The organism is Paenibacillus dendritiformis (genome assembly GCF_021654795.1).
Classification (GTDB): domain Bacteria; phylum Bacillota; class Bacilli; order Paenibacillales; family Paenibacillaceae; genus Paenibacillus_B.
The window spans coordinates 1,670,172-1,900,857 of record NZ_AP025344.1 but is presented as its reverse complement, the minus strand read 5'-3'; the positions used below and the strand labels follow the sequence as shown (position 1 = coordinate 1,900,857).

The 230,686-nt window shown below is 55.8% G+C and carries 196 protein-coding genes, 2 pseudogenes, 2 CRISPR repeat arrays and 1 other annotated feature (2 of these 201 only partly in view); of the genes and pseudogenes, 42 read left to right on the top strand and 156 right to left on the bottom strand.

Going from position 1 to position 230,686, the window contains the following annotated elements:
• The 5 genes from dnaK to L6439_RS08320 form a co-directional block, all read right to left on the bottom strand.
• Nucleotides 1-382, bottom strand: the beginning of a protein-coding gene (gene dnaK / locus L6439_RS08340) for a molecular chaperone DnaK (protein WP_168179298.1). It extends 1,454 nt beyond the left edge of the window; 382 of the gene's 1,836 nt are visible here — the first part of the coding sequence; the start codon lies at nt 380-382; the stop codon falls past the left edge of the window.
• Between the two features lie 75 nt (nt 383-457).
• The gene (gene grpE, locus L6439_RS08335) at nt 458-1,027 is read right to left on the bottom strand and encodes a nucleotide exchange factor GrpE (protein ID WP_374043167.1); all 570 of its coding nucleotides are present in this window, start codon (nt 1,025-1,027) and stop codon (nt 458-460) included.
• An 84-nt stretch (nt 1,028-1,111) separates the two neighbouring features.
• Entirely contained in the window at nt 1,112-2,695 is a 1,584-nt protein-coding gene (locus L6439_RS08330; RefSeq protein WP_168179296.1) for a TCP-1/cpn60 chaperonin family protein, read from the bottom strand.
• A 17-nt stretch (nt 2,696-2,712) separates the two neighbouring features.
• On the bottom strand, nt 2,713-3,741 hold the full coding sequence (gene hrcA / locus L6439_RS08325; protein WP_213469054.1) for a heat-inducible transcriptional repressor HrcA: 1,029 nt from the start codon (nt 3,739-3,741) through the stop codon (nt 2,713-2,715).
• Nucleotides 3,742-3,924: 183 nt separating this feature from the next.
• Nucleotides 3,925-4,386: an N-acetyltransferase gene (locus tag L6439_RS08320; protein WP_213469053.1), complete on the bottom strand. Its 462-nt coding sequence runs from the start codon at nt 4,384-4,386 to the stop codon at nt 3,925-3,927.
• Nucleotides 4,387-4,640: 254 nt separating this feature from the next.
• Between L6439_RS08320 and L6439_RS08315 the strand changes: the two genes are divergently transcribed.
• Complete coding sequence (locus L6439_RS08315; RefSeq protein ID WP_168179293.1) at nt 4,641-4,823, top strand: hypothetical protein; 183 nt, start codon at nt 4,641-4,643, stop codon at nt 4,821-4,823.
• Between the two features lie 94 nt (nt 4,824-4,917).
• Here L6439_RS08315 and hemW read toward each other — a convergent pair whose 3' ends face one another.
• From hemW to L6439_RS08285, 6 genes are all read right to left on the bottom strand, one after another.
• Nucleotides 4,918-6,129, bottom strand: coding sequence for a radical SAM family heme chaperone HemW (gene hemW / locus L6439_RS08310; protein WP_213469052.1), 1,212 nt, complete (start codon nt 6,127-6,129; stop codon nt 4,918-4,920).
• Nucleotides 6,130-6,464: 335 nt separating this feature from the next.
• Nucleotides 6,465-8,285 (bottom strand): translation elongation factor 4, encoded by a 1,821-nt coding sequence (gene lepA / locus L6439_RS08305; protein WP_168179291.1) that lies wholly within the window; start codon nt 8,283-8,285, stop codon nt 6,465-6,467.
• 132 nt (nt 8,286-8,417) lie between these two features.
• Nucleotides 8,418-8,822: a translation initiation factor 2 gene (locus L6439_RS08300; protein WP_213469051.1), complete on the bottom strand. Its 405-nt coding sequence runs from the start codon at nt 8,820-8,822 to the stop codon at nt 8,418-8,420.
• Between the two features lie 141 nt (nt 8,823-8,963).
• The gene (locus L6439_RS08295; protein WP_168179289.1) at nt 8,964-10,166 is read right to left on the bottom strand and encodes a stage II sporulation protein P; all 1,203 of its coding nucleotides are present in this window, start codon (nt 10,164-10,166) and stop codon (nt 8,964-8,966) included.
• Between the two features lie 93 nt (nt 10,167-10,259).
• Complete coding sequence (locus tag L6439_RS08290; protein WP_213469050.1) at nt 10,260-12,023, bottom strand: sensor histidine kinase; 1,764 nt, start codon at nt 12,021-12,023, stop codon at nt 10,260-10,262.
• Nucleotides 12,020-12,784: a response regulator transcription factor gene (locus tag L6439_RS08285; RefSeq protein ID WP_172878837.1), complete on the bottom strand. Its 765-nt coding sequence runs from the start codon at nt 12,782-12,784 to the stop codon at nt 12,020-12,022. The genes L6439_RS08290 and L6439_RS08285 overlap by 4 nt, the downstream gene beginning before the upstream one ends.
• Nucleotides 12,785-13,021: 237 nt before the next feature.
• Here L6439_RS08285 and L6439_RS08280 point away from each other — a divergent pair, with 237 nt between their 5' ends.
• Nucleotides 13,022-14,077 (top strand): M23 family metallopeptidase, encoded by a 1,056-nt coding sequence (locus L6439_RS08280; protein ID WP_213469049.1) that lies wholly within the window; start codon nt 13,022-13,024, stop codon nt 14,075-14,077.
• A gap of 1,548 nt (nt 14,078-15,625) precedes the next feature.
• Here the strand turns inward: L6439_RS08280 and gpr are convergent.
• A complete protein-coding gene (gpr, locus tag L6439_RS08275; protein ID WP_168179286.1) occupies nt 15,626-16,627 on the bottom strand; it encodes a GPR endopeptidase in 1,002 nt (333 codons plus the stop codon).
• Between the two features lie 240 nt (nt 16,628-16,867).
• On the opposite strand from gpr, the gene rpsT reads away from it, so the two are divergent.
• Nucleotides 16,868-17,140 (top strand): 30S ribosomal protein S20, encoded by a 273-nt coding sequence (rpsT, locus tag L6439_RS08270; RefSeq protein WP_168179285.1) that lies wholly within the window; start codon nt 16,868-16,870, stop codon nt 17,138-17,140.
• 85 nt (nt 17,141-17,225) lie between these two features.
• Here the strand turns inward: rpsT and holA are convergent, their stop codons facing one another.
• The 6 genes from holA to L6439_RS08240 all read right to left on the bottom strand — a co-directional run bounded on the left by holA (nt 17,226) and on the right by L6439_RS08240 (nt 24,707).
• Nucleotides 17,226-18,272: a DNA polymerase III subunit delta gene (holA, locus tag L6439_RS08265; protein ID WP_213469048.1), complete on the bottom strand. Its 1,047-nt coding sequence runs from the start codon at nt 18,270-18,272 to the stop codon at nt 17,226-17,228.
• A 299-nt stretch (nt 18,273-18,571) separates the two neighbouring features.
• On the bottom strand, nt 18,572-19,873 hold the full coding sequence (locus tag L6439_RS08260; protein ID WP_213469047.1) for an anti-sigma factor family protein: 1,302 nt from the start codon (nt 19,871-19,873) through the stop codon (nt 18,572-18,574).
• Nucleotides 19,870-20,415, bottom strand: coding sequence for an RNA polymerase sigma factor (locus L6439_RS08255; RefSeq protein WP_168179283.1), 546 nt, complete (start codon nt 20,413-20,415; stop codon nt 19,870-19,872). Before L6439_RS08255 ends, L6439_RS08260 begins: the two co-directional genes overlap by 4 nt.
• Before the next feature lie 214 nt (nt 20,416-20,629).
• Complete coding sequence (locus L6439_RS08250) at nt 20,630-23,239, bottom strand: ComEC/Rec2 family competence protein (RefSeq protein WP_213469046.1); 2,610 nt, start codon at nt 23,237-23,239, stop codon at nt 20,630-20,632.
• A 193-nt stretch (nt 23,240-23,432) separates the two neighbouring features.
• Nucleotides 23,433-23,951, bottom strand: a complete 519-nt coding sequence (locus tag L6439_RS08245) for a deoxycytidylate deaminase (protein WP_168179281.1) — start codon at nt 23,949-23,951, stop codon at nt 23,433-23,435.
• 114 nt (nt 23,952-24,065) lie between these two features.
• A complete protein-coding gene (locus L6439_RS08240) occupies nt 24,066-24,707 on the bottom strand; it encodes a ComEA family DNA-binding protein (protein ID WP_213469045.1) in 642 nt (213 codons plus the stop codon).
• Nucleotides 24,708-24,845: 138 nt separating this feature from the next.
• On the opposite strand from L6439_RS08240, the gene comER reads away from it, so the two are divergent.
• A complete protein-coding gene (gene comER, locus L6439_RS08235) occupies nt 24,846-25,691 on the top strand; it encodes a late competence protein ComER (protein WP_168179279.1) in 846 nt (281 codons plus the stop codon).
• On the opposite strand, the gene leuS is transcribed toward comER, so the two are convergent.
• The 16 genes from leuS to spoVAC all read right to left on the bottom strand — a co-directional run bounded on the left by leuS (nt 25,672) and on the right by spoVAC (nt 41,791).
• Nucleotides 25,672-28,113 (bottom strand): leucine--tRNA ligase, encoded by a 2,442-nt coding sequence (gene leuS, locus L6439_RS08230; RefSeq protein ID WP_168179278.1) that lies wholly within the window; start codon nt 28,111-28,113, stop codon nt 25,672-25,674. The genes comER and leuS overlap by 20 nt on opposite strands.
• 285 nt (nt 28,114-28,398) lie before the next feature.
• Nucleotides 28,399-28,627 (bottom strand) — a binding site (T-box leader).
• 112 nt (nt 28,628-28,739) lie between these two features.
• A complete protein-coding gene (locus L6439_RS08225; RefSeq protein ID WP_213469044.1) occupies nt 28,740-29,501 on the bottom strand; it encodes a class I SAM-dependent DNA methyltransferase in 762 nt (253 codons plus the stop codon).
• Between the two features lie 87 nt (nt 29,502-29,588).
• Complete coding sequence (locus L6439_RS08220; protein ID WP_168179276.1) at nt 29,589-30,545, bottom strand: CvfB family protein; 957 nt, start codon at nt 30,543-30,545, stop codon at nt 29,589-29,591.
• On the bottom strand, nt 30,542-30,889 hold the full coding sequence (gene rsfS, locus L6439_RS08215) for a ribosome silencing factor (protein ID WP_168179275.1): 348 nt from the start codon (nt 30,887-30,889) through the stop codon (nt 30,542-30,544). Before rsfS ends, L6439_RS08220 begins: the two co-directional genes overlap by 4 nt.
• 86 nt (nt 30,890-30,975) lie before the next feature.
• Nucleotides 30,976-31,551 (bottom strand): bis(5'-nucleosyl)-tetraphosphatase (symmetrical) YqeK, encoded by a 576-nt coding sequence (gene yqeK / locus L6439_RS08210; RefSeq protein WP_213469043.1) that lies wholly within the window; start codon nt 31,549-31,551, stop codon nt 30,976-30,978.
• On the bottom strand, nt 31,523-32,131 hold the full coding sequence (locus tag L6439_RS08205) for a nicotinate-nucleotide adenylyltransferase (protein ID WP_168179273.1): 609 nt from the start codon (nt 32,129-32,131) through the stop codon (nt 31,523-31,525). The genes yqeK and L6439_RS08205 overlap by 29 nt, the downstream gene beginning before the upstream one ends.
• A gap of 17 nt (nt 32,132-32,148) precedes the next feature.
• On the bottom strand, nt 32,149-32,439 hold the full coding sequence (gene yhbY, locus L6439_RS08200) for a ribosome assembly RNA-binding protein YhbY (RefSeq protein WP_087442052.1): 291 nt from the start codon (nt 32,437-32,439) through the stop codon (nt 32,149-32,151).
• 38 nt (nt 32,440-32,477) lie between these two features.
• A complete protein-coding gene (aroE, locus tag L6439_RS08195) occupies nt 32,478-33,371 on the bottom strand; it encodes a shikimate dehydrogenase (protein WP_172878833.1) in 894 nt (297 codons plus the stop codon).
• A gap of 26 nt (nt 33,372-33,397) precedes the next feature.
• Nucleotides 33,398-34,513 carry a ribosome biogenesis GTPase YqeH gene (gene yqeH, locus L6439_RS08190; protein ID WP_172878832.1) on the bottom strand — a complete coding sequence of 372 codons (1,116 nt, stop codon included), beginning with the start codon at nt 34,511-34,513 and terminating at the stop codon, nt 33,398-33,400.
• On the bottom strand, nt 34,513-35,037 hold the full coding sequence (locus L6439_RS08185) for a YqeG family HAD IIIA-type phosphatase (RefSeq protein WP_172878830.1): 525 nt from the start codon (nt 35,035-35,037) through the stop codon (nt 34,513-34,515). Before L6439_RS08185 ends, yqeH begins: the two co-directional genes overlap by 1 nt.
• A gap of 144 nt (nt 35,038-35,181) precedes the next feature.
• Entirely contained in the window at nt 35,182-37,446 is a 2,265-nt protein-coding gene (locus L6439_RS08180) for a transglutaminase TgpA family protein (RefSeq protein ID WP_213469042.1), read from the bottom strand.
• Nucleotides 37,437-38,693 carry a DUF58 domain-containing protein gene (locus L6439_RS08175; protein ID WP_168179269.1) on the bottom strand — a complete coding sequence of 419 codons (1,257 nt, stop codon included), beginning with the start codon at nt 38,691-38,693 and terminating at the stop codon, nt 37,437-37,439. The genes L6439_RS08180 and L6439_RS08175 overlap by 10 nt, the downstream gene beginning before the upstream one ends.
• 1 nt (nt 38,694) lies before the next feature.
• A complete protein-coding gene (locus L6439_RS08170; RefSeq protein ID WP_168179268.1) occupies nt 38,695-39,651 on the bottom strand; it encodes an AAA family ATPase in 957 nt (318 codons plus the stop codon).
• A 218-nt stretch (nt 39,652-39,869) separates the two neighbouring features.
• Nucleotides 39,870-40,220, bottom strand: a complete 351-nt coding sequence (spoVAE, locus tag L6439_RS08165) for a stage V sporulation protein AE (protein ID WP_168179267.1) — start codon at nt 40,218-40,220, stop codon at nt 39,870-39,872.
• Nucleotides 40,217-41,242: a stage V sporulation protein AD gene (gene spoVAD / locus L6439_RS08160; RefSeq protein ID WP_168179266.1), complete on the bottom strand. Its 1,026-nt coding sequence runs from the start codon at nt 41,240-41,242 to the stop codon at nt 40,217-40,219. The genes spoVAE and spoVAD overlap by 4 nt, the downstream gene beginning before the upstream one ends.
• 36 nt (nt 41,243-41,278) lie before the next feature.
• Nucleotides 41,279-41,791 (bottom strand): stage V sporulation protein AC, encoded by a 513-nt coding sequence (spoVAC, locus tag L6439_RS08155; RefSeq protein WP_168179265.1) that lies wholly within the window; start codon nt 41,789-41,791, stop codon nt 41,279-41,281.
• Nucleotides 41,792-42,197: 406 nt separating this feature from the next.
• Between spoVAC and L6439_RS08150 the strand changes: the two genes are divergently transcribed.
• Nucleotides 42,198-44,456 (top strand): hypothetical protein, encoded by a 2,259-nt coding sequence (locus L6439_RS08150; RefSeq protein ID WP_213469041.1) that lies wholly within the window; start codon nt 42,198-42,200, stop codon nt 44,454-44,456.
• Nucleotides 44,457-44,599: 143 nt separating this feature from the next.
• Here the strand turns inward: L6439_RS08150 and L6439_RS08145 are convergent, their stop codons facing one another.
• Complete coding sequence (locus L6439_RS08145) at nt 44,600-45,262, bottom strand: carbohydrate-binding family 9-like protein (RefSeq protein WP_237096789.1); 663 nt, start codon at nt 45,260-45,262, stop codon at nt 44,600-44,602.
• A gap of 136 nt (nt 45,263-45,398) precedes the next feature.
• Here L6439_RS08145 and L6439_RS08140 point away from each other — a divergent pair, with 136 nt between their 5' ends.
• Nucleotides 45,399-45,776, top strand: a complete 378-nt coding sequence (locus L6439_RS08140; RefSeq protein ID WP_168179264.1) for a DUF2188 domain-containing protein — start codon at nt 45,399-45,401, stop codon at nt 45,774-45,776.
• A 118-nt stretch (nt 45,777-45,894) separates the two neighbouring features.
• On the opposite strand, the gene sigK is transcribed toward L6439_RS08140, so the two are convergent.
• From sigK to pxpB, 16 genes are all read right to left on the bottom strand, one after another.
• Nucleotides 45,895-46,602: an RNA polymerase sporulation sigma factor SigK gene (sigK, locus tag L6439_RS08135; protein WP_006676301.1), complete on the bottom strand. Its 708-nt coding sequence runs from the start codon at nt 46,600-46,602 to the stop codon at nt 45,895-45,897.
• A gap of 313 nt (nt 46,603-46,915) precedes the next feature.
• Complete coding sequence (locus L6439_RS08130; protein ID WP_213469040.1) at nt 46,916-47,533, bottom strand: hypothetical protein; 618 nt, start codon at nt 47,531-47,533, stop codon at nt 46,916-46,918.
• 738 nt (nt 47,534-48,271) lie between these two features.
• A CRISPR array of direct repeats spans nt 48,272-49,100; the repeat unit is 32 nt; unit sequence ATTTCAATCCACGCATCCGCGTAGGATGCGAC.
• 189 nt (nt 49,101-49,289) lie between these two features.
• Entirely contained in the window at nt 49,290-49,580 is a 291-nt protein-coding gene (gene cas2 / locus L6439_RS08125) for a CRISPR-associated endonuclease Cas2 (RefSeq protein ID WP_213469039.1), read from the bottom strand.
• A 10-nt stretch (nt 49,581-49,590) separates the two neighbouring features.
• Entirely contained in the window at nt 49,591-50,622 is a 1,032-nt protein-coding gene (gene cas1c / locus L6439_RS08120) for a type I-C CRISPR-associated endonuclease Cas1c (RefSeq protein WP_168179263.1), read from the bottom strand.
• The gene (cas4, locus tag L6439_RS08115) at nt 50,606-51,277 is read right to left on the bottom strand and encodes a CRISPR-associated protein Cas4 (protein ID WP_213469117.1); all 672 of its coding nucleotides are present in this window, start codon (nt 51,275-51,277) and stop codon (nt 50,606-50,608) included. Before cas4 ends, cas1c begins: the two co-directional genes overlap by 17 nt.
• Nucleotides 51,267-52,127 (bottom strand): type I-C CRISPR-associated protein Cas7/Csd2, encoded by an 861-nt coding sequence (cas7c, locus tag L6439_RS08110; RefSeq protein WP_168179262.1) that lies wholly within the window; start codon nt 52,125-52,127, stop codon nt 51,267-51,269. Before cas7c ends, cas4 begins: the two co-directional genes overlap by 11 nt.
• The gene (cas8c, locus tag L6439_RS08105; protein ID WP_213469038.1) at nt 52,124-54,043 is read right to left on the bottom strand and encodes a type I-C CRISPR-associated protein Cas8c/Csd1; all 1,920 of its coding nucleotides are present in this window, start codon (nt 54,041-54,043) and stop codon (nt 52,124-52,126) included. The genes cas7c and cas8c overlap by 4 nt, the downstream gene beginning before the upstream one ends.
• Entirely contained in the window at nt 54,040-54,759 is a 720-nt protein-coding gene (gene cas5c, locus L6439_RS08100; RefSeq protein WP_168179320.1) for a type I-C CRISPR-associated protein Cas5c, read from the bottom strand. Before cas5c ends, cas8c begins: the two co-directional genes overlap by 4 nt.
• 255 nt (nt 54,760-55,014) lie before the next feature.
• Nucleotides 55,015-57,495, bottom strand: a complete 2,481-nt coding sequence (gene cas3, locus L6439_RS08095; protein WP_213469037.1) for a CRISPR-associated helicase Cas3' — start codon at nt 57,493-57,495, stop codon at nt 55,015-55,017.
• An 85-nt stretch (nt 57,496-57,580) separates the two neighbouring features.
• Nucleotides 57,581-58,537 carry a helix-turn-helix transcriptional regulator gene (locus L6439_RS08090; RefSeq protein ID WP_213469036.1) on the bottom strand — a complete coding sequence of 319 codons (957 nt, stop codon included), beginning with the start codon at nt 58,535-58,537 and terminating at the stop codon, nt 57,581-57,583.
• A gap of 94 nt (nt 58,538-58,631) precedes the next feature.
• Entirely contained in the window at nt 58,632-60,113 is a 1,482-nt protein-coding gene (locus L6439_RS08085; protein ID WP_213469035.1) for a PH domain-containing protein, read from the bottom strand.
• Nucleotides 60,097-60,606 (bottom strand): PH domain-containing protein, encoded by a 510-nt coding sequence (locus tag L6439_RS08080; RefSeq protein WP_168179258.1) that lies wholly within the window; start codon nt 60,604-60,606, stop codon nt 60,097-60,099. Before L6439_RS08080 ends, L6439_RS08085 begins: the two co-directional genes overlap by 17 nt.
• Nucleotides 60,607-60,841: 235 nt before the next feature.
• Nucleotides 60,842-61,539: a CRISPR direct-repeat array (repeat unit 32 nt; unit sequence ATTTCAATCCACGCATCCGCGTAGGATGCGAC).
• Between the two features lie 229 nt (nt 61,540-61,768).
• On the bottom strand, nt 61,769-62,218 hold the full coding sequence (locus tag L6439_RS08075; RefSeq protein ID WP_168179257.1) for a GNAT family N-acetyltransferase: 450 nt from the start codon (nt 62,216-62,218) through the stop codon (nt 61,769-61,771).
• A gap of 28 nt (nt 62,219-62,246) precedes the next feature.
• Nucleotides 62,247-63,008, bottom strand: coding sequence for a LamB/YcsF family protein (locus L6439_RS08070; RefSeq protein WP_168179256.1), 762 nt, complete (start codon nt 63,006-63,008; stop codon nt 62,247-62,249).
• 13 nt (nt 63,009-63,021) lie between these two features.
• Nucleotides 63,022-63,999 carry a 5-oxoprolinase subunit C family protein gene (locus tag L6439_RS08065; protein ID WP_269155983.1) on the bottom strand — a complete coding sequence of 326 codons (978 nt, stop codon included), beginning with the start codon at nt 63,997-63,999 and terminating at the stop codon, nt 63,022-63,024.
• Entirely contained in the window at nt 63,996-64,679 is a 684-nt protein-coding gene (pxpB, locus tag L6439_RS08060) for a 5-oxoprolinase subunit PxpB (RefSeq protein ID WP_213469034.1), read from the bottom strand. The genes L6439_RS08065 and pxpB overlap by 4 nt, the downstream gene beginning before the upstream one ends.
• A gap of 249 nt (nt 64,680-64,928) precedes the next feature.
• Between pxpB and L6439_RS29455 the strand changes: the two genes are divergently transcribed.
• The 5 genes from L6439_RS29455 to L6439_RS08040 all read left to right on the top strand — a co-directional run bounded on the left by L6439_RS29455 (nt 64,929) and on the right by L6439_RS08040 (nt 67,660).
• Nucleotides 64,929-65,357: a hypothetical protein gene (locus L6439_RS29455; protein ID WP_306434350.1), complete on the top strand. Its 429-nt coding sequence runs from the start codon at nt 64,929-64,931 to the stop codon at nt 65,355-65,357.
• A 3-nt stretch (nt 65,358-65,360) separates the two neighbouring features.
• A complete protein-coding gene (locus L6439_RS29450; RefSeq protein WP_306434349.1) occupies nt 65,361-66,149 on the top strand; it encodes a chitinase in 789 nt (262 codons plus the stop codon).
• A gap of 230 nt (nt 66,150-66,379) precedes the next feature.
• Nucleotides 66,380-66,772 (top strand): hypothetical protein, encoded by a 393-nt coding sequence (locus tag L6439_RS08050; RefSeq protein ID WP_111153409.1) that lies wholly within the window; start codon nt 66,380-66,382, stop codon nt 66,770-66,772.
• Between the two features lie 16 nt (nt 66,773-66,788).
• The gene (locus tag L6439_RS08045) at nt 66,789-67,112 is read left to right on the top strand and encodes a nucleotidyltransferase domain-containing protein (protein WP_213469033.1); all 324 of its coding nucleotides are present in this window, start codon (nt 66,789-66,791) and stop codon (nt 67,110-67,112) included.
• A complete protein-coding gene (locus L6439_RS08040) occupies nt 67,091-67,660 on the top strand; it encodes a DUF4037 domain-containing protein (protein ID WP_213469032.1) in 570 nt (189 codons plus the stop codon). Before L6439_RS08045 ends, L6439_RS08040 begins: the two co-directional genes overlap by 22 nt.
• A 26-nt stretch (nt 67,661-67,686) precedes the next feature.
• On the opposite strand, the gene L6439_RS08035 is transcribed toward L6439_RS08040, so the two are convergent.
• The 3 genes from L6439_RS08035 to L6439_RS08025 form a co-directional block, all read right to left on the bottom strand.
• A complete protein-coding gene (locus L6439_RS08035) occupies nt 67,687-67,827 on the bottom strand; it encodes an aspartyl-phosphate phosphatase Spo0E family protein (protein ID WP_237096898.1) in 141 nt (46 codons plus the stop codon).
• A gap of 427 nt (nt 67,828-68,254) precedes the next feature.
• Nucleotides 68,255-69,544, bottom strand: coding sequence for a helix-turn-helix domain-containing protein (locus L6439_RS08030; RefSeq protein WP_237096788.1), 1,290 nt, complete (start codon nt 69,542-69,544; stop codon nt 68,255-68,257).
• Nucleotides 69,545-69,782: 238 nt separating this feature from the next.
• The gene (locus tag L6439_RS08025) at nt 69,783-70,802 is read right to left on the bottom strand and encodes an alpha/beta fold hydrolase (protein ID WP_374043160.1); all 1,020 of its coding nucleotides are present in this window, start codon (nt 70,800-70,802) and stop codon (nt 69,783-69,785) included.
• A gap of 106 nt (nt 70,803-70,908) precedes the next feature.
• Between L6439_RS08025 and L6439_RS08020 the strand changes: the two genes are divergently transcribed.
• Nucleotides 70,909-71,502 (top strand): TetR/AcrR family transcriptional regulator, encoded by a 594-nt coding sequence (locus L6439_RS08020; RefSeq protein ID WP_213469030.1) that lies wholly within the window; start codon nt 70,909-70,911, stop codon nt 71,500-71,502.
• Between the two features lie 338 nt (nt 71,503-71,840).
• Nucleotides 71,841-72,659, top strand: a complete 819-nt coding sequence (locus tag L6439_RS08015; RefSeq protein ID WP_213469029.1) for an inositol monophosphatase family protein — start codon at nt 71,841-71,843, stop codon at nt 72,657-72,659.
• 65 nt (nt 72,660-72,724) lie between these two features.
• Here the strand turns inward: L6439_RS08015 and L6439_RS08010 are convergent, their stop codons facing one another.
• On the bottom strand, nt 72,725-73,855 hold the full coding sequence (locus L6439_RS08010) for a plasmid pRiA4b ORF-3 family protein (protein WP_213469028.1): 1,131 nt from the start codon (nt 73,853-73,855) through the stop codon (nt 72,725-72,727).
• A gap of 452 nt (nt 73,856-74,307) precedes the next feature.
• Here L6439_RS08010 and L6439_RS08005 point away from each other — a divergent pair, with 452 nt between their 5' ends.
• Nucleotides 74,308-75,219, top strand: coding sequence for an SDR family oxidoreductase (locus L6439_RS08005; RefSeq protein ID WP_213469027.1), 912 nt, complete (start codon nt 74,308-74,310; stop codon nt 75,217-75,219).
• Between the two features lie 259 nt (nt 75,220-75,478).
• On the opposite strand, the gene L6439_RS08000 is transcribed toward L6439_RS08005, so the two are convergent.
• From L6439_RS08000 to L6439_RS07945, 12 genes are all read right to left on the bottom strand, one after another.
• A complete protein-coding gene (locus L6439_RS08000; protein ID WP_213469026.1) occupies nt 75,479-75,736 on the bottom strand; it encodes a hypothetical protein in 258 nt (85 codons plus the stop codon).
• A gap of 276 nt (nt 75,737-76,012) precedes the next feature.
• Nucleotides 76,013-76,594, bottom strand: coding sequence for a uridine kinase family protein (locus L6439_RS07995; protein ID WP_213469025.1), 582 nt, complete (start codon nt 76,592-76,594; stop codon nt 76,013-76,015).
• Nucleotides 76,595-76,844: 250 nt separating this feature from the next.
• The gene (locus tag L6439_RS07990; RefSeq protein ID WP_213469024.1) at nt 76,845-77,687 is read right to left on the bottom strand and encodes a carbohydrate ABC transporter permease; all 843 of its coding nucleotides are present in this window, start codon (nt 77,685-77,687) and stop codon (nt 76,845-76,847) included.
• A complete protein-coding gene (locus L6439_RS07985; protein WP_213469023.1) occupies nt 77,687-78,571 on the bottom strand; it encodes a carbohydrate ABC transporter permease in 885 nt (294 codons plus the stop codon). Before L6439_RS07985 ends, L6439_RS07990 begins: the two co-directional genes overlap by 1 nt.
• An 88-nt stretch (nt 78,572-78,659) precedes the next feature.
• Complete coding sequence (locus tag L6439_RS07980; protein ID WP_237096787.1) at nt 78,660-79,955, bottom strand: ABC transporter substrate-binding protein; 1,296 nt, start codon at nt 79,953-79,955, stop codon at nt 78,660-78,662.
• 138 nt (nt 79,956-80,093) lie between these two features.
• Nucleotides 80,094-81,068 (bottom strand): LacI family DNA-binding transcriptional regulator, encoded by a 975-nt coding sequence (locus L6439_RS07975; RefSeq protein ID WP_213469022.1) that lies wholly within the window; start codon nt 81,066-81,068, stop codon nt 80,094-80,096.
• Nucleotides 81,069-81,524: 456 nt separating this feature from the next.
• Nucleotides 81,525-83,051, bottom strand: a complete 1,527-nt coding sequence (locus L6439_RS07970; RefSeq protein ID WP_213469021.1) for a copper amine oxidase N-terminal domain-containing protein — start codon at nt 83,049-83,051, stop codon at nt 81,525-81,527.
• 643 nt (nt 83,052-83,694) lie between these two features.
• A complete protein-coding gene (locus tag L6439_RS07965; protein WP_213469020.1) occupies nt 83,695-84,099 on the bottom strand; it encodes a hypothetical protein in 405 nt (134 codons plus the stop codon).
• A 65-nt stretch (nt 84,100-84,164) separates the two neighbouring features.
• Entirely contained in the window at nt 84,165-85,406 is a 1,242-nt protein-coding gene (locus L6439_RS07960; RefSeq protein ID WP_172879005.1) for an NRAMP family divalent metal transporter, read from the bottom strand.
• A gap of 187 nt (nt 85,407-85,593) precedes the next feature.
• Entirely contained in the window at nt 85,594-86,550 is a 957-nt protein-coding gene (locus tag L6439_RS07955; protein ID WP_168181878.1) for a 3'-5' exoribonuclease YhaM family protein, read from the bottom strand.
• A gap of 241 nt (nt 86,551-86,791) precedes the next feature.
• A complete protein-coding gene (locus L6439_RS07950; protein ID WP_213469019.1) occupies nt 86,792-87,682 on the bottom strand; it encodes a GyrI-like domain-containing protein in 891 nt (296 codons plus the stop codon).
• Between the two features lie 155 nt (nt 87,683-87,837).
• On the bottom strand, nt 87,838-88,941 hold the full coding sequence (locus tag L6439_RS07945; RefSeq protein ID WP_213469018.1) for a C45 family autoproteolytic acyltransferase/hydrolase: 1,104 nt from the start codon (nt 88,939-88,941) through the stop codon (nt 87,838-87,840).
• Nucleotides 88,942-89,137: 196 nt separating this feature from the next.
• Between L6439_RS07945 and L6439_RS07940 the strand changes: the two genes are divergently transcribed.
• The gene (locus L6439_RS07940) at nt 89,138-92,134 is read left to right on the top strand and encodes a TPM domain-containing protein (protein WP_213469017.1); all 2,997 of its coding nucleotides are present in this window, start codon (nt 89,138-89,140) and stop codon (nt 92,132-92,134) included.
• Nucleotides 92,135-92,239: 105 nt separating this feature from the next.
• On the opposite strand, the gene L6439_RS07935 is transcribed toward L6439_RS07940, so the two are convergent.
• From L6439_RS07935 to L6439_RS07910, 6 genes are all read right to left on the bottom strand, one after another.
• Entirely contained in the window at nt 92,240-93,982 is a 1,743-nt protein-coding gene (locus L6439_RS07935) for a putative bifunctional diguanylate cyclase/phosphodiesterase (protein WP_168181882.1), read from the bottom strand.
• 379 nt (nt 93,983-94,361) lie between these two features.
• Entirely contained in the window at nt 94,362-95,150 is a 789-nt protein-coding gene (locus L6439_RS07930) for an alpha/beta hydrolase (protein ID WP_213469016.1), read from the bottom strand.
• A gap of 195 nt (nt 95,151-95,345) precedes the next feature.
• On the bottom strand, nt 95,346-97,091 hold the full coding sequence (locus tag L6439_RS07925; protein WP_213469015.1) for a methyl-accepting chemotaxis protein: 1,746 nt from the start codon (nt 97,089-97,091) through the stop codon (nt 95,346-95,348).
• A 277-nt stretch (nt 97,092-97,368) separates the two neighbouring features.
• Nucleotides 97,369-97,809 (bottom strand): Rrf2 family transcriptional regulator, encoded by a 441-nt coding sequence (locus L6439_RS07920; RefSeq protein WP_168181872.1) that lies wholly within the window; start codon nt 97,807-97,809, stop codon nt 97,369-97,371.
• A 546-nt stretch (nt 97,810-98,355) separates the two neighbouring features.
• On the bottom strand, nt 98,356-98,880 hold the full coding sequence (locus L6439_RS07915; protein ID WP_168181871.1) for a hypothetical protein: 525 nt from the start codon (nt 98,878-98,880) through the stop codon (nt 98,356-98,358).
• Between the two features lie 116 nt (nt 98,881-98,996).
• On the bottom strand, nt 98,997-101,063 hold the full coding sequence (locus tag L6439_RS07910; protein ID WP_213469014.1) for a HelD family protein: 2,067 nt from the start codon (nt 101,061-101,063) through the stop codon (nt 98,997-98,999).
• A gap of 289 nt (nt 101,064-101,352) precedes the next feature.
• On the opposite strand from L6439_RS07910, the gene L6439_RS07905 reads away from it, so the two are divergent.
• Entirely contained in the window at nt 101,353-101,838 is a 486-nt protein-coding gene (locus L6439_RS07905) for an XRE family transcriptional regulator (protein ID WP_213469013.1), read from the top strand.
• A complete protein-coding gene (locus L6439_RS07900; RefSeq protein WP_168181869.1) occupies nt 101,838-102,833 on the top strand; it encodes a linear amide C-N hydrolase in 996 nt (331 codons plus the stop codon). The genes L6439_RS07905 and L6439_RS07900 overlap by 1 nt, the downstream gene beginning before the upstream one ends.
• A gap of 61 nt (nt 102,834-102,894) precedes the next feature.
• On the opposite strand, the gene L6439_RS07895 is transcribed toward L6439_RS07900, so the two are convergent.
• The 4 genes from L6439_RS07895 to L6439_RS07880 form a co-directional block, all read right to left on the bottom strand.
• Nucleotides 102,895-103,641: an SDR family NAD(P)-dependent oxidoreductase gene (locus L6439_RS07895; RefSeq protein WP_213469012.1), complete on the bottom strand. Its 747-nt coding sequence runs from the start codon at nt 103,639-103,641 to the stop codon at nt 102,895-102,897.
• Between the two features lie 142 nt (nt 103,642-103,783).
• Nucleotides 103,784-104,446: a TetR/AcrR family transcriptional regulator gene (locus tag L6439_RS07890; RefSeq protein WP_168181867.1), complete on the bottom strand. Its 663-nt coding sequence runs from the start codon at nt 104,444-104,446 to the stop codon at nt 103,784-103,786.
• A gap of 142 nt (nt 104,447-104,588) precedes the next feature.
• A complete protein-coding gene (locus L6439_RS07885; protein ID WP_213469011.1) occupies nt 104,589-105,701 on the bottom strand; it encodes a sensor histidine kinase in 1,113 nt (370 codons plus the stop codon).
• Between the two features lie 215 nt (nt 105,702-105,916).
• A complete protein-coding gene (locus L6439_RS07880) occupies nt 105,917-106,567 on the bottom strand; it encodes a pyridoxamine 5'-phosphate oxidase family protein (protein WP_213469010.1) in 651 nt (216 codons plus the stop codon).
• Between the two features lie 127 nt (nt 106,568-106,694).
• Here L6439_RS07880 and pdxR point away from each other — a divergent pair, with 127 nt between their 5' ends.
• Nucleotides 106,695-108,179 (top strand): MocR-like pyridoxine biosynthesis transcription factor PdxR, encoded by a 1,485-nt coding sequence (gene pdxR / locus L6439_RS07875; RefSeq protein ID WP_213469009.1) that lies wholly within the window; start codon nt 106,695-106,697, stop codon nt 108,177-108,179.
• A gap of 100 nt (nt 108,180-108,279) precedes the next feature.
• Here pdxR and L6439_RS07870 read toward each other — a convergent pair whose 3' ends face one another.
• The 4 genes from L6439_RS07870 to L6439_RS07855 all read right to left on the bottom strand — a co-directional run bounded on the left by L6439_RS07870 (nt 108,280) and on the right by L6439_RS07855 (nt 114,881).
• Nucleotides 108,280-110,214 carry a TOMM precursor leader peptide-binding protein gene (locus L6439_RS07870; RefSeq protein ID WP_213469008.1) on the bottom strand — a complete coding sequence of 645 codons (1,935 nt, stop codon included), beginning with the start codon at nt 110,212-110,214 and terminating at the stop codon, nt 108,280-108,282.
• Complete coding sequence (locus L6439_RS07865) at nt 110,211-111,755, bottom strand: hypothetical protein (protein ID WP_213469007.1); 1,545 nt, start codon at nt 111,753-111,755, stop codon at nt 110,211-110,213. The genes L6439_RS07870 and L6439_RS07865 overlap by 4 nt, the downstream gene beginning before the upstream one ends.
• A gap of 210 nt (nt 111,756-111,965) precedes the next feature.
• Nucleotides 111,966-113,561, bottom strand: a complete 1,596-nt coding sequence (pckA, locus tag L6439_RS07860) for a phosphoenolpyruvate carboxykinase (ATP) (protein ID WP_420540587.1) — start codon at nt 113,559-113,561, stop codon at nt 111,966-111,968.
• 207 nt (nt 113,562-113,768) lie between these two features.
• Entirely contained in the window at nt 113,769-114,881 is a 1,113-nt protein-coding gene (locus tag L6439_RS07855) for a Gfo/Idh/MocA family protein (RefSeq protein ID WP_213469005.1), read from the bottom strand.
• Nucleotides 114,882-115,041: 160 nt separating this feature from the next.
• Between L6439_RS07855 and L6439_RS07850 the strand changes: the two are divergent.
• Nucleotides 115,042-115,885: pseudogene (locus L6439_RS07850) on the top strand (LysR family transcriptional regulator).
• Nucleotides 115,886-115,893: 8 nt separating this feature from the next.
• Here L6439_RS07850 and L6439_RS07840 read toward each other — a convergent pair.
• A pseudogene (locus L6439_RS07840) lies at nt 115,894-116,070 on the bottom strand (VOC family protein); the annotation flags it as partial.
• On the opposite strand from L6439_RS07840, the gene L6439_RS07835 reads away from it, so the two are divergent.
• Nucleotides 115,990-116,709 carry an alpha/beta fold hydrolase gene (locus tag L6439_RS07835; RefSeq protein WP_237096784.1) on the top strand — a complete coding sequence of 240 codons (720 nt, stop codon included), beginning with the start codon at nt 115,990-115,992 and terminating at the stop codon, nt 116,707-116,709. The pseudogene L6439_RS07840 and the gene L6439_RS07835 overlap by 81 nt on opposite strands.
• A 723-nt stretch (nt 116,710-117,432) precedes the next feature.
• On the opposite strand, the gene L6439_RS07830 is transcribed toward L6439_RS07835, so the two are convergent.
• The 7 genes from L6439_RS07830 to L6439_RS07800 all read right to left on the bottom strand — a co-directional run bounded on the left by L6439_RS07830 (nt 117,433) and on the right by L6439_RS07800 (nt 123,188).
• Nucleotides 117,433-117,675 carry a DUF4318 domain-containing protein gene (locus tag L6439_RS07830; RefSeq protein WP_168181858.1) on the bottom strand — a complete coding sequence of 81 codons (243 nt, stop codon included), beginning with the start codon at nt 117,673-117,675 and terminating at the stop codon, nt 117,433-117,435.
• Between the two features lie 152 nt (nt 117,676-117,827).
• Entirely contained in the window at nt 117,828-118,427 is a 600-nt protein-coding gene (locus tag L6439_RS07825; RefSeq protein ID WP_213469003.1) for an acyl-CoA-like ligand-binding transcription factor, read from the bottom strand.
• Between the two features lie 189 nt (nt 118,428-118,616).
• A complete protein-coding gene (locus L6439_RS07820; RefSeq protein ID WP_168181856.1) occupies nt 118,617-119,372 on the bottom strand; it encodes an ABC transporter permease subunit in 756 nt (251 codons plus the stop codon).
• Entirely contained in the window at nt 119,356-120,309 is a 954-nt protein-coding gene (locus L6439_RS07815; RefSeq protein WP_237096783.1) for an ABC transporter ATP-binding protein, read from the bottom strand. The genes L6439_RS07820 and L6439_RS07815 overlap by 17 nt, the downstream gene beginning before the upstream one ends.
• A 275-nt stretch (nt 120,310-120,584) precedes the next feature.
• Nucleotides 120,585-121,472: a fructose bisphosphate aldolase gene (locus L6439_RS07810; protein ID WP_213469002.1), complete on the bottom strand. Its 888-nt coding sequence runs from the start codon at nt 121,470-121,472 to the stop codon at nt 120,585-120,587.
• Between the two features lie 414 nt (nt 121,473-121,886).
• Entirely contained in the window at nt 121,887-122,651 is a 765-nt protein-coding gene (locus L6439_RS07805; RefSeq protein WP_213469001.1) for a DUF3891 family protein, read from the bottom strand.
• A gap of 294 nt (nt 122,652-122,945) precedes the next feature.
• Nucleotides 122,946-123,188: a hypothetical protein gene (locus L6439_RS07800; RefSeq protein WP_168181853.1), complete on the bottom strand. Its 243-nt coding sequence runs from the start codon at nt 123,186-123,188 to the stop codon at nt 122,946-122,948.
• A gap of 176 nt (nt 123,189-123,364) precedes the next feature.
• Between L6439_RS07800 and trhA the strand changes: the two genes are divergently transcribed.
• On the top strand, nt 123,365-124,006 hold the full coding sequence (gene trhA, locus L6439_RS07795) for a PAQR family membrane homeostasis protein TrhA (RefSeq protein WP_213469000.1): 642 nt from the start codon (nt 123,365-123,367) through the stop codon (nt 124,004-124,006).
• A 75-nt stretch (nt 124,007-124,081) separates the two neighbouring features.
• On the opposite strand, the gene L6439_RS07790 is transcribed toward trhA, so the two are convergent.
• From L6439_RS07790 to L6439_RS07755, 8 genes are all read right to left on the bottom strand, one after another.
• Nucleotides 124,082-125,266 (bottom strand): GntR family transcriptional regulator, encoded by a 1,185-nt coding sequence (locus L6439_RS07790; RefSeq protein ID WP_213468999.1) that lies wholly within the window; start codon nt 125,264-125,266, stop codon nt 124,082-124,084.
• Between the two features lie 105 nt (nt 125,267-125,371).
• Complete coding sequence (locus L6439_RS07785) at nt 125,372-125,728, bottom strand: Rieske (2Fe-2S) protein (RefSeq protein ID WP_168181850.1); 357 nt, start codon at nt 125,726-125,728, stop codon at nt 125,372-125,374.
• A gap of 16 nt (nt 125,729-125,744) precedes the next feature.
• The gene (locus L6439_RS07780) at nt 125,745-126,809 is read right to left on the bottom strand and encodes an amidohydrolase family protein (RefSeq protein WP_213468998.1); all 1,065 of its coding nucleotides are present in this window, start codon (nt 126,807-126,809) and stop codon (nt 125,745-125,747) included.
• A gap of 40 nt (nt 126,810-126,849) precedes the next feature.
• Complete coding sequence (locus tag L6439_RS07775; RefSeq protein ID WP_213468997.1) at nt 126,850-128,412, bottom strand: extracellular solute-binding protein; 1,563 nt, start codon at nt 128,410-128,412, stop codon at nt 126,850-126,852.
• Between the two features lie 68 nt (nt 128,413-128,480).
• Nucleotides 128,481-129,341, bottom strand: coding sequence for a carbohydrate ABC transporter permease (locus L6439_RS07770; RefSeq protein ID WP_213468996.1), 861 nt, complete (start codon nt 129,339-129,341; stop codon nt 128,481-128,483).
• Nucleotides 129,342-129,353: 12 nt separating this feature from the next.
• Nucleotides 129,354-130,274 (bottom strand): ABC transporter permease, encoded by a 921-nt coding sequence (locus tag L6439_RS07765; RefSeq protein ID WP_213468995.1) that lies wholly within the window; start codon nt 130,272-130,274, stop codon nt 129,354-129,356.
• Nucleotides 130,275-130,463: 189 nt separating this feature from the next.
• Nucleotides 130,464-132,734 carry a helix-turn-helix domain-containing protein gene (locus L6439_RS07760; protein ID WP_213468994.1) on the bottom strand — a complete coding sequence of 757 codons (2,271 nt, stop codon included), beginning with the start codon at nt 132,732-132,734 and terminating at the stop codon, nt 130,464-130,466.
• 1,101 nt (nt 132,735-133,835) lie between these two features.
• The gene (locus tag L6439_RS07755) at nt 133,836-134,402 is read right to left on the bottom strand and encodes a GbsR/MarR family transcriptional regulator (protein WP_213468993.1); all 567 of its coding nucleotides are present in this window, start codon (nt 134,400-134,402) and stop codon (nt 133,836-133,838) included.
• A gap of 356 nt (nt 134,403-134,758) precedes the next feature.
• On the opposite strand from L6439_RS07755, the gene L6439_RS07750 reads away from it, so the two are divergent.
• From L6439_RS07750 to L6439_RS07740, 3 genes are read left to right on the top strand one after another with little or no spacing between them, the layout of a single operon-like run.
• The gene (locus tag L6439_RS07750; RefSeq protein WP_168179019.1) at nt 134,759-136,030 is read left to right on the top strand and encodes a quaternary amine ABC transporter ATP-binding protein; all 1,272 of its coding nucleotides are present in this window, start codon (nt 134,759-134,761) and stop codon (nt 136,028-136,030) included.
• On the top strand, nt 136,011-136,850 hold the full coding sequence (locus L6439_RS07745) for an ABC transporter permease (RefSeq protein WP_213468992.1): 840 nt from the start codon (nt 136,011-136,013) through the stop codon (nt 136,848-136,850). Before L6439_RS07750 ends, L6439_RS07745 begins: the two co-directional genes overlap by 20 nt.
• Nucleotides 136,851-136,855: 5 nt before the next feature.
• Nucleotides 136,856-137,791, top strand: a complete 936-nt coding sequence (locus L6439_RS07740) for a glycine betaine ABC transporter substrate-binding protein (protein WP_168179020.1) — start codon at nt 136,856-136,858, stop codon at nt 137,789-137,791.
• A gap of 112 nt (nt 137,792-137,903) precedes the next feature.
• Here L6439_RS07740 and pcp read toward each other — a convergent pair whose 3' ends face one another.
• The gene (gene pcp / locus L6439_RS07735; protein WP_168179021.1) at nt 137,904-138,560 is read right to left on the bottom strand and encodes a pyroglutamyl-peptidase I; all 657 of its coding nucleotides are present in this window, start codon (nt 138,558-138,560) and stop codon (nt 137,904-137,906) included.
• Nucleotides 138,561-138,676: 116 nt separating this feature from the next.
• On the opposite strand from pcp, the gene L6439_RS07730 reads away from it, so the two are divergent.
• Nucleotides 138,677-139,129 (top strand): DUF441 domain-containing protein, encoded by a 453-nt coding sequence (locus tag L6439_RS07730; protein ID WP_213468991.1) that lies wholly within the window; start codon nt 138,677-138,679, stop codon nt 139,127-139,129.
• A gap of 275 nt (nt 139,130-139,404) precedes the next feature.
• Here L6439_RS07730 and L6439_RS07725 read toward each other — a convergent pair whose 3' ends face one another.
• Nucleotides 139,405-139,635 carry a hypothetical protein gene (locus L6439_RS07725; protein WP_168179023.1) on the bottom strand — a complete coding sequence of 77 codons (231 nt, stop codon included), beginning with the start codon at nt 139,633-139,635 and terminating at the stop codon, nt 139,405-139,407.
• Nucleotides 139,636-139,748: 113 nt separating this feature from the next.
• Between L6439_RS07725 and L6439_RS07720 the strand changes: the two genes are divergently transcribed.
• Both L6439_RS07720 and L6439_RS07715 read left to right on the top strand, forming a co-directional pair.
• Nucleotides 139,749-141,485 (top strand): ABC transporter ATP-binding protein, encoded by a 1,737-nt coding sequence (locus L6439_RS07720; RefSeq protein WP_213468990.1) that lies wholly within the window; start codon nt 139,749-139,751, stop codon nt 141,483-141,485.
• A gap of 52 nt (nt 141,486-141,537) precedes the next feature.
• Entirely contained in the window at nt 141,538-143,652 is a 2,115-nt protein-coding gene (locus L6439_RS07715; RefSeq protein ID WP_213468989.1) for an ABC transporter ATP-binding protein, read from the top strand.
• A 59-nt stretch (nt 143,653-143,711) separates the two neighbouring features.
• Here L6439_RS07715 and L6439_RS07710 read toward each other — a convergent pair whose 3' ends face one another.
• From L6439_RS07710 to L6439_RS07660, 11 genes are all read right to left on the bottom strand, one after another.
• A complete protein-coding gene (locus tag L6439_RS07710) occupies nt 143,712-143,897 on the bottom strand; it encodes a DUF2524 domain-containing protein (RefSeq protein ID WP_168179026.1) in 186 nt (61 codons plus the stop codon).
• Between the two features lie 168 nt (nt 143,898-144,065).
• Nucleotides 144,066-144,203, bottom strand: a complete 138-nt coding sequence (locus tag L6439_RS07705) for a hypothetical protein (RefSeq protein WP_213468988.1) — start codon at nt 144,201-144,203, stop codon at nt 144,066-144,068.
• A gap of 67 nt (nt 144,204-144,270) precedes the next feature.
• Nucleotides 144,271-146,040: a methyl-accepting chemotaxis protein gene (locus L6439_RS07700; protein ID WP_213468987.1), complete on the bottom strand. Its 1,770-nt coding sequence runs from the start codon at nt 146,038-146,040 to the stop codon at nt 144,271-144,273.
• A gap of 102 nt (nt 146,041-146,142) precedes the next feature.
• Nucleotides 146,143-146,940, bottom strand: coding sequence for an ABC transporter ATP-binding protein (locus L6439_RS07695; RefSeq protein ID WP_213468986.1), 798 nt, complete (start codon nt 146,938-146,940; stop codon nt 146,143-146,145).
• Nucleotides 146,927-147,850, bottom strand: coding sequence for an ABC transporter permease (locus tag L6439_RS07690; RefSeq protein WP_237096782.1), 924 nt, complete (start codon nt 147,848-147,850; stop codon nt 146,927-146,929). The genes L6439_RS07695 and L6439_RS07690 overlap by 14 nt, the downstream gene beginning before the upstream one ends.
• Nucleotides 147,851-147,888: 38 nt before the next feature.
• Complete coding sequence (locus tag L6439_RS07685; protein ID WP_168179030.1) at nt 147,889-148,923, bottom strand: ABC transporter substrate-binding protein; 1,035 nt, start codon at nt 148,921-148,923, stop codon at nt 147,889-147,891.
• A 357-nt stretch (nt 148,924-149,280) separates the two neighbouring features.
• Entirely contained in the window at nt 149,281-150,714 is a 1,434-nt protein-coding gene (locus L6439_RS07680) for an NAD-dependent malic enzyme (RefSeq protein WP_168179031.1), read from the bottom strand.
• Between the two features lie 374 nt (nt 150,715-151,088).
• Nucleotides 151,089-151,982 carry a hypothetical protein gene (locus L6439_RS07675; RefSeq protein ID WP_213468985.1) on the bottom strand — a complete coding sequence of 298 codons (894 nt, stop codon included), beginning with the start codon at nt 151,980-151,982 and terminating at the stop codon, nt 151,089-151,091.
• 129 nt (nt 151,983-152,111) lie between these two features.
• The gene (locus L6439_RS07670) at nt 152,112-153,845 is read right to left on the bottom strand and encodes a UDP-glucose--hexose-1-phosphate uridylyltransferase (protein ID WP_374043163.1); all 1,734 of its coding nucleotides are present in this window, start codon (nt 153,843-153,845) and stop codon (nt 152,112-152,114) included.
• Nucleotides 153,846-153,859: 14 nt separating this feature from the next.
• Nucleotides 153,860-154,846: a UDP-glucose 4-epimerase GalE gene (gene galE / locus L6439_RS07665; protein ID WP_213468984.1), complete on the bottom strand. Its 987-nt coding sequence runs from the start codon at nt 154,844-154,846 to the stop codon at nt 153,860-153,862.
• Between the two features lie 3 nt (nt 154,847-154,849).
• Nucleotides 154,850-156,049 (bottom strand): galactokinase, encoded by a 1,200-nt coding sequence (locus tag L6439_RS07660; RefSeq protein WP_213468983.1) that lies wholly within the window; start codon nt 156,047-156,049, stop codon nt 154,850-154,852.
• Nucleotides 156,050-156,290: 241 nt separating this feature from the next.
• On the opposite strand from L6439_RS07660, the gene L6439_RS07655 reads away from it, so the two are divergent.
• Nucleotides 156,291-157,220, top strand: a complete 930-nt coding sequence (locus L6439_RS07655; protein WP_213468982.1) for an AraC family transcriptional regulator — start codon at nt 156,291-156,293, stop codon at nt 157,218-157,220.
• Between the two features lie 228 nt (nt 157,221-157,448).
• On the opposite strand, the gene L6439_RS07650 is transcribed toward L6439_RS07655, so the two are convergent.
• From L6439_RS07650 to L6439_RS07620, 7 genes are all read right to left on the bottom strand, one after another.
• A complete protein-coding gene (locus tag L6439_RS07650) occupies nt 157,449-158,939 on the bottom strand; it encodes an FGGY-family carbohydrate kinase (RefSeq protein ID WP_213468981.1) in 1,491 nt (496 codons plus the stop codon).
• Nucleotides 158,940-158,945: 6 nt separating this feature from the next.
• On the bottom strand, nt 158,946-159,734 hold the full coding sequence (locus L6439_RS07645; RefSeq protein ID WP_168179037.1) for an NAD-dependent protein deacylase: 789 nt from the start codon (nt 159,732-159,734) through the stop codon (nt 158,946-158,948).
• A gap of 227 nt (nt 159,735-159,961) precedes the next feature.
• Nucleotides 159,962-162,268 (bottom strand): thiamine pyrophosphate-dependent enzyme, encoded by a 2,307-nt coding sequence (locus L6439_RS07640; RefSeq protein ID WP_420540577.1) that lies wholly within the window; start codon nt 162,266-162,268, stop codon nt 159,962-159,964.
• A gap of 152 nt (nt 162,269-162,420) precedes the next feature.
• Complete coding sequence (locus tag L6439_RS07635; RefSeq protein WP_213468980.1) at nt 162,421-163,437, bottom strand: 2-oxoacid:acceptor oxidoreductase family protein; 1,017 nt, start codon at nt 163,435-163,437, stop codon at nt 162,421-162,423.
• Between the two features lie 544 nt (nt 163,438-163,981).
• On the bottom strand, nt 163,982-164,659 hold the full coding sequence (locus L6439_RS07630; protein WP_213468979.1) for a bifunctional 2-keto-4-hydroxyglutarate aldolase/2-keto-3-deoxy-6-phosphogluconate aldolase: 678 nt from the start codon (nt 164,657-164,659) through the stop codon (nt 163,982-163,984).
• A 93-nt stretch (nt 164,660-164,752) separates the two neighbouring features.
• Nucleotides 164,753-165,718: a sugar kinase gene (locus L6439_RS07625; protein ID WP_213468978.1), complete on the bottom strand. Its 966-nt coding sequence runs from the start codon at nt 165,716-165,718 to the stop codon at nt 164,753-164,755.
• A gap of 125 nt (nt 165,719-165,843) precedes the next feature.
• The gene (locus L6439_RS07620; RefSeq protein ID WP_213468977.1) at nt 165,844-166,599 is read right to left on the bottom strand and encodes a YwiC-like family protein; all 756 of its coding nucleotides are present in this window, start codon (nt 166,597-166,599) and stop codon (nt 165,844-165,846) included.
• A 260-nt stretch (nt 166,600-166,859) separates the two neighbouring features.
• Here L6439_RS07620 and L6439_RS07615 point away from each other — a divergent pair, with 260 nt between their 5' ends.
• A complete protein-coding gene (locus L6439_RS07615) occupies nt 166,860-167,972 on the top strand; it encodes an acyltransferase family protein (RefSeq protein WP_213468976.1) in 1,113 nt (370 codons plus the stop codon).
• A 47-nt stretch (nt 167,973-168,019) separates the two neighbouring features.
• Here L6439_RS07615 and L6439_RS07610 read toward each other — a convergent pair whose 3' ends face one another.
• Both L6439_RS07610 and L6439_RS07605 read right to left on the bottom strand, forming a co-directional pair.
• Nucleotides 168,020-169,330, bottom strand: a complete 1,311-nt coding sequence (locus L6439_RS07610; RefSeq protein ID WP_213468975.1) for a D-arabinono-1,4-lactone oxidase — start codon at nt 169,328-169,330, stop codon at nt 168,020-168,022.
• Entirely contained in the window at nt 169,327-170,472 is a 1,146-nt protein-coding gene (locus L6439_RS07605) for an amino acid deaminase/aldolase (RefSeq protein ID WP_213469111.1), read from the bottom strand. Before L6439_RS07605 ends, L6439_RS07610 begins: the two co-directional genes overlap by 4 nt.
• A gap of 384 nt (nt 170,473-170,856) precedes the next feature.
• Between L6439_RS07605 and ilvD the strand changes: the two genes are divergently transcribed.
• A complete protein-coding gene (gene ilvD, locus L6439_RS07600) occupies nt 170,857-172,545 on the top strand; it encodes a dihydroxy-acid dehydratase (RefSeq protein WP_168183066.1) in 1,689 nt (562 codons plus the stop codon).
• Nucleotides 172,546-172,707: 162 nt separating this feature from the next.
• Here the strand turns inward: ilvD and L6439_RS07595 are convergent, their stop codons facing one another.
• Together L6439_RS07595 and L6439_RS07590 are read right to left on the bottom strand one after the other, a co-directional pair.
• Nucleotides 172,708-173,298 carry a hypothetical protein gene (locus tag L6439_RS07595; RefSeq protein ID WP_237096781.1) on the bottom strand — a complete coding sequence of 197 codons (591 nt, stop codon included), beginning with the start codon at nt 173,296-173,298 and terminating at the stop codon, nt 172,708-172,710.
• 146 nt (nt 173,299-173,444) lie between these two features.
• Nucleotides 173,445-174,044, bottom strand: coding sequence for a hypothetical protein (locus tag L6439_RS07590; RefSeq protein ID WP_213471352.1), 600 nt, complete (start codon nt 174,042-174,044; stop codon nt 173,445-173,447).
• Between the two features lie 328 nt (nt 174,045-174,372).
• Here L6439_RS07590 and L6439_RS07585 point away from each other — a divergent pair, with 328 nt between their 5' ends.
• From L6439_RS07585 to L6439_RS07565, 5 genes are all read left to right on the top strand, one after another.
• Nucleotides 174,373-175,467 carry a FecCD family ABC transporter permease gene (locus L6439_RS07585; RefSeq protein ID WP_213471351.1) on the top strand — a complete coding sequence of 365 codons (1,095 nt, stop codon included), beginning with the start codon at nt 174,373-174,375 and terminating at the stop codon, nt 175,465-175,467.
• A complete protein-coding gene (locus tag L6439_RS07580; RefSeq protein ID WP_213471350.1) occupies nt 175,464-176,315 on the top strand; it encodes an ABC transporter ATP-binding protein in 852 nt (283 codons plus the stop codon). Before L6439_RS07585 ends, L6439_RS07580 begins: the two co-directional genes overlap by 4 nt.
• 19 nt (nt 176,316-176,334) lie before the next feature.
• Nucleotides 176,335-177,327, top strand: a complete 993-nt coding sequence (locus L6439_RS07575; protein WP_213471349.1) for an ABC transporter substrate-binding protein — start codon at nt 176,335-176,337, stop codon at nt 177,325-177,327.
• Entirely contained in the window at nt 177,320-178,339 is a 1,020-nt protein-coding gene (locus tag L6439_RS07570; protein WP_213471348.1) for a ferrochelatase, read from the top strand. The genes L6439_RS07575 and L6439_RS07570 overlap by 8 nt, the downstream gene beginning before the upstream one ends.
• 373 nt (nt 178,340-178,712) lie before the next feature.
• Nucleotides 178,713-180,752 (top strand): serine hydrolase domain-containing protein, encoded by a 2,040-nt coding sequence (locus L6439_RS07565; RefSeq protein WP_237096780.1) that lies wholly within the window; start codon nt 178,713-178,715, stop codon nt 180,750-180,752.
• Nucleotides 180,753-180,836: 84 nt separating this feature from the next.
• Here L6439_RS07565 and L6439_RS07560 read toward each other — a convergent pair whose 3' ends face one another.
• The 6 genes from L6439_RS07560 to L6439_RS07535 form a co-directional block, all read right to left on the bottom strand.
• Nucleotides 180,837-181,808, bottom strand: coding sequence for an ABC transporter ATP-binding protein (locus tag L6439_RS07560; protein ID WP_168182253.1), 972 nt, complete (start codon nt 181,806-181,808; stop codon nt 180,837-180,839).
• Nucleotides 181,805-182,788: an ABC transporter ATP-binding protein gene (locus L6439_RS07555; RefSeq protein WP_168182252.1), complete on the bottom strand. Its 984-nt coding sequence runs from the start codon at nt 182,786-182,788 to the stop codon at nt 181,805-181,807. Before L6439_RS07555 ends, L6439_RS07560 begins: the two co-directional genes overlap by 4 nt.
• A 10-nt stretch (nt 182,789-182,798) precedes the next feature.
• Entirely contained in the window at nt 182,799-183,722 is a 924-nt protein-coding gene (gene opp4C / locus L6439_RS07550; RefSeq protein ID WP_168182251.1) for an oligopeptide ABC transporter permease, read from the bottom strand.
• Between the two features lie 15 nt (nt 183,723-183,737).
• The gene (locus L6439_RS07545) at nt 183,738-184,694 is read right to left on the bottom strand and encodes an ABC transporter permease (RefSeq protein WP_168182250.1); all 957 of its coding nucleotides are present in this window, start codon (nt 184,692-184,694) and stop codon (nt 183,738-183,740) included.
• Between the two features lie 79 nt (nt 184,695-184,773).
• Nucleotides 184,774-186,528 (bottom strand): ABC transporter substrate-binding protein, encoded by a 1,755-nt coding sequence (locus L6439_RS07540; RefSeq protein WP_168182249.1) that lies wholly within the window; start codon nt 186,526-186,528, stop codon nt 184,774-184,776.
• A 541-nt stretch (nt 186,529-187,069) separates the two neighbouring features.
• Complete coding sequence (locus tag L6439_RS07535; RefSeq protein ID WP_168182248.1) at nt 187,070-188,440, bottom strand: polysaccharide deacetylase family protein; 1,371 nt, start codon at nt 188,438-188,440, stop codon at nt 187,070-187,072.
• Between the two features lie 144 nt (nt 188,441-188,584).
• Between L6439_RS07535 and L6439_RS07530 the strand changes: the two genes are divergently transcribed.
• Nucleotides 188,585-189,733: an AI-2E family transporter gene (locus L6439_RS07530; protein WP_213471347.1), complete on the top strand. Its 1,149-nt coding sequence runs from the start codon at nt 188,585-188,587 to the stop codon at nt 189,731-189,733.
• Between the two features lie 51 nt (nt 189,734-189,784).
• Here the strand turns inward: L6439_RS07530 and L6439_RS07525 are convergent, their stop codons facing one another.
• From L6439_RS07525 to cymR, 19 genes are all read right to left on the bottom strand, one after another.
• Complete coding sequence (locus L6439_RS07525; RefSeq protein ID WP_213471346.1) at nt 189,785-191,662, bottom strand: peptidoglycan D,D-transpeptidase FtsI family protein; 1,878 nt, start codon at nt 191,660-191,662, stop codon at nt 189,785-189,787.
• A 117-nt stretch (nt 191,663-191,779) separates the two neighbouring features.
• Nucleotides 191,780-193,888 carry a methyl-accepting chemotaxis protein gene (locus L6439_RS07520; protein WP_237096779.1) on the bottom strand — a complete coding sequence of 703 codons (2,109 nt, stop codon included), beginning with the start codon at nt 193,886-193,888 and terminating at the stop codon, nt 191,780-191,782.
• Between the two features lie 950 nt (nt 193,889-194,838).
• Nucleotides 194,839-196,182 carry a peptidase U32 family protein gene (locus L6439_RS07515; protein WP_213471345.1) on the bottom strand — a complete coding sequence of 448 codons (1,344 nt, stop codon included), beginning with the start codon at nt 196,180-196,182 and terminating at the stop codon, nt 194,839-194,841.
• A gap of 17 nt (nt 196,183-196,199) precedes the next feature.
• Complete coding sequence (locus L6439_RS07510; protein WP_213471344.1) at nt 196,200-197,135, bottom strand: peptidase U32 family protein; 936 nt, start codon at nt 197,133-197,135, stop codon at nt 196,200-196,202.
• 17 nt (nt 197,136-197,152) lie between these two features.
• The gene (gene mltG, locus L6439_RS07505) at nt 197,153-198,214 is read right to left on the bottom strand and encodes an endolytic transglycosylase MltG (protein WP_168182243.1); all 1,062 of its coding nucleotides are present in this window, start codon (nt 198,212-198,214) and stop codon (nt 197,153-197,155) included.
• An 81-nt stretch (nt 198,215-198,295) separates the two neighbouring features.
• A complete protein-coding gene (locus L6439_RS07500; protein WP_168182242.1) occupies nt 198,296-198,595 on the bottom strand; it encodes a DUF1292 domain-containing protein in 300 nt (99 codons plus the stop codon).
• Nucleotides 198,592-198,888 carry a DUF1292 domain-containing protein gene (locus tag L6439_RS07495; RefSeq protein WP_213471343.1) on the bottom strand — a complete coding sequence of 99 codons (297 nt, stop codon included), beginning with the start codon at nt 198,886-198,888 and terminating at the stop codon, nt 198,592-198,594. The genes L6439_RS07500 and L6439_RS07495 overlap by 4 nt, the downstream gene beginning before the upstream one ends.
• 9 nt (nt 198,889-198,897) lie before the next feature.
• Nucleotides 198,898-199,314: a Holliday junction resolvase RuvX gene (gene ruvX, locus L6439_RS07490; protein ID WP_168182240.1), complete on the bottom strand. Its 417-nt coding sequence runs from the start codon at nt 199,312-199,314 to the stop codon at nt 198,898-198,900.
• Between the two features lie 49 nt (nt 199,315-199,363).
• A complete protein-coding gene (locus tag L6439_RS07485) occupies nt 199,364-199,624 on the bottom strand; it encodes an IreB family regulatory phosphoprotein (RefSeq protein ID WP_006287029.1) in 261 nt (86 codons plus the stop codon).
• A 158-nt stretch (nt 199,625-199,782) separates the two neighbouring features.
• The gene (gene alaS / locus L6439_RS07480; protein ID WP_213471342.1) at nt 199,783-202,425 is read right to left on the bottom strand and encodes an alanine--tRNA ligase; all 2,643 of its coding nucleotides are present in this window, start codon (nt 202,423-202,425) and stop codon (nt 199,783-199,785) included.
• 1,259 nt (nt 202,426-203,684) lie between these two features.
• Nucleotides 203,685-203,915, bottom strand: a complete 231-nt coding sequence (locus L6439_RS07475; RefSeq protein WP_213471341.1) for a hypothetical protein — start codon at nt 203,913-203,915, stop codon at nt 203,685-203,687.
• Nucleotides 203,916-204,015: 100 nt separating this feature from the next.
• A complete protein-coding gene (locus L6439_RS07470) occupies nt 204,016-207,327 on the bottom strand; it encodes a SwmB domain-containing protein (RefSeq protein WP_213471340.1) in 3,312 nt (1,103 codons plus the stop codon).
• 231 nt (nt 207,328-207,558) lie between these two features.
• Entirely contained in the window at nt 207,559-208,629 is a 1,071-nt protein-coding gene (locus L6439_RS07465) for an AI-2E family transporter (RefSeq protein ID WP_168178683.1), read from the bottom strand.
• 50 nt (nt 208,630-208,679) lie between these two features.
• Nucleotides 208,680-209,159, bottom strand: a complete 480-nt coding sequence (nrdG, locus tag L6439_RS07460; RefSeq protein ID WP_168178746.1) for an anaerobic ribonucleoside-triphosphate reductase activating protein — start codon at nt 209,157-209,159, stop codon at nt 208,680-208,682.
• Nucleotides 209,160-209,161: 2 nt separating this feature from the next.
• Nucleotides 209,162-211,120 carry an anaerobic ribonucleoside triphosphate reductase gene (locus L6439_RS07455; RefSeq protein ID WP_213471339.1) on the bottom strand — a complete coding sequence of 653 codons (1,959 nt, stop codon included), beginning with the start codon at nt 211,118-211,120 and terminating at the stop codon, nt 209,162-209,164.
• A 232-nt stretch (nt 211,121-211,352) separates the two neighbouring features.
• On the bottom strand, nt 211,353-211,568 hold the full coding sequence (locus L6439_RS07450; protein WP_006679674.1) for a hypothetical protein: 216 nt from the start codon (nt 211,566-211,568) through the stop codon (nt 211,353-211,355).
• 26 nt (nt 211,569-211,594) lie between these two features.
• Nucleotides 211,595-212,092, bottom strand: coding sequence for a PRC-barrel domain-containing protein (locus L6439_RS07445; protein ID WP_168178685.1), 498 nt, complete (start codon nt 212,090-212,092; stop codon nt 211,595-211,597).
• 114 nt (nt 212,093-212,206) lie between these two features.
• Entirely contained in the window at nt 212,207-213,370 is a 1,164-nt protein-coding gene (locus tag L6439_RS07440) for a cysteine desulfurase family protein (RefSeq protein WP_168178686.1), read from the bottom strand.
• Nucleotides 213,371-213,389: 19 nt separating this feature from the next.
• Nucleotides 213,390-213,809 (bottom strand): cysteine metabolism transcriptional regulator CymR, encoded by a 420-nt coding sequence (gene cymR / locus L6439_RS07435; protein WP_168178687.1) that lies wholly within the window; start codon nt 213,807-213,809, stop codon nt 213,390-213,392.
• A 231-nt stretch (nt 213,810-214,040) separates the two neighbouring features.
• Between cymR and L6439_RS07430 the strand changes: the two genes are divergently transcribed.
• From L6439_RS07430 to mnmA, 6 genes are all read left to right on the top strand, one after another.
• Nucleotides 214,041-215,297 (top strand): helix-turn-helix domain-containing protein, encoded by a 1,257-nt coding sequence (locus L6439_RS07430; RefSeq protein WP_213471338.1) that lies wholly within the window; start codon nt 214,041-214,043, stop codon nt 215,295-215,297.
• A 132-nt stretch (nt 215,298-215,429) separates the two neighbouring features.
• Nucleotides 215,430-215,648: an aspartyl-phosphate phosphatase Spo0E family protein gene (locus L6439_RS07425; protein ID WP_213471337.1), complete on the top strand. Its 219-nt coding sequence runs from the start codon at nt 215,430-215,432 to the stop codon at nt 215,646-215,648.
• Nucleotides 215,649-216,173: 525 nt separating this feature from the next.
• Entirely contained in the window at nt 216,174-216,977 is an 804-nt protein-coding gene (locus L6439_RS07420; protein ID WP_213471336.1) for a hypothetical protein, read from the top strand.
• A gap of 56 nt (nt 216,978-217,033) precedes the next feature.
• Complete coding sequence (locus tag L6439_RS07415; RefSeq protein ID WP_213471335.1) at nt 217,034-218,026, top strand: hypothetical protein; 993 nt, start codon at nt 217,034-217,036, stop codon at nt 218,024-218,026.
• A 266-nt stretch (nt 218,027-218,292) separates the two neighbouring features.
• Nucleotides 218,293-218,535 carry a DivIVA domain-containing protein gene (locus L6439_RS07410; protein ID WP_210429323.1) on the top strand — a complete coding sequence of 81 codons (243 nt, stop codon included), beginning with the start codon at nt 218,293-218,295 and terminating at the stop codon, nt 218,533-218,535.
• 252 nt (nt 218,536-218,787) lie between these two features.
• Nucleotides 218,788-219,891 carry a tRNA 2-thiouridine(34) synthase MnmA gene (gene mnmA / locus L6439_RS07405; protein ID WP_168178688.1) on the top strand — a complete coding sequence of 368 codons (1,104 nt, stop codon included), beginning with the start codon at nt 218,788-218,790 and terminating at the stop codon, nt 219,889-219,891.
• 78 nt (nt 219,892-219,969) lie between these two features.
• Here the strand turns inward: mnmA and L6439_RS07400 are convergent, their stop codons facing one another.
• From L6439_RS07400 to L6439_RS07355, 10 genes are all read right to left on the bottom strand, one after another.
• Complete coding sequence (locus tag L6439_RS07400) at nt 219,970-221,313, bottom strand: hemolysin family protein (protein WP_168178689.1); 1,344 nt, start codon at nt 221,311-221,313, stop codon at nt 219,970-219,972.
• A 223-nt stretch (nt 221,314-221,536) separates the two neighbouring features.
• Nucleotides 221,537-221,845: an ArsR/SmtB family transcription factor gene (locus tag L6439_RS07395; protein ID WP_006679667.1), complete on the bottom strand. Its 309-nt coding sequence runs from the start codon at nt 221,843-221,845 to the stop codon at nt 221,537-221,539.
• Nucleotides 221,846-222,016: 171 nt separating this feature from the next.
• On the bottom strand, nt 222,017-222,559 hold the full coding sequence (locus tag L6439_RS07390; RefSeq protein ID WP_213471334.1) for a PCYCGC motif-containing (lipo)protein: 543 nt from the start codon (nt 222,557-222,559) through the stop codon (nt 222,017-222,019).
• Nucleotides 222,560-222,618: 59 nt separating this feature from the next.
• The gene (gene crcB / locus L6439_RS07385) at nt 222,619-222,984 is read right to left on the bottom strand and encodes a fluoride efflux transporter CrcB (RefSeq protein ID WP_213471333.1); all 366 of its coding nucleotides are present in this window, start codon (nt 222,982-222,984) and stop codon (nt 222,619-222,621) included.
• Nucleotides 222,981-223,433, bottom strand: a complete 453-nt coding sequence (gene crcB, locus L6439_RS07380) for a fluoride efflux transporter CrcB (protein WP_237096778.1) — start codon at nt 223,431-223,433, stop codon at nt 222,981-222,983. Before crcB (L6439_RS07380) ends, crcB (L6439_RS07385) begins: the two co-directional genes overlap by 4 nt.
• 82 nt (nt 223,434-223,515) lie before the next feature.
• Nucleotides 223,516-224,841 (bottom strand): replication-associated recombination protein A, encoded by a 1,326-nt coding sequence (locus L6439_RS07375; RefSeq protein ID WP_213471354.1) that lies wholly within the window; start codon nt 224,839-224,841, stop codon nt 223,516-223,518.
• 5 nt (nt 224,842-224,846) lie between these two features.
• A complete protein-coding gene (locus L6439_RS07370; protein WP_168178693.1) occupies nt 224,847-225,599 on the bottom strand; it encodes a tRNA threonylcarbamoyladenosine dehydratase in 753 nt (250 codons plus the stop codon).
• 117 nt (nt 225,600-225,716) lie between these two features.
• Nucleotides 225,717-227,504 carry an aspartate--tRNA ligase gene (gene aspS / locus L6439_RS07365; protein WP_213471332.1) on the bottom strand — a complete coding sequence of 596 codons (1,788 nt, stop codon included), beginning with the start codon at nt 227,502-227,504 and terminating at the stop codon, nt 225,717-225,719.
• Between the two features lie 74 nt (nt 227,505-227,578).
• Nucleotides 227,579-228,829 (bottom strand): histidine--tRNA ligase, encoded by a 1,251-nt coding sequence (hisS, locus tag L6439_RS07360; protein WP_213471331.1) that lies wholly within the window; start codon nt 228,827-228,829, stop codon nt 227,579-227,581.
• Between the two features lie 536 nt (nt 228,830-229,365).
• Nucleotides 229,366-230,686, bottom strand: the 3' portion of a protein-coding gene (locus tag L6439_RS07355; RefSeq protein WP_213471330.1) for a coproporphyrinogen III oxidase. Its footprint extends 248 nt past the window's final position; 1,321 of the gene's 1,569 nt are visible here — the last part of the coding sequence; its start codon lies off the right edge, out of view — the gene reads right to left on this strand; it ends in the stop codon at nt 229,366-229,368.

Below are 230,686 nucleotides of genomic sequence, written 5' to 3'. Positions count from 1 at the left end.
GGCGCTGGGAATCGTTGAAGTACGCCGGTACGGTAATAACCGCCTGCGTAACCGTCTGGCCCAGATAAGCCTCTGCGTCGGATTTGAGCTTCTGCAAAATCATGGCGGAAATTTCTTGCGGCGTATACGATTTGTCGTCGATCGTCGTCTTGTGCGCCGAGCCCATATGACGCTTAATCGAGCTGATCGTGCGATCCGGGTTCGTGATCGCCTGGCGCTTCGCCGTCTCGCCGACGATGCGCTCCCCGTCTTTTTTGAAGCCGACAACCGAAGGGGTTGTGCGGGCGCCTTCCGGATTCGGGATGACGACGGCTTCGCCGCCCTCCATTACCGCAACACAAGAGTTGGTCGTTCCCAAGTCAATACCGATAACTTTACTCATTGCAAATGTAACCTCCTCAACTGGCTCTCAATCTATTTCATATTAACCAAGCGGATAGCATGTGAACGCCATCTCTTAGCCGCTTACCTTGACCATCGCCGGGCGAAGCACCCGATCCTTGAGCATATAGCCCTTCTGGACTTCTTCCACGACAATGCCTTCCTCATGCTCTTCCGACTCCACCTGCATAATCGCCTGATGGAATTCCGGGTTGAACGGCTCGCCCACGGCGTTCATCGCCTTCACGCCTTCCTGCTCCAGCACCTGCATGAATTGGCGGAAGATCATGTCCACGCCTTTGACGAACGATTGCTCTTCGCTGCCCGTCTGGGCTGCGGCCAAGGCGCGCTCGAAGTTGTCGAGCACCGGCAGCAGCTGGGTCACCAGCTTGGACGATGCGTACTGAGCCAGTTCTTCCTTCTCCTTCATCGTGCGGCGGCGGAAATTATCGAAATCCGCCTGGGCACGCAGCAGCCGCTGCTGAAGCTCCTCCGCTTGCGCTCGGGCCTCCTTCAGCTCTGCAGGCTCTTCCTGCGCTTCCTCCGCTGCCTTGCCTTCTGCTTCGGATGTCGCCTCGCCCTCCTGCATATGTTCAACGTCGGCCGCTTCCACAGCCTCCGAGTCCATCTGTTCATTCCTGTCCATCTTCTCTTCTTGTTCCGGGTTCAATCCTTGCACCTCCCTTATGTAGTCAATCCTTCTATTATCCTGCTCCGGGAAGCCGGAGCCTTACGCTTCCGGCTTCATCTTAATGACCGTGTGAATCCGCAGCACGGCGGCGGCCACTTCGCCTGCCGCCCGGAGCGCATGAAGCTTCACGGCGGCCGGGTCGACGATGCCGGCCTCGACATAGTCCAGCAGCGCTCCGCTGTCACAGTCAATGCCGATGGCATCGGACGCCGACGCCGTCTGCGCCGCCCGCGCTTCCTCCAGCTTCTCCAGCGGATTGAAGCCGGCGTTCAGCACAATCTGGGCCATTGGCTTGCGCAGCGCCTGCGCCACCGCGGCTACGCCGAACGCTTCCATGCCGCGGACGGTCTCCCGGTAGCGCTCCAGCATGTAAGAGAGCGCCAGCTCGGTCGTGCCGCCGCCCGGCAGGACGCCGCTCTGGATCGCGGCTTGCAGCGCCGCGGCGGCATCCTGGGCGATGCGCGCCCGCTCGCCCACGACCTCGCGCGTGCTCGCTCCCACGATGAGCGTCACCTGCGTGGAGCGCATGCCCGCCTGCTCCGGCGAACCGGGCGATCCCGCAGAGCTGGGCGCCGTCTGCGGGGCGTACAGCCGCACGCGCTCCAGGCGCTCATCGTAGCGCACGCAGGCGGTGCGGCCGAGCAGCGGCTCCAGCACCGCCGCATCCTTGGCCAGGGCGGCGCGCTTCAACGGTTTCCCGCCCGTAAGGCGGCAGACCCGCATGATATCTTCGCGGCTGACCCGCTGCACGACCATCATATCATGGTCGAGACAAAATTGCTCCGCTTCCGGATGAAGCCCCCGCTCCAGCACGAGGAAGCCGACCCCCAGCTCATGAAGACGCTGAAGCCGCTCCATGAATGCCGAGCGGTGAGCCATATACTGCTGGAAGCCGGCTTCGGTCGTCAGCAGCTGTTCGTCGAGCGTGTCCGGTTCGAGCGCATCCTGAAGGATGAGGACACGGCAGGCTGTGCGTTCCGGCAGCCAATCCCGCTGCAGCGGCTTCTGCTTCAGGAGCACGCCGTGGAACCATTCATTGCTCGCCTTCTCATGCGCGACTATCTGCTCGGCGAGCCGATAGGCCGGATTCTGAAGCTGATCCCAGCCCACCGCCTGTCCCGCTTCCAGGACGAGGCGGACGATGTCGCTCTGCTCGCGGCCCGCGATATGTACCGCCCGGTGCAGCTTCGGGTCGTCCCAGCCGCCCAGCCGAAGCGCGCGTTCCGCCAGCCGGTCGGCCGCGACGCGGATGCCTTCAAGCATCCCGGTCACGACCTTCGCCGCGGGGACGCCTCTCGTCACCTGGGCGACGCCTTCCTGCACCAGCGCGCCGGCCAATACCGTCGCCGTCGTCGTGCCGTCACCAACCTCGCTCTGCTGGGCGCGCGCCACCTGGATGAGCAGCCGGGCTGCCGGATGGCTCACATCCATTTTCTCCAAAATGGTGACGCCGTCATTGGTAATGACAACGTCGCCATTCGCGCCGACCAGCATGACGTCCAGCCCCTTCGGGCCAAGCGTGCCCTCGACAGCCGCGGCGAGCGCCCGGACGGCATGGGCATTATTCAGGAGCGTCGCATAGCGCTCGTCGGTCTCCTGTACTTGTCCTTGTCCTTGAGTCACAAGCCGCCCCCTCCCGATTATTTATACCATTGTTGCATGAATACCGCCATTTGGCCGGACAGGTGGTTCAACAGCGTAATGACCTTCGCATACTCCATCCGCGTCGGCCCCAGGATGCCCACCGTACCCAGCGTCTGTCCATCGACCGAATAGGTTGCGGTAATCATGCTGCAGTTCGTAATGGCGGCATGCGCGTTCTCTTGGCCGATGCGGACTTGGATGCCGGAAGGGGCGGAGCCCACGACCTTGATCAAGGCCGGCGTCTCCTCGAGCAGCTCCCAGATCGTCTTGATCTTGTCGACATCCTGGAATTCCGGCTGAGCCAGCATGTTGGTCGCCCCGCTCAAGTAGACTTGCCGATGGTCGCTATTGTCGGCCAGGATGCCTTCCACGAGCGCCATCAGTTCCTGGACATGCGACACATATTGGCTTATCTCCTGCCCAATCTCGGTATACAGCCGCGAGCGCAGCTTATATAGAGGAACGCCGACAAGCTTCGCGTTCAGCAGGTTGACCACCGTCTCCAGTTCGGAGGCGGAGACGCCCTCGGGGAGCGTGACCGTCTTGTTCTCGACATGGCCTGTACTTGTCACGACAATCGCGACCGCCGTATTCTCGTTCAGCGGCAGAAGCTGAAAATGACGAAGCGAGGCGTCGAAAACTTCCGGCCCCAGCGCGATTGACGTATAATTGGTCAATTGAGACAAAATCGATGCCGTATGCTGCACAATCTCTTCCATTGCTGTTATCTTCTCCGCGAAGGCGGATTTCAACCGAATGATGTCTTCGCCGGAGAGACGATCAAGGCGAACGAGATGATCGACATAATAACGGTACCCTTTATGAGATGGAATGCGCCCTGCTGACGTATGCGGCTGCTCCAGATAACCGAGCTCTTCCAGATCGGCCATCTCGTTGCGAATCGTCGCCGGGCTGAAATTCACGTCGCCCCGCTTCGAAATGCTGCGAGATCCGACAGGCTCCGCAGAACGGATATAATCATCAATGATGGCATTCAAAATCATACGCTGGCGTTCCGTCAACATGCGCATCCCTCCTTAGATGTAGTAGGATATCCGTTAGCACTCATCATCGTCGAGTGCTAACCGTCACTACAAAAATACCAAACGGACAAGATGATTGTCAAGTCAGTTCGGTACTTTGGGCGTGCATTGATCTTTGTTCAATTGCAAGGCTTGCCGCTCGGAATGCTGTTCACATCCGCCATTTCAATTCAACATTTTCAGAACCGCTATTTCATCGCAGCAGTGCCGCTTTTTGCAGTGGACGCAGTCGGTCCATACCTTTTCCGGGAAAATCTCCTTCTCCACGATCTCGAATCCGTTCTTCTGAAAAAAACGAGCTTCATACGTCAAGGCCATCACCTTCGGTATCGCACGGGCCTCCGCTTCTTCCAGGAGCTTGTCAACCAGGAGCGACCCAATGCCCCGGCCCTTGCATTCCGGCACGATGCCCAGCGAGCGAATCTCCACCAGATCGCTCCCGAGCTGGCACAGCGAGCCGCAGCCGACCAGGCGCTCATCGAGCTCAGCCACCACGAAGTGCTCCAATTGCGCCTCCAGCACCTTCCGCGAACGAGGAAGCATGATCCCTTGCTCTGCATAAAAACGAATAAGTTCCGTTAAAGCGTCAATGTCTTCCGGTACAGCTTTTCTTACGATGGGTATCATGTTGAGTCCCTCCGAGTGTGACCTGCCTCACATTGTGTTTTACGTATGAATATACAATATGATGCATAGTTTTTCAAGGGGGATTTTCCCTGCGTCGAAGCCGGCCGCCCGTAACGCCCGCATCCTTTTTAACACGATTTCCGCCGGAGCCGGCCGCCGCCGCGAAGCCTGTTCATGAATACATGACTCTCCATGCCCGGGACATACTAGCCATAAGGCCTCATGTTATGAAAAGGCAGGTGAATCAGAGCAGTATGACAAAAAGAGTATTATTCATTACCGTCTTTTTCGCGGTCATCGGCTCCATGTTCGTTATTCCGCAAATGATCGACCCTTCAATGGGGGACATTGTGTTCACCTTCGCAGGCGTGCTTATCGGCTCGCTGTTCATGGGCTTGGCCGTTGCTCTCTTCATGCGATTGCTGCTGAAGCGCTAGCCCCGGCTTCCGGCGATAAAATAGAGCAAAACCGCCGCAACCTGATTCGATCAAGCTGCGGCGGTCACGGTCTGCTGCGGACATATGCCTCTCGTTATCGCTCCGTTCCTTGCACAAGCGCGCCGACAAAGGCGGCGAACACATCATTGCCGAACAACAGGCCCTGCTCTGTCAGCCGGTAGCCCGCTTCCGTCGGCTCCAGCAGCCCCTCCTTCAGCAGCCGCTTAATCGGCTGAGCGAACACTTTGTCGAGCAGCGCGCCGTTGAATTGCTCCGCGAAGCGCTCGCTGCTTACTCCTTCCAGCATCCGGAGGCCGACCATCATGAAATCTTCCATCGCTTCCGCTTCCTCGACCCGGAATGAATCAAGGCGGGGCAAGCCTTGCTTGCAGGCGTCGTTATACGGAGTGACGCCCTTGATGTTCAGATGCCGCTGCCGCCCGACATAGCCGTGCGCGCCGGCGCCGAGGCCATAGTAGTCCTCATTGCGCCAATAGGTCGTGTTATGCCGGCTCGCGTAGCCCGGCCGCGCGAAGTTGCTGATCTCGTACTGATCGTAGCCGGCCGCCTTCATCCGATCCATGATGAGCATATACATGTCGAGCTCTTCCTCTTCGCTCGGAAGCGGCAGCTCGTTGCGGTGGTACATCGCATGGAACAGCGTGTTCTCTTCCACCTTCAGACTGTAAATGGACAGATGCGGAAGGTCGAGCTCCAACGCTTTCCCGACGCTATGCTCTACCATCTCTACCGTCTGGTTCGGGAGGCCGAACATCAGGTCGATGGACATATTGGCGAATCCGGCCCGCTTCGCGTTGTCAATGCTCCGGTAGACGTCGTCCGTATTATGAATGCGGCCGATGCCGGTCAACAGATCATTGTTGAAGGATTGGACCCCGAAGCTCAGCCGGTTCACGCCGCCCTCCCGCATGACCTGCAGCTTGTCCGGATCGGTCGTGCCGGGGTTCGCTTCCATCGTGAACTCGATATCGGGGCTCCACTGCGGGAAGGCGCGCCGAACCGAGGCCAGAAAATACTCCATCTGCTCCGGCGTCAAGACGGTCGGCGTTCCTCCGCCGACGAATATCGAATCAATCATCCCTGGGGGATGCTGCTGAACGGTATGCTCCATTTCTTGCTCCAGCGCCCGCAGGTAGTCCATTACCGGCTGCCCCTTCAGCACATAGGAATTAAAGTCGCAATAATGGCATTTATTCGTGCAGAACGGGATGTGGATATAGACCGCGCGCGGAGCGCGGCCTTCAGCCGAAGGATGGGCTCCTTCGCTTCGTTCGTTCCGTGTCATGCATATTCCCTCCCATTTCCTGCTTCTATCTGAAGTGTCTTCTAGCTTGCTGACTATAAAGTGAGTGTTCAAAAAGGCCGGGGTTCAGCATCGAGAAGGTTGCAAGAACTCGAAGCCTATGCTTCCGTTGCGAGCTTGGCTTCGCAAAACTTGCAAGGAACCGCGCAATGCAGCAAGACTGCATGAACTAAAATGTTTCCGACAGGCGGCATTCTTCGGAAGCCTAAGCTATTCAAGAGTGAATGCAAGTTTCGAAGCCGAGTCGCTTCCTCAGCGCCTCATGATGGACTTTTTGAACAACTTCTAAAAAAGAGGGAGCATCCGCCCCCTCCCCGCTACTTATTATCATCAATTTTAAGCACGGCCATGAACGCTTCCTGAGGCACTTCCACGCTGCCTACCTGCTTCATGCGCTTCTTGCCTTCCTTCTGCTTCTCCAGCAGCTTCCGCTTCCGGGAGATGTCTCCCCCGTAACATTTGGCCAAGACGTTCTTGCGCATCGCCTTGACTGTCTCGCGGGCGATAATCTTCGTTCCGATCGCAGCCTGCACCGGCACTTCGAACATCTGGCGCGGAATCAGCTCGCGCAGCTTCTCGCACAGCAGCTTGCCCCGATGGTACGCCCGATCCTTGTGCACGATGACCGACAAGGCGTCGACCTGCTCGTTGTTGAGCAGAATGTCCATCTTGACGAGATTCGATTTGCGGTAGCCCGACAGCTCATAGTCGAACGAAGCATAGCCGCGCGTGCTGGACTTCAGTTGATCGAAGAAATCGTATACGATCTCGGACAGCGGAATCTGGTACGTAATCGTAACCCGCGTCGTGTCGAGATATTGCATATCTACGAATTCGCCGCGCTTGCCTTGGCACAGCTCCATTATCGCGCCGACGAAATCGTTCGGCACGATAATCGTCGCCTTGACGTACGGCTCCTCTACATAGTCGAGCTTGCTCTGATCCGGGTAGTTCGACGGGTTGTCGATCGTCAACGTTTCTCCGCTCGTCAGCGTCACATGATAAATTACGCTTGGCGCCGTCGTGATGAGCGGAATATTGAATTCGCGCTCGATCCGCTCCTGAATAATCTCCATGTGGAGCAAACCGAGGAAGCCGCAGCGGAAGCCGAAGCCGAGAGCCGATGAGGTCTCCGGCTCGAAGGAGAGCGAAGCGTCATTCAACTGCAGCTTCTCCAGCGCTTCCCGCAGATCATTATAGTCCGACGTCTCAATCGGATACAGCCCGCAGAATACCATCGGATTGATGCGGCGGTAGCCCGGAAGCGGCTCCGCGGTCGGGCGCTTCGCATCGGTGATCGTATCCCCGACGCGGGTGTCGCCCACGTTCTTGATGCCGGCCACGACGAAGCCGACATCGCCCACGTTCAGCTCGTCGATGATGGTCATGCGCGGCTTGAACGCGCCGACCTCGATCACTTCGAACGTCTTGTTCGTTGCCATCATCTTAATCTTGCTGCCCGCGCGGATGGAGCCGTTGACGACCCGGACATACACGATGACGCCCTTGTACGGATCATAATGGGAATCGAAGATGAGCGCCTTCAGCGGCTCCTCCGGATCTCCGGCCGGCGGCGGGACCTCCTTCACAATCTGCTCGAGGATCTCGCGGATGCCGATGCCTGCCTTGGCGGAGGCCAGCACCGCATTCGAGCAGTCGAGGCCGATCACGTCTTCGATCTCCTGCTTGACCCGCTCCGGTTCGGCGCTAGGCAGATCGATCTTGTTGATGACCGGGAGAATCTCCAGGTTGTTGTCGAGCGCGAGATACACATTCGCCAGCGTCTGCGCTTCAATGCCCTGCGCCGCATCGACGACGAGGAGCGCGCCTTCGCAGGCCGCCAGGCTCCGCGACACCTCATACGTGAAGTCCACGTGGCCCGGAGTATCGATCAGGTTCAGAATGTATTCTTCTCCATCATCCGCCTTGTAGGTCAGGCGGACCGCCTGGAGCTTGATCGTAATTCCCCGTTCCCGCTCCAGATCCATATTGTCAAGGACCTGCGACTGCATTTCCCGGGCGGCCAGCGCTCCCGTATATTCAAGAATCCGGTCAGCAAGGGTTGATTTGCCGTGGTCAATATGCGCAATAATACAAAAATTCCGAATCTTCTTTTGTCGTGACAGCAATTCCGTCATTCGTATTCCATACCCCCACCACTAAGCCAAGTTTCAATTCATTCATTATAACGGATTGAGGGGGCAACAGCAATAAAAAGGCGATTATGGGCCCGCAGCGTCGAAAAACGGCCGCTTCCGGACCCGGATTCGTCAGAATAATCCGTCGAACAAGCCGACGACGGCGCGGATGCCCGCTTGCGATAACGTCTGCAGCAAGCCTGCCGTCTGATCGGCCAGCTTGTTGACCGCCGCATCCTCAACAGGCGGAAGAACCGGCGACGGCTGCGGAGCGGCTTCCGGCGGCCACTCCTGCGGCGGATTGTCCGGAACCGCTGCTTCCCGGCCCTGCACGGGCTCCGGTTCGGCCGGACGGCTCGCAAGCGGCTCTTGAACGGGCCGCTCGGGCCAGGCCGAATCGGCAGGAACGGAGCTCCGGTTCGCATCGGCCGGTCCGTATATCCGCTCGATGCTGACGGAGGTCACCTCCATTCCGATGAAGACGCCGACAACCAACAGAACCATCATGCCTGCTACCTGCTTCGCAAAGCGGGACATAGCGATAGCCTCCTTATCTCATTTTTCCATCGGTCCATTCGTTGAAGCCGTTGCATCAGCCATGGGCCGCCGGCGGAACGTTCTTCCGGCTGGCGGTATTCCGTTCGGGCGCCTGGCCCTTCTGTTCCTCCTGCCCCGGCTTCATACCTTCTTCGCGTTCGTCTTCTCGCGGACGATCTCGGCAATCAGATCCGCCAACACCTCCGCGGTCCGATAATTTTCCTCCAGCGTATTGTCGATGCCCCCGATCTCCATAATTACGCTGTTCGGCGACAAGGATTGATTGTATTCCCCGTTCCCCTGCGCCGTCGACTTGCCCCAGATTCCTCTTGAGACGCCGGGATACCGCTCCTCCAGCCGGTCATGGATCTCCTTGGCGAACTTCTCGTTCTCCCTCCAGCCGGGATTGGCGCGGCCGATGACAAAATAAACTTGGGCATAAGAGGTTCCGTCTATCTCGACCGTCGAATCTTTGCGGCGCAGCGCGTCCCGGTGAATGTCGAAGAAGAACTGGAGATCCTGATGCTCCGCCATCGCCTGCTTTACCGTTTGCTTCGAGTATTTGTAAGAATAATTCCAGCTATACCCTTTGATCGTAGACGCATAGTCCTGATTGGAATGAACGGCTCCGATCCCTCGCTTCTCCAGTTCCTTCTGCAAATGCTTGCCGACCAGCGTCACGTTGATTTTGGCGTCGTTCGGATTCGCGCTCTCCTTCTTCAATTCCGGGTTCCACGACTCCCGGTTATGAGAATGATAGATAAAGACATAATCTTTCAGCCTGGAGCCCGACCCGCTTCCTCTCGGCTCCGACGGGGCTTCGGGCTTCACTGTCTGAGGCGGAGCCGCTCCCCCGGAATCGTCAACCGGCTCTCCCCCATGCTCCGGGAAGGTTGATTCCGCCGGAGGCGAAGGATAATCAACCGGCCCCTTGGCCGATTGGTTCCCGGTGCCTAACCGGAGCGGAATCGCTTGTTCGCTGTTCAGTCCCGGAACTTCTCCGGCGAGCAGCGATCTCGGATCAAGCGGATTCACATTGGTCGCCATCTGTACGAGAAATTGGGCAATCTGTGTCCGGGTAAGGGAAGATTCCCCCTCTCCAGAGGGCAGATTCGGCATTTCCATCGCAAGCATATCGACAAAAATGCGGCTGGACAGCTGAGCCGCGACTCCCTTCATCGAAGCGAGCGGCGACGAATCGAGCTTCTGTTCCAGCAACCCTCCCAGACCAAGCACGATAAAAAACATGGCGGAAGCAATCGATAAGAGCAGAAAGGTGCGTCCCATCAGCAGCGTCTGCATCCACTTCTGCTTCCATTTGGCAACATTGACCGTCCGGAACATAGAAATGCCCTCCTTTATCCTGCTGTCTCACTCTCTCAATCCATTGCGAGAGTGCATTTAGTAGAATCTATGAGGGCATTCTATGAGATAGAACTATATTTTTTGCGGCTCGGCGCCAGGAAGAGAGAGTAGAATGACCGTGCCGCCGCCCGGCTCGCTGGTTGCCTCGAGCGTGCAGCCATGCGCTTCGGCGAGTTGTCTTGAGATCGCCATCCCCAAGCCGCTGCCTTCGGCCGCCCGATCGGTAGATTGGCCCCGGTAATAGCGCGTGAACAAATGACTGAGCGTCTCCGCATCCATGCCCGCGCCGTCGTCCCGGAATTCCAACGCACCCTCCCCCTCACGGACAACAAAGGAGATACGAAGCGATGTGCCCGGCGGATTGTGAAGAAAGGCATTCATGCAAATATTTTCTATGATTCTGCGAAAATATCTCGGATCGAACGAGAACCATATCGGAATCTCCGGCCGCCGATAGTCAATGAGCGTCTTCGGATGATCCGGCAAATTGAGAATGTCATCGAGCGTCTCCTCCAGCCATGCATCGAGGCATAGCCGCTCCCGCTGCAGCGGCAGACTTCCGCTCTGCAGCCGATAGGTGAGATTCAAATCCTGCAGCAGCCGATCCATCCATTCCGCCTTCTCTGTCATGATGCCGGCGAATTCGGCCACTTCTTCCCGCGACCAATCGTACTTCTTCGCTTCCAGCATCCGCGCGTAGCCTAGAATAGAGGCAAGCGGCGTCTTCAGATCATGGGACAGGCCCGCAAGCCACTCCTCGCGCTGCCGCTCATGCCGCCGGCGCTCCTCCTCGGCGGAGCGGAGCCGGGAAGCCAGCTGGCGGAGCGCCTGCATGACGTCTTCATAAATGCGGTAATTCCGCTTCAGCTTGCCGCTGCGCCGCTCCGACCGCGGGAGCCCGCGATGGTCGGCCGGCTCCTCATAAATACCGTCCGCGATTCGCTCCGTCCAGCGCATCACATGCAGCTGAGGACGGGCAAGCCTGGCGCTCTGCCACCAGGCCATGAACAGAAACACCATGATCATCGTGGCGACGATGCCCCCAAGCGCAAGCAGAAAGATTTCCTGATAGGACCCGATGCGAAATCCGGCGGCAGTCACGGCCGCTCCGTTCGTCTGATGAGGCATCTGGAGGACCCATGTATCGCCCGTGGCCGGATTGTACCGGTACGCGAGCACATAGGCATATTGCTCCGGCTGAAGCGACCGCAGCGCAATATCCTGCAGCGTCAGGCGCTCGACGGCGCCCGCCGGCTTGTTCCAGGACTCCACGGTGCGGCCGGCGGCATCCAGGCGGGTCACCCATGCGTCATGCGGCGCCAGGAGCCTGCGGACGGATTCCGAAGCCGACTCCCCTTCCTCCCGCGAGGCCAGCCATTCATCCAGCAGCCGCGATTGGAGCGGGTATATCCCGTATAGCAGCGTAATGTTGCGGCCGCCGACGGAGCGAATATAAATAAAAATCCCGTACTTGCTGGGCAGCTCCCTCTGCACGTAGGCGACCGCTTCTCCCGGCGCATATTGGGCCGGCATGTCGGGGGGCGCGTTGAAGGTCTCGACTACCTTGCCGTCCTCATTGAGCACCTGCAGCCACCCCCCGCTCTCTGTCAGCCGCTGGAGCACCTCATCCGGCCAGATGACCCGCCCTTGCCGATTCACCTTCACCGACTCGACAATCCGGGTCAGCTGGCTGGTTGGCAGATTGCGGCTCATATCCAGCGCGCTCATCCGCTCTGCGACCCACAGGAAAGCCGCAAGCATGCAGCCGAACAGCATGGCGCCAATTAGGAGCCATTGCCCTGCGTAATGCCAGGCCAGCCGTCTGCCTGATTTCATAAGCCGGACCTTCCGATCGGGCGTCCGTCGCCGTCCTGATCGGGCGGCACCAGCTTATAGCCCATGCCGCGCACCGTGACGAGGAGGCGAGGCCTGCCCGGCACTTCTTCGATTCGCTCGCGGATGCGATGAATATGGACCATAACGGTATTGTCATCGCTCATCGCGTCGCAGCCCCATACCCGCTCATATAACTCCTGCTTCGTGAACATCCGGTTCGGATGCCGGCAAAAGAACAGCAGGAGTTGAAACACCATCGCCGGACATTCCACCGGAAGCCCGTCGACCCGCAGCTCGCCTGCCCCTTCATCGACCGAGAATCTTCCATAGACATAACGGGCCGGCAGAGCCGCCTTCGGCTCCGGAGCCGGCTTTCCCGCGGACGCCAGATATCGCTTGAGCTGGGCCTTGACCCGCGCCGCAAGTTCCAACGGATTGAACGGCTTCGTCACATAATCGTCCCCGCCCAGCGCGAAGCCGGTCAGCTTGTCCAGATCGGTCGTCCGGGCCGTCACGAATATAATCGGGGCATCTGTCGCCTCGCGCAGGAACGGAGCCAGCTCGAAGCCGCTTTTTCCCGGAAGCATCACATCCAGCACGATCAAATGGACGGCATGGCTGGCGCAATACCGGACCGCCTCCTCTCCCGTGCTTACGCACGCCACGTCCGTAAACCCTTCCTTGCCGAGCACCGTCCTCACCATTTTGCCAATGGCGGAGTCGTCTTCGACGATCAAGATTCGGCTTTCATAGATGTTCATCCTGCGATATTCCTCCTTAGCGGCTTTTCCTCCGCGGCTCCCTGATTTGCATTTATTCATTGTACCATGCCCGCCTGTCGCCATTTGGAACGCAACCTTAACGGAACCTTAACAGAGTCACGCTTTCCGGGAGAATAGACGTTATTGTTAAGCTAAAAATGAACTGGCGTTACGGTGATGTTCAATCCGGAAGCTTATGCTGAAAAGAGAAGACAGACCAGGAAAGGAAGATGACTCTTGAAGAAACGAGCTCTCGCCGTATGCTTGTTAGCTCTCTCCTCTGCAATCGCCATGGGCGGTTGCGCGGAGAATGCGGGCAGTCAGCAGGAAAGCCCGGTGGAGGAGACCCGTGTGGTTAAGGAGAAGGAGCCCGAATTCGGCGAGAACCGAAAAGCAGACGAGCCACATACGAAGAAAATGGAGGGACTGGAGATGTTGACAGGTGACGACGTCAGCGGCTGGATTGCCGGTCATGAGACGGCCAAGCTGTATGAGCATTTCTCGCCGGAGTTCCAGGAGCAGGTCACGGCCGAGGATATCGATAAGCTGCTTCGCCAATCATGGAAAAAGGGAGAGGCACCGGTTCAAATCTCCCGGCTGGCGGCGGACGGCATGTATACCTACGTATGGAGCAGCAAAGACGGCAAGATGCACCTCTCCGCCATGCTGCGCGAAGGCCGGATTCACGGACTGCTCTTGCGTCCGTCCGACCCCCGGGCCACGGATGAGAAGTACACGCGCCATGCCTACCGGATGCCGTTCGAAGGAGAATGGACGATCGCCTGGGGAGGGACCAACACGATGCTGAACTATCATTATGAATATCCAACGCAGCGGTATGCGTATGATTTGTACATCGTACGGGACGGAGCCAGCCTGGAAGGAGATCCGAAGGACAACGCCAGCTATTTCGCGTTCGGTCAGCCCGTTGTCGCTCCGCTCGACGGCAAGGTCGTCAAGGCCGTGGACGGCCACCCGGATAATGTGCCGTTCGAGAAGCCGCTTTCGGAGGATGCAGCGGGCAATCACATTGTCATCGATCACGGCAACGGCGAATACAGCGTGCTCGCCCATTTCAAAAAGGATTCCATCCTGGTAAAGGAAGGCGATCCGGTGAAGCAGGGCGATCGGCTCGGCCTGTGCGGCAATTCCGGCAATTCGTCGGATGCCCATATCCACTTCCAGGTATCCGACAGCCCTTCTCTGGAGAAAGGGACATCCCTTCGCATCCGGTTCGAGGATGGAAGCGACCCCGTTCGGGGAGATCAGGTGCGGGGTCAGGACCAGAAGTAACGAGGGGCGTAGGCAGGTTACGTTGCGGTAGCGAAGAGCGAGCAAGGTGCGGTTCGTTCGGAGAGCGTCCGCGGGGCCCATCGAGGTTCCGCTAAAATCCGGCAACATGGGGCTTCTGCGGAGCCGCATGCGCTGGCGCGGGGCACAGCATATGCTGGTTAGTAAGTTTTCGATTCGTGAAGCTTCAGGAGCGCGCAGTTCATTCAACAAGCGCAGATTCCGTTCGACGATAAGCCTCGCCGGGCCATCGGCATCAAAAAAACACCCGCCAAGGGTGTTTTTTGGGGTCCTTGGGCATGCCTCAATTGAGCGGCGAAATGGCTGCCGCCGCTTCGGATGAGTCGGCTTGTCCGGACGAGGCGATTTGTGGGACTCAGCGTGAAAATTGCTGCACAGCTGCAGTATTTTCCGCCCGTTGGGCTGTTCTGGGGAAGAATTCCTGCAAAACTACATCATTTTCGCAGTTTCCATCGACTATTTAAGCGATGTGGCAGAAATTCCTGCATTTTTGCAGGAACTCCGACGCGGCATCGGTACGGCGATAGAAATGCTGCATTTTTGCAGTTTTCAGGGACGGATTGGCCAAATGGCGCTGCTTCAACAAACTAGTGAGTTTCGTCTTCTTGGTACGCGTTCAGCCGGTTCGTTTATCGCACTCAGCCTACTTAATACACGTTTACCTTGTTTATCTAGTTCACCCCGTCTACTTATTACGTCTTCACCAGGTTCCCTTATCACACTCAGCCCACTCATTACACGGTTACCCTTTTCACTTAGTTCACTCCGTATACTTATTGCGTCTTCACCAGGCTCCCTCAGCACACTCAGTTACTCGTTAACTCGTTCACTCTTTTTACTTAGACATACTCATCATTATGTGTTCACCGGGTTCGCTTGCCAGACTCAGTTTACTCATAAGCGTTCATTTGGTTCACTTCGTTCGGTCGCTATTTCACCTTGTTCATCAGTTCGCTTCTTTACCGCAGTGCGCTCAATCCAGTCAATTCTGCCTTCGCCGAAGCAATCAACTTAAATCAAAATCAACCAAGTTCAGTTACTCAATTCCGTCATTCAAGCACAATCAAGTGAATCAAGTTCAATCGGCCAATTCCGTCATTCAAGCACAATCAAGTATATCAAGTTTAATCAACCAATCCCGTCAATCAAGCACAATCAAGTGAATCAAGTTCAATCAACCGATCCCGTCAATATCAAACTCAATCAAGTGAATCAAGTTCAATCAACCGATCCCGTCAATCAAGCGCAATCAAGCCAATCAGGTTCAACCAAGTCAATCCCGCCAGTCAGTCAATCAAGCTAAGCAAGCCAATGAAGCCAATCAAGTCAAGCAAGTTCAATCCGTCAATCAAGCTAATCTGCTCAACGGAAGAGACTCAACGCAAATCGAACGCAGTAAATGCAATCTCAAGCAGCTTCGCGCAGATTAATCCGAGGGGAGCTTTAAGCTCCCCCGATTTTTCTAGCACCTCGTGAACCGAGGCAGCTTGATAGGGTGGGGACTCTCCTGGCCCTCGTCCCTGTCCGCCATCAATGCGTGTAGGCGGACACGTTGCTGCTGTCGACCGCTTCGTGCAGGGCCGCGTTCAGGCCGCTGGCGATAATGTTGGCCATATCCTCCATGAATTCGTCGACTTCCTTCGGCGTCACGATGAGATCATGGCCAAGCGGCTCCAGCACTTCCTTCACCAGCAGCAGCCGATCCTGCTCGCCGATGTCATCGAGAATGCCGAGAATATGCCGGGTCTGATCCGTCTCTTGCTTGAAGTGCTCCCGCATCATTTCGAAGGCGTTGTTGACGATGGTCGAAGCGTAGCATACGGTCGGCACGCCGATGGCGATGCACGGCACCCCGAGAATCTCCCGGGTCAGCCCCCGCCGCTTGTTCCCGATGCCGGAGCCGGGATGAATCCCGATATCGGCAATCTGGATCGTCGTATTGACGCGCTCCAGCGCTTTCGAGGCAAGCGCGTCGATCGCGATGATGAGATCGGGGCGGATTCGATCGACGATGCCTTGCACGATATCGCTGGACTCGATCCCCGTCACGCCGAGCACGCCGGGTGCGACGGCGCTGACCTCACGGTAGCCGGGGCTGACCTGATCCGGCATTACCTCGAAGTAATGGCGGGTGACCAGCACATTCTCGACGACGAGCGGCCCAAGCGCATCGGGAGTCACATTCCAGTTCCCGAGGCCGACGATAAGCACTTTGGCGGAAGAGCCGATCCCGATTTCTTCGAGAAAAGAACCGAACAGCTGCGCGAACGATGTGGCGACGCGGTCCTGGAGGTCGGAATCTTTGCGCCGCAAGCCCGGCACCTCGATCGTGATGTAGCGCCCCGGCATGCGGCCGATGGCGCGCGACCCTTCCTCCGTCTGCACATGAATCCGCGTTATCTTGATGCCGCGATCCTCCTCGACATGCTCCTGCACTCCGGGAATGGAGGCGGCGCGATCAGGGGATACCATTTCCCTGGATTCCAACGCCAAATCGGTACGAACCGAATAATTGCGCAAATCCGCCGTCATAAGTCTACCTCCCAAAAGTTCCATTTTGCAGATATTGTGTCTGATGGAGGCCAACTTTATGCGGCAGCAGCGGAAATACCGCATGCCGACGCCTATTCGGGAAATTGGGAGACCGAGGCAAACATATTGCTTTTTAGGGTATGTCATGCTAGAATATTTTAAGTTGTGAATCTATCTCATGCTGATCTGGAAATGGTATAGATTCGATTGTCGCACTACGATGCAACGGAGGTGAATGCAATGCCTAACATTAAATCCGCTGTGAAACGCGTAAAAACGAACGACAAGCGCCGTCTGTTGAACGCTTCTCAGAAGTCCGCACTTCGTACGGCTGTCAAAGCAGCTGACGCTGCATTGGCTAATAATGAAGTGGAAACTGCCAAAGGAGCTGTCGCTCTGGCTTCGAAGAAATTGGACAAAGCCGTTACTAAAGGCTTGATCCACAAAAATGCGGCTGCCCGCAAGAAGTCCCGCTTGGCACAAAAATTGAACGCTCTGCTCGCACAAGCGTAAGCAGCAGCCTTTCATACTTAAATGCAGCAAAGAAGCCCGAAGATGAACGCCTCGCGTCCGTCTTCGGGCTTTTGTTGATGGCAGGCTAGCGTGAACCGGCCATTCCGCTGCGCGTGGTGCCCGCCGCCATCCGCATGATGAACATTTCCAGACCGAGCGCCTTGTCCACCCGCCCCGACTTCATCTCATAGTCAAGCTCGGCCGCTTCGGCCAACCATCCGGCCAATACATCGGTTCCGTAGGCGCGCGCCTGTTCGGCCGCCATCTTGGCCGCGTAAGGATGGATTCCGAGCTGAGAGGCCGCCTGCTGCTGCGTGAAGCTCCGGTTCGTCAGCTCCTTGACCTGGAGCATTATCCGGAGCTGCCGGACGATGAGCGCCATAATCTTAATCGGCTCCTCCTTCTGCTTCAGCAGCTCGTGCAGGGTCGCCAATGCCTTGCCGGCGCGATGGCGAACGACATCCTCGACCAATTGGAAGACGTTCTGCTCCGTGTTTTTGGCAATAAGACCTTCGATCGCCGACGCATCAATAACGCCGCCCTCCCCCGCGAACAAGCAGCATTTCTCAATCTCGCCGGCCAACGCCTGCAGATTCGTCCCTACCGCATTCAACAGGGCCGTGACCGCTTCCTCCCCGATGGAGCAGCCATGATTGCCCGTCTCCCGCTTCACCCACTGCGCCAGCTCCTCGGCCCCCAGCGGCTGAAAAGCGAGCACCGCGGCCTTCGCCTTGGCTGTCTTGACCGTCTTCTTGCGCTCATCGAGCTTGTCCGCCTGCACCAGGAAGACGATGATGCTGGTCTCCATCGGCTGTTCCATATATTCAAGCAGCCGCTCGGTGCGATGCTCCATCTTGTCCTTCCCGGAAGCAAAAATCGATTGATCCTTAACCAGGATGCACTTGCGGGGCACAAGAAACGGCAGTGTCTCCGCTTCTTCGATGACAGCCTCGATCGGAGCTTCGGCCGTGTCCATCTTCATTATGGCCAAGTCCCGGTTCTCCGGCTCGAAAGCATGCTCCAGCAAACCGTGAACGAATTCTTGCATTCTGTACTTTTCCGTACCGTACAGTACATATATCGGGCGCGGCTCCCCGCGCTGGATTTCTTTAATCGCCGCCTTCATATCCAATGCCTTATGCCTCCCCCTGTCTATGCACTTCATGATAGCAAAATTTGCGGAACGCCGCAAAAAAACAAAGGGACCGGCGCAGCCCTCGCGGACGGCGCAAGTCCCTTTGTCCCATACCATCTATGATAAACGCCTGCAGCGAAGCTCTAGAAACTCCGCGCAAACGGTCACACGACGTACGGGAACGTCACTTGCTTCATTTCCTTTGATACCTCATCATACGCGCGCCGCGCCGATTGTGTGCCGCTCCCCGGGGGATGGCGCAGCCCATTTTTTGCAGCGCGCGAGCCTGCGGCCCTCTAGGTTGCCGGCTTGGCCGTACCGGGCACCACGACGGGCTCCTTCTTCTCGGCCTCGCCGGCGGCCGTTTCCGTCAATCCGTTCGAAGACACGTCATAATGGAACTGGCGCACTCCGTCCGCTGTCCGCACGGTTACTTCCAGACGGCTGCTGTCCGAAGACCAGATCAGCTCTTCCGGCCTGTCGGCGAATGCCAGCGTCTGCAGCTTGGTCTGTTCCGTATCGGTGACCCCGTACAACATCAGTTGGCCGTTCTCCCATAGGACCATCCATTTGCCGTCCGGCGATGTTGCTTCCTTCGACGCCGCGAACAGGGATTGACGGTTCAAATCGCTGTCCGCGAACCCCATGCTGCCGGCATCGGCGCTCGAACCGTTCTCCAGCTCTTCATTTTCGGTAACGGCGGGAATGGACGGCGGCACCTGGCTGTCCTGCTGCTCGGCTGGGTCCGCTCCGGTATGCTGCTTGCCGGCCGCAGGCTCCTCGGCCTTCTTGTCTTGCTTCCCGTTCTTCTCTTGCTTCTCTGCAGGCGGCGATGCCGCCGGCTTACGCTCCTGCTCCCGCTTCGGGTTCTTCTTCGGACGGTCCTCTGCCGCGCCGCTGCCTTCCGCCGGCTTCGCCGGCGCGGTGTCCGGCACTTCCTCCCATTTCTGTCCCGTGCCGTCTGGCAGTTGGGCATTTTGTTGCTGCTGCGTATTCGGCGCATTGCCATCGTTGGCCGCTCCAGCTTTGGGTTCTGGCGTCGCCGGCTTCCCGTCCGGATGAGTGCTTCGAAGCGCCTGACTCGAATTCGGTACGGCGCCGGACTCTTGCGAAGACTTCGACATCAATTCCGTAAAGTCGCCCGCCTGCTCCGTCGCCGTCGGCGGCTTGAACATCACCATGAATAAGCCAAACACGAGACCTGCGGCCACCACGGCTCCTGCAGAACGCCATGGCCGCTTGCGGTACCATTTCTGTACCGGAGTCACGGCCTGCAGCTTCTGCTCTCTCTTCCCGGGGCCCGTCGCGCTTCCCTGGCGCTCCATGGAACCCGAAGCCGGGGAAGGCGATGCGCCCGCTGCTGCGGCCTGCTCCTTATCCAGCTGCTGCAAGGAAGGCAATATCGCATCCACCAGGCTGTAAGGCGGAGTAACCTTCGGCAGGTGAACCAGTTCCTGATGAATATTCTCTAACCGTTCTGCCATCTCGGCGCAGGCGGGGCATCGGCGGATATGCTCTGTCAGCAGGCTCTCTTCCGACTGCGTCAACTCACCATCCAAGCTGCGTTGCTTCAGTTCCATCACCTCTGCACAGTTCATCCTCGTACACCACCTTTCTCATAATCTTGCAGCATCGTCTGCAGTTGTTGCCGGGCGCGAAATAGATAGGATTTGACCGTGTTCAACGGCAAATTCAAGCTTTCCGCAATCTCGTTGTAGGAAAAATCTTGCAGATATCGCAGAACGACGACCGCACGATGATGTTCAGGCAGCCGATCTATTGCCTCACGTATGTCCTGTGCCGTGTAGGCGGACATAACTTCCTTCTCTACATTCTGTTCCCCGACAAACACGAGGTCATGCTCATCAATCGACACAGTCGGGCGATTGCGCCGGAATTTGTCAATGCAAATATTCGTCACAATCCGCTGCACCCATGTTTTGAACTGAGCTTTTTCCTCATAAGATTGAATTTTGGAATAAATCCGGATTAAGGCCTCTTGGGACGCGTCCAGTGCATCCTGCTCATTATTGAGGATATAATAAGCTGTCCGATACACGTATTGTTCGATTTCCCGCAAAAGAGTGATTAAAGCGTCGCGATCGCCGGATTGAGCGGCTCGTATCAGTCCCGAATCCACTACCTGTTATCCCCCTCTCTTGCATATCCATTGACGTGCCGAAGCCGCAAATGGTTGCAGTGGTTCACTTCCAATTTGTAGTTTATTCTCTCATCCGCAGAAATTCATCACTAAGCATAGCAAATGATGCTTTGATGTGCATTACATGATACAACAAGGTGACAACCCGCAAAAAGCACGTCAGGCCGACGCGCTTCGAGGCTGCTCTCTCACTCTATGGAACTATCCTATCACGCTTTGTCCGCACCTTCAAACCATCCGCAGCCAGCCTGAACTGGATCTCTCCGTCCCGGTCGGTGCGAAAGACAGGGACCTCCGCGCGCGCTAGTGCGGCCAGCACGTCCGGGTGCGGATGCCCGTAGCGGTTGTTGCGCCCCAGCGAGATGACGCCTGCCGCCGGGGAGAACGCTTCTACCCATTCCGGAGTGGATGACGTCCGGCTTCCGTGATGCGCCACCTTGTATACATCAACGGGCGGCAGCCGGCCTTGGCCCGCGGCGGCAGCCAGCATGCGCCGTTCTCCGTCGGCTTCCACATCCCCCGTCAGCAGCATCGTCGCCTGCGCCTTGCTGCGCGGATGGGTCAGCGTCAGCAGCAGGACGAGGGAGGCGCGATTTTGATTCTCCTCCTCCGGGAGAAGAATCGCATCGCTATCCGGCATCGGATAAAGGACATCAATCCGGGTCCATTCATCGACCATCCACGAATCGCCGGCCCGGCCCCCGCTGATCGGGATGCGCTTCTCCAGAGCCGTCCGGTACAGCGCAGTCATCGTCGCCGAGGACTTCCACGTGCCGTTCGTGATGAAGCGGCTGACCGGCATATGCCGCAGAACCGCCAATAGCCCGCCGGCATGGTCTTGATCGGCATGCGTCAACACGACCGCATCCAGCCGCCGGACGCCCCGCTCCTTCAACAGGGGAACGACCACCTTCTCGCCGATCTCGAACGGCACCCGGCGTTCCCTCCATCGATCCCCGGGCCTGCGGAAAGTCACCGTTCCTCCCCCGTCGACCAGCACATGCTTGCCGGAAGCCGTACGAATCAAAATGCCGTCGCCTTGCCCGACATCAATGAAGCTGACCAGGGCATCTCGGCCGAGGCCATCCCGGCAGCCCCAGACAAGAAGCAAGACGAGCGGAACGACCGCCAAGACGGAGCCGATGTACCGAATGCCTCGCGGGGAGGAGCGCACCTCCACGAATGAGCCGAGCGGCTGTGTATCGCCCTCCTCCGCCGTCCCCATCCGGCTGCGGAGCAACGCTCTTCCGCCTTCTGCCGTCCGGCGCCATGCAGCGAAGACGAGACATAGACTGCCGTAGTAAGCACCAATCCACCATAGCGGAAGCTGCGGCCAGATCAAGCCCGCGCCTTCGATGGCTGCCAGCCATTCGACGATCCGGAACGTCAGCCCATTCATCTGCGACACAATCCAGGCTAGCGGGCGGGCTGCCGGTTCATAGAGAAGGCCCGCGAGGAGCGAGAGCGTTCCAGCGGGGAGCACGCCAAGACTGATAATCGGGACGAGCAGGAAGTTGGCCGCAAACGACAGAAGCGAAAATTGATGGAAGTAATAAGCGGTCAACGGAAAAGAGACCGCCTGGGCAACCAAGGTTACGGCGGCGGAAGAGGACAGCCACAGCGGCCACCCCGGCAGCAGTTGCACGGCGCGGGGCACCCCGATTATCAATCCGGCAGTCACCGCGAACGACAGCTGAAAGCCGATCTGAAGCGCATAATACGGCTCCCACACCAGCATCGCCACCAGGACGAGGGCCAAAATGTGGAGCCCGTCCTTCAGCCAGCCCTTGCGCAAGCAGTACAAAGCAATCATCGACATCAATCCTGCCCGGATAACCGAAGGAGCCGATCCCGTCAGCAGCATATACGCCGGGAGGCAGGATTGAACGATCAACAGCCCCTTCTCCTTCGATAAGCGGAGAAGCCGGAGAAGGCCGAGAAGCGCCCCCGCGAAAACGCCGACATGGAGTCCCGAAATGGCAAGCACATGCGTCAGACCCAGCTCCGAGAACTGGCGGTAGGTCTCCGGATCCAGTTCCGTCCGGCTTCCAAGCACAAGTCCCTGCATATATCCGCTATGGGGCTGCTTATACAGCCGCTCCATAAGCTCCAGCAGCGCTCCGCGGACCCGATCGACCCGGGCAAGCGCCCGCTGCGCGGCCTGTTCCGCGCGCTGGTATCCATTCCGGTCCAATCCGTCCATGATGACGGCCTGCTCCGCGCCAGCAACCCGGAGAATCCAATGAATACGCTGCGGCCGAAGATACTCCCGATAGCTGAACGCCCCGAAGTTCGACGCGTCTCCCGGCGCGGTCAGCCGGCCATGAAGGCGCATGGGCTGGCCCCGCTCCCACCGCGCCATCGCGTCCAGCTCGGACGGCGCGGTCAGGCGGATCTGGACCAGCAGCTTCTCGTCCACGGACTCCGGACCGCCTCCTGCGTCTTCCTGCCAGGAGACGGCCCGGAAATGAAATTGCACCCGGTCCCCGTCCCGCTCCGCCGGAGACAGAATATAGCCGTCCCAGCTTCCCTCCGCCGCCGGCTGATCCGCATCGGGAGGCGGGGCCCAACGGCTGGAGTTGAGGTTGTCCGTTACGATGTATAGCGAGGCCGAACAGAGAAGCGCCGCCCCGTACAATGCCGCCTGTCTCCCGCTGCACCAGCGGAGGGCGCATCCTAGCGGAAGGGTCAGCAGCAGTCCCGCTACAGTCAGTATGGCATGAACGGCGGATAATGCGGCCGCGGCGTGAATCCCGATCACGAAGCAGACGGCCGCGGCCACAATCGGTCTGCGCGATAGCAATTCGATCTCACCTCCTGGTATGGACTCGGCCTGTCATCCTTGTAAGCACTCAGTGTCGCTGTATCGGCTTGTCAGGCTGATTCAGGTTAGCTGTCTTGCCGAAGAACGCAAAAAACCTCCACGCCATCTTTCCGCGGCCGCCACTGTTCATGGCATGCCCGGAATTCCGGCATGGAGGTTCTTCCCCACATCATTAATCTGTCGTATCCATTATCGTCTCCTGCGGCGGATGGTAGGAGGCCAGCGTCCGGAACGTAATTCCCTTCTGCTCCATCATCGCCGCAACCTTCCCGCTGTCCTTCGGATAAGGGCGGTGGTACACGATCTCCGTCACGCCGCTGTTCGCCAGCATATTGGCGCAGGTCCAGCACGGCTCGTCCGTCACGTAGACCGTAGAGCCCTCTCTGTCGATCCGATCCGTGAACAGCAGCAGGTTTTGCTCGGCATGAATGGTGCGGATGCACCGTTCCTTTTTCACCATCCGCTCCTCGCGGTCAACGACGATCTTCTCGTACTGCTCGACAATCATGCATCCCGCTTCGCTGCAATCCGGCACTCCCATAGGCGCTCCGTTATAGGCCGTTCCGAGAAGCTTCTTGCCCTGCACCAGCACAGCGCCGACATGCCGCCTAGGACAGCGTGAACGTGTAGACACCATATAGGCGATATCCATGAAGTAGGTGTCCCAATCTTTGCGTACACTTGTTGTCATCCGATTCATTCTCCCGTCTGTAGTAGGCTGATGACCGCTGCCATCGTTCTTATCCTCATTGTAAGCACGATGCCCTCATGGCGCAACCGGATTTGTCATCAGTCGGCCGTCCCGCTACTCGATCGAGGCTTGATCGCGCAGCTTGGCGAAGATGGCGGGGCCGATCCCTTTGACCTTCTTCAAATCCTCCAGCCGCTGGAACGGGCCGTGGTTCTCCCGGTATTTCACGATCGCCCGCGACTTGCTGGGCCCGATCCCCGGGAGCTTCATTAAGGCTTCCGCATCGGCCTCATTAATATTGATCCGTCCGCTCGCCGCGTGCTTCGGCTTCGCTTCTGCGGATGGCCTCGCGGCGCGTGCTTCGCCCGCAGCGGACAAATCGCTCCCTTCTCCCGGGCCGGGTTCGGCCCGCTTCTTGTCTGCCTGCATCGTTAGGGGCCGGTTCGCATCACCCAAGCCGCGGCCGGCGCTCTCCCCCGCACCCGAGGCCGAAGGGGGACCTTGTTCTCTTCCGGTTCGCGGCAGGGAAGAAGCGGACGCCGGATTCGGGCTTCCGCTCCGTTCCGCCAGAGCCCCGCCCTCCTCCTCGGCGGCCAGACGCTCGGCAATCGCTTCATTGAGCGGGGTCCATCCCCCCGCAGCCTCCTCCCATTGCGGCTTCAGCCATAAGCCCATGGCGACGGCAAGCCCGGCAATCGCCGTCCCCGTCAGAGCGATCCAGACACGCAAGGATAACGCATGACGGCTCTTCCTCATGCCTAGTCTCCTCTCGTTAGAACACGTATATTGGCCAACCCATCCTACATATAGGTAATAAACATAGTATAGCCATTCGTATATATTGGGCGTTCTGCGTCAGGGTATGCAAATGTGCAAACAGAGGAGGGAACATCCGTGAAGGTCGGATTTATCGGTACGGGAAGTATGGGGACAACGCTAATCGATGCGTTCATTCAATCCGGCGCTGTGACACCGGAGCAGGTCATAGCGAGCAACCGTACGATGGACAAAGTCCAGTGCCTTGCGTCGCAACACCCCGGGCTTCAAGTCTCGCCGAGCAATGCCGAGACGGTCCGGCACAGCGACATTGTCTTTCTGTGCGTCAAGCCGCTGGAATTCAAGGCGGTCCTGAAGGAAATACGGCATGCTGCGCACCCGGATCTCATCCTGGTGTCGATTACGAGCCCGGTGCTGCTGGAGCACCTGGAGCAGCAGCTGCCGTGCAAGGTGGCGAAAATCATCCCGAGCATTACGAGCTACGTCCGAAGCGGCGCATCGCTCTGTATGTACGGGAGCCGGATTCAGACGGAGGATCGGAAGCTCCTGGAGCGGCTGATGTCATCCATCAGCCAACCGCTGCGCATCGATGAGAAGTACACCCGCATCTCTTCCGACTTGTCAAGCTGCGGTCCGGCGTTCATCGCTTACTTCCTGCAGCGGTGGATCGATGCCGCGACGGAAGCCACCGGCATCGGCCGTGACGAAGCGTCGCGTCTTGCCTGCGAGATGCTGCTGGGCACCGGCAAGCTCCTGACGGAAGGGGGCTTCACTCCGGAACAGCTGCAGCAGCGCGTAGCTGTCCCCGGCGGCATCACCGCCGAGGCGCTCCGGCTGATGAAGGAAGAGCTGGCGGATATGTTCCCCCAGCTCATTCAGGTCACCCACGCGAAATATGAAGAGGACCTGGAAAAGGTTCACTCCCAATTCTCCGGACAGGAAGCTAACCGACCACGATATTGACCAGCCGGCCTTTGACAGCGATGACTTTACGGACGGTCTTGCCAGCAATGGCGTCCTGAACGTTCGGCAGAGACATCGCTTTTTCCTGCATGGCGGCTTCGTCCGCATCGGCGGCGATTCGAATCCGATCCGCTATCTTGCCGTTCACTTGAATGACGATCTCCACTTCGGCGTCAACGGTCAATGCTTCGTCATACGATGGCCACGGCACATACGTGATGGTGGCGTTATGCCCCAGGCGCTGCCACAATTCCTCCGCGATATGAGGAGCGAGCGGCGACAGCAGCTGCACGAAGTTCTCCATCGCCTGGCGCGGCAGCGTCTCTGCCTTGTACGCGTCATTAATGAAGATCATCAACTGGCTGATGGCCGTATTGAACCGCATCGCCTCAATATCCTCGGTCACTTTCTTCACGGTCTTGTGCCAGGTCCGAATGAAGCTGTCTTCTCCCGGCCCGTCCGTAATCTTGCTGTTCAGTTGGCCGTCCTCCGCGATGAACAGGCGCCAGATCCGGTTCAGGAATCGGAACATGCCTTCGACGCCCTTCTCGTTCCATGGCTTCGTAATCTCGAGCGGCCCCATGAACATTTCGTACATTCGCAGCGTATCCGCGCCGAATTCGTTCACGATATCATCCGGATTGATGACATTGCCGCGGGATTTGGACATTTTCTCGCCGTTCGTGCCGAGGATCATCCCCTGGTTGACCAGCTTCTGGAACGGCTCCTTCGTCTCAACGACGCCGATATCGTAGAGCACCTTATGCCAGAAGCGCGCATACAGCAAGTGGAGGACCGCATGCTCCACTCCGCCGATATACAGATCGACCGGCAGCCACTCTGCCTGCTTCTCTTTGGAGCACAGCTCCTTCTCGTTCTTCGGATCGATGAAGCGCAGATAATACCAGCAGCTTCCGGCCCACTGCGGCATCGTGTTCGTCTCGCGGCGCGCGCGCATCCCGGTCTCCGGATCGACCGTATTCACCCACTCGGCGACGTTCGCAAGCGGCGATTCGCCGGTGCCCGACGGCTGAATGTGATCGACCTCCGGCAGCATCAGCGGCAGCTCCGATTCCGGAATCGGCTTCATGGTGCCGTCCTCCAGATGAATAATCGGAATCGGTTCCCCCCAGTACCGCTGGCGGCTGAACAGCCAGTCGCGCAGGCGGTACGTCACCTTCGGCTGGCCGACGCCTTCCGCCGTCAGCCACTCATTCATGCGGGCAATCGCCTGAGCGTTCCCGAGGCCGTTCAGGAAGTCCGAGTTCACATGCGGCCCGTCGCCGCCGAACGCTTCCTTCGTCACATCTCCGCCGGAGACGACTTCCACGATCGGCAGATCGAATTGCTTCGCGAATTCCCAGTCCCGCTGGTCGTGGCCCGGAACGGCCATAATGGCCCCGGTTCCGTAGCCGGCGAGAACGTAATCGGCAATCCAGATCGGGAGCTTCGCCCCGTTGACCGGGTTGATCGCGTACGCGCCGGTGAATACCCCTGTCTTATCCTTCGCGAGATCGGTGCGCTCCAGGTCGCTCTTGCGCGCAGCCTGCTCCCGGTAAGCTTGAACCGCCGCTTGCTGCCCGGAAGCCGTGATCCGGCCGACCAGCTCGTGCTCCGGCGCCAAGACGCAGTATGTCGCGCCGAACAGCGTGTCCGGGCGGGTCGTGAACACGGTGATGTGGTCGTCATGTCCATCGATCGCGAAGCGGACCTCCGCCCCTTCGGAGCGTCCAATCCAATTGCGCTGCATATCTTTCAAGCTCTCCGGCCAATCCAGCTCATCCAGATCCGCGAGCAGCCGCTCCGCATATTCCGTAATCTTCAGCACCCACTGCCGCATCGGCTTCCGGATCACCGGGTGGCCGCCGCGTTCCGACTTGCCGTCGATCACTTCCTCGTTCGCCAGCACCGTGCCGAGCGCCGGGCACCAGTTCACCGGAATCTCCGCTTCATACGCGAGCCCGCGCTTGTAGAGCTGGATGAATATCCACTGGGTCCATTTGTAATAGTCGGGATCGGTGGTGCTGATCTCCCGGTCCCAGTCATAAGAGAAGCCGAGCGACTTAATCTGGCGGCGGAAATTGTTGATGTTCTTCACCGTAATGTCGCGCGGATGTTCGCCCGTGTCGAGCGCGTGCTGCTCAGCCGGCAGGCCGAACGCATCCCAGCCCATCGGATGAAGCACATTGTACCCTCTCATGCGCTTGAAGCGGGAAATGATATCGGTCGCCGTATATCCTTCCGGGTGGCCGACATGCAATCCCGCGCCCGAAGGATACGGGAACATGTCAAGCGCGTAGAACTTCGGCTTGCCGGAGTTCTCCTCTGTAGCGAACGTCTTGCGCTCTTCCCAGTACTGCTGCCATTTCTTTTCCAAAATTTGCGGTTGATAGCCATGCGGCTGGTTGACTTCCTGACTCATCCGTAATCCTCCTTGCCGTGCCTGGCGAAGGCTGCGCGCGCAGCCCGCCCCGCACCTTATGCGAATATCATGCTTGAACCGCAGGAGACGGGCATCCCGCCCCTCCGGGCCGAACCGGGCCACTCCGCCCGATTCGTGCGGTCACCTCCCGCTTCCGCTCCGTATCTGCCGGATAGGGCCGGACATCGGGTCTGGTTCATGCTGCTGCCACCGAAACATCATGCGCGTGCCTGCCGCTTATCTATTCCGATACAGCCAAAAAAACCTCCCGCCCTTAGCGAAAACGCTAGGGACGAGAGGTTCAATTCCCGTGGTACCACCCTAGTTAGCGAAAGGCATGCTTTGCCTTCCACTCCCTCTGCACCGTTAACGCCGGTGAAACGTCACAGCCTCCCTGCCGTTCGGCTGCGAGACTCCGAGGCGAGTTCGCTCCTGCCCATCACCGGCTTCCACCACCCGCCGGCTCTCTGTTCGATGCGCGTATCGAGCTACTGATCCTCATCACAGTCTGATTGCACTTGTTCAATTGTATGCATAGCCTTGACCAGCTTACGCAAGCATCTCTATCATAATGAAAATTAAGGATATTGTCAACGATTGTCGCCTAGCAGCCGTGTTATGGGCGGCTATTCCTTGACTGCAACATAGAAAATGCGCGCGGACTGGCCGTTCGGCGCCTCCCATGCGAAATCGGCATACATGTCCACGCGGGCAAATCCGGCCTCGCGCAGCCAGGCCGCCATCGCTTCCGTCTCATAGGCGCGCTGAACATGGGTTTCGTCGACCCGTTCGAACAGGGAGCCCTCATCTTGCCGAATGAAAAAAGTCAGCTGATGCTCGATCTCCCGTCTCGCCTCGTCATAATCGCAGAACCAGATATATGCGAGATCGTCCTCGTCATACGCGAAAGGCTGCGACTCCGCATACGACTCGAATTGGCGAATATGATGCACATCGAACAAGAAGACGCCTCCGTCGCGCAGCTGACCATGCGTGGCCGCGAACACCCGCTTCACATCCTCCTCTTCGGTGATGTAATTCAGGCAATCGCAGAACGAGACGACAGCGTTTGCCGGCTCGCCACCATTCCATGCCCGCATATCCTGGCACAGCCAGCGGATGCTGCCGGATGTCGCGGGCGCGGAGGCGGACTTCTGCTCGGCGACGGCCAGCATCGTCTCTGACCGATCGATGCCGGTCAGCGCGTATCCTCTGGCGGCGAGCGGAAGCGCAATGTTGCCCGTTCCGCAGCCGAGGTCGACAATCCGCTTCGGCTTCGACGGCAAGTAGCGCCGCCACGCCTCCTCCGCGAATTGCACCCAGGCGTCATAGGGCATATCCTCCATCAAGCGGTCATAGACCGCGGCAAAGCGGCCGTAAGATTCCATTCAAGCCTCTCCGTCCTTCCCTCGCACTGCGGCATTGTTAGCCTTCTTCCCCTGCGCCGTTGCCGGCGCTTCTTCACGTGCCGCGTGTCAGCGCTTCTTCAGCTGCGGCGGATCCGGCTTCTCGGTCTGCAGGATCTGCTGGAGCTGATCCGGGCCAAGGGCCGCGCCTTTCTCCGTCAGCTCCGTCCAGCTTCCCTGCTGCTTGACGAGGCCGGCCCTCATCAAGCGCCCGACCGCGCGCTTGAACGCCGACTTGCTCATCCCGAACCGCTGCTTCACAATATCGGCCGGAGTCTCGTCCGAATACGGCATCGCTCCGTTCGGACGCTCCCGCAAGAACGAGAACAGCCGATCCGCATCCCTGTCCATGCCAATCTCCTTGCGTTCGGCCATCGTCACGTTCACGCGGCCATCGTCGCGGATATGGGTGACGCGCACGCGCACCTTCTCCCCGAGCCGGAGCGGCCGCGGCCGAATCGATTCGTGCAGGAATCCGATGACCCCGAAGCCGATCGGACCGCCGTCGAGCACGAGGAAGGTCCCTATCTTCAGCGGCCGGTAGACGATGGCCTCGTGCCATGTGTTGCGCCAAGCGGCCGGCGCGTCAAAAGCCAGCGGAACAAGATCCTGTTCCAATGCCGCCCGCGCCACGAGCCGGCCTACCCGGTCATGGACCATCTTCACGTAGACGGTGTCCCCGACTAGGGGATGGAGCGGCTCGTATTCCGGCAGTTCGCTCTTCGGAAGCAGCAGTTGGCGCCCGATGCCCATTTCCAGGAAGCAGCCATAGCGGGGATGAATGTCCGCCACCTGGAGCGGCGCGACCTCATCCAGGGTGAGATACGGGCGCTTCATGGTCGATGCGAGCCGATCCTCCGTATCATAGAATAAAAAGACGTCGACCTCGTCCCCCGGCTTCACCGGATCTGTCAATTCGGAATAATGAAGAATGACGTCCTGTTCCCCGTCTGTCAGAAAGTAGCCGTAAGGCGACACCTCCCGCGCCACCTGCAGCCGTGTTATCGTGCCCGCGGTCAGCGTCATGCCATCTCCACAACTTTCGCGTCGGACCACAACTTCTCGATGTTATAGTATTCGCGCTCGTCTCGATGGAAGATGTGGATGACGATATCGCCGAGATCGAGCAGGACCCAGCGCGAGGATTCCAAGCCTTCCATTCCCCGGACCGCTGCGCCCGCCTCGTGAACCCGCTTGCGCACCTCGTTCGTAATCGCTTGCACCTGGGTATCCGAATTCCCGTGGCACACGACAAAATAATCCGCAATCAGGGAAATCCCCTGCAGATCGAGCACGACGAGATCCATCGCTTTTTTCTCTTCCGCCGCCGCGACAACGATGTCGAGCAGCTCTCTTGGTTGAATGGTCATACCGTAACCTCCATTAATCCTCATATACTGGCACTCCGGCAACGGAATTGCATACAGCTCCGTTTCCCTTATGCCGTTAGGCTTCCCTAATTCTGCTCTAATTCTTCAATCAGCCGGTTCCGTGCAATTACCGTTAACGGAAAAATACGCCGGCGCTGGGAAAGCAAAAAGCCGATCGTGGAATCGAAGCCGGCGATAAGCGCAAGGTTAACATCCTGCCCGGCCAATTCCCGGATTCGGTCCACGCCCGGAAAATCCCGCCCCGGCTCGATATAATCCGCCAGACAGACCACCTTGTCGAGCAGGGTCATCGGCGCCCGGCCCGATGTATGGTAGCGGATCGCATCCAGAACCTCCTCATCCCGGACGCCGTAGTCCCGGGCGGCGACGACCGCCCCAACGGGCGCGTGCCAGAGCTGCTTGTCGTATTCCAGCAGCTCGGGCGGCAGATTCTCTTCGCGAATGACCTGTTCCATCCGCTCGGTCGGCCAATACTTGGCGACATCGTGCAGAATTGCCGCCAGATCCGCCTTCTCCGGATCCGCGCCGAAGCGATGGGCCAACACCACGGCCGTATCCATTACGCCCTGGGTATGCTGCCAGCGCGCGGCCGGCATCTGCGCCTGGACGGATTCAATCAGTTGCTGGCGCGTCAGATTCATACAACCCCCACCTTGCCATATAATGTTCGACGGCTTCCGGAACGAGATAGCGAATCGAGCGTCCCCCCGCTCTTCTCTGCCGAATGTCCGTCGAGGAGATATCCATCTGGGGCATATCAGCCGCCAGGATGCGGCCCCGCCATGCAGCCGGCAGCTTCTCCTCGCTCCAGCCGATGCCCGGCCGGTGCAACCCGACGAAGCGGATCAGACGCATCAATTCGTCGATCCGATGCCACTTCGGCAAATAATCAACCATATCGCCGCCGATAATCCAGTGCCAGCTTACATCCGGGTAGGCGGCTCGCAGCGAGATGACAGTGTCATACGTGTAGGACACGCCCCCGCGCGCAAGCTCCCAATCGCTCGCCCGGAACGCCGGATTGCCCGCGACGGCCAGCCTGGTCATCTCCAGGCGATGCTTGCCGTCGGCCTGAAGCTGATTCGTCTTGTGCGGCGGCACGTGAGCGGGCATGAACCACACCTCATCAAGATTGGCGGCTTCGCGGGCGCATTCGGCCGCGACCAGATGCCCCAGATGGATCGGATTGAATGTCCCGCCCATGATCCCGATTTGTCTCACGTCTGCACCTCCGCCAGTTAGGGCAGTTCAATCTGTTTATGTTCAGCCGATTCCTTGTAGAGCACGATCGTTTTCCCGATGACTTGGACCAGTTCGGCGCCCGAGCGGCTTGCCAATTCGTCCGCAACCTCGAAGCGATCGTCCATGCAGTTGTTCAAGATCGATACTTTGATCAGCTCGCGCACTTCGAGCGCTTCCTCGATATGGCGGATAAGCTGATCGTTGGTTCCCCCTTTGCCCACTTGAAAAATAGGCTGCACATGATGTGCGAGCGAACGCAAATAACGCTTTTGTTTTCCTGTTAGCATGTTTGTCCCTGCCTTATATGTCTATTAACAACTGTGGTTTACTCGTGACTTAATGTCTTCCATACCTGCTCCCGCATCAACGCCGCAGGCGCAGCGGCGCCCGTCCACAGCTCCAGCGCGATGGCGCCCTGATAGACGAACATGCCGAGCCCGCTGTGGGTGCGGCAGCGGCGCTTGCCCGCTTCCCGCAGCAAGGCCGTCTCCAGCGGATTGTAGACGATGTCGCTGACGATCATATCCGGGCGCAGCCAGTCCGGATCGAACGGCAATGCCTCCACGTCCGGATGCATGCCGACGGAGGTCGTGTGTACGACGATATCCACCTCATGCGAGCCGATAACCGGACGTTCCCCAAGCTGGACGGCTTCTACCGTTCCGAAGGCGGCCAGATCGCGTGCCAACGCCTCGGCGCGTGCCAGCGTCCGGTTCGCGATATGCAAGCTGGCGCATCCCGCCTTCAGCAGCGCATAAGCGATCCCGCGGGCCGCCCCCCCGGCCCCGATCAGCAAAATCCGGGATGGACGGAGATCGGAGATCATCTCCTCCTGCAGAGAACGGACGAATCCGAGCCCGTCCGTATTGTAACCGATCAGCCGGCCATTCCGGTTGACGATGGTGTTGACGGCGCCGATGACGCTGGCGCTCTCATCCACTTCATCCAGATGCGCCATGACCGCTTCCTTATGCGGAATGGTTACGTTCATTCCGCCGATGCCGAGCGCGCGCATGCCTTGCACGGCCTCCCCCAGCTGCTCAGGCGCGACATGAAACGCCGTATATACGGCGTTCAACCCAAGATCGCGCAGGGCGGCATTGTGCATCAACGGCGATTTGGAGTGTCTGATCGGATCGCCGATGACCGCGAACACGGCGGTCGAGCTGTCGATGGCCGCCGTAGGCCCCATCGCCCCGGCCAGATCGTTCCGTACCATAGTATCGCTCCCCCCGGTATAGTGTATTAGATCATCGCGCGGCGGGTCAGCACCTTGACTCCTTTCGGCGCGTGGATTTCCACAAGCGCGCCTTCTTTGCCGTTGCATTTGATCCATCCGAGCCCCGAGATGAATATATCGGTCTCGGCCCCTGTGCCGATCCGGTACTGATGCTTCGTCCAGGCCGGAAGCTCATTCAGTCGCTCCCGCGCCGGCGGCGCGAGCAGCTCGCCGCGGTGTTCTTCGTACAAAGCGTCTGCCCGCTCCAGCTTCGTCCGGTGGATCGGAAGTCCATTCGATATATAGCATGTAAAGGATTGTCGTTCCCCTTCCACAAAATCAAAGCGCGCAAACGCCCCGAAAAAGAGGGTCTGTCCCTCATTCAACTGATAGACGGCCGGCTTAAGCGGCTTGTCCGGCAGCAGGGCCCCCAGATCTTGCCGGCTGGCCAATTCCGTCAACCGGCTCGTATAGACAATGCCCGGGGTATCAATGATATGCTTGCCGTCATCCAGCGGAATATGTACGACATCCAGGGTCGTGCCCGGATAACGGGATGTCGTCAGCTCGCGCTCCATATCGCTGTAATCGCGAATGAGACGGTTGATCAGCGTGGATTTGCCTACGTTCGTCGCCCCGACGACATAGACATCGCGGCCGCGCCGCCAATGGCCCATCTGTTCCACGAGCCGATCGAAGCCGGCATTGCGCTTGGCGCTGACGAGAATAACGTCCAAGATGCGCAGTCCATGCTCCTTCGCCTGCCGCTGCACCCAGTTCGTCAAGCGGTTCCAGTTCGTCGAACGGGGCAGCAAATCGATCTTGTTCACGACGAGCAGCACCGGGTTATTCCCCACGAACCGCTGGAGCCCGGAAATGACGCTGCCGTCAAAATCAAACAGATCGACGATATGGATGACCAACGCGTCCTCCTGCCCGATTCGCCCCAGCATGCGCAAAAAGTCATCCTGATCCAGCGCTACGGAAGCCGCTTCGTTATAATGCTTGATTCGGAAGCAGCGCTGGCAGATCAGCGGCGAACGGTTCAGCGCGGACGCCGGAACATAGCCGATCTGATCGGCATGCCCGGTCTGCACCGTGACGCCGCAGCCGCTGCATATCTGCTTTTCTTGATTGTCCATCACCTTTTCTCCTCCTCTTGCCACAGTCCTCTTCGCTTCAACCGTGCCGTGGCAAAACGCTCAATGCGCCGATTGATGCGGGTTCCCCAGCCTTCGTCCTGAATGGCGATAGGCTTCACCAATATCGTAAATATGCCGAGCCGGTTGCCTCCCAGGACATCCGTCAGCATCTGATCGCCGATGACGGCTGTCTGATCCGGCTTCAGCCCCATCAGCGACAGCGCTTGGCGAAAAGCCCGCTGCGCCGGCTTCCGGGCCGCGTGTATAAACGGAAGATCGAGCGGGACGGCGAACCGGGACACGCGCGTATGATCATTATTCGATACGATGACGACCTTGAATCCGCGGCGATCGACTTCCTTCAGCCAGACCGCCAATTCCGGGGTGGCCTCCGGCACCTTGGCGCCGACAAGCGTGTTGTCCAGATCGGTAATGATGCCTCGAATGCCCTGTTCCGCCAACTTGTCCAAATCAATATCGTATACGGAGCTTACCCGAAGACGGGGAATAAGCCTTTCCAACAAAACAGTCACCTCGTTTTCATACGAAAAACTATACCATATTCTTTGATTTTCGTGCAAAAAAAAGCCGTTCCCGTGCGGAACGGCTTCATTTCGTCGCATTCCGGCTCCCTGTCTCCCGCTTCCCGCGTCCTACGCAAAGGGAGATTAACGCTTGCGGACGCGCCGGAACTGTCTTACCGCCTCCCGGAATCGGGCGACATCGGCTTGATCCAGCGGCTCGCCGCTGTATTTCGCCTGCTCGAACATCGGGACGATAATCTGCATGGATGCTTCCAGTTGCGGCCGGCCCTCGCTCCAGCGCAAGGCGGCTTCGCGCACCGTCTCGTGCGGTTCCTTGCGGAGCCCGCGAAGCCGGCAGTAGCTCAGCCAGAGCTCCGTCTCCAGCACGACCCGATCACGCGGCGATATTCGCCGGCGGAAGGTGCGCAGCCAGCGCGGCGAGAATCCGGCCTGCCCCCATAGACGAACTAGCCATGCCAGAAGTCCGAGCAGCGCGGCGCCCACGATCGAGCGGGCTGCCGTGACCACCCATGCGGGAATCGGTCTCTCTTCTTCCGGCTTGCCTGCCTTCTTCTCTTCCTTCACTTCGGGCTGCTTTTCTTCCTCTTGCTCGGGCGGCGTGTCGGGCTCTTGCTCCTGTCCATGCTCCGGGTTCGGCATGCTGAATCCCGGAGTCGGCTCGAAGGACACCCAGCCGTATTCCCCCATATATACCTCTACCCAAGAATGCGCGTCCGCATTCGTGACGCGGAAGCGGCCGCCTTCATCGGGATCGAAGGAGCCCGTCATCATTTGATGGTCCGCTCCTTCGCGGGCTCCGGGGGCATAGCCCTTCACCCAACGCGCCGGCACGCCCACGCTGCGGAGCATCACCGCCATCGAGGTGGAGAAATAGTCGCAGTAGCCTTCTTTGATCTCGAACAGAAACCCCTCGACGAAATCGCTGCTGGTCCTCTTTGAAAGATCCGGGGCGTTAGTATAAGTGAACTGGGTCCGTAAATACTGTTCGATTTTTTTGGCCTTGTCGTAGTTGTTCGTCTCCCCTTCAGTCAGGGTTCGGGCGAGGTCCGCGACCCGTTCCGGAAAACGGTCCGGCAGCTGCAGGTACACGCTGTCCGGCGCTTCGGCCGGAAGCGCGGCTCGCAGTTCCTCTTCCGAGATGATCGGAACATGAGAGACGATCGTATAGCTTGCCGGATAGCGGGCTGCGCCTCTCCCCTCATACCGGATCTCGCTCTCTCTCCCATTCCAGATGAGCCTGTCCGTATCGCCGCCTTCCAGTTCCTCCACGGCTGATACGGAATACATGCCGAAAAGGACCGGGTATATCTGATCGCTCTGAATCTGCACCTTCTGGATAATCTCCTTCGTCCGAACCCGCTTCGCAGGAGCGTCGTCAGCTTCGAACCGTTCCCCGATACTCAGCGGTTCCAGGCTCAATTCCCGGTTCGCATCGACCCAGCCCTGGCCGGTGTATATATCTTTGGCCTCCCCCCGCCAATAGCCCCGGGCTTCGGAGGTGACCGTCATCACCGGCTCATAATCCATCTGAAAGCCGGCCCCAAGTTGGCTGTCATGGTTGCTGTAGCCGGAAGTCGTCGGGGTTGGCGTCCCGGTTCCGGTTCCGGTTACATTGGAGACGATGCGCCCGACGAAGTTGCCGCCAGTGCCGTTCCGGTTCGTCCAGGCCGTATATGGATCGGTCAGGATCGGCTCCAGTCCGGGCATGTTCACCCCGACCGTGATGATTAGCGCAATAACGACGATGCCGCTCGCCGCCATCTGAAGAAGATACCTCAGCGAGGTTCGTTTCATCTCGGGATAGCTGTCCTTCATCTCGGAGAAATGGAGCCCGATCAGCCATACGAGGGCCGCGCCGACGATCCAGGCAACCTGATCCCATAAAATATCCTCGGTAAAAGAATCCAGGATGCCGAAGACAATAACTTGAATGAGCAGCCACATAATGATGCGGCCGGTCCCGCGAACAATCTGGTTAAGCGCCTCATAACAAAGCCAAATGCCGACAACGAACCATATATAAGGATGAAAGGCTTGCAGCCTCTCCCACCCCGCTCCGTCCTCGATCCATAAATGATTGCGCGCCAGTTCCATATAGATGACGCGCATGACGAGCGGCAGCCCGATAAACAGCCGGCCAAAAAATTGCCGGGGAAATAATACGGACACTCCCCATATGATGAGGAGCGCGTCAATGGACATCGCTATCGTCTCGTCATACCAATACGGCTCCAGCATCACGATCCACTGCCATACCATCACGGCGAGGCAAGTCCAGAAGAGACGCTCGCTCCAACCGTCCTGCAGCCAGCGCTTGATCTTTCCTGGCGGGGCCGATGGAACGGAGCTTGCCGGGGACGCGGATGCTCCCTGCCGGTTCACTTCCATGTCATCCCACCTCCAAGCAGCTTAGGAAGATGGTTCAATTCATCCAGCCATATATATTGGAAGCCCTGCTTCGCCAAGGCGCGCGGCCAACCGGCCTCATCGGGGCCGCTGGCGGCGGCATGAATGAACGTGCCGCTTCCGCCGATGGATCTCAGGCTTCCGATCGCCGCCATATCGCCTGTCGACATGGCCCCGCTGATCCAGGCGACGGCCGCTCCGCGCAGCAGTGCGGCACGCTGCGCCAGCATCGGGCCAATCCGGTCATTGACTTGGGAAGTCGGCGGCTCCGGCTCGAGGGTCGACAACCATTGCTTGTATGCGGCAGGCTCGCGCAGGAGGACCCTGGCGTCCCACCAATGCAGAGAACCGCCGATTGCGGCCAAATAGGCGGGATGCCGGTTCGCCTTCGCATATTGCGCAATCGACGCCGCTGCCGACAGCGCCATTTCAAAGCCGGCCGAATTCTCGTAGGAGGTTCCCCTGATGTCGAGCACGATCAGAATCGGGGCTTCCACCTCCTGATCGAACTGCTTCGATTTCAAGCTTCCGCTCTTGGCGGTGGCGTTCCAATGAATGCGCGAGAGACGATCGCCATGTACATATTCCCGTACGCCGCTCAATTGTGTCGACTCCCGCTTCCTCTTATCCACCGCTTGCGCCTGTCCGGGCTGGACCGCTTGATGCCCGGCTTGCGCCCATGAAGGGATGGGAACCGTGGCCGGCAGGATGAAAAAGGAGGACGGCGTATGGAACTGGCCCCGCTGCTCGAAAATGCCGAATAAATCTTTGGAGAAGCATGTGGTCGCATCCAATCGGTATGACCCGCGCGGAAGCGGCGGCGTCCGGTAGGTCCATACCGCCTGCCGCCCGGCTTTCAGGGTCACCGCCGCCTCCGCCTGGCTGTACAGTTCATCGAAGCGGTACAGTCCGTCCTGCACGATAACATAAGGCAGCGGAAGCCATCCCGGAACGCGCAGCTCCACCGCTACCGCGATACGGGATTGGGCGGGGAGGAACCGGCTTGTCCCGGTCCGGACCATGCGCTGGCCCTTAACCTTGGTCACGCCTCCGAACCAGCCGCATGCCCAGTAGACGGCAAGCACGGTCGCCATCGACAGCAGCATGAAGGATGTCTTGCCGCCTTGGAACAGAAAATAGAAAACACAACTGCCATAAATGACAAAAGCAATCAGAAATGTCCGTCTCCGCGAACGCGGACGGCGGGGCACCAGCTGCGGCGAATTCATGCTACAGCTCCATCCGGACCGGCACCGGCACGCCTCGGACCGCATCCATCAGCACCTGCTCCGGGATCAGCCCCTCCATTTTCGCCTCCATATCGAGCACGAGGCGATGAGCGATGACGAACGGAAGCAGCGCTTTGACATCATCCGGCGTAACATAGCGCCGTCCTTGAATCCAGGCCCGGGCCTTGACCGCCTGCATAAGCGCTACGGAAGCCCGCGGGCTTGCGCCCAGCACGATCTGCGGATGAGTCCTCGTCGCGCGGACCACATCAATAATATAGGAAGCGACGGCGTCGTCGATATGTATGCCGCGCGCCGCTTCCCGCATCTTTTCAATCACGGTAATATCGGCAATCGGCTGAACCCGCTCGGATGGCTGCCCCAGCACATGGCGAGCCAGCATGGCCCGCTCCATCGCTTCATCCGGGTAGCCCAGGTTAATCTTGAACATAAAGCGATCCAGCTGGGCTTCCGGCAATTGGAACGTTCCTTCGAACTCGATGGGGTTCTGCGTGGCGAAGAGCATGAACGGAACGGGCAGCTCGAAGGTCTCCCCGTCAACCGTAACATGGTGCTCCTCCATCGCCTCCAGCAAGGCCGATTGGGTCTTCGTCGTCGCCCGGTTAATCTCGTCCACGAGCAGCACGTTGCACATGACCGGTCCGGGACGGAACACGAATTGCTGGTCTTTCGGGTGGAAAATAAAAACGCCGGTAATGTCGGTCGGCAGCAGATCGGGGTTGCATTGGACGCGGCGGAACGCTCCGTCTATCGTGCGCGCGAGCGATTTGACCAGCTGCGTCTTGCCCGTTCCCGGCACGTCCTCGATGAGGACGTGGCCTCCTGCCACCATAGCGGTAAGCATGAGTTCAATCTCGAATGATTTCCCTAATATGCATTGATCCAATGCAGCTTGGATCTGTTCCATAATCGAATGCAGCGATGATTGCGAATGCAAGGAAAAACCTCCTCCACGACGGTAATATAAGGAAATATACCCAATTTATATTGTATCAAGCATGGGGATCCTAAGCGAAGTTGCCTTACATTTCCTCATTTTACACCATTCTATGGTGAAGGTACATCAACAACTCATATTCGTCTTCAAGCTAATTAATGGCATAAAACAAGCTCCGCACCTGTTCAGGTTGCGGAGCCTGTCTGCCCGAAGCGGGCTTAGCCTTTGGGCCGGACGAACACCGACGCCAGGAAGGAGAAGACGATCGCCGCCGATATGCCCGCGCTTGTCGTCTTGAAGATGCCGCTGACGGCGCCGATCCATCCATCCGACTTCAAATCGGTAATGGCTCCGTGCACCAGGGAGTTGCCGAAGCTCGTAATCGGGACCGTAACGCCCGCGCCGGCGAATTCGATCAACGGCTCGTACCAGCCCAGGCCATCCACGACCGCCCCGGTAACGACCAGCAGCGCCATCGTGTGCGCCGGCGTCAGCTTCGCGACATCGAACAGCAGCTGCCCGATGACGCAGATCAGGCCTCCCACGATAAATGCCCACACAAAGATCATGATTCGTCTCCTCCCATCTCAATCGTTACGGCATGAGCGATACAAGGAATGCTCTCTCCTTGCTGGTAGGACAACGGGGACATGAGGGCTCCGGTCGCCACGATCATGACTTTCTTCAGTTCGCCCTCTCTCATCCGCTTCAAAATATGTCCATAAGTGACGACAGCCGAGCAAGCCGCTCCGCTTCCTCCCGCTTGAACATCCACCTTCTGCTTGACCATGTCGTACATCATGAGCCCGCAATCCTGATAGTTCGTCGTCTGGATATTGATGTCGTGTTTTTTGAACAAATCTTTGGCAATCCCGTAACCCACGGTGGCCAAATCTCCGGTCACAATCATGTCGTAATAGGCGGGGCTGCGCTTCAAATCGGTCAAATGAGTCTGAATCGTATCCACTGCCGCCGGGGCCATAGCCGCGCCCATATTGAACGGGTCTTTAATCCCCAGATCGACGATTTTGCCGATCGTCGCGGCCGTCACTTTCGGTCCGCTGCCTTTTTTGCCGACGATGGCCACGCCGGCGCCGGTTACGGTATATTGGGCGGTAGGCGGCTTCTGGGAGCCGTATTCCGTCGGATAGCGGAACTGCTTCTCTACGGAGCAGTTATGGCTGCATGTGCCGGCCATGACGATGTTCGCGTTGCCGGAATCGACGAGGAGCGATCCGAGCGCCAGCGCCTCCATCGAGGTGGAGCAGGCGCCGAACACGCCGATATAAGGCACCCCTAACCCGCGTGCGGCGAAGGAGTTGCTGATTATCTGATTCATCAGGTCGCCGCCGACGAAATAATCCAAGTCATCCTGCGTAATGTTCGCATTGACGATGGCGAGTTGAGAGGCCTGCTCCAGCAGCTTGCGCTCCGCCTTCTCCCAGCTTGGCTCCTTCAAATCCAAATCTTCGTGAACAAAGTCAAAGTCGGCGGCGAGAGGCCCTTTTCCCTCTTCGGGGCCAACTACGGTCGCGGTGCCGATAATGACCGGTTGATTGGGGAACCGCCATGTATGGCGTCCTATACGCATCGGATTGCCTCCTTTACCATCTGGGAACGTCCGGCATCAATGCTGGAACTGTATCCCGAAAATGTAATAGATAAGCGCAATAATACAGGCGGCCACCGTTCCAAAGACGATGACAGAACCGGCGAGCTTGAACATATTCCCGCCGACCCCCAGCACGAGGCCTTCGCTGCGGTGCTCCAGCGCCGCGGAGCACATCGAATTGGCGAACCCGGTCACGGGAACCGCCGTGCCCGCGCCGGCCCACTGCGCGAGTTTGTCATACACGCCCAGGCTTGTCAGAATAACGGAAGCCAGCACCAGAATGACGACCGTCGGGCCTGCCGCCTCTTTCTTCGTCATATCGAAAAACGTGATTAATATTTGTTCAATGGCTTGTCCAATCAGGCAGATCGTTCCTCCCACCAAAAAAGCCCGTACGCAATTTTTCCATACGGGGCGGGACGGTTCACGCTGCTTGGCGATCTGCTTATACTCTTGCTCCGAGATCGTCTTTCCCCCGGAAGTCCAAGTTGTGGACCCGGATGACCCGGATTTAGCCGAAGTCGCCATTGATTCACCTCCTGCATCCAATCTGATTTTCAGTTGTATGCATTCAGTATTTATCATTGGCGGTTAAAATATGTCTCAACTCCATGGCGCACCTAGTTATAGCCCTAATCCGAACAGCAGCAGGCAAACGATGACCAAGAGGACGAACAGCACCAAGATGATATCCCACGCTTGCAGCTTCATTTCCATAAGTTTATCATCCTTTCCGGTTATTCCTGCTACTAACGTATGCAGTTGGGCCTGAATGGGGCACATATCCAAATGACACGATTATTAGGGAAAGGCCTCAGGCTGGGTCTGTGTAAGCGCGGTTGGCAACGCTTCCCGCGAAGTGTACAATGGAGGGCGATTCCCATGGCAAGCACAATGCCTGGATAACGACTTCATTGAGGAAGAAGGAATGACAATGCTGAACCGTCAGCGGCCCGGCGAGAAGACGGCCTTTCAGGAAATCGTTTCGTACGAAGCTTCGATCGATCTGCAGACCGACATGGTCTTGGTGTATGGAATGGATGACACGATGGAGGAGCGGATTCGCGGCTGGACGGCGCAGGGATATCGAGTCGGTCTCATGACCGGCACGGCCTGGGGGGAATACCAGCCATATTTGAACGGGGGGTTCGACGGACGCGAGCATTGGGACGAGAGCCAGACCCGAGCCAACGGGACCCGGCTTATTCATGAGACCGATGATGTGCCTTATATGGTGCCTACCGTATCTTTCGCGGATTACATAACCGAATGGCTAAAAAAAGCCGTGGATGCCGGCGTGGACGCCTTCTTTATGGAAGAACCGGAATTTTGGGTAGAGGCCGGGTATTCCCCTTCATTCCGGCGCGAATGGGAGCTGTATTATAACGAGCCGTGGATGCCGCCTCATCAGTCGCCGGATGCCCAGTACCGGGCGTCCAAACTGAAAGCGCATTTGTACGCCCGGGCGCTGGAGCGGATCAGCTCCGCGCTCAAGTCTTACGCCAAGCATGCGCACGGGCGTCATATCCAATTTTATGTAGCGACGCACAGCCTCCTCAACTATTGCCAATGGCGCATTGTGAGCCCGGAATCGAAGCTGATGGATATTGCTGCGATCGACGGCTATATCGCGCAGGTCTGGACAGGCACTTCGCGTGTGCCCAACGTATATGAAGGCGAACGTCGGGAACGGACGTTCGAGACGGCGTATTTGGAGTATGGCGTCATGCAAGAGCTCGTGCGGGGAAGCGACCGCCGCATGTGGTTCCTGCATGATCCGATTGAAGACCATCCCGGACGGACCTGGGACGATTACGAGGCCAATTACAAAAAAACCGTCGTCGCTTCCCTTCTCCACCCCCATGTCGATCATTACGAAGTCGCGCCGTGGCCGCATCGCATCTACGGCAGGCCCTATTTGTCCCCGGATCGCTCGGGCAAGGTTCCGCTTCCGGAAGCGTACGGGACGATCCTGCAGGCGGTGATGCACGCGCTGCAGCACATGCCGCTGGGGGGCCTGGCCGGTACGCCGGAGCAGGTTCTGGATCAATCACCCGACAGGACGTCCGGCGAGGAAGCGCCGAGCCAGAAGGCCTCCCTTCCCGGGATCGGCGTGCTGGTCGCGGATTCCTGCATGTACCAACGGCTCGATCTATCGCTTGATTGGGAGCGGGTACAGGAGGAAGAGCGGTTCGCCTCCGAGATGGAGCATATTGCGTGGGATGCGTTCTTCGGCTTGGCGCTGCCGCTGCTGAAGCACGGGTATCCGGTCCGCCCGGTCCAACTGGACAATGTGCGGCGGATTCCGCACTATTTAAGCGAGTACGGGCTGTTGGTCGCCAGCTATGAATTCATGAAGCCGGAGCAGATGGATGTCCATTACGGGCTCGCGCAATGGGTGCAAGCCGGTGGGGTTCTGCTGTATGTGGGGGATGGCAGCGATCCGTATCATGCCGTGCGTGAATGGTGGAACGCGGGAACGCGTACGTATGACAGCCCGGCGCAGCATCTGTTCGAGACGCTGGGAGCCGCGATGGAGAGCCAGGACGGGGGACTGGCCATCACGCGCATGGGCCGGGGCGCGGTTGCCTACCTGCCGGAGCATCCTGCCCGCTTCACTCGCTCCGCGGACGACGCCAACCGGCTGCGCGGCGCGGTGAAGGCGGCATGGGCGGCGGTCCACGGTCCGTCGGCGGCAGGCTGGACGCCTTCCCATGCGCTCGTCGCCAAGCGGGGCCCGTACGTGGCCGCAGCCGTGCTTGAGGAGAGCTGCCGCAGCGATGCGGTCACCCTGAGAGGCCCGTTCGTCGATTTGTTCGACGGACAATTATCGGTCCGGCCGAGCGTGACGATCGGGCCGGGGGAACAGGCCTTGCTGTATGATCTGAAGCAGGCGCAGCAGAGCGGCCGGGAGCTGGTCCTCGTCGCCGCGGCCGGACGGGTTGTCCCGCTTCCAGAAGGCGGCTCCGCCGATGCGGCGGAGACCCAGCGCTATACGGCGCGCGGACCGGCCGGTGTCCGGGCGGTGCTGCGGTTCTATGCGCCGGCTGCCCCGGCGCACGTGAGCGTGCAGCGCGGCGGCCAGGCCTGCCCGTTCGATCTCGCCTGGGATGAAGCGTCCTCGACCTTCGCAATCCGCTTCATTCACCCGGCTGGCGGCGTGGAGATCGGGATTACTCCGGGCGTTCAATAGCCGCGCTCCGGCTGCCTTGGGCATGCGGCAGACCTCATGAGCAAGGCTTCCCGCGCCGGGCTGTACAGCCGTTGGCGGGAAGCCTTCTTTCATTGTTGCAGATTGCAGCAGCTTTTGGTTGAACCTTCTTCTTGTGGATATCTCTAAGCTTCGAACAGAATCCGCCCGAACCGTTCCGGCACATGGAAATTCACCGCGCCCGTCGGCGACCAGGCCTCGAACGTCCGCTGTCCGTCCTCGCCCTCGTCGATCCGGAACCAATTGATGCGCCACCAGTCTCCCGGCTGAGGGGCCTGCCCCAGATCCTCGAACGCAATCGCCGCCTCATACACCAGGAGCCGCTTCGGCTCGCTGACATAGGTTACCGTCGTCCGCAGCAGTCTCGCATCCCACTCGGGCTGGAAGAGCTTGTCCTTGCCCGGCTCGCATACGATTCGCGAATCGAACACGATATTATGCGGGCTGATGTTGAATTCATAGTAAGCGCCCGCGTCTTCCCCCGGCTGGATAAAGCATTCCACCACGTCCGCTTCGAACAAGGGATCATCCCGCTTCGTATACGGGCTGACAACGCGCTCATCCTCGCATTCGAAGCGAAGATATAAGCTCCGCTCGGACCAGCAGGCCTGAACCTGGGTGCGGTAGCGCGGAGCTTGCCCGGTGACGACATCGGCCAGGACCGCCGCCTCCGCCCCCTCCCAATCCGGCTCGCCGTCGGGCACGCGGCGGCATATGTATCGCGGGACCAGGCCGTCCGTAGCCTTGCCGTATACTGCTTCTGTGTTCGCCTCTGATGTCATTGCCATCTTCCTTCCTCTCGTCCATCTCGTTGTTCCGGCTCGTTCATTATAGCAAAATCGCCCGGCCGGCGCAGGCGCCGGTTTGCCGGGAGGCCTATCCGGGTAAAGTATGGACAACCCCAGCAGCAAGGAGGGAAGCCGAATGCCATGGAACGAGCGCAACTATCCTCCGTCCATGAAGCATCTGCTGTCTGAGGTGCGGGCCAAGGCGATTGAGATCGCCAACGCTTTATTGGAAGATGGCATGGAAGAAGGACGCGCGATTGCGATTGCGACCGCGCAGGCCAAAAAATGGCATGGAGAGCACTTCCCGGACCATTCCGGGCCGGATCACGTCCTTCATGTCGTCCCGGCCAGAGAAGACTGGGCGGTAAAAGCCGAAGGGCGGAAGCATCCGCTCATGACGGCGCCGACGAAGCAGGAGGCCATTCAATACGCTCAGCAGCGGAAGGCGTCCGATGGAGCCGATATCGTCATTCACAGGCAGGACGGCACCATTCAGAGCCGCCGCACGACATGACGCGATGGACCCCGCCGATCGCGAATGCCCGCGCAGCACGGCTCCGGGGCCGTGTTGCACGGGACACTCATGGAGCGGATTGGACCAGGACAGGGCTGGCCTTCTCGCGGTGCGGCTGTTACAAGTGACCTTTATTTTTGTAAAATTCATGATAGAGCTTCATTAACGCCCGCTTCTCTATCCGGGAGACGTAGCTGCGCGAGATGCCCAACTCCTTGGCGATCTCCCGCTGTGTCCGTTCCTCTCCGCCCCCATCCAGACCGAAGCGGCCGCGAATCACTTCCTGCTCCCGCTCATCGAGAATATCCAGATTCCGGTATATTTTGCTTTTCTCAATTTTGAGCTGCACTTTATCGACGACTTCATCGCCGTCCGTGCCAAGAATATCGATTAGCGTGATTTCGTTGCCTTCCTTGTCCGTCCCGATCGGATCATGAAGGGAGACATCTTTGCGCGTCTTTTTCAAAGAGCGAAGATGCATCAAGATCTCGTTCTCGATGCAGCGGGCGGCGAAGGTCGCCAGCTTCGTTCCCTTGTTCGGCTGGAAGCTCTCGATCGCTTTGATAAGTCCGATTGTGCCGATGGAAATCAAATCCTCCAAGTCTTCTCCGGTGTTGTCGAATTTCTTCACGATATGCGCAACCAGGCGGAGATTGTGCTCAATGAGCGTGTTGCGCGACTGTGCATTGCCTTCCGCCATCCGCTGCAAATGCTTCATCTCATCCTCTTCCGCCAACGGCTGCGGAAACGCATTGTTCTTGACGTAGGATACAAGCAGCGTCAATTGCTTGATGAACACGGCGATTGCAGCAAATAAACCCGTCATGCTAGCCACCTCCAGGAGTCTGACAACGTTCTATTCTGCGACTTGCGCCTAGCAGTCTCTCTTCGCAGCAAGCCGAATCCCGGCGCAGTGATACATTGTATGTAGGCGATGGCCCAGAAGTGCATGTACGGGGAAAGCTGCCGTTGTATTTTTGGGTGGAGGAAGTTGGGAGGTGAACGCTACACTGCAGGACAGGACCAAGCCTGTTACAAAAACAGAGGCCATGGTGAAATGACCTCTGTGCTTTCCTTATTTGTTGTTTTGATTTTTTAATAAACTGCATTTTTTGTAACGATAAATGAAGTCCTTCATTTCATTGTCTGCACTCATGCGCTACTCGCTTGGAATAGGAACAGCCATAATTCCACCATTGACTGGTCGAATGACAGAGCGTTGGCTCGGATACACTTTCCGACCGATAGTTATTGATTCGGATTTTCGCATTAAGCATCCCCCCCCAAGTAAATAATCGAGCTCGTTTAGCCATGCAGCATAGCAATCTTCGTTTTTTGTTAACCACTTCCATGCCATTGTCGTACCCGTAATGACCCATTAAGCTCATCTTTGATTTAAATAAAACATATCCATCACCGTTATTCACCAAGTCACACAAACAGGCATGTGCTAACAAAACATCCCCCACATTTTTGAACTCTTCGTTTGGTTTACGATTGTGGAACGCTTTCTCTGCAATAGCGAGCTCCACAAATCCTGTTCTAATTGCGATGGCAAGCAACCCTTGGATACGGTTGTCTCCAACTATATGTAGTTTATACGCTGTATACTCCTGGTTTTTTCGAAGGAAAATGCTCCAGTCTATCCCACGTGACCAGCCATCACTCTTTTTTAATTGGGGCAGATCTTCTTGTCTCAATAGATTGAAAGCTCCTGGATAAGTTTCACCGTTACGATGAATTAACTTCCAACTCAACGAGAATCCCTCCTGGATACATATGATAAAATTTTTAATTTTGATAAAGCAATCACATTGAGGTAAAAATGAGTAAGTAACTCTATTAGGGGATCCATAAAAATAAGATATCTAGGCTACAACAAAAAGTAACGAATAGTTAGCTTCTGCACCATCTCCCATCTTCATCAAATTATCCATTATGTAAAAATCCAAAGAAGTAAGCTTTCTGGATTAATGCTGTAATTGCTTTCTAATTTCCATAAGATGGTTAAGTTTAATTTTTTGGTGCATTTAATATAGCTTTTATTTTAATGAACTATTAATTAATGACATCTTACACAAGATGGGGTTATTTGTAAATATAGAACCTCTGAAATTTTGAAACTGTTGATTTTAATGCACTCTCTCTCTTACAATGAATGCTATAGTGTTTTTGTCGCCAAAAGGCGTGGATTGAAATATTAATATAAAGGCTATAAAAAATAGAAGCTATTCCTCAAGTCCTAACTGACCTGAAGCATAGCTTCTATTTTTTTAACTATATCTTTGTAACCTTTTTAAAAACTTTAAGCATCTTACCCGACTACTTCAATGTCTAACCGTCAAAAAGGTGTTTATGTACCAGAACCCGCAATATACTGAGCAAGCTTAGTGGCGTCTTTTTGCTGGGAAAGAATAAATTTCTTAATCTATTTAGCATTCCGAATCAAATACTGCCTCGGATACGCCGGTCATCGACACCAAGAATGTGTTCGCATTTCAACCCATGCATCCGCGTAGGATGCGACGCCCATCCCTCAAGAAGGTAGCCGACCTGGGAACTATTTCAATCCACGCATCCGCGTAGGATGCGACTCCGATGGGTGTCGGTTTCTCTCAAAACTCGAAATTTCAATCCACGCATCCGCGTAGGATGCGACGTCAACCAAACTGATCGTTCCTCGTTTCGCCTGATAATTTCAATCCACGCATCCGCGTAGGATGCGACTGAGATACTGTACGGCGGAGCAGCCGGCGGCGATTTCAATCCACGCATCCGCGTAGGATGCGACCAAAGTGCGAGATGTCCTCGTATCCCCCACGCCTATTTCAATCCACGCATCCGCGTAGGATGCGACATATTCGTAATTTCGTTTTTAAGCGACGAAAAAATTTCAATCCACGCATCCGCGTAGGATGCGACGATACTACCTTATCAGTCAAGCCGTCATCCTCCGATTTCAATCCACGCATCCACATAGGATGCGACCGGATTTGATAAATCCGATGGTGACTTGATCGAAATTTCAATCCACGCATCCACATAGGATGCGACCGGGGCTGGGCTTTGAGTTCCGATAGCCCAAAGTAATTTCAATCCACGCATCCACATAGGATGCGACCCTCCGACTGAGCCGGCTCCGAAACATACCCTGAAGATTTCAATCCACGCATCCACATAGGATGCGACGTCGAAGAGGCCGTTAAACAAGGCCTTATCATCCGAATTTCAATCCACGCATCCACATAGGATGCGACTTTGAATGTTAGGAGCAGCAACAGCGCCGCTAAGAATTTCAATCCACGCATCCACATAGGATGCGACGGCGAAAAATGATTGCAATAATCACATTTCACTCTTGATATGACGCAATCAATCAAAATTACTGATCCATAGAGCTAAAAACTGCTTATTTCCTACTCCTACATTCAACCTACAAAATAGTTTTACCCATAATATAGAAAAAACATGGTGCGAATCCCCCGGGGAATTTATGTGCACTACACATTCGCACTAGAAAATTAGGGTCCCTTCCATATCGATCGATGCCTTCACACCAATATGCTCCACCTTGCTTTTGTAGTTGTTTCCTAATTGATAAAATCGCAGGCTATCTTCCTGTTCATCGATCATATCGATAAGTTGGATCTTCAAGCTGGCGAACTGAGCTGCGTCTACATTGCATTCAAAAACAGAGTTTTGCACTCTCTGACCATAATTTTGGCATAACTTTGCGACTTTACGTAACCTGCGCTGCCCGGCAATACTGGTCGTGCTGACATCATAAGTGATTAGTACCAACAAATTATACCACCTACTTCCAGAGAAATGGAGGGTACTCATCTAGATCCTCACGCAAATGACGAGCTAGCAACAGGGCCTGGGCATGCGGGACAAGTCCCCAACTGATTTTCTCTCCCAGATAGGGATGAACTATCTTTTCTTGCTTCTTATCCTGCCATGCCTGCAAAAATTTTTTTCTCGCCTCATCTGTCATCAAGACAGCGCCGTTTTCCTTCTTGTAAAAATCATCCTTGTTCACAATTTTTTTATTAATCAAGGTGAGAACAAATCGGTCCGCATAGTTCCCCCGCAACTCTTCCATCACGTCCAGAGCAAGTGAAGCCCGCCCCGGACGATCGCGATGCAAAAATCCGACATAAGCATCCAGCCCGACCGCTTCCAATGCGGAGGCCATATCCTTCGCCAACAATGTGTACGCAAGCGACAACATCGCATTTACATTGTCCAGCGGCGGCCTGCGTGAACGGGAATGAAAGTAAAAATCGTCTGTCTGTTGCAGAATCATTTGGCCAAAAGCCTTATTGTAGCTGACTGCAGCTTGTCCTTCTAAGCCACGCAGACGTTCCAGATCTTCACAAGCCCGTACTTCCAGCATGAGGGACGATAACTGCGCGGAAATCTCTTTGAACTGATCAACATTGATTCGCAGCGGGTAGTCTCGCGTCATCCGCTCAATCATCCACTTATGGTTATAAATTTTGCCGACAATAAAATTGCGTGCAATTTGGGCGGACAAGCGCTCATCCTCAGAGACAAGGTATTGCTTTTTCCGCAGCACTACATTTCCTTTGCTCTGTCCAATGACCCTGGCCAGAAATCTGCCGGTCACCGTCATAAAGGTGATCGCAATATTCCGATCTGCACAATACCCCATCAACGCAGGACTTGCTCCTGTATAACCGAAAGCGACGATAGCTTCCAGATTGTGCAACGGAAGACGGCCCAGCTTCTCTTCTCCCTTCTGCAGCACAATATTGTCCCCGTCCAATGCCATATAAACGTCCGGCTGGTTTACATATAACGTGTTAAGGAGACGCTTCATCTTTGATCTTCCCCTCAATATAACTTTTTACCGTCCGTTTGTTCATCAAGGCCGGCAGGCAGATGGATTGCAGCGAGTAGTTTTTGCAATAGGGCCCGGTTTTGACTTTTGGCGTATGGCTGCGCTTATAATAATCATGCATTTCCGCTGCCACAACTTTGACCCTCTGCTTCACATCATCCGTAAGCGGAACCTCAATTCGACGCTTTAACTCTTGATAAAAAATATATCCTGTCTGCACATCGCACAACAGCATCTCTTCCAGACAGAGCGCTTGCGCAGCCAGCTGCAATACATCGGATTCATCCGTCTTCGGCTTGCCGCGCTTGTATTCTACAGGGTACGCGACATATTTTCCCTCGACTCCATTAATCGGAACACCACGGCTGTCTTGTATGAACTCGACCACATCACAGATGCCTGTCAGCTTCAATTCATGCGACTTGACAGACATAGCGCGGACGACAAGCTTGTCGCCGCGCTTTTCCCTCGTGAACGGTTGATCCGCATTCCGATGGAGATGCAGCCCTTCAATCGTCTTCACATTCTCTTCCCACTGCTGTTCAATGTGAATCAACGCCCATTGCCGCTTACAGAATTGAAAATGCTGAATGCCAGACAGCAATAAGTAGTTGTCTTCATCATTATAGGCCATCGATGATTTCAACCTTCAGACCTTCCAGTTCGTTGAGTGTGATGTCGTAGTGTTCGAAGGATTTTGGTTCTTCCCTATTTTTGCTAATATGCAAGGAGCGGTGCACTTTGGCAGATGAATACTGACCCAACTTGCTGCTGTGCTCCCACCAATACACCTTGTGCACCTCCATACTTCCTTCTGGTCTGGCGGAAGAGGCGTCATTTTCGAACAGCGTAACGAGCGCCTGCTTGATTTTTTCCGCATCCTCCACGGTGAAGCCCGTCTTCTCCGCTAACTGCGTATTGATGCTGCCATAGAAGACATAGACGCCGAAGTCTACGCGGTGCTTCATGCCCATTGTGTCTGATCCTCTCTTCTCGCCCGGCTCCGAATTAACGCTCTTCGTGATCTGCATACTCGTAATATCAATCGGATCGACGCTCGTTGCGGTATGTATCGACACCGGACCGCGCACGCCTACAGATACCCCTTTACCACCGCTTCCCTTGAAGGCAAACACCTGGCCAAAACTGCGGACATCGATCCACTGCTCGCAAGCCGTTTTCGCAAACTCTTCGCTGGAACTGTCTTTTTGATTTACTATTTTCGCCAGTGCCTCGTTTCCTTCCGCGCGCTCGCGCAAGCTTTTGAGCTGATCATCGCTTCTATCATTGGATTGGACAAAAATAGGTTCGCCGAGATCTTGAAGCCGGTTTCGAATTTTCCGCTTCAGTGCGACATCCGACACTTCACCGTGGCCATCATAGTTTTGACGGGGGCGATTGCCATTCAGCGGATCTCCATTTGGATTCGCTTTGATTACCGAAAATACAACAGCAAAATCAATTTTATGATCGAGAATCGTCATGCTTCAGTCTCTCCTTCATTGGATGGTTTGGTTTGATTTTCTTCCTTCTTCTTTCCTTGGAAAAAGTCATGTCTTTGGCTGGAGAGTCCCAGCAAGTATTTCCCGGATAAAGGCTTATCATTAAAGTCTTCATAGTTAAATGCAGATAGAATCTCATCCATCAATTTCGTCAAATCCGTACATTTCGCGCCCAATCGCGCCTGATACGGCTGCAAACTCGCTTGAATCACCTTCCACGTCCGCACCGGATGCTGCGCAAACGAGTTCATATAGCGAATCGCATTCGTTGCGCGCGTCTCTTCTGAACCTAGCGCACGCCGCTCCAAAATATCGGCCACCGCCAGCAATCTCCCAAACAAATAGCTTCGGTCCTTGTTCTCCTTGTCCAGCGCCACCGTGTATCCCTCCTTCTGATAAAACTTATTTACTAAGGCGCATGCGATGCTGAGCGTCTTCTCCCACTCCCACTTTTCCATCGCCACCGGATTGGACGTCCGGCGAACGACGCTGTTAACAATATCCGCGGGAATTTTGACGCCGTCTACCATGCACGGCAGCATGCGCTCCATCAGCCCTTTTACGACTTTATCGCTTGCCGTCGATCCATAAGCAGCATATGCAATGTCTTTAGTTGCCGGCGCACCGAAGAATTGGACATAGTCGCCGTTCTCATCTTTGCGGTAGCGGTGAATCCATACGCAACTGGAATGCCACTCCGCCAGCTTGTCAAAGTAATGCTCCTTGTCCAGATTGCGATAATAGAGCACTGCCATGCGCCCGGTTGTGGCAGAATCAAGAATTAACAGGTTCACAGCGGGATTGGTAATCGACAACTCTTTTCCTGTTCCGTACCCGGCCAGATAACTCCTAATGTCCCGTGCCAACCCTTCATTCGTAAAAGATTCCCTTTTGTGCGCGGCGCTCTGTTCCGGAAAGAGAGCGAAGGTATCCTCTCCGGGAGCCGGCACGTCTACCGCATCATTAGACCAAACGAGAAACACGCGCCCATCAATGATTTTCCCTTGGCGGTTAATGAGCCATTTCAGCGCATTATGGGCTTTTTGCGATACTTCATAGCTAATGCCCGCCGCTTCCTGGCTGCTGCTGAACCGGCCCCGGAACGTAAAACCGCTTGTATCGCTGGCCGAGATCAGTTTCGCTTTGTCTGCCGGATTTCGTATTTTATTCGCATGCTTGTCCGTACCTGGCAGCAATCGCCCTGTCGCATAACACAGCTTGTCGTTGCCCAGCTTGCTGTTATAGTACTGAATAAACGAATCATACATCTCCGGATCCTTCCATACTTCCTTGAGCGGCCGGACCGGGGAGTAGACCGTAAAACGAATGAAGGCGCTTTCTTGTTCGCCATTCAGCACGCCAAACAACGGCGGTTTCTCGTCGCCGTATTTTTTATCCCATTTTCCAAGCAGGCAACCGTCCCCATCCAGGGACAACAGATTCTCTTTTTCAACCAGATCGCGAACAAGCCGTTTTTTATTCAGGTACTTGAAAATACTGACAACGTGAGGATGACGAAATGGCGATAAGGCCCATTCTTCCAACTGTTCGATATAGGCTTTGAACTGATCCGCTTTCTTGGCTTGTCCGCCATAGTCAATATAGTCTCCGGCCACATAGCTTAACTTATCATGCAGCGGATAAGGAAATACGGCGGTTCCTGAGCGGCTGGAGGAATCCTCCGTGCACGGAATCAATGTGCTGGCATCGCTCTTGTCAATGACGATAGCGGAATGGAATTCACCGTCTTCCGTCACGCGAACCTCGATGTGCGCCGTTTGTGTCGTATGAGATATCGGAAGCAGCGTGAACTCTTGCCCGCTATGCTTCTTCTCGACAACCCCGATCCGATCGAGGTTCGCCTCATACGTCTCATATAATTGCTGCAGCCAGCTCATCCTCTTCCCTCCGCTTCCAGGCGGGACTCCAATTCCTCAACCGATTCGATCTCCCCGGCCGCGAACTTCTTCGGTTGCATCTCAGCCACAGGGCGAACAAGCTTACATTGTTCCGGCGTGATAAACTCAATGATGCCATCCTTCATGACCGGGTTCCATAACCTCGTCTCCATCTGCTGCCTTCCTGTCTCATCCGGATAATTCATGCCATGCACCATCGTTCCGAGATGGAGTTCGCCATAATTGTCATAGAAGCCCTCACCTGTGCCAAATTCGCATGGCTCCACATAACCTTGGCATTCTCTTGCTCCGAGGAAAATATCCCGGCGTCCTCCCGCCCGCAGTGCGCGCTTCAAAATATTGTGGTGCTTATTTTCGTCGCGATCATATTCCAGGTCCGGCCGATTCGGGTTGAACACGAAATGAGCCCGGCATTGGTAACGAACATCTTTTAAATAGGAGTAGTAAGCAAGCGTATTGCCGCCGCCATAGTCAAGCGGACGAACCCCTTTGGACTCCATTCGAATCGGATTCATAACGCGAACGGCATCTACAACAAACAATATCGTCGGCTTCCAGTAGATCGATTCGACGATTCCCTTTAACGCTTGATAGGTTGGGACAGGATAAGACATCTTTTCCCCGCCCAGCTTCGTTAACGGGTCTGTAAACAGCGCATAATTCCCAATCACCTCGAACTCAATGCTGTTCCGTATCAAGGCGCCGCCTCCTTTCCACAAATTCCCTCCAACTACAACTTCATTCTACTTTCTCCAACAAAAAATAACAATCCTGTCTAATAAAATATTATATGAATAATTTGTGGCTGTTTACTGCATGAAGTATAATTGACACTTTTATTATAGGTATGACCTTGGTTATGCTATAATTAGTTGTCGCTGTCATAGCGGGGATTGAAAAATATAGTATTTTATTAGAAGCCTATCTTCAAAGCGATAGGCTTCCTCTATTTAAAAACCTAAAAAACCAGTGACGCTATCATTTTTCAGGTCGGCTCCAAAATGCTCGCTGTAGGCCCCCTCTTTCAATACAAGCACTTTCCCGTCGAGACAACTCTCCAATCCGCCGCTGCGATCCAACTCACGGAGATCGTGATCATACAAATTGACCGTGAATTGCTGCGCCCGTCTGAGCAGGCGCGTCAGATCATCAATGCTTCCGCCCCCGTTCAGTTCGGCGATGATTTCCTTGCCTCCCTTCCCATATGGAACAATGACAGAGCGCGTATGATCGTCAATAACGTGAAAGTGTTGCGCAGCCGTGCCGTAACTATTGGCAAGGAACAGCGGCAACCATGTGTCTTTCTCCCCTTTCTTTTTCCTGTCCTGGTGATAAGCCTGGAAATAGCTGTCCGCTTCCATCCGGCCGGCATACAACAAGATTGTCATATCTTTGCGAAGCTGGGGAACAAAATAATTCAAGTCCGCTTCCAGCTTCATATAAAATCGTTGGAAATAATACTCCATCGCCTGCTGCGACAGCAACTCGCCGCCATGCGCCTTCGCATCCCGCTTCATATCGACAAGCATCGCGCGCGTCAGTTCCTTCCCTACTTGAATCTCTTTCAAATGCTTCAGATTCTCTTCCGCATGATCGATAATGTAGACGTTCCGCATGTTATCTTTCCCATGCCGGTTGCACCGTCCCGCCGCCTGCGCAATCGAATCCAACCCGGCCAGGGAACGTACGACACAATTGAAGCTGACATCGACGCCTGCTTCAATCAACTGCGTGCTGACGCAAATCACTTTTTCCTTCTGCCGAAGATGCACCCTGACCTTGTCCAAAATCGATACACGGTGAGCGGGACACATCGACGTGCTCAAATGATACAAATGTATTTTCCCATCCGAGCCGAACTGGCCTTGTTCCTGCATCGCTTGCAATCGTTCATACAGCGCCTTGACGACCGATTTCGTATTCAAGATAACAAGCATATTTCCCGCTTCCTGAACGGCATCCCGGACAAAGTCTGCCAAGTCTTCCGTACTCCAGGCCTTGTCGGTAGCTTGATCTACCAACTCGACACGCTTAAAGGCATCGATTACGCGATTAATATCCTGTATCATCTCGGTGTCCGCCCCGATGTCAAGCTTCTGCTCCACGAACTGCAGCGCTGGCTGCGTCGCGGTGCACAGCACGATACTGGAGCCCCCATACTCCTTCAAAAAGTTCAGCGCCTGGTTGAACAGCGAAATACAATGCGTAGGGACCTTCTGTACTTCGTCAAATATAATGACTGCATCACACAAGTTATGGAGTCTCCGTATGTTCCTGCTTCCATGGGCGAAAAACACGTTAAGGAATTGCACCATCGTCGTAAAAATGATCGGCGCATCCCAGTTGTCTTTAGCCAGGTTCGCCTTTTGCCGCGCCGTCAGCGCCAGCCCGTCCTGCTCCTCGCCGTCTTCCTCCATCTCCACTTCTACGACGTTGGAATGATGCTCCAAAATATTCGCATCGTCCTGCAATATGTTGCGCACCGTTGCTGCATTCTGCTCAATAATTGTTGTAAAAGGGACGACATAAATAATCCGTTTTTTGTCATAGGTTAAAGCATGCTTCAATCCATACCTCAAGCTGGCCAGCGTCTTGCCGCCACCGGTCGGTATCGACAGTGTATAAATAGAAGACGGCTTCGAGGCAAAATGTTCGCATAACTCGGACATTTGGCTCCGCAACCGGGCAATTGGCGTATCTGCGTCTTTATTTTCCTCGAAAGAACGAAGTTGCGCCATCAACTTGTCATAGTATCCTTGAAACAATGCCATCACGTTCTGTTCCGGCTCGTCCGGCTCTCCCATCTCAAACCAGCGCGTGTTCGTCCGGTCGGCATCAATCAAGGCACTGAACACGAACTTGGTCAGGAACATCAGCTTCAGTTCCATACTCTTGGCAGGCACTCTGGCCAGAAATTGTTCCACTTCCGCAGCCGCCCGATCCACATATGCCTGGAACTCCTGCTCGCTCATGACATGTGTAAAAAAGGCTTCGACGCTCCGATCAAACTCCTCCAACTTTTTGCAAGCAACCCGTCTCAAGTAAGGAGATTCCAAATCCGGATCCAGAAAATCATGCAAATAGGAATGATGCGAAATAATCGCATTGCCTACAACCTCAGCCAAAATCGCTTTATAAGGCGCTTTCGCATCCGCATGAAGACGATCATAAAGCAACCGTCCTCCGGCCGTAGAATGATCAACCTCCCCCCGACGCAGCCGATCCTCGGCTCCGCTTACCGCCGCCAATATGTATGTCCTGAACTTCTCCGTATATTTCCCCATATCATGCAGCATGCCCGCCAGCCCGGTGACATGAGGAATATTTAATTTCTCGCCGTACTTTTCCGCCAGCGTCTTCACTTCCAGCAAATGCCGTTCCACGGTTTGCACCTTCTTATCGCTCACCCGAATATGAGCAATCGATTGCATTTCAGCACCCCTTTCTACTCCTAGTAACTGTACCGCACACATGGTGACAACTAAATGTCAGGGAACATATATTCCAGATGATGCATTAGTTATACATCTCCATCCAACGCTGTAACCGCTCGATGAACTGCTTCCTTATTGATAGCGGTTCCAGAATTTCGGCAGACGGGCCATACTGGGCGAGCCAATTCAGGAAGCCTTGCTCATGGTTGACTGTCGCCTCGAACAATAAGCTTCCGTCGGGCAAGTCCGTCATTTTGGGGCGCACGAACATCTCCTCTTCCTTAATATATCTGGCCACATCGGGCTGAAATTTGATCTTGAACGTAATAAGCGAGTCGCCCCGATGGACCGACCAGGTATGCTTCATATAGTGGTGGATGTCGAAATCGCCTTTGTCGAAACTTTTAGTCGTTATTTCGACGCGATGAAACCGGCTCATGCGGAACATTAAAATGTCCTGCTTCCGATGACAATACCCAATTAAGTAGAAGCGTTGCTCGCGAGGCACAAGACAGTACGGATCGATCTCGCGCTCTGTAACTGTATTGCGGCTTTGGGTATGGTATACTGCACGGATTGTCTTCTCCGCTATAATCGCTTCCATCACAGGGAGCAGGTAATTTGGACTATCACGATCTGCCTTGTAAGCAGGCGTTCCCATCTGTATTAGATTCGTGAAGTTCTCCATTGCTTCCCTGCGCTTCTGCTTCTCCTTGGCATGCGTCGCCATGACTTTGTCGTATGCCGAATCGAACAGAGGAGACAGCTTGCTTTTGTCCACCATGGAAGGGAGGACAGAGAAGACCATCTCCTCTTCTTCTGTAAAATTAAGCGGATACATCGCGAAGTTGCCTATAAAGCGATACCCTGTTCCGTATCCATCATTTGTTATAGGCACGACAAGATCTAGCGTTCGCAAATCCCGATATATGGTTCGCTCGGAAGCCTCACATTTGTCGGCCAGCTCCTGCGCCGATATGCCAGGATTCGCCTGTATGGCTATGACCATTTTCAGCAGCCGTATCATTCTATCGGACATCTTTGACTCTCCTCCAGATGATATCATCATATCCTATAAATATTGGATATTCGACAACATCTATAGGTCTTCCTGCCTACTTATGCAAAAAAAATTAGACTAAACAACCCTTTTCTTCGTTAACAATGTATGGGTATTTGGAATTACCTCTATTTTTATACCAATGTAAAAGCTGCTGTACATCCTCTTGGGAAGCGCCGGTAAATACGTATTCCTTCGCTTTGGATGGCGAATCTATCACGACTTCAATCTGGAATATGCCAAATAGGCATTGGATCCAAGTTTGACGACAAGTTATCGATTGGATCGCTTGGCGCTGTACATAGACTGTAGTTCGCGTAAGACCCGGCTTCGCGATCACACATTGATTCCCATGAACTTCCCATAGCGTTCCCGAATATTTTCGGCTTCCTCGCCAATATAACGTTGCCGCGAACGGGAGCATCAACCATGCCCACGGGGCCAAAATTGCGGAGACTAAGATGACAAGGCTTACCGCAATGACGGGAAGCCACACAAAATACATCGCCTTTCCGGCTGGTAAATGACGCTGCGGGTTCACGATGGTAAATTCGGGCAACAGCATCTCCAATGCAGCATGCATCTCTGACCTGTGGACCGCGGGCAGCAGCAGTTTCACCTTCCTCTCCCCTGCATACCCAACGCAATCCATCCAGATGGACACATAACCAAAATAACGGCTCAACAACTGCTCCTTGACCCGGATCGACTGAATCTTCACAGTATGGAGGGAGGTTGATTTCCTCTCATACCATCCGTACTGGATATGAATATAGGCACTGTCTCGGATAACGGACCATTTATGATAACGAATTTGCATCATGACCAAAGACAACAACCAGGACGTGAATACGCACAAGGCAATAATTCCAAGAAGCGCAAGCAGAACGGGTATAAACTCCGTCGTCAAAAATTCTTTCCATCTTTCATCTTGAAAAAAACGGACCATGCTTACTTCTTCCGTGCTTGGTTCAATCCAATCCCATACATACGTTACGATAGTGAGACATAGGGGAACCCCCAGCCAGAACGAATTGGAACTAATCGCCCTCATCAAAATATCCTTGGGTTGAAGGACCCAATTCGGCTTCGCTTGATTCGAGACACGCGACATCGGTCGATTCATTCCGGCAAGGAGCATGTCTGCGTTGCGTTGAGTCAACACGAACCTGGCATCAGCCTCTTCGTTCGAATCTGAAGTGTGCACTTCGGCAGTAGCCGAACCTACTAATCGATCGGTCCAAGTCTGTTCTATCGATATATTCGTTATTCGCTCCAGCGGAATTGTTCGTTGGGTGGTGATAAGCACTCCTCTTTGAATGACGATCTCAGATTCCCCAATCTGATAAGTGTCTTTCCACCAGGAAATAATAGACCACAGCAAGATAGATAGACCGATAACGACAGCCGCCCCATATACCCAATAAGGCTGTTGACCTGTGCCGGCCTTGATCTCCTTGAATAACAAGAGAGTATAGGGGATGATCATATATCGAATCGTTCGATACAAATGTACGGCAATCTTGATCGGATGTTGTCTATGGATTGTACGCATCAGTTTCACCTATCTTCGCCAGTTCAATGACCTGCCGCCGCAGTTTATTCGCATCTTCTTCCAATAAACCAACGATGCCAGTCGCATCACCTGCCGTTACGATAACGACTTCAGATATGCCCAGCTTTTTCTGAATGACGTCCTGTTCAATATCTACATGTTGAACACGGCTAAGCGGAATAACCGATGAATTAACAGACCATATGCTGCCCCACCGAATCACAATCTCATCCTTTGTCAGAACGTAACTTCTTCTGGCATAGCTGAAGCGAACTCCATATATGATATAGAATACGTCTTTGCTCCAATGAAACAAGAGATAGGCCGCAACAACATAGAAGATCCACTTCCATTGGGGAAGCCACATCAAATAAACGATGATCGGGATGCTAGCCAGCGCAGTCCGCTTCAATGCAGAAAAAAGCCGATAAATTCGCCAATATGGCACCACATTGGGATGCAATTGTTGCTGTTCGCTAACTGTCGTATTCATAGCTGCGTACATCCTCACCTTCCTTCGTACTGATGATATAAATTCTATTATGGTTGAAGAAAGTGACAACCCCCTGTCAGGGAACATATGTTCTACAAAAAAAAGACAAGCATCCTGCCTCCACGTCATCTTTTGATACGGGGGTAGATGCTTTTTGGGTTTCATCATGTTTTCTATGTGTCCGTGCAGAATGCGACGCTCAATGTGAGCTTTTGAACTGCTTAGAGAGGTCTACATTTCAGTCCGCGCATCCGCGTAGGATGCGACAATATTCACACCGAAGACATGGGCGAAGGAATCGAATTTCAATCCACGCATCCGCGTAGGATGCGACTGAGCGGCGTCTTCCTGTTTTACCGGAGGTCGAGATTTCAATCCACGCATCCGCGTAGGATGCGACTTCCTGTACCGGACGTACATCCGGCATCATCTCGCATTTCAATCCACGCATCCGCGTAGGATGCGACCGTAAAGTCCAGGCACCGTGCCCAACTCGTTGAAATTTCAATCCACGCATCCGCGTAGGATGCGACGCGTCTAACGGTCTATAACAACCGTTAGGGTGGCATTTCAATCCACGCATCCGCGTAGGATGCGACTACCAATTGCCGATCCAATCTCAAAAAACGTCTTATTTCAATCCACGCATCCGCGTAGGATGCGACGACCCGCGTTACGTGGGTAATGCTTGGCAAATTATTTCAATCCACGCATCCGCGTAGGATGCGACGCTGGACCGATCTATCTGACTCACGATTGCTTGCGGATTTCAATCCACGCATCCGCGTAGGATGCGACAAGCCAGCAAGTCAACAAGTTGAACAAGGATGCGCTATTTCAATCCACGCATCCGCGTAGGATGCGACGGCAATCACAAGGCGGCCGCAGCCATCGGAGACAAATTTCAATCCACGCATCCGCGTAGGATGCGACAGCGAAAAATGATTGTTCCAATCATTTTTCGCACCTGTTCTGATTAAATGAATCAAATTAGCCATAAAATCAATCTTAAGCAGGTGTTTCTCACCTTTGCCACAAACCAAAAGATGGATTTTTCCTATAATATAGAAATTTCATGGTGCGAATCCCCCGGGAAATTCATGTGCACTATACATTCGCACCAGAGCTTGAATAGGTCTAATCTTCTTGTAGCCGCATTCACTTATGAACGTTCATATACCAAATTATAAAATCCGTCCTCGTCCGGCTCCTCCTCGTCAGTCACATAGCCGAGGGACTTGAAGCAAGCCAGACATGGCTTATTGTCGGCTTCGATGCAAGCCACCCATGTATGTACGGATTGCAGTTCCGGATGATTCATAAGTTCACGCACCATTGCTTTTCCATACCCTTGATTGCGCAAGGATGGATCGGTGATGAGTCCGATATAGCCCGCCTCGCCATCCAGTTCGATAAAAATTAATCCAACCGGCTGTTCTTCTTGATAGGCCAGCCACATATAGTACATGTCATTGGCTGACGCATAGTCGAACCAATCTTCCAACGGAAGCATCCCGTCCATGCGTTCCTGCACTTCCGCATCTTCGAACCACGCCGCCAGCAGCGGCAAATGATTCCTGCCCAAAGGCTCCAAGCGTTTCAACATATTCATCAAAAATTCCTCCTGTTCAATCCCAAGCTTACTGCACAGGCCACCATACCGCAATCCCCACCTCTTCGAACCGCTCCCGGAGGCGGCGGGCAAAGGCCAGCGCATGAGCGCCGTCGCCGTGAATGCAGACCGTATCGGCCTGAATCGCCACGTCATGGCCCTGTACGGAGCGGACAACGCCTTCCCGCACCATGCGAACAACCTGCTGCACCGCTTGCTCTGTGTCCGTAATCAGCGCATGGGCTTCCCGGCGCGACGTCAATGACCCGTCCGCCTGATACGTCCGGTCGGCAAATACTTCATGCGCGGTGCGGAGACCTGCGGCCTCCCCTGCCCGTACCAACTCGCTGCCCGACAGGCCGAACAGAGTGAGCTCCGGGTCTATGTCATAGACCGCGCGGGCGATCGCATCAGCCAATGGGCGGCGCGCAGCGGCCATGTTGTACAGGGCCCCGTGCGGCTTGACATGCCGCATTGTTCCGCCTGCCGCCTTGACGAATCCTGCTAAAGCCCCGACCTGATACACGACAAGGTCATAGGCTTCCTCCGGAGTGATGTCGAGATTGCGGCGGCCGAATCCCTGCAGATCAGGCAGTCCCGGATGCGCCCCGATGGCCGCTCCGTGCGCAAGCGCCGCGGCCACCGTCTTCCTCATGACCGACGGATCGCCGGCATGGAAGCCGCAGGCGATATTCGCCGAAGTGACGAGCGGCAAAATTTCCTCATCCGTTCCCATCCGGTAAGGGCCGAAGCTTTCTCCCATATCGCAGTTGATGTCTATCTTGTACATATACAAATCCCTCCTAACGCGCTTGCAAAGCCAGTCCCTGCTTGAATTGCGCGATGCTGTGCTCCCGCATCACATATACATCCTGCGCTTCCTCCAGAGAAACCTCCTTGAAGCGTATCTGTCCACCCGGCTGCACCTGGGCAATCAACGGCAGATCGACGCTAATCACGTGCGCGATGCGCGGATATCCTCCAGTCGTCTGCCGGTCGGCCAGCAGCACGATCGGATGGCCTTCCGGCGGCACCTGAATCGTCCCCGCCCCAACGGCTGACGAGACCATATCCAGCGGCTCGGCCAATGCCAACGGCACGCCTTCCATTCGATATCCCATCCGGTCGGATTGAGGCGTGACGCGGAATCGCTCCCTCCATAGATTCCGTCTGCTCTCTTCATCAAAGAGAGCATATTCCGGTCCGCGCACCACGCGCAGCACCGGATGATCCTGATAGGCTGGCCGAAGCTCATGACTGGCTCCCCACGGAAGCACCACGGCTTTGTCTGAAGCCATGTCCTGCCATGCCAGTGACGCTCCCGTCTCGAGCACATCGCCAGCCTGAAGTGCCCGGCCATGGTACCCGCCCATGCCGGCCCGCAAATACGTGCTGCGGCTGCCCATCACCTCGGGAACGTGAATTCCGCCTGCGACCGCAAGATAGGTCCGGCAGCCGGACACTGCCCTGCCGAAGGTGAGCCTCGTGCCGGCAGGGATATAGACAGGCCGCCATAGCGGAAGGCGCACATCGTCCGCGGCAGGCGATAAATTCCCGCCCGCCAGGGCAATCACTGCCGACTTTTCGAATACAAGCTTGGGCCCCAATAGCGTAATCTCCAGAGCCGCCGCCCCTTCCTGATTGCCTGCCAGAAGATTGGCCAGTCTAAGCGCGGCCGTATCCATGGCGCCGCTCGCCAGCACGCCGTATTTCTGGAATCCGAAGCGCCCGCTGTCCTGTACCGTCGTAAGCAAGCCTCCCGTCTCAACCCGGATGCTCATCGCTGGTCACCCTCCCAGCTCTCGTATTCCTCCTCGGATATCGGGACGAAGCGTATCGTATCCCCTGCTCTAAGCAAGGCCGGAGGGGTCATATCCGGGCGAAAGAGCGCAACCGGCGTCCGGCCGATCAACTGCCAGCCGCCTGGCGTGACAATGGGATAGACCCCCGTCTGCGTTCCGCCAATGCCGACCGAGCCCGCCGGAATCGCCAGGCGCGGGGAAGAGCGCCTCGGTGCCGCAATTCGCTCCGGCATGCCGCCGAGATATGGAAAACCGGGAGCAAACCCGATCATGTATACCAGATACTCGGCGCTGCTATGAATGCGCACAACCTCATCCGCCGTCAGCCGGTTATGCCCGGCGACCTCCTCGAGATCGGGACCGAATTCCCCGCCGTAGCATACCGGAATTTCGACGGTGCGCGCCTTCTTGTCCAGCCGCATATCCGCCGTCTGCGCTGCGGCCCGTTCCAGCTTGGCTTTTGCCTCTTCATATCGCAGCACCAGAGGATCATAAAATACGGTCACCGTGGTAAAAGCGGGGACATATTCAATCATGCCGGGGAGCGGATGGTCATCGAGATAGAGCGACAACAATCGGACTTGTTCATGAGACGCCGGTCCGATGACCGTATCGAATTCCACGACGATCGCTCCGTCTCCGAGCGGAAAGTATCGCATGCAGTCTCCCCCTTCACTTCTCGTTCACGCACTCACAATAGCACGGAATGCGAGGAACAACAAGCGGATCCCGCTCTCCGAGGGGGTGATCTGTTATATGCGCGTCCCGAGAATCTTCTGCACGCCCGCCTTTTGCCTAACGAAATCCATCTATCCAACGATAACTTGAAAAAGACGTATCATAATCAAAAGTTAAAACGATATAAATACGAAAAAGGCCTTGCATCCGTTAAATAAAGGAGAATGGTGATGAACAATTCCGCGTATCCGAATTCCAAGAAACTGCTTCGCTGCACTTTGATCCTGACGCTTGCTTCCTTGCTGCTCGTGCCCCCGCTGGGGGCGTCATCGGCCGCTTGCGGGACGGGAGGGAGCATCCATGCCGAACACAAGGCGAACAGCGAAATGTCCGTCGGAGAAAGCCGCATTCTTAGCAGGCAGCAGATTGAGGTGCTGTGGGATGGGATAGACGAGGATTTTTCTCCAGACAAGGCAGTGGACGCCGTCCGTTCCACCCTGCCCGAGAAAGAATATGAAGCGCTTTTCCCGATGCGCCTCGGTTCTCCGGAATGGCATGCATTCAACAAAGGGAAAGCGGACTACAATCCGAATCAGGCAGATTACTATTCCTACCGGAATCTCATTGACGCAGTGCGCCTCGTAGCCAATCTCAAATAAAAAGTGTCCTATCGCGAAGGCAACTTCGCCGCACAAGAAATCTACCGGTTAGAGAAAAAGGGAAAAACAGAGACACTGATTGTACGTTCTGCGGATTTCAATTCACCTGATAATAAAGAAAAGCCAGTCATAACCCGAATTGTTGATTTCGGCAGTTTTTTAAATGAAGGACTGGAAAAGGATCGCAAGCGTGATCTGGCTGCCCTGCTGGCCAATCTCTCTCATGAAACGGGCGGCGGCTGGGATGAAGCGCCGGGAGGCATGCTGCGCTGGGGACTCTATTGGAATGAAAATATCGCGGGCAGAACGGGCCAGAACAAATCTGATTTTGTGGACCCGGCAAGCAGCAAAGAATATCCGGGATTTCCGGGCAAGAAATACTATGGGCGCGGTCCGATCATGTTAAGCTGGAATTTCAACTACGGATTAATGAGTGCCATCATCTATGGAGACAAAAACGTGCTTCTGAAAAATCCCGAGGCTATCGCTGCCGATGGCAAGCTTGGATTCGCGACCGCCATCCTGTTCTGGATGACCCCGCAAGCGCCGAAGCCTTCGGCACATGATGTGATGATAGGCAGATGGAAGCCTTCGCAAGAGGAAGCTGCGCAAGGACTAACCCCGCCTGGATTCGGCATCAGCATTATGGTTCTGAACGGCTTGGAGGCCAATCTGGATGACACGAATGGCGCCATCAAGCGGCGTGCCGGACATTACCGTGACATTACAAGCAGAATGGGTGTGGATATTACAGGCGAGAAAATCGATACATTGGGGATGCAGCCCTTTTAACACGGCTTGCGCTGGAATATAAATAACCCCTTTGGCGGCTATGCAAGCTTCATCTTCTAAATGTGCTTGCTGCATGGTCTGCCCAAAGGGGATAACCGCATTTCCCCGTTTCCTTTGGAAACCAGATAAGAACCTGCCCTCCGCAAGCGTATTTGTGCGACTGTCGAAATTGCTTTCCTTTGCCGATACTTATTGATGTACGCCAATTCAACTAGGAGGATTGTTCTTCTTTGGAAAAGCCAAGTTTAATTACCATTTTTTCTTCATTCGGAATCCTTTTAGGTAATGGGATCATATATTCCACAGGTCAGTACAGCATCATGTGGTCAGCATTGGTCAGCAGTTTTTTGAGCACCCTATTTTCTCTCGTCGCGCTAAAATTAAATGAAAAAGGATTGCTATTTTCGGTTTTTCAAGTCATTGATTTACTTGTCGGTTTTCTACTTTTTTATCTGCTCTTTTACATCATAACCGCCCTCGCAATCAAGGACCTTGGACTTGAAGATTTGGTTAGAGAGCTAGTTACATCCCTGATTGCGGTACCTGTCGCGCTGTTCATGATCATTAGGCACATCAAGAAGAAAAACATCAAGCTCCAAAGAATAAAGGTTGAAGAAGACTAGGAGAGAAGGTATACCGATGAACAACATGAATGACAGAAGCAAGGAATTATTGAAGCAGGCATACGTATATGCCGGGGAGTTATCCAAACATCCGGTATTGTCCCGATATTGGGACAAGCTCTCGCTCGTCGTCAAAGGCAGCGTGTCCCGCGGCAACTGCGACGAGTATTCGGATATTGACTTCGTCTTCTTCTGTGATGAGGATATTCGAGGGCATATCGTAAGGGACTATAAGGAAGCTGGCTTGATCACGCGGGAGGACGGCATTTTTCTGCCAATCGGGGATTGGGCGGGTCATTACCATGTGGAGACGTTCGCTTGTTGGAGGGCTGCTTCCTAGGGAATAATCACCCGCAAGTATGGGAATTCCAGCAGGCCGTTCCGGTTCATGACAGCGGCTCGCGCTTCCAGGATACGATAGCCCGGTTATCCGCTTCGTATCTTCAAAATTCCATGGACGCCATCAAGAGCAAGTATCTGGACCTGCAGCTTACGCTCGATTGGATGCGGCATCCGCTCAAGCGCGGCGATATCATCGCCACAAGCCTGCATTGCGCCACAATCGTCAGGGACCTATGCCAGCTCTCCTACCTATTGGATCGAAAAAGCTATCCGCATGACAAATGGCTCTCCGCCTATCTGTCCACGACCAGGTTCGGCAGCATGCAGGAGCAGCGAATTCGAGACTATATGCGTACCATCCCGAATGGCGAGCCGATTACGCCGCACTTGGAGCTGTCCGAATATCCTTGCTATCAGCAAGCATGGGAACTGATTGATCAAGCAGTCCAATTTATTCGCAAGGCATACGGGAATTATCCATGGCTTGACGAATGGTACTTATACGGTAGGTCTTGTCTATTTCAACCCGCGTCGGACGATACATAGAGTCGATGTCCAGTATGGCTGCGATGCTAATCTGGAATCGACTCTATCCTTCTGATTCGTTGCCTGTCCGCTTGTTCGTGGTTCATTTTCCTCTGAAATTCGACGAGATAAGAATCCAACTCCTGGCTGACGCTCACCACCTCATCGTCCGTGAAATTTTTCTTCACATTCACTATTGTTACGAGCTTATGCCGAAGCTGCTGAATTTTTTTGAATAACCTGTCATTTGAAGAGCTGTAATAAATGCACACCGTGAGCCACCTCGCATATTTGGTCCATGGATGACGTGTCAACAAAGTTGTCGATTATTGTTGTACCCATTATATGACAGGTTACTTCATATCCATAAATTTCATAAACATGTAACTTTCGATTTATTTCTACAAAATGACCCTAAAAAAAGAGTGCCTCGAAAGGCACTTTCAAAAGAGATTCATATAAACAACTGTTGGAGCAATTAATGCGAGGTCCAATCGGGATTTCCGGAATACAACCCGATCTCTGTGTAATCAGAATGGACAGGAAGAGGGGCTACAGCCACATAGAACGACAATAACAGACATACAACCGGAATCAACTTTTTTTTCATAAAAACTACTCCTCCTTGCCATAATCTCTTAACTCATCATAGAGCATGTCAATTTTTCGTATATTTTCATCATGGACTAGGCCTTTGTTCTTTAACAGTTCTTTCGATATGATGCTGAGACATTCGAAAACCTGATCAAACCGTGATATTTTAGCGTATTCTTGGGCGCTTATTCGGCAACTTTCCATTGCCATATCAAAATCGCTTGTAATAAAGGCAAGTTGTTTGAGACGATAGAAATATGCCTTATGCAGTTGGGTAATGGGTGTACCGACCGGAATGGTCGCTAATCTTTCCTCGTATTTAAGCAGCTCTAGAATAGCATGTTGGTCGTTGGTTTCCAAATAAATTTCAAAAAGTCTTGTTAGGATAATGATGAAGTTTTTATCTTCCACTTGAGGCAGTAACTCTTCCAACACGCTAATTGCCGATTTTATCTCATCTGTCCTGCTTTTTACGATAGCAGTTGTCACCTTTCGGTTCTCTTCTACTCCAGGATGATTATAAGTTCCGTACTCCTGTAAATAGTACTCCCACTTTTCGTAATCGCCTAAATGCTCATGCGCAAGCCCTAATAAATAGAGAGTTTTTGCTTTAACCTCACTTCTCGTCGGGTCATTGTGAATAATATACTCGCACAGTTCCACACATTCCTCGTACCTCATGAGATTATAAGCATGTACACCCAACTTGTAATGAAAAGCGAGTTTTTCTTCGTCGGACAGGAAATTCGTGTAGTGCAAAATATGCCTTCCATCCTGATAAGTAGCTTCCAGCTTGCTGAAATCATCTCGGGCAATGAAGTAAGTTTGAAGCAATCCTTTGGCTAAAAACGGCATCATTCCGTGGTCACGCGAATAGTTCGTGATCAAGGTATACAATAATAATCGTATTTTTCGGTCTTCGATGGCATCGGCCAACTCATACAGTCTTTGAACCAGACAATAAGTATCTTCGCTTGGCGATTCCAAAAACTTCACAGCAACCTTGCTAATCAGCCCGCTATCTCCAGTCGGAACGGCTTCCAGCAAAATGGTATACAGGGAATCTGCCCTCTTCTCAATCTCTATGTAGCGCTCGACGATGTCCTCGAAGGGTATTCCTAACGATGCAGCAAGCGGGCGTATCGTCTCAAATCCAGGCCGCTTGACCTCACCATTCTCGATTCTGGAAATGGTCCCCTTATGGATCCCGCTCAGCTCTGATAGCTGCGCTAATGTCATCTCGGCCTCGCGCCTATACTTGTGTATCGATTCCCCAATCGTTAGGGTCGCGCTGTTCACCCACACCTTCACCTTCCTTTTTTCTCCATTTTTCTCGCTATCTACAATTTATCACATCACTTTTGAATTGTAAACTATTGAAATAGCTATCATATCATTATCTCCTATTTTAAAGCATAAAAAGACACCAATAGACTATAGTAGTACTCTTGATGTCTTTGCCTACAACATAAACAACATAACCATCGCATCGAGCAATCGGGGCGGATTCTCTTCAAATAATAAATTTATTCCCGACGGCTCGCTTGCCTCACGTCCCGACTTGTTCCAACAGCCCCCGAATCACCTCGATCACCAGCTCGGGTTCGTCATGAATGACCATATGTCCGCTCTTCTTCGCGACGATCAGCTCGCTGTCGGTCGAGATGTTCAGCATCTCCCGCTGCCCGGCCTGCCATATCTCCTCCAGCTTCTGGCCGCTCTCCGGGGAAATGCCCGCTTGGGCATAGTTCTGCGGAATCCCCCGGGCAATGATTCTGACCGGGAGGGATCCTAACTGCTGTCCTCGTATCGCGTCCTCGGTCGCGGCCGCCAGTTGCGCTTCCTCTTCTTTGGCTTCGAAAAAATGGGGCTGCGCAATCACATTCAGGAACCGTTCTCTATCTTCCTTCGCCACCAGCCCTTCGAGCAAGACATCCTGGAACAGGCGCAGGACTCCCGACGTTTTGAGCAGCTTCAATACATACGCAGGGGGATTGCCCTGGAAGTTCTCCCGCTCCAGAATCAGCCGGGTCTCGCGCTCATCATTCTCCGGCCGGGCGTCGATCAGCACGAGGCCGGCTACTTCGTCACGGTACGTCTGGGCGAACAGCCGGGCGTACATTCCCCCCAAGGAATGGCCGACCATAAGGTAAGGACCGCTGAGCCCTTCTTGTTCGAGGGCAGCATGCAGCTCCCGCACGATACTGGCGCCGGTGCGCTCCGTGCTCGCCGGCTCGCTCCACGCATAGCCGCCCCGGTCATAGCTGACGACGGTGGCGTATGCAGCCAGCTGCTCCGGGATATCTCTCCAGGATAAGCTTGTCTCTCCGCTCCCGGCTTCCAGCACGATCGTCGGCGATCCGGCGCCGAATTTGTGGATATGGAGGCGGTATCCTCCCGCATCAACCAGCCGTCCCGGCGGCGGATCATTCCGCCTCGCCTGCTCCGATGCGATCCGCTCATAGACGAAGCCGGATCCGATGAGGAGCGCCAGCGCCAGTACGGTCAGCAGAAGCGTTTTCCCCCTTCTTTTCTTTGTTGGCTTGCTTTCCTCGACTGCGGTCTTCACCTGTTGACAGCTCCTTTGCTGATGGCTTTTCTTTTTAGCACACTGTACTACCAAAAATCAATATAGCACGCTGTATTAAAAAAAGTAAAGCGTGTATAATGGAGCTATGCCAAAAATCGTGGATCATGAAAAACAGAGATATATTGTTGCCGAGGCGGCCCTGAGAGTTATCCGCCGTTCCGGCTTGGAGCAGGCCTCCGTCCGCAAGATCGCCGAGGAAGCCGGCCTGTCCGTCGGCTCGATGCGCCACTATTTTTCAACTCAAGCGGAGCTGTTTGCTTTCTGCATGAACCTTTTTATCGATCGGGTCGAGAAGCGGATTAAAGCGATGGATCGCGAGGGGCCGGTGCTGATGGATTTGAAGCGCCTGCTTCTTCAGTTTTTGCCCGTGGACGAAGAGAGAATGATGGAAATGGAGGTGTGGCTTTCCTTTCAAGCCAAGGCGTTGATTTATCCTGAGCTTCAGGCATTGAGCGACAGGATGCATGACGGCATGCACATGGCAGCCTCATTCGTTGTCAACACGCTGCTGGAGCACAAGCTGGCCAAGCCCGGCCTGGACGCCGGCATGGAGGCGGAGAAGCTGTACGCCCTCGTCGACGGCCTGGCCATGCACCGCATGATGCGTCCCGAGCGGCTTCCGGCGGAACGGCTCGAGGCCATTATAGACCAGCATTTGCAGGCGCTGTGCTCCACTTGAACCGCATGAAGCCCGCTCTCTCAAGCGCTGCCGGGGGGCGGGCTATCGTTTTGTGCCTTCCTAACGCGGTGAAAAAGCGTGTGCCGCCGTCCTCGGGTCGGGGGGACACTGGAATCTCCCCCCGCTCCATCGCCTCCTTCAAAGCCTGCTCAATCACCTCGAACATTCGCTCCTCCTCTGCCTGCCCTCAATTCAGCCGCGAGCGAAATCCGGCTGTTGACATCTCGCCACTTTTGAGTAGTATTCAATCATACTACCCAAAGCGACGCAGCATGAGAATCTTCCCATCCCGATGGAGTAAGAACGAGCTTATCCAACAAGAAAGCGAGGAATCGGAAATGACATCGATTGATATCCGTTATTGCGAAGCATTGATAACATCTGCAGGGGAAGGGTTGTATGAAGCTTCGGCCCGGAAGGAACGGGCAGCGTCCGCCGAGGGTTTATTTGAACAATTCAGAGAGGAGAACGACACGGCCACGAAGGCCATCAAGACCGGGCTGGCCGAGAAGTATCCGCATATCCGCTGGTCCGAATCCGAATTTGACATTTCAAGCCAGAGCGCCGCGGAGTTCCAGGGAGAATATTGGGTCTGCGATGCCATCGATGGGGCCGTGCAATTTTTGCAGGGGATTCCGTCTTACGCCATAAACCTATGCTTAATTCGCGACGGGAAGCCGGCGTTATCGTTCGTTTACGACCCGAGCCACCGCGACATGTTTCATGCGATTGCCGGGGAAGGCGCTTTTTGGAACGGGAATCGAATTCATGTCGCCCGGAAGAAGAAACTGGAGGATGCCATTATATCCACGACGCCCCCGTCTTTTCCCGCAAAAGACAGAGAACTTGCCAATCTGACTATCGCAGGGTTGACCCATCTGCTGCCCCGAGCATTCGCGGTCCGCATGCTTGGCTCGGCATCGCTTCAACTTGCCAATGTGGCATGCGGCAGAATCGACGGATACTATGAATTCGGGCATGAATATTACAATTGGATTGCGGGTTCCTTGCTGGTTCAAGAAGCCGGGGGAGTCGTGACCGCCCCTCGGGGAGACGAGTTCACCTGGGGCACATCCGGCATTATCGCCGCCAACCGCGATATTCGGCAACAAATGCAAGAAGGCATGCAGGCAATTCCGTACGTCACCCATTCATAACGTGGCACGCAGACCCGCTCTGGCTCCGGGAAGCGAGGCGGGCCCTATCTTGCTGCTCTACGCGATTATTTCCATCTTATGTCGTCATACAGATCCATCATCACTTCATGAACGCCCCAGCCGAAGCCCGCTGCTTTCCATGCCGCGGCCTCTATCCGTTCCTTATATTCATGGAACAGCTCGGCGGTCTCATGTTCATTCAAGATATCGATGACATCTTCATACATCGACATCAGCTGTTCATAGAAACGCGCATCGATATCACCATACGTATTCGAGAACAAGACGGATAGCTCCACATAGACGAGCTTCAACTCCAGCGTATGTTTGACGCTGCCGGTCAATTTCTTGAACTCGGCGATCGCGTTTTTAGCTTGTTGAAGCCGCAGCTTCGCGTAACCGCGCTCAGGGAAAAATTCCTGCTTGATCTTATCCCGATATTCGTGAAAAAGCGACTCCACCGCCTCTATTCCGATCAACCGGGCGGCGAGAAAACGCTGCATATCTTTGCTCGCGCTATAGCCGTCCTTTACCAGCTCCATCAGCTCTTCCCGGCTCATCTGCTTCAAGCGCTTGTTCAATCCGGCCTTCGTTAGCTTCACCGGCTTCGTGCTTTCCGGCTGCTTCCGGCGTGATTGGGGAACCAGCTTGCTGCCCTGCTCCCGCAATTCCGCATTCACCTCATCACAGGAAAAATGCTCAGGATCGTATCCTTCCGTCAACCAGTCCTTGAACATGGCATGCTGATCATGTCCGGGGTCTGACAATGCCTCCGCCATATGACAATAACCCGGCACACCGCCCGCATCTTCCGGCGGACAGCTGCGCTCTCCTTCCAGACAGAGCGGAATGAAGCCGGCCGACACCTCTGTCTGTATGTTCATCACCGTAATCGTATGTTCCCATCCGTCGCCGAAATCATACAAATAGGAAAAAGCCGTCTTCTCCCGATTCACATGCTGGTCGACCGTCTCTTTTCGCGCATTGAGCTGCCTTCCTCCATCCGGAAAATTCGGGTCCGGCAGGCTGATTCTTGTTGAACCGACCCGGAACTCATACAGATGATAATTTTCCCAGCCCATGACGGTCTGAATGATATTGTGCAGCTGGTCAAACGTGACGTCTGCATGAAACTGAAACTGACGCCATATTTTCGGGGTGATATCATTTAGTTCAATCTGGCATGTGTACAGCATCGATCCGTTCCTCCTTGGATGGTTGTCGCAAATTGTAGGGATATCGTTGAAGCAGATGAAAAATAAGTAGCTCCATTATAGCAGAAGGAACGTTCATATCCTTATCGCGATACCGACTAAAATTTCCGCCGTTCTGTGTTCAAACGTATTTATTAGTTTCCGCCATTCCCCTTCATACCCTGCTTTTTACATAGGATGTCATCGGAATAATCGGGACTTTCCGGAATAGATCTCCAGACCCATTTTAGGCCGAAGGGAGCAGCACTAGCGCCCCGTTGCCTCTCACCGCAACGGCGTGAACGTTCAGACCAACAGTATAACTTTTTCTTGCGTCCTAACGGAAATCAGAGCTGAAAAGATGGAAAGGATACCTTCGCCGTTCTTAATATGACATAAGCTGTCCTATTTGAGGTCTATAATAGACCGTAGAACGGCGAAAGGAGTACCCTATCATGAAACCTCTCAATGGAAAAGTGGCTTTGGTGGCGGGGGCAACCCGCGGCGCTGGTCGAGGAATAGCTATCGAGTTAGGAGCGGCTGGGGCTACAGTTTACGTGACAGGACGAACGACACGAACACAACGATCGGAGTACAATCGACCTGAAACGATCGAAGAAACCGCTGAGCTGGCAAGTAAGGCGGGGGGCCGAGGAATTGCGGTTCAAGTGGATCATCTGGATCCTGATCAGGTTCGGGCACTAATCGCTCGCATTGAGGATGAACAGGGGAGACTGGACATCTTGGTCAACGATGTGTGGGGTGGGGAATATTTGACGCAGTGGAATGTGCCCGTGTGGGAGCATTCCCTGGAACGGGGGCTTCGCATGCTTCGGCTTGCGGTTGACACGCATATTATTACAAGCCACTTTGCGCTCCCCCTGTTAATCCGTAATAAGAATGGACTGGTCATTGAGATAACGGACGGCACGGCGGAGTACAACGATCAAAACTACCGTTTATCCCTGTTCTACGATTTGGCCAAAACGTCGGTCATACGTATGGCTCAGTCTTTAGCCCATGAGCTTTCACCTTATCAATGCGCCGCAGTAGCCGTCACTCCGGGTTGGATGCGTTCTGAAATCATGCTTGATCACTATGGTGTAAAAGAAGAAAACTGGCGTGACGCCACAGTGAAGGAACCTCATTTCATTATCTCGGAATCGCCCCGTTTTGTAGGGCGTGCCGTTGCCGCGCTAGCTGGAGATCCGGAAGTGGCCCGATGGAACGGTCTCTCTGTGTCAAGCGGCGAGCTCGCACAAGTGTATGGTTTTTCTGATCTAGACGGCTCACAACCAGATTGCTGGAGGTATCTCGTAGAAGTGCACAATGCGGGCAAACCGGCGAATGCTTCCGGTTACCGTTAGTAATCAAATAAAAAAGACTGAATCCAAGCTGTTCAGCCAAAAGTTTAACCGCCTTTTCAGGAAGGCGGTTTGCTTTTGACCTAAAATCAACAACCTCCGTGTTCGTCCATGTCTTCTGCCTCAAATACCTGGCGGGAAACATGGTCAATCATAATTCCCATAATTCTCCGGAAGCCGGAAGACGCCATCGATTATGTCATTGGCGACCATACCGTCACTTCGAACGGATATCGCCGTAATTATCGCGTTCGCTTCCGCCTTATCGACGATCAAGATTACGAAATAATTTGTATTCTCCTTTCTTCACAACCTTTTCTGCGACAATCCCTACGTCTGTATGCTGTGTCTTATAATATTCCATATGTTCTATAAATCTAGGAACCTGCTTCAAATGCTCAATCGCGTCTTCCTCCGATGTAATGAAATCGGCATCCCCGAGCTTGGGATTGGGAGTCAAGATGACAACCGCTGCAATAACCACGATGCCGACAATAAGGAAATAAGTTAGTTTTCTCATCTGTGTCACCTGCACAATCTTTACGATAAAGCCGTAACGCTATTCAGCGGACAAAGGCTGATCAGCGCCATTCTTTGGCGAAGGGGTGCATTTCCTTTCCAGGTTCTTGCTTGTAGGCAGCACAGATGTCATCGGCATATTTTGGATGATTACAAATAGTTCCTTCGTCCCTTTTTTCACCATAACAAACAGCACCCCTGCGTAGTCATCGGTTGTCACACCCTGGGTGCTTTTCCAATGTCAACGATATAGGGGTGCCTGTCTTTTCTTGCATCTCTAGTCATCCGCATTGCGGGAATGGCTTATCCTGCTGTTGATCCAACTGCAGACCACGTCTTTCGCTGTTCCCTCCAAAAGGTTTCCATTTATAATGATTTCGGCAAATTTCTTCGTCTGGAGGACATACTCCAGTTCCCTATGTTTCGCTGCTTGCAAATAGTATGCCGCCACCTCCTCCATGGTCACGTTCCACTGCTTCATGTTTCTTGCGATGCGACGGTACATTCGTTCATCCGCATCCAGATCAACAAATATTTTTAAGTCGAGCAAGTTTCTTATTTCTTCAAAATACAGTGTGAATATTCCTTCGATTATAATGAGGTCGGCCTTATCCTCTGCATGCAATAACCCGTTAACATCTTTCATAAACTTGTCATAGTCCATGGCGTCCGGATGGTTAAAATCATCCAATTCGCGATTCGATAAGGGAGATTTCATTTTGGGCAACGCCTGTTTGTAATAATCATCTGTTCTGATCACATTCACTTGATACCCTTGAAATGCATCGGCTACTAAGCCGCAAAAAGTCGATTTCCCGCTTCCCGATCCGCCTGTGATTCCAATCACCGTTGGTTTCATTTTCTTTTCTCCCCTTGTCTCCTTCTTCATTTACGAAGACGTTAGATGAGTACATTGTAGTCTGGGTAGATTAAACAATCAAGGAAAGAAAAAGGGCCTGCACCCTCTCGATGAGCATTGCGGGCCTCTCTTGCTTATCCTCTTTGCATTTTCTATTGAAAAGAACCTACTCCACGGCCGCAGCCATATCCCAGCACTGAACCCGGCGCACCGCCGCGGTCCCGCGCTCTTGCTCCTATGAATATGGATTTTACTTCACCGCGCCCTGCGTCACCCCTTGAATAATGTAGCGCTGCGCGAAAATATAGACAATCAGAATCGGGAGAATAACGAGCAGAACCGCGGGCAGGAACTTCTCGAAATCGGAAGTATAGCTTCCCTTGAAGACTTGGATCGCCAGCGGCAAGGTCAGCTTGTCCTTGCCTGCATTCTGCAGGATGAGCACCGGCAGCAGGAAATCGTTCCAGATCCACAATACGTTCAAAATGCCAATCGTCACGGAAGTCGGCTTCAAGATCGGAGCCACAACCTTGAAGAACGATTGCCAGCGGTTGCAGCCGTCGATATATGCCGCTTCTTCGAGCTCGCGCGGAACGCTTTTGATGAACCCGTGAAAAATAAATACCGCGAGCGAGCTGCCGAAGCCGATGTACATGAAAATAAGCGTGAGCCGCGGCGCGTTCGAGATCCAGCCAAGATGATTCCCGTACAACGATACTAACGGAATCATAATCGCCTGGAACGGGATGATCATCGAGGCAACCATCATGAAGAAGATCAGTTGATTCCCCCTGGTGTTGTTCCGCACGAAGTAATGAGCCGCCATCGCGGAGAACAGCAAAATGAATACGAGGCTGGCCCCCGTAATGAGCAGCGAATTGACGAAGCTGTGAACATAGTCCATCTCGCGGATGACGGTCACGAAATGGGAGAACTGTATCGAGGACGGCAGCGCGGCCGGAGCCTCGATAATGTCCGCGTTGCGCTTGAACGCGTTCACGACCAGCAGATAGAACGGGAACAGAAATCCGGTCAACGAACAGATCAGGATCACGTAGATGACGCCCCGCTTCAGAATGTAACGGGTTCGCATCAGGCTTCCACCTCCATTTTCTTCCCGATGTAGACTTGAAGGATGGTTACCGCCGCGACGAAAAAGAACAGCACGAACGCCTCCGCCTGGCCAACCCCGTAGTCGTAACGCTGGAACGCCTGGTCATACACATGCATCGAGACGAGCACCGTGCTGCCGAACGGCCCGCCCTGAGTCAGCGCATAGTTGACGTCATAGACCATGAACCCGCGCTGAAGCGACAGGAATATCGTCACGATGAAGGAGGGCACCATTAACGGAAGCACGACGCGCGTCAGCCGGGTCCAGCCCCCGGAGCCGTCGATCGTAGCCGCCTCCAGCACATCCTTCGGCACGCTGACCAGACCGGCAATGAAGATGACCATCATATAACCGGCATACTGCCATACCGTTACGATGACGAGCGCCCAGAACGCCCGCTGCTCGTCGCCCAGCCATGTTTTGGCGAACAGAAGCAGATCGTATTTTTGCCCGAAGTTCACTAGAAAATGGTTGAAAATAAACTGCCATAAAAAGCCGAGCACCAGACCGCCGATCAGATTCGGGGTAAAGAAGGCGGTCCGGAAAAAGTTCTGTCCCCGATATCCGGAGGTAACCGCGCAGGCGAGAAAGAAGGCCACGGCATTAATGAGCAAAACCGTCGCGCCGACATATTTTATCGTCAGCCAGACCGAGGTCCAGAACTTCGCATCCCGCAGCACTTCGGCATAGTTGGCCAGGCCGACGAACGGCATCTCGGCAGCAATGCCGTCCCATTGAAAAAACGTCATATAGATTCCATACATAAAAGGGATGATAATGACGGCAAAAAAACAAAATAACGCCGGTCCTGTAAAGAAGAGGCGGTGTCCCAGTCTCTTCATGAAGCACCGTTCAGAAAGCATGACGGAATCCCCCGTTTCTCTAAATGACAAACGGCCGGCCGATTGACGTGAGCATGCAACTCATCCTTCGGCCATGGCCTTATCAATATCACTTGCCGCTTTTCCAATAGTCTTCGATCTCGGCCGCCAGCGCCGCCCGGTCTGCTTTGCCCGCGAGATACTTTTGCATCGAAGCGCCGAGCACCTTCCAATGATCGCCCGGCACGAAGTTCCCGGCGAACGGAAGCGCCTGGCCGGCATTGTTGTAAGCCTTGACGGCTTGGCCCAGGGAGTTGGCGGGCTCCATCGCGATATTTTGGAAGGCGGGAACGACGCGGGCCTTGTTCACCAGAAAATCTTGTCCCGCTTCCTCGTAGACAAGCCAGTCAAGGAATTTCTTCGCTGCCGCCTGCTGCTCCTCCGTGCTCTTTTCCTTATCGATAAAAATCTGCTTCGTCGCCCCGATCGCAATCGCCGAATTGGCCTTGTCGCCGGCATCGTTGCTGACCGGAACCGGGAGGAAGCCGAATTCGCCGTCCGGATTGGACTTCTGCAGCTCGCCGATAAGCCAGTTGCCGTTGAAGGTCATCGCCGCCTCTCCCTTGGCCACCGCCGAGGCGCTTTGTTCATAAGTGACAGCCATCGGATCATCCTTGCCCTTGTTATATTTCATCATCAAGTCGAAGGTGTCCAGCAAGCCGTTGAACGCGGCATTGTCGGCGAGCGCCGCCTGGCCTGCCTTCAATTCGTCCAAAAAAGCCTCAACGTCGCCGTCCGGCTGGGCCGCATACGCGAGAGCGAGGAAATGGTTCCCCAGCGACCAGTCCATGCTGCCGATCGTAATAGGCGCCGTCCCCGAAGCTTCGAGCTGACGGAACAGCTTCTCCAGAGCTCCGGCAGTATGAACCGCGCCCGGATCGAAGGAGCCGCCCAACGCCTTCTCGACGGCGGCCTTATTATAGATGAGTCCATACCCTTCCACGGCGAACGGAAAGGCGATCGTCCGGCCGTCCAGTTCATTCGGTTGCGCCAGATCGCGGACCCATTTCTCGGCGGACAGGTCGGCCGCCTTGTCCTTGAACTTGGCAATATCGCCCGCGTCAAGCATCGCCAGCGTCGCAGGCGTGCCTGCCGCGTACAGGGCGGATGCCCGCTCCACCGGAGACTGGGCTTCCGTCGTCGAGATGACTTCGACCGTAATGCCCGGATTGGCCTCCCTGAATTGGGCGGCTGCGGCATTCATCTCCTGCTGAATCTCCGCCTTCGAGTTCAAGAAGGTGATCGTGACCGCCTGGCCGTCCTCTCCGGACTTCCCGCTTTCGCCGCCGTCCTTCCCGCAAGCAGCGGCCACCGTGGCGCACATCAGCACTGCCAGCGCCAAGACCATGAACCGTGATTTCTTCATAAAGCTCATCCCCCCATGTCTTCTTGCCTATTTTTGGTTGCGCTTTCAAGGCGATTATATATGACAACCGATTGACATGTCAACCGATTGTCATATCGGCGTAAATAAAAAGCCGTATCTTGGTGATATGGCCTCTTGTCAGCAAGTCTTTCGCTCCACCAGCGTTACCGGAACGATATTTTCCAGCGGCACCTTCTCTCCCTGAATCAGCTTGTTGATCAGATCGACCGCCAATCTGCTCATGGCCTCCAGCGGCTGCCGAATGGTCGTCAATTCCGGTTCCACCAGCGAAGCAAGCGAAATATCGTCGTAGCCGATCAGCTTCATCCGCTCCGGCACCTTGATCCCGAGCGAAGAGCACACCTTCATCACATGAACGGCAATAATATCGCTGCTGGCGAACAGCCCGTCTATTTCCGGCTCCCTCTCCAACAAGCGCCGAATCATGCTCTCGTAGCCCGAGCTCTCGAACACATCGGTGCCAAGCTCAATGACAATCGGTTCAAGCGCATGCTTCCGCAGCGTGTCAAGAAATCCTTCCAAGCGCCGGTTGCCCAGCATATCCAGGCCCAAATTGCCCGAAATATGGGCGATTCGCCGGCAGCCCCTGTCGATCAGCAATTGCGCGGCCAACACGCCGCCTTGATAGTTGTCGGACGATATGTACGGAATATCCGCGATCTGACGGTCGAAGGTGATAACCGGCTGCCGCAGCTTCTCGTACTCCTGCACGTCGAGCGTATGGCTCCCCATAATCATGCCGTCCACCCGATGGCTTTTCAGCATATTGATGTATTCCTTCTCCTTCACCCGATCAAGGCGGGAATTGCACAGCAAAATCTTATAGCCCAGCGAAAAGGCGTAGGTCTCGATATAATTCGTCATCTCGGCGAAAAAGGGGTGTGCGATCGTCGGAATAATGAGGCCCAGCATCATCGATCGCTTCCTTGACAGCGATCGGGCGATCTCATTCGGCCGGTATTGCAATTCGTCCATCACGCGATATACCTTGTCTCTCGTCTCTTGGCTAATATAACCGCGGTTATTCAATACGCGGGACACGGTCGTGACGGTCACGCCAGCCTTCTCCGCCACATCTTTAATCGTCGGCATGAGGCTTCCTCCTTCCTCCTGATTATGAATTAACATTAATCCATAATCGGCTGCAACACAAGCCTTCCCCTGACCGGCTGCACAATGGGACAGTCCCTTCCTCGGAAGAGACTGCCTTCAAGTGCGGCCAGCCGACAATGGCAGCGTCCCGCTTCATGCCTCGCCATACCGCAGAGGCTGGCCCGCTATGGGGGCAGCGCCCCGTTCGGCTCCAGCGGGGGCTCGAGCACGAGAGCCGCTTCGCTCTCTCGCATAAGCCTCGATCCTTGACCGTGACGTCAGGCTCCAATCTCTTCGTCGCTGTTGATCGGCAGACGCCTCAACGGATTTCTGTAGACCGCCCTCCAGCGCGAAAAAGCCGGAACCCGGGATCCCTGTCCCCGTTCCGGTTTCTTCCCGTTGCGCGGAGCAGCCGGGCGTGCATCCCTCCCGATGCCGCACACGCTCCGCGCTGATTTATTTCCGAATCAAATCCACCCATGCCGAATCGTAAAACTCAACCTTCTGCAGCCACAGCCCCAGCATATAAGCGACCGAACGAACAGGGACATAGAGCTGGCCGTCACGCAGCTCCGGCGCTTCCGGCAGGTCGATCTCCAGACCGCCTACGGTCGCCTTCTTGCTGTTCAGCTCGATCTGTGTCACAGCTCCCGTAATATCGTCGACGAGCGAGAGCTTCGTCTTGCTGTCCCAGGTCAGCGACGCATCGAACTGCTCCGCCACATGGCGCAGCGGAACCATTAACGTCCCGTTCTTGACATACGGCTGCGGCATCTCATCCCAACCGTATGTATCCGCTCCCGGCTCAGGCATCAGCAGGCTTGCCGTTCGCGCGGTCGCTCCCGACTGCTTCAGCCACTGGCGCGCCAGCGATCCCGATTCGAAATGCCGCAGCCATTTGCCTGGCGTCATCTCCGGATCATCCAGCGCGACCGCATTCGTCATATCCATCTCATCCGCCTTGACGTCCTCGTTCAAGCGGCCCATCTCCGAAGTCTGACGAATCGTGATGGCGGAGAAGGGCGCGTCCGCCGGCGACGGGAGCGCGATCGTAAGCTGCATCTTGGATTTGCGGATATTCAAGTCCCCGTCGGCATACAGATCCAGGACCAGCTTCGTCGCCGGACTGAGCAGCGCGTCCGCACCCGGAGCGTGTGCCGGCAAGTCTTTTTCCATCTGCTCCAGCTCGGCCAGCAGCTCCGGCGCGTATTCCATGAACGATTCGTATAAGGACAACCCGATTGCTTCGCCTTCGTTGAGCGCATCAGGCAGCACGTCCTGATCCGGCGGCATATTGTCCAGCCCCCCGGTGGCAGCCGGGTAGAGCAGGCGGCCTGCCGTTACGAACCACTGCTTCAGCCCCTCCTTGTCCTGCATCGCGGCTCGGATCAGCTCCTTCGCCCACGGCAGAAGCTCGTCGCCCCCGAATTCCAGATGCACCTGCTTCAACGCCAGGTCCTCCCCCAGCACCGGTTCCGTCACCGGCTTCACGGAGATGTCGCTCGGATTGGGCGCATATTTGCCGAACAGCTCCAACGCGAGGCGGCCGATGGCCCGCGATTCCTCTGTCGTAACTAGGGACGCTCCCCCGGACGAATCCCCATCTTCGGAAATGATGATCGGAGCCGCCGCCCCTTCGATCCAGGCGGCGACCGCCCGATCCTTCAAGCTCAGCCGGAACGGAAGCTGGCGGCCCGCCGCCTTGAACACGCCTTCCATCGACATGCGCTGGTCATTTTGCACCTTCGTCTCGACCGTTAATTCAGCCCCGTCGATCATTTGCAGCGCTGCCGCATCTACCGCCGGCACCTCGTGGTTCGCAGCTTCGATCTCAATCGAGACCGTCTGCTTCCCTTCATAAGACGCGACCTCCATCTGCTTCAGCAGCAGCTTCGGCACATCCAGTCCGCCGATTGGCTGACAGCCTGCCAATACAAGCAGGAGAGCCGCCAGACCCGCGCATATCCATTGCCTCCCTCTCACTTTTCCTCTCCCCTTCCATTCAGGACCTTCCATTCAGGAAAAAATTTACCCCGCTTTCATTATGACGACCGAAGGGAAATGTGTAAAGGCAATAATCCGGCATGCGCTGATGCGGCATCGCCCGCTTGCTCAACAAGCGGCTGGACACGGATACAGGCCCCGGTCATTGCAGGGCAGCGCCGCCTTCCGGGGCTTAGCGTTCTACCTCTTTGGTCATAGAGCAGAAAAATATACCTGGCTGAAAGCCTGCTCCACTCCTCCGCCGAAACAAGCTTGTCGCTTATGGGGAACAGCGCGAGCGAAAGCTTAAAGGTAACGAGCGAATCCCGGGATGCTAACGGGCATGTCGAGGTTTCCGTCAACTGGAATGAGTTATAAACAGGACATTTTGACGCGGCCAGCCCCCGGGTAAGGTGGTAAGGTTGCAGCGAAGGAGCTGTCCCATAAGTCGTTTTTCAGCTGCGGCGGACAGTCCCGCCCCTGCTTCTCACAGCGAAGCGGCTGAGAAAACTGTAAATATACAGTTTTCCTTAACGGCGCGTGCTCCGTTACGGGAGTTCCTGCAAAACTGCATCAATTTCACATTATTCAATAGATGAAAGCCAAAAATCGGCGAAAATAATGTACTTTTGCAGGAATTTGCTCAAATATCGCCCCAAGCAGCGTAAATTGCTGCAGCCACGCAGGATTTCACCGCCTCATCCGTCTTCACATCCGCCCTGACCGTATGCCGCATGAAGGCAGGGGCCTGTCCTCGTCTTCCGCAGAAAGGCTGGCGGCGATCTCCCGTCTTCCACAGGAAGTTAGTGTCCACCCTTCGTCTTCCGCAGGAAGACATCGTCCCATCTTTCGTCTTATGCAGGAAGACATCGTCCCATCTTCGTCTTCCAAAGGAAGACGGCGCCCCATCCTTCGTCTTCCACAAGAAGACAGTGTCCCATCTTCGTCTTCCACAAGAAGCAGGCGGCCTGTCCTCCGTCTTCCGCAGCTCTGCCCGATTCCCCTTTTTCCCGCCTAACCTTCTCTGCCGATCCGTTATCCCACTCATATGCAATGCCTGCCTATGCCCCCCTTCCATCTTGCTCTCTCCTGCTCTCCTTACTCCTGCCGGTCTCACGCGAAGAAGGTCAGCAGCTGATTCACGGATAAATAGAGGAGCCAGAGAGAGGCGAGCCCCGCGAGGACATTCATGAACCAGCCGTTCGTGCGGCTGCCGAGCACCTGTTTGTTGTTGCCGAGCAAGAGCAGCACGATAGCGATAAGCGGCGCTCCAAGCGCCGTCGTCGCTTGGGCCATAATAATCAATTGAATCGGATTGGCCTCGGCCAAAATCGCGATCAGCGCGCTCCCCGCCAGCAGCAGGGAAGTGAATATTTTAACGCTCTTGTCATTCAGCGTGCGGCCCCAGCCGAAGCCGTCCGACAGCAGCATTCCCCCCAAGACGGCGTTCGCGATGAAGGAAGAGAAGGAAGCCGCGAACAGACCGAGGAGGAACAGCCATTTCGCCAGCGGTCCAAGCAACGGCTCCAGTTGGATGGCCATATCAAGGGCGCTCTGCACCTGAATGCCTTGGGGGGCGAGCACGGCCGCCGACGTAATCATAATGATGAGGGTCAGGCCGCAGAGGACCGCGATCCCGACGACGGCGCTGGCATTGCTCTTGCGCAGATCTTGCGGCTGCCAGCCTTTGCCCTGAACCATATAGGCTTGCCCGGCTGCTCCGGCAATGCTGAAGCTGGTCGCCGAGATGGCAATGACCAGCCCCCAGATGGCAGGCGGGGAAGGCGCGAACCCTGCGGCCAGCGCGCCCAGGTCCGGCGATATGCGGAACAGATTCCCGATGAAGGCGATGATCATCAGGATGACCATCAGCATCATCACCTTTTCCAATAGCTTGTAGAAGTTGCTGGAGGTCCAAATACATGCGAGGGCGATCACGAGAAAAACGCTTGCCCACAAGGCGATGCCTCCGCCAAATGCGGTATCGAAGGCCAGGCCGATGCCAATATTGTTCCCGGTCTGGAAGCCGGCGGTGATCAGAAACACGCTCAGCCCGATGAGAATGGCCAGCCAGCGCCCGTACTGCCGCTGAACGATGAAGAGCAGCGAATCGCGGTTCAGGCAGCCGATCTTGCCGGCAATGACGGTGAACGCGGACATAAATACGGCAGCGATGACCAGCACCCACAGCACCGAGTATTGCATAAGCGCCCCGGCGCTGCTGCTGACCGTAATGCTCCCCGGACCGAGGACGGCCGCGGCGGTAATGAAGCCCGGGCCAAGAAGGAGCAAGCCTTTTCTCCATCTACGGCTTGGATTGCGGGCTGGATACAGCTCCGTGTCGAAATTGCTCATCAACTCCACCTCCCAAAATATAAAGCGCTTACACGAATTATACTCGAGAGATTTTCCGATCAGCCGACTTTAAAATGTCTCTAATTCGATCCCTTTACACAAGATTGCAGGAAAAAAGCAGCCGGTCCATGAATGAACATGAACCCGCTGCCTTCCTTCCGGCGTCGGCCCTCTGCACCCTTATGTACTACAGCTTCATCCGGTAGATCGCCTTATTCTCCAGACCGCGGATGAACGGCGTCCACTCCTCCGTCTCCGGCGTCGTGTCCAGCGCATCCTCGACCATCTGAAGCTTCGCGTCGAGCGCGTCGATATGATGGAGCGCCACCGCCTCCGGCGTCTGAGGCTGCACCGGGCTGCCCCATTCTCCCAGATTATGATGCGAGAGCACGAGATGCTGCAGGCCAAGCACCTTCGGCGAGTCGAGATCGATGTCGAGCCGCAGGGCAGCCTCCGTAATCCAGTTCGATGCCATCGAGATATGGCCGACCAGCTTGCCCTGAACGCTGTATTCCGATACGATGCCGAGCTGGGCCACCATCTCCTCCGGCTTCGCGATATCGTGAAGTATGATGCCTGCCTTCAGCAGATCCGGATTCAGGAACGGCCGCTGCCGGCACAGAAAATCCCCGATTTCCAGCATGCGGACCATATGATAGGCCAACCCGGCGAAATAGGCATGATGATGGGTTTTCGCCGCCGGGTAGTGCATCAGCTTCTCCTCCACCTTGCCGACGCAGAAGCTGACAAGCGCGCGAATCTCTTTATCGGAAATGCTGGCGATGGCCTGCTTGATCGCATGAATCAGGTCGATGGGGCGGATCGGCGCCGAGCGGATGAAATCGGTCAGCGTCACCCCGTCCTCCTCGCTCGCCGGCCGGATTTGCAGGATTTTCACCTGAAGCCTCTCCCGGTAGGTCTGCACGATGCCGCGCACCTTCACGAGCCCCATCGGGAAAAACGTCTCCTTGTCGGTCGGCGAAGCATCCCAGTATTTAGCAGGGAGCTGCCCGGTCGCATCGCACAGGACGATGTCCAAATAGTCTTTCGGCGGATTGCCGTTCGTCTGCTTGACCTCCAGCTCCTTCAACAAATAAAAGCCGATAAACTCGTCCTGATTCGTCAGTTGCTTGATTAATGTCACGTGATAAGTTCCTCCTTGCCTTGATACCTATATTATACAACGAGTTCACCGCGGCGGGCGGGATCAAATGGAACACGCTTCTATTCCCGTTGCGGCAAGGGCGGCTGCCAGCACAAAAACGACCTTCTCCGCGCATGGCGGAAAAGATCGCTCTCTGCTTGCAGCGAGTGCATTGGGATGATGCATTCAGCTGCGCCCTGGACTCTGTTTTCTTCCGTGTCATCTCTCTTGACCTCCGGCCTTAGCCGCCTGCGACCGGCTTGACCGGGATATGAATCCGAATGATGGAGTCCTCATGCTCCGTTCCGCAAAAGTCTTCTCCATACTGTTCGAAATCGTCGCGATCGTCCAGCTCCCAGGCAGCGGCTGGCAGCCATGTGCCCCAAATGTACTCGTAGCTGCTGCGCAGCAAGGAGGTTGGACCTTGGTGGCGGAACACCGCGTACAAGCCGGAGGGAATGACATAGGCGGCCATCCCTGGCGGCGGCGTCCCGTCTCCGGCCGCCTGGAAGCCGACGAATTGCCCGAACACCGTCTCCTCGCTCAGATCATGCACGGGCATGGCCCCCAGTGCCTGACAGATGCCGTAAGCCGTCGAACCCAAGCTCCCGGCCGGGGCCTCCCGGCGATGCCGAAGCAATTCCGACCACATGTCCGGGATATGATTGTCGCGCAGGTTGCTGTGGCCCTGAAATCCGAAGACCGTAATGCTCCGCTCCAGCTCGACGATCTCCGGTTCGATGGCGATGCTGCTGACGCGATGCCTCAGCCGCGGGCCGATCAGCGCTCCTTTGCTGTTGACGACCGGCCGGATCCCCTTGCGGCGGAAGGCTTGCGGGGAGAGGCCGAACACCTTTTTGAAGGCGCGGCTGAAGGCTTCATGCGACTCGAATTGATAATCGACGGCGATATCCAGTATCGGCCGCCGCGTTCCCATCAGCTCCAGCGACGCTTCCGTCAGTCTCCGCTTGCGGATATAATCTCCGATCGTCTCCCCCGTCATCGCATGGAACATACGGTGGAAGTGGTAATAGGAGACATGGACATGCCGGGCCACCTCGTCCGCGTGCAGCGGTTCCTTCAGATGGGTCTCGATATAATGGACCGCGCTTTCGATGATGGAATGTTTCATTTCTGATCCTCCGTCATCCGTTCATTGGTTCATGGGTTCCGTCCTCCTGCTTAGCCGTGCCTCTTCCGCCGCAACGGCCGGGCGAACATCCGGGCCGGGGGCCAGCCTCCTCGCCGCCGCAGGCTGGCCAAGGGGCGGGAGGCTGCCGCATCGCATCAGACCAGCTGCCAGAAGCCGGGCTCCGGATCGCGATGCTCCATCCGCACCTTCACCTGCTCCAGCGGGAACGGTTCCCCGATACGCACAGTATACCATGGATTCTGGAGCGGCGAGCCGAAGCAGACATCCAGCGAGCGTTCGTCCAGATCGAACAGCATTGAATAGAGCGTGCCGAACCATTGCCGGTAATTGTGCACGGTCAGTCCATGCGGATATTCCCGCTGTACCAGCCCGCGCAAGTCATCCTTGCCGATCGGCGCGCTCCCTCCGAGCGCCTCGTTCAACAGCTCGTGGCGGACGACGGAGTGATGCAGCCGGCGCGGCTCCAGCCGGGCGACTTCCGGGAACAGCGGATGGTTCGTCGCCGTAACATAAGACTCTGACGTCCCGTCCGCTTCCTTGACCGACACTACGCCGTCGAACGTCTCCAGCAGCGCGGCATGTCCCGACGCGTCGGCGATAATCAGATTCATGTTCGATGCAATCGGCATCTCGCGTATGGCGGCGACCGCCTCCGCAACCGTCCGGCAGCGTTCGAGCGCCGTGCGCACGACCGCCCAGAACTGCAGGCCGCTCGCCTTCGCCGGCCGCATGCCCTCCATATGGCCGACCGGCTGGCCGCAGGCCGAGAAGGTGACGCACAGCCCGTGCTCGTTCATCCCTTCCGTTCGTCCGAACAGAAGGGTCGAGAACCCGATATGCCGGTACCGCCCGTGAATCGCGGTATCGCAGAGCCGCATGTCGGCAAGCTCCGGGGACAGATCGTAATTGCGCAGCACATAGGTCCGCCCGCCGCTCGTCTTCCCGGGCAGGACGGCGCAGTGGCTGCAGCCCGCCTGAATATCGGTCCCCGCATAGTAGACCATCCGGCCCGGCTCGACTCCAAGCTGCTCGGCCGCCCCGAGCAGTTCGTCATTGATGCCGGGGCAATAGTCGTCCAGCAGCCGCATCGTCTCCCGCAGCCGCGCTTCCGGCAGCGGTTCCGGAAGGACGAGCATCGGCATCCATGCCGGATGCTCCGCCGCGAATCGTCCCTGCTGCCGGCCCGCCTCCCGGCTCGTGCCCTCCACATTCACAAAATACCCCGTTTTCTCTTGCATCTGCTACCCTCTCCTTTACATCTCCTGACTCGTTCCCATCCATCGTACCAAGCTACGGAAGGACACATTTGATAGTTATTGCGCTTTTCGCCGCAAAGACCAGCGCGCGAACTTTGCAGGAACTTTTCCCCAAGTGCGCCGTAATTCCGGTATACTGGAAATAGACTATCGGTGAGAGACAACGGGAGGGTTCAACGTGCAAAATGCGCTGCGCATTATGATGCTTTTGCTGGTCATTATCATATCCGCCGTTCCGGGTACGGCAAGGGCGGGGGCAATTCCGCCCAAAGACGGGCTGGTTCAGGATACCGCGCAGATACTGTCCAAGACATCGGCCGCTTCCATCGAGAAGGCGGCCCGAGGGAAGCTGTACACCTTCTACCTGCTGACCGTGGACAGCTTGGATGGAACGGCGCCGGCCGACTATGCCAATGACGTGTACGAGCAATGGGAACTGGGAGCGGATGACATCCTCCTCCTCGTCTCCAAGCAGGAGCGGCGGGTCGAGATGAACTTCAACAATCCTTCCCTTCAGGCCGCAATCGACGCCAAGGCGGGCATTCGCGGGGACGCGGCGGCCAGTCTGGCCTCATGGCTGGATACGCACTTCATTCCGAAGGCGAAGGAGGGCGATTTCGCCGCTGCTTCCGTCTCGGTGATGAAGGCGACGCATGCCTTGAAGCCGCAGGCGGCTGCCGGAAGCAAGCCGGACGCCACGCAGGGTTCAAAGCAAGGAGGAGCCGCCCATACAGCAGGGAGCTCCTCCCAGCCCGCTCTCGTCCAGGACAAGGCGCGCATGATCCCGAAGGAGTCTCTGCCTGCCGTGAAGAAGGCGGCGCAGGGAGAGGGATACACGTTCCGCCTGGTGACCGTCGATAGCTTCAAAGGCGCGGCGCCGGAAGCATACGCGAACAAGCTCTACCGGGAACTCGGGTTAGGGGCCGATGACATTTTGCTTCTCCTTTCCAAGAAAGAGCGGCGGGTGGAGATGAATTTCAACAACCCCGCCCTTCAGGACAAAATCGATGCCGAGACCGGCATCCGCGGCGACGTGCCGGGCAGCCTGAAAGCCTGGCTGGACGCTCACTTCATACCGAAGGCGGAGGAAGGCGACTTTGCCGCGGCGTCCATCTCGTTGATGAAAGCGACGCATGCCTTGAAGGGGCCGGCGCCCGCCGCGGGCGAGACCGAGCCGAACGGGACGCAAGATGGACCTCTGGAGGAGCCAGCCCCTGTCAGGAGAGGGATAACGCCGGCGGCGCCCCTCTCCATCGACTGGCAGCTGGTGCTGCTGTGGGCAGGCGGGCTGCTCGTCCTCGCCGTCGCCGGCGAGCGCGGGGAGCTGTGGATCCGGCGGCGGCTGATCCTCCGGCGCCAGCCCGCATTGATGGTGCGGGTGAACCAGGCGCTGGAGAAGAACAAAATCTACCTCGACCTGTCCCAGGGCGAGACGCAGCATACGGCCAGGGCGGCGGATCGGGAATTGGCGGACATTCTCATCTGGCTGAACGCCCGGCAGCAGGAGCTCAAGGCCATGCCGAAGCGGCAATGGCTCATGCCGTCCCTCCGCAAGCAGGTTGCGGCCGCGGCCGCCGAGCTGAAGGAGCGCACGGCGGAGGCGGAACGGCATGTCGCCGCGATCGGCCATATCGAAGAGCTGGACCGGACGTTGAAGCAGACGATTGCGGATGCGGAGGAGAGGCTGCGGGCCGCCGGCCGCGGCATCGCGGCGGAGAGTCAAGCGCGGGGCTGGACGCTGGATAAGCTCCGGCGGCGCTGCCAGGCGGTCGAGGCCGAGCTGGCGGAGAGCAAGCAGCTTGAGATTTTCGACCCGCTGGGCGCAGAGCACCGGGTCGAGCACGCCAATGAGGAGCTGCGCAGGCTGGAGAACGACATCGCAAGCATCGCCGAGCTGGCGGAGATCTACCGCCGGACTCCGCAGGAGATGGCGGAGAGCCGGGGGCGCGTCCAGGCTATCGCGCAGCAATTCCGTCTGAAGCTCGTGCGCATCGATCCGTACGGCAATATCGACCAGACGGGACAGATCAACGAGCAGATGCACGAGCTGCTGCGGCATGGGGATATCCCGGCGGCGATCCAGCGTGTCGAGCTGATGAGCCAATTGCTGGCCGACGCGGTGAACATGACGCAGCGGCAGGCGGATTTGCAGGTCAAGAATGCCAAGGACATCGCCGAGCTCAAATCGAGACTGGACGGTTACTTCCGCAAGGATCAGGAACTGTCCCAGGTGAATGGGCGCGTCCAGGCCGCCTACCGGACGAAGCATTGGGAGCAGCTCTGGCATCTGTATCGCGATAAATACCAGTCCCTGTCCGATATCGGGCCGGCGCTGGGCCAGGCCGAGTATTGGTCGGGCATCGATGTCCAGGAATACGACATGGCGCGGGAAGAGCTCGATCGGATGCTGCTGCGGCTGGCCGAGCTGGATCATGCCATCGAGCGGTATGAGCGCCAGGTAAGAGAGCTGGACAGCGCGCACAAGGAGGCGCTGCGGAGGCAGGCGGCCGGGGAAGCGGCCTTCGCCAAAGCCCAACGCATCCTCTCCCGCCAGCATCTTGCCCAGCTGTGGGGGGATCGGGAGCATCGTCTGGAGCGGCTGCAGTCCGGGCTCCGGAGCCTCGCCGCCGATCCGCCCTATGATGTCGGCCTGATGAACGAGATAAGCGGGGAATTCGTCGACGAAGCCAATGATTACTTGGGCGTCATTGAACGGGCCGCCGTACAGAAGCGCAATGCGGAACGGGAGCTTGATCGGTTGGACAGCCAATACCGGCGCGCATACTCCCGCGCGCGAAGCAAACTCAACGTCTCGCCGTATGATTCCCGCTTCGCTTCGATCCGCCGCGAGGCGGGCGATCTGATGCGGCGAGGAGCCTATGACGAAGCTGCGCGCACCGCAGCGGCCATGACCGGAATTATCGCTGCCATGGAATCGGCGTATAACGATGTGCTGCGGGAGGAGCGGCGGGCGGAAGAAGCGAGGCGGGCGGAAGCGCGCCGGAGAGAGGAAGCCAAGCGGGCGGAGGAACGCCGCAGGGAGGAAGCAAGGCGGGCCCAGGAGCGCAGGACGACGAATTCGTCCGGCGGCTCCGGTTGGGGAAGCGGCAGCTCCTCCTCCGGCGGTTCCAGCTGGAGCAAGAACAATAATTCCTCCGGCGGATCGAACTGGTAGATGCGGAGGAGCGGCAAGCCTCCCGGACGGGAAGCAAGGCTGCGCATCGGCGGGAAGGCCGGATGCGCAGCTTTTTTTGCCGGGGGGTGACGGGGCTCCCCTGGCCTATTTTCCGTTCAGAATCGTGCGCTCCAATTGCTCGGCGGACACCGGCGGGCTGAAAAAGAAGCCCTGAATGTCATCGCAGCCATTCTCGCTTAAATAATGAAGCTGGTCCTCCGTCTCGACCCCTTCGGCGATCACGCGCATATTTAAATGATGCGCCATCGAGATAATCGTCGCCACGATTGCCTTGTCATTCGGATTGCTCGCCACATCCTTCATGAACGAGCGGTCGATCTTCAGCTTGCGAATCGGGAACAGCTTCAAATAGCTGAGCGAGCTGTACCCCGTGCCGAAATCATCCATGCTGATATACACGCCGAGGGCCGTCAGCTCCTGCAAAATTTTCGTCGAGCGGGTGACGTCCATCATCATGCTTTCCGTAATCTCCAGCTCCAAAAATTCCGGCGCCAAACCGGTCGCTTCCAAAATGCCGCGAATCGTCTCGCAGAGATTGGACTGATGGAATTGCTGCGTCGACAGATTGACCGACACGCGGATTTTGGGCCCCCCGGCATCATGCCAGGCCCGCATCTGGCGGCAGGCCTCCCGCAAAATCCAGGCGCCCATCTCGTAAATCATTCCCGTCTCCTCCGCAATCGGAATAAAGACCGACGGATCGAGAAGGCCCTTGCGCGGATGGTTCCAGCGCACGAGCGCTTCCACGCCGATCAGTTCATTCTCCTTCAGCGTATATTGCGGCTGATAGTGAACGACCAGCTCTTGACGGGCCACCGCTTTGCGCAGATCATTCTCCAGCTCGATCTTCTCCTGCAAATGGGCGTCGAATGCCGCGGAATAGAACTGGTACGCGTTCTTGCCGTCCTTCTTCACTTCATACATCGCCTTGTCCGCATTGCGCAGCAATTCGGAAGCGGTCAGGCCATGATCCGGATAAATGGCGATGCCGATGCTCGTCGTCACAAAAAACTCGGTCCGGTTCAACTGGTATGGCAGCCGGATCTGCTCGATCATGCGCATGGCCAAATCGGCGGGATCATGCTCCGCATCCGCCGGACACAGCACGGCGAATTCATCTCCGCCCATCCGGGCGATGAAGCTGCTCTCCTCGCCGGCCGCCTTCAGCAGCCGGAAACTGACCATCTTCAAAAATTGATCGCCATAGGCGTGTCCCAGCGAATCATTGATCATTTTGAACCGGTCGATATCCAGCACCATGACCGCGAACCGGCTCTGCGCCTCCGCACCGAGCTCGAACCGCTCCTGCAGCCGCTGCTGCAGCATCCGGCGGTTCGGCAGCCCGGTCAGTTCGTCATGGAACGCCTGATGCTGGATTTTCTCATTCGATCGCTTCTCATAGGCTTCCAGCACGAGTTGCTGCTCCAGATTCAACAGCTTCGTAATCGATAAGCAGACCGTGAGCATTCGCTCCTTGTCGGGCAAATGACGGTTGAGCAAATGGATGAACGCATTTTGAAGGTTTTGGAACGCGCCCATGTACCAGCGGGTTTTCAAGCCGATTCGTTCATGGACGATCGCGATCCGCATCCGCTTTTCGATAAACTCCCGGTCGATCCGGCCGCTGAACATTTCGATCAAATGCTCCTTCAGCGTTTTTCGAAGCTTGTCGATTTGGCTGTGATCCATGATCAGTTTTTTTAATATATCAATGCGCAGCACCGAAGCATAGAAAGAATCCACGATATCGTCGATATGCTCCAGCACGAGCGGGCGAATCGAGCGCACAATCTCCAGATCCTTTTCCGTCAGGTCGATCATGTTCATTTGCGCGGTTATTTTTTCATCTATTCGCAGCTGGGCGTCATCTGAATCCTTCCAAGATTGATCAAGCCAGAGCCCGCTGGCGCGGGAAACGGGACAGGAGCGATTCTGCAAGACGGCGTGCCTCCTTCTATAGGTAACGGACAGGCGGGTCATCCCATTGACGTCATCGTAAGTCCGAACTGCTTGCATAGTTCTTTTTCTCTTTATACCCTTTACCGGCTTCCTTGTCCATCGTTTTGTCATATCTCGTCGCAATATGTCATATCGCATGGAAAAGCGGCTGCCGAAGCAGCCGCCCCTCTCCCATTCGCGCCTCCAACCCGCGCGGCCGCGACGCGCCGGCGGCGGTTCTCTCCTGTCTGGCCCTCTTGCGGGCCGGTTAGAAGCCGAGCTTCTTCAGCCACTTCCCGCATTGGGCCGTCCAGCTGCCGACGTACGGGTCGGACACGGCCAGCCCTAATCCATGCGGCCCCTTGTCGTAGACATGCAGATCGAAGGGGACCGCCTTCCGGCTGAGCGACAAGGCGAACTGGAGACTGTTCTCGACCTTCACATCGTCCTCGGCCGTATGCCACAAGAAGGCAGGCGGCGTGTCTTCCGTCACATGGCGTTCGTTGGACAGCGCGTCGATAAGCTGCGGATCCGCATTAGGGCCGAGCAGATTCTCGCGCGAGCCGGAATGCCCGGTCTCGCCCATCGTGATGACCGGGTAGCAGAGCACCATCGCATCGGGGCGGCAGCTCTCCCGGTCGATCGGGTCGGCGGCATGCGGTGCGCCCAGGTCATAGCGGGTCCCTGCCGTAGAGGCGAGATGCCCGCCTGCCGAGAAGCCGAGAATGCCGACCCGATCCGGCCGGATGTTCCACGCCCGGGCTTGGCTGCGCACGAGGCGAATGGCGCGCTGGGCGTCGAGCAGCGGCGCCGGATGGCGGTAAGGGTGCACCCGGTAGTCGAGCACGAAGGCGTGAATTCCGAGCGAGTTCAGCCATTCCGCGACCGGGGCCCCCTCATGCTCCGCCTTGAAGCCGTATCCGCCTCCGGGGCAGATGATGACCGCCCCCGCAGGCTCCGAACCGCGCGCCGGGAAAAGGCAGAGAGCCGGTCCCGCTTCCGCCGCCTCCCCCATGGATAATGGCGCGCCTTGCGGCCATAGCAACATCCGATTCATCGTATGTCCTCCTTATGCAGCTTGTCGGATTCGCATCCTGCGCCAAGGATGGCGCGCGACGCTAGTATGAGCATGTCACGGGGCGCTCTTCATTGCAAGCGGCTGTGATCCTAAAAAACGCAAACCTCCGCAGGCGCATGTCTGCCTTCACGGAGGTTTGTGTGTTGACTGGCTTCTTTCGTTTCGGATTGTGGCTTAGATGGTAAATTTCTTCATTTCCTGATCCAGCTCTTTCATTTTGCCGCTCATTACCGCCGCGGAATCGGCGATCTCCTCCACAATGGCCAGCTGCTCCTCGGAGGAAGCGGCCACGCTCTGCGAGCTCTCGGAGGCGTTCTTCGCGATCTCGGCCAGGTTATCGAGGACCGCGGCTACCTGCTCGCTGCCGGCAGACATTTCTTCCGAAGCCGCGGACACTTCTTGAATTTGATCGGATACTTCCTGGATAGAATTCCATAAATTTTGGAAGGTCTCGCCGGCCACCTGCACGATCTGCGTCCCTTCCTGCACATCCGCCGCCGCCGATTCCATCGTGCCGGCCACATGTCTCGTGCTCGCTACGACGGATTGCAGCAGCTCCGCGATCTGCTCCGTCGATACCTTCGCTTGCTCGGCGAGCGATCGCACTTCCTTCGCGACGACCCCGAAGCCCCGGCCATGCTCGCCGGCGCGGGCCGCTTCAATCGAGGCGTTCAGCGCCAACAGATTCGTCTGCGTGGCAAGATTGCCGATGACCGACACAATCTGCTCGATCTCATTGGATTGCTCGGCCAGCTTCCGCACCATCGAGACCGACTCATTCACGGAAGAGTGAATGCTGTTCATCTGTGCGATCGTCTGCCGAACGACTTCATTCCCCTGCTTCGCGGCTTGAGCGGCCGCCACGCTGTATTCGGACACGTTCGATGCCGATTCCGCAATCCGCTGGATGCCGACAGCCATCTCGCCCATCGCGATCTTGCTCTCTTCCGTTCCCGTCAGCTGCGTCTCCGAACCGGACGCCACCTCTTGAATGGCGCTCGAGATCTCGTGCGTCGATTGGGCCGTCTGCTGAGAGATGACGGTCAGATGGTTCGAAGCCTCTGTCACGTGGCTTGTCGTCTCCTTCATGCTTCCGATCAGCTCGCGGATATCGGTTATCATCTCATTGAAGCTGGTTGACAGCATGCCGATTTCATCCCGCGAAGTAACCGGGATCTGGACCGTCAAATCGCCCTTGGCCGCCCGCTTGGCCAGCTGCGCCAACTCATTCAACGGACGGATAGTCTTGCGGATAAGCCACAGGATAAGGAGGATAAAAGCAATGCCGGTCACGGCGCCGACGGCTATATTTCTCCACATCATCTGATTTAGATCGTTATTTATTTTCGAATAGCTGAAGTCGATGCCCAAGAGCGCAATCGTTTTATTTTGTTTATCTTCAATCGGAGATAATATCGTAATCCATTCGCCCATCGAATCGGCGTATACTTTAGAGATACCGATACCATCATTCTTCATGTCATAATAAGCCTGGCGGAATTCTTCCGTCATCTCTACGTCGCTAAGCGGCTTGTTGCCATGTTCGATCATGTTATTATTCGCCTGGATGACCGACATAAACACTTTTCCTTCTTTTTCGATCAGTTCCGGCTTAATGAGATAGGTATTGGAAATATACCCCTCGCGAGTCATGCCCTCCAAATTCGTCTGGATCCAATCCATTTCTTGATCTTCCATATACTGGTCATAACTCATCATTTTCATTTTTTCCTGTGCCTTGGCAATGCCTTCGATCTCCAACGTAATTTGCTGATCAAGCGAAGTATGTACATTTAACAGCTCATCATAATAGATGCCTCGTTCGGAGATATAGGAAAAGCTGGTAAACACAACCGACATAATCGTAATCAGCGCGGACAGCACCAACACCGATTTAAATACTAAACTCTTGTTTCTCATGTGTTCGCCCCCTTAGATGTAAGCAGGAAAAATACGGGCGTCTCTCATCCAATATGAATCGGCGGTTAGATGGCCGTTTTACTATTTCCGTATTTCTTCCTCGTGAAAATCCATAAATATATATCGTGTTGATTCGACAAATATTTTAGATCAATCTATCTAAGACCTAATAATTGGGTAGTTAGACCTATAATTTACCATCTGTTCTGCCGAAAAAAAATGCATGGGGGCTATCCGCTGCCGCCATGCATGTCTGACACCATACATTTCTCTCGTGTTATTCCTCTTCCGCATTGATGTGCCTTTTCAGATTCAGGGCGACCTGCTCCAGCGTAACCCCTTCCAGTACGCGTTCCATTGCGGATTGCGCCTGGGCCGTGATGAGCTGCAGCACCGCTTCGATATTGGCGCCGACCGGACACTGCGGATTCGGATGCTCATGCATGCCGAACAATTCCCCTTCCTCGACCGCTTCCACGGCGCGGTACACATCGAGGAGCGTAATCTCGCCCGCCGGACGCACCAAGGCGGCCCCGCCCGTTCCGGGGCGGACCGCCACCAGACCGGCCTTCTTCAACTGGGAGGTCACTCTGCGAATGACCACCGGATTCGTGTTCACGCTACCGGCCAGCCATTCGGAGGTATGATGAGCTTGCGGCTCCAACGTCAGCAGGGACAGGATATGAACGGCCACACTAAACCGGCTGCTAATCTTCATTCGGCTCACCCTTTCATGCAACCATTATAGTTACAACTGGCGCTCATTGTCAATGCGGCCTCTTGCAGGCATGTCAAAGGCCGCCTCGCGAGGCGGCTCCAGACTGTCGACAAAGTCCGGTCGACAGTCTTTTTGTTAGGAATGGCGGGGCGGGGAAGGCAGAACAGCGTTAGGGCAAGCTGGTCTGCGCTTGCAGCGAGCTGGTCCCGCATGAGCTGGTCCCGCATGAAAATGCTGCACAGGCGCAGCATTTTTAGCCTTAAGAGGCGAAATTCCGGGAAAATCCTGCAAAACTGCAGCATTTCCCCACTTTGAACGCTCTCTGCGCCTTGCCGTGGAGGAATTGCTGTATTTTTGCAGCAATCCTATTTTTCGCAACCTCGTGTCAATAAAATTGCTGCTTTCTTGCAGGATTGGTAGAGCAAGATGATCAGAGGTGCGAGAAATGTTCCAGCTTTTGTGGAGCAAGGAACTAGAGTGGTGATACTGCAGCTTAGGCGGAGTGAATGACCCGGAGCTGCAGACGTTCTGGCCGGGAACGGCGCGTCAATCAAGCACGCCGTGCTTGCGGCGCAAAATGACATACAATCCCGCTACGATAAGCAGCATCGCGGCGAGCGAACTGCCCCCGGCAGCCCCGATCACCGTTCCGATGCCGAACAGAAGGAAGAAGATGACGGACATGCTGCCTAAAATATAAATAGGAATAAGAAGCCATTTGTTGCGGCCGCTGAACAGATAGAACTCGAACAAGCCGAAGGCTACGGCTAACGGGAAGCCCGGCCACATCCAGGACCATGCGTCGAACAGCATCGAGATCTGGCAGACGACTCCAGCCATGCACAGAATGCCGCCGGGAATAAGCAGCCCCGGCGCCCTTCCCCGGGTCATGCCGAAGTACATGACATGAAATAAAATGCCGAGCGGAATGACAAAAATGGCGGGCCAAAAATACCCGAACACGTATCCCGGATCACTTAGCCTCATTTCTCCGTTCTGCAGCATATGCATCAGAATGATCAGTGACCCTGCGGCAATGAGCAGCATGCCGCCGAAGCTTTGTTTTTGCAATGCGATCCCCTTCTTTCTTCCTATATTGTATATATCAAAATTGAATCGCAGTTTTACGCCGGGTTAGACGATGGCTTCCGGGAACATCCCTTCATTCTGTCATATATCCCCATGGTCTATGCCCATTCCGGCAGCAGCGGAGAAGCTTCTCCCGAATAAGTGAGCGTCAGCATATGCATGGCTCTCGTGCAGGCGATGTACAGCAAGCCCCGGTCCATCTCTGTCCTGTAATTCCCGGCGTCGCTAAAAGGCACGAGAACGTGATCGAACTCCAATCCTTTGGCCATATGCGAGGAAGCCACGATAATTCCTTCATGAAATTGATCGCTGCTGAAATCGAGGAGAAAGATATCATGGTGAACATCCCTTATCTTTGCATAGAGAAGCTCCGCCTGAGCCTGCGTCTTGCATACAATGCCTAATGAGCGATGCTCCGATTCCAGAAAGCCGCTTATCGTTTGAATGATATGAGCCCATTCGCCATCCCGGCTCCCGGATTTTTTGATCTGAGGGAAGGCGCCATGACGCTCCATCGGTATCATCTTGCTCTGAGGGTTGATGTGCTGGGCGAAGCGGAGAATCTCCAGCGTTGAGCGGTAGCTTTTTAAGAGTTCGACTGTATCGGCTTCGGGAAAAACCTGCCTGATCCCGGTTATCGATGACGACGAGTAGGGATTAACGGATTGGCTGCTGTCTCCGAGAATCGTCTTCTTGCAGGGGAACAGGCGCGATAGCACGGCATACTGCACAGCGGTGTAGTCCTGCATTTCATCGATGACGACATGCTTGATATCTTGATAATCGGCTGCCCCTTCCAAGAGAAGCTTCAAATAAACGAGTGGAAACACATCCGAAAACTCAAGCATTTTCGGTTTTTTGAGCTTGAACCATTCCGGCTTGCCCATATAATCATAGAAATCTTTATAAATGACAAGCATATTTTGCGTACGGCACATCTTTTTGACCGCCGATTTGATTTTATGAACCGCCGCGGGCTTTAGCTTTTGTCCATATTTATCCCGGGCGCTTCCCGCAACCATCGCCGCCGTTTTTGCCGCCCGTTGCGTGAATGGCAGCTTGCCGGCCGCTTGATAGGCGCTCTGTAGCTCCTCTTTGGTTACCTGCACATTATCGAGTGATATATCGCTTGGTTCGAAATAGGTCTCGCCCACATGCGCTGCAAAACGTTCCAGCTCATGCACAAAATCAATGCGGGCTTTGCTTCGGATACGCTCAATCACCGCTTCCTCTGCCGAGGCCGCAAGCTCCGCCACCTGCTCGTTGAAGGTCTGAAACTCGCATACGCCCTTCAGCTCCCTGGCGGCAAGCTCTTCAAAGCCCATCTCCATGATGTTTTCTTCCCCCAACTCCGGCAGCACATTGGAAATATAGTCGGAAAACACTTTGTTCGGAGAGAGAATCAATATATTTTGCGACGTTAACGTTCCTTTATACCGATACAAGAGGAAGGCAATCCGGTGCAGCGCGACAGAGGTTTTCCCGGAGCCGGCAACCCCTTGAATGATCAGCTCATGGGAATGCTCATTGCGGATGATTGCATTTTGCTCCTTCTGAATGGTGGCCGCAATATGTTTCATTCTCTCATCCGAAGTGCGGCTGAGTTCTTTTTGCAGCACCTCGTCACGGATGTTCATATCGCTTTCGAGCATATACTCCATTGCGCCGTCTTTGATTTTATACTGCCTCTTGACCTGAAGTTCCCCCTCGATGTCGCCTCCGGGAGAGGAATAACCGGCCCTGCCGATCTGAAAATCATAAAATATGCCGGCAATCGGGGAACGCCAATCATAAATGACATTCTGTTGGCTGTCTTCGTCACTGAAGGAATGGACCCCGATATAGTACGTGCCGCTTTCCGCCGCGTCGTCAGCAGCGAAGTCAACTCTGCCGAAATAAGGGGCATCCAGCAATTTGCGGAGTCTTCTTTGTTTTTCAACCGCCTTTTCCCCGTGATCGATGGTTAGCGATATGTCCACTCGGTTCGCTGCTCTTTCGGCCGGATCAAGTTGAGACAGGTTGGTCCAGACATATTTTTTCGCTTCGATGATGTCTTGGCGGGCAGCGCTTATCTTATGTTCGATCGCCTGCAGCGCAGTCCGGAGCTGTGACAACGTCCTGCCTAAATGCTCTCTTTCTTCCGCTTCCGTACTATTCGTGATCATTTGGGTCCCTCTTTTCTACTGAGAATACCGATAAGTATAGAGAAAAACCAAAAAAAATATAGACTTAACCTTTTCTTTGTAGTATTATATCTTTATCGTGGGTCCAAAAAAGGACATACGAATGACCTAATTTTTTCCTGTCATGTACGAACCAGGCTCCTGATCTTCAGGGCTTGGTTTTTTTGTGTTTTGCCTTCCATCTCTTGAATCACACGCTTGACATAAAATATGTCACAAATATAATGAAACCTATACGCATGACATATTTTATGTCAAAGGAGTGTGCCCGATGGATTCCGTTCCAACGATGACAACGTTGCAATACCTTGCTCTCCTTCATCAAGTTTCATATACCAATGTATGTAAAGAGGTAAAAATAACCCCTCAACAATTTTCCGATTGGATCAAAAAGAGACGGCCTGTGCCAAAAGAGCGGCTTCATGCCTTAGGAAATTATTTCAACATGGATGCCGCAATCCTCGTCGATGATGACTTTTATTTGAAAGACTTGACGGTCGATATGAAAATAAATATTCAAATTCTGTTCCTCACCCGATTATTAGAACATGCGGAAGATGGAACGGATATGGAAGCCTATCGCGAGAAGCTGAAGCAGCTTCAGATAGAAAAAGAACACCAGATGATCATCAGCCGGTTTGCTGCCATTGTGAAAGGAGCGGATGCCAGCACCCTTCGCCTATGCCATGCTTTGTTAGATCATATCGAAGGCGGAGACGTAACCGGCCTCAAAATAATGTTAAAGGAGTCTGAGTGATGAGCACTGTGTTTCAACTTCATCAGGATGGAAAAATAGTTGTATGCAAAAATCAAGATGTTATTTACGATGGTGTGTTCTTATTTACAAACCATAGAGGCATCCGCAAAACCGCTCTTATGCTGCCGCCGGCCCTTCCTGCAACGTGGGTATCCCGCTATGGCAGTCTGACCGTCTCCCAGAACGGCAAGGAAAGCCCTAATGGCGGAATGAATGAACAGGGCCTCGTCGTGGAGCAGACTACGCTGTGGACAACGGAACATCCCCCGGCGGATGACAAGCATACTGTGAATGAATTGCAATGGATTCAATATATGCTCGACACTTGCGCTACGGTCAGGGAAGTGCTGCAAGCAGCGGCAACGATTCGGATTGACCAGAGCACATCTAAATTGCACTACCTGATTGCGGATCGAAGCGGCGACTGTGCGATTATCGAATTTTTGAACGGAAATATGCAAATTTATGAAGACCATCTGCCCGCTCCGATTATGGCCAATTCCCCTTATGCGCAGGCATGGGATGAAATCATGTCCGGGATTACCGATTGGACAGGCCGAGACGAATACGAGCAAAACTCCATGAAGCGCGTTCTTGCCGTGTGGGAGCGAACAAAGAAAAAAACAATTCAATCGGAGATGGTCGATATTGGATTTGAGACGCTGGAGGAGGCAAAGCGGGAAGATACAGTCTTTAGCATCGTATATGATCTAGTAAACATGGAGATCCATGCGAATACCAACCGGAACCGTGAAAGAAGGAAGATTCGGATAGCCGAGTTCGATTTTTCTAAAGGATCGTCATCCTTAGCAGCCGACCTGCAAAAGCTTCAAGGCCCCAACGCGAGGGAACAGTTCGTGGCCTATACTACACAGTTTAATCACCACGTCGTACATTCTTTCTTTAGAGACGAAAACATGACTTCTATATTTCATTGGGACATCTCAGATGAAGTAATCCGCTTTTTGGCGCAATACCCCGAATCGTTCGGTTAGTGCCCGTTCTTTCCCGAAGCATGAATCATGCAAAAAAGCACCCTCCTGGGGTGCTTTTACCCTACACCGCTGTGTATCCTCCATCCACCAGCAAGATCGTGCCGGTAATGAAGGAGGCGTCATCGCTGGCTAAGAACAGAACCGCTTTCGCCACCTCTTCCGGCCTGCCCGATCTTCCCATCGGATGAAGTCCGACCAAATACTTGGTCACTTCCTCGCCAAGCCCCTGCATCATGGGCGTATCGATATATCCGGGACATACGGCATTTACGCGAATGCCTCGGGCTGCATAAGCGACGGCCGTCGATTTGGTCAACAGCTTGACGCCGCCTTTCGCCGAAGCATAGGCACAGACTCTCGCTTTGCCGACATGACTGTTGACCGATCCGCAATTGACGATAGCGCCTTTGCTCTCCTGCTTCAACATTTGCTTGATGGCATGCTTGTTGCAGAGAAACACGCCGGTCAAGTTAATATCAATCGTACGCCGCCAATCCTCATAATCGACCTGATCCGTGGGTCCATCACTTCCGATCCCGGCGTTGGCAAACAATACGTCCAGTCTGCCATATCTCTGAACGGTCTGATCGACCATTCGCATCACGTCATCTTCTTTGGATACGTCCGTCTGAATAAAATAGGAATCAAACCCGTGTGCATATAATTCAGTGCGCAATCCTTGCCCTTGTTCGGACAAATCCGCGATGACAACCTTCGCTCCTTCTTCGGCGAACAGTCGGACGGCCGCTGCCCCAATCCCGCTCGCTCCGCCGGTGACAATGACCACTTTCCGCTCAAATCTCTTCATGATAATCTCTCCTTTGATCGAGGTGATAACTAGCTGTTCGGGTGATGACCATACGCCGCTAGATGCCAGGCATCACTCCTTTCGCGGCATTTTTTTAACTAACTAGTTGGTTATAAATAAGGGAAAAAGGACGCCCCTATCGTTATAATAGGGACGGCTCCATTACCCCATGAATCACGAATTTTACGATCTGTTCTCTGAAGCGTTCTTGCGGCATCGTCCAGTCCGCCTCGTCATCCAGCATCTCGTTGAGTCGTCTAAAGGACTGCACGAACGGAATGACCGCATTCATCATGACGATCGGCACCATCATCGCATCCATATCCTGCCGAATGATGCCGTTCTCTTTTGCCCTTTGCGCCAGCTTATAAAATTGGAAAATATCATCCGGGGAGTACGAGATTTTTTTCCATGTCTTCCACTCCTCCGCAGCTTCCCAGGAGTAGATTTTTAAGTAACTGGGGTGCTCCGACATAAACTGATACGAAATGGCGATCACTTTTTCAAGCAACCGCTTGAACTTGTCAGGATCCGAGAACGTAGTCTCATCGGACAGCATATCGCCCGCCAACTCTTCGAACATTTGATTTCCCAGCCGATCGGCCCGTCTGACGACTTCGGTATAGAGCCCCAGCTTATCCTGAAAATATTGATAGATCAGGCTCTTATTATATCCCGAGGCACTTGCGATTGCGTCGATCCGCGCCGCCGAGTATCCGTGCTCGGCAAATAACTGTTCAGCCGCGTCAAGGATGATCTCCTTCGTTCTTGAAGCGTCATACGTCCTTTTCTTTCTTTCCGCCATAACAAAAACCCCATTTTGAAAAAAATAACTAACTGGTTAGATTATAAAAAGGAGCGGCGTTCTTGTCAAGCCGCGAACCGGAACCCGCTTCGTTGATGGGCTTCTATCGCAGCTTGCAGAACGTCTCGAAAAAAAAAGGAAATTAATGATGGCCCTCAGGCGCGCCGTTCCGCGGAAGACGAACTTCAAGGAGCGTGCGAATGACATTGCTTTGGGCTGTAATCGTGCCATGATGCTGCGCCACAATATTTTGGGCAATGAACAAGCCAAGACCGGTATCCTCCTCTTCATCCGGCCCTGCTTTATCCCGGTGGTAAGAGATATCGAAAATATGCGGCAGCTCCTCCGGCGGTATGCCGTCTCCATAACAGACCGCTTGAACGACCGCATCGCTTGCATCCATACCGCAATGAATATCGATGAACACGCCCTTTTTGCCGTAGCGGACGGCATTCGTCAGCAAGTTTTCAAATACGCGCGCCAAAAGCTCTCCATCGCCCCGCACCATGACATGCGGAGTAACATTCATGCGCATTTTGAGCCGGTTTTTCTTGAACAAGGGAGATAATTGCTCATTCAACTGGATGAGAAGCTCGCTCAGATCGACTGTTTTTATATCGATTGTAACCTTGCCGTAAGTCACTCGCATAATTTCGTCTAGCTCATCAATCCGCTTTTCCAGCCGTTGAGATTTCGTCATCGCATTGCTCGCATAAAGTCTCATTTGTGCGCCAGACATCTGTTCGTCCTGCAGAATCAAGTTCAAATGACTCATCGCGGAGGCCAGTGGCGCGCGCAGATCATGGATCAGATTCAAGACCGCTTGCTCCTTGCCGTTTTCCGCGAAATCTCCCCTTGCCAAAGCTTGCCTCAGCTTTTCGCTTGCCAGATTGACGTCTCTCGCAAGGCCCCCGACCTCATCCTTGGATCGAATCTCGATGCGGCTGTTGAAGTCGCCGTTCGCAAGCTGATTGATTCCGTTGGAAATGACGCGAAAAGAAGCTGCATAGCGCCGGGTCAGGAAAAAGAACAACAAGAACGAGAGCGGAATAAAAACAAGCAGAAAGCAGTTCATATCCCCAATCTCTCTCATATAGTGCCGAATTCGTGTCAATCGCGGATATTCATATTTGATCGAAAGATAATAGATCTGGAGGATCTTATAGAGCATAAAGGAGAGCACGCCCGATAAAAGCATGCTCAACCCAAAAAATAAAATCATTTTAACTCGAAAACTTCGGACTGTATTCGTCATTGGATATGTATCCCACTCCCTGTATAACATTAACGCTACTGCTATTGTATCAGATTGAACCTCTTTCTGGTTCGACGGACTTCATATTTAAGATTTGCTATACGTGCTTCAGCGGATCCGGATACGGATGACTGGGCAACGCACATACCCGGCAAGAGCAATCCGTCCGAATCGGATTCCCTGCCGGGTCCTCTGCTTCCTTCTATCGCTATCTGCTATTTTCGCCTTGCTTCGTTTTCGTTGCCGCCATTTTTTCGATGATGCGGACACAAGGCTTCCATCAGGGCCACAGTATCCCGGTCCAGCCCCTTATCCCGTTCAAGCAAGCCGGCGGTCACCTTTTCGAAAGCGGACGGCTTCATATTTTGGCCGAATTTGTACTTGGCCGACAGCTCATGAACCGTAATCCGGACAACCGAGGTGCTTTTGATCTGTCCGGTATAAGCCGGGTTCTCCGAATCAATCGGATCATAGCCCCCTTCCGGCTGAAGCTTGCGCATAAACGCCGAGAGCGCCTCCGCTTTTTCCGCAAGATCCGTCAAGATTTCCGCGTATCCCTTAATAAGCACGGACTTAAAAAAAGCGGTCGCCGGGCACGCCAGCTCCGGATTCGTAAAATAGGACGGAACGATCGCGTATTCCTTGGCTACGGCAAACGTCACTCTCTGGTCGGCTTTCATATTTTTCATTTTTTGTCCGGCCGCGCTGCCGTGAAAGTACAAGCAATCGTTATGGTAGACAAAATTCAGCGGGGTCAGCTCCGGCCAGCCATCCGGATGAATCGTTCCCAGGATGCCGAAGCTCATCTCCTGTAAAAATCGTTCCGTCTCGGCCCTGTCCATCACTTCAAATTCTTTTCTGCGCATACGCTCTTCTCCCTCCGGCTTCGCCATGACATCTCTTTATTAGGATCCAGCTTACTCCACTTATTGACAAGGAAAAAGAGCCAATTTACATTCATTTTATTAGACCATTTAGAGAAAGGAGCCCGACATGCACTTTCATATCCCCTACCATATGTACACCCGGAAATATCCGTCCAAGCGTCTCGCGCTCTATTCTGCCATTCGCGACTGCATCGCATCGGGAGTGCTCGTGACCGGTACGAGACTGCCTTCAAGCCGGGAAATGGCCGCATTGTATGGCCTGTCCCGCGGGACCGTCAACGAAGTATACGACATGCTATCCTCGGAGGGGTATGTGACGAGCGGCGTGGGGCGCGGAACCTTCGTAACGTTCCAGGCTCCGAAGCCGAGGGCGGCCGAATTATCCCGTCAGGACGTCTATGTGCTGTCCGACTGGGGGAAGCGGCTGAACGAACAGCCGGACGGGAGGGAAGACAATGCGGCCGGCTGCGGCGGGGAACGGAGAAGAATAGCCGATTTTCAGGCCTTCGGCCCCGATTCGCATTGGTTCCCGATCAAAGAATGGAATCGCTGCTTATATGCGCAGGCCAGAATGCTTGCCGGCAGCGAGCAGCAGCAAGTCGGCCATTCCAGCCTGGGGGATGCCGCGCTTCGGGACAGCATTGCCCAATATATAAGGCGGGCCCGTGGTATCGCGGCCGATGCGAGCCAGATCGCGGTCTTCAATGGCTCGATGCAAGCGATCGCCCTGGCCGCCCAGCTGCTGCTCAACCCCGGAGACCGGGTTGTAATGGAGAATCCGGGCTATGCGGGAGCGGCCAGAGCGTTTGAGGCCGCAGGCGGAATCTGTATCCATGCTCCCGTCGATGGGCAAGGGGTTATTCCGGACGACTGGGAAGCCAAGCTGCTTATGGTTACGCCGAACCGACAGTATCCAACCGGGGCGGTACTGACATTGGATCGGCGGCAGCAATTGCTGGCCTGGGCCGCCGAGCGCAATTCGCTGATCCTGGAAGATGATTACGACAGCGTGTTCCGCCACCGGGGCAGATCGCTGGACCCGCTCAAAGTGTTGGACCGTGAGGGACGCGTCATTTACATCGGGAGCTTCACCAGCACGCTGCTTCCCCATGTGCGCATCGGTTACGCCGTGCTGCCTCCGTCCTTGACCCCATCGTTCGCCAGAGCCAAGACGTTGTACGAGCCGTATCCGAGCAACCTGCTCGAGCAGCGCACGCTTGCGGCCTGGATGAACAGCGGACATTATGAACGGCATCTGCGGAGGATGAAAAGAGTGTACGGCCGGAAGTTCAAGCTCCTGCGCGCGCTGCTGACCGATCGCCTCTCGTCATGGTTCCAGTGGATCGAGAGCGATGCCGGACTCAGTCTGTTCGGATGGTGGCGCGGCCCGAGCGAACAATACATTCGCTACCGCGCCCTCTGCCTGGAAGCCGGGATCCTTTGGCCGGATACGAGTGTGCGTGACGCGGCCTCCGGCTCCATCCGGTATGGGGCTTCTTTTTATTTCGCCCGCCTGTCGGAGGAAGAGCTGACGCATGGCGTCAATCAGATGCGGGCCATTGGCCTGGCGATGGAGGCGGAGGAGCGATGAATCTCCGCACAAGGGGCTCCGCCGCACGCAAAAAAAGCATGCCATGGCTGGTTATTCATGAAGCAGAGTTCCCGATATCCAGACGGACTTCCGCCATTGGTTACGGGAACGGATGCGGATAAGGATTAAGCTCCGGCGGCGTCAGCCGGCGATTGACATACCCGAGCTTCATCGGCACCTCCAGGACCCTGTCAAGGCCCTCCAGGCGGCGGAGATGATGGCCGAACGTCATAGGCAGCATTCCCGGAATCAGCACCTTCACGCAGCGCAGCCCGTTGCGGAGCGTCTCGCTGGACGACTGGTCGACGACAATCACATCCAACTGAAGGCTGCGGAACAGCTGTAGAATCTGCTCCAGATCATCCCGCAAATCTTCATGCGCCGGCACGGAAGGGAACTCCTCGGCGAAGGTTCGGACAGGGCGATGTTCTTCCAGCAAAAATCGGAGTCTCTCCTCGGCTTGCGGCAGGCTGTACAGCAGCGCATGATCCTCCATTTGCTGCACCCGGTACGAATCCTGGAGCATGGCTTCCGCTTCCGGCCCCCGCTTTTTCCAGCGCCCTTCCGCCGCCGGGATCATGCCGGAGAGCTCGTAAATGGCCCCCTTCGCCGCCCGGACCGGATCGAGGTGAGCGCCCGCGGCACAGACGAGGTTCACGTGATGCTCCGCCCTTCCCTTCGCTATCGCCCATATGCTCGGAATTCCGTTCTCCATCGTCGTATTGTACAGCAACACCTCATATCCCGTGACCGCCCGTACACGATGGAGCATCATCGACAGCTCGCGGTCTCCCGACGAGTCGGGATCGAGCCGCGGAACAGGCAGTCTCGCGTACCAGGTCATCAGGAAGGAATCCCGCTCGACCACCTCGAAAATCCCGTACAAAATCGCCTCTTCCAGGCTTCCTCCGACCGCGCACCCGTTCGAGGTTTCGTAGGCAAAGCCTCCTCCGTAGCCCAGGCTGTAATAAGCCAACAGATGGGGAACAAGGATGGGGCGTTCCTGCAGGAACGAATAGCCCCACACCCATTCCATCGGAGCTTCGGGATCGAATGGCGTGAACGAAAAATCGGGAAGCTCGAATTGCTCCTTCGCATGGAACCCCGCCCTGGACGGATCCATCGCCGTATCCCGAAGCCGGGAATAGCTGTCGATCACGACCGTGCGCTTGCCGCGGGGCGTCGTGCCGCAAAATCGTTCCAACCCTTCCAGTATGGCTGCCAGCTGGCTATCCGCGTACGAATGCGAACGGCCTCCCGTCACCTCGTCATAATAGCCCAGCGGAAGATTGACGGCCGCGCCGGCAAAGGCGGATACGAGATCGAATTTCTTGTCATTGAACATTCCGATGCGGCTGTCCCAATAATCCCGGAGCAAGCTCTCCCGCAGCTCGCCAAGCGGCCGGCAGCGGTAGCTGTTATCAAGCTTAGGGGACGGCCTCAGCGTTATTTCAGCCGCTTCCGGCGAATCATCCGGCAAGCGGCCGCAGACCGGACAAGTCCCATTGGGCAGGACAAAATGGAGGGTGCTGCTCAACTTGTCGAAGTTGATTAAATAAATATGTCCTTCCGAATTCGCTGTGCCGCCCTGGAGCGCTCTGGCCGTTTCTGCCGCGATGATATGCGCCATATAACGAAATCCCGCCGGGGATATCTCAGCCGTATATTCCGGAACATAATCCGGCGCGACCAGCTTCATCAACATTTCCTCCACCTCTTTGCGGCTGCTTCCCGCCAAAGAGAGCCGCGTTTCCGCGCACTGAAAGCATCCGGCCGTTCCCGGACGCATAAGCGGCCCTATCACCCCTTCTCCCAAAAAGACATAAGCGCATAACCAAGGAATAGCGAGCGGCCGCAGCGCCGCATCCGCTTCAAGATGCAAGCCGGAGTTGTCTTGATCCTGAAGCACCAACGCCAGCTCCGCCTCTGGAATGCCTCCGCTGAAATCCAATCTGCGGGCTACGGCGAAGCCGGACAGACGTCGGCAGACCATGTCCGCAAGCATCCCCTCCCCAATGACAACGACAGTGCTCAAGGGGATTCCTCCTCTCCGAGTCTCACTCCATAGATAACGAACGGTCCCGTGCCCAGAAAAGATTCGCTCCGCATATCGAACACCTCAAGGCGCCGCTGGCGCCGGCTCAATCTCTGAACGGCCGCTAATATCCGCGGCGCATGCTGGGACGGATCGCTATTAGTAACCGTGATGCGGAGCGCCTTCTCCTCCTTCCACATGACAGAAGAAGCGGCCACGCCCTCCGTCTTCGTCAATGCTTTCAGCAAGGAATGGCGAAGAGCCAGAGTGAGGTCAAGGTCTGCGCTGCCATACCATGACGAACCGGAATGAACCCACACGACCGGGCAGCCGAGCAGCGGCTCGCCGGCGGCAAGCTGAGGCTCACCCTCTGTCATGCGCAGCGCTTGCAAATAATACCGGCACCGGACATCTTCGATCTGCCCGCATTCGATGCGCGCCACGGCCGGCTTATCCGCAAGCATTCGCATCCGCTTGCGCCATTCCGTAGTTAGACAAGCTCTGAACCCCCGTTCCACCGCTTCGGCGATGGAGCATCCTGCCCCGATGCCGATATCCTCCCGCTGCGAGGAGAGCAAGCCGGGGAACAGCAGCGGCATCAGGCGGGCGGCATAGGCCTCCAACCCCGCCAGTCCCGCCTCCCGCCGCGCTTCTTCGTGCGTAAGCCCGCCGTGGATGATAGCCGGCAGCAGCTGCGCAGGCCCTTCCGACATCGGGTCAACCGCTTGAACAAGACACTGCGCCAGCGGAAGCTGGATGATATCCGCCTCCTCCCATCTATGAAAGAGACCGGTTGCCGGAGAAGTCAAGCGGCTCAGGCAAGAAAACCATTCTCCCGGATCCGCCGGTTCATGACTTGTTTGCAGGCTCTCCTCGATATTTTTCGCCAGACGGGCCGTCTCCACCCCGGAGACAAGGGGATGCGGGCGGATGGGATGCCAGAGTCCCGTTAACGTGTCCGGGTCCAGGATATAACATTGATTTCTGCAGTCCGTTTCGTTCTCTTCGGCCACCGCTTTATGCCATTCATGCACGAGAAGATTAGCTAACACGGCTCCAGCCGCAGCCGGGAAACGCTCCGGGTTCCGCTCCGCGGGGAACATGGACGAATGGATGCCCCGCCATGCCGAGTCCCATCGCCCCTCCCCGTCAGGTTGAAGCAGCGGGCCGGCCAGCCCTCTTCCGTGCAAGGCCACGGCAGGAAGCATCGGCTTCCGCTCCTCGATACAGGCTTGCTGAAGCCGCCGAAGCTCCTCCACATCGCCATGCTGCGACACATACAAAATAAAACGATACGGCTGAATGAGCGGCCTCCACTCCGCTTCCTCGCCTTCGGCTGCGGCAACAATATGCAACGAAGCGTCCGGGTTGCTGCGAAGCGCATGCTCCCGCAGCTTCTCGAGCTCAGCCGGGTCTGCAGGGTCCGGGTTGATCACCCAGACCGCGAGCTTGGATAATCCGGATTCAACCCATGCTTCAACAAGAGAGTGCAGAATCGGGCCGGAACCGGCGGCAAGCACGCCATCTTCCTGACAACACATCCTGACAGCCTCCTTCCTCGACGGCTACACCATGATGCAGCAGTTCAAGCCGTCAAAATTATCGTGTTTCCGACCGGTAAAGATCATTTCAAGATATGTCGCCGCCCTTGCTGCTATGACCTTCACCGCTTTCGTCGCCTTGCATGCAAAAAAGCGGGGCTGCCCCGGCGTCATTCTCATGACGTCGGAGACAGCCCCTGCTTGCGCCAGCTACAGCCGCGGTCCGGCCTGCTTGATCGCATCCGCTGCGCCGCTGAATTTTTCGAAATTTTGGGCAAAGAGCTGCGCGAGCTGCTTCGCTTTGCGATCATAGGCCGCTTTATCCGCCCATACGTTCCTCGGATCGAGCAGTTCTTGGGGAACGAACGGCACCGTATCAGGAATAAGCATGCCGAATACAGGATGAGGAGCGAAGGACGCCTTCTCGATGCTTCCATTCATAATCGCCTTGACCATGGCTCTTGTGAACGCTAGATTCATCCGCTCGCCAATTCCGTAAGGACCGCCGCTCCACCCTGTATTGACCAGATAAACCTTCACGCCGTGCTTCGTGATTTTGTCGCCGAGCATCTCCGCATACACATTCGGTCTCAACGGAAGGAAGGGACCGCCGAAGCAGGTCGAGAAGGTCGCTTCCGGTTCGGCTACGCCGCGTTCCGTACCCGCCAGCTTGGAGGTATAGCCGGACAGGAAGTGATACATCGCCTGCTCCTTGGTCAGCTTGGATACCGGCGGCAGCACGCCAAAGGCATCGGCGGTCAAAAAGATAATGACATTCGGATGACCGGCGGTTCCGGGTATGATCGAGTCTTCAATATAATCGATGGGATAAGCGGCCCGCGTATTCTCCGTAAATGCGTTATTCTTGTAGTCCGCCTCCCCGGTTCCGGCGTCTATCCACACATTTTCCAGAACCGAGCCGAACCGGATCGCATTCCAGATTTGCGGCTCTTTCTCCCGGGTCAGCCCGATGCATTTGGCATAGCAGCCGCCTTCGAAGTTGAATACGCCCGTATCGGACCAGCCATGCTCGTCATCGCCGATTAAGCGGCGTTCGGGGTCGGCCGACAGCGTTGTCTTGCCTGTTCCCGATAATCCGAAAAACAACGCCGTATCTCCAGCCTCCCCGACATTCGCCGAACAGTGCATCGGCATGACGCCGCGGAAGGGAAGCAAATAGTTCAGCACGCTGAAAATCGACTTCTTCATCTCGCCCGCATAGTGGGTTCCGCCGATCAGAACGGTCTTTCTTGCGAAGGAAATGGCAATGAACGTCTCGGAATTCGTCCCGTCCTCAGCCGGATCCGCCTTCACGCCAGGCATCGCAATCACCGTAAATTCAGGTTCATACGACAACAATTCATCTGCCGCCGGACGGATAAACAGCTGATGAACGAATAAATTTTGCCACGCGTATTCGTTAATAAAGCGGACAGGCAGGCGATAGGCCCGGTCCGCCCCTGCATACCCGTCGAACACGAAGAGCTTGCGGCTCTTCATATAGTCAATCGTTTTGTTGTACAGCGAATCGAATTGCTCGGGAGTAAGAGCCTGATTCACATCTCCCCAAGCAACATGGTCAGCCGTATCCGCCTCCCTGACGATAAACTTATCCTTCGGAGAACGTCCCGTATATTTGCCTGTCGTCACTTGCAGGGCGCCTGTCGAGGTAAGATGGCCCTCTCCGTTCAGGAGAGCGGACTCCACCAGCTTGGCAACCGCCATATTTCGGTGAGATGCATCGACATGCAAACTGTCTAATTGAGATTTTTCCTTGTTTTTCGTGATCACGGTTATCCTCCCCATTCCGCTGCTACCCAGCTCTTGATTCATCCCGACTCCCCCAAATACATCGTTGTATATTTTATCCTTACGAATTAATGTATAATATAAACATATAATACGCAATATATAAAAGCGTATTGACGGCATCTATTTATTTATGACGTCATTTTGAAATTGTTTTCATAATTGTCACATATAAAAGGGGCGTAAAACGCCCCTTTTCCCGTTTCAGATATGCTTTTGTCTGTGGCCTGTGACCGCCGCGCGCCGAATCGACTCCAACAGTTGATGCAAGCGAACCGCATCATGGAAATCAGGCGAATGAAATGTGCCGTTTTGAATGTCTCCGGCAAGCAGTTCATGCGCCTTGCTTACATTCCCCATCGGTGATTCCGGTTGTTCCCTTCCCCCGTGAACCGTCCTGAAATGGCTCTCATCCGCCGCTCCCAATGACATGCTGGAACCATATAACGCCTGCTGCACCTCCAGGTTCCCGAACTGTACATGTCCGAAGGAGCGATGCTGCTTCAGCCGGATGATGCCCTTTTCCCCTTGAATCTCCATGAGAAATGCAGGATACGCCCCGCCCTGAATATGCACCGACACGGAGGCCCCATTAAGCAACGTGCCCTGAACCATGATCTGATCGGCTGTATCCTTGGCTACTTTTGCTCCCGTCTCAAGCAGAGTCGCCTCGGTGTCATTACAATTCATCATCGCGGACAGCTCCTTAACATCCCCGAGCAGATAGCGCAGCAGATCGAGAGAATGTCCCCCGTTAATGGCCAGCAGCGTCGCTCCATTCTCCTCCTGCAGCAAGTAAGCGCCCTTCCGGTCCGTGAACTTGCCCTTGCCCTGCGTGGATACGTGCATCGTGCAGGACAGAATGCGGCCGATCTCATCCCGTTCGAGCCGCCGCTTGACGTCTTGAACCGCCGCCGAATGCCTGGCCTGCAGGCCGATCGCATGATGGATTCCGGCTTGATCGGCAAGCTTGGCCAGCTCTTCCGCCTGACTCGCCGTCGCGGCCAACGGCCATTCGCAATAGACATGCTTCCCGGCCGCGATGGCTGCTTTGACGGCCTCATAATGAAAAGGGACCTTTACGCTAACGACCACCAGATCGACTTCCGGACAGCCGCTCAATGCCTCGTGATCCGTAAACGCGTGCGGGGCGCCCACGGCGGCTGCGCTGTGCACCGCGCTCTCGATTCGGGAAGTCGCGATTGCGGCGATCCGGTGATGCGCACTTTGCCGGAGCGCAGGAATATGCGTTTGACTTGCCCATTGATTATTTAAGGATCCGCCGATAATCCCGGTTCGAATCACGGTATTGCTCATGTCTGTTCCTCCCGTCTCTGCAAGGCTGAATAGCAGTGATATGCATTGCCTTCCCCTTTGAAAATAGTAAGTTCGCAGAAAAGTATACCGATGACGCCATATCATGAATAATGTATATTTTAAATATAAGCATCATTTATTTTGATAGGGGAGAAGGATCCTGGATATTGAAAACATGCATGCGTTCGTCACCGTCGCCGAGCTAGGAAGCATTTCCGCCGCGGCTGCCAGCATGAATCATCTGCAATCGAATATGACGGCCAAAATCAAAAAAATAGAAGGTCATTACCGGCAGCAGCTCTTTATCCGAAGCGCCCGGGGGATGGAATTAACGCCGGAAGGGAAAAAGCTGTACAAGCAGTATAAGAAAATGCTGCTTCTCTGGGAAGAAACCGAACAGGAGATGAATCAGCGGGAATGGAAGCTTCGCTTCGGCACGATGCAATCTGCCATTGGCGCAGACATGACAACCGCGCTGGCGAAGCTCTATCAGAAGTATCCCGCTTTGTCGGTCACGCTGAAGACCGGAACGACCGAGCGGATGGAGGACGAAGTAATGAACGGCCATATCGATCTCGCCTGTACGATCGGCAAATCGGATCGGGCCCGGCTTCATTACAGGCCGATCGGCACGGAAGAAGTGATCCTGGTTGGAAAAAAGGCCGAATCCAGCGCAAATTTGGCCTATTGCCTGCAGAATGAAACGCTGCTGATCCTCTCGAAAGATTGCTTATATACCTCGATCTTGGATCGCATTTGTTCCCATCTGGGCATTCAACAAGGCCCGCGGACGGAAGTCGATCTTTGAGACGCTGCTTCAGCTTGCTTCCCTCGGCATGGGAGTCGCCCTTATCTCGAAAACATTGGCCCGGCAGTTCGGCGTGACCGCTTATATGGAGCTTCCCAGGGAGCATCGCTATATCGAGAAGTATCTTGTCACCCGGCAGCACTACGAAATGTCGCCGCTGGAAAAGCAATTTGTGGAGAGCAGCCATTTTTTGTAGACGGAAACTCAATCCTCGATCTCCCACGCGGGATTCCAGACAATTTCCCACAAATGACCGTCCGGATCCATGAAATGCCCCGAGTAACCTCCCCAAAATGCGTCATGAGCCGGATCGGTTATGATAGCCCCGGCCTTCCGGGCCAGCTTCATAATCGAATCCACTTCTTCTTTGCTGCTGACATTATCGGCCACTCCTGGGGAAGCGTGTTGGGGTCCGTATATATTCGGCGTCATCCCGAAGACGTGGCCTATTATATCGGCGCCGCGCAGGTCGTGAATATGCTTCAAAATGAACAGGTCGGCTACAACAAGGTAAAAGAAATGATCGAACAGGCCGCCGACAAAAAATCTCTGAAGAAGCTGGCGAAAATAGGGGAATATCCCGGCAGCAAGATCGTTTTTGACCGTGCTTTTCTGCAAAAATGCGACGCGGTGCGCAAGCTTCAAGCCCAGTATAAATTAGCGCTAAAGATCGATTTCGGGATCTGGCTAACCGCTCTGACAAGTCCGATTTTCAAGCTATCCGATATCTCTTCTTTTAAAAAGGCCTTTCAGGCCAATCAACAACTGCTCGATTATTTAGCCGAGTTTGATCTGACCTTGGAATCCGCAGATTATCAGGTGCCCGTTTACTATTTATTAGGCGGCCGCGATTGGCAGGTTCCATTTGTCATTGCCGGGAACTATTTTGCAGACATTAGCGCTCCAGACAAGAAGTTATATATCATCCCGGATGCAGGACATACGCTCATGATGGATCAGCCGCAATTATGCTTCGAAGCTTTATCGGATATTCACCGCAGAGGGGAACAAAGACACTAGCGCCGCGCGTCGGTTTGGTCATGGGGTTCCTCCTGTTAGACACAAAAAAGCGAAGCCGTATTAGGCTCCGCAAGACTGGCGACAATGTTTTGGCGAGATAGGCCGCCTTCGGAAGAGTCCCCATGAACTCCTCCAATATTTGGCGGTACGGATGCAACGGGAGCCGCGGCGGAGCGGATGGCGATGATCGCTCAGGCGCGCAAACGCTCCGAAACGCCCTTCAAGGTCCGATAAGTTCGCAAATACCTCTCTTTCTTCCATCGTTCCCGGCCAGAACGTCCGCAGCTCCGGTCATCCACTCCACTATAGCTGCCGCATCTCCCGCCACTCTAGTCATCTGCTCCGCCAATACTGCAAGAATGCAGCAATTTCATTGAGACGAGGATGCGAAAATAGGATTGCTGCAAAAAGACAGCAATTTCCCTACGGCAAGGCATAAATCGCATTCCAAATGACGAAATAATGTAATTTTGCAGGATTTTCTCAATATTTAGCCTCTTGAGGTTAAAAATGCTGCGCCTGTGCAGCATTTCCATACGGGGACAGCTTGTTTCATGCCCGGACGCTCTTGCTTCATACGGGGACAGCTTGCTCCGTGCCCGGACACTCTAGCTCATCATACGGGGACAGCTTGCTCCGTATCCGGACGCTCTTGCTTCATGCAATAACTATCGACGAGCTTTATCGACAGTCTTGCGCAGCCATATCAGGCTGCGTTCTATTTTACATTTCTTTGAAATGGAGCACGAAACCGGGGCGTCCCGCGTTTTCCACCTGACATTGATATACGACATCGTCTATCGAAATAATCGCCGGTCTATCGCGTTCGATAAATTCGTAAGCCACCTTTTCTTTGATGCAATAGCGCTCAATTTCATCTAAAAACTGTTGCTTATTTTTGGGGAGTTGATCCAATTCAACCGAAAACCCCTTTTTCAACAGCTTCTTCCAAAAACGTTCGGACATGTGCCCTTCCCCGCCTTCCTAGTTGACGTAATATCTCACACTGCCAAAATGCACAGTACTCGCCAGTATTCGCACAGGACATACTTCGCCGAACAGGGATTATCATCGTCAGAACTAGCGGTCAACCGGGATAGGCTGCCTTAGTTTGTCGATCATAGCAGCAGACCTTTTTCCACGACTCCTAAAGCTTCATCCAGTAATTTGGCAAACTCTGATTTTGTAGCCCCGGCATTATAATCCATTAACGATATATTTACCCCAACAACCACCCCGGCAAAGGTACGTACTGCCAAATCATCAGAATTTCGGCCTGTTCGTTTAGCGACAATCTGTGTTAACAGCTGCATCATCTGACTTAAGTTATTCATCGCTGCCGCGCGCAGTTCCGGGACCATCAAGATTAGTTCATTTCGCTGACGGGTTGTTTCCCACTCATCGTCAGTCATCTCGGCAATTCCCGAAAGCATTGCATTTCGAACGGCTTGTAAGGGGCTCAACTCTGACGGTTGCTTTTCAAATGCGGCGACGAGAAGAGGGTCATAATTATCGGTTAACACCACGTCCTCTTTTGTTCCAAAATAACGAAAAAATGTACTCGGGGAGATTTCTGCAGCTTCAGCAATTTGTTCCACCGTTGTCGCATGATAACCGTTTTCTCGAAAAAGCCTTAATGCATGCATCTGAACATTGGCCATCGTTTTCGCTTTTTTTCGCTCACGCAATCCGGCTTTTGGTTTCCCACCTTGAGACATCCTTTTGCACTCCTAACCAAGTTCAAATCAAATCTCGAAACTGTGGCTTCAAGCATATTGTCACTTACATTAGAGTCAATGTCAACTAACACTCAAGTTCATAACCATCAACTTTCGCTGGAGCCGGCCCCAAAAAAAGAAAAGCCCTCCCTAAGGCTTGATGGATAGGCTGATGAAAAATAGATTGTATTACAAATCTCTATGAACTAACCTCCCCCAGCCCACGCAACCGCCGATCAAAAATACGGCGAGCGATCCAATCACAGAGCCCCCAGCAAGCCCGGCCCCCTGGCTTATTGCGTACACGTCAAACAGCTTGAAGAGCGACGCGGCCCCCAGCCATTCTAATGCTGTCAAATCAGAAAGCATGTAGAGCAAGAACATGAGGAACACAATTCCGATTCCAAACGATAACGCACCGCGTTCGGAAGCAAGCCAAGACGTTAGCGCATAGCCTATTCCCATAAATCCGAAAATGATCAACAGACCGGCCGCCATGACGCTGCTTACGGCTACAGCGTCATTCATCACGCCTAAACCTTTGCCGATCAACAGCACAATACCGGTGGATACGCCAGCGATAATCGCGACTTTTACAACATGCGCCGCACATTTTGCCAGATAGATATCCGTTCTGCTGCGGGGGGTTGCGAAAAGAAACTCGGCAGTATGACGATCCCGCTCCTTTACAACGGATCCGATTGACCAGTTGATTGCGAAGCAACCGAGAAGAAGCACGAAAAACATAAACGGCTGACCGGCCATCCATCCTTCAAAAGTTGTAAGTGCAGCGGAACCCGTCTGATCTGCTCCGCTGGAGATTTGGCTATGTAAATAAGCCTTGGATGCGGCGGCCGGGATTGCAAGAAGCGCTGCAATAACACAAAGAGCGATCCAAAAACTCCGTTTATTTTGACGCCACTCCAACTCAAACAACTTGCTCATCGTTCGGCCCCTCCGCTTTCTTTTCTTTATGACGGCTGTACTTTTCCATAAATCTCTCCTCAAGAGACAATTTTCTAAGGTTCAAATCTTTAATGGGCTTATCGGCAAGAAGGGAGAGAAAGGTATTCAGGCAATGATCCTCTATCCTTCCGCTACAAACCCCATCCATGTATTTCGAATTTGGATCTATCTTTAGAAGTCCATATGTTTGCCGCAGATCACCGGATTCTTTAAAGATCACCTCGTAAAGATGAGCCCCTCCTCTCATTAGATCGGGAACAGAAGAATCTTGAATGATCTTCCCGTCTCGTATAAACACGACCCTGTGGCAGAGCTTATCCACCTCGGTTAAGATGTGCGTGGACAAGAATACCGTTGTACCGTTTGACTCATTTAATTCCCGAACAATTTCAAAGAAGCTTTGCTGAGCGAGGGGATCAAGCCCGGAGGTAGGTTCATCCAGGACAAGCAATTCAGGCTCATGCAGAAGCGCTAGCAGTATGCCCAGCTTCTTGCGGTTTCCTAGTGAGTAGGTTCGGATCCGGGGGTTCATTTCCCATTGCAGTCTCTGCGCATATTCGGGAATTCTTGTTTTTTTCAAATCAATCCCATGAATGCCTGCTGCAAGCTCCAGCATCTGTTCCCCGGTTAAATCCGGGTAAAGTCTAATCTCGGAAGGCAGATAGCCGATTCGGCGGCGTATCATGGGATTATCCTTCTTTATTCGTTCGCCAAGAACCGAGATATCCCCGGACGCAGGGCTGATCAACTGCATAAGCAGACGGATCGTGGTCGACTTCCCTGCGCCATTTGGCCCAATAAATCCAACGATTTCCCCTTTTTTTACGGCTAGATTTAAATCTGTCACCCCGCGCTTCAAGCCATAAGATTTATTTACATGGTTCATATGAATGGCTAACGTTTTTTGGCGCTCCAACGCGATCACTTCCTTTCCGCAATTGATCAGGCAGATTGTATATTGCGAATTCACGCTTATTATTTTGACACCGACTTTCATTTAACAATTTATATCTTTTTATCCCCACTGTCAATATTTTTATTTATGGAATGACGAACCGAAGCGAAGCAAGTGCATGTCCTCATTCCCAGGCGCAATGAATAAATATATAAAAAACAGCCTGTTGAGGGTTTCTCAACAGGCTGACGTCTTGATACAGGTTTACACTTCACAGGATAACCATCCGGGAAGCATCAGCTTATGGATGCTTCGTAAATGGCTTGAATGGAGCGGGACAGCGTCGCGTTAAATTCTTCGTCGGTCTGCTGCGCTGTCAAGCCTTCCGACAAGGCGCGCGAGAAGCTGGCGATCAAGCCGTGATTCCGGGCCAGTTTTTCATTCGCTTCCCTTTGATCGTAACCGCCCGACAAAGCGACAACCCGAAGCACATGCGGCTCCTCGATCAGCTCGCGATAAAAATTATCTTCGGTCGGTATGGACAGCTTCAGCATCACCCGCACATCCTTATCGAGAGCGGACAATTGCTTGAGCAGCTCTTCTTTCAAGATTTGCTCCGATTGCTGCTTATCCTTGCTGTAAATATCGACCTCAGGCTCAATAATCGGAACGAGCCCCATTGCCAAGATTTGTCTGCCGATATCGAACTGCTGCTCGACGACGTTGCGAATTCCATCCGCGTTGGCCTCTTTAATCACCGAACGCATTTTTGTCCCAAAAATATGCTTATCCACCGCCCGCTTCAACAGGTCGTTCAAATCCGGGATCGGCTTCATCAGTTGAACGCCATTCTCCAGCTCGGCCAGACCCTTGTCGACCTTCAAAAAAGGGACAATCCCTTTCTTTTCCCATAGATAGTCGGCGGTAAATTGATCGTCAATCTTGCGATCCATCGTATTCTCGAACAAGATAGCGCCCAAAATATACTTTGAATCAAATGCCGGACTTTTAATAATCCGCGTCCTCATGGCATGAACCAGCTCGAACATTTCTTCGTCATTCGAGTAGCGGTCTTCCTCAATGCCATATTGGAGCAGCGCCTTAGGCGTGCTTCCTCCGCTCTGGTCCAATGCCGCAATAAAACCCTTTCCCGTATGAATTCGCTCCAATTGTTGGTTGTTCATCGGTGTTTCTCCTTCCTTTCCGTGGAATGGATGACCTCTAACCCGGTAATCTGGTTAACCACACCGGTCGGGTCACAATAGAAACATAACTTGACGCTTCACACTAGGCCTCGGACGCTCTCCCTGTATCGGGCCGAAGACAAGAATACCAGGCGATTGGGTCGAGCATGTCCGCGCGTCAGGTAGAGTTTCCTTAATTGTACAATAAATTCTCGATCGAAGCACGGCGATCGGGCGAAGTCGCGCCAGGCGACTCTGCCGCAGTCTAAACTCCTGAAGCTTCCATATTCATCTATATTTCTCTTTAACTCATCCATCTATACAAGGGGCGCTGGTTGAGGCTCTTCTACACAAAGAACCCTCTGCCATTCTCCCCTAGCAGCGGGTTCTTGCCGTCCTTAAGCTGATTCCCTCTTACCTGATAAACGTCAACGTCTGCTCGGTCCATTCGGTCTGGCGGTATGCCTTGCCGATGCCCACCGCTTCCACCAGCGCGTCCGGCACCGCCTTGGAACGCAGCTTCGTGGTGAACGGCGCGATGAACGGGAACGGCGTGACCCGCACCTCCGTCTCGCTGGCCCACTCTGCGACAAGCTGGGTGCCCGTCTCCGAATTGAAGGCCTCCGTCCGCTCGAACCCGTCCTGATACCATGGAAATTCGTCTCCCTTGGCTGCCCCGGGCTCGTTCAGGCAGACATATAAGGAGAGATCGTCGCAGAACTGCAGCAGCCGAAAATGCTCCGTCACCGCGTGGTCGTCAATGCCGTCCAGCTGCTCGCGAATCCGGGCCTGACGAGACCGTTCATGCCGCAAAAACTGGATAATCTCGGGCTGCTCCTCCGTTCGGAAGAAAGACACGAAGTGCAGGCTGCACAGCAGCGCCGCATACGGATTCATCCGTTCGATCTCATCCAGCCCAATCCGGTAAAAGGCCAGCTTCGGCACAATCGGGTAATCCATAAACGTAAATGGCTCCGCATCCGCATCGTTCCATATCGGTGTATGATCGAGACCAATCCAAGCGCGATCATGCTCGTAGGCGGCCAATACGACCTCCTCCCAGCGCTTCGTGCCCCCGGCCAGATCAGGATTGAAATTCCTTGCCGCTTCTCCGGAAATAAATCCGTGGTCATGCTGTTGAATCAGAACCCGTTCCCCATTCCGTGTACGCATAATCATGGCTTGACGCTCCTTTTGCGAATCGGAATCCGATTTCGCTTGAATTGCCGTTCAAGGTAAGTTACTCTGATGTATGAAGGATCTTTATCGTTCTTCCTATTCTATGTATATTGTAAAGGAGGCTGCTCCCATGAGCAAAGCCAAACGCCAACGCCGCAAAATCGAGCGTTCCGGCGGCATCAACCCCGACATCGTCCGCAACACGTGGACACGCAAGCCGCACACCCAGATTGTGCCGAATAAGAAAGCCGAACAGCGCCGAATGGCCTGCCGGAAGGGCGGGGGCGCTGTTCCTTATTTTTCTGCCGATTCCTGCTCCACGCGGCTCCGGTTCCGTTCCATCCATTCCTGCCGCCGCATCGCTTGACGCTGCTTCCCATGGACCTCCCCACGCTGATTCATCAGCACTACGCTAATCATTCCGATCATCGCTCCGATTCCAATGAAGCAGGCGAACTCTCCGATGTACGAATACATGATTATTAGCGCCATCGCTGCGGCACAACCGATTGCCGTGCCTATGACCAGTCTGCTCATCCATGTCCTCCTCTCCAGAGTATCCGGCCTGAACGCTTCGTTTCCGTTAACAACATACATATCCATCTTTGGATCGTAAAAAATAAGTAAAGCCGTTCGCAAGGATTTGCAGACGCCACTGTCGTCTTATACAATGAAGGTAACGAATACCAGCGGGCAGAGAGGAAGATTTACTTATGGCCAATACCCATACCTATACGCGGGGTGAAGAGATCGCCAACGCCATTACCCATGGCATCGGCGCCATTCTCAGCGTTGCCGCCTTGACCCTGCTTATCGTCTTCGCCGCACTGTACGGCGAACCGATTCACGTCGTCAGCTTTACGATTTACGGCATTTCCATGCTGCTGCTCTATACATCGTCGACCTTGGTGCATAGCTTCCCCGAAGGCCGGGTGAAGGATCTGTTCGAGACGTTCGATCACGCCTCGATCTATGTCTTTATCGCCGGAACGTACACTCCGTTTGTCCTCATCGCCTTGCCGAAGATGCTGGGCTGGAGCCTGTTCGCGGTCGTCTGGACGCTGGCCGTGGCCGGGATCGTGTTCAAGGCCTTCTTCACGAAGCGCTTTCTCTTCCTGTCGACCTTTCTCTATATCGCCATGGGCTGGCTTATCGTCATGGCATGGAACCCGCTGTCGGCGGCAATGCCCGGAACCGGGTTGACCCTGCTTGTTACAGGGGGACTGCTCTATACGGCGGGCACCGTATTCTATGTGTGGCGGGGCTTTCCGTTTCATCATATGATTTGGCATCTATTCGTGTTAGCCGGCTCGGTCGCCCATTTCTTCGCCGTGTTGACCTTGGTGCAGATCTGAAGATCGCTTGAAGGCCATGGAGCCGATGGCAAAAGCAAGCTTCGCCAATCTCCGTTTACGGGATTGGCGATTTTTTTAGGGGCGCGCATGATTCGAACGCAAGCTAGGCCCGGTCGAACGGCCGATGATCAGCTGAGGCTGGAGAATGACTTTACGGTACTCGCCGTCCGTCTCCCGCCGCTCGATGATCTCCGTCAGAATTGTCGCTGCCTGCCGGCCGATTTCCATTTCATTTTGATAAATATAAGTGAAAAAGCTCTCCTGATCTTCATCGTTCTCCGGATTGTCGAAGGTAAGGAGCGAAATATCTTCCGGCACCCGCAAGCCGAACCGCTTCGCCATCTGCCTCATTCGCATGCCCAGCTTCCCGTCCAGCGCGATATACGCGCTCGCGATCCCGCTCTTCATATGGCGCGCCAGCTCCGAATCGTCCCCTTCCTCCCCGGCAGGGAGCGAGAAGCCGGTCACGATAAGCGACGGATTAATCATGCCGCCATGCTGCTCGAAGGCGCTCATATACCCGGAGATCCGATCATGCACGCTGACGCATTCCCGATATGCATTCGTGCAGATCGCAATATGGCGGTGGCCGTTCTCCCACAGATGATCGACCGCCATTCGGGCTCCGGCCCGATTGTCCGAGCAGACAAAATGCGTCTCGACCCCCCGCAAATACCGATCGATCAGCACAAACGGAAAGCCGTTGACCTTCAACGACAAAATTTCTTCATTATAAGTTTCTTCATCGGCCGGGAACAGCAGCAGGCCTCTGACGCCCATCGCGATAAAATCCCGGATCTGCTGCTCCTCCCGCTCCTTGGAGCCGCCGCTGAACGCGATCACGAGCGAATACCCGTGCGTCCGCAGCGTATCTTGAACCGCATTGATGAGACGCATCGCGAAATAATCCTCCAACGTCGGCATCACAAAGCCGATCGTTCGGCCCGGAACAGGCTCGGTCCGGTTCGGCTGCCCCTCCGCCGGAACGGCCAAGGCCGCCGCTTCGGCCCCTTCCCCGTTCCGTTCGGCCGGCAGGTCATTGGAGACGAAGCTTCCTCTGCCGGGAACGCGGTAGATCCACCCATCCTTGACCAGAGCCGAAAGCGCATTCACTACCGTGATCCGGCTGACCTTGAATTGCTCCATCAGTTCCTTTTCCGTCGGAATCCGGTCATTCGGCTTCAACACGCCTCGACGAATTCGTTCTTCGATGTACCGATGCACCTGCACATATAATGGCGAACGAGAATCATAGCCCATTCCAATCATCCTTACTTGTTGATATAACATATATGTTATATCATTTGTAGCCGTCTGGCAATGAGCCGCCTGGGGCGCGCCAGGCTCACGCGGGAGGACGTACGCTTACTTCCCCAGCACGACGCCGATTTTCCCGTCCGCCACCTCCAGCTCATAGGTCTTCACCCGCGTCCGCTCGCTGAACAGCGACTTCCCGGTCTTGATATCGAACTCCCACCCGTGCCACGGACAGCGCAAGATCTCGCCCTTCCGGCTGTATTCGTATTCGTAGACGCCCGATGGAAGATTCGTTCCGGATACATGACCGGCGCACATCGGCGCCCCTTGGTGCGGACAAGAATTATGGAGCGCATAGAACTCTCCGTTGATCCGGAAGATTCCGATTTCGCGGCCTTCCACCTGGACGACGGCATGACCGCCTTCGGGAACATCCGCCGTATCCAGCACATAATGTACCCCCATGACACCTTGCCTCCGTTTACGGTAAGTTATAGAGCTTTTTCGCGTTCTCGTAAAAGATTTTACGCCGGGCCTCCGGCTTCAGCTTGCGCAGAATCCTGTCCGGCGCATCGAAATCCCAATGGGGATAATCGCTGGAGTAGAGAATCATGTTCCCCGCATCGAACATATTGAACAGGTCAACCAGATGCTGGAGGTTATCCGGCTCCTCGATCGGCTGCGTCGTCAGGAAGCAATGCTCCGCGACATACTGGCTCGGCATCTTCGTCAGCCACGGCACGGTGGATCGGAGCGCCTTGTAATTTTTGTCGAGCCGCCACATCAGCGGCGGCAGCCAGGCAATGCCGCCCTCGACGAGCACCACCTTCAGCCGGGGGAACTTGACGAACACCCCTTCGCATACGAGGCTGACCAGGTGGGCCATGAACATTTGGGAGAGACAGGTGTGCCACTCGATGTATCTCGCCGGGTAGCCGGCTGCCGTCGGAGCGGTGGAGCTTCCCCCGCCTTCCGCCCCCGGATGAATCGCGACGGGCAGCCCGTGCCGTTCGGCCGCTTCATAGATCGGATGATAGAAGCGGTGCCCCAGCGGCCAGCGCGCGGCGCTGGATATAATCACTTCGACGATGTCGGGATGATCCCCGGCACGATCGATTTCCTTGGCGGCGAGATGCGGGTCCAGCGTGGACACCGCGATCGCGCCTTTGAACGCCGAATGCCTGCCCAGCCATTCGGCAATCAGGAAGTCGTTGTAGGCGGAGCAGATGGCCGCCGCATAATCCGGGTCATGGGTCGCCGAGATATTATAGACGACTCCCGTCAAAATGGCGTACTCGATATCGTACCCCTCGATCAACTGCTTGACGAGGAGGTCGGGATCGGAGCCGGCCTTGCCGCCCCCCGGCGGGATCGAGTCCTTCTTCATGACGCCTATCGGCGAATAATAGCCGGAGCCCGCATACCCGATGCCCGATGAAGCGACCTTCGACTTCCACGGCTCCGCCAAATAGGGCACCAGGGCCGAATCGTCCTGCTCATTGTGAACATCCGCATCAATGACCTTGAATGCTTCTCCAGCTCCCATAGCGCTTCCTCCTTCGTTCCCGCGCTCTCCAGGCGCGGGCTTATTTCTTGCCGTACGTCCGGGTATAAGCCGTATCATACATGCGGAGCAGATCATCCGCGCCGAGCTTCTTCGCCTGATCGAGGAATTGCCGGTACGTCTCGTCATTGATTGGCGTTTTGCCGGTGACGAACTCGGTCAATTTTTGCTCCAAATATTTATTGAGATTGTTGAGCTTTGATTTTTCGAGCTCCAGCTCTTCCTCCGTCTTCACGATTTGCTTCGGCGCCGGCACGATGTACGGTTCATACATCTTGTTGATCTCTTTGCTCTTGTCGCTCAACCCGCGTTCCCATACCTCGCGCGACTTGGCATTGTCCAGCGTAATCAAGTCGTACCATACGCCCCAATCCTTGCGCAGCGTATTGAACGGGGACGTGCCGAATTCCTTCATATATACCGGCTTCCCGTTCTCCATCGCGTACGTCTTGCCTTCAATGCCAAGCGACAAATAATTCGATCCTTCCTCGCCGACGAGATAATCCAGGAACTGGACCGCCCTTTCCTTATCCTTGACCTTGGCGGATATCGCGCGACCCATCGCTCCAATGACCGGACGGGAGAACTGGTAGTTCTTGATGCCGTCTGCGGCGACCTGCGGAATCGCGTCGAGCTCGAATGAGGCGGTGCTTGCCTTGCGTCCCTTTTCCGTCAGAGACTCCAAGTCCGCCTTCCAGAAATACGTCACGAACGACTTGCCCTTCAGCATGCGTTCCTCCCACTGCGCCTGCGTCAGCAGGGAATATTCCGGGTCAAGGAGCTTTTCCGCATACAGCTTATTCAAAAAGATCAGCGACTCTTTATAGCCGTCGCGGTACGGCGCAAAGGCATATTTATCGGTGGCCGGATCAATGTTGAAGAAGCCCTGAATGCCGGTGAACGCCCGGCCGAATACCGTGTAGAGTCCCGTATCGCCTACAATCCCGTTCGAAATCAGCGGGTAGGAGTCCGGTTCTTTTTCTTTAAGCGCCTTCAGGAACTGATAAAATTCATCCATCGTCTCCGGCGCCTTCAGCCCGTGCTGATCCATCACGTCCTTGCGGGCATACCAGATGAAGTTGAAGCCTTTGCCTTCCGCATCCCCTTCAATGACGGGCACCGTATAGATGCCCCCGTCCGCGCCAGTGGCGACAGCCGCGGCCTCCGGATATTTTTCGTAAAACGCCTTCAAATTCGGAGCCTGCTCCAGATAGTCCTTCAAATTCAGGAATACGTTGTCAGGGCCATGATCCCGCCCCTCCTGGGTGGTGACCTGAATGAAATCGGTGACCGAGTTCGTCGCGATCATAATCTGTCTTTTCTCGTTGAGTCCCTCCTGGCTGACAATTTGAAAATCGACGCTGACGCCAGTCTTCGCCTCGATCTCCTTGAAAATCTCCCAATCCGGCCGCACCTTCCCCTCCACCCGGTCATACGCCAGCCAGGAAAATTGGATCGGGCTCTTGCCATCCGATCCGCCGGTTTCGCCCGGCGAAGCTTCTTTGTCCTTGGCGGAGCAGCCTGCCGCAGCCACGATGGCAAGCAGCGCGACAGTCAGCATCATTGCGATCGGTCTCTTTTTCATGTCCGAACCTCCTTCATTTTCATCTTCACTTCCAAGCTTCTCCTTGCCTTCCGGCCTCCCCGGTCCGTCTAACCCTTGATGCCCCCAATCATGCTGCCCTGCACAAAATATTTCTGGATAAACGGGTAGACGCACAGAATCGGCAGCGTAGCGATGATGATCATCGCGTACTTGAGCGTATCCAGATGATTTATATCCCCTTCTCCTTGCACGGTCGTTCCAGCGATGAGAATATTGCGGAGCATAATCTGCAGCGGGTACATGCTCCGGTCATTCAGATAGATCAACGCGTCGAAGAACGCGTTCCACTGGTTCACCGCCGTGAACAGGCCGATGGTCACCATGACCGGCATCGACAGCGGCAGCACGATCCGCAGCAGCACCTGGAGGGAATTGCAGCCGTCCATCGTGGCGGCATCCTCCAGCTCCTCGGGCAGCGCTTCGAAGAACGTCCGCATGATGAACAAGTACCACGTCGAGACAAGGGACGGAAGCACGATGGCCCAGATCGTATCGAGCAGGCCCAGCTTTTGCACGACCAGGAACGTCGGAATCATCCCGCCGCTGAACAGCAGCGTGAAGGCGGCCATGAGCAGAATCATTCGCCGCCCCGGCAGCCATTTTTTCGACAGCGGGTAGGCCATGGCCGCCGTCACGATAAGCGTTAGCGCCACCTGCAGAACCGTGTACCGGATCGTATTCCAATAGCTGATCCACAGATCGGGATTGGTCACCAACTGCTCATACGCCACCAGCGTCACCTGCTTCGGGAACAGGAGCACCTCCCCGCTGGCTACCAGCGCATTGTCGGAGATCGAAGCCGAGAACACATAGACCATCGGATACATCATCATGATGACAAGCAGAATCATGAGCAAGATGTTGATGGCGTCGAAAATCCGGGACCCTAGACTGGCTTTGATTTTCACGGAATTCCCCTCCTACCACAGACTCGTCTCGGAATATTTGCGGACGATCCGGTTCGCCGCCACGACCAGTATGAGCCCGATTACCGACTGGAACAGGCCGACGGCCGTCGCGAAGCTGAAATCGGCATCGAGAATTCCCCGGCGGTAGACAAAGGTATTGATGACATCCGATGTCTCATAATTCATCGAGTTGTACAGCAGCAGAATCTTCTGGAATCCCGTCTCCATAAAATGGCCGAGCGTCAGCACGAACAGAACAATCATGACCGGCAGCATGCCGACCAGCGTAATATGCCGGATTTGCTGGAACCGGTTCGCTCCGTCCATTTTGGCCGCTTCATACAGCGTAGGATTAATGCCGGCGATGGCAGCCAGATACAGAATCGTGCCCCAGCCGATCTTCTGCCAGATCTCGGACCCGACGTAGATGGTGCGGAACCATTCGGGGAGACCGAGGAACATCATCGGCTCCATCCCGAACACCTTCACGAGCAGATGATTGACCACCCCGGTCGTCGGCGACAAAAAGGTAACGAGAATTCCCGCGATAACGACCGTAGAGAGAAAGTGGGGCATATAGCTGACGCTCTGGACAAATCCTTTGAACCATTTGTTGCGCAGCTCATGGAATAAAATGGCCAAAATAATCGGAGACGGAAAATGAAACAGCAGATCGTACACATTCAGCATGATCGTGTTCCGAATCAGCTTCCAGGAGTCCGGCGTGACGTAGAAAAATTCAATGAAATGCTTCAGCCCCACGAACTTGCTGCCGAGAATCCCTTTGCCGATAGAAAAATCCTGAAAAGCGATAATGATGCCGTACATGGGCACATACTTGAAGATAATGTAATATAAAATTCCCGGGAGCATCAGCAGGTAGAGCACCTTATGTTTTTTGACGAGATACCGGAATCGGGCTTTCTTCGTCATGGCCTTCCTCCTTTCAAGTAAACGCTTGCAAAAAAAGCGTTGGCCTAACTATAAGGAACGGAAGGCGCCCCCGTAAAGCGACCGTATTTGTGTCGGGGTCCATTTTCTTGGAGGCCGTGGGAGCCGGGTTTTCCCTTTCCTTTGGCGAAAAAAAAGAGACTCCGGAAAATAAAGAGTCCCTGTTGCGCGTTACTGATGAAGCGCCCGGTATTTCGCCGGGGTAATGCCTTCATATTTACGGAACATTCGAATGAATGAATTCCGGCCCCAATAGCCGACTTTGGCGGCGATATCATCCATTTTCAAATCCGTTTGCAGGAGCAGCTCCTTCGCTTTGGCCAACCGGTATTTGGCGATATATTCCACATACTTTTCCCCGACTTCCTCCTTAAATGTGCGGCTAAAATGCCCGACCGACATGTTCATCGCCGCGGCGAACTGCTCGATCGACAATTCTTCATCATAGTGCTCATGAATATAAGCCAAAATATCAGTCAACTTGCGGCAGCGTTCATCCGGAAGCGCCGGCTCGAACAGCATTCCGTGGAACTCCCGGAAGCAGCCCTTCACTTCATCCACCGTCATGCAGGCATTCACTCTTTCGAACCATCCCGCGTAAAAAGGCACATTGAAATCTTTGCGCTCCGTCTCTACGGCACGCACCCATGTGTTCAAAATATCCGTGCACAAACATTTGATTTGACGGGCCGTGGCCTTTTGGCGGACGCCTTCTTCCACCATCTCATAGACCGATTCCAGCAGCCTGTCATATTCTCGTGTTTTGTACCGGTTCAGAATCCGGTTCACTTCCTGCACGCTCAAAAACGTATCGAACGGGGGCGCATCCCATGAGCTCTGTCCGCTGCAGATTTCCACATCGGCATACAGCCCCCGGCGCTCCAGCATCAAGACCGCATGTTCATAAGACAGATGCAGCTCCTCTATTCCGTGTACTGTGCTCCCGATGCCAATCGTCGCTTTGAAATAGCTGGCATACAGCTGGAGAGCCACCTTGATAATGTTCGCATCCTCCTCCGGGCTCAGCTTCAGGAGCGGCTCCTTGTGAATGACGCAGGCCAGCAGATTGGGCTTCATCTGACAGATCCACGTCGGTGAAGGGACGATCTGCATCATGCGCTCCTTCAGCTCCGCCATCAGGAATGATTTGGATGTCTCCGACAGCGGCCCATACACCTTCGGATCGAAATGCAGGGCAATGGCCAGCACGGTCCGCGCCGCTTTCTTCGCATACACGAAATCAATTTCGGCAGCGTACGTCTCGATGGACAGAGCGTCTCTGTATTCGCCCTGCACCATTTTGGTGACAAAATGCTCCTGCACGATCGGCAGCATCCCGGTCACCCTTTGGGACAACGCTTTATTTTCCGAGATAATGAGCCGGGAATAGCGCTTAATCACATCATAATCGTTCCTCTCGCCCGGTTGAAGCGGTTCCGCCGTCCGGTGGGATTTCAGGCTTTCCTTAATCTCCGCAATAGGCTGATAAACCCGCCGGCTTAAATAGTACGAGACCAAGCTTCCCACGACAACGAAAAAGGCAAGAAAGATCCAGCTAATGAGCCGCGTCACCTGAGCGGGCTTCATCAGCGTAGGCAGATCGACAAGACTCAAGTAATAGGAAGAATCGTCGAACCGGGATTTCACCAAGGAAACCGCTTTATCTTCGGCAATGAGAAAATGGGATGTTCCGTCCGTCAACGGGAGCGAGAGGCGGCGAATTCCGTCCGTAACGAGGCCGTTCTGGCCGAGGATAGCTCCCCCGCTCCCCAGGATAGCTGTACCGGATACCCAATTCTCGGGGATCTGAATCAGATGCTGCAGTTTGTCCCTGTTCACATCCACGACCAGGTACACATCGGGAAGCGGGGTATTGAAGGGATAGCTCACCAGTGCCGACAGACTGCCGTTGTCCGGCTTCGTAAACTCGATCATTTTTTTATTCGTAAAGTGAGCCAAATAAGCCGCTTTCTCATCCTCATTCATCGGATAACGGAAATCGAAATAATACGCCTTATCCGTAGACGTATCCGCGTCAATGACCAAATCATGATGAACAAAAAACAGATACGCCCTCGCCACCAGTTCGTCGGACTGCAGCTTAATCAACTGCTCCCGCAGCGAGTGAATCAGCTCCATGCGCCGCTGCGGGTCCCCGGATTCATCGTCCGCCTCCCGCAACAAGCTGCGGATATGGGAGGCGCTGAGCATATTGATCATGTTCGTCTTCAGGGCATTCAAGGCCGTATCCGTCTGCGCGGAGAAATGGCTTAACACAACGTTATTCAGCTTCTGCGCATCCTTCTCAATCAGAGAGACGACCAGGAAGTGGGCCAACGCGCAAGCGACAATGACAGGAATGAGAATGATGACGAAGTAAATGGAAAAATGCCGCCAAAACAAAGCGATTTGAAACGAACGAGGCTTTCGAATCGGGTTCATGTCCGCCTACCCCCTTGCATCTTCATCGTGAGACGAAGGGAACAACACGGGAGGAAGGTCAAGACTAAGCTGGAACCCCTTCGTTAGCTGTATTATACATCACATCTGCCTCTCCAACCGGGGTCTGATCATTTTCCATGAGCCGGATCAACGGCTTTTTCCCGCGCATGCAGTAACCATTGATGACCTTATGCACAATATCCCATCGGGTCAGACGGACAGTTCCTTTGGCGCTCCTTATGCTCAATATCCCATCGGGTCAGGCGGGCAGTTCCTTTGGCGCTCCTTTTGCTCAATATCCCATCGGGTCAGACGGACAGTTCCTTTGGCGCTCCTTATGCTCAATATCCCATCGGGTCAGGCGGGCAGTTCCTTTGGCGCTCCTTTTGCTCAATATCCCATCGGGTCAGACGGGCAGTTCCTTTAGCGCTCCTTTTGCTCAATATCCCATCGGGTCAGACGGGCAGTTCCTTTGGCGCTCCTTATGCTCGATATCCCATCGGGTCAGACGGACAGTTCCTTTGGCGCTCCTTTTGCTCAATATCCCATCGGGTCAGGCGGACACTTCCTTTGGCGTTCCTTATGCTCAATATCCCATCGGGCCAGGCGGACAGTTCCTTTGGCGCTCCTTATGCTCGATATCCCATCGGGTCAGACGGACAGTTCCTTTGGCGCTCCTTTTGCTCAATATCCCATCGGGTCAGGCGGACAGTTCCTTTGGCGCTCCTTTTGCTCAATATCCCATCGGGTCAGACGGACAGTTCCTTTGGCGCTCTTTATGCTCAATATCCCGTCCACTCAGATCCGTCATCTTTTTCGAGCCCCCCTATGGAAATCGTGATGGTACCAACTCGCCTGCGCGATAGGGATAGCGATCTTATGTACGATCAAAGATATTCAACTCTCCTGTGCCACGGGGATAACGGCCATAAGCACTAACGAGGATACCCAACTCGCCTGTCCGACGGGGATACCGACCAGAAGCACTAACGAGGATACCCAACTCTCCTGCGCGACGGGGATAGCGAGCATAAGAGACAAAGAGGAGCCCATTCATAAAAAAAGACGGCTTTCGGCCGTCTTTTTCTGCGAACATTATGTTTATTCTGGAGTTCCGGGCTTCGGGATAAAAGAAAAAATCTCGCCGCTCTCCAGTGCATCTATTAATTGATCCAGCCAGTGGTAATACTGCTCCGCTTCCTGCATCTTGGCAATGTCCGCCTGAACGATGCCGCGCAGCGTCTCGTCCTCGCCGTGCGCTGCGAGCAGGTTCTCGAGTTCTCGCTTGGAACGCCGGATGGCGGATAAGTTGACTTCGATGGCCTTGCGCCACTTGATGCCGAAGTAATCGGCGAAGGTCTGGTACCAGTCCGGCTCCACTTCGTACAAGTCTTTCCGCGTGCCTTTGCCCCATACCTTGTGCACCATCTTCATATCCACCAGCGTACGGACCCCTGTGCTCATGCTCGTCTTGCTCATTTCCATTTCCTTGCCCATCTCATCCAGCGTCATCGGATGATCGCTGAAAAATAACAAACCGTACAAATGGCCTGTGGATTGAGTCATTCCGTATAGGTCCATATTTTGACCGATCGCTTCTATGACACGATTGCGAGCTTTTTCCACCGCCCCTTGTTGTTCCTGCGTCAACTGCGCGAACGTTGCCATGTGCTAATTCCTCCTGTGCCGAACCTGGCTGCTGCTAGTTATTCGACTCCTTATAAATGATACCGTAGTCATTGATTATAGAGGAAGATGAGGTCGACTCGGGACGGCTCGGCAATCCCGCATCTCCTAACGGTACAAGGCGTCATCGAACATTGTATGAGAGTTAGATTCAAAAGTAAAGTACCGGATAGGTCAGCATTCTTTAGGAAAGCCGAGCATATGACAGCATAAGTTTGTACAGTTTTTACTGAACGTAATTTACAAACGGTTTTAAAGGTTGTTATTGAAAATTTTCAAAGGTTACAATAGAAAGCGTTGGAAAAACGAATTCGGGCAAGACAAGAGAGGTGAAACGATTGTCTATCATTAAAGTCAACGGAGTGACCAAAATATTCGGTCCGCAAGCGCAGCGCGCGCTCACTCTGCTGAAGCAAGGGTGGTCCCGGGAACGGCTCGCCACAGAAAAACAAGCGACTGTTGCCGTCAATCAGGTCTCTTTCTCCGTCGAGCCAGGCGAAATTTTTGTTATTATGGGCCTCTCCGGGAGCGGGAAGTCCACGCTGGTGAGAATGCTGAATCGTCTGATCGAACCGACGGACGGAGATATCTGGTTAAAAGATCGGAATATCTCCAAGCTGAACGAGTCGGAATTGCGGGAAGTCCGCCGCAAGACGATCGGTATGGTGTTCCAGAAGTTCGCACTCTTTCCTCATCGGACCGTCCTCGACAATGCCGCATATGGCCTCGAAATTCAAGGAATGGCGAAGGAAGAACGCTACCGCAAGGCGCGTGAAGCTCTCGGATTGGTCGGACTCGAGGGCTGGGAGCAGAAATATCCCGACGAATTGAGCGGCGGCATGCAGCAGCGGGTTGGACTGGCGAGAGCGCTGGCCAACGATCCGGATGTTCTCCTGATGGATGAAGCATTTAGTGCGCTCGATCCGCTTATCCGCCGGGATATGCAGGACGAACTCCTCGAATTGCAGCAAAAGATGCATAAAACAATCATTTTTATTACCCATGATTTGGACGAAGCTCTCCGCATCGGAGATCGAATCGCGTTGTTAAAAGACGGGAAGCTGATCCAGATCGGCACCCCGGAACAAATGCTGATGGATCCGGCAGACGAATACGTGGAGCGATTCGTTGAAGGGGTGGACTTATCGAAGGTGCTGACGGCAGCGCACATCATGCGCCGGCCAGAGACGGTATCCCTTGACAGGGGGCCTCGCGTAGCCCTGCAGCTCATGCGGGATATCGGCATCTCAACCCTATTCGTCGTGGGCAAAGATAAGTCACTTCAAGGGGTCGTTACAGCCGAGCAGGCCAGTGAGGCGGCACGCAGCGGCAAGTCATTGCAGGAAGTCATGTTCACCGACGTCCCTACCGTATCGCCGGATGTGCTGCTGAACGATCTGTTCGCGTTGTCGGGCGAGGCCAAGCTTCCAATCGCTGTCGTCCAGCCGGACGGGAGGCTGATGGGCGCGATCGTGCGCGGAGCGGTTCTTGGCGCGCTGGCCGGCAATGTGCCGCATGGACCGAATGGAACGAACGAAGCGGCAGGAGCGGATACAGCCGCATCAGACACGGAAGGGATGGTGATGTCGCATGCGACTGCCGATAGGTAATTGGGTCGAAGAGGGAGTGAACTGGCTCGGCACGAATGCCGACGGGTTCTTTGAATTTCTATCCAAATTGATCGAACGCAGCGTCGAAAGCATCACTGATCTGCTTACCTGGCCATCGGCCTACATTTTAATTGCAATCTTTACGGTGCTGGCCTTCCTGATCGGACGCTGGTCCTTGTCCTTACTGACCTTGATCGGACTGTTCATCATCGAAGCGCTCGGCTATTGGGAGCCGACGATGAGCACGCTGGCCCTCGTCATCGTAGCGACAATATTATCTATCGTTATCGGCATTCCGCTCGGAATCGCCTGCGGACGTTCGGACAGCGTCTCCCGGATTATGCGTCCGGTGCTGGATTTCATGCAGACGATGCCCGCCTTCGTATATTTGCTTCCAGCCGTATTTCTGTTCGGGCTCGGCATCGTGCCTGGCGTCATTGCCTCGGTCATCTTTGCCGTGCCGCCGACAATCCGGCTGACCGAGCTTGGCATTCGCCAAGTGCCTGAAGACATGATGGAGGCCGCTTCCGCCTTCGGCTCCACGCCGATGCAGACCTTATGGAAAGTGCAGCTTCCCGTCGCCATGCCGACCTTGATGGCCGGCGTGAACCAGACGATTATGCTGTCGCTGTCCATGGTCGTCATCGCCTCCATGATCGGGGCCCAAGGGATTGGGGCCGAAGTCTACCGTTCCGTTACCCAGCTGAAGATCGGCCAAGGCTTCGAGGCAGGCCTCGCTGTCGTGCTGCTGGCCATTATACTGGACCGGTTCTCTCAGCATAGTTTCAAAAAAAATAAATCCAAAAAACAAGGAGCGTGATGTGCATGAAGCATAATCGAACGAGACGTTGGATGTTGTTGGGTCTTATCGCGATAATCGGATGGACGCTGGCGGGCTGTTCCGGTTCTTCCAGCCCATCTGGAGGAGCGGACGGCAGTGGATCATCTGCAGGCGGCAATCAGACGGCAAGCGTTGGCGATTCCGTCGATTACAAAATTGTCGGGATCGACGCCGGTGCGGGGATTATGCAGTCAACCGAAAAAGCGCTCCAGGAATACGGCCTCGACAAATGGAAGCTCGTTGAGGGTTCGGGCGCCGCTATGACCGCGGCTTTGGACAAAGCGATCAAGAAACAGGAGCCGATTATTATTACGGGCTGGACGCCGCATTGGAAATTCGCCAAATACGATCTCAAATATTTGGAGGATCCGAAAGGGGTCTACGGCGGAGATGAGCAGATCCATACGATCGCCCGAACAGGCTTGAAGGAAGACGATCCGAACGCGCATAAGGTGCTTGATCAGTTCGAATGGACGGCAGACGACATGGCGCAGGTCATGGTTGCCGTTCACGACGGCAAGAACCCGGAAGAAGCCGCCAAGGAATGGGTCGACGCGAATGCGGACAAAGTTGACAAGTGGATCGAAGGCGCACAGCCTGCAGACGGCAAAAAGCTGAAGCTCGGCTATGTGGCCTGGGATTCGGAGATTGCCAGCACGAACGTCATCGCATACGTCCTGCAGGAGAAGCTCGGCTACAAGGTCGATCTGCTCCAGGTCGAAGCCGGTCCGATGTGGACGGGCGTCGCCAATGGGGATGTCGATGCGATTGTAGCTGCATGGCTCCCAACGACGCACAAAGACTATTATGACAAATTCAAGGATCAAATCGATGATCTCGGTCCTAACCTGAACGGCACCAAAATCGGTCTCGTTGTTCCGGCTTATATGGACATTAACTCTATCGAAGATCTGAAATAAGAGAAGGGGCCCGCTTGGGCCCCTTTTGGCTTGCTGTTCCGCCAAAGAGGGGGATGCACGGCTGGCCTGTTCCAATATGCGGGAATGCGTGCCGATCCCCTTCCCCCGAAGCTCAGCCGTGCAAAGTCCCGGCGCTGGCGCCCCGCTCCTCCTCCGCGTCCGCATGAAGAATGACGGCGCGCAGCGCTTGCACGATCGAGTCAAGCGACATGCTCGGCTTGCCTGGATAAGCGGCTGCCTGTTGTGGCAAGAATGGGATATGGATGAATCCCGCCGGGATCCGTTCCTTCTCGTGACGGCCGGCCAATTCATGCATTAGCGTATAGAAAATGGAGTTGCAGACAAACGTCCCGGCCGTATACGACACCGAGCACGGAATGCCCGCCTCCAGCACGGCGCGCCGCAGCGCCTTCACCGGCAGCGTCGCCCAATAGGCGGCAGGGCCTCCCGGGACGACCTCATCATCCGTCGGCTGATTGCCGTCATTGTCCGCGATGCGGGCATCCGCCAGATTGATCGCGACTCGCTCCAGCGTGATGTCCGGACGGCCGCCGGCTTGTCCGACACAGATGACGGCCGCGGGGTCGCAAGCGGCCATCGCGTCGCGAAGCGTCGCCCCGGCCCGCGCGAATGAAGTCGGCAGCTGCGCCGCCTGCACCCGATACCGTCCCAGCGCCGCGCCGTCGAGCGCGCGGACCGCCTCCCAGGACGGATTGATCGATTCGCCTCCGAACGGATCGAAGCCGGTCAGCAATAATGTGTTGCTCATACCCCCACCTCCAATGGCTTGCTTCATTTTCAAGCTTGGTTAAATATGCTATCCTTGTGCTGTCTGTGCTGAAAGCCGGCCTTTTGTGGCAAGAATTGAAAGGAGCTGCGATTCGAATGACGCAATTAGATATTTCTTCTCTTATTTTATTGGGGCTCGCCGGATTGGGCATCATCAGCGGCAATTCGACCGTCACGATCGCGATGGTCATCCTGCTGCTGCTGCGCGTCACCCAGTTGCAGAGCCTGTTCCCCTGGATAGAGAAATACGGCCTCACGATTGGAATTATCATTCTTACCGTCGGGGTCATGTCCCCGATCGCCAGCGGCTCCATGTCTATCGAGACGATTCTGCAATCGTTCCTGCATTGGAAATCGCTCTTGGCCGTCGCGGTCGGAATGCTGGTCGCCTACCTGGGCGGCCGGGGCGCCCATCTGATGACGCAATCGCCGACCGTCGTCGCCGGACTGCTTATCGGAACCGTGCTCGGCGTCGCGCTGTTCCGCGGCGTTCCGGTAGGGCCGCTAATCGCGGCGGGCATCTTGTCGCTGCTGCTTGGCCGCTCTTGAATAGAGTGGCGGCCCCCCTCCCCGTGGCCGTTCGGGCCGGCCCATAGTTAGCGGAAGTGTCTGCCATCCTAGCCCGAAGGAGACAATGTCCGCTTCGGGTACCCCGCCTTCCATCATACGACGAAAGCGGACGATCCGGCAACGGTGAGGGTTCCGGGATGCATGCGAATCCCCCCACGGCGGCTCATTTCAAAAAAATGGTTGACAATGCCGGAAGCTCGGTGCTAGAATCTACAAACAGATACGGCAGCGCGGTGATGCGCAGCCCATCCACACTACTTCAGAAAGGCAGGTAAATCCAATGCGTAATGCAATTGTTTTGGCACTTGCGGCGCTAGCTGCGCGGCCTCGAACTTCATATCGCAGGAGCCCTGCCGGAAGCTGCGTTCCTCCTCGTTGAGAAGAGGAGCACAATTCTGAAGCGGGAAGCGCGGCGAAGTGATCGGATCACTCGCTGTCCCATCGAACTTGCCGTAATGTGCAAGCCGGTGATGCTTCCTCGTCATGCGGGCGCCACATCGCTCGTACATATCGCCTTACGCAACCTAAGGCATATCGTTCACGAACGATATGCCTTTTTTGTTTTTCCCATTTTGCCAAGAGACAAGGAAGTGACAAAATGCTATCGGTTTTATTCAAGCTCGGCTGGTTCTTCAAAGAACATAAGACGAGGTACATTGTGGGTGTCGTGATGCTGATCGTCGTCGGCATCATCGAGCTCGTCCCCCCTCGCATCCTGGGGGTCGCCATCGATGACATTGTACGAGGGGGCATTACATGGGGCAAATTGACATCCTATCTTCTCCTCATACTGGGCACGATGGTGGTCATTTATGCCATCACGTACGTATGGATGTATCAGATTTTCGGCGGAGCGAACCTGGTAGAACGCAAGCTTCGCTCCAAGCTGATGCGTCATTTTCTCAAAATGACGCCTCCGTTCTTCGAGAAAAACCGCACCGGGGACCTGATGGCCCGGGCGACCAATGACCTTCGTTCCGTAGCGCAGACAGCCGGATTCGGCATGCTCACCTTGACGGATTCGACGGCATTCCTCCTCATCGTGCTGTTCGCGATGTTCATGATTCAATGGAAGCTGACGCTGGCCGCCCTGCTGCCGCTCCCGTTCATCGCCATCGCGATGAATGTGTTCGGCAAGAAGATTCATGAACGCTATATGATCGCCCAAGATGCGTTCGGAAGCATGAACGATCAAGTGCTGGAGTCGGTCGGCGGCGTGCGCGTCATCCGCGCCTACGTGCAGGAGAAGTCCGATGAAGCCCGCTTCCGCGACATTACCCAGGACGTCTATAACAAGAACCTGGCCGTCGCCTGGGTGGACGCCCTGTTCGATCCGACGATTCGGCTGTTCATCGGTCTGAGCTACGTGATCGGGCTCGGCTACGGCGCCTATCTTATCATTCATAACGAGCTGACCCTCGGGGAGCTGCTCGCGTTCAATATGTACCTTGGAATGATGATCTGGCCGATGTTCGCCATCGGCAACCTGATTAACGTGATGCAGCGCGGCAACGCCTCGCTCGATCGGGTCAACGAAGTGCTGAACTATACGCCGGACGTGCAGGACGGCGAGCATACGAAGGATGTCGCCGTACCGGAGACGATGACATGGAGCAACTACAAGTTCCGGTACCCGACTTCGACGACAGACAACCTGAATCTCGGCGCCCTGACGGTGCGCAAAGGGCAGACGCTCGGCATTGTCGGCCGGACCGGAAGCGGCAAATCGACCTTCGTCAAGCAGCTGCTGCGGGAATATCCGGTCGGGGAAGGCGACTTCCGCATTAATGGCATCCCGGCGGAGCAGATCCCGATCGATCGGCTGCACAGCTGGATCGGATATGTTCCGCAGGAACAGATTTTGTTCTCCAAGACCGTTAAGCAAAATATTTTATTCGGCCGTTCCGGCGCGGGTGACGACGACGTAATGAGCGCGATCGAGACTGCCTCCTTCACCCATGACGTGCCTGCGCTGGTGCACGGGGTCGAAACATTGGTCGGCGAGCGGGGCGTCGCCTTGTCCGGAGGCCAGAAGCAGCGGGTCTCGCTGGCGCGGGCCTTCATCAAGGATCCGGAAATATTGATCCTCGACGATGCGCTCTCTGCTGTCGATGCGCGCACCGAAGCAAATATTATCAGCAACATTCGCGAGCAGCGCGCGGGCAAGACGACCCTGATAACGACGCATCGGTTGTCGGCCGTCGAGCATGCCGACTGGATCATCGTGCTGGATGACGGCAAGATCGTCGAAGAAGGCACGCATGACGACTTGCTGAAGCAGGATGGCTGGTACAAGGAGCAATACGAGCGCCAGCAGCTGGAATCCGGGCTGTAGGACGTGCTCGGCCGTCCAGCACGGGCATTACGATTACGGGAGGATTTCATATATGGAAGCAGAACAACAGTCGGCGAATCCGAGACATGTCGGCAGGCGCCTGTGGCAATACGCCCTGCAGTTCAAGACGAGCTTCATCATCGGGCTGCTAATGCTTGCGGTGGCCGTCGCTGCCGAGCTGTCCGGGCCGTTCATTGCCAAAAATATAATCGACAAGCATATCCTCGGCATCGAGAAGCCGTACTATGAGACTTCCGCCGAAGCGAACGGCGCCATTTTCTATCAGGGGCGCCACTTCAAGCGGGAGGATCGCTTCACGGAGGGAGAAGCGATTGGAGAGCAGGTCCGCATCCTCCAGATAGGAACGCAGTTCGTGTTCGTGGACGGACCGCTGCCTTCGGAGACGGGAGAACGCCAATTCGAAGACGGCATGCTCACGATTCGGAAGGGAGGGGATGCCTGGTCCGTTCCGGCGTCGCCAATGAGCCTGGACCAGCTGCTCACGTTCTATAAGCCGGAGATCGTCAGCATCATTCAAAATATGGCGCTCTATATCGGTCTGCTGCTGGTCAGCGTGGCCGCGACCTACGGCCAGATTATGGGGCTGCAGACCGCAGCGAACCGGGTCATCCGCAAGCTGCGCGGCGATGTGTACGCCCATGTGCAGCGGCTGCCGATTCCGTACTTCGATAATTTGCCGGCCGGCAAAGTCGTGTCCCGGGTCACCAATGATACCGAAGCGGTCAAAGATCTGTTCTTGTCCGTACTGGAAAGCTTCACGTCCGGGATCATAACGATTACCGGCATTTATATCGCCTTGTTCATTTTGGACGTGAAGCTTGCGCTGATCTGCGTGTTCATCCTGCCGCTCATCTATCTATGGGTGGTGCTGTACCGCAAATTCGCGACGAAATACAACAAAAAGATACGCTCGCGTCTGAGCTCCATCAATGCCATGATCAACGAATCCATTCAAGGGATTCCGGTCATTCGCTCCTTCCGCCGCCAGAAGGATACGATGAATGAATTCGAGGAGATGAATGAGGAGTACCTATCCTATCAGAACAAAATGCTCAATTTGAACGCGCTCACGTCCCATAACCTGGTGAACGTGCTCCGGAATATCGCTTTCGCGGTCGTGCTCTGGTTCTTTGGCGGAGCCTCGCTGAGCGGCAGCGGCGTCATCACGATCGGCGTGCTGTATGCCTTTGCCGACCTGCTGAACCGCCTCTTCCAGCCGATTACGGGCATGGTGAACCAATTGGCGAATCTCGACTCCTCTATCGTCTCCGCGGGACGCGTGTTCGAGCTGATGGACGAACCGGGCGAGCCGCTGGCCGAAGGCTCGATGCCGCGTTACAAGGGGCATGTCGAGTTCGATCGGGTCTCCTTCGCCTACAAGGAAGATTACGTGCTGCGCGACATCTCGTTCGAAGCGAAGCCGGGCCAGACGGTGGCTCTCGTGGGCCATACCGGGTCAGGGAAGAGCTCGATTATGAACCTGCTGTTCCGGTTCTATGACCCGCAGCGCGGCGAGATTCGAATCGACGGCACGCCGACGACCTCGGTGCCGAAGCAATGGATTCGGGAGCATATGGGCATCGTGCTGCAGGATCCGTATCTGTTCACGGGAACGATTGCAAGCAATGTCAGCCTGAACGATCCGCGCATCACCCGGGAGAAGGTGGAGCAAGCGCTCAAGGCGGTAGGCGGCGACCGGGTGCTCAAGCATTTGCCGCTGGGAATCGATGAGCCGGTCATTGAAAAAGGAAGCACGTTGTCTGCCGGGCAAAGACAGTTGATTTCTTTTGCGCGGGCCCTCGCATTCGAGCCGGCCATACTGATTCTGGATGAAGCGACGGCCAATATCGATACGGAGACGGAAGCCCTGATTCAAGAAGCCCTGGAAGTGCTGAAGCGAGGACGGACGACCTTCATTATCGCGCACCGGCTGTCGACAATCCGAAGCGCCGATCTGATTCTCGTGCTGCACCGCGGCCAGATTGTCGAGCAAGGAACGCATGACGAACTAATGCGGCTGAAGGGCCGGTACTTCAAGATGTACCAGCTGCAGCAAGGCTCCGGCGCGCCGGACCAGGCTTCCTCGGTCTCTATGGCTTCCCAGCCGCAGAACCATTCGGCCGCCGCCATCCCATCGATGCCATAATCGGCTTCTACAGCAAGCGCCGCTGTCCCTGTCAAGGGAAGCGGCGCTTTTTGGGCGTTTTAACGAAGAGAGCATTTGTTTTTGATGAAATGAAGCTGATTTTCGACCCGATTAATGGCTTCCCGCAGTTCCTTCGATGAAGTGTCCGTCTGCGCTTGCCGCTTCAATGACGCCAGCTCGGACTTGAGCTTCGGTACATCCTGCGACGTTAAGGAACAATCATAGCTGCTATCCAGATTGTGCATCTTCATCCCTCCGCTGGCAAGCCGTTATTTCTTTTTGCCTTTTGCGTTGTTGGCGTCGGACGTCCGGGTCGTCGTATTTTGTCTGGAATGTCCCTGCTGCTTGTGTGCCATAATGAACACTTCCTTCCTGTTGAAAATAGGAGTGGAGATAAGTCCGGTTGGTCGGGGTTAGCCGTTCTCCTTCGGAATCCGGTTCAGACTTGGCGCGCGTTCGGCCTCTTTGTCGGGCCGCAGCGGCGTAATCTTCTCCATGCGGCGGGAACGGTTCTGCTGATGGTGAATACGCTCTGCTTTGTTATGCGGCATGCCGCTCACCTCCCGATCGTTAGCTTGCCCCGACTCCTTGTCAACCATCATACCCGGCAGCAGGTAATTACTGCTCCTTCCCTCGAAGCTTGAATTGCTCCAGCATCGTCTGCAAATCGCGGCTTAATGCCAGCAGACTGTCGACGGAAGCCGCAATCTCTTCGGTCAGCGCCGACTGCTGTTCCGTCGTGGCCGCGACGCGTGCGGTATGATCATTGGATTGCTCTGCAATCTCGCTTAATTGGCGAATCAGCTCGAATACTTCTTCGCATGAGGCCGACATCTGCTGAGCGATGCTTCGGTACTCCTCCATGCGGGAGCTGGCTTGTCCGATGGCGTCCGCGATCACCGTGAACGTCTCGTCCGCGGTTTTGACCGTCGCCAATCCTTTCTGAACGGCCTCCTGCTGATGAGAGGTTGCCCGTTCGGTCAGTTCTCGCTTCGTATGAATGACGTCTATAAGCTGCATAATAGACTGTAGCGATTGTCTCGAATGCTCGGCCAATTTGCGGATTTCCGTGGCGACCACCTGGAAGCCGCGTCCATGCTCTCCCGCGCGGGACGCTTCGATTGAGGCGTTCAGCGCCAGCAATTCCGTCTGCTTCACCGTATTCTGGATGAACACGACCGCCCCCGAGATCTGCTGCACCGCCTCCGTCCAATCCGCGATAGCCTGATTGGTATCGGCGGAAGCCGCTTCGATGCGCTCCATCTGCACGACCGTCTCATCGACAATGACACGGCCTTCGCCCGCTTGAGCGGCCGCTTCCCGCATCCATTCGGCGACCTGCTCGGACGTGCTGGCGATCTGCTGGGCGCCGGCCGTAATCTCGCTCATGGCCGACTTCGTCTGCTCGGCGCTGCGCTGCTGCTCCAGCGCTCCGTTCGCCACCTCCGACATCGCGCTCGCCACTTCCTGCGCGGCAATCGCCGTCTCCTCGGAGCCGCGCTGCAGTTCAAGCGACGAAGAAGAGACGTCCTTCGCTGCCCGCTGCACTTCCGCCAGCAGCCCGCTCAGCCGCTCCGTCATCCGGTTGAACACGTCAGCGAGCCGCCCGATCTCATCCTGCCGCTTCGAAGCAAGCTTCACGGTCAAGTCGCCGTTCGCCGCTTGTTCCGCCAGCTTATGGATATCGTTCAATGGCTTGAGGCGGCGCTGCACATACAAACCTGCCAAGCTCACGCCGATCAATCCGATGACCGTCCCGATGAGAATGGCCTCGGTCAGAAAGCTCGTTAACGTCCCTTTGACGATGGAATAATCATAATCGGTAATCAGGTAAGCCATGCTTTGCCCCAGATCGTCTCGAATCTCCGTTAACCCGCTAATATACACCGCATCGCCGATTTCGAATTCATCGGTCATCATCGTATTGTCTGCTCTCGTCAGCTTAATATAAGCGTCCTGCACGGCCACAGGCATGTCATAGGCCGTATTCGGCTTGAAGCCCTGGGATTCCAGGCTGTCGTTCGCCTGAAGAATTCGGAAGGCCGGCTCTCCGTCCTTCGCCTCGTTCTCCTTAACGATAAGAAAAGCATTCACCACGTCGTCGCCCACGATCTTATTCATGCGGCCGCGCAGCATGCGGAAAAGTGAGTCCGTCATTTCCTCGTTGATCGGTTTGTTTTTGACCATGCTCGCTGCCTGCTTGATCGCGCCCATCATGTCATCGAGCTTCATTTCCGCGATGAGCTCCTGCCGTTCGTGAAGGAAATTCATATAGAGCGACTTCTCGCTGTCATACTCCCGGAAAATGAAAAAGCCGCTGATTGTCATAATAAATATGAACAATACAGCGATCATTCTCGGAACCATACTGCGATTGAACCAATTCATGAGCGTCCCCCTCTTTTCGACAATTTGTTCCTGTTGTCGTTTCTAAGTAACCCCCATGGATTGTATCATATTTTTGGCATTTCGTAATGAAATATCCGGAAATTATCCCCCCAAAACAACGCGATCATCGGCAAATTTCTCGCCGCGAATCCGTTCAAACTCCCGCAGCAGCTTATCAACCGTGAGCGACTGCTTGGCCGAAGCCGGCACATCCAGCACAATGCTGCCTTTGTCCATCATGATGAGCCGGTTGCCGAGCCGGATCGCCTGCTCCATATTGTGGGTCACCATCAAGGTCGTCAGCGAATTCTCCCGCACGATCTCATCCGTTAAGCGGGTTATCCATTCCGCCCGGGACGGATCGAGCGCGGCGGTGTGCTCATCGAGCAGCAGAATGCTCGGCTTCGTGAAGGTGGCCATCAGGAGGCTCAATGCCTGCCGCTCCCCGCCCGACAGCAGGCCGACCTTCGCATTCAACCGGTTCTCCAGCCCGATCCCCAGCCGGGACAACTCTTCCGCGAACCACGCCTTGCGCTTCCGGTTAGCTCCGGGCCTCAGTCCGCGGCCCCCCGTCCGCTTCGCCGCAATGGCCAGATTCTCCTCGATGGTCATATCCGGAGCCGTGCCGGCCATCGGATCCTGGAACACGCGTCCAATCCAGCGGCTCCGGCGATGCTCGGGCATCAGCGTAACCTCGTGCTCTTCGATGTGCACCGCGCCGGCATCCGGAATCAGCACGCCGGAGATGATGTTCATCAGCGTCGATTTTCCCGCGCCGTTGCTTCCGATTACGGTCACGAAGTCTCCCGGATTCAGATGCAGCCGGATGTCGGTAAGCGCCGCTTTCTCGTCAGGCGTATTCAGATTGAAATATTTGCTGACCCGATTAACCTGCAGCATCGCGCGCTCCTCCCTTCGCCAATTGCATCGCCCGTTGACGGCTCATTTTGCGCTGGTTCGCGGATCGCCGGATCTTCGGCAGGGTGAGCGCCACGATGACAATCAGAGCGGTAAACAGCTTGAGATCCGTGGCATTCATTTGAAGTTGCAGCGCAACCGCTACAATCACCCGGTACAGCACGGCGCCCAGCAGCACCGCGAATGTCGTGCGGGCGATCGTGCGATGCCCGAAAATCGCCTCTCCGATAATAACGGACGCCAATCCGACGACAATCATCCCGACGCCCGATTGAATGTCGGCGAAGCCTTGATACTGGGCGACCAGCGCGCCGGACAGCGCGACAAGCGCATTCGAGAGGCTGACGCCGACAATAATGGTCGTATCGGTATGAACGCCAAAGCTGCGAATCATGCGCGGATTGTTGCCCGTCGCGCGCAGCGACAGTCCGATCTCCGTCCGAAGGAACCAGTCCAACGCCAGCTTCACCAGCACCGCGAAAAGTCCCATGACGAGCAGGAACCGGAAACCTCCGGCGATCGGCGTTAGCAGCGTATCGCTGTTCATTAAGCCGATATTCGCCTTGCCCATAATCCGCAAATTAATCGAGTGCAGCGCGATCATCATCAGAATGCCCGACAACAGCGGATTAATCTTTCCCTTCGTATGAATGATGCCGGTCATCATGCCGGCGACCCCGCCGCCAATGCAGGCGAGCATGGTGCCAATCCAAGGCGAGATATTCGATGTAATGCACAGGGCCGCTATCGCAGCCCCCGTCGTGAAGCTTCCGTCTACCGTTAGATCAGGGAAATCCAAAATGCGAAACGTCAAGTAGACGCCTAGCGCCATCAAGGCGTACAGCACCCCGATTTCCACCGATTTTTGCATCGCCAGCATAAAACCGCTCACCGTGACTCCTCCTCCGTCATCTTGGTTCGTTCACTTCTCTATTCGAAGAGGTTCTCCGGCTTCACCTGCTTCTTCAACTCGCCGGTGACGGCGAAGCCTTGCGCTTCCGCCGCCTTCACATTCAGCGCCAGATCAAGAGCTTCCGGGATTTGCACCGGCGTATCTTCCGGCTTCTTGCCGTTCTTCAGCATCTCGACGGCCATCTTGCCTGTCGTGTAGCCGAGATCGTAATATTCGAACCCGAAGGAAGCGACGCCGCCGTTCTTGACCGAATCCTTCTCCGCGACGAACAGAGGAATCTTGTTCTCATTCGCCACACCGACGACGGCGCCGAGCCCGCTGACGACCGTGTTGTCGGACGGAACATAGATGGCCTGCACCTTGCCGATAAGCGATTCGGCCGCCTGCTTCACTTCCGAGCTGTTCGTCACCGGCGCCTTGACGACCTTCAAGCCGAGAGCGGTCAACGCCTCTTCCGCCTTCTGCACGTTCACAACCGTATTCTGTTCGCCTTCATTGGCCAAAATGCCGACCGCCGTGACGCCATTCACCTGCTCCTTAATAAATTCCATCAAGCGCGAGACGGCTTCGGGATGAAGATCCGTCGTCCCGGTGACATTCGCGCCCGGCCTTTCCATGCTCTGCACCAGACCGGCTCCGACCGGATCGGTCACCGCGGTGAAGAGGACAGGAACGTCCTTCACTTCCTTCGCCGCAGCCTGAGAGACGGACGTCCCGATGCCCAGCACGAGATCGACCCCGCCCGTGGCGAATTTCTGCGCAATCGTCGCCGCATTCGTATTATCGCCCTGGGCATTCTGATAATCGATGACCAGGTTGTCTCCTTCCGTATAGCCGTTGTCCTTCAACGCCTGCAAGAAGCCTTTGTACGCCTCATCAAGCGAGGCATGGTTCACGACCTGCGTCACTCCGATTTTAACCTTCTTCCCCGTGCTCCCTGCGTCCCCTTGCTCCGCCGCACCTTCTCCCGGCGCCTGGCTTCCGCACGCGTTCAACATCAGCAGCGCCATCACCAGCGCGCATGCCAGCAGGATATGTCGTTTTGCTCTCATCTCATCGATCCCCTCTCCATATTCTTCGCATTTCTTGCAAAACAAATTTTTTTCAAAAAATTTAATAATGGAATGCGTTTATGCACTTGTCTACTATTTCATTACCGTATAAACTAATTAGCGCATAAATCGTTTAGTGCATAAAAGCGAGAAAACAGCAAAGTGCCTTAGGCATATTTTAACTGGTTATTCGCCGGCGTCAATACTTTTCGCAATAAAAACGCCTTTTGGAAACCTTTTCATTGATTTGATCCAAAAAGCCATCTTCCCCGCAAAAGAAGAGAAGATGGCTGTCCGGCAGGCGTTAACGTTGGACGAGGCAGCCTGAGATCCCAGTCCGACATCGTGTGTCCGCGGTTACTGCTTGACTGTGTTTTCCCGATAATCGCGGCGGCGGGCTACGCCGTCCTCATAGGCCGCATTGACGACGGCATCCCGCACCTTCGTCACCACAAGCGGGTTGAAAACGCTCGGAATAATATACATCTCATTCAGTTCTTCTTCGGAGACGACCTCGGCTATCGCCTGGGCCGCCGCCAGCTTCATGTTATAAGTCACTTTGGACGCCCGGCAATCCAGCAGCCCCCGGAACAGGCCCGGGAAGCAGAGCACGTTGTTAATCTGGTTCGGATAATCGGAACGGCCCGTCGCAATGATGCGGGCAATATCCTCGATCTCGTCCGGATCAATCTCCGGCATCGGGTTCGCCATCGCGAAGATGACAGGATCCGCATTCATCGTCTCCACATGCTCCCGCTTCAGCACGCCAGGGCCCGAGACGCCGATGAACACATCCGCTCCCTTGATGACGTCCGGAATGCCGCCCTGCTCACCGTTCGGATTCGTCTTGGCGGCGTAGCCGTTCCAGGCCTCGTTCTCGTACTTCACGCCGCGGACCAGCGCTCCGTGGCGATCGACGCCGATAATATTCTTCGCGCCCGCCGCGAGCAAGATGTCGGTGCAGGCCATGCCCGCCGCGCCGATGCCGCAGAGGACGATTTTGCAATCTTCCAGTTTCTTGTCCACAATCTTCAAGGCATTAAGCAGGCCGGCGAGCAGCACGACAGCGGTTCCATGCTGATCGTCATGGAAGACCGGAATATCCAGGTTCTCCTTCAGCCGCTGCTCAATCTCGAAGCAGCGCGGCGCCGAGATGTCCTCCAGGTTAATGCCGCCGAAGGCCGGGGCAATGGCCTGAATCGTCCGCACGATCTCATCCGTATCCTGCGTATCCAGGCAGATCGGGAACGCGTCGACGTTCGCCAATTGCTTGAACAGCATCGCTTTGCCTTCCATGACCGGCATCGCCGCCATCGGGCCGATATCGCCCAGGCCGAGCACCGCGGTGCCGTCGGAGACGACCGCCACCGTATCCCGCTTGATCGTCAGCGTGAATGCGCTGGACGGATCTTCATGGATCGCCATGCATACCCGGGCCACGCCCGGCGTATAGACGCGGGACAAGTCGTCGCGGTTCCGGATCGGAACCTTGGGCTGCATCTCGATCTTGCCCCCCAGGTGAAGCAGGAACGTCTGATCGGACACGTTCACCACCTTCACGCCTTGAAGCTGCTTCAGGCGCTTCACGACCCGATCGCCTACACTGCCGTCGTATACGTTGACCGTAATATCTCGGACTGTGGATACCGGCGTGCCGCGAATGACGTCGATGGCCACGATATCGCCCCCGCTCTCGCCGATGGCGGCTGCAATTTGGGCGAAGGTGCACACATTTTTGTCGATTTCCAAGCGAATAATAATGTTCGTACTCGATCCTAACGATTTAGCCATTATCCACACTCCCTGAAAGTGCTGCGTTATTGGCGGGTTCCAATGCAGCCTGTCCCTGCAGGCGTCCGGGCAAGGCAGCGCCCCTGTTCCGCCCGGCCCCGCCGGACAGCGCACCGTCCCCCGGAACGTCCAAAATCGTCCCCCGTCGGCATTTCGCCGCAATGAGAGGGTTTTCCATTTTTTTCGTCCCTCTCTATTAATAACATAAACCCGCCTACTTGTGAAACCCCTTCCATCGCCAGACGCGAAATCGTCGCCAGCCGTTCATAAACAGGCAAAAACCCTGCTCCGCAGCGCTTCGAATCGTGCAGGACAGGGTTGTCTTTTGATAGATACCGGGAAGATTATGAAAAATTTTAAGATTTCGCATCCGTTCATTTGGTTGCGAGATATTGTTCGATATCGGTGCAAGGAGCCAGCTTCCAAATCTCCTTGTGAACGGCTTGTCCGCCAGGGGGCAGCGCCGCGAGCGGGCCCAGTGTCTCAAGCTCCATAATTTTATCGTTCGTATACAGCTCGAAGGAGCATCCGAAGTCGGGATAGACGGCTTCTTGCTGCGGTTCATAGCTTTTTTCGAACAGAGTGCCGTTCACGGCATAGGCCGCCCAGCCTTCCTCGTTGCGCGTGCCGAATTTGAACGCCCGTTCGATATCGGCGCATTGGCGGACCTGAATGACATCATCGCCCCAATCGACACGCTCGTCATTCATCTTCGTGTAGGGCCACAGCGCGAAGACCCGGTTCGGCAGGAACCCGGTCTCCCGCCTCGAATGCGGCACGATGGCCGTTCCGCCCGGAGCCATGACGGATAACGCCCACGGCGCCAGTTCAATCGGCCACGGCCCATGATTGGTTATCCGGTGGATGACCTCAATCCGATCGTCCCGAAATTGGAGCTCGATCTCCTTGGCCGTCTGCGTCCATGGCTCCACGGGAGCGAGCAGCTTCACGCCCTTCCCGGCCACGGCATATTGAATCGGCTTGTCGTCCGGCACGTACGTCCGCGGGTACGCCTCCGGACTCGCCCACAGCCGGTGCCCGCCGCGCAGCTTCCAGCCTTCCCCGCCCAGCGCCGCGAATTCCTCGCCCTGATGCTGAACCGCTCCTTCCGTGTCCTCAAAAAAAACGTTTTCGCCGCCCTTAAGGCTCAGATGCATAATCCGGATGCCGAAGCCGAGCGGAACGATAACGGTATAGATGCCGTTCTCCAGCTTCAAGCTCTCTCCCCACCGCTCATGGGAAATGACCTCGCTCTGCACTTGTGTCATCGATGGACCTCCTGTCCTGTTTCACGTGTACCGCACTTCTCTCGATAAAATATCGGACCCGCCAGCCACCTGTCCGCAGTCCGGGCAAGCACGAATGCGCGCTCCGTATGGCCTGCCGGCAGAGCCGGTTCAGCCCTGCTCCTTGAACCCGGCCTGCGCGAGGAAGCGGGCGCAAGCTTCGCGCCCCGCGCGATCCCGCTTGAAGACGCCGGCATGGCCGAGAAGCTCGACGAACTTGCCGCCGATATCATGGCGGATGACCCGGTTCGCCTCCGCTTCGTCCAGCCGGGTTCCATACCGTTCGACCAGTTCATCAATCCAGGCAGCATGCGGCTTGAGCGGATCCTGATCCGTCAAGCCGGCCCGTACCGCCTTCCAATCTGCCTGCCCGGCCAACAGCCTGACAATCGCTCCGGTCTCCGCGAGCAGACGTCCGGGAAGAATAGCCAGTCCCATCACTTCAATCAAGCCGATATTTTCTTTCTTGATATGGTGAAGATGGCGATGCGGGTGAAAAATGCCTTCCGGATGCGCCTCATCCGTCCGGTTATTGCGCAGCACGAGATCCATCTCATACCGTTCCCCCCGGCGGCGGACGATCGGGGTAACCGTATTATGCCGCGTCTGCCCCCCGGGGCCTGCCGTACAGGCGAGAATTCCGGCGGTCTCATCGCTGTAGCCCTGCCAGAACCGGTACAGATCGTCTGCGGCGTTCAGCAGCGCTTCCCGTCCATCCGCCGTCAAGCGGAGAACGGACAACGGCCAGTCGACCACCCCGGCACGGACGCCGGGATGCGCCGCATGAACATAAGCTTGCCCTGTCGGCGCTTTCTCGATCGGGAACGTATGCCGCCCCGCCTGAAAATGATCATGGCTCAATATCGATCCGCCCACGATCGGAAGGTCGGCGTTCGAGCCGATGAAATAATGCGGGAACTGCTCGATGAACGCCAGCAGCCGCGCGAACGTGTCCCGGGTCAGCTTCATCGGCACATGCTCTTTACGGAACACGATGCTGTGCTCATTATAATAGACATAGGGAGAGTATTGGAAAAACCATGCTTCCCCGTTCAATTCCAGCGGAAGGATCCGCAAATTTTGGCGTGCCGGATGATTGACCCGGCCCGCATAACCGACATTGTCGGCGCACAGCAGACATTGGGGATAATCGGCCGCCGCGGCCTGTCCGGCCTGGGCGATCTCCTCGGGAGTCTTCTCCGGCTTGGACAGATTGATCGTCATCTCAAGAGCTCCGAATTCGCTCGGATGCAGCCAATATTCATTTTTCCGAATCCGATCCATCCGGATATAATTGCTGTCCTTGTTCAAGGCATAGAAGTCGTCCGTCGCGGCGGCAATCCCCTGCTCCGCCCGCCGCATCCGGAAGCGGGCCTCCGTCTCGGACGGGCGCGGCATAAGCATCCCCATCACCTTGGCGTCGAGCAGATCCCGCCAGGTCGTCGTATTGTCAGGAAGCAGCCCGCTCGCGGCGGCCTCATCCAGCAGCGCCTCCAGCAGCTCCTGCGGTTCATCCGGAACTTCGCTCCACTCCGGGGCCAAATACCCTTCACACGGCTCGTCTAGCCGGAACAGCTCCAGCAGCTGATTGCGCGCATACGGCATGTCCAGCTCTCCGATCATATTCCGCTTCCGTGCGTATCGAACCAGCTTCTCGATCAGCTCCGCCATTCGCGCCGCATTCAACCGCGCCGAAGCTGTCGGCCCCCCCGCCAAGCACGCTTCATCCCGCTGCCCGGAAGCCTCTGCCCGCAGCGGCCCGCCAACTCCATGCCGCAGTCTCTCCGCGCGCGCTTCATCCGGCCGCTCTGATCCTCGCGTCCCTGCCCGTTGCCCGTTCGCCATGATGTCCTCCCCCTTTATTTGGCGTATCCGTCCGGATGCGCTTGATGCCAGCGCCAGGCGCTCTCGATAATCTTCTCCATATTATCCCGCTTCGGCTGCCAGCCAAGCACAGCCTTCGCCTTATCGGCGGAAGCGATCAAGACCGCCGGATCGCCTGCCCGCCGCTCGCGAATCGCCGTCGGAATCGTCAGGCCGGTCACCCGCTCCGCCGTCCGGATCACCTCGAGAACCGAGAACCCGTTGCCGCTGCCCAGATTGAAAATCTCGCTCGCCCCATCGTTGCGCAAATAGTCGACGGCAAGCAAATGCGCGTCCGCCAAGTCGCTGACGTGAATATAGTCGCGAATACATGTGCCGTCCCGCGTTGGATAGTCGCTGCCGAAGACCGCGATCTCGCTGCGCTTGCCCAAAGCCGTCTCCAGCACGATCGGAACGAGATGCGTCTCCGGCTGATGGTCTTCCCCGATACGGCCGCTCTCGTGCGCGCCGGCGGCATTGAAATAGCGCAAGGAGACGTAGCGGATGCCGTGGACCCGGTCGAACCAGCGCATCATGCGCTCCATCGTCAGCTTCGTCTCTCCGTACACATTCGTCGGATTCGTCGCGAAGCTCTCCTCGATCGGCGTCCGTTCCGGCTCGCCATATGTCGCTGCCGTAGAAGAAAAGACAATCCGCTTCACGCCGAACCGCTGCATGGCCTCCAGCAGCACCTGGGTGCCGTGCACATTGTTGTCATAGTATTTCGCCGGATTGCTCATGCTCTCTCCGACGAGCGAGTACGCGGCGAAATGAATGACCGCATCGAATTTATGCTGCCGGAACACCCCTTCCAGGAACGCCTTGTCTCGAATATCCCCGACATGGAGCGCGCCGCCGAGAACCGCGTCCGCATGCCCCGTCTCCAGCGAATCGGCCACGACCACCTCCTCGCCGCGATCCAATAATTCCGCCACCGTATGGGAGCCGATATAGCCTGCCCCGCCTGTAACCAGTACTGCCATTGCTTATTCCCCCTTCGCTGCAAGCTTGTTGCCGCCGTCTCGTTCCTTCACGCCGTCGCCGACGCTGCATACATAGAATTCGCCTGTCAGGCCGGTGCGCCGCTGATACGCCTCCCCGACCCGCTCGATGAAGCGCGGGACGGCGCTCTCCTTCACCAGCGAGACGGTGCAGCCGCCGAATCCGGCTCCCGTCATCCGCGCGCCGGCCGTGCCTTCGATGCGAAGCGCCTCCTCGACCATCACATCCAGCTCCTCGCAGCTGACCTCGTACAAATCGCGCAATGATTCATGCGAGGCGATCATAAGCCGGCCGAACCGCTCCAGATCATGCCGCTGAAGCGCCTCGACCGACTGCAGCACCCGCTCGTTCTCCGCGATGACATGCGCGGCCCGCTTGCGCACCGCCTCATCCCGTATAAGATGCTTGTTCGTTTCAAAGCGGGCGGCATCCAGCTGCGCGAGCAGCTCCAGCTCAGGGAACGCCTGACGCAGCTCCCGCACGGCCTCTTCGCATTGGGTCCGTCGTTCGTTATACTTGGAATCGACCAGCCCGCGGCGCTTGTTCGTATTGCCGATCACGAGCTTGCAGCCTTCCGTCCGGAACGGAACATGCCGGAATTCGAGCGTATCGCACATCAGCAGAACAGCATGATCCCGCCTGCCGTTCGCGACGGCGAACTGGTCCATAATGCCGCAGTTGACGCCGACGAACCGGTTCTCCGCCCGCTGGGACAGCTGCGCGATATCCGTCCGGTCGATCGGATGGCCTTCCAGCGTCAGCAGCGCATAGGCCGCGGCGACCTCGAGCGAGGCCGAAGAGGACAATCCCGCTCCGTTCGGAATGTCGCCATGGACCAAAATATCGTAGCCCCGGCTCAACGCCCGTCCCGACTTCGCCAGCTCCACGACCACCCCGGCGGGATAATCGGTCCATTCCCCGGTCTTGGCGTCTGCCGTCTCGTCGACCGCCACCGTCAACCGATAAGAAAAATTCGTCGAAGACAGCCGGAGCATCCGATCGGATCGCGGACGAATCAATAGCGTCGTGCCGAACTCCAACGCTGCCGGAAGCACATACCCCCCGTTATAATCAATATGCTCGCCGATTAGGTTCACGCGGCCTGGAGCATGGAAAAAACGGACCTCCTCTTGATCTACCCCATATTGTTCCTCAAAACGATCCGCCAACTGCCGAGCATCCATGACGATGACCCCCTCCAATTATTTGCAATTTCTTAGCGATTGATCTTGCTTTTTCACCGTATGTTGTTCTGCTTTCAGCATACTCAATCCAAGGCGGACGTGTAATACAACGATGTGCGCAAGATATGGATAAATATGACCTTCATAATAGTCTATGCTATAATGGTTTTAATACGTGTTTCAAAACGATCGGTTTTCACCGCCGAAAAGGTTGCGTGAACGACAAGAAGGAGGACATCTCATGACAGACCATGCTGCCCCGGGACAGCCGGATCAACCAGTCTGCGCCCCGCCGGAGACATACGCCGTTGCCTCCAATCCGGTGCTGGCCGGCTGCCGGGGCCTTCATGTCTTGTTTTCCGGCGAGAGCCAGACGCGGCCGTCTCATAAGCTCGGCCCGAAGCTGGTTGATTACCACTTGCTTCATCACGTGATGGGCGGGCACGGAACGTTCACGAGCGATGGCGTCACCTACGATCTGGGACCGGGCGACGCTTTCCTCATTACGCCGAACCGCCTCGTCAGCTATGCTTCCGATGCGGACAAGCCCTGGCACTACCGCTGGATTGCTTTCCAGGGGGAAGGAGCGGCCGAGCTGGCGGGCGCCGCCGGCTTCGCCTCCGGGAGTCCGGTCGTTCATGCCGGCCCTGACTCGGAGGCGCCGGAATGGATGGAGCGAATCCGCGAGTCGTTCCAGCTGCGGAGGTCCTCCGCCCATCTGACGGCCCTCGGCTGCCTTCATCTCATCCTGTCCGATTATGCGGACCGCCAGGCCGGACCGGAAGCCGGGCAGGGGCTGAAGCCCGAGTCCGAGATCGATCACACCGTGCGGCAGATGATTCATATGATGTCTACCCAATACGCCTATCCGCTGTCCATCGAGCAGATCGCGGACAGCCTCGGCTACAGCCGGGCGTATCTGTCCCGCATCTTCAAGCGCGTGACCGAGATGACGCCGGTCACTTACCTGCTGAAGCTGCGGATTGACAAAGGGCGCCAGCTCCTGCGCGAGCGCGCGGATCTGACAATCGAGCAAATCGCCGCGTCCGTTGGCATCCCGGATGCGCTGTACTTTTCCCGGCAGTTCCGCCGCTTCTATAACCAATCGCCCACGGCCTACCGGTCCAAGTTCTCCCCGCCGGGAGGCTCCGGCAGCGGCTCGCGCGAATAGGCTCCGTCAATGCTTCCAGGGACAAGCCGCAAGGCCGCCGGCTCCGCTTGTCCCTGACACCGTGTTCCCCGGTCTCGGCTTGCACTGTCTTTCCTCCGGCCTATCCTCATTCTCCCGTTCCGAATGGCATAAAGAGCCGGCTGCCTCCCCGCGCTTGTCCACGCGCAAAAACGCCGCAGCCCGCGGGAAAAACAACGCCCGCGGCTGCGGCTCTCGTTCCTCAATACACTACTTCCTCAGGCTCCGCAAATGCGCTGCCATCGGCACGTACAGCTCTTCGTAGGCCTGACGGTACCGCTCATGCCGCTCCGCGTCCGGCTCATACGCCTTGACGCCGCGGCTCTGCAGCGCCTGGCGCACCTCGGCCGCGCTGCCGAAGTGCCCCCCGCCGAGCGCCGCCGCGCAGGCCGCCCCCAGCATCGTCGCTTCCTCAATCGGCGGCACAAGCAGCGTACTGTTCGCGATATCCGCCTTCATCTGCAGCCAGGCACCCAGCTGCGTGCCGCCGCCGACCGCGTTCATGCGCCGAATCGGATGAGCGGATACGCGCTCGGCGCTCTGGCGGATCATCTCGAGCTGATAGGCTGTCCCTTCCAGCACAGCCCGCAGCAGCTCCGCCTTGCCGTGCGATTTCTCCAGGCCGATGAAGGCCGCCCGCGTCTTCGAATTCGGATGCGGCGCGCCGCTGCCCGACAAATACGGGAAGAACATCGCCTCTCCCGGCCCGTCGTTGATCCCGGCGGTCAGCTCCTGAATCTGCTCATAGGCCAGCGCCTCATCCGCCAGCAAGCGGCGAATCCATTCGACCGCCCCGCCGGAGGAGGCGTTGCCGCCCATCCAGAAGCCGCAGTTCGGCACGACGTGATAGCCGTACGAGAGCCCGGTCTCGAACTCGGCCTGGCCGAGCGGCTGCATCGCCATCGTGCCGACGAGCGTCTCGGCCGTTCCCATCGAGACATACACATCGCCCGGCTCGATGGCCCCCACCGCCAGCGCCGCGCAGACATGGTCATGCCCGCCGATGGCGACCTTCGTGCCGCCGCTCAGCCCGAGCCGGTCAGCCAGATCCGGATGGACCGTTCCGAGCGTCGCGCCGCTCGGCAGCACGTCGGGGAAGATCGCCGGATCGAGGCCGAAGCCGCGGATCCAGGGCTCATCCCAAGCGTGCTGCCGCATATCGTAAGCGAAGGTGCGCGTAGCGAGCGACGGATCGAAGGCCATGGCGCCGGACAGCCGGTAAGCGACGTAGCCGGAGACGGACAGCCAGACCGCGTCCCGCAGCATCGCCGGGTCCCGGTCCTGAAGCCAGAGCAGCTTCGCGAGACCGTGCTTGAACGACAAATGCAGCCCGGTCCGCTGGAAGAGCTCCAACGGGGTGCCCTCCTTCCGGATGCGGTCCGCCTGCGGCGCCGAGCAGGTCTCGAACCAAGGCAGCAGCGGGGATTGCACCTCCCCGGTGCGCCGGTTGACGAGCAGGCCGCTCTCCGCCATGCTCGTGATGCCGATGCAGGATACCGGCTTGTCGGGATGGGCGTCCGTCAGCTCGCGAATCATCGCGGCGATATCGTTCCACATCGCCTCCGGCCGATAGACGACATAGCCTTCCCCGCTATCCTCCGTCAGGGTCGGACGGCTCGTCTTGGCGACAAGCCGCCCGTTCTCTTCATATAAGCCGACCTTGCGGTTCGTCGTGCCCAGGTCGATTCCCATCATCCACATGATGCCTTACCCCTTTCGTTGAGCCATGATCTCGTATGCGGCCTCGAACAGCGCGCCCATCGGCTCCCGGTATACGGCGGCCGCCCGGTAGTCCATGCTCGTCGGGGTCCGGTTCGCAATGACGATATCCGCCCCGGCGGCGAGCCGCACGAAGCTGGCCGCCGGCATGACATTCAGCGAGGTGCCGCCCACGATCAGCAGATCGGCCCGCAGGATATGCTCCACGGCGCGGTTGATAACCTCCTCGTCCAGCGCCTCCTCGTACAGCACCACATCCGGCTTCACCATGCCCCCGCATCCTGGACAGTGCGGAATCGGATCCTTGCTCTCGGCGACAAGGGGGAGATCATGCTCCGCCCCGCATGCCATGCAGCGGTTCCGGTGCACCGAGCCGTGCAGCTCGAGCACCTCGCGGCTGCCTGCCGCTTGGTGAAGCCCGTCGATATTTTGCGTGACGACCGCCTTCACGATCCCGTCCTCTTCCAGCTTGGCCAGCGTCCGGTGCGCGCCGTTCGGCTGTGCGCCGGGATGCAGCATCTTCGCCCGGTAATAGCGGTAAAAGGTCACCGGATCCCGCTCGAAGAAGGATCGGCTTAATATCATTTCCGGCGGATACGCGAATGCTTCCGCTTCTCCTGCCGAGAACAGCCCCCGGTCCGAGCGAAAATCAGGGATTCCGCTCTCTGTCGATGTCCCGGCCCCGCCAAAAAATACAGTGTAACGGCTGCGGCCCAGCCGGTCTGCCAGCTCGGCGGCATGGGCTTGGCCGTCCGCATCCAACATGTCCATCTTCATTTTTGCATCGGCCCCCCTCAAGTTTCTTCGTCCTCTCCAGTATAGCCGAACGAAGACAGGAGGAAAAGGAACGGACCTCCCCCATTCCAGGGCAGCCCCGCCCTTGCACGCGAGGGAATCGGACAAACCGCAACAGGGCGAAGCCTCCTTACGGAAGCCCGCCCTGTCTCTCAGTGTCCCTCTATATTGATGTCGCCGCAACCTAACCCGACCTTGCCTCTTCCTGGTTACAAATCAGGATGCGCATGCTTCGCCCGCAGCACGCTCCAGCGCCGCTCGACCTCCCGCTCGAACACGCCGAGCAGTCCGGCGTTCTCCGGCTTCGCCAGATGCTTCGTCTTGCCCATCATCTTCAACCAATCGAGAAGCGGAATTTTTTTGTTTTTCTCTTCCGGATCGTACGTAATCGTCGTGACGCCGCGCTCCACTTCATACAGCGGGAAGAAGCAGGAGTCTACGGCGGCCTGGACGATCTGGGTGCCCGCCCGATCCTCGGACAGCCAGTTGAGCGGGCAGGTGATGAGAATCTTCCCGTAGACGAGCCCCTCGTTGCGGGCGTACCACTGGGCTTTGGCGGCTTTTTTCAGCAGGTCCTGAGGGAAAGCCTCGCTTCCCGTGAACACATAAGGAATATGGGTCGCCGCCATAATTTGCGCCGTATCCTTGTGGTGGAACATCTTCCCCGTCTGCGCCTTGCCGACATTGGAGGTAGAGGTCCGGTGCCCGATCGGCGTCGAATAGGACAACTGGGCCCCCGTATTCATGTAGCCTTCATTGTCATATTCGAGAATAATCATTTTGTGGTTGCGCAGCGCGGCCCCGATGGCCGGACCCATGCCGATATCCATGCCGCCGTCCCCGGTGATCATGACGAACGTGAAGTCGTCCGGCAGATTCAGTTCGTCGAGCTCGCCGCGCCGCTTGCGCTCCCAGAACATCTCGACGACCCCGGACAGCGTGGCCGCCCCGTTCTGGAACAGATTGTGAATATAGGTCGCTTTATGCGAGGAGTACGGATATCCCGTCGTGACGACCATCGCGCAGCCGGTATGGAAGAGAGCGACGATATCCCCTTCGATCCCTTTGAAAAAGAGCTCCAGCCCCGAAAAGATGCCGCAGCCCGGACATGCCCCATGACCCGGCGCAATCCGCTTCGGCTTCTTGGTCAGCTGCCGCAGCGGCGGAATCCGCACGTTCAGCTTGCCCGTCTCCTCATCCTGCTTCACCGTAATGAGACCGGAATTCAGCTCCTCATATTTCATCGGCTCCAGGACGCGCTTCGGCGCGGCGGCCGGGTCCCCCGGCGTATGGCCGATATAGTCGAACGGCCGCGCCACTGCGCCGGCCGCGGCCGCCTCCAGCGCGCACCGGAACATCTCGTGGCCGTCCTCGGCATAGAAGTCTTTGCCGCCCAAGCCGTAAATGCGGCTGATGACAAGCGTGCCGCGATTGCCGTGCGTGAAGAGCGCCGCCTTCACCTCGTTCACCATATTGCCGCCATGGCCGCCGTACGAATCGGCCCGGTCGCCGACGGTCACCGCCTTGACGCCGGCCAGCGCGGCGGCGATCTCCTTCGCCGGGAACGGGCGGATCATATTCGGCGAGACGGCGCCCGCCTTGATGCCCTGCTCCCGCAGCTGATCGACGACGTCCTTAATAATCTCGGCCGCGGAATTCAGCAGGAAGACGGCCACCTCGGCGTCTTCCATCCGGTACAGATCGAGCACCGGATAATCGCGTCCGGTCAGCTCCGCATATTCCCGGCGGATGCGATCGAACACCTCTCCGGCCTTGTACATCGCCATCGACTGCTGATAGCAGTTATTGATGTAATCCGGCTCGTTCATATACGGGCCGACGGTGATCGGATTGTTCCGATCGAGCGTATCCGCGAACCCTCTTACCGGCTGCTCGCCGATGAACCGCTGCACGTCCTCGCGGCGGGCGAATGTCTGAACGCGCCGCTTCTGATGCGAAGTGAAATAGCCGTCGAACGCGACCATCACCGGCAGCCGCACCTCCGGATCCTCGGCCAGCTTAATCGCCATAATGTTCATATCATAGACGGCCTGCGGATCCCGGCAGAGCAGAATCGGCCAGCCCGTATTGAGGGCGAAATACAGATCGGAATGGTCGCCGTGGATGTTAAGCGGCCCCGAGACAGAACGGCAGACCAGGTTCAATACCATCGGGAAGCGCGTTCCCGATTGGACGGGCATCTGCTCCAGCATATACAGGTAGCCGTTGGCGCTCGTCGCGTTGAACACCCGTCCCCCGGCCGTAGAGGCGCCGTAACAGATTCCGGCGGACCCATGCTCGCCGTCGGCCGGAATCAGCTTAATGTCATGCTTCCCGCCCGCCTTCATCAAGTCCAGGAATTGGGCGACCTCCGTAGACGGCGAGATCGGATAATAGCCCATAATGTGATAGTTGATCTGATGGGCGGCATAGGCCGCCATCTCATTGCCCGATTCGTATACCATGCGCTGCTCCACGCGGGACGGCATGGCTTCCTTATCATACTCGATTGCCACGGATTCTCTTCCCCCTTGCCATTGATACTGTCATGGGCGGCCCCGATGAAGCGCCTGCTTCTGTCGGCAGTGCCGTTCCGGAAGCCGCCCGCTCCGGCGGAAGCAGGCGTGCCCGGCGGTCACCGCCTGCCTGCGTGAGTGCTTCACGCCGGTTATTGCTGCGCTGCACTGGCGAACGCGAACCGATGCGGCATCCGATGGGCGTCCGCATACCCTTCCTCTTCCCGTTCGCTTGACAGCGCCTCGGTCGGACAGGCGTAGACGCATTTCAAGCAGCCCTTGCAATATTGATAATCGATTCCCTGGAGGAACATATGGAGCCGGCCTTTTTTGTCCGGCTTCTCCTCCCAGACGAAGCAGAAGTCGGGACATACATTATCGCAGGCCGCGCAGTGAATGCACTTCTCTTCGAAGAAATGCGGCATCATGCCGGCGCGGGAAATGCTCAGATCCTTCAGCACAGAGTTGCCCGGATTGATGACCGTCCCGCCGATCGGCTGAGTCTCATACCCCAGCGTAGGCGTATCCCAACGCACCGGTCCGGGGAGAGCCTCTCCCTCCGGCAGCGCGAACGTCTGGAAGACGACCTCGTCGTAGCCGCGCTGGAACGTGTTCAGCGCCGGCTGGACGGCTTGCGGGTACTTCGATTCCAGCGACTTGCGGATGACGCCCTTCATATGCTCCGGATCGAGGAAATCGCACAGGCGGAACAAGGCGCCCAGCATCGCCATGTTGACCCGGTTGCCTTCCTCCAAGGCGATGCCGATCGCGTCGACTACCGCGATCGTGCCGCAGGGGAGGCGCAGTTTGTCCTTCAGGCGTGCCGGATCGGACGAGGAATTGACCAGCACCAGGCTGTCCGGGTAGATTCCGTTCGTGACATTGACCGTTTTGGCCAGTGCTTCATGAAATATGCCGACAATATGGGGCCGTTCGATCGGTGTCGTATCCCGGATGCGGGTCTCGGGCTGGCAGAAGCGGATATGCGCTTTAACGGGAGAGCCTTTCTTCTCGGAGCCGTAGGAGGAAAAGCTGACGCCATTCAAGCCGCTTCCCGTGACGCCGGCTTCGGCCAGCATTTTGCCGGCCAGGTTCGCGCCCAGGCCTCCAATCGATTCCAAGCGAATTTCATAAAATCCAAGCTCATTGACTTTGGGCAGGTTGACCATTGAAATGCTTCATCTCCTTTCCCCCGCTCCCGCAACAAGGCGAAGCGCGCCAGGGGACGGGGCCAGATTCGGATGAGGACGGCCTGTCTCGCGGCCTCGCGGAACAGACCTCCAGCACGCTAATCTCGTAACCGGTCTGAATATGACGTGGTTGAATACAGGTTATATGGGAAGCCGGCCGGCAGGTATGATATTGATCACAGGCGGCCGGAAGCCGAATGGACATCTTGTGACAGGAAAAAAGTACACAGAAGAGAGGCGCATCCGGCCAGTGATGCCCTCTACCGTATGTACATGCAGACTTCTATATCGCGGGTGTCATATTTTATGCGGCAGGCAGACACCATATGCCTCCGGGCGGAGAACGTTTTATGAACAGGACGGAAGATTGAATTGGATTGAATGCTTCGACGGGATATGGAGTGGAAAAGCAGTCTGATGAGCGCTATCGATGTGAACCGGGGGTATAGGAGCCCGTGCCATAAGCAAAAACCCCCTCTCCGCCCGGATTCCAATGCTGCCGGAGCTAGAGAGGGGGAACCGCTTACCCGCGGGCGATCTGCTCCTTCGCGCGGCGGAAAGCCTCCATATACTGTTCTGCCTTGCGGCGGACGCGAGAAAGATCGCCGGACGCCTTCGCCTCCTTGGTCAAATCCGAGCCGATCCCGACGGCAAATGCGCCCGCCCGGATCCAATCGCCCAGATTGTCAACATCGACGCCGCCGGTCGGCATCAGGTTCGCCTGCGGCAGCGGGCCTTTGATCGTCTTGATGATGGACGGATCATACAGATTGCCCGGGAACAGCTTCACCACGTCCACTCCCAGCTCGAGCGCGCGCTGCACCTCCGCGATCGTCATGACGCCCGGCAGCACGGGCACGCGGTACAGATTGCACATCGTGATCGTCTCGGGGTTGAGCGACGGACCGACGACGAACTCGGCCCCCGCCAAAATGCTGGAACGGGCCGTAACCGGCTCCAGCACGGTACCGGCGCCGATGACCGCGAAGCGGTCGCTGCTGGAGGATTGCGAGGAATACATTCTCCGCAGCTGTTCTATCGCATGGAGCGCATGGGGAACGGTCATCGTCACCTCGATAATGCGGACGCCGCCCTCGATGGCTTGTCCGGCCATCTCCACCACTTCATCCGGCGATTCTCCCCGGAGTACGGCGACGACGCCATGCTCTTGAATCTGCTGAATCACTCTAATCTTATCCATCGTGATGCTTCTCCCTTCTTCGCCCTCTACGGCGTCTATGCCCCGGACCATGAACCCGCCTGGCCATCAGGGGGAGCGCGCACGCGGGGTCCTCTACCGCTCGATATGCACCGCCCGGTTCAATACCCCCTGCAGCTGCTCGGCCGTCGGCAGGGCCTCCCAATCTCCAAATGCCTGCACGACCATCGCGCCGGTGATATTGCCGAGACGAACCGCCTCCGCCGCATCGGTCCCCTGCAATATGCCGGAAAGAAATCCGGCGCAAAAGGCATCGCCGGCGCCGACCGTATCGACGACATGCTCCGCCATCTCGTATGGCACCTCGTCGACGCGGCTTCCCTGCACGACATAATTGATGCCCGGCCCGCCTTTGACGATGCTGACGCCGGGCAGCTCGGACAAGCGCCGGAAGATGCCCGGTTCATCCTCGGTGCCGTACAGCAGCTTCAATTCGTCCAGTCCCGGCAGGAAGTAGTCCGCCTCGCGCGCCAGCGGCAGCAGCTTCTCCCGGGCCGCTTCAATCGTCCACAGCTTCAGCCGCAGATTCGGATCGAAGCTTACCTTCACGCCGGCAGCCTTCGCGGCGGAGACCGCTTCATAGACCGTCTCGGCGCAGCTGTCGCTCAAGGCGCAAGTAATCCCGGTTACATGAAGAAGCCGGGCCGAGCGGATATAGTCCTTGTCCAGATGCCGCGGCGCCATGCGGCTTGCCGCGGAGCCCGCGCGGTAGTAATAGACGGATGACTTCCCGGCGACCAACTCTCTCATCATCAGTCCCGTAGGCGCATCCGGGTCCATCCCGACGCGGGACACATCCACTCCTTCGCCGCGAATCGCCTTGACGATGTTCCGGCCGAGCGGATCCCGGCCCAGGCGGCCGCACCAGCCGGCCCGGTGTCCGAGCCGGGCCAGCCCGATGGCCACATTGCTCTCCGCTCCCCCGAACGATTTCATCACGGTCTGCGCATATTCCAAGCCCCTCGTGTCCGCGGAGCTGAACAAGGCCATCGATTCGCCGAACGTGACAACCTCCGGGGTTTTTTCTGACAGCGCTTTCATTCCGCCGTTTCCTCCTTCTGTCTGCCATGAGACTTTGTCCTCTATCTTAATCCGTTTTTTGCCATACCGTCAACGGCCGACGGTATGGCAGGCCTGTCCTATAATGAAGGAAATGTTGCGGCAGGCTACGTAGCGATAACAACAATGAGCGGAATCGCCGTCACGATGCTGAAGACGATCTCCGTAATGCCGACCTGCTTGATCGTCACCTTCTGCCCCGGCATCCAGACGGCGCGCAGGAACAGCGCCACGAACGGAAGCGCCGCCCAGAGGGGAAGCATAAGGCCCACGGCTGCCGCCGCCACGATATGGACGCCGACGGACAAGCCGTAGTACAGCCGGCTCCCTTTCTCGCGAATCATCGTCTTCACATAAAATATCGTTCCTGCGAAATAGAGCAGGCAAGCCGCGAAAGCCCGCCACGCCAGGCTCCAATCCGTCCCCCCGCCTGCTTCGAAAGCAATCGGAAGCATCCAGCAAAATTGAAGAACGGCCAAAAAATCATTGAGGAGATGGCGTTCCCGATTCCGCTTGGCGAACGCCGCGTTCAACAGCAGCAGCGGCAGCATGACGGCGCCCATCCACCAGATGTCGGGCAGCATGACCAATACGGCGGTTCCGGCGAGCGCGCATGCGGCGCCGTATATGATCACCGGGCCCCGGTAGACGCTGGCCCGCCCGGTCTTGATCCACTGCAAGCCGGCGAACGATCCGCAATAGGCGGCCAGCCAGGCGATTCCGAGCCAGGCGTGAATGGCTTGCGGCTTGCTGGCGAACATGCCCGCCGCAAAAGGAATAATGAGCATCGCCCAGGCTCCGTGCTGATTCGGAATATAGGCCCGCAGAAGCTTCGATCTGCGGTTGGGATGTTCCTTCGACATCGTTCCTGTCTCCCCTTTGAATGAAATGTTGCTTCCATCTGGCATCTCTTCTGTATGTTACTTGAATTGCCGGGCGCTGTCTAAGCTTGCGCGGGAACTTTCGCCATTCTGTCAAAAGTGGACGACGCTTTCATCCCGTTTTATGTGATGCAAGTCACAATTCCAAAAACGGCGCTATGGTACGTTTACATCGTAAACATAAAGCCGCAGCCAACATAGACAAAATCGATGCGCGGCAGGAGTTGTAGGAGGGAAGGACAATGCAGGAGCGAAGGTGGAATCAAGCCTCCTCCGGGTTGAAGTCGGCCGTGTCCTTAAGGAGTGGAGGGACCTTCGGGAGTGGAGAGACCTTCGGATTGAATTTGCGGTTCATGCTCATTGTGTGCGTGTTTGTCGCCAATGCGATTGAACCGCTCATCGGCACCATGCCCGCGCTGAAAGGTTTGTTCGTTTGGATATTTACGTTTCATATGCCGTTGTTCGTGTTCGTCACGGGCTTTTTCGCCCGCAGCAATCTGAACGGCCGGGCGGGCTGGGCCGTCATGAAGCAAATCGGCCTCCAGTATGTCATTTTTCAATCGCTCTATTCGCTGCTTGACGTCACGCTGTTCCATGTTCCGGGAATGAAGCACTCGTTCTTCATCCCGTATCTGCTGCTGTGGTTTCTGATCGGCCATTTGATCTGGCGCGCCATCCTGATACTGTTCACCCGGTGGCAGGTTCGCCATCCGGTCATCCTGTCGGCCATCATCGGCATTGCCGCGGGATTTCTGCCGATAGAGGGAGCGTGGCTCGGACTGTCCCGGACACTGGTCTATTTGCCGTTCTTCGCGTTCGGCTATCTGTTCCGCGACGACGCATTCCAGCGGTTCGCCGCTTCCCGCTTGCGGCCGCTGGCCGGAGGCTTGTCCGTCGGATTGCTGATTGCGCTTCTGCTGTGGCCGAACGCGCTCCAACCGGAATGGCTGATGAACCATATGACGTTCCGCGAGCTCGGCTGGCTGGAGCAATCCCCATGGTACGCCATCGGGATGCGCTTGTTCATCTACGCGCTGGAGATTGCCGCATCGGTCGCGTTCTTGGCCTGGGTGCCTCTCCGTGCCGCTTGGATGACCGGGTTGGGGCGGCGGACGCTGTACGTGTTCTTGCTCCATGGCCTCATTATCCGGCTGCTTGTCGTCTCCGGATTGTACCATTATATTACGACCGGCCCGCAGGCCGTTCTGCTGATATTGGCCTCGCTTGCCTGCACCGTGCTGCTCGCGCAGCCGGCCGTCCGGTCGCTGTGCCGCCCGATTATTGAACCGCAATGGAACGGCATCGGCGGCTGGCACCGCATGTCAGCCTTCCATCGCGGCATGAAGCAGGGTTAACCTAATCAACAGCGCCCCGTACGCTTGACGCGGGGCGCTGTTCTCATTTACCGGGCGCTCGGCGAGATCAGGCGCGCCACATACCGGTTCAGCAGGACCCCGCGCGGATCCGCCGCTTCCCTGACGCGGGCGGCATCCTGCCATTTCGGATACATGGCGGCCAGCTGCGAAGCGGTCCGGGAATGCCATTTTCCCCAATGGGGCCGACCGTCATAGGCGAGCAGAATCTGCTCCATGTCGCGGAAATACGGCTCGTAAGGCATCCCCTTGTACATATGAAGCGCGATGTAAGCCGAGTCCCGGCCATAGGCCGGCGAGAGCCAAATATCATCCCCCTTGACATACCGGCACTCGATCGGGAAATGGACGGAATGCCGCCGCCGCTCCAACAGCCGCTTCATTTCCAGGAGGACAGGCCGCATGGCGGCGGCCGGCACGCTGTACTCCATTTCCATGAACTTGACATGCCTTGGCGTAACGAACAGGCGAGGTCCCCGGCCAACCTTGTCGGTGACCGGCACGAAGCGCGCCGACAGGCGGCTGATGCCGCCGCTGAGCCGGGGAGCGATGCGGCATGCTTCCGACATCCCCCAGAACAAGCCGTTCTCCACCGCGTATGCGCTCCACTCCTTCCATCTGCCGCGCTTCGATTCCGGCGCGCCGGTCGGGTTAATCGTCTTCACCTGCGTGCCGCTGGAATAAGGGAACCAGAAAAATTCAAAATGACGGTTCCCGCACCGAAAGTCCTCCAGCCTCGCCAGCGTCTCCTCCAAGGTCGAGCGGAAGCTGGCGAGCCGCATCCGCTCCGCGGGAACAATCCGCAGCGTCAGCTCGGTCATAATGCCGATCGTCCCGAACGAGACCTGCAGCGCTTTGAACAGCCCCCGCTTCTTTCCCGTATCTTCTTCGTTAACTTCGGCGATGGTGCCGTTCCCCAGGACGGCGCGGATCGCGGTCACCTGGGCGGACAGGCTTCCGAATCCGTTCCCGGTGCCATGGGTCCCCGTTCCGACTGCGCCCCCGATCGTCTGCCGGTCGATATCGCCCAGATTCTCCATCGCCCAGCCCCGCTCAAGCAGCCGCCTGCCCAATTCGCGCAGCGTCGTGCCGGCCCGTACCGTCACCGTACGGCCGATCTCGTCCAGCTTCACCAGACCGCTCATCCGCGGCAGCCGCACAAGCCATTCCTCCGTCTCCCCGAGGGGAGTGAACGAATGGCCGGAGCCGGCGATGCGCACCTTGCGGCCTAGCCGCTGCGCTTCCCCCAGCAGCCCCGCCACGTCCGCTTCTCCCTCCGGGTCCCACCACCGTTCAGGCTCGCAGCGGACATTTCCCGCCCAATTGCGCCACTCCTTCATCCGAAGCACCACCCTTCCCCGCGATATGTAGCCCATGTCCCGACGGAGGCTCCCTGCTTGACGGCGACGAACTCGCGGAACCGCTCCGCCAGCTCTCCGGCCTTCGCATGCCGGAACCAGATCAGATCGCCCGGGCGCAGCGGCTCTGCGCCCTGCGGGTAGCGCACCGGCGTCTGCACCTCCCCCGCCCCTTCCCGCGTCAAGAGCCGGCCCCCGGGGGGCCAGATCGGCCGCGGCAGCCGGTCCGTCCCCGCTTCGCCGGATGCGATATAGCCTCCGCCGAAGCAGGTATAGATGCCGGGCGCCGCCACCCGGACCACCGGCAGGGCGAAGACGGCCGCCGGCTGCAGCGGCAGATCCGCGTAGCCGTCGAACAGCACGGGCGCATAGAACGCAGACCCGGCCGTCAGCTCCGTGACGGACTCGTCGGACGCCGTGAAGCGCAGGCTGCCGCTGCCGCCGCCGTTCACGAAGCGGAGCTGGTGGCCTTCGCGGCGCAGCGCGCGGACGATCGCCGCCCGGCGCTCCTGCACCTCGTCCGCGGAGCGCCGCTTCAAATAGCGGATGGCGGCACTTATCAGCCTCTGCCCGGGCTTCGCGTCGGGAACGCCCGCCAGCTGCGCTTCATAGCCCATCACGCCGGCCAGCCGCAGATGCGGGGAGCGGCGGATCGCGTCCGCCAACTCCAGGACGGAAGCTTCGCTGCGCAGCGGCGAACGGCGCACGCCGAAGTGCAGACCGCCGTACGCGGAGGACATGTCGATATCGAGACAAATATCGAAGCAGACCTGCTGCTCCCGCGCGGCTTGCTCGGCGGCCCGCAACTGGCTCCCGTCATCCGCCATCAGGACGATCTCCTTCCCTTGGCGGCGCAATCCGGCCAAGCGGGCCAAGGCGGGCCGCTCCAGCGTCGGATAGCCCATCAGCACGTCGGAGACGCCCGCCTCCAGGAGAGCGGCGGCTTCCTGCGGATGGTAGCACATCACGCCCTGGAAGCGGGGATGCAGTGCCAGCAGATGCTTGACCGCCTGGACGCAGCGCAGCGATTTGGTCGCGAGACGCACCGGCTTCTGTCCGCTCAGCCGAAGCACCTGGCCCGCATTATGCTCGAGCGCATCCAGATCGAGACAGGCGAACGGCATGCCGTAGGCGGCCGTTTGCGCCGCGTCCCGGTTCGTGTCTCGCCAGCTGCCGGCGCGCGCGGAACTGTTCATGCTCTCTCCCCCTTTCGTCAAGCTTCCCTCCAGGCCGACTCAACCGGCTCAAGTTACCGCTAATATATTCCGGGTGACGGGGAACGATTCTCTCTTATTTTCTCTCTTTTTGGGAGGTCTTTGGGAGAGTTCCCGGCGGAGGCCGCGTTTTCTTCGAACCCGCTCCGGCTTGCCCGCAAGCGCTCAGTGACGCTTTAAACCGCTAGAAAAAGAAAGGCAGTTGTGATAGACTCTATAGAAATACTCAAGCACTTATGAGAGGTACCATTCCAATCCCGGCATCGGGTAGCAAGAGATGGAGGTTCACACAGAATGACAGCCAATAAGAAAATGCGTTCAGACATGATTAAGAAGGGCTTCGATCGTGCGCCTCACCGCAGTCTGCTGCGTGCAGCGGGCGTGAAGGAAGAGGATTTTGACAAGCCGTTCATTGCGGTATGCAACTCGTATATCGACATCATTCCCGGCCACGTCCATTTGCAGGAATTCGGCAAGATTGTCAAGGAAGCGATCCGGGAAGCGGGCGGCGTGCCGTTCGAATTCAATACAATCGGGGTTGACGACGGGATTGCGATGGGCCATATCGGCATGCGGTACTCGCTGCCAAGCCGCGAGATTATCGCCGATTCGGTGGAGACGGTCGTCTCGGCCCACTGGTTCGACGGAATGGTCTGCATTCCGAACTGCGACAAGATTACGCCGGGCATGATTATGGGCGCGCTGCGCGTCAACATTCCGACCATCTTCGTCAGCGGCGGTCCGATGAAGGCGGGCAAAGATTCCACCGGACGTTCGATCTCCTTGTCCAGCGTGTTCGAAGGCGTCGGCGCCTACCAAGCAGGCAAGATCGACGACAAGGGATTGCTGGAGCTGGAGCAATACGGCTGCCCGTCCTGCGGCTCCTGTTCGGGTATGTTCACCGCGAACTCGATGAACTGCCTGGCGGAAGCGCTCGGCATCGCCTTGCCTGGCAACGGCACCATTCTCGCCGTCTCTCCGGAACGCCGGGAATTCGTCCGCAAGTCGGCCCGCCAGCTGATGAGCATTATCGAGCAGGACATCAAGCCGCGCGATATCGTTACGATGGAAGCTATCGATAACGCCTTCGCGCTCGACATGGCGATGGGCGGATCGACCAACACGGTTCTGCATACGCTCGCCATCGCGCGCGAAGCCGGATTCGAATACCCGATCGAGCGGATTAACGAAGTGGCGGCCCGCGTGCCTCATCTGGCCAAGGTAGCGCCGGCTTCCGATTATCATATTGAAGATGTGCACAATGCAGGCGGCGTCAGCGCCATTTTGAATGAACTGTTCAAGAAGGAAGGCGCCCTTCACGGGGAGTGCATCACCGTGACCGGCCAGACGCTGCGCGAAAATGTCGCCGGCTGCGAGATCTTGGATAAGGACGTCATCCATGCTCTTGACAATCCTCATAGCGAGCAAGGCGGCCTGGCCGTATTGTTCGGCAACCTGGCGCCGGAAGGCGCGATCGTCAAGGTCGGCGCCGTCGATCCGTCGGTCGGCGGACGCCATGTCGGCCCGGCGATCTGCTTCGATTCTCAGGATGAGGCGCTGGCCGGAATCGCGAACGGCAAGGTGAAGGAAGGCCATGTCGTCGTCATCCGCTACGAAGGGCCGAAGGGCGGTCCCGGCATGCCGGAGATGCTGGCCCCGACATCCCAGATCGTCGGCATGGGCCTCGGCGCCAAGGTCGGCCTCATTACCGACGGCCGCTTCTCCGGCGCGTCCCGCGGCATCAGCATCGGCCATATCTCGCCGGAAGCGGCCGAGGGCGGACCGATTGCGTTCGTGGAAGACGGCGACATCATTGAGCTCGATCTGACGAACCGCAAAATCGAGCTGCAGGTGCCGGACGAGGTGCTCGAGCAGCGGCGCGCGGCCTGGAAGCCGTTCGAGCCGAAGGTCAAGACCGGCTATTTGGCCCGCTACTCCAAGCTCGTCACGAATGCCAGCCAAGGCGGCATTCTTAAAATTTAATTCCTGGAATTCAAAGGGCTGTCCGTTAAGCGGTTTTTTAGCTGCAGCGGACAGCCCCCTGCTTCTACCAGCTCAGCTTTGGGGAAAACTGTAAAAATGCAGTTTTTCTTGATGACGTGTGCTTCGTGGCAGCAGTTCCTGCAAAACTGCATCAATTTCAGACTATTTACTAGATAAAGAGCAAGAGCCGATGAAAATAATGTACTTTTGCAGGAATTTCATCAAATCGCGGCTAAAGTCTCGAAAATTGCTGCACTTACCAGGCTGTTGAGAAAGAAGTTTTGAGTAGGAAAATGGATATTTCCACCATCCTGAAAACTGCACCATTTCCCTAGACACGCCCATCCGGCAGGCGAAATCCGCAAACACCACGATTTTTCCAGGCACGCCGATTCGGTAAGCGAAATCCTGCAGAAATACAGCAATTCGATAGGGACGACTATTCCAGAAAGGGAATCCTGCAAAATTACAGGAATTTCCCCCGTTTCGCTTCGGTTTGAAGCAAAAGGGCCTAAAATGATGTAGATTTGCAGCAATTCCTCGGGATGGGGACTCATTAAGCCGAAATTCCTGTAAAATAGCAGCAATTTCCTCCGCACGTCCAAGCCCCAGGAGGCAACGATGCTTCCAGCAGGCCGATAATGCTTCCAGCAGGCCGATAGTGCTTCCAGCAGGCTGATAATGCTTCCAGTAGGCTGGCAATGCTTCCTGAAGGCTGATAATGCTTCCTGAAGGCGATGATGCCCCCAGCATCCGACGCGGTCGCTTGGATCCCGTAAAATCAGGCCATTGAGTAGTCTATGGGACTTTTCACCTGTGATGTGGATCTCTTCTCCCGGTAGAAAAAAATCGATTTAAAACGCTCTAAGAGCCAAAGTTTGGATGAGGAAAATGGACCTTCACCACCCCTTCACAAAAAACAGGGGTTTTCCAACAGCCTGATTTACGCAGGATTTCGCTGTACCATCCCCCACCCCCGATTGCCCCGCCGCCAGATTTCCCCACCTCTCCTCGTCTTCCTCTCCATTTCTCGCTTTCCTCGCCTCTTCCGCCTTTACTTGCATTTCCTTGCATTTCCTTCCATTTCCCGCCTTTTCTTGCCTTCTTCGCCTTTCCCCCGCCCTTTCCCGCTTTCCTCTCCATTTTTCGCTTCCCTCGCCTCTTTCGCCTTTTCTTGCATTTCCTGCCCTTTCCCGCTTTTCTCGCTTCCCCCTCTTTCCCTCGCCTCTTCCCGCTTTTCCCGCCTTTTCTCGCCTTTCCCCCGCCCTTTCCCGCTTCCTCGCTTCCCCCCTCTTTCCCTCGCCTCTTCCCGCTTTTCCCGCCTTTTCTCGCCTTTCCCCCGCCCTTTCCCGCTTTTCTTGCTTCCCCCTCTTTCCCTCGCCTCTTCCGCCTTTTCTCGCATTTCCCTCCTTTCCCCGCCTTTCCCCGCCTTTCCCTCGCCTTCTCCCGCCTTTCTCGCCTCCCCCTCTTTCCCTCGCCTCTTCCGCCTTTTCTCGCATTTCCCTCCTTTCCCCGCCTTCACATTCTCGGTTTCCCGTCACCCCAATCATTTTGCAATACGTCTAAGACTTTTGCGCTTTCCGCCCTATTCTTCACTTATTTTTCTCCGTGGTCCGCCAATTGTATTGCCGCACATCGCCATGCCGAACATGTCTATGCGTTGAACGTCTTTCCAAACCCGGATGGAGATACGGGGATGAACATGAAGTCGCCGATTCGATTCATCCATTGACGGCTTTTCAGGCATGCGCTATAGTAATAAATGTTTACCTAATACAACTTATTTGTACAAGACTATTTTTGTTGTGAACGGGAAAGGTGGAATCTATGTACTCCAAGATTGAAGCAAGCAGCCCGAGCCATTCCCCGGTCCTGCGCCGCCGTCCGGCCCGCGAACATGCGCGCCTCGCGCTGCTTGGCGCCGCAGGCTTAGCGGCATTGCTATTATCCGTCATCGCCGGCTGCTCCATCGGCCCCGTCTCCATCCGGTTCGCGGATACGCTGCAGGCGATCCTGCACGCCTTCGGATGGCTGGACCCGGCCGGCATACCGGAGCGCGAACTGATGATTGTTACGGCGATCCGCCTCCCCCGCGTCTTGGTTGCCGTCTTGGTCGGCGCGGCTCTCTCCGTGGCGGGCACCGCCATGCAGGGCGTGTTCCGCAATCCGCTGGTGGAGCCGGGCTATCTCGGCGTCTCCTCGGGAGCCGCGGCCGGGGCGGTCATCGTGATTGCTTCCGGCTTCGCGCAGCAAGCTTCCTATGCGCTGCCGCTGGCGGCCTTCGCCGGCGCCCTGGCTGCCGTCATCCTCATCCTGGCCATCTGGCGGGCCAGCGGCAAGCCGAATGTGACGACGCTGCTGCTGCTTGGCATCGGCATCAATGCGCTCCTGTCCGCAGTTATCAATGTCGTGATTGCGAGCGCCCCCCATGAACAGCAGCTGCGCAGCATCGTCTTCTGGCTGCAGGGCGGGCTGGAGGCGCGAACTTGGGACCATGTGCAGCTGATCGCGCTCCCGATTGCGATAGCGGTCCTTCTTATCGCGCTGTTCAGCCGCACGCTGAATCTGCTGCTGTTGGGAGACGAGCATGCGCAGGCATCCGGCGTTCCCGTGCAAGGCGCGCGCTACGCTATCCTTCTGCTCGCCTCCTTCTTGACGGGAACCGCCGTCTCCGTCAGCGGAATCATCGGCTTCGTCGGATTGGTCATCCCGCATCTGATCCGGCTGCTCGCCGGAGCGGATCACAGATACCTGCTCCCGCTCAGCGCGCTGTTCGGAGCTTCCTTCCTCGTGCTGGCGGATCTCGCGTCGCGCATGATCCTGCAGCCGGTAACGCTTCAGGTCGGCGTCGTCTGCGCCTGCATCGGCGCCCCTCTGTTCATCATGATGCTGCTGCGGCGAAGAAAGGAGAATCTCTCATGAAGGAAAACCGGCGGACAGAGCCCGGAACAGACAGGCTGCTGCAAGCGGAGCGGCTAGCCTGCTCCATCGGGGACCGACCCATTATCCATGATCTCTCGTTCGAGCTTCGGCGCGGGTCCTTCGTCGGCATTATCGGCCCCAACGGCAGCGGGAAGTCGACGCTTATCCGCATGCTGTGCGGACTGCTCCGTCCGGCGCGGGGGCGGCTGCTGCTCGACGGCCGGCCGCATGCCGCCTACTCCGCCTCGGCGCGGGCCCGGCTCATCGGCTATGTTCCGCAGGATTGCTCGCTGGACGCCGACTTCACGGTCGGGCAGATTGTCGCGATGGGCCGCCATCCCCATCGCTCTCTCTTCCGGAGCCTCTCCCACGCGGATATCGGCTGCGCCGAGCGGGCCATGCGCCAATGCGGGATTGAGCCGCTCAGGGACCGTTATATCCACGCCTGTTCCGGCGGACAGCGGCAGCTCGCCTTCATCGCCAAAGCGCTGGCGCAGGAGCCCCAGCTGCTGCTGCTGGATGAGCCGATCTCCGCGCTCGATATCCGCCATCAGCTTCGCACGCTGTCGTTGCTGCGCGGATTGGCCCGCGAAGGCTTGGCGGTAGCCGCCTCCCTCCACGATCTGTCGCTGGCTTCCCGCTATTGCGACCGGCTCTTGCTGCTTCACGAGGGCCGCATCCGGGCGAACGGCCCGCCGGAGGAAGTGCTGACCGCGGAGCATCTCTATCACGTATACGGCATTCGCGCCGCCATCCGCCGCGAACCGGGAACGAGTGGTTTGTCGATTCTGGCCTTTGACGAGGCAGACCCCGAGTTCGAACCATCGACGTACAACATCATTAGCTAATCAGGAGGAATTTATTTCAATGAGACAACATGATAAATCGAAGCGGAACATGATAATCGGACTGGCGGCGGTCATCGTCGTTATCGGCTTGGCGGCGATCCTGGCCAACCGAATGTCCGTCGCTTCGACCACGGTGCCGGAATCCGCTCCCGCTTCTGCGGCAGGAGCCAATGAGAAGCTGAAGGTCGCTCCCGTATCGCTGGATACGGCGGACGCCGTCCTGGAATTCATCGAGCCCGCACAGGTGGTCGCGATTCCGAAGAGCATTTCCAACCCGTATCTCGCGGTCAACGCCGGCATCGGGAAGCAGGTCGACAATCCGATTAGCGGGGCGACCGGACTGGATCCCGAGACAATCCTGTCTTTCCAGCCGGATCTCGTGCTGCTGACGAAGGTTCATCATACCGAAAGCGATGCCGAGCAATTGCTCCGCCAAGCCGGAGTCAACGTCATTACGTTTGATCAGTGGGGTACCTTTGAAGCCGTGAAGGGGAACTACCGGAAAATCGGCGAGGCCGTGGGAGAAGCCGAGAAGGGAATGCTTATCGCGGAGGAAATCGAGGCCAAATTGCAGCAGGCCGCGGCGCGCACAGCGAAGCTGACCGTCAAGCCGTCCGTGCTGGCGCTCTCCCCCGTCGGTCCGAATACCGGCCCTTATGTCATCGGGCCGGGCAATATCGCCTACGATATGATCCGCCTTGCCGGAGCCGAGCCTGCGGCGGATGGGCTCGGCATCTCCAAATCGATCAAAGCGTCAATTGAAGATCTGATCAAGCTGGATCCGGATTACATCGTTCTGGGCGATTGGGACGGCAGCGGAGAAGAATGGCTGTCCGGCTTGAAATCCGATCCGCAATGGAACACGCTGACTGCCGTGCGGCAAGGCCGCATCACGACGATGAAGGCCAAAGATCTGCTCGCGCCGAACCGGTATACCGTCGACGGCCTGCTGCATATGTCGGCATGGCTTCACCCGGACTTGTGGAAGGACGGTGCTGCCGAACATGATTGAGATGGATCGCGGCCGGCAGGCAGAATCGCCTCAACCGGCAGGGGCGGGGGCGACGGCTGCAGCGACGGCAGCACCGGATGCGGGCAAGCCGGCGCAGGCCGTCCTGTTGGCCGCCTATGGCGCCTGCCGCTCGATCGATGATGTGCCGCAGCTGTACGAGCATATTATGCGCGGCCGCTGCTCTCCCGGAGCCTTGGCCCAAGGCGTCAGCCGTTACAGGCAGACAGGGGCGTGCGATCCGCTCTATGCCGTGACCGCGAGACAGGCGGAAGCGATCTCGATGCGTCTCGGGCAGCTATGCGGCGCGCCGATCCCCGTCTATATCGGCTACAAGCACTCGCCTTCTTTCATCTCCGAAGCGGTGCGGCAAGCGGCAGCCGACGGCATCTCCCGGCTGGCTCTCCTGCATCTTTCGCCCTTTGGCGCCGGAACCGGAATGTATATGCACGAAGCCGCGCGGGCGGCAGATAGAGCGGAGCCGCCTGTCCGGTTAACCGCCGTGGCGAATTGGCAGGAGCATCCCGCCTTCATTCGGCTGCTAGCCCGCCGCCTGAGCGATGCTTCCCGCTGGCTCCCTGCCGCCAGCTTGCCTTCGGCACGGGTTATCTTCACCGTGCACAGCAAGCCCGGCTTGCCTTCGGCTCATACGGCGTTTATCGCCCAATATGGCCGCCTCGCCCGTCTCATCGCGGAGGAAGCGGAGATCGGACGCTGGGACATCGCCTACCGGAGCGGCTTGCCCGCGCCCCAGCGCTGGCTCGGACCGGATGTGAAGGATGTCATCCGGCAAGCGGCCGGCCATGGCTGCCAAGCGGTCGTGCTCTGCGAGCTGACCTCGCTGACAGACAATGTCGAAGTCTATCACGATCTCGGCGAGGACGCGAAGCGGCTGGCCGAAGCATGCGGCATGCAGTTCGTGCGGACGGAGCCTGTCAATGATGCCTGGGACTTCATCGAATTCATATCCGGTATTGTCTCCCGTCATCTGCTCGCCGGACAATATTCAGCCTGACACGCCGTTCCTGCCGGGCTCTTCATTCCTTATAGGAACCCAATACGTCATTCAAGCGCGGATTCATTCCGCGCTTTTTCTTTTCACATTGCGTAGTTTCATTTGTAAGATTACAGAAAGAATGATGAAAGCGCCGAGAAAAAGTACCCTGCAACATGAACAATAGTGTTACAAAGTCAAAACATTAACGTATGGCGGTAAAAACAGCTATCGTACAACGAAGCCGGCAGCTTTTCTATTGGGCGTTACCGTCCTCGCTTCTTTGTTAGATTATTGTAAGGAACGTGAAAGTGCAGGGACAGATTCGAATTATACAATGACGTTATCCTTGGGATAGGAGACCGTTAAATAAGCAGAGAAAGGAGAGTTCATCATGAGAAATGCACGTTGCCGGCAAAAAATCATGGCTCTAGTGGCCGGGCTGCTGTTGGTTTCCATGCTGTCGCCCAACGTTGCCCCGGTTCAGGCATTGACCCAGGCAGCAAGCCCAACAAGCAAGCCACAGCGAACGATGAACGCCCAGGACGTGGAAGCCTTTGCCGACGAATTTTTCGCGAGCCAGGATGTCAAGGCGCTAGGTGTGCCGGGAGCGCTATTTGTGGTCGTAAAAGACGGAAAGGTGCTGCTGCAGAAAGGGTATGGGTATGCGGACGCAGAAAAAAAAGTTCCTGTCGATCCCGAAAAAACCTTGTTCCGCATCGCATCGGTCTCCAAAGTCTTTACGGCCGCGGCGGTGATGCAGCTTGCGGAGCAGGGAAAAATCGAGTTGGATCGTGATGTTCAGCATTATTTGGGGGAAATCCAAATGAAGAACGAGACCGGCTCCCCCGTCACGATGGAGCATTTATTGACGCATACGACCGGGTTCGATATCGTCGATCCCCCTGTCGGAGATTCGATATCGTATGATCTGGCTGAAGAAGTGAAGCTCGAAGATTATGTGAAAAAGTGGATGCCTGCCGTTACCCGAACACCGGGGGAAGTGTATAAATACGATAATATGGCGTCCATGCTCCAAGGCTACATCGTTCAACAGGTGGCGGGAGTTCCGTTCAATCAGTATATGAAGGAACATATTTTCAAGCCGCTCGGCATGAACGACAGCCATTTTCTGTTGACGCAGGAACTTGTCCCGCGGCTGGCTGTCGGTTACGGGCCTGACAACAAAGCAGCGCCGCTTTATAATTTTGTCCCGAATGATATGCCACATGGCGGCATGGTAACGACCGGAAGCGATATGGCCAAATTTATGCTGGCTTACTTGAATAAGGGGAAATTGGGCGACCGCCGCATTCTGCAGGAAGACACCGTCAACGAGATGGGCACTACCCATCTCGCGATTCATCCGAAGATGCCGAATATGGCATACGGTTTTGAATATGCGCTTCAGGACGACTACAACGGACAATACGTGATTGGCAAGGGCGGTGCGGCGCCTGGCGGCTTCACCTCATGGATGTGGCTGCTGCCGGAGCAGCACGCGGGCGCATTTATCGTGTATAACAAGTCCGAAAATTTGCGTGACATGATATTCAAGGCTTTTATGGATCGGTATTATCCAAAGCAAGAGAAAGAGAAACAAGCCTATCTTGCGCTAACTCGAGACCAATTGAGACGGTTCGAAGGAGTCTATCGCGATGTGCGGATAAGCTACCTGATTACCCGCATTCATGCGGCCCCGGGTGGGCAGCTTGTCCTTGAAAATATAATGGGCAAGCAGACGGCCAACCCCCTCGATCCTCTCTTATTCGAAGATGAGCATGGCAGCAAGATTGCCTTCAAAGCAAATCCGGACGGCTCGATTGCGTATATGTACTCCAATGCCGACCCGACCGCCTGGGCAGAAAAGCTCGGCACGCCTGAGCGCTTTACCGATATCGGTGATGCGCACCCTTATGCCGAATATATATATGGCTTGCATCAGCTCGGCATCGTCAAGAGCAAAGCGGATGGAGCCTTCGGCCCGGAAGAGCCGTTGACCAGAGCGGAATTTGTGGAGCAGGTGATGAGATGGATTGGGATTCCTGCTTCCAAAAATGCCGTGCTGTTCAAAGATATCGACGCGCTCCCGGAGGCGGGATGGATTCAAAGCGCTGTGGAATACGGCTTTATTGCAGCGCCTGGGGATCAATTATTCAGGCCGACAGAGAAGATAACCCGGCAAGAAGCAGCGGCCATCCTCTTCAGGGTAATGCTGTCCATGGGGGCCAAGCCGGTCGAAGGCGCAACAACCGGGAAGACAGATGCCTGGGCGGAAGAGGCGGTCAAATTTATTGCGGGCATGAAACTTTACGGCCCTGAGGTATCCGTGTCAGCCGACGGAGCGGCAGATTATAAATCCAAGCAAGCGATGACGCGTCAAGAGGCTGCCGCGCTGTTATATTTGGCGTCGAAATGGAGCCTCGTTCCATAACCGAATAACGCAATAAAAGCGCGGAGTTGCATCCGCGCTTTTGCTTTCCAAGTTGGGGTCTATGCCATGATGACTGGAACTTGACTACTCTACCAGATGACATGCCACATGGTGTCCGGTGGCAACTTCCCGGAATTCCGGTACGGCTTGCTTGCAAATATCTTTGGCAAACGGGCAGCGCGTATGGAACTTGCATCCGGCTGGCGGGTTGGCCGGGCTCGGAATGTCGCCCTGAAGCACGATCCGCTCCGACTTGCGCGTCGGATCCGGAATCGGGATGGCCGACAGCAGCGCTTGCGTATATGGATGCAGCGGGCGTTTGAACAGCTCGTCCCGCGGAGCCAATTCAACAAGCGAACCCAAGTACATAACGCCAATGCGGTTGCACAAATGTTCGACAACGGACAAATCATGCGAAATAAACAAGTAAGTCAAGTCTTTTTGTTCCTGCAAATCGCTCAGCAGGTTAATGATCTGCGCCTGAATCGATACGTCAAGGGCAGATACCGGTTCGTCCGCCACGATGAAATCCGGATTCATGATGAGCGCGCGCGCAATTCCGATGCGCTGGCGCTGACCGCCGGAAAATTCATGCGGATAGCGATCGATATGGTAAGGAGCTAAGCCGCAAATCGTCAAAATCTCTTTGACGCGGTCGCGAATGTCGTTCTTGCTGGCGAGCCCGTGATCGAGCAGCGGTTCGCCAATCGCATCCCCGATCTTGATGCGGGGATTCAAGGAACTGTATGGATCCTGGAATACAAGCTGCATTTGCGGTCTCATGCCGCGCAGTTGCTTTTTATTTAATTCATGAATATCAGTGCCTTTAAAAATGACTTTCCCTTCCGTCTTGTCGAGCAGGCGAAGAATCGTCCGTCCCGTAGTCGACTTGCCGCAGCCGGACTCGCCTACCAAGCCGAGCGCTTCCCCTTTTTGCAGGGTGAAGCTGACTCCGTCAACCGCACGCACATGTCCGACTGTCCGCGAGAAGAGACCGCCCTGGATGGGGAAATATTTTTTTAGATTTTCTACTTCGAGTAACGCTTGTTGGCTCATTGCGCTTTCCCCTCCTTCTCATACAGCCAGCATGACGCCTTATGTCCTTTGTCATAGGTCTTCAGCGTCGGCTGTTTCTCCGTGCACACCGCCATGCAATGCTCGCAACGGTCATTGAAATAGCAATTGTCGCCCAGCTCAACCGGGTTCGGCACTTGCCCGGGAATCGTGTAGAGCCGTTCCCGGCGCTCATTGATAATCGGCTTCGCCTTCAACAGCCCTTGGGTATACGGATGTTTCGGATTCTGGAACAATTCGATGACCGGCGCCTCTTCAATGACTTTGCCGGCATACATAACGACAACATGATCGGCCATCTCGGCCACGACGCCGAGATCGTGGGTAATCAGCATAATCGCCGTCTTGAACTCGCTCTTGATGTTGCGCATCAGGTCGAGAATCTGCGCCTGGATCGTCACGTCCAGCGCCGTCGTCGGTTCGTCGGCGATGAGCAGCTTCGGATCGCAGGTCAAGGCCATCGCGATCATAATCCGCTGCCGCATGCCGCCGCTCAGCTCATGCGGATACGCGTCGAAAATTTGCTCCGCGCGCGGAATGCCCACAAGCTCGATCAGATCGATCGCCCGCTTGCGCGCTTCCTTCTTCGTTCCGCCGCGGTGCAGCAAAATCGGCTCGACGAGCTGTTCGCCGATTTTCAATACCGGATTGAGCGACGTCATCGGTTCCTGGAAAATCATCGAGATTTCATTGCCCCGAATTTGACGCATTTCACGCTCTTTAAGCTTCAACAGGTCTTGCCCTTTATAAATAATCTCTCCGCCTTCGATTTTCCCCGGAGGCGCGACGAGCCGCATCAATGACATGGCGGTAACGCTCTTGCCGCAGCCGGATTCGCCTACAACGCACAGCGTCTCGCCTTCTCTGATCGAGAAGCTGACATCATTGACCGCTTTCACGATGCCACCACTGGTATAGAAATTCGTCCGCAGATTGCGAAATTCGATCAAATTGTTTGCCATATCGTATCTCCTACCTCTTCATTTTCGGATCGAGCACGTCACGCAGGGCATCCCCAATGATGTTGATGGCAATAACCGTCAAGAAAATACATACTCCTGGCGGTATCCACAGCCACGGCCGCTTCTTGAAGTCTATCATATTGTTCGCGGCGGAAATCATATTGCCCCATGAAGGCGTCGGCGGAACGACCCCGAGACCCAAATAACTCAATACCGACTCGTACAAGATGGAGCTGCCTACCAGCAAGGTTGCCACGACGATAATAATCGGGACCGTATTTGGCAGCAAGTGGCGGAAAATTTTGCGCCGGTCACGCAGGCCAAGCACTTCGGCGGCTTGCATAAACTCTTGTTCGCGCAGCATCAAGATTTGCCCGCGCACGAGACGGGACAAGTTCGGCCACGCCATAAATCCGAGCAAAAACATGACGAGATAAATCCGCTGCTCCGGCGGAACCTTCATATCCGACAAGATCGCGCCGAGAATAATAAGTAATGGCAAGCTTGGAATCGACATCATAATGTCGGCAAGACGCATGATGACGGTATCAACCCATCCGCGATAGTAACCGGCGAGCGCGCCCATCAAGCTGCCCAGCGTTACCGAGATCGCCATGGCGACGAGACCGACGAGCAGAGAGACCCGGCCCGCCAGCATGACGCGCAGCAGAATGTCCCGGCCCAGATTGTCCGTACCGAGCCAATGTGCGGCGTTTGGCGGCTTGTTGCCGTTCTTGATATTCATCGTCTCGAGCGAATATGGAGACACGAGCGGTCCAAGGAAGCAGATGACAAACATAAGTACAACGACGATTGCTCCCGTTACCGCGAATTTGTTTTTCAGAAGTTCCTTGAATGCCAGCTTCCACGGGGAAGCCGGTTTGGCCTGGCGCACATTAGCTCCTTTAACGGATTCAGCTACCGTTTGAGACACAAATAACTCCCCTTTCTACTTCATCCGGACACGAGGGTCGGCGACTCTGTAAAGTAAATCTGCTAAGAAATTCCCAAGCATCGTCAGCAGAGCCAGGAACATCGTGAAGCCCATCAACAGGAAGTAGTCACGGGCATTGATTGCGTCCAAGTTAATGCGGCCGATACCAGGCCAGTTGAAGATTTTCTCCGTAATAATGGCGCCGGAGAACAACCCTGGCAATTCGATCCCGAGCAGCGTAATCGCAGGAAGCAGAGCGTTCCGCAAAGCATGCTTGAAGATGACGGTGCGTTCTTTCAGCCCCTTGGCGCGAGCTGTTCGAATGAAGTCCTGACGGATAACGTCCAGCATGCTCGTCCGGAAATAACGGGTCAAGCTGCCGACGCTCAAGGCCGTCAGCACGGCAACCGGCAGCGCCAAATGCTGCAGCAGATCCCAGAAGCGCGCGAATCCTGTCGCATTGCTGCCTGACGTATACATCCCGCCGACCGGCGCCCATGCCAAATCGACGGCAAACACCTTGATGGCGTATAACCCGACAAAGAATGACGGGAGCGACATCAGCGCGAAGACGAGCAATGTCACCATGCCGTCAAAGAAAGAGTGCTGCTTGATCGCGGCAAAAACGCCGACTACGATCGCAATGGCCCAACTGAGCACAAGCACGATAGCGGCAATCAAAAACGAGTTCCACATATAGCGGTTGAGGACCGTGGTGACTGGCTGTTTGTGCTGCAATGACAATCCGAGATCACCTTTGAGCGTATTTTCAGCCCAAGTGAAATAACGTTCAACGAGCGGCTTGTCCAAGCCATGGATCGCTTTGAGCTCGGCTGCGCGCTCCTTCGACAGCGTCGGGTTGGAATCGATAAAGTTCCCCGGCGCCAGCGCGAAGACCGCGAACAGCAGAATCGACACGCCGATAAGGGTCGGAATCAGCTGCAACAGCCGCCGCAAGGCGTATTGTTTCATAATTATTCCTCCTAGCATGAAATAAGCCCGAATGCCCAGCCTGATGGCTGAGCATTCGGTATGCAGCACTTTGAAGTCGTTATTGAATTTGGATAGTGTTCAAATCTGCCGTAAACTTGCGGTATGGCGACATATCGAAGCCTTGAATCCGTGCGTTCGTTGCCCACATATCGCGGCGTTGATACAGGTAGATGTAAGGCAAGTCTTCATTCAGCTCTTGGTAGATTTCTTTGAAGATTGGCTTGCGCTTCTCAATGTCGACTTCGCTGCCGGCCTTTTCGAACAGCTCGTCCAGCTTCGGATTGGAGTATCCGATGTCGTTCTGAGATCCGCCCGTCTTGAACACATTCTCGCTCGATTGCGGATCCGGAGTCAAGCCCCAAGCCAGGAACATCATGTCGAAGTCGCCTTTTTTACGCTTTTCGATAACGGCATTGAAGTCCATTTGCTCTGCGGTAAGCTCGATGCCGAGCTCTTTCCAGTTCGCTTGGGCGACCGGAATGATCGCGTCATTGACCGGGTTCGGAGAAGAAGCGGTGAACGTAATCTTGAACTTCTGTCCGTCCTTCTCGCGGATGCCGTCGGATCCTACCGTCCAGCCAGCTTCATCCAGAAGCTGCTTTGCTTTTTCCAGATTGAAATCGTACTTCGTTACTTCATCCGTGTAGGACCAGGAATCCTTGGATTGCGGAACATCGATAACATCGGCATATCCTTGATATACCGCGTCTACGATTTGCTGGCGATCCAGGCCGTAAGCCAACGCCTGACGCACGCGCTTGTCTTTGAACATTTCTTTGTTATGGTTGAAGTTGATAAAGCCGTAACCGTTCGTGCGGAACAGGTTGATGTCCAGGAAGCCCAGCTCCTGAAGCTGTTCTACTTGGTCTTTCGATACGGTAACCATGTCCATATCGGTTTCACCGGTTTGCAGCAACTGCACGTTCGTCTCATCCGTAGTAAATTTGAAGATCAGGTTCGGAATCTTCGCTACGCCTTTATGGAAGTTCTCGTTCGCGGACAATACCGCCTCTTGTCCCGGAACGAACTTGTCCAGCTTGTAAGCGCCATTGCCGAGCGGCGTCGTGAACAAGTCTTTCATATAAGACAGGTCGCCTTGCTTGTAGTCCTTGCCATAATATGCTTTGGACAGAATTCCGACGCTGCCGATAGCGGACAGGGCAAGCGCACGCGGTTTAAGCGTGGTAACTTCGATTGTCTTCGGGTCGATGACCTTGATGCCTTCGATGGAGGTCGCTTTGCCGTCTTTGTATTCTTGGCCGCCCTTGATAGCTGCGTCCTTGATGATATCGCTCGGACCGTCATAGGTCTTGTCATGCATTACAGTTAAGGTAAATGCCACGTCTTCCGCCGTCAATGGGGAACCGTCGCTGAACTTCAGGCCGTCCTTCAGCTTGAACGTGTAAGTAAGCTTATCGTCGGAGATGGTGTATTCCTCCGCCAAATCCGTGGAATATGTGCCGTCTTTGTTAATTTGAAGCAGGCCCGCGAACAACGATTCTGTCACATATACATCGTATGCAGATTCAGCATAGAGCGGATTGAAGATACCGCTAGGTGCCGGGATGCCAATGATAGCTGTATCTTTCCGGTCTGTCGCCGTTGCTGGAGACTTGCTCTTGTCCGTGGCCGGAATCAAGCCGTCAGAGACCAACTCGCCGTCTGTACCGTTATCTGCGCCGCCGCTGTTGGATGACTCTTGATTAGCTTGTCCTGCGGAATCGCCGCTGCCGCTATCGCTTCCGCCGCAAGCGGACAGCACAAGCGTCAAGGACAGGAGCAGGCACATGATGATGCTGAATCTTTTCTTCACAACATTCTCCCCCTGATGTTCATTTTCTGATGTTTTTTGTAACCTTTGTAACTTGTAGTAGTTATAAAGTTGTATACATAAAAAATCATCGCGATGAGTAAATAACATTCGTTAATGCTTTATAGAACAATGGTCAAATAAGTTTGCAAAAACCCCCCATTTCATAAGCAGGAAACGAATATTTTTTCATAATACTACTTTATAATTTCGGTTTTGTAAATCCCTTTCCGCTTTTTAATTTGAAAGTTTGTAGTTTTATGACGATAACTTTTTTTTATCATCCATAGTAGAAAAGTCCGGGAAAAGCGCGGTTTTCTCCACGACAAGACGGAGGATAGTCGCAGTTTTCGTCAAAATGTCCATAGATCAAAAGACAAAATATACGAAATTCCACCACCGGTGTGCACTTGCATGTTTTTTCATTTCTTTGCATAAAACTTGCATGCCCCAAGCAAAAAAAGAAATAAAAAAAGAAGCCCCAATATTGTTATGTAATTCCAACAGTCTGGGGCGTCATCGCTGTTATCTTATTTTAAAAAATTTACAGATAGTGCGTCGCTTTCTCCATTCCCTGATCCAGAATGAGCACTCTCTCCGGCTGCGGCTCCATCACCGGCTTGCGCGATTTGCCGTAGCGGGTAAGCAGCGTCTGGACGGACATGGCCATCACTTTGGGAACCATCTGCTCCGAGTGCTCTCTCAGTCTCGTCTTCCCTTGAGGATGAATGACGCTCATCAGCAGGCGCAAATAGCGGCGCGTACACCAGGAGAACAGGCCTCGCGGCAAGTCCAACACGGTGAACCCGAATTGCTCCGGCCCCCGATGGATCATGCTTACGCCATACAACGCCTTCACGTTCGCCTTCAGCTCCGGATGATCCATAATATAATCCGCAAGCTCCGGCAGCGATTTCTCGACGGCGCGGATCATCTGTATGGCAAGCTGGACAGGTGACCGCGAGCGCCGGCCAATCTCGTACAGCCGCTTGTTATCGAAATGAAGCTCCAGTATCTCATCGTCCCGCTTCAATTCGATGCCGTCATCCAATTGAAGCGTCGGCCCATGATACGGGCGGACCCGGAAGTGAAACACGGGATCTTCCCGATTGGTCGTCTGAAGGCCGTAGAGCAAGTGGAACGCCTTCTCATAGAGAAGCCAGCCGCTGATAATGGCGCGCTTCAACCAGGATGGGTTGCTGATCTTCTCCTTCTCGGTCTGCTTGATCAGCTCATCTATGCGAACACAGGACAGCTCGCGCTCCGCCGCTTCCTTCAAAAACCGCTCCAATGCCTTCAGCATGATTCCTGGAGCTTCCTCATCGGCGCCAAGCGTATGGCCGCAGTCATGGAGGAGCAGAACCTCTCCGCCCCGGCACCGCTTCATCATGCGCCGGAACAGCCGTTCCTCGCCAACCTTCTTCCGCCAATCGTTGAACATGCCGGACCAGAGAATGATTTGAAGATGACCGAGATTGCCATAATCGAATAAATTGACAATCCCCCACGGAGGACGATAATAGTGTGAGCGTTGTCCGGTAGCGGACATAATAATATCCGACGTTTTGCGAATTTGCTGTTTCACCGTTTTCGGACGCATCAGCCAGTTGGATTTATGGACGTAGTTGTGGATGCCGATCAAATGCCCCTCATCGCTCATTCGCTTCAGCAATTCGGGGTGCTTCTCCGCATGGATGCCAACGACAAAGAAGGTTGCCTTGGCGTTGTATTTCTTCAATAGATCCAGCAGCTGCGGCGTATATTCCGGATCTGGCCCGTCATCGAACGTCAGCGCCAGCTTCGAATCCGATCTGCCTTTTTGGAACACGCGGAAACCGAATAATCGGCTGATGACACCTGGTAGAAACGCATAAAACGTCAGGATGTAAAAGCACCATAATAATATGATTTCCATCCCAATTTCCCCGTTTCATTCTTATATCTATACCCTGCGAGGCGATAAGTTTATTGTAACATATCATGAAAGAATAGGCACTGGAATTCATTTTCGTGTACAATGGGATCCAAGAAAAGAATAGGGAGCAAAGGAGTTATATTCATGATCGCGTTTTACCGCAAATATTGGAGAACGGCTTTTGACATTGGACTGCTTGTACTGACGATCTACCTTATCATGTATAGCTTCAGTTACCTGTATTCCATCGCGAAGCCTATTTTCCTTGCCTTCATCGTGTTCATGCTTATTGAACCGCTAGCCGGATTTCTCCATCGACGCGGCGTCAACAAGGCGATCGCTTCCGCCCTGTCGGTAGGGCTGTTTATTCTGCTCATTCTGGGCGCCATTTTCGGACTTGGCTTCATTGCGATGAAGCAGGCGATTGAGCTCCAGGAGAGAATGCCCAAATATATTGAAGTTCTGCAGAAGGAATTTGCGAATATTACCGCGTTCCTTCATCAGAAATATGAGGCGCTTCCCGAAGACGTGACCGTGCGCCTGAATGAATACGTCGGGACGATAGCGAAAAAAGGCTCGCAAATTGCGCTCGATTTTTTAAGCTGGATTATCAATAATATTTCCTCCTTCTCGGCGTTCACCGTCAATTTCGGCATCGCGATTATACTGGCGTACTTCCTCAGCATCGAGATCGATACGTGGAGAAGAGCGGCGCGCACCCATACGCCCAAAACATTTCGCCATGCCTATACGTTCCTGAAGGAAAATGTCATCAAAGGGATTGCGGCCTATTTGAAAGCGCAGCTGAAGCTGATCTCGATTACGTTCGGCATTATTTTCATCTCGCTGCTGCTCCTCGGCGTGAGCAATGCATTTCTGATCGGCCTCTTGTCCGCTTTGTTCGATCTTCTGCCGCTGCTCGGCGTTCCGGTCATCTTTATTCCGTGGATCGTATACCTGTTCATCGCGGGGAACAGTTCGCTTGCCATCTGGCTAACCGTCGTTCTGGGCGTCACGCTGATCACCCGGCAAATACTGGATCCGAAAATTACGGGCAATACGCTGGGCGTGTCTGCGTTTACGATGCTCTCCTTTATGATATTATCTTTGTCGTTATTTGGTGTCGTGGGGGTCGTGCTGTCGCCTATTCTTCTTATTTTGGTCAAGGCTCTCTATGATCAAGGGTATTTGAACAAATGGATTCGTATGCCAAAAGAAGAATTCGATACCTCCCCTTTCCCGGAAGGACCGGGTGCGAATGACGGAACCGTGCGGGATTCGGATAATAAATAATTTTCCTCCCGGCACGCAGCCGCAGCCGCGCGGACAAGCCTGAACCGGCGGTTACCGCGTGCTATGGGCGGCAAGCCGCAACAGGCCGTACCGCGTGCTGCGGGGCGGCAAGCCGGAAATCTCATGCTCGGCGAGCAGATCCATGACTTTGCCGAACAAGGCGGTTGCCCGGTGGGAGGTCCCCGCGGGCTCATCCTCAAAGATGACGCTCACCGCATATTTGGGCTTCTCCACCGGACCATATCCGACGAACCACGTATGGAGCCGACCGCTTCCGTAGGCATCCGCTTGTGCGGTTCCGCTCTTCCCCGCCAGCCGCCAGGCCGCTTGGCGAAGCGACATCCCCGTCCCGTAGGCGACGGTATCCTCCATCCAACGGCGTAGCTGTCTCGCCGTCTGCGGCTTCATCACCTGTTCGCTGTCCGCTCCGGCATCGAAGCGGGCGAAGGGAAGCCCATTCGCATAACGGAGCTCCTGAACGAGGCGAGGCTCCCCTGCGGCACCGTCCTGAAGCAGAGTGACGACGTAATTGGCAGCCGCCAACGGGGTCAGACGCACATTGCGCTGTCCGATGCCAAGCTGCGCCCGCTCTCCCCCGTCAATCTTCCCGTTATCCTCTCCCTCCGCAAATATCCGGCTCGCCTCCTCTCCATCAAAATGCTTCAACCCGTTATGCCCGCGCCCATCCGAGGAACTCATGCCGACAGTGCCCGCCAGCCCCGACCGCTTGGCATACGTCTCCAGATCGGCGGCGCTCATTCGCTCGGCCAGCTCTGCGAAGACGACATTGCAAGATTTCGCCAACGCTTCGCGCAGCGTCAAAGTTCCATGCCCGTCCTTCACCCAGCAGGATAGGCCGTATTTGCCGTAGCCGCCGCTGCAATGGAATCGTTCCTGCGGATCCGTGACTTGAGCTTCGAGAGCGGCCGCGGCGATGAAGAGCTTATACACGGATCCTGGCGGAAGAGCCTTGACCGCACGGTTATTCCAGTTCTCCTCCTCCGGCGTCACATGGTTCGGGTCGGCGGCCGGGCGGGACACCATCGCTACGACATCGCGCGTGGCCGCATCGAGCACGACGACAGAGCCCTTCTTCATCCCCGCTTCATCCGCGGCTCGTCCAATCGCGGACTCGATCTCGCGATCCGCGGTCGTGACAAGCTGCAGCGGGTAATACGGGTTGTCCGGACGGCGGAGCCGGATATCGAGGCCGTATAGCGGACGCCGATCGGCATCGGTATAATGGACGAGAATCGTCGGTCCGAGACTGCGCAGCAACGGCTCGAACGCCCGCTCCAATCCTGACCTTCCGCTCATCCCGGATATGCCTGCTCCGGCTTGATCCCCTGCTGATTGCGCGACGAAGCCGATCCATTGCGGCGTATCCTTGCCGAGCGGATATCGCACGGTAATCGGCAGGGAGCGCACCCCGTCCCAGCCGGAAGCGTTCAGCCGCCGGGACTGCTCCGGCGTGAGCGGATAAGGCAGCTTGCCGTCGCGGGACGAAGGCCATACGAGCGGTTCGGCGGCGCCCTCCCAGCGTGCCCGCACGTCGCGTTCGGTCGTGTGGAACCAGAGCGCTAGCGTTCGCACCGCTTCAGATGATATCGAGTCGCGATGAACGGGGAACAGGACCGCAGCCTGCACGGCCGTTCTCGTATAGGGACGGCCGCTGCGATCCAGGATCGGCCCCCGGCCGTCGTCGAGCACAATGCCTCGTTCCCGCTGTATAATGGAACGCTGCAGCAGCGTATGCCCGCCCCCCTGCACGGGACGATGCGGCTCGATAAGCTGCAGCCAGCCAAGCCGCATAACGTAGACACCGAGCACGGCGGCAATCAAGAAGCTGGCCGCCGCTATGCGCCCCCGGGCAAGCGACAGCAGCCCGGCGAGCTGCGACATGCCCGTTTTCCATCTGCTTCCCATCATGCCAATCCTCCTTCCGTGGATATCCCATCGAATATGCTTCTACGTCCAGTATCGACGGAAACGCATACAAAAAAACTGCCCCCTTCAAGCAGAGGGCAGCCAAAGACCGGGATGACGTTAATTCAGTTGAAATTGGGCAAGCCGCTCCGTCAGATGCTTCGAGACGGCTTCCAGCTCTTGCGACAACGAGACAAGCTGCTCGGATACCGACTTCTGCTCCCCGCTCAAGGAAGCGACTTCCTCCGTTGTCGCCGCCGACTCCTCGGCCACGCCCCCGACATTCGTCATCGCTTCCGTCAGCATGCGCTGCGTCTCATCCAGTTCGTTAACCGCTTCCGTCGCCTGATCCAGCTTCGCCATGAACAGACCCATATGCTCCTGCACTTCCTGAAAGAGCGAATCGGCTCCATGCACGGCCGCGAGCTGCTCTTCGAACACCGGCCGGATCCCGCTCAGCATCTCAACCGTCTCCGACATCTCCCGTTCAATCGCTTCCGTTCGTTCCCTGACATGCTCAATCGCCCGCGCCGACTCATCCGCCAGACTGCGTATCTGATCCGCGACGACCAGGAACCCGCGCCCGGCGGAACCTGCCCGCGCCGCCTCGATCGCGGCGTTCAACGATAAAATATTGGTCTGCTTCGCAATCTGCGTCAGCAGGTCAAGAATATGGCGAATCGCCCCTGACCCGCTCTTCAGCGCGTCGACCTTGCCGACAAGGGCATGAATGCGCCGCTCGGTCAGCCCGGTTTTGCGCCCCAGATCTTCCATATAGGCGGAGCCCCGCTGTCCGGCTGCCTCCACCTCCGCCGCCGCGCGATACATTTCCACGTTCAAATCGATGACCTGCAGCATCTGCGCCGACGTGCGGCCGGTCCACTCATTGCCCCGCTCCGCTTCGGCGGCCAGCATCGTCGAACCGTGCGCAATCTCTTCCGTCGCCAGCGCAATCTCCTCGGCGGACTGAGAGGTCGCGTGGGATGCCTCCGTCAGCTTCCCGGCCGTCGCCAGCACGGCCTGGGCCGACTCCTCCGTCCGCCCGACCAGTTCGCCGATTCGGGCCATCATCGCATTGAAGCTGGCCGCGACCCGCCCGATATCATCCTGGGAGCGGTGCTTCATCTGCAGACCTAGCCGGCCCCTCGCTCCCTCCTCCATCAGATGGCTCAGCCGCTCAAGCGGGTAGCCTATGCTTCGAATGACATACCAGCCGATGAGCAGCGCCACGCCAAGCGAGATGGCTATGGCCGTCCACGAAATATTCCGAATCGTGATTGTATCTTGCAGCAACACACTGGACGGCGTGAAGCCGTTCAACGTCCAGCCGGTAACCGGGGAACGGTAGTAAGCGCCGAGAAGCGCGCCCCCGTTCGCATCCGAGGTCTCCCCTCGTCCGCTCGCACGGTCGGGATCGGCAGCAAGCCGGGTGCCCGGCGGCTCGCCCGCGGCTTCCGTCTGCTCCGAGAAGACCAGCTTGCCCTCGGCATCGACGATCTGGGCGAAAGCGCCCTCCTCCGTCTTCCAGCGGATCCGCTCCTGCAGTCCCGATAAATAGATTTCCACCACGACGATATATTGCGTTTTGCCCGTATATGTATTTTTAACGGCCCGGGCGAGCCCGAACGCCGCATCCGGGCTGTCGCCCGAGATTCCTGCCGTCTTCGCAGGCAGCCACAGCACCTCTCCCGGCCGCTCCTGCGCCTCCGTGAACCACTTCTCCTGGCGCAGCTCCTTGAGCCCTTCATCCGATGCGCCGGACGTGAAGGAAGGCTCCTTCTCATTCACGGGAAGCAGGTAAATGCCGTGCAGCGTCGGATTGCCGATCACATACGATTTCAAGTGATTCTCGACACGAACCCGATTTTGCAGTTTTTCATATTCATTGCTTTCACGCTGAAGCGCCGCTTCCAAAAAGGCGGCTTGTATATCTTGGTTGAGCAAAATCTGCGCAGATAACTCGGAATAGTTGGTGAAGAACAAATCCAGCTTCTCTCCCACCTGAATCAACGTCTGTTCCTGGGCCTGGGCGATCTGGCTCTGGATGATGCTTCGTGCTTGAAAAAATGAAAGCAGCCCCACAGAACCGACCAGAAGCGCAATACTGACGAAAAAAATGAAAAACAGCTTCATCCCGACCGAGCGCAGCGGATGAAAAGAATGTCTAGCAGCAGAAGCACGTTGTTCCCCGGCATGAGGCGGCTCGGAGCCGCGTAATAGTGTACGCATGGACAGCACCTCTCCTCCAACACAATATCAAGGTCATTGTACCTACAACTATGTCTTATGCACTACTTCGACAGCTCCGTACAAAATCCCTTTCTCATATTTGGAAGCGCATCCACGATTTTGTGACTAAATATGTAACAAAATGAAGTTGCTGAGAAAATTGATCAATCAATGAAACAGCTAAATCGCCCTTCCCGGATCCTGCCTTATGGTTGTCCTTCCAGCCCTCAGGATGCCTTCTCGAGCGTCTTTCGTTTATTGGTCCCAGCCGTTCAGGTCTTCCGCACGTCTTTCCTTCATTCTCCCATCCGTTCAGGTATCCCGAACGTCTTTCTTTCATTCTCCCATCCGTTCAGGTATCCCGAACGTCTTTCTTTCATTCTCCCATCCGTTCAGGTATCCCGAACGTCTTTCTTTCATTCTCCCATCCGTTCAGGTACGGCATATCTTTTGGTGAGTCTCCCAACCAGTCAGATTCCTACACTAGTCTTAATAGAAACGGCCACCGCCCAAGAAAAGTTGGGTCACAAACTAAATTGTCTTACTTAACTTCCTATCGAACGGGAATTCTGCTCATATGGACCATTCACGGCATACTTGAATACTTTCCTGCCCCATGGGGATAGCGCTCATAAGGCAGCCATGACCGCATTGAACACATTTTCTGAGCAGAAGGGATATTGCACATCAGATACATTCCATACCTATTTGTTCTTCCTGCCTGATGGGGATACTGCTCATTTGGAGCATTCACGGCATACTTGAATACTACCTGCCCCGCGGGGATAGCGCTCATAAGGCAGCCATGTCTTCATTGAACACCTTTACCGAGCAGAAGGGAGCTTGCACATCCGAACAAGTACGAATGGCGCACCTGAAAGCCCAAAGCTTTTGTTAAAGTTATAAATAGAAAAAGCCTGCCCCCTCAATGGGAGCAGGCTTAAATTCGGTTAGGCCTTTGCTGTTTTTTTCCGCATCATATCAAAATATTGAACCGGTTCGTTGACCTTCATTCGCACAAGCTGCAGCGGATGGCGTGCGGCATCCAGCTCGTTGCCCTCGGTATCCCACAGCTTGTCGATCGTCTGCTTGAAGAAGGTGCCGTTCGGGCCGAAGAACTCGACTTCCGCCCCCGGCTTGAAGTGGTTCCGCTGCTGGATCGTCGCCATGCCCGTCGCCGGATCATAGTCCATGACCAGCCCCGCGAAGTCATACGGCGCCGCCTTCTCTTCCGGTTCATAGATATGATCCTCGTGATCCGGCTCGTCATAGAAGAAGCCCGTATTGACGGGACGGTTCGCCGCCTTGCGAATCTCGTCCAGCCATTCCGGCTTCAACTCATAATTGTCCGGATCGGCCATATAGGCATCGATCACTTGCCGGTACACGTTCACGACCGTAGCCACATAGTGAATCGATTTCATCCGGCCTTCAATTTTGAAGCTGTCGACCCCGGCATCGATCAGATCGGGCAGATGTTCAATCATGCACAGATCCTTCGAGCTCATCGAGAAGGCATGATCCTCCTCATCCGCAAGAGCAAGCTGGTTCACGCCGAGCCGGAATTGCTCCAGCACTGGAGAGCCCGCAGCTTCCTCCGGAGTGACGACCCGATCCGGATCCGGCCGTCCGTCTTCGAACAGATCATATTTCCAGCGGCACGATTGGCAGCAGCCGCCCCGGTTCGAATCCCGGTTCGTGAAGTGATTGGACAGCACGCAGCGTCCCGAATAAGAGGAGCACATCGCTCCGTGGATGAACGCCTCGATTTCGACGTCCACATGCTGCTTGATCTCCACGATCTCTTCCAGGCTCGTCTCCCGGGCCAGGACGACGCGCGGCGCGCCTTCTTCCTTCCAGAATTGGACCGTCTGCCAATTGGCAATCGACTGCTGGGTGCTGACATGCACTTCCAGCCCCGGCGTCACGCGCTGTGCCGTCTCGATAATAATCGGATCCGCGGCAATGATCGCGCTGATCCCAACCTGCTCCAGTTGGCGCAGGTAGTCCCCAATCCCTTCCAGATCTTCATTATGCGCATAAATGTTCGTCGCCACGAATACTTTCGCTCCGTATTTCCGGGCGAACTCTACGCCTTCCCGCATTTCCTCGAAGCTGAAATTGTCTGCATTCGAGCGCAGACCGTATTTCTGTCCGCCGATATAGACGGCGTCCGCGCCATAATGAATCGCGAACTTCAGCTTCTCCAGGTTCCCGGCGGGAGCGAGCAATTCGGGCTTATCCAGTCGATACCGCTTGCCTTTCCATTTGGCAGGCTTCGCTTCGGTTGTCATCGCTGTTCGCTCCCTTCTTAATACACCTGATCTTTATAGAAAAATCCAAACGACAGCTCGCGCTCCGGATCCTGCACGGCCCGGATGCGATCCATCCACTCTTCCTTGAAACAGTACTGCTCCGGATCGCGAAGATAGCTGTCAATCGCTTCCCGATAGACCTTCACGACGGTCTCATTATAGGATACGGATTTCAGCAGCCCTTCAATCTTGAAGCTGTCCACCCGCGCGTCCAGCAGCGGCTTCAGATCCTCCAGCACGCAGATGTCATCCGAGCTCATAATATGCGTGCCGTTCGCATCCTCGAAGATCGGATATTTCTCATCGCGACGTTCCTGCTCAATAAGGAACAGCTTCCGGCTCCTATCGGCACGGCCGATCTCGTCGTGCTCCCCGATACTCGCGAAGTAATGATTCACCAGATGCCGCTTGGAATGATAAATATTCGTCATGCCATGCACTTGAATCTCCACATCCATGTCCGGCAGCTGCCGCTTCATTTCCAGGAGCTGTTCCATATTCAGCTCGCGCGCCGCAACGATACGGCTCGCACCGCGTTTCTGCCAGTATTTCGCCGTCTTGTAGTTGGTTGATGTCATCTCGGCATTCCAGTGCAGCCTCAACGAAGGCGCAGCTGAGCGCGCGGTCATCAGCACGGCAGGATCGCCAAAGACGATCGCATCCACCTTCAACTGCTCCAGGCAGCGCAAATAGTCGGCCAAATCTTGAAGCCGGTCGTTGTGAAATATATTGTTCACCGCCACATACAGCTTCGCCCCGAGGGCGCGGGCATGCGGCAAGCTTGCTTCAATGCGATCGGGCGTCATATTGCCCGGCAGACGCACTCCGTACTTCTCTTCCCCTACCACGACCGCATTCGCGCCGGCTTCAAGCAGACGCGCGACCTCTTCCGTGCTGCCGGCGGTGACGAGCAATTCGGGCTGATACGTCATCGTTTCTTCCCCACTTTCTATTCCCCTGCTGTCTGTTTGCTTTTCTCGATATTTTTTAGATGCTCTTCATACGTTTTGGCGAACAAATGACTGAAGCTGCCGTCTTTTTTAGTAACATAGAACAAGTAGTCGGAAGCCTCCGGATGCAGCACCGCCTCCAGCGACGCGCTGCTCGGACTCGCGATCGGACCCGGCGGCAAGCCGTCGATCTGATACGTATTATAAGGGCTCTGAATATCCAAGTCCTTATAATACAGCCGTTCCTTCGGCTTGTCCAGCGCGTACTGGACGGTGGCGTCGATCTGCAGCTTCATGTTCTGCTTCATGCGGTTGAAGATGACCCCCGCCACAAGCGGACGCTCCTCATCGACGACGACCTCCCGTTCGATGAGCGACGCGGCAGTTAACCATTGATGAAGCGTTAAATTTTGCGTTTGGAGCTCGGCTTCCCAGTTCGGCGAGATGTCAACGAGCCGCTGCTGCATCTCCTCCAGCATGCGGATGATGATCTCTTCCTCGCTGCTGCCCTCCTTCATCTCATACGTCTCCGGGAATAAATACCCTTCCAGCGGATGCTTGATGTCATCGTCGGCTGGAATATGCGCCGTTAATTCGGAATGCCCCGATAACCACGCGATGTCATCCGCCAGCTTGAGGAAGGTGTCCTTGTTCACATACCCTTCGTCAGCCAGCTTGTCGGCAATTTGCGCGATCGTATAGCCCTCGGGAATCGTAAAGCGGATCATTTTATCCGGAACGACATCGCCCTGATTCAGACGGGCAATAATCTCGTCATACGTATCACCGGGCTGGAACGCGTACGTCCCGGCCTGAAAACGGGAGCCTTCATTTTTATATCTCAAATAGCCTTTAAAAATAAGTGCATTCTTAATAACGCCCTCTGCCTCCAGGCGGGAAGCGATGCTTGACGTTCCCGTCCCCGGCTCGATCGTGACTGTAATCTCGCGCTCCTCCGCCGGCAGCGGCTGCATGCCGTTCCACACATAACCGATTACGCCGGCCCCCGCCACGATAATCAGAATGAGGAAAGCGGTCATCACCTTCGTTCCTGTCTTCATTCATCCACGCTCCTACATGGAAAAAGAGCGGATACTCCGCCCTTTTTCACGAGTTCATTATCACTGTCTGCGATGAAGCGGCTAGAATCGATCGGCGAACGCGATCTCGTCGTAGCGCTCCATCACGTCTTCCCATTCTTCGTCATCGTCTATCGTCTCAAGCTGCCAGCCGTCCTCGCCCTCCGGCACGATACGGAACAGATCCGGCTCCGCATCCTTGCCTTCGCCCGGTTGCAGCACGGCGTACGCCCGTCCGCGGTACTCGAACTCCGCGACAAGAGACCAGGTTCGGCTCTTCCCGCCCTCGTCCGTCATCTCCACCGCTTCGCCATAGACGCTCTTCAACCGTTCAATGAACCGGATGCCCTCATCGGTGCTCACGCTTCATCCTCCTCGGAGCTGACCAGCGTATTGAATGTCTCTTCTACGATATTCCATTCTTCTTCATCCTCGATGATGTACAGCTTCAGATCATCACCGTCTTCTTCATAGCGGAACGCATATACTTCATCGGTCTCGTCGTCTTCGGAATCAACAGGAACTACCATCATATATTTCCGATCAGAACCATCCACTTCAAATTTCATGATGACCTCAAATTCTTCTTCATTGCCCTCATCGTCCGGGATATAAATAATTTCCGGTTCCTCTTGCAAATAATTGTCCTGTGTCATGGTAACCCCTCACCTTCTTGATTGATAGTCAAGATACGTCTGCAAAATTATGGTTGCCGCCATCTTATCAATGACTTGTCGGCGCTTCTTCCGGCTTACGTCCGCTTCGAGTAAAGCGCGCTCCGCCGATACCGTACTCAAGCGCTCATCCCACAGGTGAACGGGCAATCCGAACGACTGCTTCAAGACTTCAGCATATGTCATACTTAATTCGCCCCGCGGTCCAATCGTTCCGTTCATGTTTTTCGGCAATCCGATAACAATTTCCTCGACGCCGTGCTCCTTGATGATGTCGCCAATCCGGCGCAGGTCGTCTTCGGGCTTCCGCCGAACGATGACTTCGAGGCCTTGCGCCGTCCAGCCGAACGCGTCGCTGACCGCGACCCCGATCTTGCGGTCCCCGTAATCCAAGCCGAGAATCTTCATTATCGTCTCCTATGTCTGCTTCCGATGAACTCGGGAGCCCGTACGCTTATTAGCGGTGATGATTGAGATAGAAGCGCACCAGCTCCTCGATCAATTCGTCCCGCTCCTTCTTCCGTACCAGGCTTCGAGCATTGTTATGCCGCGGGATATAAGCGGGATCCCCGGATAGTAGGTAACCGACGATTTGGTTGATGGGATTGTATTCCTTCTCGACAAGGGCATCGTAGACAGACAGCAATATATCTTGGCTGGATGCCTCCTGTTCCTCTGCCTTCACATTGAACTTCATCGTCTTATCCATGGAATTCATCGCCGACACCTCGCTTTACTCTTATCATAACACATACCCGAACAAACGCGAAAATATTCCGCTTCATAGCTTGTCTTATTCAAAAATTTTTTGTCGAAACGATGAAGCGACAGGTTTGTTCTTATTTTACTATTTTCCAACCCGCTGGATCAATATCCCTATTTGCCGCTATCCGCCTGCTTCGCCACCAGTTCGTCCAACAGACGAAGCGCCTCATCGATCTTGGCCGGATCTTTGCCTCCAGCCTGGGCCATGTCCGGACGGCCGCCGCCGCCTCCTCCGCAGACGGAAGCCAGCTCCTTGATCAGCTTGCCGGCATGCAACCCTTGCTTCACCAGTTCCGGTGCGACGGCGACGACCAGATTCACTTTGCCGTCGGCGGCGGATGCCAGCGCGATGACGGAGCCTGGAACCTTCGCCTTCAGCTCGTCGGCCGTCGTTCGCAGCGCGTCCATGCCGCCGGCGTCAACCTGCGCCGCCAGCACAGGAATCCCCGCCACGGAGCGGACCCGGTCGGTCAGTTGACCCGCCTCGAGGCTGCTCAGCTTCGCCTTGAGCGAGTCATTCTCGCGCATCAGCTCCTTCTCGCGGGCGAACATAGCCTCTACCCGCTTCGGCACGTCGGCGGCGTTCGCCTTCAACAGGCCGGCCGCCTGCTTCAGCAGATCCAATTGGGATTCCATATATTGATAAGCGTGGCGGCCCGTAACGGCTTCCAGACGGCGGACGCCGGAGCCGATTCCGCTCTCGCTCACCACTTTGAACAACCCGATCTCCGACGTGTTCCGGACATGGCACCCGCCGCACAGCTCGATGCTGTAATCGCCTACCTGAACCACGCGCACGATATCGCCGTACTTCTCGCCGAACAGCGCCATCGCCCCCAGCGCCTTCGCTTCGTCAATCGGCTTGGACTCGATAACGACGCCGATGCCGTTCCAAATCTGCTCGTTGACACGGCGCTCGATCTCTTGCAGCTCATCCGGTTGGATAGCGCCCAGATGCGTGAAATCGAAGCGAAGCCGCTCCGCTTCCACAAGGGAGCCGGCCTGATTGACATGCTCGCCGAGCACCTGCTTCAGCGCTTTGTGCAGCAGATGGGTCGCGGTATGGTTCTTCACGATGTCTTCCCGTTCGGCGCGGGCGACCGCCGCCTGCACGGTCATGCCCATGCGGAGCGAGCCTTCCGTGACCCGGACGACAAGCACATGCTGCCCGTGAGGCGCCTTGAACACCTCTTCCACGACGGCTGCCGTCCCCGGCGCCGTCAACGTGCCGCCATCGCTCACCTGTCCGCCGCTCTCGGCGTAGAACGGCGCGCGATCGAGCACGATCTGGCCTGTCTCTCCCGCCTTCACTTCCTCGGCGGCTTCATTGCCGGCGAACATCGCGACAATGTTGGATTGGGTTACCAACTCATTATAACCAACGAACTCGCTTTTAATCGTCAGATCCGACAGCGGTCCGCCCTGAATCTTCATGCTTGCCCCGTCCTGTCTCGCGGCACGGGCCCGTTCGCGCTGCGCCTGCATCGCTTCATCGAAGCCTTCATGGTCGACCGTCAGCCCGTGCTCGGAGGCGTAATCCTCCGTCAGATCAAGCGGGAAGCCGTAGGTGTCATACAGCTTGAACGCTTCCGGGCCGGTAATCTGCGTCCGGCCTTCCGCCCGGGCGGCTTCCGCCATTTCACCGAGAATGGCCAATCCGTCGGCCAGCGTCTCGTGGAAGCGCTCCTCTTCATTGCGAATGACCTTCTCGATGAAATCGCGCTTCTCGACAATATCCGGATAGTATCCTCCCATCACTTCGCCGACATGCGGGACGAGTTCGACGAGGAACGGCCGGTCGATTCCGAGCACTTTGCCATAGCGGACCGCCCGGCGCAGCAAGCGGCGGATGACGTAGCCGCGGCCTTCATTGGAAGGCAATACGCCGTCGGCGACAGCGAACACCACCGTACGCACATGGTCGGCAATGACCTTCAACGCGATGTCTTGCTTCTCATTGTCTTGGTAAGCCACGCCGGCAATGCGGGCGGTTGCCTGAATAATCGGCTGGAACAAGTCGGTATCGAAGTTCGAATCGACATCCTGCAGGATGGAAGCGAACCGCTCGAGTCCTGCGCCGGTATCGATATTTTTGTTCGGCAGCGGAGTATAGCTGCCGTCCTTGTTGTGATTGAATTGGGAGAATACGAGATTCCATACTTCCAGATAGCGCTCGTTCTCGCCGCTTGGGTAGCATTCCGGATCATCCTCCAGCGTGCCGTACTTCTCGCCGCGATCGTAGAAAATCTCCGTGCAAGGACCGCAAGGCCCTTCCCCGATATCCCAGAAGTTGTCGTCCCCGGTCTTGATGATATGATCGGCCGGGAGCCCGATTTTCTCATTCCACAGCTTGTAGGCCTCTTCATCCTCGTTGTAGACCGTGACATACAACCGGGAAGGGTCGAACCCGATCCAACGCTTGTCGGTCAGGAATTCCCATGCCCAGGTGATCGCTTCTTCCTTGAAATAATCGCCGATGGAGAAGTTGCCGAGCATCTCGAAGAACGTATGGTGACGGCGGGTTTTGCCGACATTCTCGATATCGTTCGTGCGGATGCATTTCTGCGAATTCGCAATCCGCGGGTTCTCCGGCTTCACGCGCCCGTCGAAATAGGGCTTGAGCGGCGCCATGCCGGCATTGATCCATAACAAGGACGGATCGTTATGCGGGACGAGCGAAGCGCTCGGCTCGATATGATGGCCTTTGCCTTCGAAAAATTCCAACCATTTTGCGCGAATCTCACTGGCTTTCATGCGTACTGACGCCTCCATTGTCACAAAGTATTCTTAAGATCGGGTTAACTACCCCTTATACAAATAAATCGCCCCTGATAAATCAGGGACGATTGAAATCCATCGCGGTACCACCCTGGTTATCCCCCGGGCAAGAGACCGTCTCCGGACGGGCGGCTCAGAATTCAGTCATGCCGCGGTGTCCGGCGGCCGTCCAGCGGGCGATCGCCTTAGCGTTGATAACGGGTCCGACCCGGTGAAGTTCATTCACGCTCCAAAACTAGCGTTCAGCTGTTCTTCTCGATGAAGATTCTTCCACCCGGCTCCATATCGATGCCGGAATCTTCTCTCTGGATCAAGGGCTTCAGCCTACTATAGGTTTTGTCTTCGCTTTATGCCTATTTGTGCCTATTTATCCGATAACATAGTATAAATAAACCGGCGCAACTTGTCAATAATGCCGCTGCTCCACGTTTGAAGCCAGTATGACGCCGCGTCCGATTCCGCTTCTGAAAGCGCTGGCTTCGCCGTCCCGGGCGAGTGTCATTGGACCTGCCAGATTCGGTTATGGGGACTAGCTTACGACGCCGAAAAGCACTGCAAAACTACAGCTTTTCCCCGCTTCCCCCACCGAAAAGAAAAAATAATGCCAGGATCAGGCTGTTGGAATACCCCTGTTTTTTGTGAAGGGGTGGAGATGGTCCATTTTCCTCATCCAAACTTTGGCTCTTAGAGCGTTTTAAATCGATTTTCTCTACCGGGAGAAGAGATCAATCACAAGTAAAAAGCCCCATAGACTACGCAATGGCCTGATTGTACGGGATCCAAGCGACCGCGTCGGATGCTGGGGGCATCATCGCATTATCCGGCCTGCTGGAAGCATTATCGGCCTGCTCGAAGCATCGTTGCCTCCTGGGGCTTGGACGTGCGGAGGAAATTGCTGCTATTTTACAGGAATTTCGGCTTAATGAGTCCACATCCCAAGGAATTGCTGCAAATCTACATCATTTTAGGCCCTTTTTCTTCAAGCCGAAGCGAAACGGGGAAAATTCCTGTCATTTTGCAGGATTCCCTTTCTGGAATCGTCGTCCATATCGAATTGCTGTATTTATGCAGGATTTCGCTTACTGAATAGGAGCGTCTGGAGAAATCGTGGAGTTTTGCGGATTTCGACTGCCGGATGGGCGTGTCTAGGGAAATGGTGCAGTTTTCAGGATGGTGGAAATATCCATTTTCCGACTCAAAACTTCTTTCTCAACAGCCTGCAGGTTGCATCAATTTCACATTTTTCTCGCTTGTTTGAGGCCAAATCCGGCGAAAGGATGCAGTTTTGCAGCAATTTTACCGGATTCATCACGCAAGTGATAAAAAAACTGCACCCGTGCAGCTGTTTTCAATTCGGGGCGCCACGATGTGCATTCGAGACAGGAAACCGCCAGCGCGAGTTCGGAACCAGAGATCCACATCTGCGCCCGAAGCCGGTTCATTTGCTCCGTCGTCGCTCCCCGCACAAAAACAGCCCCTTGCCGAATCCTTCTCTCCTCGGCAGGGGGCCGTCTGGCCAGCCCAAGGGGCGCCATATGCGAAGCGCATTACAAGAAAAGCGCCCGGTTAACCCAAATATTCAACCTGCTGAAGCATCCGCTTCAGCATCGCCGCCGCTTGCGCCCGGGTCGCCGTTCCCTTCGGATCGAAGGTGGTCGACGTCATGCCTTGGACGATGCCGCTCGTCACCGCCTTGGCGACCCCGGTCACGGCATAGCGCCCGATCTGATTGCGGTCCTTGAACCGGTTCAGGGCCGCCGGATCGGCGGTGACGGCATAGCCGGCATAATCCATGGCGCGCACCAGCATGATGGCCATCTGCTCGCGGGTAATCGACTCGTTCGGCCGGAAGGTCCGATCCTCGAAGCCGCCGATAATGCCGGCCTTCGTCGCCGCGCCGATATACGGGGCCAGCTTGCCGGACGTGCTCACGTCACGGTAGCCGGCGGCTGCGCCCGCATCGCCCTGCAGCCCGAGCGAGCGCGCGAGGAGCGTCGCGAACTGGGCGCGAGTAATGTTCGCGTTCGGCGCGAAGGCGGCGGAGCTGACGCCTTCAATAATATATTTGGAAGCCAGCTCGCGGATCGATTCCCGCGCCCAATGGCTTCGAATATCTTGGAAATCTTTGCTGCGGTCCATCAGCGCGACCGCTTGATTGCCTTTGAAGAGGAAGTCGAACACCGTCACTCCGGCTCCCTCCTTCATCACGGTCGGCACGAAGCCCGCCTTCGCCAGGGCGGCATCGTAGCGGACAGCCGAAGCGTTGCCGCTATCGACATAGCCGGTCGTGCGCACCTTGTACTCGAGCTGCGCCTCAAGCGCCCGCGGACTGGCCGAACCGGCGTAAGTGGAAGCATAGAAGTCGATCGGCTGCACGCGGATATTCGCCCCGGTCTCCTGGAGATAGCTCGTAAGCGAAGCAGCGTCCGCCCCTGCCGCCTTCTCGGCCTGCAGAAGCAGATAGGCGCTGCCGCCCCATTCGCGCTCAAGCCGGCTGAAATCAAGCTCGCGAAGCGGCACCGAGTACAGAATGTCCCCGTACCGGATCGAGAAGACGGCATCGCCCGCTTTATGGTAGACATCCTTCAGCGCGGACAGCGGAACGGCCACCATCGCCGCGCGCTCGGAAGCCGGCACCTCGAATGCGAGATGATTGCGGGTACCGTTATGCATGACATACTCGAATGAGGCCTTCAACTTGCCGGCCGGCAGCGTATACCGCTTAACGGCCTGGCCGTAACGGGAACGATCGGATGAGGTCTCCGCCGCCGAGCTGGACAACAGATACCATCCGCTGTCAAGGAACCAATCATACGAAGCCGGCTGAATGTCGCCCGGCCGCACCGAACCGTCCGTCTGATTGGCGGCCGCCGCGTTGGCGAACGAAGAGACCGCATTGCCGTTCAGATCCCGCAGCGGATTCGTACCCGGCGCATAGGAGACCGTGACGGCGCTGTACGGGTTCACGCTCTCGTCGAGCGTGAGCGTCACCTTGTCGCCCTGGACGGAGGCGCTCTTCACCCCCACGCCGGCATGGTCTGCCTGAACGGAGAACTGGGATGACGCCGGCGCCGGCGATTCCCGCAGCTTCTCCGAGAAGGTCAGCGTCACGGACGCGCCTTTGACCGAGGCGCGGCGCAGCACCGGCGCCTCGTTATCCGTCTTGTTGGCGACCTTCGCCAGCGTGAAGGCCGCGGCCGCATTGCCCGACAAATCCGTCAGGCGGGGATCGGCCGGCGCATACGATACGGTCACCTCGTCGTGGTCGGAGACGCTGGAATCAAGCGCCAGTTCCACGACGTTCCCCCGGATCTGAACGGCCTGGACGTAGCGTGCCGTCCGGTTCACGAGCACCGAGTAATGGCTGCGATGCGGCACTTGATTCGCAGCCAACCCTTCGTTATACCGAAGCCGGAGCAGGCTGCCGTTCACTTCGGCCGTGTCCAGCACCGGCGGCTTCGTATCGTTCAGATTGCGCACATACTGCTCGCTGATCGCAGGCACGGGATGGCCGGCCCGATCCTGCAGCGGGTACCGGTCAGGCGCATACCGGATCTTCACGACCTGCCCGTTCGTAATGAGGTGAAGCAGCGATAGCGTCACCTTGCGCCCGTCCTGTGCAATGCGGGCGATGGCTCTCGTCTTGCCGTCCACCCAGACCGTGAACTGATCCGCAGCCTTGGACGATACCGCATCAAGTTCTTTGTTGAATTCGAAGACGATCTGCGTCCCCTTGGCCGTCACCTGCTCCAGCTTCGGCAGCGTCGCATCCGCCGTATCGCTGACCGGCGTCCGGTCAAGCGCGGCTGCGGCGTTGCCGGCCGCGTCCCGAATATTCCGGTCCTTGCCCGGCGTATAGCTGATCCGAACGTCTTGGCCGTAGGCAATCCCGCTCTTCAGCTTCACGTCGACAGCGCTTCCCGCTACCGACACATTCCCGATGCTCCGCGAGTCCCCGTTGACCGTGACGGAGAAGCGGGATTGCGGCGGAACCGACGCGGGATCAAGCGGCTCGTTGTAGGTCAGCCGGATCGTATCGGCATTCTGCATCGAAGCCGACAGCAGCACCGGCGCCGTCACGTCCTGCTTGCCCGTGGCGAAGCGCCAGGCGTTGTCGCCCTGAAGCCCGGGATAGGCCTGTTTGCTGCCGTTGCGCAAGGCGCCTGCCGTAATTTCCACGATATATTCCGTATCCGGCTTCAGATCCAGCACCGGATCGATCGTAATCGTCTTGGTGCCGTCCCCGCTAATCCGGTTCGATGACGCGGAGATCGCCTCATGCACCTTGCCGTCCTTGGCCGTTCTGATGAGGACGCTGCCTTCCGCTTTCCATACCGGTTCATTGAACGTCAGCGCCAGATTGGCATCGATGCGCACATCCTTCTGGCCTCGGGCGGGCGACAGCCGCTCCAGCACCGGAATGCCCTGCTCCGCCTTCGTCGTGAACGACCAGACCGCCGGATCATAAATGCCAAGGTATATCCCGTGCTCGTTCGTGAATGCGCCGTAATCGACCTGAACCGAATACGTTGTGCGATAATCCAGCTTGACCGAAGGCGTAATGACCGCCTTGGTCTCTTTGTCTTCGAGCCGGACTTGATCGCTATCCACCGCTATCGTCTCCACGGTCTCGCCGCTTCGCTTTTTGATCGTAATATGTCCCTTGCCCTTGCTTACCGCCTCGCCGAATACCATGCTCAGCTGCGGTTGAATGTCGATGTCCTCCGAGCCGGAACGCGGCGTGACGGAATCAACGGAAATGATGTGCCAGCCTTGTTCTGCCCGAGCAACTTCGTCGGGCGACTGCGCCAAGGCCGTGCTGATGGACAGCTCCATCGCCATTGCCGCCGTGAGTAAGACGGCCACTGCTCTTTTCACGTGTGAACCCCTCCTTTGGTCGAACCGACCAATGTATCCTTGCGGATGTGCGGTACGGCGCTGCTCCTTCGCCGCACCCACTTTCTATAACGCAAGCGGGGCGCCATTTGTTGTTCGCCAGCGGGAGGCGTCAGCAAATCGCATCTTAGGTAGGGGGTCGAAAGTTCGGCAGTGGCCTGTCCCTTTTCCGGTCCAGCTCATCTATTGCGGCTATAGTCATCCCGACTTCGGTCACACCGTTTTGCGCCGGACGTAATAGGTGAACACATGGGACAGGACGACTTTGAGCGCCGCGAACACCGGCACGGCCAAAATCATTCCGACAATGCCTGCGAGCTGTTCTCCGACGAGCAACGCAAAAATAATGGAGAGCGGATGCATATGCAGCGTCCGGCCAACCACCTGGGGGGAAATAATATTCCCTTCGAGAATTTGGCATGCCGTATTGACGCATATGACGAAAATCATCATCTTCAACGACATGGTCGAAGCGACGATCAGAGCGGGAGCCGCTCCGAAATACGGCCCGAGATACGGAATGATGTTGAAAATGGCCACGAACAGCGCCAGCAGCAGCGCATAAGGCAGTCCGATCAGCCAGTAGCCGGCATAAGCCAGCAACCCGATAATGGCGCAGACGAGGACCTGGCCCCGGATATAGCTGCCGAGCGCATTATCGATTTCTTTGAACATCATCACCATATGCTTGCGGTGCGTTTTGGGCACATAGGCGATGACGGTTCGTTCGAACACATTGAAGTCTTTCAAAATATAGAAAATCAAAAAAGGAACGATAAGCGCCATCATGAGGACGTTGAGCATATCGCCGAGGTTGTTCATAAATTCCGTAATCACCTTGCCCACCCGCTGCTCCATTCCGTAAATCCAGTCGTTCAGACTGCTTCGGACCGACGCCGGCATGAGAGACGACTCGCTGAGCCCATCCATCAGTTCCGCAGCCTTCGCATTCAAGTGAGGCATCTGCTCGTTCAATTCCTCCAGTTGCTCCATAATCATCGGAATCATATTGATGAGCAGCACGGTCACGCAGGCGATGAATACCGCATAAATGAGCAGCACCGCAATCGGCCGGGGAACTTTGCGCTCGGACAGCATATTGACGACCGGATTGAGCACATAAGCGATAATCATCGCGATGAGGAACGGGGCAACCACCGACTTTACAATCCCGTATACATTGCCGAGAAGCGGCTTCAACAAGTACAAGTAATACAGGATGAACAACGCGAGCAGCACATATACGCCATAGACGAACAGCTTGTTTTTCCAAAAACGCTCCACTGTATTCCACACTCCGTTCGGACGAGCATCATACAGTAAAGTATGCGTAGTTAAGCGAAAATTAACTCGGCCGGCCGGCCGTTCCTCATCTTCCAAATGCGTTGGTTGTCGCTGCCGCGGAAGCGCAGGCCGGGACGGCGGCGCTCGATAAGGAACCGCCCGTCCACGAGCACATCCGTCAGCCGCAGCAGCTCCCGCTGATCCCGGGTTCCGTCCCGCAGCAGGTCCTCCACCGTATATCCGGTGTAGCACCAGACCGTCCGGCCCGCTTCCTTCACGATACGGGCCAGCTCCGCCAGTTCCCGGGCTTGGAGGAACGGCTCGCCGCCCGACAAGGTAACATCGGTGAGCGGATTGGAGAGCACATCGGCCGCCACCGCTTCGACGCTCATCAGCGTTCCGCCGTCGCTTCGCCAGGAGCTTGGATTGTGGCATCCCGGGCAGCGGTGAGGACAGCCGCTGACGAAGACAACCGTCCTTAGCCCTTCGCCGTCCACGACACTGTCATGGAGTATCGACATCACGCGCAAGCTCATCGATGCTTCACCCGCTCGCTCTCCTCGTTGCGCTTGGCTGAATTCCATTTGCTCATATCGCCGACAAGATAACCGGTAATGCGGCGAATGCGCTCAATGTCCTCGTCGGCGCCGCCGCATACGGGGCAGGCCTCCTCAATCATGTCCTGATGGCCGCAGCGGCGGCAGCGGTCGACCGGATGGTTCATCGAGCCGTAGCCGATTCCGTGCTCCGCCATCGCCCGCACAATCCGATCGAGCGCTTGCGGATTCGCTTTGGCGCTGCCGTCCAGCTCGACATAGGTGATATGGCCGGCATTGCACAAGGCGTGGAACGGCCCCTCGATGCGGATTTTGTCATACGCCTGAATCGGATAATAGACCGGTACATGAAATGAATTCGTATAGTACTCGCGATCGGTAATGCCCGGAATGCGGCCGAAATCATCCCGATCGCGCTTCGTGAATTTGCCGGACAGCCCTTCGGCCGGGGTCGCGAGAAGCGAATAGTTCATCCCGGTGGCCGCCACGGCTTCGTCCATCCGCTGGCGCATATGGCCGACAATCTCTAGACCGAGCCGGCGCGCCTCCTCCGATTGGCCGTGATGGCATCCGGTCAGGGCGACCAGCGCTTCGGCCAGCCCGATGAAGCCGACGCTGAGCGTGCCCTGCTTCAAGACATCGCGCAGCTCGTCCTCCGGCTGAAGCCGCTCGCTGCCGCGCCAGACGCCCTGCTGCATCAGGAACGCGAAATCGCGCGCCCGCTTCCGCCCTTGATATTCATAGCGCGCGGCAAGCTGTCTTACGGCAATGGCGAGCATATCGTCCAGCAGGGTAAAAAAAGCTTCCTTCGTGCGGGCGAGCAGCGCGATTCGCACCAGATTCAGCGAGGTGAAGGACAGATTGCCGCGTCCCTGCGGCGTCGACGGACCGTTCACATTGGCCATGACCCGCGTGCGGCAGCCCATGTAACAGACCTCGCTCTCCGGCGTTCCGTCGTCATGCTCCTGGTTGAAGGGGGCATCCAGGAAGGCGAAGTTCGGGAACAATCGCTCCGCCGTCGTGGCCAGCGCCAGTTCGTACAGATCGCGGTTCCGATCCTGCGCCCCGAAGTTGACGCCGGTTTTTACCTTGAAAATCTGGATCGGGAAAATGGGCGTCTCCCCCTTGCCCAGGCCCGCCCTCGTCGCCAGCAGCAGCTGTCTGATAAGCATGCGCCCTTCCCGCGAAGTGTCGGTGCCATAGTTGATCGAAATGAATGGAACTTGTCCCCCGCCTCGCGAATGCATCGAATTGGCATTATGTATGAAGGCTTCGCAGGCCTGGTACACGTCGCGCTCGGTCAAGCGCCATGCTTCCTGCTCCCGGTCAAGCTCCGGCTGCAGCGGCAGGGATTCGAGATAGGTCAGGTGGCGCCGGAACGTCTTGCCTACATAGGGAGCCAGATCGTAATCGAAGGCGGGATACGCTTGTCCGCCATGCTGCTGGTTCTGGTTCGCCTGCAAAATGATCGAGGCGAGAGCGAGCGCGCTCTTGATATCCTGCGGCTCCCGCATATGGCCGTGCCCGGTATTGAAGCCCCGCTTCAGGAGCTGCCCGAGCGGAATCTGGCAGCAGGTCGTCGTTCCATACGCATAGAAATCGAGATCGTGAGGATACAGCAGATTGTCCTCCACCGCTTCCCGCGCTTCCGGGGCCAGCAAATAATTCATCGCATACCAACGCGAGCATTCGCTGGCCATTTTGCTCATGATGCCCATCGGAGAGCGGCCGTCCACATTCGCATTTTCGCGCATCAGATCCGAATCGCGGTCCTGTACGATTTCGTGCAGCGCCTCTGTCAGCGGATGGTTGTCCGGCAGCGGCCCGCTATCCCCTCTCCGGGAGGTTCCCCAGGATGCCCACGGCATCGGTCCGGCGCCTCCCGCACTCTCTTCGGCAACGTTCGCATCGCGCAATCGCGGCATGATCGTCATCGCTACTCCACCCTTTCCTATCGTCTCTCTTGATATTTAAATACTCAAAACCACTATATGTAGTATTTGTATTTTGTAAAAGACACAATATGTATTATCTACAAATGAGGAACCTAACAATATGAGATCGGTCACAGCCAGGCGGCCCCATAACGGCAAAAAGCGCCCATGCACCGCGCGAGGCGGAGCATGAACGCTTTTGTTCGCTTTATTGTGACTTGTGTCCGTTCCGTTATGAAGAAGCATGCGCTTCCGGATAGGGCGGTGTCATAAATTCATCGCCAAAAAATAAATCGTCGAGCGAGCTCAACGTACCGTCTTCTTCCACCTGGAACACCGACATTTTATCGCCGTTAACGGTCAACTCGATAAAGCATCCCCAGCAGTAAAACTGATGGGCGCCAATTTTCCCGATATCTTTGGAATTGCAATTCGGGCATCGCATCATCGTTCTTCACCATTCCGTCCATTAGACTAATTTGCTTGTGCACTTGCGCTTCCGCTCTCTTCCACGACGATTACATCGGTGCCCCATTTCAAGCGGCTCATTCCTTCAATCCGCCGTCTTCCTTCCAGAAGGTCCGCAAGCAGGCCGTCTGAAATTTCCAGACCTGTTATCTGGTTACCCATATTGGGCTGAAAATAAACATCGGCGACCCATCCGAGCTGGGAGCCTTCCGAAGTGATGACCGGCAAACCCTTCAATGCCGTCTCTCCCGACAGGAACGCCCGTTCCAGGGAGGCGCTGTCCTTCAGTTGCACAGCCTCCCCGCTCGCAATCATGACCGCATCGTCCCCGCAGGCCGTCACATCCTCCCAGCGTACCAGCATGTCCTGCTTGCGGACGCGGCTGACAAGCTGAAGATGCGTAATCTCCCACTCGGGAGTGATGCAGATATCTTTCACTTTGGAAATTTGCTTGCCCGTACCGATATCGAACACCGGCAGGCCGATCAGCTCCAGCAACTTCATTCAGGGGGCCCTCCTTCGGTTCATGGACATGCGGCTGCGCCGCACAGGCGCGCCTCTCCGCCGACAGCGCTCCATTCGCCGGGGATCGCCCCTCCAGGCGGTCTGACAGACTTCCTAATTTCTATTACGGACGCGATTGGCGATGGTTGCAATTTGTTGCGACACAATATCGGCTTGCTCTATAGTATTGCCCAATCCGAAGCTGAATCTAACGGCGGTGCTCTTGCGAGGCTCGGACAGCTTCATCGCTTCGAGCACATGCGATACTTCCAGGGAACCGGAAGTGCAGGCGGAACCGCTGGCTGCCATGATGCCTGCCAGATCGAGATTCATCAGCAGCGTCTCTGTCGGAACGTCCAGCACGCTCACATTGAGAATGTGAGGCAGATGCCGCTCCGGATGCCCATTGTACGCAACCCGATCTCCCAATTCATCCACCAGCCTCGACCAGAGCGCAGCCCTCACTTGCTGGGTCTGGCGGACCTTGTTCTCCCGTTCATCCTCCGCGATGCGAAGCGCCGCCGCGAAGCCCGCGATTCCGGCCACATTTTCCGTCCCCGCCCGGCGCTTCCGCTCCTGATTGCCCCCGTGCAGCATCGGCTCCCAATCCGTCCCTTGGCGAATATACAGACAGCCGACGCCCTTCGGTCCGTTGATCTTGTGGGCCGAGAAGCTGGCCATGTCAACCGGCCAATCCTTCAGCTGGAACGGCAGCACTCCGAGCGCCTGAACGGCGTCGGTATGCATCGCAATCCCCTGCTCGCGCACCAGCTCGCCGATCTCCCGAATCGGCTGCAGTGTGCCCACCTCATTGTTGCCCGTCATGACGCTCACCAGGCAAGTATTCGGCTGAAGCGCTTCCCGAATGCGCTCCGGCGCGACAAGGCCTGTCTCGTCCGGCGCGACGTAGGTGACTTCCACTCCGAGCTGCTCCAAATAACGGCAAGCGTGGAGCACCGCATGATGCTCCACTTCCGTCGTCACGACATGAGGCGGACGTTCCCGTCCGTGTCTCCGCCAGGCGGCATGGACCACGCCGAACAGCGCCGCGTTGTCGCTCTCGGTCCCGCCGCTCGTAAAGACGAGATCCTGCGGCCGGCAGCCGAGACGTTCCGCGACGCCGTCCCGCGCCCGGGTCAAGGCCGCCGTCGCTTCGCGGCCGGCCGCGTGAACGCTGGAGGCGTTGCCGTACACGTCCCGCATGACCGCGATCATCGCTTCCGCCGCCTCCGGGTGGAGCGGCGTCGTCGCGGCATGATCGAAATAAATTCGTTCCATTTCGGTTCCCTCGCGATCGTCAAATATAGAACATATAGCTTTCCTGCACGTTCTCATCCTTGTACGAGATCAGATCCTTCAGCGTGGTCGAATCAAGCACCTGAGCGATGCTGTCGCGAATGCGCAGCCACAGGTCGCGCTTGGCCGGATCGTCCTCTTCCGTGAAATCGACCGGTGAAATCGGGCCTTCGAGCACGCGGATAATTTCGCCTGCCGTGACCTGCTCCGGGCTCTCCGGCAATATATATCCGCCGTAGGCTCCCCGTATGCTCTTGACCAAGCCCGCGTTGCGGAGCGGCGCAATCAATTGTTCAAGGTAATGCTCGGAGAGATTGTTCTTCTCTGCGATGCTCTTCAAGGATGTCGGGCCTTCGCCGTAGCTCCTGGCCAGCTCCATCATAATCGTTAGCCCGTAACGGCCCTTTGTTGATATTTTCATGGTTACACCTCATTTATTGGTTGTTCCTGTGCAATTCAATGTATTCCGATTAAGGCACCCCGTATATCGTAACATAACTATCTCCGTTATGGACAATAATCTGACAGGCTATTCGGATAAAGTTCTGCATCGATAGATGTATGTTCACATAATAGGGTATATATGGTAAGTTGTTGATATATGTGATAATAGCGTATTCATGCAATTCGCAGTTCGAAAGAAGGTGATTCTGTGAGTTCGGGTCGAAGACTCGTCGGCGACTTAATATACGAGTATCGGAAGAAGGCAAGGTACACGCTTCGTCAGTTGTCGGACTTGTCCGGCATTCCCAAAGGAACGATATCGAAAATCGAAAGAGGGGAAACGAAGCGCCCTGAATTGTCTACCGTTCTGGCGCTGACATCCCCCTTGTCCATTCCATATGCGGATGTCGTGAGTCATTACCTTGTTACGGAGAGGCGCAAGAGTGTTGTGCAACCTATGCTCCAGGAAGCGATTCGGACAGGTGACATGGAGGTCATCGAGAAGATTGCTGTCCGGTTTTTGGAATGCGACGGCGCGGACAGCTTTGACCTAACCACAGAATTATACAGCATGGCAGAGTCTGTAACCGATGTCACGGTCAGACTTGGATTGTTCGAATGTATCACAACCTACGCCAGGGAGCATGGCATACAGCCTTATTTGGCCAAAGCTTTATTCCAGACGTACTTGATTCAACGAAATGATTTCAGCAAGCTGGATCTCACTTTTCATACCGGAACCTATCTGCTGAATTACATCAATTTTTTCTCGGAAGAGGACAAGGCGTTGCTGCACTTCAAGCTGGGGTTTCATGCCTACGCGATGCAGCTTTATGAGAACTGTATCGAACTGTGTACCCCTATCGGCAAAAAGTATAAAAGCGATGACCTTACGAAGGCACGTGCCCTGCTCCTTATTTGCAATTCCTATTACTATTTAGGCGATTACTTTTTGGCGGAGCAGTACCTATATGAATGTAAAAAGTACCCTTTCGCAGAGATTCAAGAAAATGTTTCACTTAATGAGGCTTGTATAGCGGGACGAAAAGGAAATAGCAAACAGGCCATATCACAACTCCTCATCTGCTTGGAACAGTCCTCGCCCAATAATGCGATCCATGTCGTGAACGAGCTTCTTGAGTTATACCTCCAAGATCAAAATATTGATGCTATAGAACAATTAATTGACGATGAAGCCCGAATTCTGAATGCCCACTATCACACGCCATTTAAAAAATCTGAATTAGCCCTATATTTTAAATTGAAAGCGGGCTATTACATTTTGAGAAAAAAATATGAAGATGCGATTGACTGCTACACGTTAAGCATGCTGCACTATATAGATGTCGATTCTCGTATTAGAGCGAATGATTGTTTTAATTTAATCGTGTTTATATTACCCAAATGGGCACAGCAACAAATTGTAAAATCATATAAGCAAGGGGAAGGGCAAATTTCGATTTGACCCTTCTTTTTTAACCGTATTTTTGTCTTATTTTAGTTAAATATGTCGAAAGGTTTTATTAATGGTTAATTTTAGCGAAATCAAGAAACCTCAAGTATATTTCTTGTTGAGAAAGGGGGAAATCCAATCTAAATGCTCACTCATGCGGAAGAAAAGTTAATTTTGCAAAAGGTTCAAGAGTTGCGTCAACGTTTAACATTATCAGTTGGCAATAAGAAAAGCCTCAGTGATGAGCATGTTGTTAAGCTGAGTCAGGAGCTTGATTGTTACATATTGCAGCTTCAAAAAAAGAATTACTTCCATCGAGAGAAGACTAATGGGACGCAAATGATATCGAAAATGACAGGTTGAGTTAGTTGACTTCTGTAATTTCCTTGAAATTAAGAGGGGAAGATTGATCAACGAGATGCAAGACGCAGAAAGAACTTAGTGGGGGTGATGTATTTAAGAAATACTTCCCTTGGCGGTCAGAGAATTCCATATAATTTAAAGGGGACTATAACCAATGAAATATAATATTCTAGTAGTTCCTAATATCTTTAGATTGTACCAAGAAGACCTTCTCGTCTTCTTGTTGCAATAAATAGAGCCGATTCCTGATAAGCTTAGGCGGGCAGTACCGGGAAACGACTCCGAGCGCTCTTTCCTTTGCAGTGCAAAGAGAACAGCTTAACTAATTATAACACAACAGGGTCTTTGTACAAAGCGAAGGAAAGGGTAGCCCACATTATAAGGAGGGATGCCCTTTTGTTGTTGTTAACTCATCCAGAATTCGCGCATAACTAGAGAGGCAGAACAATTGTTGATAGTCTGTCGAAGAGTTGAATCGATTTTATGCAAGCGATGTTCACATTCCAAACTGGAGGTTAGCAAGTAATGAAAAAAATGATAATGTTTACCGTTTGTGTACTTGGAGGCGCTTCTTTACTTATGGCTTCAGGTGCATTTGCCGAAACAAGCTCCACAATGGTTGAAACCGTGGCCGTTCACGATGTACCTGTGAAAGCCAAACCTAACGCTGTATTGGAATACAAAAACGGGGAATTTGTGGTCATCCAAGAAGAAGTTCCAGGCAACCAACAAGAACATGCAACCTTCAATGATACCACTCCCCCCGACTGGCCGGAAGAGATTCTTCAAAAAATGAAGCATTCGGATATTGTGACAGATGAGGAGTTAAAGAACCTTCCGCACCATCCGGAAGTACAGATGATCTGGCCCAAAGCAGAAGAAGGAATGATCATTCATTATAATTTCGAGGGCGACATCCAATCCATTTACCTGAATGGCAGTAAAGTTCTTGCATCAAATTGGGCAAAGGGACCCGCTGAAAAGGGCACTTACGGCCCATGGGGCAACCACAAAAATCAGATCGTTGCGACGGATAAGCAAGTTGAAGGGACGGGACGCATCACGAACTTCTTCGATAAAATTGGGGACCATGATAATGAATTGAAAAAATTTGATGTTGCAACTAAAGGAATCTATGACAATCCTAAATCTGAAACAAAGATTAGCGTAAGAAATTTCAATAATGATTTGACAGTAACTTGTTATAAAAATGATATTGGAAGTCTTCCCGATGCTGTTCTCGATGTATTTCGGACAACGTTGGAAGAGTTCGGCGAGAAAGAGGATAAAAACACGAGTTTCCCAGGAAGATATCATTATAGGAAATAGCCTAAGGAGGGGCTTCCCTCCTTTTTTATCATTCGTGGATAGGAGATGTGGATAACATGAGAAGAAAACGTAATATATTTTCGCTTTGTGCAATATGTCTAATCGTTAGTATCGCACTCTCTGCATGCACTTCAAAGAGTACCCCCTATTTATCCATTACGTTAACAACCTCCAAGGAGGATCAGGTTGTCTCGCAAATATATCAATATGAAATCGGGAAACAGAAAGTGAAGTTAGCCGGGGAAGTTCCGTATACGTCACAATATCCGCTTGGAGTCTATGATGCAGGCAACGAGATCATTTATTATTCTTCACGAACAAGCGATGGCAAGTCGGATCAGTTATTTTCCATGGATTTGAAAACCGGCAAAATCGAGCAATTGACGACAGAACTGTATGCTATTAACCATGTTGTTGTTGTAGATGGTATGGTCATTATGGATGCTTCTTTTAAAGACAGCTACGATAATCATATAAAGCCTATCGTATCGTATCATCCGCAGACGAAAGAATTGAAACCCTGGTGGGATCTGAACAAAGACGACACGACCGTATGGGATTTAAAATACAATGAAGCAGCCGGGACGATTTATGCGGCAATTTATTCTTGGAAAGAAGATTTCGGAAATGTGGTAAAAGCTAATAAACTTCACATCAAACCTGAACCTCCTCTTTACACCGTAAAAGAATATGACGTCAAAGGGAATGAGATCAAAGAACTCTTTCACACAAAAGAGGAATTAGTCTTCTTTTCCTTAGCTCACGATGGGAAAACGGCTATATACGGAAGCGCTCCCTATGTGAACACCCCCAGACACTATACAATTGTTGACCTTGCCACGGGACAAGAGCAATTGTTCACTGTGTTTGAAGCGATAAGTGATGCTTTTTTTGAACCCGATGATTCAAATGTGCTGCTCGTATTAGGTATATATAAGGATAAGCGCGGTGTATATCGGTATGATCGCGTGACAGGCAACGTGGAACTGCTTCTGGCGGAGCCGGAGAAGGATGGAGCCATTAACAACTTTACGATCATGGTGGAATAAGACGATAAAAATTCCACATTTTTTTCAATTTTATAATATTGATGGGCATACATCCGGAAGAAGCCAACTTAATGATGTTGGCTTCTTCGTTTATTCAGCGGATCAATAATTGAGAGTAAAAAAATAAAATCAACAACTTACTTCCCATCTTTACTTCCAATACGTATACATGGATGTTTCTGTTCAATACGGATTTCGATGATAATGTTCATAATGGAACATTCGACCAGAATGCACAGAACCGTGGAGGAAAGGAATGTTGCTCTATGATAAATGAAAAATTAGCGACCTTGCGCCCGACGGAACTTGGAATCCGGTTCACTCCGCTAGACATACATAACCAAGAATTTGACCGCACGTTTCGCGGGTATAACGAAGATCAGGTTAACGAGTACTTGGACCTGATTATTAAGGATTACCAGACCTATAACCAAATCATCCAAGAGCTGCAAGCACAGATCGCCGAACTGCTGCATGAAGACGCCCCGAGCCGCCTGAGCCTGACATGAACGATATTGTGCTGCGCATTCGGGAGCTTGAACTTTACTCTTTCGGGAGAACAAAAGATTAGCGGGGAGGAAAGTTTCACAGCAAAGCGGCCCATACTAGAAACATGCAGGGCTGGGCTTTTGAATCGTTAATTTCCCCCATCTATTTCAACCGGTATGTTACAATAGAGTGATACTATAAATCGACGGGTTCCGGCCGGGAGCGGCCCTCATCGCCTAGACCGGCCGGCCCGCAGCAAAGACGGTGATATCATGACAACTGCGAATGCCCATACCCGTGTCGTCGTCGGCATGTCGGGGGGCGTCGATTCCTCCGTAACGGCCTTGCTGCTCAAGCAGCAAGGATACGATGTAATCGGCATATTTATGAAAAACTGGGATGATACCGACGAATTCGGACATTGCACCGCCGAGGATGATGCCGAAGACGTGCGCCGGGTCTGCGAGCAGATCGGCATCCCTTATTATACGGTCAACTTCGAGCGTCAATATTATGACAAGGTATTCTCCTACTTCCTGGAGGAGTACCGGCGCGGACGGACACCGAACCCGGATGTCATGTGCAACCGGGAGATCAAATTCGGGGAATTCCTGCAAAAAGCGCTCGATCTCGGGGCCGATTACGTTGCCACGGGCCATTATGCCCGCGTCGTGCGGGAGAACGGCCAAGCGAAGCTTCTTCGCGGCATCGACCGCAACAAAGATCAGACCTATTTCCTGAATGCCTTGAACCAGGAGCAGCTCGCGCGGGCCATGTTCCCGATCGGCCATCTGCCGAAGCCGGAAGTGCGCCGGATTGCGGAAGAAGCCGGACTCGCCACCGCGAAGAAAAAGGACAGCACCGGCGTCTGCTTTATCGGCGAGCGCAATTTCAAGGAATTTTTGAGCCAATACTTGCCGGCGCAGCCCGGGGACATGATCGATATCCGCAGCGGAGAAATCAAGGGCCGGCATGACGGCTTGATGTACTATACGCTCGGACAGCGCCAAGGCCTCGGCATCGGCGGTTCGGGCACCGGCGAGCCTTGGTTCGTAGCCGAAAAGGATCTCGACCGCAATATTTTGTATGTCGTCCAGGGCGAAGCCCATCCAAGTCTGTATTCGACCGGGCTTCGGGCGACCGGGGTGAGCTGGATCGCGGGCGATGCGCCGGACAAGCTGCATTGCACGGCCAAGTTCCGTTACCGGCAGCCGGATCAGGAAGTCACGGTCGAGCGAATCGGCGACGGGACCTATGAAGTGACGTTCGCCGTGCAGCAGAAGGCGGTGACGCCTGGACAAGCCGTCGTGTTCTATGACGGCGAGGTCTGCCTGGGCGGAGGAACGATCGACGCCGTTCATAAGCTCACGTACTAAGCGGAACCGGGCTCCGTTCGGCAGCAGATAGATGACAAATCCCCCCTCGCTCCCGGAGCGAGGGGGGATTTGTTCATTTTATACGGTCGTCGAGGCCGAAGAATCGATTTCGTCGCGGGCGGGCGCATCCAGCTTGCGGACATGCAGCCGCGCGATGCGCAGATGATCGGTCTCCTCCACGATGAATTCGAACTGAGATTCGACGGCGATGCTCTGGCCTACCCGCGGCGGCACTTCCACCTGGGCGTAGATCCAGCCCCCGATTGTATCGTAATCATCCGATACGATATCGGTGCCGAAGTATGAGTTCACTTCCTCGATCAGCAGGCGTCCGTCAATGGAATAATTCGACTCGTCCCGCTTCTCGATCTGGGGCCGTTCCTCGTCGAATTCATCCTGAATCTCGCCTACGATCTCCTCCATAATATCTTCCAATGTAACCAGACCTGCCGTTCCGCCGAACTCATCGATGAGCAGGGCGATCTGCACCTTGTTCTTCTGCATCATCTTCATCAGTGCGCTGATGGAGATCAATTCCGGGACGCTCATCATCGGTCTCATCACTTGGCGTATATCTTCAATCCCCGGGGGCGCCTTCACCAAATCCTTGATATGGACAAAGCCGATAATATTATCCTTGTCCTCGTCGCACACCGGATAGCGTGTATGCATTTCCGTAATTGCTTTTTCTTTGTTCTCCTCGAATGAATTCTGCGCATAGAGGCAGACCATATCCGTGCGCGGAATCATAATATCGCGCGCGTGCGTCTCCGTGAAGTCGAAAATGTTATCGACCAAGGCAAGCTCGGTATTGTCAATCAGACCGCTCTTGTAGCTTTCTTTCATCAAAATGCGTATTTCTTCTTCCGTATGAGCCGACTCATGCTCGGAAGCAGGCTGAATACCGAATAACTTCAGCAGCAGGTTCGCGGTTCCGTTCAACAGCCAGATGAACGGATACATTATCTTGTAAAAGTAACGGAGCGGCGCCGCCGTCAACAACGTAATCGCCTCGGCTTTGCGAATGGCGAGAGACTTCGGAGCCAGCTCGCCTAGCACGATATGAAGCACGGTAATGATGATGAACGCAATCACCGTCGATACGCTGTGCAATACGACTTCGCCCAGGCCAATAGCCTCCAGCGGCTCTTTGAGAAGCTGGGCCACCGTCTTCTCCCCGATCCAGCCGAGGCCGAGGGAAGCCAGCGTAATGCCCAACTGGCAAGCGGACAAATACGCGTCAAGATGCTCGGTCACATGCTGCGCGAACCGCGCCTTCGCATTGCCTTCCTGCACCAGCGTATCAATCCGGCTGCCGCGCACCTTCACCATGGCGAATTCGGCAGCGACAAAGAAACCGTTCAGAAATACAAGAAATAGAACCAAAAAAATGCCTAAGCCTATCGGTAACGGATCATCCAAACCTTCCCTGTCTTCCCGTCATCGGAACAGACAGGTACACCTCCCCATCATCAGAAAATAATTGCATTAAGAACATTATATAAGAAAGTACATAACCGTCAAATGGCGGCACGGCCCGAAAAACCGATGAAATGGCATCCCCTTGCCGTGCGCCCGGTTGACATTAAGTATATTCCGCCTCTACGGCGTCCTATCACCCATTTTGCTTGGAAACGGGCCTTTTTTATAATTTGGAAGCATACCTCACCGCTTCATTCAGCAATCCGATAATATAGTCATCATCGCAGATGTATAAAATATTTTGTCCTTCCCGCCGGTAACGGACAAACCGGTATGCCCGCAGCGTCTTCAACTGGTGGGATACCGCCGACTGGGAGAGCTGCAGCGTCTCCGCAAGCTGGTTCACGGCGCATTCTTCCTTCGCCAGCATGGACAATATCCGTATCCGCGTCGGATCCCCCAGTGCCTTAAAGGTTTGCGATACATGCTCGAGCACTTCAGGATCCAGATCTTTTCCCAGGAAATATTCCATTATTGTCTCTCCTTTGTCCTATGGTCCATCCCCTGCATATTCCGGCTCCGGACGGGAATGAACATATCCTCATATGTTGGCAAGCTGTGTTGCCTGTAGGATATGACAAAGCGGCTCAATTTAAACATGGCGTTTCAAGGAAATTGACGGCACGCGAATCGCGCATCCCGCTTATGCGGCCGGCATCGGGGTAGGCGTCGGCTCCGCATATCCTTCTTTGTATTTCTCGTCGATCGCGTTGCGGATGCCGGTGTCGCTCATGCCTTCCCGCTTCAGCTTGGAGGCCTCCACCGCGATATTCAGGCATACGCCGCAGCGCGTGCCGTGGTCGTCCCATACGACGGCGCCGTCTTCTTGGATCTCCGCGACGAAGCAGTTCAGGTTGTTCTTATGTCCTGCTGATTCGCCGCAGCCGCAATAGCAAGGAATCGAGGCGAGCAGTGCATGGTTGGCGGCTGCCAGCTTATATATCAATTGCATCTCCTCGCTCTTATCGTCCATAAAAGGCGGAAGCTGATCCGCCGAAGCCGTCGTCTGCCGCAGATCCCCATTCGGCATCAGCCGCTCGGCCGCTTCCGGCTTCCCCGTCACGGCCTGTCCGGCGTCGCCGGCGCTGCATCCGGCGGCTCCGAGCACCGCTACCGTTACCATAACCGCACCGAGAAGCTTTTGAATCTTATGCCGTCCCGTAAGGGAATGCCTCGCTTGGAACATGTCGATTCCTCCATTTTCTTTTCATCTCATCGATACTGCGCGTGACCATGCGGCCCGCGCTACCCTGGCAGACCGGCCATCCATCGTCCTCCCGCCGCAGCGGCGAGCCCGACGGCTGCCGTCAGGAACAGATACAGCGCGCAGCGGCCGCGCTGCTTGTCCTTCCATAGCGTCAATGCTTCGAAGCTGAAAGTCGAAAATGTCGTAAAGGCGCCGCACCATCCGACGGCGGCGAAGACGTACAGCGGAGCGGGCAGCACATGCCGCATCCCGGCCAACAGGCCGAGCAGGAAGCAGCCGCTCCAATTGACAAGCAGCGTCCCCCACGGAAAGCGGCTGCCTGCCCGCTTCGTAATATAAGCGCCCAATTCATAGCGGCTCCAGGCGCCAAGCGCCCCGCCAAGCGCTACCCACAGCATATTCATCGACGTCCCTCCTCGCGTGCGCCGGGCGGATTGGATCGCGCCGCCCAACGCATGCCGAGCCGGGCGAGCCCCAGTCCAAGGCCGATGCTCGCCGTCAAATAAAAAATCGCGACGGCATACCGCTGGGCCGCGAACAGGTCCAACGCTTCGACCGCGAAGGTCGAGAATGTCGTCGTTGCCCCCGCAAGCCCGGTCCCGAGCAGCGGCTTCCATAGCGGCGACAGGCCGGTTCGTTCCAGGAGCCAAGTGAAGAACCAGCCGAGAAAGAGACAGCCGGCCAGGTTGACGGTCAATGTCGCCCAGGGGAAGCCTGCCGACGGGTCGAACGGGAGCAGCAGGCCGACGCTATAGCGGAGACAGGCCCCTGAGCTTCCCCCGGCCGCGACGGCGGCTCCCGCCGCTCTCCGCATCGCTGCGGCCCCCGCTCTGTCTGTATGCTTCTCCATCATCGCTTCCCTCTCCCTTCCGAATGCGGTCTGTTCGCCCTTCGCACGCTTGGAGCTGGTCCGCGGCGGAAACGGCGCGCTTCCCTTAGTCCCCTTGATCCGGCTTCGCTTGGCGCCTCCGTTCCTGATTCAGCCGCATCTTCGCCTCGGTCCCTTGCTCGCTCGCCATGAAGAAGACCCGGTTCCGGACAGGGTCCGGCAAATATTGCTGCTCGACGTAATGCCCGGGATAATCATGCGGATATTTATAGCCCTTGTGCCCGAGCTTCTCGGCTCCCTTGTAGTGCGCATCGCGGAGATGGAGCGGCACAGGAGCCGACGGATAATCGTCGAAAGCCGCCATGACGCGTGCGATGGCCTCCGGAATCGAATTCGACTTCGGACTCTCGACCGCGAACAGAATCGCCTGGGCGACAATATACTTCGATTCCGGCCACCCGATGCGATGGTACGCCTCCATCGCGCTGACCGCCTGAACCATCGCCTGCGGATTGGCCAGGCCAATATCCTCGCTGCAGGCGACCGTCAGGCGGCGGATGAAGGTCATCGGATCCATGCCGAGCTTCTCCACCGCGTAGAGGAACCAGTACAGCGCCGCATCGCTGGAGCCGCGGATACTCTTGTGGAAGGCGGACAGCACGTCATATTGCACCGATTCGTCCGCCTGCACGAGCGGTCTGCGCACAGACTCCTCCGCCACCTCCATCGTGATGCGGACCGTTCCGTCCGCCTCCGGGGAGGTCGTCATCGCCGCCAGCTCCAGCGCGTTGAGCGCCCGGCGAATATCGCCGTTCGCCATCGAGGCGATATGCTCCAGCGTTCCCGGCTCCGCCTCCACCTTCATGAAGCCGAGACCCCGTTCTTCATCGGCCAGTGCCCGGCGCATCGCGATCAGCGAATGCTCCTTCGTCAGGGGCTTGAGCTGGAACAGCGTCGAGCGGCTCATCAACGCCCCGTTGACATGATGGAACGGATTCTCCGTCGTGGCGCCGACGAAGATGATCGTTCCCTTCTCGACGGCGGGGAGCAGCGCGTCCTGCTGCGAGCGGTTGAAGCGGTGCACCTCGTCCAGGAACAGAATCGTCTTCGTATTGTACAGATTGCGGTTGTTCTCCGCCTGCTCGATGACCGCGCGGACATCTTTGACCGAAGCGTCGACCGCATTGAGGCGGACGAACTCTCCCTGCGTCCGCTCCGAAATAATATTGGCCAGTGTCGTCTTCCCGCATCCCGGGGGCCCGTACAGCAGAATCGACGAAATGCGATCCCCTTCGATTGCCCGCCGCAGCAGACGGCCCGGCCCGACGATATGCTCCTGGCCGATATATTCGTCAAGCGTGCGCGGGCGCATCCGGTCGGCGAGCAGGCGCAAGCCCGGATCCCGCTCTTCCTGATAGGAGAATAAATCCATGTTCATCACCGTGCTTCTATCGTAGAAATCAGATCGCGGACGACGACGCTGACCATGATCAGCCCCGCCACCGGCGGCACGAAGGAGTTGCTCGCTGGCGGCTGCTTCGCCTTGCGGATATCCGGCGCCGTCTCCGGTACGATTTTTTCCGTTACATCCGCCCGCGGCTTCAACGGCTCCTCGGTCGAGAAGACGACCTTGACTCCTTTTTTGATGCCGTCCTTGCGCAGCTTCTGCCGGATGACGCGCGCGATCGGATCGACAGTCGTCTTCGAGATGTCCGCCACCTGAAACCGCGTCGGATCCATTTTATTGGCCGCTCCCATGCTTGAGATAATCGGGATGTTGCGGCGCAAGCATTCCTTAATGAGGTGAATTTTATAAGAGATCGTGTCCGAAGCGTCCACGACATAATCGAGATCGTAGGCGAACAGCTCCTCATACGTCTCTTCCGTATAGAACATATTCAGCGCGATGGCGTCGCACTCCGGATTGATGAGCTTGATCCGCTCCCGCATCAGTTCCGCCTTCTTCTGTCCGACCGTCGTCGTCAAGGCGTGAATCTGGCGGTTCACATTCGTGATGTCCACGACATCCTTATCGATCATGATGATGCGCCCGATGCCCGTGCGCGCCAGCGCTTCCGCCGCGATGCCGCCGACGCCGCCGATGCCGAGCACGGCGACGGTGCTGTTCTTCAGCTTGTCCAGCCCTTCCGGGCCGATGGCTAATTCTGTACGCGAAAATTGATGCAACATCAGCTATTCCTCCTGCGGGCCTATCGCCCGAGTATAATGGCAACGCCCCTGGCCGCCTGCTATATAGCATAGATCGGCAAGGGGCGTTCGTTCAAGCTGCTCGGAGCAGCGGGCGAATTATTGCTCTTCTTTCTTATCCTTCTTCTTGAAGGTCGATTTGATATGCAGCTGCTCCAATTGCGCCGGCTCCACGACGTTCGGCGCGTCCATCATCAGATCGACGGCGCTGGCCGTTTTCGGGAACGCAATCGTCTCGCGAAGATTCGTGCGGCCTGCCAGCAGCATGATGAGACGATCGAGACCGAGGGCGATCCCGCCGTGCGGCGGCGTGCCGTATTCGAACGCGTTCAACAGGAAGCCGAACTTCTCTTGCGCCTCCTCCGGGGAGAAGCCGAGCGCCGTGAACATTTTCTCCTGCACGTCGCGTTTGTAGATTCGCAGCGAGCCGCCGCCCACTTCGTAGCCGTTCAGCACGAGGTCGTACGCCTGAGCCCGGATTTGGCCCGGATCCGTATCGAACAGATGCAGGTCTTCGTCTTTTGGACGGGTGAACGGATGGTGCGCCGCCACATAGCGCTTCTCGTCCTCATCATAATCCAGCAGCGGGAAATCGACGACCCAGGCGAATTTGAACGCGCTATCGTCGATTAGATTCAGTCTGCGGCCGATATAGAGGCGAAGGTTCCCGAGAACATCGTATACGACCTTGCGCGTATCGGCGGAGAACAGCAGGAGGTCTCCGTCTTCGGCGCCTGTGCGCTCGCGCAGGGCGGCGATCTCTTCCTCGCTCATGAACTTGACGATCGGACCGCGGAACTCGCCGTCCTTCACTTGAATCCACGCCAGGCCCTTGGCCCCGTAGCGCGCCGCATACGGCCCCAGATCGTCGATATCCTTGCGGCTCCACGTGCCGCAGCCTTTGGCGTTCAGCACTTTGACGACGCCGCCCTTCTCGATGACGGAAGCGAATACTTTGACGCCGCTGTTCGCCACGAGATCGCAGACGTCGACCAGTTCCAGGCCGAAGCGCAGGTCCGGCTTATCCGAGCCGTATTTCTCCATTGCTTCCTGATACGTGATACGCTGGAACGGCGCCGGAATGTCCACGCCGATCGTCGCCTTGAACAGGCGGACCATCAGCTGCTCCATCATGGTCTGGAGCTGCTCCTCGGACAGGAAGGAGGTCTCGATGTCAACTTGCGTGAATTCCGGTTGGCGATCAGCGCGCAGATCCTCGTCGCGGAAGCAGCGGGCGATCTGATAGTAGCGCTCCAGACCGGATACCATCAACAACTGCTTGAACAGCTGCGGGGATTGCGGCAGCGCGAAAAATTCGCCCGGATGGACGCGGCTCGGCACAAGATAGTCCCGCGCCCCTTCCGGCGTGCTCTTCGTCAGAATCGGCGTCTCCACCTCGACGAAGTCTTGCTCGTCGAGGAAATCGCGAATCACTTTCGACGCTTTGGAGCGCAGCTTCAGCGTACGCTGCATTTCCGGACGGCGAAGGTCCAGGTAACGGTAGCGCAGGCGAAGCGACTCGTCGATTTCGATGCCGTCTTCAATGAAGAACGGCGGGTTTTTGGCCCCGTTCAAGATTTCAATCTCCGTCACGCGAACTTCCACATCGCCTGTCGGCAGGTTCGGATTGACCGTCTCCGCGTCGCGCAGCACGACTTGTCCGCTCACCGCCACGACGAATTCATTGCGCAAGCGATCGGCAATCTCATGCGCTTGGCTTGAAAATTCCGGGTTGAATACAATTTGTACGAGACCGGTGCGGTCGCGCAGATCGACGAACAATACGCCTCCCAGATCCCGCCGGCGCTGCACCCAGCCGTTCAAAGTGACCGTCTCTCCGATGCGGGCCTTCGTTATGTCTCCGCAGGAATGCGTCTTATACATCATGAACTCCACTCTCCTCACATTCGTTCTTCCTCTATGTTCTGCTTCGTCCGGCCCGTATCGGGCGGTTGTTGAGCCTAAGCCTGCTTCAATAGCTGGGCCAATTCGGACAGCGGCACGAACCGCTGCTCCCCGGTGGCCAGCTCCTTCAGCGCAATCTCGCCCCGGGACAGCTCGTCATCGCCCAGTATCCCGGCGTAACGCGCCTGCATGCGGTCGGCCGATTTCATCTGCGCCTTCATCTTGCGGCCCTGGTAATCCTTCTCGGCCGCCAGTCCTTCGCGCCGCAGATCGTTCAGCAGCTTCGTCACCGCGGCCTCCGCCGGCTCGCCGAGACCGATCAGATAGATATCAAGCGGGGACGCCTCGTTGCAGTCGACGCCCTGCTTTTCCAGCAAGAGCGCGATTCGCTCGAGTCCGATCCCGAAGCCGATGCCGGGCTGATCCGGCCCCCCGATATCCGCCACCAGGCCGTTGTAGCGTCCGCCGCCGCCGACCGTATCGATGGCGCCGATGCCCTGCGCCTTGTACTCGAAGGCCGTATGCGTGTAGTAATCGAGCCCGCGTACGAGGCGGTGGTTCACCTCATAGTCGACCCCCATCGCCGACAAATACTGCTTCACCTTGGCAAAATGAGCGGCGCACTCCTCATCCAGGCTGTCCAGAATGGAAGGCGCACTGCCGAATTTGTCTTGATCGACCTTGCAGTCGAGCACCCGCAGCGGATTGCGTTCCATCCGGGACTGGCAGTCCTTGCACAGCGATTCCTTCATCGGCTCCAAAAACTGCAGCAGTCGCTCACGGTAAGCCGCCCGGCTCGGCGCGTTGCCCACGGAATTGATCTCCACGCGGACGCCGGTCAGCCCGACCTCCTTCATGAATTCATACCCGAGCGCGATAATCTCCGCATCCAGGCTCGGATCCGCGGCCCCGAACGCCTCGACGCCGAATTGATGGAACTGGCGGTAGCGCCCCGCTTGCGGCCGCTCATAACGGAACATCGGGCCGATATAATAGAGCTTGGTCACATCCGGCTCGCCGTACAGCTTGTTCTCCACATAGGAGCGAACGACGCCTGCCGTATTTTCCGGACGCAGCGTCATGCTGCGATCGCCCTTGTCCTTGAACGTATACATTTCTTTTTCCACGATATCCGTCGTCTCGCCGACGCCGCGCTCGAACAGCTCGGTCTGCTCGAATATCGGGGTCCGGATTTCCTTGTAATTGAATCGACGGCACAGATCGCGGGCTTTGCGCTCGGCCGTCTGCCATATTTCGACGGTGCCCGGCAGCAGATCCTGCGTGCCTGTCGGCTTCTGGTAAGCCATGTTCTTCCTCCTCCTGCCTGCTTCCTGAAAATAAAAAACTCCCGTCCCGCAAATGTAACATTTGCTAAGGGACGAGAGTTGGTTGTCGATTCCAATCACCCGTGGTGCCACCCACATTCCGCTGTCCGCTCTCCTTCACCGGCACTCGCCTCCGGATCGCTTCCCGCGCTTCATTTACGTATAACGCACGCCAGGCGCCGAACGGCTACCCGTCCATTCCGTTCCGAATGGAGTTCGCCGCCGGTTCTCGGGGATGTCCTTCGTCCGTCCATCATCAAGGTTCTTCCAGCCAAGGAACCTCTCTCTGCGCATGTGGGGCGGGTTACTTGTTCCCGTCATTGAATCGGTTGGTATGTCAAATATAAAGAACATTGTAAGGATGTAACACGCTAAAGTCAAGAAAAAAACCTACATCAGATGTAGGTCCAGCAAAAGAATATATTAAAAAGGGGGTCATGCATTCAGTATAGGTCGCAAATATTAAAGGAACATGAAGCAAAGATTACAAACAGATTACAAAAAAGCAAGCGTTTCCTTTAGGCTTCTTTGAACAATTCCTTCATCATTTCTATTTTTTTGCGCGTCACTTCGACATAATTGTCATTGTATACTTTCGGTTCCTTCGGATTGGCGAAGCGCGTAATCGCCCCGGTATGCGGATGCACCCATTTGGAGGATGCGCCGCAGCCCAGGCCCAGAATCGATTGAATTTCCTCGATAATGAGGATATTGTACAGACTCTCGGTGCCCGGCAGCGCATAGCCGACATTTTCCAGGTTGCCGAGAATATTTTTTTGGCGGTACAAATAGTACGGAACATAGCCGTGCGCGCCCGTCCATTCTGCCGCCATCGTCATCATCCGCTCCACTTCTTCCCGGCCGGCCACTTTGAACTTCTCCTCGCCGCGGTGGCGGGTCATCTCGGAGGCGCGTTTGAACGACAGCGTATGGACCGTCACCGATTCCGGCATGAGCCGTTCCGTCTCCCGCAGCGTATGAGCGAACTCCGCCGTCCCTTCCCCCGGCAGTCCGATAATGAGATCCATATTGATATTATTCATGCCGAGATCGCGCGCCAGCTTATATTTCTCCACGGTCTCTTCCACGCTGTGATGACGCCCGATAATATCAAGCGTCTCCTGAATGTAAGACTGCGGGTTGATGCTGATGCGGTCGATATTCCACTTGCGCAGCACTTCCAGCTTCTCCGGCGTGATCGTATCCGGGCGTCCCGCCTCGACGGTAATCTCACGCACCTGCTCCACATTCGGGAAGGAGGTCATCATTTCCTCATACAGCATGTCCATCTCTTCCGCCGTGATGCTGGTCGGGGTCCCGCCGCCATAGTAGATCGTCGTGATCGGAATATTCCGCTCCTTCAGGAAGCGTCCGATCTCGCGCATTTCATAGTGAAGGCCGCCAAGGAACGAATCGACCGAGCCTTGACGCCCGTTGATGTCGTACGCCGGGAAGGTGCAATAGGCGCACTTGGTCGGACAGAACGGGATTCCGATATAAATGCTTAATTGGTGCTGAAGCCGATCCAGATCGGGCAGCGCCGTCAACTGGCGTTCCACGATCTGTTCCATCAGCGCGATCTTGCTGTCCGTAATCAAATATTCTTCGCGAAGCATCTTCTTCGCTTCGTCCCGCGACAGCCCGCGCCGCCGGGCATCATGCATCAGCTTCGTCGGGCGGACGCCGGTCAGAATGCCCCATGGCTGCTCGATGCCGGTCCATGCGGTCATCACCTGAAGCAGCGCATGGGAGAAGGCATTCTTTACCTGTTTGCGGTACTGCTCATAGGTCGCGTCCGCAGGAACCGGGCGTTCATTGACGGCTTCCAGCGGAGATCCG

What these genes read in the sequence shown, in the direction of transcription:
- grpE (WP_374043167.1), bottom strand. Translation starts at nt 1,027, where the DNA reads ATGGACAGGAATGAACAGATGGACTCGGAGGCTGTGGAAGCGGCCGAC.
- hrcA (WP_213469054.1), bottom strand. Translation starts at nt 3,741, where the DNA reads ATGTTGACGGAACGCCAGCGTATGATTTTGAATGCCATCATTGATGAT.
- L6439_RS08320 (WP_213469053.1), bottom strand. Translation starts at nt 4,386, where the DNA reads ATGATACCCATCGTAAGAAAAGCTGTACCGGAAGACATTGACGCTTTA.
- L6439_RS08315 (WP_168179293.1), top strand. Translation starts at nt 4,641, where the DNA reads ATGACAAAAAGAGTATTATTCATTACCGTCTTTTTCGCGGTCATCGGC.
- hemW (WP_213469052.1), bottom strand. Translation starts at nt 6,129, where the DNA reads ATGACACGGAACGAACGAAGCGAAGGAGCCCATCCTTCGGCTGAAGGC.
- lepA (WP_168179291.1), bottom strand. Translation starts at nt 8,285, where the DNA reads ATGACGGAATTGCTGTCACGACAAAAGAAGATTCGGAATTTTTGTATT.
- L6439_RS08300 (WP_213469051.1), bottom strand. Translation starts at nt 8,822, where the DNA reads ATGTCCCGCTTTGCGAAGCAGGTAGCAGGCATGATGGTTCTGTTGGTT.
- L6439_RS08295 (WP_168179289.1), bottom strand. Translation starts at nt 10,166, where the DNA reads ATGTTCCGGACGGTCAATGTTGCCAAATGGAAGCAGAAGTGGATGCAG.
- L6439_RS08290 (WP_213469050.1), bottom strand. Translation starts at nt 12,023, where the DNA reads ATGAAATCAGGCAGACGGCTGGCCTGGCATTACGCAGGGCAATGGCTC.
- L6439_RS08285 (WP_172878837.1), bottom strand. Translation starts at nt 12,784, where the DNA reads ATGAACATCTATGAAAGCCGAATCTTGATCGTCGAAGACGACTCCGCC.
- gpr (WP_168179286.1), bottom strand. Translation starts at nt 16,627, where the DNA reads ATGACGGCGGATTTGCGCAATTATTCGGTTCGTACCGATTTGGCGTTG.
- rpsT (WP_168179285.1), top strand. Translation starts at nt 16,868, where the DNA reads ATGCCTAACATTAAATCCGCTGTGAAACGCGTAAAAACGAACGACAAG.
- L6439_RS08260 (WP_213469047.1), bottom strand. Translation starts at nt 19,873, where the DNA reads ATGAACTGTGCAGAGGTGATGGAACTGAAGCAACGCAGCTTGGATGGT.
- L6439_RS08245 (WP_168179281.1), bottom strand. Translation starts at nt 23,951, where the DNA reads ATGACAACAAGTGTACGCAAAGATTGGGACACCTACTTCATGGATATC.
- L6439_RS08240 (WP_213469045.1), bottom strand. Translation starts at nt 24,707, where the DNA reads ATGAGGAAGAGCCGTCATGCGTTATCCTTGCGTGTCTGGATCGCTCTG.
- leuS (WP_168179278.1), bottom strand. Translation starts at nt 28,113, where the DNA reads ATGAGTCAGGAAGTCAACCAGCCGCATGGCTATCAACCGCAAATTTTG.
- L6439_RS08225 (WP_213469044.1), bottom strand. Translation starts at nt 29,501, where the DNA reads ATGGAATCTTACGGCCGCTTTGCCGCGGTCTATGACCGCTTGATGGAG.
- L6439_RS08220 (WP_168179276.1), bottom strand. Translation starts at nt 30,545, where the DNA reads ATGACGCTGACCGCGGGCACGATAACACGGCTGCAGGTGGCGCGGGAG.
- rsfS (WP_168179275.1), bottom strand. Translation starts at nt 30,889, where the DNA reads ATGACCATTCAACCAAGAGAGCTGCTCGACATCGTTGTCGCGGCGGCG.
- yqeK (WP_213469043.1), bottom strand. Translation starts at nt 31,551, where the DNA reads ATGAATCTGACGCGCCAGCAACTGATTGAATCCGTCCAGGCGCAGATG.
- yhbY (WP_087442052.1), bottom strand. Translation starts at nt 32,439, where the DNA reads ATGCTAACAGGAAAACAAAAGCGTTATTTGCGTTCGCTCGCACATCAT.
- aroE (WP_172878833.1), bottom strand. Translation starts at nt 33,371, where the DNA reads ATGGTACGGAACGATCTGGCCGGGGCGATGGGGCCTACGGCGGCCATC.
- yqeH (WP_172878832.1), bottom strand. Translation starts at nt 34,513, where the DNA reads ATGGACAATCAAGAAAAGCAGATATGCAGCGGCTGCGGCGTCACGGTG.
- L6439_RS08180 (WP_213469042.1), bottom strand. Translation starts at nt 37,446, where the DNA reads ATGGAAGTGAACCGGCAGGGAGCATCCGCGTCCCCGGCAAGCTCCGTT.
- L6439_RS08175 (WP_168179269.1), bottom strand. Translation starts at nt 38,693, where the DNA reads ATGAATTCGCCGCAGCTGGTGCCCCGCCGTCCGCGTTCGCGGAGACGG.
- spoVAE (WP_168179267.1), bottom strand. Translation starts at nt 40,220, where the DNA reads ATGATCTTTGTGTGGGCATTTATCGTGGGAGGCCTGATCTGCGTCATC.
- spoVAD (WP_168179266.1), bottom strand. Translation starts at nt 41,242, where the DNA reads ATGCGTATAGGACGCCATACATGGCGGTTCCCCAATCAACCGGTCATT.
- spoVAC (WP_168179265.1), bottom strand. Translation starts at nt 41,791, where the DNA reads ATGGCGACTTCGGCTAAATCCGGGTCATCCGGGTCCACAACTTGGACT.
- L6439_RS08150 (WP_213469041.1), top strand. Translation starts at nt 42,198, where the DNA reads ATGCTGAACCGTCAGCGGCCCGGCGAGAAGACGGCCTTTCAGGAAATC.
- L6439_RS08145 (WP_237096789.1), bottom strand. Translation starts at nt 45,262, where the DNA reads ATGGCAATGACATCAGAGGCGAACACAGAAGCAGTATACGGCAAGGCT.
- L6439_RS08140 (WP_168179264.1), top strand. Translation starts at nt 45,399, where the DNA reads ATGCCATGGAACGAGCGCAACTATCCTCCGTCCATGAAGCATCTGCTG.
- sigK (WP_006676301.1), bottom strand. Translation starts at nt 46,602, where the DNA reads ATGACGGGTTTATTTGCTGCAATCGCCGTGTTCATCAAGCAATTGACG.
- cas1c (WP_168179263.1), bottom strand. Translation starts at nt 50,622, where the DNA reads ATGAAGCGTCTCCTTAACACGTTATATGTAAACCAGCCGGACGTTTAT.
- cas4 (WP_213469117.1), bottom strand. Translation starts at nt 51,277, where the DNA reads ATGGCCTATAATGATGAAGACAACTACTTATTGCTGTCTGGCATTCAG.
- cas7c (WP_168179262.1), bottom strand. Translation starts at nt 52,127, where the DNA reads ATGACGATTCTCGATCATAAAATTGATTTTGCTGTTGTATTTTCGGTA.
- cas8c (WP_213469038.1), bottom strand. Translation starts at nt 54,043, where the DNA reads ATGAGCTGGCTGCAGCAATTATATGAGACGTATGAGGCGAACCTCGAT.
- cas3 (WP_213469037.1), bottom strand. Translation starts at nt 57,495, where the DNA reads ATGCAATCGATTGCTCATATTCGGGTGAGCGATAAGAAGGTGCAAACC.
- L6439_RS08090 (WP_213469036.1), bottom strand. Translation starts at nt 58,537, where the DNA reads ATGTCCGATAGAATGATACGGCTGCTGAAAATGGTCATAGCCATACAG.
- L6439_RS08085 (WP_213469035.1), bottom strand. Translation starts at nt 60,113, where the DNA reads ATGCGTACAATCCATAGACAACATCCGATCAAGATTGCCGTACATTTG.
- L6439_RS08080 (WP_168179258.1), bottom strand. Translation starts at nt 60,606, where the DNA reads ATGAATACGACAGTTAGCGAACAGCAACAATTGCATCCCAATGTGGTG.
- L6439_RS08075 (WP_168179257.1), bottom strand. Translation starts at nt 62,218, where the DNA reads ATGAATATGTTGAAACGCTTGGAGCCTTTGGGCAGGAATCATTTGCCG.
- L6439_RS08070 (WP_168179256.1), bottom strand. Translation starts at nt 63,008, where the DNA reads ATGTACAAGATAGACATCAACTGCGATATGGGAGAAAGCTTCGGCCCT.
- L6439_RS08065 (WP_269155983.1), bottom strand. Translation starts at nt 63,999, where the DNA reads ATGAGCATCCGGGTTGAGACGGGAGGCTTGCTTACGACGGTACAGGAC.
- pxpB (WP_213469034.1), bottom strand. Translation starts at nt 64,679, where the DNA reads ATGCGATACTTTCCGCTCGGAGACGGAGCGATCGTCGTGGAATTCGAT.
- L6439_RS29455 (WP_306434350.1), top strand. Translation starts at nt 64,929, where the DNA reads ATGAACAATTCCGCGTATCCGAATTCCAAGAAACTGCTTCGCTGCACT.
- L6439_RS08045 (WP_213469033.1), top strand. Translation starts at nt 66,789, where the DNA reads ATGAACAACATGAATGACAGAAGCAAGGAATTATTGAAGCAGGCATAC.
- L6439_RS08020 (WP_213469030.1), top strand. Translation starts at nt 70,909, where the DNA reads ATGCCAAAAATCGTGGATCATGAAAAACAGAGATATATTGTTGCCGAG.
- L6439_RS08015 (WP_213469029.1), top strand. Translation starts at nt 71,841, where the DNA reads ATGACATCGATTGATATCCGTTATTGCGAAGCATTGATAACATCTGCA.
- L6439_RS08010 (WP_213469028.1), bottom strand. Translation starts at nt 73,855, where the DNA reads ATGCTGTACACATGCCAGATTGAACTAAATGATATCACCCCGAAAATA.
- L6439_RS08005 (WP_213469027.1), top strand. Translation starts at nt 74,308, where the DNA reads ATGAAACCTCTCAATGGAAAAGTGGCTTTGGTGGCGGGGGCAACCCGC.
- L6439_RS08000 (WP_213469026.1), bottom strand. Translation starts at nt 75,736, where the DNA reads ATGAGAAAACTAACTTATTTCCTTATTGTCGGCATCGTGGTTATTGCA.
- L6439_RS07995 (WP_213469025.1), bottom strand. Translation starts at nt 76,594, where the DNA reads ATGAAACCAACGGTGATTGGAATCACAGGCGGATCGGGAAGCGGGAAA.
- L6439_RS07990 (WP_213469024.1), bottom strand. Translation starts at nt 77,687, where the DNA reads ATGCGAACCCGTTACATTCTGAAGCGGGGCGTCATCTACGTGATCCTG.
- L6439_RS07985 (WP_213469023.1), bottom strand. Translation starts at nt 78,571, where the DNA reads ATGCTTTCTGAACGGTGCTTCATGAAGAGACTGGGACACCGCCTCTTC.
- L6439_RS07980 (WP_237096787.1), bottom strand. Translation starts at nt 79,955, where the DNA reads ATGAAGAAATCACGGTTCATGGTCTTGGCGCTGGCAGTGCTGATGTGC.
- L6439_RS07975 (WP_213469022.1), bottom strand. Translation starts at nt 81,068, where the DNA reads ATGCCGACGATTAAAGATGTGGCGGAGAAGGCTGGCGTGACCGTCACG.
- L6439_RS07965 (WP_213469020.1), bottom strand. Translation starts at nt 84,099, where the DNA reads ATGAGTGGGATAACGGATCGGCAGAGAAGGTTAGGCGGGAAAAAGGGG.
- L6439_RS07960 (WP_172879005.1), bottom strand. Translation starts at nt 85,406, where the DNA reads ATGAGCAATTTCGACACGGAGCTGTATCCAGCCCGCAATCCAAGCCGT.
- L6439_RS07950 (WP_213469019.1), bottom strand. Translation starts at nt 87,682, where the DNA reads ATGAAACATTCCATCATCGAAAGCGCGGTCCATTATATCGAGACCCAT.
- L6439_RS07945 (WP_213469018.1), bottom strand. Translation starts at nt 88,941, where the DNA reads ATGCAAGAGAAAACGGGGTATTTTGTGAATGTGGAGGGCACGAGCCGG.
- L6439_RS07935 (WP_168181882.1), bottom strand. Translation starts at nt 93,982, where the DNA reads ATGAACATGATCGACCTGACGGAAAAGGATCTGGAGATTGTGCGCTCG.
- L6439_RS07930 (WP_213469016.1), bottom strand. Translation starts at nt 95,150, where the DNA reads ATGAATCGGATGTTGCTATGGCCGCAAGGCGCGCCATTATCCATGGGG.
- L6439_RS07925 (WP_213469015.1), bottom strand. Translation starts at nt 97,091, where the DNA reads ATGAGAAACAAGAGTTTAGTATTTAAATCGGTGTTGGTGCTGTCCGCG.
- L6439_RS07920 (WP_168181872.1), bottom strand. Translation starts at nt 97,809, where the DNA reads ATGAAGATTAGCAGCCGGTTTAGTGTGGCCGTTCATATCCTGTCCCTG.
- L6439_RS07910 (WP_213469014.1), bottom strand. Translation starts at nt 101,063, where the DNA reads ATGATCACGAATAGTACGGAAGCGGAAGAAAGAGAGCATTTAGGCAGG.
- L6439_RS07905 (WP_213469013.1), top strand. Translation starts at nt 101,353, where the DNA reads ATGGATTCCGTTCCAACGATGACAACGTTGCAATACCTTGCTCTCCTT.
- L6439_RS07900 (WP_168181869.1), top strand. Translation starts at nt 101,838, where the DNA reads ATGAGCACTGTGTTTCAACTTCATCAGGATGGAAAAATAGTTGTATGC.
- L6439_RS07895 (WP_213469012.1), bottom strand. Translation starts at nt 103,641, where the DNA reads ATGAAGAGATTTGAGCGGAAAGTGGTCATTGTCACCGGCGGAGCGAGC.
- L6439_RS07890 (WP_168181867.1), bottom strand. Translation starts at nt 104,446, where the DNA reads ATGGCGGAAAGAAAGAAAAGGACGTATGACGCTTCAAGAACGAAGGAG.
- L6439_RS07885 (WP_213469011.1), bottom strand. Translation starts at nt 105,701, where the DNA reads ATGACGAATACAGTCCGAAGTTTTCGAGTTAAAATGATTTTATTTTTT.
- L6439_RS07880 (WP_213469010.1), bottom strand. Translation starts at nt 106,567, where the DNA reads ATGCGCAGAAAAGAATTTGAAGTGATGGACAGGGCCGAGACGGAACGA.
- pdxR (WP_213469009.1), top strand. Translation starts at nt 106,695, where the DNA reads ATGCACTTTCATATCCCCTACCATATGTACACCCGGAAATATCCGTCC.
- L6439_RS07865 (WP_213469007.1), bottom strand. Translation starts at nt 111,755, where the DNA reads ATGTGTTGTCAGGAAGATGGCGTGCTTGCCGCCGGTTCCGGCCCGATT.
- pckA (WP_420540587.1), bottom strand. Translation starts at nt 113,561, where the DNA reads ATGGGGAGGATAACCGTGATCACGAAAAACAAGGAAAAATCTCAATTA.
- L6439_RS07855 (WP_213469005.1), bottom strand. Translation starts at nt 114,881, where the DNA reads ATGAGCAATACCGTGATTCGAACCGGGATTATCGGCGGATCCTTAAAT.
- L6439_RS07835 (WP_237096784.1), top strand. Translation starts at nt 115,990, where the DNA reads ATGAGCCGGATCGGTTATGATAGCCCCGGCCTTCCGGGCCAGCTTCAT.
- L6439_RS07830 (WP_168181858.1), bottom strand. Translation starts at nt 117,675, where the DNA reads ATGTCCGAACGTTTTTGGAAGAAGCTGTTGAAAAAGGGGTTTTCGGTT.
- L6439_RS07825 (WP_213469003.1), bottom strand. Translation starts at nt 118,427, where the DNA reads ATGTCTCAAGGTGGGAAACCAAAAGCCGGATTGCGTGAGCGAAAAAAA.
- L6439_RS07820 (WP_168181856.1), bottom strand. Translation starts at nt 119,372, where the DNA reads ATGAGCAAGTTGTTTGAGTTGGAGTGGCGTCAAAATAAACGGAGTTTT.
- L6439_RS07810 (WP_213469002.1), bottom strand. Translation starts at nt 121,472, where the DNA reads ATGAACAACCAACAATTGGAGCGAATTCATACGGGAAAGGGTTTTATT.
- L6439_RS07805 (WP_213469001.1), bottom strand. Translation starts at nt 122,651, where the DNA reads ATGATTATGCGTACACGGAATGGGGAACGGGTTCTGATTCAACAGCAT.
- L6439_RS07800 (WP_168181853.1), bottom strand. Translation starts at nt 123,188, where the DNA reads ATGAGCAGACTGGTCATAGGCACGGCAATCGGTTGTGCCGCAGCGATG.
- trhA (WP_213469000.1), top strand. Translation starts at nt 123,365, where the DNA reads ATGGCCAATACCCATACCTATACGCGGGGTGAAGAGATCGCCAACGCC.
- L6439_RS07790 (WP_213468999.1), bottom strand. Translation starts at nt 125,266, where the DNA reads ATGGGCTATGATTCTCGTTCGCCATTATATGTGCAGGTGCATCGGTAC.
- L6439_RS07785 (WP_168181850.1), bottom strand. Translation starts at nt 125,728, where the DNA reads ATGGGGGTACATTATGTGCTGGATACGGCGGATGTTCCCGAAGGCGGT.
- L6439_RS07780 (WP_213468998.1), bottom strand. Translation starts at nt 126,809, where the DNA reads ATGGGAGCTGGAGAAGCATTCAAGGTCATTGATGCGGATGTTCACAAT.
- L6439_RS07775 (WP_213468997.1), bottom strand. Translation starts at nt 128,412, where the DNA reads ATGAAAAAGAGACCGATCGCAATGATGCTGACTGTCGCGCTGCTTGCC.
- L6439_RS07765 (WP_213468995.1), bottom strand. Translation starts at nt 130,274, where the DNA reads ATGACGAAGAAAGCCCGATTCCGGTATCTCGTCAAAAAACATAAGGTG.
- L6439_RS07760 (WP_213468994.1), bottom strand. Translation starts at nt 132,734, where the DNA reads ATGAACCCGATTCGAAAGCCTCGTTCGTTTCAAATCGCTTTGTTTTGG.
- L6439_RS07755 (WP_213468993.1), bottom strand. Translation starts at nt 134,402, where the DNA reads ATGGCAACGTTCGCGCAGTTGACGCAGGAACAACAAGGGGCGGTGGAA.
- L6439_RS07745 (WP_213468992.1), top strand. Translation starts at nt 136,011, where the DNA reads ATGCGACTGCCGATAGGTAATTGGGTCGAAGAGGGAGTGAACTGGCTC.
- L6439_RS07740 (WP_168179020.1), top strand. Translation starts at nt 136,856, where the DNA reads ATGAAGCATAATCGAACGAGACGTTGGATGTTGTTGGGTCTTATCGCG.
- pcp (WP_168179021.1), bottom strand. Translation starts at nt 138,560, where the DNA reads ATGAGCAACACATTATTGCTGACCGGCTTCGATCCGTTCGGAGGCGAA.
- L6439_RS07730 (WP_213468991.1), top strand. Translation starts at nt 138,677, where the DNA reads ATGACGCAATTAGATATTTCTTCTCTTATTTTATTGGGGCTCGCCGGA.
- L6439_RS07725 (WP_168179023.1), bottom strand. Translation starts at nt 139,635, where the DNA reads ATGACGAGGAAGCATCACCGGCTTGCACATTACGGCAAGTTCGATGGG.
- L6439_RS07720 (WP_213468990.1), top strand. Translation starts at nt 139,749, where the DNA reads ATGCTATCGGTTTTATTCAAGCTCGGCTGGTTCTTCAAAGAACATAAG.
- L6439_RS07715 (WP_213468989.1), top strand. Translation starts at nt 141,538, where the DNA reads ATGGAAGCAGAACAACAGTCGGCGAATCCGAGACATGTCGGCAGGCGC.
- L6439_RS07710 (WP_168179026.1), bottom strand. Translation starts at nt 143,897, where the DNA reads ATGCACAATCTGGATAGCAGCTATGATTGTTCCTTAACGTCGCAGGAT.
- L6439_RS07705 (WP_213468988.1), bottom strand. Translation starts at nt 144,203, where the DNA reads ATGCCGCATAACAAAGCAGAGCGTATTCACCATCAGCAGAACCGTTCC.
- L6439_RS07700 (WP_213468987.1), bottom strand. Translation starts at nt 146,040, where the DNA reads ATGAATTGGTTCAATCGCAGTATGGTTCCGAGAATGATCGCTGTATTG.
- L6439_RS07695 (WP_213468986.1), bottom strand. Translation starts at nt 146,940, where the DNA reads ATGCTGCAGGTTAATCGGGTCAGCAAATATTTCAATCTGAATACGCCT.
- L6439_RS07685 (WP_168179030.1), bottom strand. Translation starts at nt 148,923, where the DNA reads ATGAGAGCAAAACGACATATCCTGCTGGCATGCGCGCTGGTGATGGCG.
- L6439_RS07680 (WP_168179031.1), bottom strand. Translation starts at nt 150,714, where the DNA reads ATGGCTAAATCGTTAGGATCGAGTACGAACATTATTATTCGCTTGGAA.
- L6439_RS07675 (WP_213468985.1), bottom strand. Translation starts at nt 151,982, where the DNA reads ATGACACAAGTGCAGAGCGAGGTCATTTCCCATGAGCGGTGGGGAGAG.
- L6439_RS07670 (WP_374043163.1), bottom strand. Translation starts at nt 153,845, where the DNA reads ATGGCGAACGGGCAACGGGCAGGGACGCGAGGATCAGAGCGGCCGGAT.
- galE (WP_213468984.1), bottom strand. Translation starts at nt 154,846, where the DNA reads ATGGCAGTACTGGTTACAGGCGGGGCAGGCTATATCGGCTCCCATACG.
- L6439_RS07660 (WP_213468983.1), bottom strand. Translation starts at nt 156,049, where the DNA reads ATGGATGCTCGGCAGTTGGCGGATCGTTTTGAGGAACAATATGGGGTA.
- L6439_RS07655 (WP_213468982.1), top strand. Translation starts at nt 156,291, where the DNA reads ATGACAGACCATGCTGCCCCGGGACAGCCGGATCAACCAGTCTGCGCC.
- L6439_RS07650 (WP_213468981.1), bottom strand. Translation starts at nt 158,939, where the DNA reads ATGTGGATGATGGGAATCGACCTGGGCACGACGAACCGCAAGGTCGGC.
- L6439_RS07645 (WP_168179037.1), bottom strand. Translation starts at nt 159,734, where the DNA reads ATGAAGATGGACATGTTGGATGCGGACGGCCAAGCCCATGCCGCCGAG.
- L6439_RS07635 (WP_213468980.1), bottom strand. Translation starts at nt 163,437, where the DNA reads ATGGTCAACCTGCCCAAAGTCAATGAGCTTGGATTTTATGAAATTCGC.
- L6439_RS07630 (WP_213468979.1), bottom strand. Translation starts at nt 164,659, where the DNA reads ATGGATAAGATTAGAGTGATTCAGCAGATTCAAGAGCATGGCGTCGTC.
- L6439_RS07625 (WP_213468978.1), bottom strand. Translation starts at nt 165,718, where the DNA reads ATGAAAGCGCTGTCAGAAAAAACCCCGGAGGTTGTCACGTTCGGCGAA.
- L6439_RS07620 (WP_213468977.1), bottom strand. Translation starts at nt 166,599, where the DNA reads ATGTCGAAGGAACATCCCAACCGCAGATCGAAGCTTCTGCGGGCCTAT.
- L6439_RS07615 (WP_213468976.1), top strand. Translation starts at nt 166,860, where the DNA reads ATGCAGGAGCGAAGGTGGAATCAAGCCTCCTCCGGGTTGAAGTCGGCC.
- L6439_RS07610 (WP_213468975.1), bottom strand. Translation starts at nt 169,330, where the DNA reads ATGAAGGAGTGGCGCAATTGGGCGGGAAATGTCCGCTGCGAGCCTGAA.
- L6439_RS07605 (WP_213469111.1), bottom strand. Translation starts at nt 170,472, where the DNA reads ATGCCGTTCGCCTGTCTCGATCTGGATGCGCTCGAGCATAATGCGGGC.
- ilvD (WP_168183066.1), top strand. Translation starts at nt 170,857, where the DNA reads ATGACAGCCAATAAGAAAATGCGTTCAGACATGATTAAGAAGGGCTTC.
- L6439_RS07595 (WP_237096781.1), bottom strand. Translation starts at nt 173,298, where the DNA reads ATGCTGGGGGCATCATCGCCTTCAGGAAGCATTATCAGCCTTCAGGAA.
- L6439_RS07590 (WP_213471352.1), bottom strand. Translation starts at nt 174,044, where the DNA reads ATGCGAGAAAAGGCGGAAGAGGCGAGGGAAAGAGGGGGAGGCGAGAAA.
- L6439_RS07585 (WP_213471351.1), top strand. Translation starts at nt 174,373, where the DNA reads ATGTACTCCAAGATTGAAGCAAGCAGCCCGAGCCATTCCCCGGTCCTG.
- L6439_RS07580 (WP_213471350.1), top strand. Translation starts at nt 175,464, where the DNA reads ATGAAGGAAAACCGGCGGACAGAGCCCGGAACAGACAGGCTGCTGCAA.
- L6439_RS07575 (WP_213471349.1), top strand. Translation starts at nt 176,335, where the DNA reads ATGAGACAACATGATAAATCGAAGCGGAACATGATAATCGGACTGGCG.
- L6439_RS07570 (WP_213471348.1), top strand. Translation starts at nt 177,320, where the DNA reads ATGATTGAGATGGATCGCGGCCGGCAGGCAGAATCGCCTCAACCGGCA.
- L6439_RS07565 (WP_237096780.1), top strand. Translation starts at nt 178,713, where the DNA reads ATGAGAAATGCACGTTGCCGGCAAAAAATCATGGCTCTAGTGGCCGGG.
- L6439_RS07560 (WP_168182253.1), bottom strand. Translation starts at nt 181,808, where the DNA reads ATGAGCCAACAAGCGTTACTCGAAGTAGAAAATCTAAAAAAATATTTC.
- L6439_RS07555 (WP_168182252.1), bottom strand. Translation starts at nt 182,788, where the DNA reads ATGGCAAACAATTTGATCGAATTTCGCAATCTGCGGACGAATTTCTAT.
- L6439_RS07545 (WP_168182250.1), bottom strand. Translation starts at nt 184,694, where the DNA reads ATGAAACAATACGCCTTGCGGCGGCTGTTGCAGCTGATTCCGACCCTT.
- L6439_RS07535 (WP_168182248.1), bottom strand. Translation starts at nt 188,440, where the DNA reads ATGGAAATCATATTATTATGGTGCTTTTACATCCTGACGTTTTATGCG.
- L6439_RS07530 (WP_213471347.1), top strand. Translation starts at nt 188,585, where the DNA reads ATGATCGCGTTTTACCGCAAATATTGGAGAACGGCTTTTGACATTGGA.
- L6439_RS07525 (WP_213471346.1), bottom strand. Translation starts at nt 191,662, where the DNA reads ATGATGGGAAGCAGATGGAAAACGGGCATGTCGCAGCTCGCCGGGCTG.
- L6439_RS07520 (WP_237096779.1), bottom strand. Translation starts at nt 193,888, where the DNA reads ATGCGTACACTATTACGCGGCTCCGAGCCGCCTCATGCCGGGGAACAA.
- L6439_RS07515 (WP_213471345.1), bottom strand. Translation starts at nt 196,182, where the DNA reads ATGACAACCGAAGCGAAGCCTGCCAAATGGAAAGGCAAGCGGTATCGA.
- L6439_RS07510 (WP_213471344.1), bottom strand. Translation starts at nt 197,135, where the DNA reads ATGACGTATCAGCCCGAATTGCTCGTCACCGCCGGCAGCACGGAAGAG.
- mltG (WP_168182243.1), bottom strand. Translation starts at nt 198,214, where the DNA reads ATGAAGACAGGAACGAAGGTGATGACCGCTTTCCTCATTCTGATTATC.
- L6439_RS07495 (WP_213471343.1), bottom strand. Translation starts at nt 198,888, where the DNA reads ATGACACAGGACAATTATTTGCAAGAGGAACCGGAAATTATTTATATC.
- ruvX (WP_168182240.1), bottom strand. Translation starts at nt 199,314, where the DNA reads ATGAAGATTCTCGGCTTGGATTACGGGGACCGCAAGATCGGGGTCGCG.
- L6439_RS07485 (WP_006287029.1), bottom strand. Translation starts at nt 199,624, where the DNA reads ATGAATTCCATGGATAAGACGATGAAGTTCAATGTGAAGGCAGAGGAA.
- alaS (WP_213471342.1), bottom strand. Translation starts at nt 202,425, where the DNA reads ATGAAAGCCAGTGAGATTCGCGCAAAATGGTTGGAATTTTTCGAAGGC.
- L6439_RS07455 (WP_213471339.1), bottom strand. Translation starts at nt 211,120, where the DNA reads ATGACGATCATGCCGCGATTGCGCGATGCGAACGTTGCCGAAGAGAGT.
- L6439_RS07450 (WP_006679674.1), bottom strand. Translation starts at nt 211,568, where the DNA reads ATGATGCGATGCCCGAATTGCAATTCCAAAGATATCGGGAAAATTGGC.
- L6439_RS07445 (WP_168178685.1), bottom strand. Translation starts at nt 212,092, where the DNA reads ATGAAGTTGCTGGAGCTGATCGGCCTGCCGGTGTTCGATATCGGTACG.
- L6439_RS07440 (WP_168178686.1), bottom strand. Translation starts at nt 213,370, where the DNA reads ATGGAACGAATTTATTTCGATCATGCCGCGACGACGCCGCTCCACCCG.
- cymR (WP_168178687.1), bottom strand. Translation starts at nt 213,809, where the DNA reads ATGAAAATATCAACAAAGGGCCGTTACGGGCTAACGATTATGATGGAG.
- L6439_RS07425 (WP_213471337.1), top strand. Translation starts at nt 215,430, where the DNA reads ATGCTCACTCATGCGGAAGAAAAGTTAATTTTGCAAAAGGTTCAAGAG.
- L6439_RS07420 (WP_213471336.1), top strand. Translation starts at nt 216,174, where the DNA reads ATGAAAAAAATGATAATGTTTACCGTTTGTGTACTTGGAGGCGCTTCT.
- L6439_RS07415 (WP_213471335.1), top strand. Translation starts at nt 217,034, where the DNA reads ATGAGAAGAAAACGTAATATATTTTCGCTTTGTGCAATATGTCTAATC.
- L6439_RS07410 (WP_210429323.1), top strand. Translation starts at nt 218,293, where the DNA reads ATGATAAATGAAAAATTAGCGACCTTGCGCCCGACGGAACTTGGAATC.
- mnmA (WP_168178688.1), top strand. Translation starts at nt 218,788, where the DNA reads ATGACAACTGCGAATGCCCATACCCGTGTCGTCGTCGGCATGTCGGGG.
- L6439_RS07395 (WP_006679667.1), bottom strand. Translation starts at nt 221,845, where the DNA reads ATGGAATATTTCCTGGGAAAAGATCTGGATCCTGAAGTGCTCGAGCAT.
- L6439_RS07390 (WP_213471334.1), bottom strand. Translation starts at nt 222,559, where the DNA reads ATGTTCCAAGCGAGGCATTCCCTTACGGGACGGCATAAGATTCAAAAG.
- crcB (WP_213471333.1), bottom strand. Translation starts at nt 222,984, where the DNA reads ATGAATATGCTGTGGGTAGCGCTTGGCGGGGCGCTTGGCGCCTGGAGC.
- crcB (WP_237096778.1), bottom strand. Translation starts at nt 223,433, where the DNA reads ATGATGGAGAAGCATACAGACAGAGCGGGGGCCGCAGCGATGCGGAGA.
- L6439_RS07375 (WP_213471354.1), bottom strand. Translation starts at nt 224,841, where the DNA reads ATGGATTTATTCTCCTATCAGGAAGAGCGGGATCCGGGCTTGCGCCTG.
- L6439_RS07370 (WP_168178693.1), bottom strand. Translation starts at nt 225,599, where the DNA reads ATGTTGCATCAATTTTCGCGTACAGAATTAGCCATCGGCCCGGAAGGG.
- aspS (WP_213471332.1), bottom strand. Translation starts at nt 227,504, where the DNA reads ATGATGTATAAGACGCATTCCTGCGGAGACATAACGAAGGCCCGCATC.
- hisS (WP_213471331.1), bottom strand. Translation starts at nt 228,829, where the DNA reads ATGGCTTACCAGAAGCCGACAGGCACGCAGGATCTGCTGCCGGGCACC.